Source organism: Nocardia sp. NPDC059691 (assembly GCF_042733915.1).
GTDB lineage: Bacteria > Actinomycetota > Actinomycetes > Mycobacteriales > Mycobacteriaceae > Nocardia > Nocardia sichangensis.
On the sequence record NZ_JBHWFB010000003.1, the window covers coordinates 1 to 229,218 of the forward strand.

The following is a 229,218-nucleotide window of genomic DNA, read 5'->3' on the forward strand; positions in this document are numbered from 1 at the left end:
GCGACCGCCGCTGGCGACTTCGTCGCGGACGCGGCGGCCGCTCGGACGCGAGCCGGGCCGCGAACGGCGCATGCTCGGTCTCGCTTCGCTCGAAAGTCGTGGTCGAGGTGCGCTGGGCGCTCGGTGCTGGGATCAACCGACCCGTATGTTCGCCGCGGCCCGCCGCCCGGCATGAAAACCGTCGGCTGCCACGGCGTCTCGAGATCTGAGCTCGTAGCGGCCATCCGCGCCTGCCGGTTGGCAGATGGGAGGGTGTCTCGGATGCTCGCTCGGGCGCAGGCTGGGCCTGATCTGTCTCGCCTCGCTCGGAGCCCGTAGTGATGCCGATTCGCTGGCCTGCCGGAGTGATACCGATCCGACCGGTCGAGACGATGCTCACCGAACTCGCGCGGTCGGCGGTCACCGTGACTCCGCGTGGGGGTGGCAGCTCGTATGACGGCGTCGCGGCAGCTCTGTCAGGAACGCGATCTCCGCCGCGCAGCCTCTTGGGCGGGCGGGGACGAGCGGGGCGGCCACTGTCAGCCGCGCTGCTGGAGGCGTTCGACGTACTTGGCGATCACGTCGACTTCCAGGTTGACGGTGGTGCCGACGGTGGCGAAGCCGAGGTTGGTCAGGGAGAGCGTGGTGGGGATGAGGGAGACCTCGAACCAGTCGCCGCTGCCGGTCTCGGCGGGCTCGTCGGAGACGCCGAGGCCGGAGACGGTGAGCGAGATGCCGTCCACGGTGATCGACCCCTTCTCCACGACGTAGCGGGCGATGTTCTCGGGCAGCGAGATCCGCACCACGTCCCAGTTGTCCGACGGAGTGCGCGAGAGCACGGTGCCGGTGCCATCGACGTGGCCTTGGACCAAGTGGCCGCCGAGCCTGCTGTTCAGAGCGGCGGCGCGCTCGAGATTCACCTTGGCGCCGACGTCCAGTTTGCCGATGCTGGAGCGATTGAGCGTCTCCGCCATGACGTCGACGGTGAACGAGTCGCCGCCGACCACCTCCACGACGGTCAGGCACACTCCGTTCACGGCGATCGAATCACCGTGCCCGGCATCGGAGGTCACCAGCTCGCCCTTGATCGTCAGCCGCGCGGCGTCGGTCAGCTGCTCGCTGGCGACGATCTCGCCGAGTTCCTCGACGATGCCTGTGAACATGTGCTGTGACTCCTGTCGCGTCGTTGTCTTCCGGTTGCGGAACAGCGCGGGACCCGGCCGCTATTCCCGCACCTCCTCAGCCTAGTGACGCGGGGTCGCCGTAGACAGCCGCGTTCCGCGCCCGCCGAGGCCGGACCGGGCGACGCGCCGGAACCGACCGCAGGGCGGGCCGAGGCGGGCGGAACCGGCCGGTCCCATCGAAAATGGAACGAAATATGTCCACACCCGCCGTGATCACCCGGACGGACGACATATCCATTATTATTCTGCGACATTTGACGTACCGCACGAATTAATTTACCCCACAGAGAGATTGCGGATTCATTCGCGATACCCGAAACAAAACACGGTTATAACGCAGATTCCGCGCTCGGACGGCGCGGGAGGCGATATCGTTACGCGGCTGACTTCTCGCGTTCAACTTTCCCGACCATGCAGTCCAGTGACACGATCTACCAGGGAACATGCCCGACAAGCGGGAAGCCTGCCACACGATGTTCACTCCTCGAGAAAGCCGGAGAACACAGTGGGACAAATTGGGTCGAACGCAGCTGGGGGCGCAGTGTGACCACATTTCTCGATCCGACGCCGGAAGTTCGCTGCTCACGGTATCGGCGCGAATTCCAGCTGCCCGCATCGATGGATCCCGGTTCGCACCGCATTCTCCTGCACATCGGCGTCGACTACGGCGCCGTCACCATGCCCGCCGAACTCGGCGAGCAGGTGCTACGGCGACTCGCCCAAGACGGAATCGCCGGGCCGGTGGTCGACCATCCGCGAGCCAAGCATTGGACGTTCCTCACCGGCCCCGCCGGGCCGGACGCCGTCAGCCCGGCGGTCTCGGCCGAATTGTTCCGTCTCTACGCCGCGGTGGCCTGCACGGGCAGCCAAGTGGTGCTGCCCTCACCTGACGACGAGCGCACCGGGTATCGCGTGTGGATCCGGTCACCGGAGGCCGGCACCCGCCGCCCGCCGATCAGCGCGGTGATCGAGACGATCCGCGCGGTCGCCGCGCGTGGAACGCGGACCGGCTAGCACCGTTCAGCGGGCCCACGCCGAGGCCGCCTGGCCGCGCAGCTTCTCCACGGTGGCCGCGGGGTCGGCGGTGCTGTAGACCGCGGAACCGGCGACGAAGCAGTCCACACCCGCCTCCGCGGCCGCCTCGATGGTGTCGGCGTTGATCCCGCCGTCGATCTCGACCAGCAGCCGCAGCTCACCGGCATCGACCAGGTTCCGCACGACGCGCGCCTTCTGCAGCACCTCCGGAATGAACGACTGCCCGCCGAAGCCGGGTTCCACGCTCATCACCAGCAGCGTGTCGAATTCGCGCAGGATCTCCAGGTACGGCTCGATCGGCGTGCCCGGCTTCACCGAGAGCCCCGCCTTGGCGCCCGCGGCGCGGATGTCGCGGGCCACCGCGATCGGATCGTCGGTCGCCTCCGCGTGGAAGGTCACGTTGTGCGCGCCCGCCTCGGCGTACGGCGGCGCCCAGCGGCCCGGATTCTCGATCATCAGGTGGCAGTCGAGGGGGATCTCGGTCGCCTTCAGCAGGCTCTCCACCACCGGGAGGCCGAGCGTGAGATTCGGCACGAAGTGCGCGTCCATCACGTCCACGTGCAGCCAGTCGGCGCCTGCGACGGCCGCCGCTTCGTCCGCGAGGTGCGCGAAGTCTGCGGACAGGATGGAGGGGGCGATCATCGGAGCGGCCGGACGCGGGTGAATCGGGTTGGACACAACGCCGGAGTCTAACGGTACCCAGGGTTGTCCAGCGCGGGAGTGGGTAGCCTGCATAGGGTGATCAATATTTCGGCGGAACAGGGGCTCTACAGCACCCCGGTGGAGATTCGGGTGGCGGCGTCGGTGACACAACTGCCCATCGTGCGTGGGCTCGCCGAAACACTCGTCCTACTCAGCGATTTCACACTGGACGAGGTGGCCGATATCCGGCTGGCCGTCGACGAGGTCTGCTCGACCCTGATCGCGGTCGCCGCCCCGGAATCGAGCCTGAACTGCCGTTTCACCGTCGGCGACACCGTGTTGCTCGTCCGGGTCGACGGCCTGGCGGAGAAGCCGGGGCTGCCCGATCAGCGCAGCTTCGGCTGGCACGTGCTGCGCACCCTCACCGACTCGGTGGAGGCGACCCAGGATTCGTTCGACGCGACGGTCTCCGGATATCCGACGACGGTCGAGTTCCGTCGGGTCCGGGGGAAGGCGTAGTGGCGGACGAAGACACCGTGTACGACTCCCAGCGCGACGACGACGCCGACACGCTGACCACCGAGGACGAGACCGATGCCGAGGAGACCCTGGAGGCGGCAGGCGCGGTTCCCGGTTACGACGACGTCGGATTGCTCTTCGAGCAGCTCGCCTCCAGTGAGGCGGGGACCGCGCGGCACAGCGCGCTGCGCGCGGAACTGATCAGCCGCTGCATTCCGCTCGCCGACCACATCGCCAGGAAGTTCAGCGGGCGCGGTGAGCCGTTCGACGACCTGACCCAGGTCGCGAGGGTGGGGTTGGTGCACGCGGTGGACCGTTTCGACGTCGAGCGCGGCTCCAACTTCCTGTCTTTCGCGGTGCCGACCATCATGGGTGAGGTCCGCCGGTATTTCCGCGACAACACCTGGGCGATGCGAGTGCCGCGGCGTGTCAAGGAGACTCACCTACGCATCGGCGCGGCGATCGACAGTCTCTCCCAGACTCTCGGCCGCTCGCCGACGGCGAAGGAGATCGCCGCCGAGCTGGACGTCGACCCGGACGAGGTGACCCAGGCGGTCATCGCGGGCAACGCCTACCAGCCGAGTTCGATCGACGCGGCCACGCTCGGCCGCGACACCGACGCCTCGCTCCTGGACACCCTCGGCGAGGAGGAGTCCCAGTTCGATCGGGTCGAGGAGTACGTCGCGATCCGTCCGCTGCTGGCCGGGTTGCCGGAGCGGGAACGACGCATCCTCACCATGCGGTTCTTCGAATCGATGACCCAGACGCAGATCGCGCAGCAGATGGGCATCTCCCAGATGCACGTCTCGCGCATCCTCGCCAAGACCCTCGCCCGCTTGCGGGAGCAATCCAGCCGGGAATGACCGCGCTCAGCGCGGCTTGCGCAGCGCCGCCACGAACATGGCGTCGGTACCGTGCCGGTGCGGCCACAACTGTGCCCCCGGCCCGTCGCCGACATCGGTGACGCCGGGCAGCAGTTCGCGGGTGTCGAGCTGCTCGGCGCCGAGGCGGCGCACGGCATCGGCGACGATGGACACCGTCTCCGGCAGATGCGGCGAGCAGGTCGAGTACACCACGACCCCGCCGGGGCGCAGCAGATCCCATGCGGCGGTGAGCAATTCGCGCTGCAACACCACCAGTTCCCGGACGTCCGCCGGGGTGCGCCGCCAGCGCGCCTCAGGTCTGCGGCGCAGCGCTCCGAGGCCGGTGCAGGGGGCGTCGACCAGGATGCGGTCGTAGCCCGGGGTCAGTCCGCTGGCGCGGCCGTCGGCGACGTGCACGTCCACCGGCAGGTCGTGCACGGCTTTGCGGACCAGCTCGGCGCGGTGCGCGGCGGGCTCGACCGCGTCCACCCGGAAGCCGTCGATCGCGGCGATCGCCCCCAGCAGCGCGGCCTTGCCGCCCGGTCCCGCGCACAGGTCGAGCCAGCGACCGGTGTCCGGGCCGTCGAGCGCCGCCCTGGTCAACGCCAGCGCCACCAGTTGGCTGCCTTCGTCCTGCACTGCCGCCATGCCCTCGCGGACCGGCTCCAGCTTGCCGGGATCGCCGCCGTCCAGATAGACCGCGTACGGCGACCAGCGGCCCTCCTCGCCGCCGGTGACCAGCGCGAGTTCCTCCGCGGTGATGTCGCCGGGACGGGCCACCAGGTGCACCAGCGGGCGGGCGTCGTCGGCGGCGAGCACGTCGCGCAGTTCCGCCGCTCGCGCGCCCAGCGCGTCGGCGAACGCCTGCGCGATCCAGACCGGATGGGCGTACTCGAACGCCAACCGGCCGAGGGGGTCGGCGGGCGCGAGCGCGTCGACCCATTGCTCGGGGGTCTTCTCCCCCGCGCGCCGGAGCACCGCATTGACGAAACCTGCTTTGCCCGCACCGAATTCGGCGCGCGTCAGCGCGACGGAGGTGTCCACGGCGGCGTGCGCGCCGATCCGGGTGCGCAGCAACTGGTAGACGCCGAGCCGGAGCACGTCCAGCAGGGGTCCGTCGATCTCCTCGATCGGCCTGCCCGCGCCTTCGGCGATCACCGCGTCCAGTAGTCCCAGCGACCGGCACGCGCCGTAGGCGAGTTCGGTGGCCAGTGCGGCGTCCCGACCCGACAATCCCCGTTCTCGCAGCAGCGCGGGCAGCACGAGATTGGCGTAGGCATCGCGCTCACGGACCGCCCGCAGCACATCTCTGGCGACCGACCGCGGCGGGTCGGCGGATTCCCTTCGATGCGGTCGTCCGGCGGCTTTGGCCCCTTGGCGCGGCGCGGTTTGCGAAGCCGGGCGCCCGCCGCTGGAACGGTCCGATCGGCCCGCTGCCGAGCGTCGTCCGGTGGAGCCGCGCCGTTCGTCGCGATCACGGCCGCCCGCCTCGGCGCGCCCACCGCCGGAACGCCGACCGGTCGCCCGTGACCTGTCCGCCGCGTCGCGATCCTGCTGCTTCCCGCCGCCCTGCGCGCGTGCCCGGCCTGCCTCGCCGGAACGATTCGGCGCGGACTCTCGTTCGTCGCGCCGCCGGTCGCGTGCGTTGCCGTCACCGGGCCGATTGCCGCGCGTCATTCGACCACCGCGCCCGGCTGCAGGCGGGCGCCGCGCGCCCAGTCGAGCGCGGCCATCATGCGCTTGCCCTGCGGCTGCACCTGGTCGAGCCGCACCGCGGTGGTCGCGGTGCCGACGAACACACCGGACTTGCGGACCTCGATCACCCGCTCCGGCAATTCCTCCTCGACCAACTCGACCGGCCCCAGCTTCAACCGGGTGCCGCCGACCTCGGTCCACGCCCCCGGCGCGGGGGTGACCGCGCGGATCCGCCTGCTGATGGCCAGCGCGGGCAGATCCCAGCGCACGTGCCCGACCTCGACGCCGACCTTCGGCGCGTACGAGACACCGTCGGTGGACTGCGGGACCGCTTGCAAGCTCCCGTCCTCCACTCCGTCGAGCGTCGCTTCCAGCAGGCGCGAGCCGCTGTCGGCCAGCCGCTCCAGGAGAGTGCCCGCGGTGTCGGTGACGGTGATCTTCTCGGTCACCATGCCGAAGACCGGGCCGGTGTCCAGTCCGGCCTCGATCTGGAAGGTGGAGGCGCCGGTGATCTCGTCGCCCGCATCGATCGCGGCCTGCACCGGCGCCGCGCCGCGCCACGCGGGCAGCAGCGAGAAATGCAGGTTGATCCAGCCGAAGCGCGGGATGTCGAGCACCTGCTGGGGTAGCAGCGCGCCGTAGGCGACGACGGGACAGCAGTCCGGCGCCAATTCGGTGAGCCGCGCGACGAATTCCGGCTCCGACGGCCGCCGCGGGGTGAACACCGGGATGCCGTGTTCGTCGGCCAGCAGACCGACCGGCGACCTGGTCACCTTCCGGCCGCGCCCCGCGACCGCGTCCGGCCGCGTCACCACGGCGACGACCTCATGGCGCGCCGATTCCAGCAGACGCCGCAGCGACGGAACCGCCGGTTCCGGGGTGCCCGCGAAGACGACGCGCATCAGCGGCCCGCTCCGAACGGGTTGGGCCGACCCGCACCGCTCATCGAACGGGCCGGGCGCACCGTCGAGCCCGCCGCGAACCAATCGGATTCGCGGATCACCCGCATCGCCTCCTTGCGCTGGGCCGGGTCGAGGCGGTCGATGAACAGCACGCCGTCGAGATGGTCGGTCTCGTGCTGCACGCACCGCGCCAGCAACCCTTCGGCTTCGAACGTGACCGGTGCGCCGTCGGCGTCCACACCGGTTGCCCGCACCCGCAGGGCCCGGCGCGTGTCGTAGCGCACGCCGGGAATCGACAGGCAGCCTTCCGGCCCCACCTGCTCCTCGTCGCCGACGACCTCCCACCGCGGGTTGACCAGATGCCCCGCGGCGTCGCCCGTGTCGTAGACGAACACGCGCAGCCCGACCCCGATCTGCGGCGCGGCCATCCCGACACCGCCGTCGTCGTGCATCGTCTCGGTCAGGTCGGTCACCAGCTGCCGCAGATCACGATCGAACGCGGTGACCTCCGCGGCGCGGGCACGCAAGATGGGATCGCCGAACAGGCGAACGGGCTGGATGGTCACGGCTGGCTCCCGGAAGCGACGAATACGGTCGCCCCATTCTAGTGAGACGACCCGAAATCCCCGATTCGCCAGCCGGAAGCTGGTACAACTCCTATGCGGTCCGGGCGGGGTGTCGATCCCTCCGCCCGGCCGCCCGGAAAAGCCCTGGTCATCGACCTGTCGATGACACCTGACCTACTTCTCACCTGCAGGTTCACAACGCATCGGTGAATTTCAGTACAGAAGGTAAAGGGATTCTGGTGACGGCGTCAAAACCGCAGTTCAGAGCAGTTTCGACTGCGGCGGTGATGGCGGCGTCACCAGCGAAGTGGTGGCGGCGTCACCACCCCATCAACCAGGTGCTCATGCGCATCGCATCCACCGGTCCGCACTGAACCAGCCGAGTCGGTGCGCCGAAACCCCCCGCCCGCAGACGATCGTCGATGCAGAGTCGCCTCGCTGCCGTACGTAGCAGTTCGCGCGGAGATTCCGCGCCTCAGCCCGCGGCTGGCGGTGGCCGATGTCCGGCTGCCTCGTCCAAAGCGCGCTAGGCTGCCTGCAGGGGTTCGGGTTCGCCGAGGGGATAGTCACTTTCGCTTTTCCGTCGGTCGAGCTCGATGCTGCCCGCGTGGGCTGTTGCCCGCTGTTTCACCCGGCGCCGAGGCGCGATGGTGGATGCGCCCGTCCCCCTCCAGGGCACGTCCACCGGCCCCGCCCCGCGCTCTCTGGTGATTCAGCCACCGTCGCGCGACCCGCGCCGCTCTGTGCGCGCCCGTTCCTCGCTGCGTCTCAACCGCTGTGGGCGAGGCACGCCCCTGCCCTAGTGATCGAGGAGGCTTGTCGTGTCGCTTGTTGATGATCCCGGCCGATTCATCGCCGAGGCGTTGGCCAGGTTGCCGGAACCGCCACACCGGTCACTGGTGGTGATGGCATTGCGGGAACCGGCGTCCGGGCCGGACGGGTAGGTCGGAGTGGAACGCATCCGCCACGAAGACCTGGACAGGACCCGCCAGTACCTGGCCACCAGTTCGATTCTGGCCCGCACCCGCCGCTGGTGCGCCCAGCACCGCCCGGACGCCGTCGCCGTGGTCGTGGTCCGACCCCCGGCACACCTCGGCTATACCGAAGCAGACCTCACCGGCGAAAACAGGATCAAGATCTACGCACGCCACGGAATCGACCCCAACACGATACGAGAACTGCGCTTCTAGCGACTGCTCCCGCCTTCCGCTGCAAAGCTCACGAACAGCACAACCCCAAAAGTCTCGGGTTGCTCATCACAGCGTGAGCATCCGGCGCCTCTGTCGTGCAACGGCTACGGCGAACACTCATCATGGTTGTGCTGGTCAATTCTGGCGCCGTTTGTCGGTGAATCGGTCAGTGTGGCGGCCGCGGCCGGCACGGGCCATCAGTGGCGCGCGAGCCCCATCGATCTCGGCCCTCGCGAACGCCGCAGTTCGTGACGGTCTTTGCCGTGACCCCAAGACTTTTGGGGCGACCTCGCGTCCATGCGCTGCGGTATCTTCCATGCGATCGCCGCACCTAGTCGGCGCGCAGAGGAAGCACACACCACATGCTCAACAAGTTCTTTGCGGCCGCCGCGCTCTCGGTGAGCGCCGCGGCCGTCCTCGCGGCACCGCCCGCCGCCGCCGACCCGGTCAACTGGGGCGCCGTTTCCCTCAGCGTGTGGGGCAATGTCTACGCGTTTTCGGTCAACCACCCGACGGAAGCCGACGCCATTCAAGCCGCCGACCGAGCGTGCAAGGGTCAAGGCATCATCGACTGCCGGATGATGGTGACGTTCGCGAACGGCTGCGGTGCAGTCGTGACGAGTCCGCTCGCGATCGTCGCAGGGTTCCCGATCGTGGGCTTCGGTAAAGGGTCGACCCCAGGGGAGGCATACGCAGACGCCACCCGCAGCCTCCCCACCGGCACCGGAAGCGCCGGCTCGTTCAATCGCGACCACGCCTGCACCCGGCCTTGATCTAGTTCCCGCACGGTCCTCGGCAAAATGTCGGGCTGACACCCCTCCATACATGGCGCACGGCCGCTCACGACCCATCTTCTGCGTCACATCAAATGGCAACGGACACTGGCACCGGCCGAACAGCAGAAGTCACTGTGCATGAACCGCGCACTTGGATTCCACGCCGTCGATGCGCGGGAGTGTCGGGTAAACGGCTCTGGCTCACTTCCGGTGGTGCCGGGCTATGCGAGCAGGATGCGGTGCCGAAGGAGCTGAAACTGGGTCTGTCCAGCCATCCGGCTCTGTCTCAATTTCGGTCCGAGCGCAGGACCTGATCGACGAAGCCGCTGCCCGGATGCAGCAACCAGCGCCACACCGCCGCACTGAGAGCGCGGGAAAGGACCGATTGGCCATGACGGTCGAGAATGGCCTCGAGGCCAACCCATTATCCAACCGGTGGAGGTCCACGATCGACATCCTCGCCGCCAGCCTCGCCACTCACCTCGGCGAGCAGGTGACCGTAGTCGACGCGAGCGAGGCCGAGGACGGGTTCTCCTGTCTTGTCCGAGGTCCTGAGCCGTCCGGTCCGTCCCTCCAGGTGTCGTGGGAGGGAGTACTCGGCATGCAGTACATCGACGGACAGCCGGACATCAGCGTGTCGGTGTTCCTGTACAGCCGAGGCCGCCGCCTGCGGCTCGACGACCAGTCTGGCAGCTACCTGGAGATCGTTTACGCGGGCCCTCTCGACGGCACGGGGACCTGGCGCGACCTGGGCTGGCTACAGGACGACTTCGGCGAGTTCGAGACACACGATCATTACGGTGACTGACCGGCCACCGCTCCTCGGCAGGTCGGGGACGAGTTCCGGGCGATGCCTTTGGTGCTACCGACTTGGCGGACGGCGCGTCCTGCGGGCGTGGTCGATCGCGATGCCCGCGCCGCGGCGGAAGGGCCGGGGGTGACCCAGCTGGCCCGGCCATACATTTGTCGCTTGATCAGCTTCGTCTTCGCGTTCACGCCCTCGATCGGGCAGTTGCTGTAGCCCACGGTCAGGCCGGCGACCGCCGCGTCGTGGTCCTGGTCGAGACCGCGCAGGAACGGGTCGAGTTCGGTCAGGCCGGCCTCGGTGAGGTGTTCTCGTCGCTGGGACGCAAAGACGGGTTGCCACAGCCGGGGTGTATGCGGGTGGGTTGATGCTGGACGGGCGGCGTAAGTCGATGCAGCCGATGGCGAAGCGTCTCGATGTGGATCATCAGCGTCTGCAGCAGTTCGTCACCACCTCGCCGCGCCGCCGCTGATCGTCGCCGACGCCGGCTACGGACAGACCGCCGAATTCCGCCAAGGGCTCACCAACCGTGACCTGCCCTATGTCGTCGGCGTGCCCGCGACCATCACGGTACGCCCCGCAGACGCTGTGCCCGAGACACCGGAACGGTCCGGCCGCGGCCGACGCCCCAACCGCGTTACCGCACACCACATTCCACGGTCAAACAACTCGTCCTGGACACCGGAGAACCCCTGCTGCGCCACGTCATCTGGCGCCACGGCACCCGCACCGGCCCGGACAACCCGGCCGCCGCCATGAGTTCCCGCTTCCTGACCCTGCGGGTGCGGAATGCAGGTCTTGGATCCGGACGTCGCCACCGACAGCGTCCTCAGCTGCGGCTATTCCCATATCCGCCCCGCTGTTCGGCGAGTACTACGGCGACCCCTTTTATCGTCGAATCCAGCCTGGTTCACCGTGAGCGTCCCCGTCGGACTGGTCGCTTTCACCTGCGCGCCCGCTCCGGCAAGCGCTGAGAGGGCGTCCCACGCGATCACCACTGGTGGATCGCGCGGGACACCCGACTTTGCCGGCTCTGGGGACTTACGGTGCGGTAGAGACGGGTTCGGCGGCCGGGTAGTAGTACATCTCACGGCGCAAGCGTTCGAAGTCCGGCTCTGGCGCTTGGGAACCGGACGATTGCGCGTGCCGATCGCTATCGGGTACCCGCCGCGCCATGTTCGTCACGCTTCCGTAGATCGACTCGTATTTCTTCCCCAGGCCGGAATGGCCGGGAAGGAACCGGAAGAGCTTGGGGATGTAGCGGGCCGCCGCGTCGAGTTGGGCGCGTTGCTCGGTCAACTGGCGCCGCACCTGCTCGATGGCTTCTTCGCGGCTGCAGCCGGTCTCGTGACGGATGGCTCTGACCAGGTTGTAGGGGACTTGGTCTGCCTCGTCCTGATCGATTCCCACCAGGTCGTTCTTTACGAAGGCCACAAAGAAGGCGAGTTCTTCGAGACGGCGGATCGCATGGTGGCTGCGGACTGTCGGTGGGATTTCCTGGTCGTTGACTATCTCCAATATGGCGATGGCGGTCTCGAATCCGCTGGTCGCCCTTCGCAGTGGCAGGTAGTCGGTAGTGGAGGGGATGTAGCCGTTGAGGCGATGGTGTGTTTCGCGTTCGGCGGCTTCATACCACGCCTCGATGTCGTCGAGGAACTTCTCCTGCCAGCGGGTGCTGCGGCCCGCACGCAGGTGTGGCCACAAACTCGCCCAGGCCGTCGAGAGAGCGCCGGAGCTCCACGGTTTCTCCGGGTCCTGGCGCAGCGTTGCCACCATGCCACGCCTCAGCGCGGTGATGGCTTCGGGGTCGGTCAGCTGCGGATCCTCGAACAGGTCATCCCACAGAAAGCACAGTATGCCCAGGCAGGCGGCGCTCTGTTCATGGTTCGCCCCCTCGGGGGCCATGACTGGGAACAGGTGTTCCAGCAGCTGGAACGATCCTGCCCACCGGCGATGGTCCAACTCGGCCGGGGAGGCGGCGAGGCCGGTATCCACCAGCCAACTTTTCACCCCTCGAGCGACCTCCGGCGAGAACCCCTCCCCACGGTGGACCGGGGGTGCCTGCGTCGAGAGCGGGGAGACCGCGGGCAGCGGAGCTCGCCGATCGAGTGCGGACCGAGCATAAGCAGCCATCATCTCGCGAGCGCGCGGGTCAGCGGCCACAGCGGCGAGCTGACCGACAGCCCGGTCCATGAATTCCTCGGCCACCGCTTGTGCTTCGTCCACGGCACCGGAAGCGATGACGATCTTCCGGACGCGGGTGGCTTCCTCACCCGTCATCGCTCTGCCCAGCAGTCGGGCAAGGCCCTGGTCGCGGGCAGCGGCGCGGATTACGGGAAGTGTGTAGATGCCCTCGGGCAGATCCGCGTTGACGGGCTTGCCCATTTCTTCGGCGGTCGAGGTCAAATCGAGGATGTCATCACGCAGCTGGTAGGCCAACCCGAAGTGTCGGCCGAACTCGGCCAGCGCCTCTTCCTCATCCTCGGGGCGCCCGGCCTGCATCGCACCCACTCGGCATGCCAGCGACAGCAGCGCCGCTGTTTTGCCGTCGATCGCGTCCAGGTAGGACTGCTCACTGCGAGAGGCCACATGCTGGTCGGTGGCCTCGATCACCATGCCCGCGCACATCCGATCACCCGTGCTCATACCCGCGAGAGCTTCACGCTGGCCGAGTTCGGCCAACATGCGCCCGCTCGCGAATATCGCGGAGTCCCCACCCAATACAACGAGATGCGAACCCCACACCGCGTTGGCACTGGGATGGCCTCGGCGCTCATACGCGTGATCGATGACGTCGTCGTGGTAGAGCGAACCCAGGTGCAGCAACTCCACGGCAGCCGCGGCGCGCACCACCCGGTCATCGGCCGGGACGGCGGGATCGGTGAGCAGGTAGTACGACAACAACGTCAAAGTAGGACGCACCAGGCGCCGAGAGCTGTCCGGCCCTTCGTCGGTGAGTACGGCCAGCTCAGGCCTGCCCGGCAACTGCACGAGGCCGAGAACGTCGCGGACGCGGTCCAAATCCGCCTCCAGGTGCGGGAAGACAGCCAAATCTATTTCACGTGGCACGGGGCACTCCTGACTGACTACATCGACCATCTACAACACCAGCGATCACCGAAGTTTGACACAAATCTTTTGCGAAAGTTGTTGGTATCAGCCATCTTTGATAAATTTCGCCTTTGTCGGTCGGTGCATGTCATTGGGGTGAATACCTCCCCGATCGACGCCGCCGGTAAACCCCGGCCTCCACTTCCGCAGCGCCGGACTTGGAACGCTTGCGCGGTGGGCTCTACCACTACCCGGCCACCGACCCGGCGCGTACCGCGGTGTAAATCTCCCGTTGCCGGCGAAACCGGTTGTCCCGCACGACTCCCCAGAGGTGGTGCGGGACACCGGTCAATGCTTCGCCGACTGTCCGGGCACGTCGATCACCATCGTGGGACCGAGCGCCGATCGGGTGCGCAGATGGAAAGCGACCAGTCCGACCAGCACGCTCGCGGTGAACCAGCCCAGTTGCACAGCCAAACCCGTGAACAGTGTGGTGTCGGAGAAACCGTGATGTTCCCCCTGTTTCGTGGAGTCGAGATGCTGGACTTCAGGCCACGGTTGGATGGACGGTTGCATCATTTCGTACTCGATCGGTGTCCGCATACCGAGGGCTGAGTGACGGCGGCGTCGGTTGTGGAAGATCTCGAGGTAGTCGAAGATGGCGTTGTCGTAGCAATCGCCGATCGAGCCCATCGAGGGCACCGGCCCCGACTTGCGGGCGCGGTCGGTGAAGGCCCACGAGGTGAATTGAACGCCGTGGTCGGAGTGAATGATCGTGCCGGATGCCGGCGATCGGTTCGAGATCGCCATCCCGAGCGCGTTGGTGACCAGCGCCGCGGTCTGGGTCGAGTCGATCGACCAGCCGACCACCCGCCGGGAATAGGTGTCGAGCACGACCGCGCAGTAGACCTTGCCTTCCCAGGTGTAGCGCTCGGTGATGTCGGTGACCCACAACTGGTTCGGTCGTGATCGGGTGAACGCCCGGTTGACCAGGTCACCGGCGGTCGGGATCTGATGCCGTGGGCGTGCGCGCTTGACGCCGGGCAGGCCCTTGATCCCGGCACGCGCCATCAACAGCTCGACCTGGTTGTATCCGACACCGATACCGAGACCGAGGGTGAGTTCGGCGTGCACCCGCGGGGCGCCGTAGGTGCCGCGGGAGGCGGCGTGCACGGCCCGGATCTGGTCGGTGAGCCAGGCATGGCGGATCGCTCGCTGCGAGGGTGGACGCGATCTCCATCGCGGCGCGGATCTGGTCGCGCTCGTCGGTTTTCATCGGGCGTCCTTGGTCACGGTGATGCGGGTGCGGTCATGGCTGTCGGCGTAGCCTCGAAGCTTGTTGGCGTTGGCGCGTAGCCGGTCGCCGAGTGGGCCGGGAACCCGGGCGGCCCGGATGTCCATGGCGGTGGCGCGCTCGCGGAGCTGGGTAGCGTGCTGATCGGTGCGTATAGCGTTGCCGCAACCAGGGACGCAGTGGTCGAGGCTGGGTGTGTCTTTGACTCCGTCGCGGTGGCAGAGGGCGGTGGCCCGCTTGTAGTGGCAGAGCAGCAGCGGAAAAGCCCTGGTCAGCCGTCCGTCGGTGACCGCAGACCAGTGGTGACCCGCGGCTCGCCGAGCGGGGCCTTCGGCAGCGGGCGGACGGGCTCCGGAGGGAAACCGTAGTATCGGCGCACCATCCGCTCGTATACCCGGCTCGGGAGCAGCCTGCGGGTCCAGAAGGACAAGCGGACGTCACGGCCGCACAGGTAGGTCTGCCGTGGCCGGTCCGAGGCCAGGATCATCGCGACCTTGTCGGCCACCGCGGCGGCGGGCTGTCCCGCGGCCAAGTAGCCGCGTACGAGGTCCAGAACGGCGGCGCGGTCGTGGTCGTAGGCGGAGATCGGGCTCGACACGTGTCGCGCCGTGTCGATGATCGGGGTGACGGTCCATCCCGGGATGAGTACCGACACCTGGACGCCCGACCCGGCGGCCTCGATGCGCGCGGCTTCGCCGATCCGCTCGACGGCTGCCTTCGTAGCCGAGTACCAACCGCCGTATGGCTCGGCGACGGCGCCCGCTCCCGAACTGACGACGATCACGCGGCCTGCGCCTCGGGCGCGCAGCAACGGCAGCACCGCGCGCAGTACTCGGTGCGTGCCGAGGACGTTGGTGTCATAGAGCGCCGCGGCCTCCGCGGGCGTGGTCTCCTCGACCGCGCCGACGACGCCGTACGCCGCGAAGGTGACGACCGCATGGATGCTGCCGTGCCTGGCGTGCACGTCGCGAACCCAGCGGTTCACCGCCTCTTCGTCGCGCACGTCGACCCGGGCGATTCCGGACGCGACGACCCGGTCGCATCCCTCGACCGTGTACCCCAGCGCCGCAAGGCGTTCCATGGTGGCCGCGCCCATGCCGTTGGCCGCTCCGGTGACGAGCACCACCGTCACGCGGCACACACCTTCAGAACCCGCGGCAGAACCTCCAGCCGCGCCGACTCCACCATCGTGACCTCGCCGTCCAACTCCAGCGGCGCCGGACGATCCGGCCGCAGCTCCACGACCGAATCCCGATGGCATATCGCCAGCGGCGACCGCCGGAATCGGCCCGCGTACAGTCCCGCGACCAAGCCGAGCGTCCTGAGCTTCCCCGCCTCGGCCCAGATGTTCACATCGAACCGGCCGTCGGCGCGGGTGACCGCCGTGTCGTAGCGCATGCCGCCGGCGAAGTGCACGCTCTTGAGCACGCCGATGTTGGTGATCGGGGCCGCGTGGCTCCAGTCGCCGCCACGAACGGCGACGGGCAGCGGCCGATGGGTGGCAAGGGTGGCGAGTGCGGTGGCGATGATGGCGGCCTCCACGCTGCGCGACTTGAGCCAGCCGACCACCCCGGTGGCGTGGTTGAAGGAATGATTGCCCGCGGCGACCAGCCCCATGCTGGCGTTGAGCAGGAAATAGCGCACCGCGCGCGTGCCGTCGGCCAGCAGCACGCAGGCCTTGCCCACGTCGACGAATTCGGCGCGCGCGGCGTCGACCCGCACCGGAACGGTGCCGATACGTCCGGTGCCGGGCACCGGTTTGTGGAAGTCGTTCGAACTGCCCAGCCCCACCGCGCCCAGTGCGCAGCCGGGAGCGCGCGGGTGGTCGGTGGCCGGGTCCATGAGCGCGTTCAGCACCAGGTTGACCATTCCGTCGCCGCCCGCGGCGACCAGCACCGGCGGCGGATCGGGTCGGGTGACGGCCGCGCGCACGAGGTCGGTGGCGTGCCCCGCGTCGGCGGGCAGTTCGACCGACAGGTGCGGGTGACGGTCGCGGAGGGCGGATTCCACCGGCTCCCAGCGCCGCAGCGCGGTACCCGCGTTCGCTCGCGGGTTCAGGACGACGAGCACGAATCCTCCTCGATGCCGAGCCATCGGCGTAGTGCGTGGTGATCCCCCACCGTGACCAGTCCGGTCCGGGCCACGGCCGGCGGTATGCCGGTGGTGGGCGGGCCGACCAGGAAGACCGGGATGCCCAGTTGCGCGGCGGGACCGTCGTGAGCCGGGTCGTTGCCGACCATGACGCAGTCACCCGCGGCCGCGCCCAACTGGTCGAGCAGTTCGCGATAGAACTCGAGCCGCGGCTTGGCGCGGTGCATGGTGTCACCGCTGGTGACGAAGGCGAACGAAGCGAGATCGATTCCGCCCCAACGGATCCTGGCCTCGACGGTGCTGCGCGGCCACAGCGGGTTGGTCGCGACCACTTGCCGCGCACCCGCCTCCGCCAGCCCGCGCACCGTCGCCACCGCCGCCGGGCGCGGCGGGAAACACGCGCGCAGCCGCGCGAATTCGACCTCGGCCAACCGGGTGAGGCGGTCCGCGACCACGTCACGGCCGGTGCCGAGACGCTGGGCGAGCAGCCGCACCATCAGCTCCGTGTTGGTGTGGTCGCTGTCGTTGGCGCGCACGTCACCCAGCGTGCGGCGCAGCAGGGGCAGGAAGCGGTGCGGTGGGACGAGATCGCGGAACACCCAAGCCGCGCCCGCGGGCATCAGCGTCGCGAAGGTGCGCCGCCGCTGCCCGATCAACGTGCCGTCCAGATCCCACAGCACGGTCGGCCGTGGGCTCATTCCTGGCTGTCCAGTACTGCTCGCAGGTCCGCTCTGGTCAGCCCGAGGCGGGCGGCGTAGTCGTCGATGCCGGGCGGCCGCGCACCGCCGAGCCCGGTGCGGGACCGGAGTTCCCCAGCGTATGCCGCGCCGAGGTCGTAGACCGTCTTGGCCAGCGCGGCGGGGAACAGCCACCGGCCGAGGTCACGCTGGAACACCCTGGTCAGACGGTAGGGCGCGACCAAGCGGGCCCCGACGGCGGCCGCCGCGCCCGGATTACGCAGCGAACTCATCCTGGCCGCCTCGGCGCCGGGGACCAGGAGCAGCCCGGACCACAGCCGCGCGAAGCCGTCCAGCTTCTCCCGCGCGTCAGCGGTCATATTGAATTCGGTGTAGGCCTTCTCGATCCGGGAGGTGTGGGTGGAACGGCTGCGCAGCAACGTGTGCACGTCGGCGACCTTGCGCGCGGTGTCGGCGCGGGTGAATCGGTCCACGCGGGACGCGATCCGGTCCAGCAGCACCGCGAAGTCGGGGTTCGGCACCAGCCGGTGCGCGAGGGCGAGGGCGTGGTACATCAGGCCCTCGCTGCCCGCCGCCGCGATCTGAGCGGAAAGCAGGTCGTAGTCGAGGTCCGTGCCCGCGTATCGGGCCAGGTTCCAGATGTCGCCGAGTTCGCGTACGCCGGTTTTGTAGTAGGGCAGGTGGATGCCCAGATGGTGCAGGTTGTCCTCGTGCGCCATCGCCCACGCGGGTACGCCGTGGAAGTCGATGGGACGCACACGTTTCCATATCGCGGCGTAGTCGACCGTGTAGGGCGCCAGCGGCGTGATCAGGCCCCAGTGCGTGCCCACCACGAGCGCGCCGTCGCGCGAGACGAACGACGGCAGGTGGTGGGATCGCTCGGCCCGCGCCTTGGGCGGCTTGCCGAGCAGCTCCGAGGTCGCGAACAGGCCGAGTTCACGGTAGACCTCGACGGCCGTGTCGACCTGGTCCGGTTCCAGCAGGATGTCCAGGTCGTTCATGCGCTTGTAGCGCGGGTCGCGGTAGATCTCGGTGGCGAAGAGCATGCCCTTGAGCACCACGCAGCGCACACCGCGTTCGTCGAGCCGCCGCACCAGCTCCACCGCCCCGGCCAGGCGGCGGTCGTTGGCGGTCGCGATCCGCTCGGTGACGGCGTCGAACCGCACCCGGACCAGGGGCGGCACCAGCTCGTACACCTCGGCGGCGATCAGCGAGCGCCGCGCCAGCGGGACGGTCGCGTTGAGCTGTGCCAACTCGAAGAAGGCCGCCCAATCGGTGACCCGGTGGGCCAGCTCGACCAGTTCCGCGCGTTCTTCGCCGCTGGGTGCGGCCAGCGCGGCGTGTACCAGCAGCCGTTCGGCGTCGGTCCCGTCCGCGGCGATCACGGTGTCGGTCATGTCAAGCGATCCCTTCCTGTTCGGGATGGAAGCCGAAGCGGCGGGCGACGGTGTCGATGCGGTCCAGTGCGCGGTCGAGGTGGTCGCGGGTGAGGGTGGCCATCATGCTGATCCGCAGGCGCTGCTGGTCGCGGGGCACGGCCGGGAATTCGACGCCGTTGACGAACACACCCTCCCGATGCAGAGCGGTGACCACGTCGGCGACGGCGAGACGCTGTGGTACGAGCAGCGGGATGATCGCGGTCTGCGGGTCGACGGCGAAACCCATCGCGCGCAGCCCGCGCACGAAGTAGCCGACGTTGTCGTGCAGTCGCGCCACGCGTTCGGGATGCGCGGCCAGGAAGTCGATTCCGGCGAGCACCGCCGCGACCACCGAGGGGGCGAGCGCGGCGGAGAACATGTAGGAGCGGGCGAAGAAGCGCAGCGTGTCCACCAGGTCTCGCGACCCGGTGACGAAGCCGCCGGTGCCCGCGAAGACCTTCGAGAACGTGCCCATGGTCAGCTCCACCGATCCCGGACCGAGCCCGAAATGCTCGGCGGTGCCGTGCCCGCGCGCGCCGAGTACTCCGGTGCCGTGCGCGTCGTCCACCGCCAGCCACGCGCCGAAGGCGTCGCACAGCGCGCGGATCTCCGGCAGCGGTGCGATGTCGCCGTCCATCGAGTACACGCCCTCGACGGCCACCACCACGTTCGCCCCTGGATTGCGCCAGCGGATCTGCATCAGCCGGTGGCGCAGATGGCGTACATCGTTGTGCGCGAAGGCCATCGAGCGCACCCGGCCGAGCTGGATGCCGTCGTACAGGCTGGCATGGTTCTGTTCGTCGTAGAGCAGCACATCGCCTCTGCGCAGCAGACCGGTCACCCAGCCGACATTGGCCGCGTAGCCCGAGGAGAAGACCATGGCCGACTCGCAGCCCTTCAGTTCGGCCAGCCGTTCCTCGAGCCGCCGATGCAAAGTGGTGGTGCCGTTGAGCAAGGGCGGGCCGCCGTGTCCCACACCGTATTCGCGAATGGCGGCGATGGCGGCCTCGACGATGCTCGGCTCGTTGCCCAGGCCGAGGTAGTTGTTGGACCCGAGCATGATCAGCTCGTCGGTCGCGCCGGTCGCCGGATCGCGCACCGGGACGACCGCGCCGGACGGCCCGGCCACTTCTCGCAACACGAACCCGCTGCCGCGAGCGTGCTGCGCGTAGGGCCGGAATTCCGCGAAGCGCTGGTCGAACGTGTGCGCGGCTGGGTCGAGATAGTGCTCCAGGCTGAAATTCTCGCCGTGGGCCAGATCCGGTGCGGTCATGGTCGTCGCTCCTGCCCGAGGGTCACGGTTCCCGCGCGGCCGTCCAGCACCAGGACGTCACCGTTTCCGATCAGGCGGGTGACTCCGGGCACGCCGACGACCGTGGGGATACCGAGTTCGCGTCCGATGATGGCGGTGTGGGAGAGCAGGCTGCCTCGTTCGCTGACCAGGCCGCCCGCGGCGACCATGAGGAACACCCAGCCCGGGTCGGTGGTCGCGGCGACGAGGATCTGCCCATCGATCGCGACGTCCGGATCCGGGGTGTCCAGGACCAGCGCGGGAGCCTCGACGCGACCTGGGGCGCAACCGATTCCGTGCAGTACGCGCGCTCCCTCGGCAGCGTCCGGGCCCGGTTGCTCCAGTGCCGGATCGCTGATCCCCGACGCGGCGATCCCGGTCGTGACGATGCGGGAGGGCAGGCGCTGAGCCTGCCAGCGGTCGTAATCCGCCTTGCGGAGGGCGACGGTACGCGTGATGTCGGTGTCCACCGCCGTTCCGCGGGTGAGAGCCGCGATCTCCTCGTAGGTGAGCCAGAAGACGTCGCGCGGATCACCCACCAGGCCGTCGGCGTGCAGTCGCCTGCCGTACTCCCGAAACACCCGCTTGAGGAGACCGAAGGCGCGGCTGCGGCCCAGTCGCATGTTCTCGCGCTGCTTCACGTGTTCGCGGGCGAGCCGGAGCGCGAGCCGGAAAACCCACCGCCGCACGCCTTCACCTGCGAACAGTTCGGACGCCGTCCGCTCGGCCGCACGCCGGATCGCGTGCTCACGCGCGATCATGTCATCGGCGTTCTGCCCGCCACGCAGGTAATTCCGCAGCATGGGCACCAGTCGTTCGGGGTGCTCGCCGAGCGGATCGGTCTCCAGCTTGAGTTCGTCCACCGTGCGGTCGCCGAACTCGGCGATGTGGCGCAGGCACGCCGCGCGGAAGGTCGCGAACCGGTCTTCCGACAGGGACGCCCACACTTGCTGCGCGGTGGAAGGACCGTCGAACAGCGCACGCAGCGCCGAGTCGGCGCGCACCCGGGCGGCCAGTGCCAGTGCTGACCGCACCGGATCGACGCTGTCGACACCGTCCTCGCCGCAGAACAATTCGTTGCGCAGGGTGAGCGCCGCTTCCTCGGCGAGACCGGCTCGGCGCAACTGCAGTCCGACCACATGGAACATCTGCTGGGCGAGGAAATCGTTGAAGATCTGCACCGAGTAGGCGGGCACGAGTTCGTCGAAGAAGCGTTCGGTCCACGCCAGCAACGCGTGTGCGTCGCGGTCGCGCTCCGGCCGATCCTCGTCCAGCCTGCGTTCGAGGTCTGTGGTTGCCGCCGCCAGCGCCGTGAAGAACGCGCGCAGCCGCCGTGGCAGCCGCAGCCAGCCGAGCAGGATGATCGCGAACACACGCAGGCGCAGCGCGATCGCGCGCAGCCGGGCGATACCGCGGGCAGGCGCAGGCGGTCGCTGGTATCGGTTCTCGATATTGAGCGCGGCCTCCCAGCCTTCGATGGCGAATTCCATGCCGGGGATTTCTAGAAACAGGCGGTACCAGTTGCTGATGTTGTAGTAGATCCGGCCGCGCGCGGTGCCGACCAGGTACGGATACAGATCGGCGGCGTTGCGCTCGACGATCCGCGCGGTGGCGCCGAAATCGCGGTGACACGTTCGGAAGACCCGCTCATAGGCGGTACGCAGCACCGAGAACGTCAGCGGGCTCGACAGCCCCGGATACGACTCCGCGACATTGACGTTGTCGAATACCGTCTCGCGTGCGCCGGTCGCGGTGACCGGTCTCGCCTGCAACAGGTGCAACCGCCCGTCCGGCGTGTAGGCGAACTCGACATCCTGCGGTGCGCCGAAGCGGTCCGCGAGTGCGCCCGCCACCTCGGCCAACTCCTGGATCTCCGTGTCCGACAGCGCAGCCACGGTCAGCGGGTCGGCGAGTTCTTCGACCGTGGTCCCCGCGCCGTGCGGCGAGGGTGCGACCCGGCTGCGCTTGTCGGCGACCACTCGTGAGGTGATGGCGCCGGTGCCGCGGTCGACGAAGTAGGTATCGCAGTCCACCGTGCCCGCCACCACGCCTTCGCCCAGCCCGAGCGCGGCCGCGACCACGGCTTCGGAGGGATCACCGCTGCGCGGATTGCAGCTGAACACCACCCCCGAGACGGCGCTGTCGAGCAGTACTTGCACCACCACGGCGCAGGCGACCGGCGCATTGTCGAGACCGCGGCGCGCCCGGTAGAACAGCGTGCGCTCCGACCACGCGGAGGCGAGTACCGTCCCGATCGCGGCGGGCAGATCAGCGGCCCCGACGTTCAGCACGGTGTCGAGCTGTCCGGCGAAGGAGTCGGTCGCCGAATCCTCCCCGCGCACCGACGATCGCACGGCGAAGCGCACCTCGCCCGCGGCGGCCGGAACGGCGGCGGCCAGTTCGGCGACCACGGCGTCGAGTTCGGCGGCGATATCGCCGGGCAGGGTGCATCCCTCGACGAGAGCGCGGATCCGGGACGACACCGACCGCAAGGCGGCCGGGTCGTCCGGATCGAGTTCGGCGAGCAGTCCCGCGATGGCGTCGGCGGACGGAGCCAGCAACCGCGCGCACGTATCGGTGCTCAGCACGGCGAACGGCGGCACGCGATATCCGGCGGCCTGCAGTCTGGCGAGGTTGGCGGCCTTGGCTCCGGCGTGCGCCGCGGCCGCCGGGTCCGCCGCGAGGGTTTCGGCGCGCAGTATCGCGCCGGTGGTGGCACTGGTCATCGTGCGGCCTCCTGTCTGGTCCGGGTCGCCGGGACGGCGCGCTCGCGCCGGGTCAACCGCACCAGGACCGGGTCGGGGGTGTTGGAGATCTCCGGGTGCTCGCGCACCCGCATCCCGTTCACCAATTCGATGTCGTAGCGCGACAGCACCATCGCCAGACCCACCCGGATCTCGATCAGCGCCATCTGCTGGCCGACGCACAGATGCGCGCCCCAGCCGAAGGGGAAGTACCGGAACGGCGGGCGCGCCCGGTTCCGCTCCTTGGTGAACCGGTCGGGATCGAAGGTCAGCGGCGCGTCCCAGAACCGCGGCAGGCGATGGTTGACGAACGGGCTGATCACGACGATCGCACCGGGTCGCAGGTCGAACCGGTCGAAATGGTCCGGCTCGAGCGCGGTACGGCTGAACGCCCAAGCCGGCGGATGCAGGCGCATCGCCTCATCGATCACGCGGCCGGTGTACTCCAGCCGGGGCAGCGCGGCCCGCACGGCGTCCGGGTCGTCCGGCGCGTCCGGCAGCGCGTCGATCTCGGCGCGCACCCGGTCGAGCACGACGGGGTTGCGGCCCAGTTCGTAGATCGTCCAGGCCAGCGCCGCTCCGGTGGTTTCGTGACCGGCGAGCAAGAAGGTCAGCACCTCGTGCCGCAGCTGAGCGTCGTCCATCGCGTGTCCCGCGTCGTCGCGGGCGGTGAGCAGCCGGGCGAGCAGTGACCCGGCGTCGTCGTCGGTTCGCCGGTGCCTGCCGATCACCTCGTCGACCACGTGGTGCAACCGGCGTCGCACTGCCCACAGCCGCCGGTTACCCGGAGTCGGGAGGCGCGGCGGCAGCTGGATCGGCGCGGCCATATGCCGCATGACCCACGAAACGCCCTGGCGCACGTCGTCTTCGATCTGCGGAAGCACGCCGTCGAGGTCCGCGCCGAGTACCGCGCGGCACACCACGTCGGCGGCGAATCCCATCAGCTCGGGCACCAGGTCGAAGGCCGCGCCGTCGGCGGCGCGGGCGTCCAAGCGGGTGCGCATCCGCTGTCCGCACTCGACCATCAGCGGGATCTCGGACTCCACATGACGGCGCGTGAAAGCCGGTTTGATCAGGGCGCGCTGACGTTTCCACAGCTCGCCGCCGCTGGTCAGCAAGCCCGGACCGAGCAAATGGTTCAGGCTTCGGTAGCTGACCCCCTTCTCGTAGCGCCCCGCACGGCTGACCAGCACTTGCTCGATGTGCTCGGGTTCGACCAACAGGTGCACGTGCTGGTGCGCCAGGCGGAGCCGGACACTGCCGTAGTGGAGCGCGGACTCGTAGAACAGACCGAGCGGGTCGGTCCGGTACCGGGCGTAGACGCCCAAGGGATGCCTGGTGGACGGGCCGTCGAGGCGGCGCTCGCCGGTCCCGGTCGTCGGTGTCACCGCGCCACGTCTCCCCCGCGCACGGCGCCGACCAGTTCGTCCGCGTCGCCGTCCAGCAGGCGCCGCGCCGCGGCGCGCTGGACTTTGCCGCTGGTGGTCTTCGGGATGCTGCGCGGCGCGACGATCCGCACACCGGCCGCCAGCACGCCGGTGCGTTTGCTCACCGCGGCGCGTACCGCACGGGCCAGCGCGTCGTGCTCCGTCCGCGCCACGGCGGATTCGACGATCAGGTGCAACTGTTCCGATCCGGCGTCGGCATCGGTTCGTCCCAGCGCGACCACGCCGCCCGGCCGCACTCCCGGCACCTGCTCGGCGGCGACCTCGAAGTCGGTGGGCAGATAGTTCGCGCCGCGGATGATGATCAGGTCTTTGCGTCGCCCGGTGATCCGCAACCGCCCGTCGCGCAGGTAGCCGATGTCCCCGGTGTCCCACCAGCCCTGCGTCCGGGTGGCGGCGGTGGCTTCGGGCAGCCGGAAGTAGCCGGGCGTGGTGGACGGCCCACGGAATTGCACCCGGCCGAGCAGATTCGCGCCGCACGGCGTTCCGTTCTCGTCCACCACGCGGACTTCGGTGCCCGTCACGGGCGCTCCGCAGTCGACGATGTCGAGCGCGTCGCCGTCACCGGCCGGGACATCCACCGCGACGCCGTCTTCGGCCAGTCCGCGCCGGGAGACCGAGTCGAACGCGATCGGCGCCCGCGGATCGGACACCGTCACCGCGAGCGACGCCTCGGCCAAGCCGTAGCACGGTACGAGCGCGTCGGGAGGCAGCCCCCAGCGGCCGAACCGGTCGACGAACCGCCGCACCGTGGGCGGATGGATCGGTTCGGCGCCGCAGAACAGGAACCGCCATGCGGACAGATCCACTCCGTCGAGTTCACCGTCGGCGATGCGCGCGGCGGCGTATCCGTAGGCGAAATTCGGTGCGGCGGTGACAGTTCCGTGATGCCTGTGCACCGCGCGCAGCCAATCGGCCGGGTGGCGCAGAAACCGGTTGGGCGGGATCAGCACCGCGTCGATGCCACGGAACAGCGGTGTGAGAAACCCGCCGATCAGGCCCATGTCGTGGTGCAGCGGCAGCCAGCCCACCCAGGTGTCGCCGGGTCCGATCGCGGCGGCGCGGGCGATCTGCTCGCAGTTGGCGGCCAGATTCGCGTGGGTGACCTGAACCCCCTTGGGCGTGCCGGTCGAGCCGGAGGTGGCTTGGATGAACGCCAGATCCTCCGGTGCGGGCAAGTGGGGCGCGAGCGCGGGAGCGCCCGGTGTGCCTGCCAGCGCATGCAGTGCCGACGCGTCGATTGTCGCCACCGACGCGGGCACTGGCAACGTGGTGAGCACCGCCGGAGTGCTCACCACGGCCGCCGGTTCCAGATAGGCCAGCAGCCGGGTGAACCGGTCCAGGAAGATTTCGGCGGCCCCGAAGCCGCCCGGCGTGGCGATGGCGGTGGGCACCGCGCCGAGCGACAGTGCGCCGAAGAAGGCCGTGACGAACTCCGCCGAGGTGGGCAGGCACAGCAACACGCGGTCGCCCCTGCGCACGCCGTCGGCGGCCAGGCCCGCCGCGGCGCGGCCCGCAGCGCTCACCAGATCATCGTGGCGCCAGCGGATTTCGTCGTCGTGCCGGGCAGCGGCGCGCTCGGCCAGGATCACCGTCGACGCCGCCGCCGTACCTCGGTCGCCGCCGGACAGCAGCGCGTGCACGATGCTCGGGTGTTGCGGGCGCAGTGTCCCTGATGACGCGGTCATGGCTGGTCCTCGACATAGCGCACGATCGTCGCGACCGTGGTCAGCCGGACGGCGACGTCTTCCGGAATGCTCACGGAGAACTCCTGTTCGAGCTGAATGGTCAGTTCGATGGCGGTCGGCGAATCGAGTCCGTAGTCGATCAGCGGCGCCGCCGGATCCAGATCGGTCGCGGGCACCCACAGCACCTCGCCGACGATCGCGCGGACCCGCGCCTCCAGGTCCGCCGAGCCGATGTCGTCACGTGCACTCATCCGAGCAACTTCCCTTCCGTCACGCAGGCGCGCACCGATTCCTCGAGGTCGACGTCGTCGGCGGTGTCGATGCGGTGAAACGCCACTTCCGGGAACGCGGTCGCGAGGGTCTCGCGCACCCGCTCGTATCCCGAGCGCAGGGTGGTCAGCCGCTCGGCGGTCTCATGGGCCTCGACGGGCCCGTGTGCCGACCGCCGCGCACAGCGGGCCGCGGCCTGGCCGGGCGGTGCGTCGAGCCACAGCACCGCGTCCGGCAGCGTGGTGCGGAACCGTTCGCCGAAGCCGGATACCGCGCCGGCGATGTCGCGACCGACCAATTCCGCGATCTCCGACAGCAGCAGCCACGGGTCCGGCGAGCTGCCCAGCCGTTCGGCCTGGGCGTGCTGCCACGCGAGGATGTCGGCGAACGTGCCCGGTCGATGCCGTTCGAGCACCGCCGCGATCTCGTCCTGTCGCGCGCGGCAGTGCCCGTCGGTGCCCGCCAGCGCCACGTACAGCGGACCGTAGACGAGCAGTTCGATCAGCGGATGCCGTTCGCACACCAGCACATCCGGTTCCCAGGTGCGCAGGAAGTGCTGTTCCACCGGCCCGAACAGGGTCATCTGCAGGTACATCGCGGTGGCCTTCATCGCGACGTCGCCGATCTCGTCACAGCCGACGCTGAAGGCCCGCAGCTGCCGGGACAGATCGGCGAGCGGAACGTCGCGGGTGTCGTGGAAATCGGGGCAGGTCATCGACGCGAACCCACCGGCGTCGGTCCGCACCGCCAGCGCGCGGAGCGCGGCCAGCACCGAGGACTTGCCCGCGCCGTCGATGCCGACCAGGGCCACCCGGCGGGTGTACGAGCCGCTCATCGGTCGTCCTCGCGCAATTGGGTCAGCACCGCGCTGGTGATCTCGGCCTGCGCCGCCGTGCCGTCGAGCCGGATCCAGCCCAACTCGTCCGACAGCGCGTCGAGCGCCTCGTGGCTGCGCTGCTGGAAGGCCAGGAACGACTCCTCGTCGCCGTAGCCGCTCTCGTAGTCGCTGCGCAACCGTTTGCGGCTCAGCGCGTCCTGCGGCCGCACCGCGAGGTAGAAGGTGCGATCGGGTTCCGGGAACCCCGCCGCCAGGCTGCGCAGGACGGCCGGGTCGCCGCCGTGGGCGACTTCGGTGGCGTAGTACTTGTACCAATACGCGTTCGCGAGCACGATGTCCGCGCCACGCTCGGCGGCCAGGTCCAGTGCCAGCTGCATGGCGTGGAACAGGAAGTGCGCGCGGCTGAGCGGGGTGAGCATCTGGAGGTAGCCGTAGATCTCCGCGGGACTCCCCCACGGGAGTTTCGAGGAGACCTTCGGGTCGAGGAAGGCGTCCCAGATCGTCACCGCCGCGACACTGTGGCCCTGCGCCTCGAATTCCGCGGCGATCCTCGCCACCTGGGTGGTCTTGCCCGAGCCGTCACCGCCCGCGAGACAGATCAGGCGTTTACGTGCGGTCAGTGTCGTGTCCTTTCCGGAGCCGCGCGTCACGCGAGGTAATGCGACAGGATCTGCCACCTCCGTGGCGGTTTCGGGGAGAGCGGGGGGCGGCGGTGAGTCTTCCTCCGGTCGCGCGCGAGCGGCGACGTCCGCTCGCCGGTGATCCGCGGACGGTTCGCCGCTCACGGGGGCCGTGACGGAGTCCGCGTCCAGGATCCGCACCACTCCCGCGCTGCCGTCGATTCGGATCCGCTGACCCGATCGCACGACACTCGTCGCGCCCGCAACGTTCAGTACGGCGGGGATGCCGTACTCGCGTCCGATCACGGCGGCGTGCGACAGCATGCCCCCCACCTCGGTCACCACACCCGCCACCAAGCCCAGCGCGGGAGTCCAACCCGGGTCGGTGAATCTCGTGACGAGGATGTCGCCGTCGCGCAATTGGTCGAGGTCGGTGAGCGCGGTGATCACCCGCGCCGTCCCCTCGGCGACACCGGGACTGCATCCGAGGCCGGACAGGTCGCCGTCGGCGACGGCGCGCACCGCGGCCACGGTCACCCCGCCACCGAGTTCGTGCGGCGGTGTGAGATCGCGATAGGCCGCGTACATCGCACGTCGGTAGGCGATCACGGGCGCGAGGTCCGCCGCGTCCGCGCGGCCCGCGACCAAGTCGGTGAGCTCGTGGATGGTCAGCTGGAACGCGTCGTCGGCGTGCTCGAGCGCGCCGGCGGCGGTCAAGCGCGTGCCGGCCTCCACCACGTAGGCGCGCACGACGGCGTAGCACTGCGACGAGAATTCCCGCATCCGTTCCCTGGCCACGAGGTAGCGGCGCATCCGCTCGATCTGCTTGTCCAGCGCCTTGGCGTAGCGCACCCGTGTCGTCGGACGGGCCCGAACCCGGGCTCGGACCGCCGCCGACTCGGACTCGTAGCGCTTGCGCTGCTCCACCAGCGTGGCCGCCGGGTCGGCAGGCGCGGTGCCGTGTTCGAGCATCACCGCGATCATCGATCGCACCCGCTGCGGGTCCTCCGACCAGCGCGGGCAGGTGAGGTCGAGTTCGGCGTCGGCGTGGAAGCCCTGCTCGGCGAGGAAGGCCGCGAGCGCCACCTCCCACTCCGGGCTGTCCATGCCGAATTCTTGTGCGACACGGTGTAATTCGACGATTCCGCGTTGCAGCGCCATGTGGCTGATCTCGGCGAGACCACCCATCAGGTCGATGGCGGAGCTGGCCGCGCCGGTGGCCGCGTCGACCTTGTCCAGCAGCTGTTTGAAGTCGGTCTGCACGCTCGAGTTGTGATAGATCGTCGTGAAGTAGGTGCGCTCGGTCGTCGCGTGCAAGGTGAGCAGGCAGTCGGCGAGGTCGGCGGCGAAGGTCGCCTGGTCGGTCCGGGGCAGCGCGCGCACCCGCTCGCGCCACGCCGCGTACTTGGCGGGCCAGCTCGCGGCGAACGCGTCGACGGCGGCGAGCTGTTCGCGATAGCTGCGCTGCACCGCCAGCGCGACGGGCAGCGCGCGGGCGATGGTCAGCGGCGTGTTCGGCGTGCGGATCGGCCCCTCGGGGCCGTACTCGTTGAGGACGCCCAGGTCGTCGTCGAAGTGCTGTTCGTCGAAGCCGGGTATGCGCTGGAAGCACTGCTTCACCGCGCTCACGTTCCAGTAGGCCCGGCCGTAGTACATCGCCATCCAGTCCGGCTCTTCGCCCGCCGCGGCCAGGCCCAGCCCCTCGAAGAACCGCTGCATCGAGTACTGGAAGGCGTTGTCGTACAGCGAGAACATCATGGGTGTGCACACCCGGGCCGAGACGCCGCCGTCGCGCAGGTCCGCATCGGAGAACTGGTCGATGTCGGTGCGCCAGCTGATCGCGGTGACCGCACGCGACTGCAGCAGCCACAGTGCGCCGTCGCCATCGATCGCCCATTCGATGTCCTGCGGCCGATGCCTGCGGGCCTGCACCGCGAGCAATAGCGCCGCCAGCGCTTCGGTGTCGGCGCCGTCGAGCCGGACATCCTCGTCGCCCGCCTCGCGCGCGACCACGCCGCCGTCGGACAGCCGCAGTGTGTAGCGAGTGGGGGTGACCTGCCCGGAGACCAATCGCTCGCCCACGCCGTGACAGGCCTCCAGCACCGCGTGCTCCTCGATGCCGGTGAGCACATCGATGCTGAAACCGACCCCGGCGCAACGTGCCTCGACCATGCGCTGCACCAGGACGGCCACCGTCGCCTCGGCATCGGCCATGCCGCGGCGGGACAGATACGCCCGCACCCGCTCGTTGCGTACCGAGGCGCGGCACCGTTCGATGTGCGTCCGCAGCGCGTCCGCGTCCGCGACGTCCAGATAGGACTCGTACTGGCCCGCGAAACTGGCGTCGTCGAGATCCTCGAGGACGCCACTGGAGCGCACGGCCACCGGGAACCCGCCGATGGCCCGCACCCAGCCGGACAGATCGTCGTCGCCGACGCCGTCGAGGTCCAGATCAGCGGGCACGACGAAACCGGCTGGGACGGCGAATCCGTCGGTCAGCAACTCGTGCAGAGCGGCGGCCTTGCCGCCGGCCCGAGCGGGGGCGAAGTCGGCCGCGCCCAGGAACATCGGGGCGGACGCGGTAGTCGGAGTGATCACGGTGGTGGCTCCTGTCGGCAGCAGAACCGGGCGCAGGTCGTGACGAGCGGCCAGACTTCGTGCCGCGCGGACACCGGCCACGGTGAGCGCGCCGTAGGACGGGCTCGCGGTGCGCGGCTCGAAGCCGAGCAGCAGCGTCTCGGCCATGCACGCGTAGACGATTCCGGCGGGCAACCCGGTTTCGGGTAGGGACGGGGTCTGGCCGAGCGGCAGCGCCATGCGGCCGCCGTCGACCAGGGTGAGATGCGGATGCTCGGCGACCGCCGGGTCCACGTCGCCAGGTACGGCCAGATCGCAGACGAGCACCGGGTGGTGCGCGGCGAGATGTCGCGCGGTGATCAGCGGCTGCGCCGAGTTGGTGGCGGTCACGACCACCCGGCAGTCACGCAGTGCGGCCAGGTCCTCGCTCACGACCACCTCGCCGGGCAGTCCGGCGGCCACCCGGCGCAAGCGCGTCCCCGCGCCCGGCCTGCCCACCAGGACCAGCGAATCGGCCAGCGGAGCGAGCAGTTCGGCCATGACCGCGCCGATATTGCCGAGTGCGCCGAGGATGCCGACCCGCCGCTGCCCCGACGGCAGCGCGGCCAGTTCGGCGCTGAGCACCTCGTAGGCGCAGGCCGCGGTGAGCGAATTGCCGGAGGTGACCGTAACGGTGTCCTCCGTCACCTCGCGTGCGGCATCGGTGACGATCGAGGTGTAGCCGCCGAGCCCGATCACCGTGGCTCCGGCCGCGATCGCCTGCTCTACCGCGTGCCACACCAGTTCGCGCACGTAGGTCCGCTCGCCCGCACGCTGATGCGCCACGATCTGTTCGGCGGTCAGCGGCAGCGCGAACACCATCATCTCGGCCTCGGCGCCGGTGGGCGAGGAGATCGTCCGCCTGGTCAGTTCGAAGGGATCGGCGACGGGGCGCAGACGTTCGAGCAAGGCGGCGAATTCCGAGTCGCTCCAACATTCCAGCTCGGGGGCGAGCCTGCGCAGGTCGACCGTCTCGGGCAGGTTCGCCAGGAACGCCACCTTGGTCGGCGCGTGCGGGTCGCGCGCCGGCGGCATATCGGCGCGCCGTGGCAACGGAGCCCGCTCCGTCACCGTGGGCTTCGTGGTGACGGGAGCGGCCAAGTGCGCCAGCAGCACGTCGTATCGCCCACGGTGCAACAGTGCCGCGACGTCGTCCAGCGCCGCCGCCAGCCGCGCCATGTCGCCTTGGGTGACGAACGCCGAGGGCTGGACGCGCAGGGTGGTCGGTGCCGAGAGGGTGGGCAGCACGCGGATCGCGTGCCGGTGCAGGAGGTATCCGGCGACCACGTAGCCGAACATGTCGGGCGCGCAGACCTCGCGCAGCAGCGCCGATTCCGGCTCCGGCGCCCGCAGCTGCACGCCCTGCAGGAGCCCGCGCCCACGCACCGCCACGATCTCTCGCGGCCAGCGGCGGGCCACTTCGTCCAGCTGCGACCGCAATCGCGCTCCCGCATCGCTGATCCGGAGTTGGTTGTCGCGCAACAGGTCCAGCGCCGCGTCCGCGACCGTCGCCGACAGCTCGTCGTCGGCGAAGGTGGAGGTGTGGTAGCGACCGAAGTCGGACACGGCATGCGCGCGGTCCACCAGCAGCGCGGCGATCTTCACCAGTCCGCCGCCGAGCGATTTCGACATCAGGTAATAGTCAGCGCGCACACCCGAGGGAGCCGACGCCAGGAACGTGCCGGTTCGGCCCATGCCGCACTGGATCTCGTCGAAGACCAGCGCCGCGGTGTGCCGATCCGCGAGTTCCCGCAAGGCGCGCAGGGTGTCGGCGGGAACCTCCCGCACACCGCCTTCGCCTTGGACGGGCTCGGCGAACACCGCCGCGACGGGCGACAGCCGCCGCCACGTCCGCACGGGCGCGCCGTCGGCGCCGAAGCCGATGACACCCACGGTGCACAGCTCGTCGGCGAACGCGTCCGCCACCTCGTCCGGCGCCCAGGTGTCGAGCCGCCACCGCGGCGGGCCTGGCACCACCAGGTCGGCCGGGGTATCGGCCTGTTCGGTCAGCGCGAAGGCGCCGGCGCTCTTTCCGTGGAACGCGCCCGCGAGCGAGACGAACACCGGTCCGCGCTCACGCAGCCGCGCGATCCGGCCCAGCGATTCGGTGAGTACGACCGCGGCGGTCCGCGGCTCGGCGTCCCCGGCGGGCGCGGATGGGCGCACATCGTGCAGGCGGTCGCGGCGCAGCCGGCGCAGCGTCCGCCGTAGCTCGGCGTCCAGTTCGCTCAGGGCGCGCGCGTGCGCGACCGCGGCGTGCCGGATCGCCGCCTCGACCGCGTCGGCTCCGGTGGAACCCAATGTCACCACGTACTCCCGGCCGGTAGACGCACCGACCGACTCGGACAGCCGCCGCGCCAACCGCGCGGCGCCGGGCCGGACACTGCCCTGCGCCACGAATGGCACCTGCTGGTTCAATGTCGCGGTCGCGGCACGTACCAGCGCCGGATGGTTGTGACCGAACAGTGCCGCGCCGAAACCGCCGACGAGATCCAGCACCCGGGTCCCGTCCGCGCGGACGAGATGGTCGCCTTCCGCGGCGGTGTACATCACGTCCAGGTGGCAGGCTCGCAGCAATCCGGCCAGGCCGGGTCGGTTGTAGTCGGCGAAATCGCCGAACGAGTCGGATCCGGTGCGCGGCAATTGTTCCTGCCACCCCGCGCCCGTGGTCACGCGCACGCCTCGGCCCGGGTGTGCCGCGTACGAGTCGTCTTCGCCGCAACGCACGCGATCACATCGCGCGCGGTATGCAGCATGGCCGCCTCCTCGTCGGAGATCGCGATGCCGAACTCCCGCTCCAGCTCGATCACCAACTCCACCGACCGAACCGAGTCCAAGCCATAATCCAGCAACGGCGTGTCCGGTGCTATTTCGACCACGTGCAGACCACGCGAGAACATCGTGAGAACTCGTTCGGTCAGGGCATCGAATTCATTCATTCAGCGCCTCCTTCATCGCGCGCCAGACCTTTCCACCGGCGCGGAACATCTGTGCCGATCGACGGCCCTCGGGCCGTTCGAAACCGGATATACACAGTTCATCGCAGGTTTTCGCACCCGCAGATTCCGCGCTCACTTGCCCTCCGATATCCGCGAACGGGACTGTCGATTCTCGCCGCTCGTCTTACCCGTGCGGCGTGCCACGACACCGTCCCGCGTTCTCACAATCTGTACACCCGCACTATGCGGGCTGCAATCCGAAACCCGTTGCAGAAAAGCGTGTTTCGCCGGAAGGCAATTTTTCAGACAACTTCCTCGACTATGTTTCCGGAAACAAAGCCACGCACCACGGGAACCAGGCCGGGAAACGCACTGTCCCAGACGATTTGACAGCAGGGCGAGCGCAGTGGATTTACGTCACCTGTCACCGCTCGACACAATAAAGTGCCCGCTTTTGGAAACTGTGCAGTTCATGTGGCATTCATCCACTGGACAAGCGGTAATAAATACCAACCCATCGGTATTTAACACGCGAACTCCCCTTACCGCATCGCGGCCGGAACATGCAGTCACGTAACGACGTTTTTACGCTGCCCGCCAACGCGTTTCACCCATCTGGAGACCAGCTAACTCCTGGACCGCCACCGGCGTGTGACGCCTCTCATTACCAGCGGGTAGTATGCGTAAATGCTGTGACCGACCACAATCGGCTCACGCGCCCTCTAGGGCGGTTCATACCGAGGGCAGTCCCGGTGGGCTGCCGTCGTGTCGGATGTCGCGATTAATCTGCCGGGCATGGTCAACCCCGATACGGCACTGCGCCGCCTTCTGCGCGAAACAGGAAAACTGCTACAGCCGTACGGGTTCCATGGCGTCGAGCCCACCTGGACACGAGTCGGGGCGCGCGGCGTCGCGTCCGTCGGCCGTACCCGCGTGACCCGCACATGGACCGACGGACAACAGGTCCTCGGCTTCGGGCTGACCTTGAAGGCCACCCCCACCCCGTGGTGGGAGTACTGCAACTGGCGCAACACACGACTGGGCCTGCCCCATGTACCGCTGGAATCGGCCACCGGCCCCGACCTGATCGACACTCGCTCGCTGTCCGATGAACTGACCACGCCGTGGATCCTGCGGCTCGACCCAGCCCAACCGGGCCAGCAGGCGTTGCAATCCGACATCGACGCCATCCGCGGCCAACTTCCCCGCCGCGTGCACGCCTATGCCCGCAGAGCGCTACGGCTGCTGGAAGCCGATCACTACCTCGACGAGTTGTCGTCCCAACCCGATCCGGGCATCCGGACCTGGGAGGCGATCATCGTCCTCCTCGCCGACCGCGGACCAGGACCGCGCCTCGATGAGGCCATACGCCGCTTCCAACAGTGCACCACGGGACCGGACGCCTCGGCCTACGCGGACGAAGTCGTCACTTACGCACGCACCCGAACAGCGGTCGGCGAAATCATCTGCGAGCGCTGAGTATGCGGATCGCGCCGGTGATCCGGCGATAATCGCGCCGACCAGGCTGTGGCCTATCTTCGGCTCCCGCCGGCGCATGCGCACGACCGCGACGATGGGCGGACATCGACGGACCGGCCGGACGAGATCGTGACACCGGCAGTGGGCCCGAACGGTCAGGAAGCCCGAGCACGCCGGGGCAGGTGGCTCGACCCGCGGGCCGCCCGGGCATTGCCACTTCGACAACGGCATCTGGTCGCCGAGGTGTGAGCCGAGCCGTCAGCGGTATCCCGGCGCCGAGCCGATCGACAACGGACATCGTTTGTGAAAGGAGGACCGAATCATGCGCGGAGTCGTCATGCACGCCCCCGGTGACGTGCGCGTCGAGCAGCGGGAGGACCCGAGGATCGTGGAGCCCACCGACGCGGTCATCCGCATCGCCGCGACCTGTATCTGCGGGTCGGACCTGTGGCCCTACCGCGGCATCGAGAAGCTGAGGGGACCCACCCCGATGGGCCACGAATACATCGGCGTGGTCACGGAGATCGGGCCGGAAGTGAGCACCCTGAAAGTCGGCGACTTCGTCGTCGGTTCCTTCTTCGCTTCCGACAACACCTGCGAGATCTGCCGCGCCGGCTATCAGAGCCGCTGCGTGCGCAACGTACCGATCGGCATGATCGGCACCCAGGCCGAGCAAGCCCGGATCCCGCTGGCCGACGGCACCCTCGTCGTGGTCCCCGCCACCCCCACGCCCGAGCAGATCCCGCACCTGCTCGCGGCGTCCGACGTGCTCGGCACCGGGTGGTTCGCCGCCGTGGCCGCCGAGGCGGGTCCCGGCAAGACCGTCGCGGTCGTCGGGGACGGCGCGGTCGGGTTGCTGGCCGTGCTGGCCGCCGGGCAGCTGGGCGCGGACCGCGTCATCGTCATGAGCCGCCACGCCGACCGCCAGGCTTTGGCCCGCAAGTTCGGCGCCACCGATATCGTCGCCGAACGCGGCGACGCCGGTGTGGCCCGGATCAAGGAACTCACCGGCGGCCTGGGCGCGCACTCGGTCGTCGAAGCCGTCGGGACCCAGGAATCGATGGAACAGGCCATCCGGTCGACGCGCCCCGGCGGACACGTCGGTTATGTCGGGGTGAGCCACGATGTCGCGCTCGACGGCATGGAACTGTTCTTCTCCGGTGTGCACCTGCACGGCGGACCCGCGCCTGTGCGCCGCTTCCTGCCCGAATTGATCGACCTCATCCTCCGCGGCGACATCCATCCCGGCGAGGTCTTCGACCGCACCCTGCCCCTCGACGAAGCCGCCGAAGGCTACCGCGCGATGGACCAGCGCCGCGCCACAAAGGTCCTACTCACCCTCTGACACCTCGGGCCGCGCGCGATGCTTGCTCGGGATCGACGCCACCGCGCTGGTGGTGTGCGGAGAGGATGCGCTTCCTCGGTGCAGGCCGTACGGCGACCCGAAGCTCTCGAATGGATTCCGATACCGCACCGCGCGTGAAGACGACATCGGTGGGTAGGCCACGGACGTGACCGAACCCGGAAACAAGAAGGCACCCGAACTGGGCGACCAGACCGATACCTCCCACCCCGACGACCTGGACCTCGAAACCTACGAAACCCCGCGGGACGAAGACCGCAACGAGGAGGCGGGCGCGGTGGAGCCGCCCGACTGAGCACCGTTTCGCCCATGGTGGCAGGGGAATTCATGCTCCATGGGTATTACCGTCGCCGTCACCGGACCGACCGGCGAGATCGGTATCTCCGCTGTCACCACACTCGAACGCGACCCGGCGGTGGGCCGGATCCTCGGCATGGCCCGCCGCCCCTTCGACCCCGCCGCGCACGGCTGGACGAAGACCGAGTACCGGCGCGGCGACATCCTCGACCGGGCCGCCGTGGACGCCTTGGTCGCCGACGCCGAGGTGGTGATCCACCTGGCATTCGTGATCATGGGCTCGCGGCAGGACAGCGCACGCGTCAATCTCGAGGGCACTCGCAACGTCTTCGAGGCGACGGTGGCCGCCGAACGAGCCCGCCGCCTCGTCTACACCTCCTCGGTCGCCGCCTACGGCTACCACCTGGACAATCCTTCGCCCCTCACCGAGGACGTGCCGCCCGAGGGCTCGACCGAGCACTACTACTCCCAGCAGAAGGCCGCCTGCGAGTCCGCGCTCACCGAGATCACGGCGGGCTCCGACCTCGAGGTGTTCGTGCTGCGGCCGTGCATCGTGGCGGGTCCGAAGGCACCGGCCCTGCACGACCTGCCGTGGGCGAAACTTCCCGGCCCGCTGCGCGCTCTGGCCCGCGCGAATCCGCTGTTCAAGCCGATCGTTCCCGACCCTGGACACCCACTGCAACTCGTCCACCACGACGACGTGGCCACCGCCATCGCACTGGCCGCCACCGCGGACGCCCCGCCCGGCGCGTACAACATCGCGGGCGACGGCACCCTCAGCCTGTCCGACGTGGTGACCGCGCTGGGCGGCAGACCGGTGCGCGTCCCCGCCTTCGCCGCCACGGCGACCTCGACGGCCCTCACCTATCTCCCCTTCGTGCCCGCCACCCTCGAGTGGTTGCACATCGTGCGCACCCCCGTCGTCATGGACACCAACCGCGCGAAGCAGCATCTCGGCTGGAAACCGGCGTACACATCGGCCGAAACCCTCGCGGCGCTCGCCGCCGCCCGCTGACCCGGACGCAATCCGCCTGCCGCGGATCGACACTCAGTAGCAGGACCGGCTACCGCAGTGGATCAGTTCCACACGGCGGGCCCGGATGGCGACGCGGTTGCGCGACCGCCTGACGCTGCATGACTTTCGAGCACCGATGCTGCTGGACGACGGGTTGCGGCGGACGGGCTGCGGCGGACGAGTCGAGCGGAGCCATGCGGCGCCGTAGTGGGCGCCTCCGTCGCCATGCGTCCGGCCTCCATAAGTGGTCCGAATACGCCTCGGCGACTCAGGATTCGGTCATATGCAGATCCCGCCGCCGCTGTTGCCGACTCGTATGGGTACGCACGGCGTCGAGGTATTCGGCGATGGCCTCCCGGTTGCGGGTGAGGCAGTCGATGCGCCGGGACATGCGGGTCAGTTCGTCCTCGAGCAGGGTGAGCATTTCCGGCGTCGCCTCGTCGAACATGATGGAGCAAGGCTGGTCGAGGCAGGGCAGGATCTGTTTGATGATGCGGGTGGGCAGGCCGGCGTCGAGCAGTCCCCGGATCTGGCGAACGCGGTCCACCAGACCCTCGTCGTAGGTGCGATAACCGTTGCCACAGCGCTGCGCGGCGATCAAGCCCTGCTCTTCGTAGTAGCGCAGCAGTCGCCGAGACGTGCCGGTTCGCTCGGACAGTTCTCCGATACGCATATGTGTTCCACCTCATACCGACCCGGGTTGACCATCACATAGATGTGATGGTTCGAGCATAGGGCTCATGAAGATAGGCATCACCACCTTCGTCACCGACGAAGGGATCAGCGGTCCGAAACTTGGTGTGGCACTGGAGGAGCGGGGGTTCGAGTCGTTGTTCTTGGCCGAGCACTCCCATATCCCCGCGAGCCGCAGGTCCCCCGCCCCGGGCGGCGGCGAACTGCCGCGGCCGTACTTCCGCGCGGTGGATCCGTTCGTCGCGCTCGCCGCCGTCGCGGCCGTCACCGAGCGGCTGATCCTCGGAACCGGCGTGACCCTGCTGATCCAGCGCGACGTCATCCACACCGCCAAGGAGGTCGCGACGCTCGACCTGATCTCCGGCGGACGCTTCGTCTTCGGCGTCGGCACGGGCTGGAATCGCGAGGAGATGGCCGATCACGGCACCGATCCACGCACCCGCGGCGCACTGCTGGACGAGCAACTCGCCGCCATCCGGGCGATCTGGACCGACGAACTCGCCGAATTCCACGGACGGTTCCTGGATTTCGAGCCGATGTACGCCTGGCCGAAACCCGTGCAGCAGCCGCATCCGCCGATCTTCCTCGGCGGCGCGGAAGCGGCGGCCGAACGCGCGATCCGCCACGGTGTCGGCTGGATTCCCGCCGCCGTGACCGATCCCGCTGAAATCCCCGCTCAGCTTTCCCGGCTGCACGGGCACGACCTGCCGGTCACGGTCGCATTCGTGGCGACGGATCCCGCGCTGATCGAGGGCTATGCCGAGGCCGGAGTGCAGCGGTTGCTCTTCGGCCTGCCGACCCTTCCGGAATCGGAAACACTGCACGCCCTCGACGAGATCGCGAAGGCGGCCGACCGGTACCTGGTTTGATCCCGCCACGCTCGCCTTGCCTTGACATCGGCGGCAAGGTCTACCGTTGCGACGCCGGTGTGGTGCGGGGATCGCGAGTACGGCGATGCGGGATCACACCGGCTCCGCTCTCCATCCGAGATGCTCCTCGCTGGATTCGCGCCGACGCGCATACGAAGGGATGTCTGTGAAATTCGCGATCAGCTACAGCACGCCGTTCAACGGGACCGACCCCGATCGGCTCATCAGGTTTGCCCAGCATGCCGAGGAATGTGGTTTCGAGGCCCTGTACGTGCAGGATCACATCGCGTTGTACCCCGGCGCGTCCTACGGCGCTGGAGAACTGCCCGCGACACTGCCCTACTTCGATCCGCTCGACTGTCTGGGTTTCGTCGCCGCGGCCACGCGACGACTGCTGCTCGGCACCGGTGTCCTGTTGCTGCCGTATCGCCACCCCGTGGTGCTCGCCAAGCGCCTGGCCACCATCGATGTCTTGTCCAAGGGCCGCATGCGGCTGCTCACCGTCGGAATCGGGGCCCTGCCCGGCGAGGCGCAGGCGGTGGGGGTGGACTTCCACACCCGCGGCCGCCGCGTCGACGAGGCGATCGACGTGCTGCGCCTGCTGTGGTCGGGCGGTCCCGACGGCGTCGGCTATCACGGCGAGTTCTTCGACTTCGACGCTCTCTGCAGTTACCCGAAGCCGCTCGAGGCGGCCGGACTTCCGATCCACGTGGGCGGATCGAGCCGGGCTGCCGCCCGCCGCGCCGGACTGCGCGGCAACGGCTACTTCGCGGGCGGAATGCTGGAGGAGGCCGAGCGCGATCTGCAGATCGAGGTGGCGCGCAAGGCGGCCGCGGAAGCGGGCCGTGACCCGGCCGCCTTGGAGTACACCCGCTGGGGCTCGGCCGATCTGTCGGCCGAGCAGGTCGGGCAACTCGAGGAACACGGCGTGACCCGGATCGTGGTCAACCTGACCACGGCGAGCGCCGAAGAACAGCACGACAAGATGTCGGAATTCGCCGAACGGTTCGGTCTGGCACCGAAGTAGCAGGCGGCAGCCGATCCGCGAACGCTCACACCTGCCGGAAAATCCACTTCTCCCGGTCGCTTTCCCGGTTGATCAACAGTTGCGGTCGATTGTTCACGATCACCCCGATGACGAATTCGTCGTCGCTGGTCGCGATCGGAGAAATCTCCGGGAAATCCGGCAGGTCCCAGCCGTAATGCTCCTCGCTGCACACCAGGTGCCCATTCGCACGGATCGCCGCGAGGTGGCCGCCCGTTTTCTTGTTGACGATGTCGAAATCGCCCTCTTCGGGATTGGCCGGACAGGTCCACAGCTGCGCGTCGTCGTCGGCGGCACGCTGGCGCATGGTCACGCTGTCCGCGGTGCCGTCGACCGCGAGTGCTTGGCCCGTCTCGTAGTTGATGATCTGGTAAGTCGTGGCAGTCTTTTCGGCCATGGTCTCGTCCTCACTGTGTGAGCGCACCGCTACCGGGCTCGACACCGCCCGTGACGCTGCGCTGATCTCGTAGTCGTCGTCCAAGGCGAATCGCCGACAGCAAGTACAGCAGAAACGGCTCCACATCGGAGCGGATTCCCGCAGCTGTATCCAGATCGCCGTCTCCGCTCCTCGATGCGGGAGTAATTCATCCGAAAGAGGTGAGGGAACGCACGGCCGCGAATTCATATGCTGCACCGGGCGAACGAGGTTCGCGCCATCGATTGCTGTCGAGCGCACGACCTGAAGGGAGACGACCGATGACCGATACCGGCATGGGAGCCAAGCGGAAGATCGTGTCTTTGTCCGCACCGACCGAGCGGCCGCCCGCCCAGAAGAGTTCGCCCGGCTGGTACAAGCTGTACAACGACACGGACATGTACGTTTCGGTCTACCGGCAGGAATGGGACCAGCCCAGATCGCTGTTCATTCTCGCCCCCGGACAGACCAGCTCCGAGTACGAGGCGGGGCACGAGATCTACATCCTGTGGATCACCGATGTCGGCACCGAGTCGACCCCGATCACCTGGGACAGTTCCGGCGGTTTCAGCTGCGAGTACGTGCTGAGCGGGTACACGCAGGCGAATCAGGTGAACAACGTGAGCTCCTTCCAATAGGCGGGGCGATGAAGGCGCTGCAGTCTCGACCCGTCCTGGCCGCCGCTCGCCTACCAGCAGCCGCACGAAGGGAAGACCAGCGGGCGCGCGGTGATCCTCCCCAACGGATGAGCCGCCGGTAGCGCTCGGACGCCGATTTGGCCGAAAGTATGGATTTTCTGACCTCAGGTGTTTGGCATCGGTCTTTGTCCAGGTCATAGCGTTGTCGTCATGAGCACACCTTCGATCGTCATCATCGGCACCGGTTTCGGGGGGCTCGGCATGGCGATGGAACTCCAGCGTGCGGGCCTGCACGATTTCCAGATCCTGGAGCGGGCCGAGGACGTCGGCGGTGTCTGGCGGGAGAACACCTATCCGGGCGCGGGCTGCGACATCCCCTCGCCGCTGTATTCCTACTCATACGCGCCGCGCACCGACTGGCCGAAGCGGTTCTCCCGGCAGCCGGACATCCTCGCCTACCTGCGCGGGATCGCTCGCGAGCACGATCTGCTGCCCAAGATCCGCTTCCGCGCCGAGGTCACCGAGGCCGAGTTCGACGACGCGACCGGACGGTGGACCGTGCGCACCGCCGACGGCGCCGAGCTGACCTGCGATGTGCTGATCTCCGCGGTCGGGCAGCTCTCGCGGCCCGCGCTGCCGAACATCCCCGGTGTGGAGACCTTCCGCGGCACGGCCTTCCACTCCGCCGAGTGGGATCACGAAGCCGACCTGACCGGCAAGCGGGTGGCGGTCATCGGCACCGGCGCGAGCGCGGTCCAGTTCGTGCCCGCGATCGCGCCCTCGGTGGCGCAGTTGACGCTGTTCCAGCGTTCGGCCGCGTGGATCATGCCGAAACCGGACGTCGAGTACAAAGCCTGGCATCATCGCGCCTTCCGGCTGCTGCCGATCACCCGCCTGACCGAGCGGTTCGCGTTCTGGCTGTTCTGCGAGTTCCTCGCGCTGGGCATCGTCGACGTGCCGGTCATCCGCAAGCTGGTGACGCGGATCGGCCTGCGGCAGCTGAAGCGCCAGGTGGCGGACCCGGACCTGCGGGCCGCGCTGACCCCCGACTATCCGGCCGGCTGCAAGCGAGCGCTGTTCTCGAACGACTACCTTCCCGCGCTCACCCGCTCCAACGTGACGGTGGAGACCACCGCGATCGCCGAGATCACCCCGGAGGGCGTGCGCACCGCCGACGGCGCGCTGCACGAGGTGGACGCGGTGGTCTACGGCACGGGCTTCAAGGGCACCGAATTCCTTTGGCCGATGCGGATCTCCGGCCGGGGCGGGCGCAAGCTGGCCGACGAGTGGTCGCAGGGGGCCCGAGCCTACCGAGGCATAACGGTTCCCGGTTACCCGAACCTGTTCCTCGTCTACGGCCCCAACACCAACCTCGGCGTCGGTTCGATCGTCTACATGATCGAATCCCAGGCCCGCTATATCCGCCAGGCCGTCCAGCGTCTCGCCGAGCGGCCCGGCCACGTGCTCGAAGTGCGCCCCGATGTCGAGGCCCGGTTCGATCGCAGGCTGCAACAGCGGCTCGACCGCACACCGTGGAACTTCTGCTCGAGCTGGTATCGCAACGCGGCCGGGCGAATCACCAACAACTGGCCGGGCACCGTCACCAGCTATCGGTGGCATACGCGCAAGTTCGACTTCGCGGACTACGACCCGAGGCGCGTCTCCTGACGCGACCTCCTCTGCGGCAACAACTTTCGACGAGTGGTGGAGATCAGATGACGTTCGACTACGACGTGGTGGTCGTCGGTTCCGGGTTCGGCGGCAGTGTGACCGCGCTGCGGCTCACCGAGAAGGGCTACCGGGTCGGCGTGCTCGAGGCGGGACGGCGTTTCGCCGACGACGAGTTCGCCACGACCTCCTGGGACGCGAAGAAGTACCTGTGGGCCCCGGCCCTTGGTTGCTTCGGCATCCAGCGGCTGACGCTGCTGAAGGACACCTTCATCATGGCGGGCGCGGGCGTCGGCGGCGGCTCGCTGGTGTACGCGAACACCCTCTACGAACCGCCGGACAAGTTCTACCGCGACCGCCAGTGGGCCCACATCACCGACTGGAAGGACGAACTCGCTCCGCACTACGACCAGGCCAAGCGGATGCTGGGCGTGACGACCAACCCGGCGACCACGCCGTCGGACCGTGTGCTGGCCGAGATCGCCGAGGAGATGGGCGTCGGCTCGACCTACCGCAGCACCCCCGTCGGCGTCCTGTTCGGCGGCAACGGCGCGCGGCCCGGTCAGGATGTGCCCGACCCGTTCTTCGGCGGCGCGGGCCCCGCCCGCAACACCTGCACGCACTGCGGAGAGTGCATGACCGGCTGCCGCCACAACGCCAAGAACACCCTGGTCAAGAACTATCTCTACCTCGCGGAGCTGGCCGGTGCGACAGTCCATCCGCTCACCACGGTGACCGATGTGCGTCCGCTGCCCGGCGGCGGCTACGAGATCTCCACCGTCCGCACCGGACGCTGGGTCCGCAGGGCGCGCCGCAGGTTCACCGCCGAGCAGGTCGTCTTCGCCGCGGCCGCGCTTGGCACCCAGAGACTGCTGCACCGGCTCCGCGACCGCGGTTCTCTGCCGGACATCTCCCCGCGTCTGGGCGAACTCTCCCGCACCAACTCCGAGGAGTTGCTCTCGATACGCAGCCGCCGCAAGGACTCCGACTTCACCAAAGGGGTGGCGATCACCTCCTCGATCCACCCGGACGAAGACACCCACATCGAGCCGGTGCGCTACGGCAAGGGCAGCAACGCCATCGGCCTCATCGGCACCGCCATGATCGACCCCGATGGGCGGACATCGAAGCTGCGCCTGTGGGCGCGAACCATGCGCAAGCTCGGACGCGACGCCTTCCACATCCAGAATCCGCGCGGCTGGTCGGAGCAGATGATCGGGCTGCTGGTGATGCAGTCGGTCGACAACTCCATCACCACCTACACCGAACGCGGTCTGTTCGGTCGCAAGATGACCACCAGACAAGGTGTGGGCGAACCGAATCCGACCTGGCTTCCGGCGGGGCACGAGGTGGCCCACCGGGTCGCCGACAAGATCGACGGCATCCCGGGCGCCGGTTGGAGCGCTCTGTTCGACATCCCGATGACCGGGCATTTCATCGGCGGCTGCGTCATCGGCGACTCCTCGGACGCCGGGGTGGTCGATCCCTACCACCGGATGCACGGGTACCGGGGACTGCATGTCATCGACGGTTCGACCATCTCGGCCAATCTCGGGGTGAACCCTTCGCTCACGATCACCGCGCAGGCCGAGCGCGCCACCGCCCTCTGGCCGAACAAGGGCGAGCCGGATCCGCGTCCCGAGCCGGGCGCGCCCTACCGGCGCATCGCCCCCGTGCCGCCGCGCAACCCCGTGGTCCCGGCCGACGCTCCGGCCGCGCTCCGGTTACCGATCATCGAGATCAAGGGGCCGTCCGGCCGGTCCGAGCCGACGGCGGACACACGCGGCTGACCGACGGCCGTATCGGCGGGCTCTGCGAACCGCATCCCGCATTCGGGCCGTCGGACGCCGACGAGCGCGACAACAGGTGGTCGGCCCGGCCGTGATCGGACTCAGACCGGAACGCCGCCATAGGTGCGCCGGTATCGCGCTTGGAGGAACGACAGTATCCCGAACGCCATCAGCCCGAGGGCCACAGCGATGAGCAGCCAAGGGCCCAAGGCGCTGTCGGCGAAATCATGCAGAACGGCGTCGACCCCTTTGGCGTTCGCCGGTTCGTAGTTCGCGGCCGCCACCACCGCGGCGAGTCCGATGCCGATGACGATGACGCCCCGCGCCAGATAGCCGATCCGGCCCAGCCATATCACGGCCTCCCGCGAAGCGCGGGTCATCCAGCCCATTCGCAGATCGTCGAGGAAGCCCAGCCGAATCCCGCGCAGGGTTATCAGGACGCCCCCGGCCAGGATGGCCAAGCCAAGGAGCAAGACGACCACTTGGCCGCCGTTCCAGCCGAGTATCCGGGCGGTCACATCGCGTGCGAATGCGTCACTCGGCTGCGGTGTCCGGCCGTCCACGACGAACCTGAGAACGACGAAGGACGCTATGGCATAGAGGATTCCGAGGCCCAAGGCGCGCAGCCGGGGCCCATTCGAACTCGTCGCGGGCGCGGCGGCGGCCTGCGCCAGCCGCCAGGCGGCCAGAGCCGCGAATCCGAAACCCAGAATCCACAGCAGCAGATAGCCCAGCGGCTTACCGGCGAGCGCCGCCAGCGCACCGCCCGCGGTCGGCTCGTGCTGCGCGGTGCCGACGGCCAGCATGAAGGCGAGAATGCCGATGACGATGTAGGCGATCCCGCGTGCGATGAAGCCGAAGCGCGCGGCCCCACGCAATCCGCCGGATCTCGCATACCTGCCCGTCCCCCGACGCTCGCGCCGCCGCCACCGGTCGCCATACCGGTTGCGCCATCCGCTTCCGTACCCGGTCCGCCATCGGCTGCGCCGCATTCCGCCGGTGCGGCGCCATCGGTATCTGTCAGCATTTCGGAACAAACTCATGGTTCTCACCTCTCCATGGACCGTATTGCCCACTTCGGGTGGAATAACCGCTACGGTCACGGTCACCGTAGGAGACCCGGAAAACCCTGCTCACGAACACTGGCTGTCGCGGACGCAGGCGAGCAGGAGCTGAGTGATGTCGGCCCGCGGGGGCGTCGTGGAGCGCGGCTGGGTGGCCAACGGGATCTGCGCGAAGTCAGCGGCGTGCGCGGCGCCGAGCTGGGTGGCGGAGCGGAAACCGTAACGCTGCCAGGCGATCGACTGGATCTTCGGATCCTGGAGCGCCGTGATCAACCGATGCGCGGGAGCGGTGAGGGCGAGGATCGGATTGCTGTTGAAGATCGTCGGGTCCGGATACAGCAGCCTGGCGTTCGCCAGCAGCGCCTCGGTGGCGGGGTCGTTGTCGCGGTAGCCGACCAGCTGTTGCAGGATCTGGTTCTCGTATCCGGCGTACAACGAGGCCGCTCCTTGGATGAGCCATTCCCGGAAACCGCCGTCGGAACTGTCGGACTGCAGACCCTGCGCGTCGTAGAGGCCGCGCACGGCGGGCAGTCCCGACCTGGCCTCGCTGACCGTCGGCGGCTGGAACACGTCGCCCGAGGCGATGACCGTCAGTTCCAGTTGCAGCAGCGTGAATCCGGAGTTCGAGGACTTCGGATCCGTGCTGGCGATCCGGATGGGACCGGCGAGGTCGGGCGCGCCGAGCGCGGTCCACTTCTGCTTGGGCAAGACGAAGTCGAGCAGCAAGCGCTTGAAATCGACGATGTAGTAGGTGTTGTCGCGCCGCGCGACGATGCCCGCGCGAACCAGCGCGTCGGTCGCGGCCGCGCCCGCGTAGATCACTTCCGGCGTCTCGAGCACCGATTCGGCGCGGTAGTCCGGGAAGGTGGCGGTGTCGTGCGATGTCTCGAAGACGCTGCGCGCACTCGCCGAAGACGGCCACAGGCAGTCGATCTTCTGATTGCGCAGCTGCTCGGTGGGTATCTGCGCCAGGTCATAGGAACCGCGTTTTTCGAAGCGCACCTCGAGTCCGTACCGGTCGCGCAGGACGGCACGGACTTCGCCGTCGGCCATGAGCGACGATTTCTCCGATCCGCCCGAGCAGGTGAGCTGCTGGACTGCGGCCGGAGTGTCGTTCGAGTCGCGGATCACCACGACGCCAACGGCAATGGCGATCACGGCGACCACGATCGCGATGAGGACGGGGAGGCGGGATCTGTTCATCGCTCCTCACTCGGGGGAAGCTGCGAAGGATTCATGAGTTCCAGGTGGGCCAGGTCCCGGAAGAAGGACGCCAGATCGGCCTCGCCGATTTGTTCGGCGCTGTGCGCGGCGAAAGCCTCGAAACCGGCGAGTGTGCGCCGGCTGCGGATCAGCAGCGCCTCGGCATCACGATAGGCCGACCTGTGGTCCTGGATCTCGACGTACCGCCGCAGCGCCGATTCCACACTGACCAGGTAGTCCAGCAGCTTGCGCGAGGTCATGGAAAGGCTTGCCGGATCGACGGTCTCGGAAATTCGCGAGCTTCTCCGGATTGTCGCCGTGCGGCAGGAATCCCAGCGGAGCGTCCGAGATCGCGAGTGCGCCCTTGGGGTAGATGGCGTACAGCGGTTCCTTACCCGCCCGCACCAGTTGCTGGTTGCGCTCGATCACCAGATCCTCGTAGGTGAACATGGTCTTGCACTGCTGCGGTGTGGCCAGGCATTCGTCCATGAGCAGCCCGGTGGACGGCGGCGTCTTCCCGAAAGCCCGTGTCAGACGCGTTATCCCGGCACGAACCTGCTCCGAATCGAGTTGCGGCCGGGTCAGCGGCACGCCGGGATCGTTGCCTGCGAAGTAGTTGAGGAAGCCCAGCAGCACGGTCGCGCCGGAATTGGACTGGGTCGGATTCGTCATCCACGTCGTGGTCTTCTTCGCCTCGACCGCCGCCAAGATCTCCTCGACGCCCACCTCCCGCCCGGTGAATCCCAGCGCGTCCAACTCGCTACGCGGACCGGCGAATACCAGTGGCGTGCTGAACATGGGTTGCACTTGCCGCAGGCGGTGTGCGGTGTCACCCAATTGCTGGAAAAGGCTGCTGGCGAACCAGAATCCGTCGTAGGGCGCGTCGCCGGACTCCAGCAGCCGAGCTTGATCCACCGATCCCAAGCGGGTCATGGTGCAGGTCAGCTTCTGGTCCCGGCACCACGGCTGCACGACCTGCTCGAATACCGCGTCGTGCTCGGAGCCCGCCACGATGTTCAGCACCCTCGCATCGGCGTTGTACGCACGGACAGGTCCGGACTTGCGATCCTCCCCGCAACCCGAGAGCAGACCACAGAGCGTGAAAATTATTACGGCAAGCACTGATGTGCGGCGATACGGCAATTCGCCACCTTCCCCTCGATGACGCGATCGTAAACGCAGCCGACGGCGGAAACGGTGAACTACCAGTAACGTCCAGGGGAATCCTCGTCCATGCCGCGATCGCGGATCCCGAGAACCGCACCCTTCAGGGTGCATCGGCACGTCGCCTGCTCGATCCCGGCGCGGGTTCCTCGGGTGGAGCCGAGTTCGCCCGCGCAGCCGCAGCGGCGTGCGGCTCGAGCGAGGCGCGCAGGCGAGCGTGGCACATGTCCTGATCGACGGGCAGGCGGCTGCCCAGGTGTCCCTCCCGCGAGCGAGCGTGTCCGGCCGTGCGGGCAGCCCATCGCACCCGCGGCGACCGGCGCTCAGCGCGTCCGGGCGAATTCTGACGAATAGACCAGAACCGCCGTTTACTTTCAGCTATCGTCGGTGGCAGAGCAACCGCTCTGCGGGACGCCAGTGATGCCGGCACGGCCGTGGATCCGGACGTCCCGCGCAGGCCCGGGCAGTCGGACACCGACCGCTCTGTTCCACCGAGGAGCCGCATGTACCCCGGCGCACACGTCGACCGATTCCCAGACAAACCGGCTGTTGTCGTCGCCGAGAGCGGTGAAGCGCTGACCTACCGGGAGCTCGAGGAGAACTCGGTTCGACTGGCCCGGCACCTGTACGACGCGGGGCTGCGCAAGGGCGATCACGTCGCGCTGCTGTCCGGCAACGACCCGAAGATCTACGAGGTGTACTGGGCGGCATTGCGAACCGGGCTTTACATCACCGCGGTCAACCGGCATCTGTCGCCCAGCGAGATCAGCTATATCGTCAACGACTGCGGAGCCAGGGCGCTGATCGTATCGGCCGGTCTCGCCGACGCCGCCGAGCAGATCGTCCCGGAGACTCCCGCGGTCGAGATCCGCCTCGCCTTCGGTGGCCAGGTGCCGGGATACAAGTCCTACGAGGACGCCCGGGTGGCAGCGTCTCCCGATCCCTTGCCGGACCAGCCGCGCGGTGCGGACATGCTCTATTCCTCGGGCACCACCGGACGGCCCAAGGGCATCAAACAACCCTTGCCCGACCGGCAGGTCGGTGACGCGCCCGGCGACACCTACACCGCGATCTTCGGCCCGCTCTACGGATTCGACACCGAGACCGTCTATCTCTCCCCTGCCCCGCTCTATCACGCGGCGCCGCTGCGCTTCGGCGGCGTGGTCCACGCGCTCGGCGGAACGCTGGTGATCATGGAGAAGTTCGACGCCGAACAGGCGTTGGCGGCCATCGAGCGCTACCGCGTGACCCACAGCCAGTGGGTGCCGACCATGTTCGTCCGGATGCTGAAGCTCGACGAGGCGGTCCGCGCCCGCTACGACGTGTCCAGCCTGCGGGTCGCCGTGCACGCGGCCGCCCCCTGCCCCGTCGACGTGAAGCGGGCGATGATCGACTGGTGGGGCCCGATCCTGTACGAGTACTACGCCTCTACCGAGGCCAACGGCGCCACCTTCATCGACAGCGAGCAGTGGTTGCGCAAGCCCGGCTCGGTCGGCACGGCCGGTCTCGGCAGCATCCGGGTGTGCGGCGACGACGGCGCTGAGCTGCCCACCGGCGCGATCGGCACCGTCTACTTCGAACGCGATGAGGCCCCCTTCGCCTATCACAACGACCCCGCTAAGACCGCCGAAGCGGTCCACCCGGACCACCCGACCTGGACCACCACCGGCGACATCGGCTACGTCGACGAGGAGGGCTACCTGTTCCTCACCGACCGCAAGGCTTTCATGATCATCTCCGGCGGCGTGAACATCTACCCGCAGGAGGTCGAGGACGCCCTCGCCCTGCACCCGAAGGTGCTCGACGTGGCGGTGATCGGCGTGCCCGACCAGGAGATGGGCGAATCGGTCAAGGCCGTAGTCCAACCGGCCCCCGGCGCCGAGGCCGGCCCCGCCTTGGCCACGGAGCTGCGCGATTATCTGCGCGACCGCATCGCCCACTACAAGGTGCCGCGCAGTTTCGACTTCGCCGACGATCTGCCCAGGACCCCCACCGGGAAGCTGGTCAAGGGCGAACTCCGCCAGCGATACCTGTGAGGTTTCCGGCCGCTACGCGACGTCGGCTAGGTCGGCGGCCTCGCCAGCGCGCGTCATCAGGCGCGCGACGGCCTCCGCTACCAGCCCGGGCTGCTCCAGGATCACCGAGTGTCCGGCGCTCTCGACGATCACGAAGTCCGAGTACTCGACGGCGGCGGCCATCGCGACGGAATGCGACGGGGGCGTCATCAAGTCGGCGCCACCGCACAGCACCAGCGTCGGAATCCGGGACAGAAGCCCGAGAGCCTCGGTCCGGTCGTAGACCATGAGGTCGCTCAAGAAGCTCGCCATCGTGACGATCGGCGTCTCGTTGCGCATCGCGTTGGCGAGGGCGAGCACCCGCGGGCTCACCTTGCGATCACCGAATTCCGCGGTACGGACGAGCGGGGCGAACAGCTGACAGGCCAGCAGCTTCGCATGGTGCATCGCCCCCGGCGCGAGTCGAACGGCCGCCTGGAACGCGGAGACGACCGGGCTGCGCAGCAGACGGCCGAACCCGGCGTTGGTGAGACCGCCTGAGGCAGTCGCGAGAAGGGCGACTCCGACGACGCGGGTGCCGATCTCGTGCGGATTCTGACCGACGTAGGTCAGCGCGGTCATACCACCCATCGAGTGGCCGACGAGGACGACCGGCCCGGTCGGTGCGACGACATCGAGAACTTCGCGCAGGTCCCGGCCGAGCTGGTCGATGTTGTAGGTCCGCCGGGGCGCGGCGGCCGACTCGCCGTGGCCGCGGTGGTCATAGCAGACGATCCGAGCGCCTGCGTAGCGGCGCAGCAGCTCGTCGCGGACATAGGTCCAGGACTCGCTGCGCAGGCAATGTCCGTGCAGCAGGACGACGGTGAGGTCCGCGTCTCTCGGGCCGTATTCGCGAACCGCGAGCGCCGCGCCGTCCTCGGTCCACACCGTGGCACGCCGTTCCTCCGTGGCGGCGATTGTGCTGAGAGTCGACATGGGCTGCTCCGGTTCACTGGCGGTACTCGTCCTACTTTCCGCCGTATGCGCCGCCGCCATCAGGCCCCCGAGTGCTGGGCTCCGATCCCCAAGGGGTATGCCGATCACCACCAAGGTGGGACTGTTCGCCGGGGTGTTGTTCGGCCACCGGCGAAGGACGGGGCGAAGCCGCGAATATGCGGCTAACGCACCGGATCGACCCCGAGCACACCCAGGGCGAAATCCCCGTATTGCGCGGCCACTTCCTCCGGCGTCGCCGGGCCCGACTCGCGAAACCACTGGGGGATGGCGGTACACATGGTGGCTATGGCACGACCTGCCGCCCGAACCTGGGAATTGGCGATGCGGCCCTCGGCATGAGCCGCGGCGATCGCGTCGTCCAGGATGGCTTGGATATCGCGACGGGAGCGGGCGATGCGCGCACGTTCCCCCGGAGCAAGGCTGCGCATCTCGCTGGCGCCGATGAAACCGAGGTCGCGGCGGTGGGTGTGGAACAGGGCCAGTGCTTCGACGATCAGGCGCACCCGGTGGATGCTGTCGCGGCCTTCGGCGCGGGCGGCGCGCACTCGCCAGTGCAGTTCATCCATGGTCAGATCGAGGATGCGGACCAGCAGGTCGTGCTTGTCGCGATAACGGTGGTAGAGGCCGGGAACGCTGGTACCCGCCCGCCGGGCGATGGCGCGCACGGTCGTGCCGTGGTAGCCGATCTCTACGAACGACGCGAGGGCGGCGGCCAGCACCGGGTCGACGTCCAGCGGGGCGAACTCGCGCCAGTCACCCTGCGCATCCAGCTCGGAATCGGCCCGATCGGAGCTCGGGCGCGCCGCGGGAGAGGCGCCGCCGAGCAAATGAGCGACCGGCACACCCAGCACATCGGACAAGCGAGTGAGCCGGGCGATCGATATTCCGGTCTTTCCCGTCTCTACGGCGCTGAGCGTCGCCGGACTCACCTCGAGACGGCGGGCAACTTCGCGCAGCGACAGGCCCGCGGCGCGGCGCGCGTGCCGGATCGCCTCGTGCGGCGCCACAGTCTCGTTTCGCATGTTGTTCAGGATAACTGAACATCAAACATCCACCACCCGCGCCCGACACCCCCTGAATCGCGTTCTTTGACACCGCCGGTGCCCAGTGGAACAGTGTTCAGACAGAGCGATCGTTCGGTCCGTGGACGAGGCGCTGGATGTCGAGGAGGAATGCGCGATGCCGATCGAACTGACCTATTCCGACGAAGTTCGGGCGCTGATCGACCGCACCCGGGCGTTCGTGCGGGAGACGGTGCTGCCGATCGAAGACGAGCACCTCGGCGACATCACCGCCGCGGGCGGCGACGGACTGCGCGTCACGCTGAACAAGCTCGCGCGCGAGGCCCGGGTCTTCGCGCCGCACGCGCCCGTCGAGTACGGCGGCCACGGCCTGTCGATGTCGGATCGCGCGCCGGTGTTCGAGGAGGCGGGCTACTCGCTGTTCGGCCCGACGGCGCTCAACATCGCGGCGCCGGACGAGGGCAACGTCCACATGCTCGCCCACATCGCCGACGCGGAGCAGAAGTCGCGTTACCTGGAACCGCTCGCCCGCGGCGAGGTGCGCTCGGCCTTCGCGATGACCGAGCCGGCGCCCGGAGCCGGTTCCGACCCGGCGGCGCTGGCCACCAGGGCCGTCCCCGTCGACGGCGGCTGGCGGATCAACGGCCACAAGCACTTCATCACCGGCGCCGACGGGGCCGGCTTCTTCATCGTGATGGCCCGCACGTCCGGCGAACCGGGACAGCGGGGCGGGGCGACGATGTTCCTGGCGCCCGCCGACACCCCGGGCCTGCGCGTGGGCAGGCATATCACCACGCTGGACCGCGCCATGATCGGCGGACACTGCGAAGTCTTCTTCGAGGACATGTTCGTCCCCGACGAAGCGGTGCTCGGCGCTGTCGACCGCGGCTTCGAATACGCCCAGGTGCGACTGGGTCCGGCTCGCATGACGCACGTGATGCGCTGGCTGGGAGCGGCGCGCAGAGGCCACGACATCGCCGTCGAGCGTGTCGCCCAGCGTGAAGGCTTCGGTTCCCGGATCGGCGATCTGGGCATGGCGCAGAAGATGATCGCCGACAACGAGATCGACATCGCCGCCACCCGCGCGCTGCTGGTGCGCGCCTGCTGGGAACTCGACAACGGAGAGCACGCGGGCAACGCCACCTCGATCGCGAAGACCTTCGCCGCCGAGGCGATCTTCCGCATCGTCGACCGCAGCATTCAGTTGTGCGGCGGGCTCGGTGTTTCCGACGACCTCCCGCTGGCGCGCCTCTCCCGCGAAGTACGGCCCTTCCGCATCTACGACGGGCCTTCGGAAGTGCACCGCTGGGCCATCGCCAAGCGTGCGGTCAGCGCGGCCCGCCGGGCGGTGGCCGACGGGTCTTCGCGTTGATCTACTGCGCGGATCTACGCCGGACAGGCCGTTCGTCCCCGACGAGCGGCATTTCCGGCTCGCCGGACGGAATCGGTTCCGAGCGCTCGATCGGCCGCGCGTGCGATCCAGCGAGCGAGTATCCGCGTAACATGCGGACTTCGTGACTCCGCCGAGGCATCCGAGGGCGGCAGTTCGCCGGTGAAAGGGTCCGCCGCCCTGATCCGATCGAGTCCCCGGGATGATCGAAGGAGAGCCGTATGCCAGCGCAAGACCGCCGATACCTCGTCCTCCTGATTCCGGGTGACCTCGGCGACGACACCGTCCTCACGGCAATCCGTTCGGAGTTCTTCGACTGGCTGCGGAGATCCGGTGCGGAAGTCGTCGAGGACGGCGGCGCCAACCGATTGGTCATCACATCGTCGCCGGAGACAGCCGAGCGACTCACGAGGCTCGAGTACGTGCTCACCGTCGAGCCGTACGCCTAGGCGCCGGCTCGCCGGGCTGCCGCGCATCCCGATTATCGGTAGTACGAGCCCGCCCGCGATGCCCACAGGTTTGCCGCCGACCCCGCACCGGCCGCGACCGCGCTACCGACGGTCTCATCGGCTGCCGCATTCGGGCGCGGCACCGTATCCTCGGATGAATCGATCTGCACGACAACCGTATTCGAGGCAGACATGTCGCGGTCCGAGGCATCGGCGGTGGCGGCCGGAGCCTACGCGTGGTTCCGGACGGCGGTCCGGCGAATCGATCCCGAATTGTGGGAGTCGTGGTGGCAGTGGCTGGATCGGAAATTCGGCGACGACACGACGATTCTGTGGACCGAGCCGTGGCCTCACGACTACTGGGTCGCCCACGGGGTGCAACACGCCATCGAGGGGGTACCGCTCCCGCTCGCCTACCAGACCTGGTCCCACCGCGGCGCGCTCGACGACTGGCCGCTTTTCGGGGCGACGGAATGGGACCTGTTTCCACCCGGTGTGAGCCGGTCGACCAGCTCGGCCGCGCTCGATGACGTCCTCGCGCAGGCGGGTCCGCTCGAATACGATCGCGAATACAGTCTTGCCCAGCTGATTTCGTTGTCGGATGAGCTACAGCGAACGAGTACGGAGGAAACGTCACAAGCCCGCCTGCAATCGCAGTTCATCCGCGCGTGGCTCAGCTCTATCGTCGGAAACACCTTTTCGAGCATGTTCCGGGCGCCCTCCACGGATGCGGATCTGCTGTATCACGTGACGATCCGCCGGGTCGACCAAGCGATGGGTGCTTTCGAGCAGACACACCACCTGCGAATGGATCTCGCCGAAGCGATCGAGACCTTCTACTGCGCGACGTGGCCCGACGGGCTGCCGATCAAGGTACCCACGCAACAAGGACAATCACTCGAGTGGCGAGACCACTGGTTCTGGTTGACGCGGGAGCTGGAACCGGAGCGGCTGCGGGAAGCCGTCGGCATCGTCGCGAGGTTGCTGGTCTGTCCGCCGATCATGGACGCCATCGGCTATCTGATCAGCAGGGATCGCCCGGTCAGCGCGCTGGGATTGTGCGTCCTGCGCCGCTGTGCCCTGGGACTGCGGACTCTGGCCTGGCTAGAAGCCGCCGCTACTCATCGGTGGCGGGATGTCCGGCTCGCCGACGTGGCGACCTTCGCGTTCGCCGCCATCGCCCCGTGGTGGCCACGGCCTTCCCTGGCGCTCAGCCATCGGTCCGGCGACACGAAGCCGCAACTGATGAAACTCGGTCTGTGGCGCGCCCCCGACGTGGCCATCGACGCGATGACCGTCCCCACCGGCGAGTCCAACACGGGCATGGTGTGGCGTCTGTTCGCCGCCACACCGGCGATCGCCAGGGTGCGGTCCGAGACCTACACCGCCAGCCTGTGGTGTCGACGCGAGGTCGAGTTGACCCAGTACCTGCTGGACCACTCCGATTTTCTTCGCGGACGTATCGTGGCGGACGTCTCTGTGCAGCAGACAATCTCGGTCGACCGAGCGATGTCGTCGCGCAATCTGCTACCGGATCGTTCCGAACAGAACCAGCCGTTGTTTCCCCCGTCCACTCTCGTCTTGGACGTACCGAGCTACCCGCCGTTGATCATCGGTGTACTCGCCGCGGTGTGCACATTGCGGCTGCTGCGCACCCACTACGGCGACACCGGAGTGGCCAATCGGATCGCCGACGAACTGGTCGCGGGCCGCCCCGTCGACCTACCGCCGCCGACCAACCATCCGCAGGGCTGGGATATCCACTACGCCGCCTTCGCAGTGCTCGGCCGATACAGCCGACGACACAAATCGCCGGTGCGGCTGTCACGGCGCTACCCGAAGGCCGAGGCCGCGTTGGATATGACGGAAATCGCCGAACAGGTTCCCGATCTGACGCAGGCACAGGCGGGAGGCGTCGACATACTGGCCGCTCTCGAATGGAATCGCGAGATCCGCCGGTGGTTCTCCGAGCACTGGGGCTCCCGCCGCACCGTGATCGATTGCAGGCGGTTCGATGTCAGCGGATGGAGCGATGACCCCCGCCATGCCGTCAAACGCGGCATGCTGCAATTACGTTCCGAGGCATTGACTTTCGTCATGCAAGTGGCCGGCCAGTCGGTGGACTCCTGGCCCGGGCTCGGGTACAACGATCCGCCGATTCTTACCGTCCACCTGCCCGACCAGCACAGTTGGATCGATGCTTCGTTCGCGCTGCCGACCTGGGTGGACGTCTACGCCTCGCTGCGCACGCTTCGTTTGGACCGCGCTCTGGTCGACGCGATGCGCAGCGCACTCGATGACCAGTTCACTCCCTTGGCGAAGCTACCGCGGTCCAGGAAGCCCGCTGACGTGTTCGCCGCGCGGGGCGGCCCGGGCACCCCGCATCCCGATCGGCCCGTGACGGTCATCGTTCACCGCGACTGAGCGAAGCGGGCCCATGACGCCGGCCCGCCGCCGCCAGCTCTGCTGACGGCGGCGGATACCTCCGATGGACGAACCCGAGCGTGATTACCGCCCGTGCTGATGCGCGGACTGGCGGGCCTCGTCGACGTCGGCTTCGGCTCGCGCCTTCTCGGCCGCGGCTTCCTTCCCGGCCGCCTCGCGCTGCGATTCCGCCTTGTCCTGCTGCGCGCGACCTTCGTCCTTCAGGTCCTGATGACCGGTGACGGTACCGGCCGCTTCCTTCACCTTGCCCTTGGCGTCTTCGACGACGCCCTCGACGCCCTCGCGAGCACCGCTTCCATGTTCAGCCACAACAACCTCCTGGAATATCGGAACAAGCTGACATCTGGCGCATACCCGGGAGACGGGCCTCGAATCCGGAGCGACGAAGTTCGGTTCGCGCGTCACGCTCTCCCGCAGGCAGGACGGGTCAGGGCAGCGGGGTGCTCGCGCTCGGTCCTTGTCGATACCGCTCGTTGTACTCCGGAATCGGCAACGGGATCGCCATCAGCGGGACCGTGCTGGGCTCCGACGCGGGCGTGATGGCCTGGCTCAACGCGATGATGCCCGACCTCGCGCGCGACACCTGGACCACGCTGCGCGATCGTTTCATCGACTTCGACGGGCGGGATGCGCGCCTGCGCGGCAGCACACGCGCCCGCGTCGACCTCGGCAACTACAACGTGGTCGACGGTGACGGGATGACGAAAATCTTTGTCGCCACCGCCGCCGCCGAGATGGGCGAATCCGACCTCGCCCACGCGCTCGTCCGCTCTATGCACGACCGGTACCGGGTCGACGAACGCAACGGCGCCCGGCGCTTCGCGGGAGTCTCGACGGTGACCAACGCCCACCACACGCTCACCCGATTCAACCGGCCCGACGGCCTGCGCGATCTCATTCGCGGAACGGTGCCGCCCGAGTGGCGGACCGGACCGATTCTCGGCATCGCGCCTCATACGGATGTCCTGGTCGCCAAGGCGGTGACCGACGGCAGCGCCCTCGAACTGGCGCTACGGCCCGGCCACGGGTCCAGACGGGTGCGGCTGGGGCTGCGACGGCTGATCTCCCGCCGCACCTACCGCGTCACCGGCGCGATCGCGCCGGCCGTGTCGCCGACGAGTCCGGCGAGGGCACCATCGAAGTCGACCTCGAGATCGCGCTCAACGCGGATCGCCGATAGAAAGATCCGATCGCACGCTCGATCCAGCAGTTCCCGGCTGGCACGGGCGCCCCAGCGCGTGCCAACGTGGGCGCGCGGCCCGGCCGGATGCCCACGCGATCGCCTCCGCTGCAAGCGCTTTCGACAACAGCCGCACTGTCACGAGCCCCGACGGTCACGACACCAGAGGACGATGAACCAGCACACGAAGAGCCCGACCGCCGCGGCCCGCGACTACGTGTCCGCCTGCGCGACGCTGACCAGCCTGATCGACCTCGCCGCGCACCCCGCGACGTCGCCGCGCTTGCGGGTGGCGCTCGCCGAGTATTGCCGCCGTCACGGCACAGCCGATCCCGGATTGGCGGCGAGTTTGTCCTTCTGGAAACAGCGCCGTGCCTCCTTGACGCCCGCCGATTACGAGGCGATCCGCGCCGTCCTCTCCCGCGACGGCGCGATCCTCTACGCGTTCCACGACTGATCATCGCCGCAAGGAAGTGGGGTTCCTCCCCACTGCCCAGGTTCAATTCGCGTTTCGGTCACGTACACGCTTCTTCGGCCCCTTCTGGCACGGCGATGCCATCCGGTCAAACGGCCCGCGTTCGACTGCCCCTCGCCGACACGGTGCCGGTCGATCAGCGACCGCTTATCGCTGCGTGTCGACGCCGCCGATGCCCGACAGCGTCAGCTCGACGGGTTCGCGCGGCTGACCAGGACGGAATACGCAGCGAGTACAGGTGTAGATCGTGGGCATGCACTCGTTGCAGTGCACGCACGCCGACCGCGTCGACGCATCCGACTGGATGCGTCGCAACAGATTCGGTTCCCGCAGCAGCGCACGGCCCATGGCGACGAACTCGAAGCCCTCTGCCCGCGCGAGCCGCATGGTGTCGAGATTCGTGATGCCACCCAGCAGGATCAGCGGCATCGACAATTCCCTGCGGAAGTGCCGTGCGCGCTCGAGCAGATACGCCTCCCGGTACGGATACTCCTTCAGGAATGCCTTGCCGACCATACGGAATCCCCATCGCGCGGGCACCGGGAGAACGTCGCCGAACGATTTCCGCGGGGCGTCACCGTGGAACAGCAGCATCGGGTTGAGCAGCGAGCTGCCCGCCGTCAGTTCCAGCGCGTCCAGGCTGCCGTCGGCTTCCAGCCACGCGGCGACCTGGATCGCCTCGGGCACGGTGAGCCCGCCCCGCACTCCGTCTTCCATGTTCAGCTTCGCGGTCACCGCGAGCCTGCCGCCCACGGCTTCCCTTACCGCAGCGGCGATCTCACGCGCCAGCCGCGCCCGGTTCGCCAAGCTGCCGCCGTACCGGTCCGCGCGGCGGTTCAGTTTGGGGCTCAGGAACGAGCTGACCAGATAGTTGTGCCCGAAATGGATCTCCACCGCATCGAAACCCGCCTCCTCGGCCAGCTTCGCCGCGCCGGCATGAGCGGCCACGAGCTCGCGGATCCCGTTCTCGTCCGGGCTTCGCATCATCCGCATCGACAGCGGGCTGAACATCCGGCTCGGCGCCAGCGCCGGAACTCCGTTGGAGGCCGCGTTCGCCACCGGTCCGGCATGGCCGATCTGCGCGCTCACCGCGGCACCCGCACCGTGCACGGCTTCGGTGAGCCTCCGCAGCCCCGGCACCGCTTCCGGGCGCAGCCAAATCTGATGCCGGTCGGTCCGGCCGCCGGGAGCGACCGCGCAATAGGCCACGGTCGTCATCCCGACGCCACCGGCGGCGACCTCGCGATGGAACTCGATCAAGTCGTCGGTCACCAGCGCGTCCGGCGTGCGGCCCTCGAAGGTCGCGGCTTTGATCACCCGATTGCGCAGGGTGATCGGCCCGAGCTGGGCGGGTGCGAATACGTCGTTCATTGTTTCTCTCCTGTCGGAGCGGTCAATCCGGCCACCACGAATTCCCGGAGGGTGGCCACCGCCTCCTGCGACATCTCTCGGTGCTCCGCACTGCCGAATCGCATGATGAGGAGGTCGAACGCCAACATCCACCTGCGCCTGCTCTCGCGCTCGCTCACGCCCGGCAACAGGCTCACCCACGCATCGATCCGGAACCACGGCTGCCGCCACTCGGTCACCTGCCTGCCGAGGACGAATTGCGCCAGCAGTCTCAGATGCAACCGCCCCACCGGATCGGCGGCCAACTCGACGAACGGCTCGATCACCGCATCGACCACCTCGGCGATCGACCCGTGCCCACCGGTGACAGTGGCCAACCGGTCCGCCCACACCGGACCCAACCGCTCCTCGAGCAACGCGGCGACCAGGGCGTCCTTCGACCCGAAGTGGTAGTGCACCGCCGCCGGGTTCGCTCCTGCCTGCGCGCAGATACCGCGCACGGACACCTCGTCGTATCGGCCTTCCAGCAGCAGTCGCTCGGCGGCCGTCAGCAGACGATCGCGGGTGGTCGCGGCTTCGGAGACCGGTTTCGGCATGCGCCAAGTCAAGCACGTTTCCATCGTTGATTCAATCATTGATTGAAACTTGTCCACGCAGAAGCCGACGCCGCGCCGAGCCGCGCCCTGGATGCCAGAAGTGTGGACGAAAGCCGATAGAACGCAGGGTTTCACTGCACGTCACCAGGTCGTCACACCCGGCCGCGAGCACGGCGCGAAGGTGTTACGCACGGCGGCCGAGTCGATGAGCTTCGCGTCGACCTCGCACGCGGGCAGACGTGCGTCGGCACGGCGTCGGTCGAGCCAGGTCGCGGCAAGCGGTCCGGCGCTTTTGTCCGCACTTCATTCAGGCCGCTGAGCGGGCCTCGGATCAGCCGTGGCACATGATCGCCTCCGAATACGCCGATACCCGGGAGCAGTGCGAGCTGCACCGCCGCTCGTGTAGCGCAGCGTCTGGTATTCACACCGGCCGCGTCGCGGTCAGCGGACCGGATTCAGCCGCTTCGGCGTCAGCCGGTACGCGTGCCGAATGCACACGGGCGAACACAGGGCGAACTCGGCGACACGCACCGGCCACTCGGCGGTGGGCACGGCGTACGCCTCCGGCAGGCGGTCCGCTGCCTCGGCGTGCCTGTATCCGAGGTACCGGATCCGAGTCCGATCACCGTCTCCGGACCCCACAGCAGTCCGCGAACCAGGCGCCGCGGGCGGTTCCGGTCAGGAATGACCCGCGATGATGACCTCCGGGATACCGGTGCCGAGTGGGACCGGCCTGCACACCGGCGCCGGGCTGCCCGGATCCAGCAGGGTGAGCAGCAACTCCTGCACGAACGGGTCGTACACCATGTGGAAGTGCCCCGTGAGGTCGGCGGGACACAGGTCTTGCAGGGCGATGTTCCGCGCGCCGGGCCCGCGCAGCGCGATGTTCTCGAACGGCTGGATCATCTCGTCGACGTGGCTGCCGACGGTCACGTACCGCACCCCGGGCACCGTGTCGCCACCCGCGTTGAGATCGAGCATGAGCGGCGACCCCTCGGCCTGCTGCACGGCGGCGAGCGAAGTCACCTGAGCGAACGCCTGCAGAGCGCCCGGGATCGCCTCGGCGACCGGCACCAGCCCGTACATCACACCGCCGTAACTGGGCGATGCGAGGCCGACCCATTGCTCGACCTTCGGCGCACCGCCCAGTTTGTTGACGTAGTAACGCGTCACGTTCGCGCCCTGCGAGAACCCGACCAGATCGATCTTGTCCGCGTGGGTCGCCGCGAGCACTCGATCGACGAACGCACCGACCTGGTAGGCGCTGAGCACCAGATCCTCGGTGCCGTAGCTGTGCGCGCCGGGCTTGCCGCCGTAGTTCAGCGCGAACACGCAGAATCCGGCCGCGGTCAGCTGCGGCGCGATCCCCGACCAGTCGGAATAGGCTGTGGAGTCGGTCCCGTGCGCGAGCACCACCGGACGGGGATGCCGGGCGCTGGGCACGCAGCCGAAATCGTTGGTACCGCTGGGGACCGCGTTCGGATGACTCTTCTGATACCACGCGGCGGCCAGGTGGTCCGATTGCGGTGGAGCGGCGTACGTCGGCACGTCGGGCGGGCGGAAGCCGAGCGGCTCGGCCGACGCCACGCCCGGGCCGAGCGCGGCCACACCGGCCACCACGAAGGCCAGCACGGCATCACGCAAGTGTGAAACGCCCCAAGTTCCCGCTCGGATCGACTGTCGCATCTCACAATGATCCCTCTGATCGGCCCGAAATGCGCGCGGTATAGGGGTGTTTCGCGTCCCCTACTTCTCGGGGGTCTCGTCCTCGGCGAGGATGCGGTAAAGGGACTTGCGGGTCTCGGTGAGCAACTCCGCCGCCCGCGCCGCCTGCTGCGGGGTGCCTGCCGCCGCGACCTGTGCCACCGCCCCCATCAGCTGTCCGACGAGTGCGCGCAGGTCCATCGCCTGTGCGCCGACGTCCTGTTGCACGTCCGCCCACGGATCGCCCAGCTCGTCCCGGTGCGCGGCGACGTACTCGGCGCCGGACTCGGTGAGCTTCGCGGTCTTGCGCCCGGCGACCTTCTCGATGAGGACCAGGCCCTCGTCCTCCAGTTGCGCCAGCGCGGGGTAGATCGATCCGGGGCTCGGCCGCCAGATGTCGTTGCTGCGCCCACGGATCTGCTGGATCAGTTCGTAACCGTGCATGGGCTGCTCGGCGAGCAGCAACAACACGGCGGCGCGTACGTCACCACGCCTACCCCGGCCGCCGCGTCCGCGTCCGCGTCCGAAATGCGGGCCGAAGCCGGGACCGAAGCCCGGCCCGAACTCCGGGCCGAAGCCGTGACGTCCGCCCCGGCGAAAGCGCCGCCCGTGCTCGAAGCCCTCGTGACCGGGCACCGGCCCGCGGCCACGCCGGCCGAATTCTCGATGTTCTCGGTGTTCCATGTCAGCCTCCCAAGGCTCTCGTGTTCGAATCATGCTATCGACGATATATCGACAATGCATCGAATGCAAGGCTCGGTTTCGGCATCCGCGCCCAGCCGGAGTCAGCTCACCAGCGAATCGATCCAGCGCGACAGCCGCGCCCCTTCGGCGACCATCAGTCCGGGATCACGAAAAGTGTTGGTGAGCAGGGAAATCCCTTGATAAGCCGCGACATAGGCGATCGCGAGCTCCTTCGCGTCCGCGCGTCCCATCGCGGCGAACTGCCGTTCAGCCCAATCCACCAGCACGCGCATCACCTCGGCGGCCGCGGCATCGAGCCCGTCCCCCCGCTTGTCCAATTCCGAGGACAAAGTGCCGAACGGGCAGCCGTAACGCACGGTCTGCTCACGATCGGCGACCCATCCCGCGATCAGGGCCTTCAGCCGCCCCGAAGGCGTCTCGTGCCGGTCGCTCGCGGCGATCACGGCATCGAGAATGCGCGCGTGCGAGCCGATCGCCGCCTCGATGAGCTGGTCTTTCGTCTTGAAGTAGTAGTAGACGTTGCCGACCGGAACGTCCGCGGCACGCGCGATGTCGGCGATCGTCGTCTTCTCCACGCCCTGCTGATAGAACACCTGCACCGCGGCTTCGACCAGCCGCTCCCGCTTGCCCGATCCAGCCTTCGCCTGTGAGTCAGTCACACAACTAACTGTAGACAGCGCGGCGATGACCGGCTACCGTCTTTTTAGTCAGACAACTAACTAAGGAGTCACAATGATCGTGGTCACCGGAGCTACCGGGAATATCGGCGCGCCCCTCGTGCGGGCGCTGGCGGACGCCGGCGAGGAGGTGACAGCCGTCGCGCGGCATGCGGACCTTTCGCTGCCCGACGGAGTCCGCTCGGTTCGGGCCGATCTGGCTGAGCCGGAAAGCCTCTCCCCCGCTCTCGCGGGAGCCGACACCCTGTTTCTTCTGATCACCGGCGAGCAGTTGGTGGCGGGTCCGGAACCAGAGCAGGTGCTGAAAATCGCCGCCTCGGGAGGCGTGCGGCGCGTGGTCTTCGTGTCCTCGCAGGGCGTTGCCACTCGACCGGACGCGGCGGGATACGCCCGGCTCATCGCCTACGAACAGGCGATCAGGGACTCCGGGTTGGCCTGGACCTTCCTTCGGCCCGCCGGATTCTTCTCCAACACCTACGCGTGGGCGGACGCGGTGCGCACGCAGCGCCTGGTCGCAGCACCGTTCGGCGACGTCGGTCTTCCCTCGATCGATCCGGCCGACATCGCCGCGGTCGCAGCGGCGGCATTGCGCGACGACCGGCACGACGGACAGGTCTACACCCTGACCGGGCCCGAGCTCGCTACCCCGCGCGCCCAGGCCGAAGCACTCGGCGCGGCAGTCGGCGAGCCGCTCCGATTCGTGGAATTGACTCGGGCACAGGCCCGTTCGGCGATGCTCGACTTCATGCCCGAGCCGGTGGCCGACCACACGCTGACCATCCTCGGCGAGCCGACACCCGCCGAGCAGCGGATCAGCCCCGACGTGCCGCGTGTGCTCGGGCGCCCGGCCACGAAATACGCCGACTGGGCCGCTCGCAATCGAGCGGCCTTCGCCTGAAGCTCGGCCGAGCGCTGCGCTGTCGCGAGATGATCGCCGGCTTCGACGTTTCGCCGGCGCGAAACGGCGAGGCGGTCATGCTCACCCGTGCTGGGCGAGAACGAGGGCAGTCCACCTGGGCGGCGCGGGTCCGTTGCGGACGGTTCGCCGCGATAGCCCGAGACAAGCGCGCACGAGATTGATGGGGCGAAGCGAGCGGTACGATCCGTGCCCGGTCCGAGTACGGCGACCTTCTCCCGAGCCAGCCCGGGTGTCCGGAGGCGCTACCGAAGCCCATGCCGACGGGGCAGCGGTGGAGCCACCGACTCCGGTAGCCGTCAGCCGATGTCGACCGGGTCGATTTGCACGCGCAGGGGGGCGTCCGAACGGTGCGTGCTGCGAACCGCCTGAGCCGCGCGCAGGGCACGCGCGAGCGCCGCTCCGGAGCGGCGCTCGACCCGCAGCAGCAGGCGTTCGACTTCGGCGGGCGCATCGCCGGAGGAGAACGGTTTGCGGGCGCCGTCCGGCAGCGGCACTGGTCCGAGGCGGTCGACCGTATCCGGCAGGTCCGCCGCAGAGAGCAGTTCGGCGATCGTGTCGGCGGTGCCGTCGATCGCGGCGAGACGGACGGCAGGCGGGAAGCCGACCTCGGCCCGCGCCGCGACCTCGGCGCGCGCGGCGCCCACCGGATCCCATCGGACCAACGCCTGCACGGTGGGGATGGACGGCTCGGCCACGACGATGACCTGGCCGTGCGCGCGGACCAGCGCCGCGGCGGCCATCCAGCGGCGCAGCGCGTCCTCGGCGGCACGCAGGTCGGCTCGGCCGAGCAGCGCCCAGCCGTCGAGCAACAACGCGACACCGTAGCCGCCAGGAACCACCGACTCGGCGCCGACCGTAGCGACGACCACTTGCGGGCCCGGCTCCACGGTGTCGAGCACGGTGCCGCCGCCGGAAGCACGGATCGGTACGCCGGGAAACGCACGGCCGAGCTCCTCCGCCGTGCGCGCCGCTCCGATCACTACGGCGCGCAGTGCGCGCGACCCGCAGGTGGTGCAACGAAACGCGGTCTCGGTGATCCCGCACCAACGGCAAGCGGGACTCTGCGCGGCCGCGCCGGGGTCGGCGGCCGATCCGCGCGGTCCCCGAGCTTCCGGCAGCGCGAGCGGCCCGCCGCAGTGTCGGCATCGAGCAGGAGTACGGCATTTCCCGCAGGCCAGCGCGGGAATGTACCCACGACGCGGCACCTGTACCAGCACCGGCGCGCCTTCCTTCAGCGCGGCGCGGGCAGCCGCGAAGGCGACACCGGGAATTCGGACAGCACGGGCGACCGGATCGCGTTCCAGCGCGATATCGCTGTCGCCGGGGGCGCTGATGCGCGGCGTGGCCTTGCGCAGCACGGCACGATCGGCGACCAGATCGTGCGCCCAACCCGAATCGACCACCGCTTGGATCTCCGCGGTGCGCGCGAAACCCGCCGCGACGAAGGCCGCACCGGTTTCGTGCGCCCGCAACATCGCCACCTCACGCGCGTGCGGATACGGCGCACGCGGTTCGGCGTAGGTGTCGTCACCGTCGTCCCACAACGCGATCAGCCCGAGGTCCAACGCCGGTGCGAACACGGCGCTGCGCGTGCCCACCACCACTCGCGCCGAACCGCGCAGCACCGCGAGCCACCGCCGGTACCGAGCCGCTGGACCGAGACCGGCGGACAACCCGACTGCCGAGTCCCCCACCAGCCCAACGCATTCCGCGAGGACCCGGTCGAGGTCGCGTTGGTCGGGGACCATGAGGATCGCGCTGCGCCCCTGCCGCGCCACCACGGCGGCGAGCTCAGCCAGCCGTCGTGGCCAGTCCTCACCGGGCAGTGCCTGCCAGGCCGCGCGCGCCCCTTTCCGCTGGCCGAGGGCGGCGACGAACGCCGCCCCGTGGACGTACCGTTCCCAAGGCGCGAGATCTATGGCCGGAAACTCCGAATCGACGAAGGCGGTTCGGTCTTCGGCGTCGCCGCTCGCCTCCCCCGGGCCGCCCGAGTCCCCCGCGCCGGTTTGCCCGAGCTTCGGATGCGCACGTGCGGACGGCTCGGCATCGAGCTTCTCGTCGATCTCCGGCGCGGGCACATATCGGCCGGCGCCAGGGCTATCGCGCTTCGAATCCGGTTCCGCCGCAGCACCACTTTTCGGAGCCGCGCTGCTCACATCGGCCGAGTCAGCTTGCAGGTCAGAGGATTCCGGCGATGCAACGGGCAACTCTCCGGCGGACACGGAACTCGCCACGTCCGACCGCACGGGACCAATTGCGGCGGCGGGGTTTTCGTTCGCGGAATCGGCTCGGGCCGCAGCGGACTTCTTCCCGCCACCGGTTTCGGTGCGGGCGTGGCGCGGTGGTATCGCCAGACGCAGGACATCGGCACGCGTCCCCGCATATCGGGCCGCGACCTTGCCGGCCAGCTCCAGGATTTCGGGAGTCAACACGCGTTCGCCGGAGACGACGCGTTCCAGCTTGACCAGCTTTCCGCCGTGGTCACTGTGCCGCGATCGAGCCAGGAGATAGCCGTCGACCAGCCGACCGGCGAAACGGACCCGCACCCGGACCCCCGGCTGGGCGAGTTCGTCCAGCTCGGGAGGCACCAGGTAGTCGAAGTCGCGGTCGAGATGCGCGGGCGAGAGCAGCGGAAGCACCCTGGCGATCGGCAACTCCACGCCCGCGGGACCCGCGGCCGGACGGTCCGCCTCGGTGGCGGAGGTGTCCGCCGCGGGTTCGTTCACTCGGACCTGATCGAGGTCAGAGTCCGACGGCGGCGCGCAACTTGTCGGCGCGGTCGGTGTGCTCCCACGGCAGGTCCACGTCGGTGCGGCCGAAGTGGCCGTACGCGGCGGTCGGCGCGTAGATCGGACGCAGCAGGTCCAGGTCGCGGATGATGGCGCCGGGACGCAGGTCGAAGACCTCGGTGATAGCGGTGCTGATGCGCGCCGGGTCGATCTTCTCGGTGCCGAAGGTCTCGACGAACAAACCGACCGGAGCCGCCTTGCCGATCGCGTAGGCCACCTGGACCTCGACGCGGTCGGCCAGATCGGCCGCGACGACGTTCTTCGCGACCCAGCGCATGGCGTAGGCGGCGGAGCGGTCCACCTTCGACGGGTCCTTGCCCGAGAAAGCGCCGCCGCCGTGGCGGGCCATGCCGCCGTAGGTGTCGACGATGATCTTGCGGCCGGTCAGGCCCGCGTCGCCCATCGGGCCGCCCAGCACGAACTTGCCGGTGGGGTTGACCAGCAGGCGAATATCCGAGATGTCCAGGCTGGGCAGCTCGAGGTCGGCGAGCACCGCGTCGAGGACCTTCTCGCGGATGTCGGGCGCGAGCAGGTTGTCCAGGTCGATGTCGGCGGCGTGCTGGGTGGAGACGACCACCGTGTCCAAGCGGACCGGGCGATCACCGTCGTACTCGATGGTGACCTGGGTCTTGCCGTCCGGACGCAGGTAGGGCAGCACGCCGGTCTTGCGCACCTCGGTCAAGCGGCGCGACAACCGGTGCGCGAGCGCGATCGGCAGCGGCATCAGCTCGGGGGTGTCCTTGGTGGCGTAACCGAACATCAGGCCCTGATCGCCCGCACCCTGCCGCTCGATCTCGTCGTCGGAGCCGCCGATGCGCGCCTCGTGCGAGGTGTCCACACCCTGCGCGATATCCGGCGACTGCGCGCCGATCGCGATATTCACACCGCAGGAATTTCCGTCGAATCCCTTTGCCGACGAGTCATATCCGATTTCCAGGACCTTTTCCCGGACAATTCGGGGAATATCGGCGTACGCCGACGTGGTGACCTCACCCGCGACGTGGACCTGGCCGGTCGTCACGAGGGTTTCCACCGCGACCCGGCTGCGCGGATCCTCCGCGAGCAACGCGTCGAGAATGGAATCGCTGATGGCATCACAGATTTTGTCCGGATGACCTTCGGTCACGGACTCACTGGTGAAAAGCCGGCTCCCGGACGTGCGCACAGTTCTTCCCTCTCCCTCAACGGGTTACTCGTATCGGCTTGCGACAGTAACGCGATGTCGCGACTGCGCAACCCTTATATCTCAGCCTATTCCAAATCACCGACAGGGCGGACCTCAACGCCGCGGCCATCCCGGACAGCTGAACTCCCGGTGTCGTGCCGGTGCCGAATTGACGACGGCGCCGCGAACGACGGACCGGATGGCAATCCTGGCAGGGACGCGGCCCGGCTCAGCGCAGCAACACGCTCAGCGCGTCGAGCACACGGCTGGCCAGCAACGCCTTGGAGCCGTGATCGAGCGCCTGCTCGGTGCCGTCCGCGCCCAGCAACCAGCCGTCGTTGGTGTCCACCTCGAACGCCTTGCCCTCGCCGACCGCGTTGACCACGAGCAGGTCGCACCCCTTGCGTGCGAGCTTGGCCCGCGCGTGGGTGAGAACATCGCCGTGCTCGTCACCGGTCTCGGCGGCGAAACCGACGATCGCGGTGCCGGGCAACTGCCCGTCGCGGCGCGCCTGCACCAAGCCGGCGAGGATGTCGTCGGTCTTGGTCAGCGGAATGACGTCGGGCTCGCCTGCGCCCTTCTTGATCTTGGCGGCGGCGACGTTGGTCGGCCGGAAATCGGCGACCGCCGCGGCCATGATCACCGCGTCGGCGCCGACGGCGTGCTTGTCGACGGCGGTCTTCAGCTGTTCGGCGGTGGTGATGTGCACCAGGTCGACGGCGGCGGGCGCCGCCATCTCGATCGTGTTGCCCGCGATCAACGTCACGTGGGCGCCGCGCTGGGCCGCGACCCGCGCGAGCGCGTAGCCCTGCTTGCCGGAGCTGCGGTTGCCCAGGAAACGCACCGGATCCAGCGGCTCCCTGGTGCCGCCCGCCGTGATGACGACCCGGCGGCCCGCCAGATCCCGCGGGATCGCGTCGGCACGCTCCATGAGCAGCGACGCGAGGCCGAAGATCTCCTCGGGCTCGGGCAGCCGTCCGGGGCCGGTGTCGGCGCCGGTGAGCCGGCCCGCCGCGGGCTCCATGACGATCGCACCGCGGGCGCGCAAGGTCGCGACGTTGGCGACGGTCGCCGGATGCTCCCACATCTCGGTGTGCATCGCGGGCGCGAACAAGATCGGACATCGGGCCGTCAGCAGCGTGGCGGTGAGCAAGTCGTCGGCGCGGCCGGACGCGGCACGGGCCATCAGGTCGGCGGTCGCCGGGGCGATGACCACGAGGTCCGCCTCCTGGCCCAGCCGAACATGCGGCACCTCGGGCACGTCGGAGAACACGCCGGTGTGCACCGGGTTCCCGGACAGTGCCTCGAAGGTCGCCTTGCCGACGAACTCCAGCGCCGAGGTGGTGGGGATCACCCGGACGTCATGTCCGGTCTCGGTGAATCGCCGGACCAGAGAACACGCCTTGTAGGCGGCGATGCCTCCGGCTACACCGACGACGATCCTTGTGGTCACTACGCCTCCGGCCTAGTAGTGGTCACGGCGAACCGGGGTTCGCCTCACTCGCCTTCGGAGTGCTCGAGCAGGTCGGAGTGGATCTCGCGCAGGGCGACCGACAGCGGCTTCTCCTGCAGACCCGGCTCGACCAGCGGGCCGACGTACTCGAGGATGCCGTCGCCGAGCTGGTTGTAGTAGTCGTTGATCTGCCTGGCCCGCTTGGCCGCGTAGATGACCAGGGCGTACTTGGACGACGTGCGCTCCAGCAACTCGTCGATCGGCGGGTTGGTGAGGCCGACCGGCGTGTCGTAAGCGGGCGCGGTCTTGGTGTCCGTCACTAGGAAGACTCCTGCTGTGGTCGGTCGGATGAACGAGGGGCCCTGCGAGTGCGGCGGCGTGCCGCCTCCGGGCCTGGTCACTCATGCCGGAGTGGATTGCGCATGCGCGAAGGGCCCTACGTGAATACGCAGGCTACCTCCTCCGGGCCTGATCGCTCATGCGCAGGTGGGGGTCACGAACTCGAATTTGTGCTAACGAACAACGATACCAACTGCTCACAGGCGCTGGTCACCTCGTCGTTGACGATAACCATGTCGAACTCGTCACAGGCCGCCAGCTCGATCCTGGCCGTCTCCAAGCGACGCTCGATCACCTCGGGCGACTCGGTGCCGCGCGAGGTCAGTCGCGCCACCAACTCGTCCCAGCTCGGCGGGGCAAGGAAAACCAGAATCGCGTCGGGGATCGCCCGGCGCACCGATCGCGCGCCCTCGAGATCCACTTCGACCAGTACCGGAAGGCCCTCCGCCAGCGCGGCGCGCACCGGCCCGGCGGGGGTGCCCGAACGCTGCAACCCGCCGTGGATGTCCGCCCACTCGAGCAGTTCATCCGCCTCGATCATCGCGTCGAACTCCGCACGGGAGACGAAGTGGTAGTCAAGGCCGTCGACCTCCCCGGGCCGCGGGGCCCGGGTCGTTGCCGACACGCTGAAGACCAGGTAGGGCAGTCGTTCGCGGACACAGCGGACCACGGTGGACTTGCCCACGGCCGAGGGGCCGACCAGTACGACCAGTCGACCCTTCCGCGTGTGTTCGATCACCCTCGTCGTCAGGCGTCGAAGTCGAACCGGGCCAGCAGCGCCTTACGCTGCCGGTCGCCGAGTCCGCGCAGCCGCCGGGTGGGGGCGATCTCCAGCTCGCTCATGATCTCCGCCGCCTTGACCTTGCCCACCTTCGGCAGGGCCTCCAGCAGCGCCGACACCTTCATCTTGCCGAGGATCTCGTCGGTCTCGGCGTCGGTGAGCACCTGCTTCAGGTTGGTGCCGCCACGCTTCAAGCGCTCCTTGAGCTCCGCCCGAGCGCGGCGAGCGGCAGCCGCCTTCTCCAAAGCAGCGGCGCGCTGCTCGTCAGTCAGCTGGGGAAGGGCCACGGTTCCTCCGTCTCATCGTTCATTGCATTCAACTCCTGCCGGTAACCCGGCAGTCTCAGCGACCGTACCCACGACGTCCGCCGATTGCGAACCCACCCCCCAGGTCAGCGCATGATTCCGGATACGGACCGCACCACGGCGGCCCGGCGCCGGTGCCGCCCGCGCCATCGAGCGCATCGCGATACCGAATCAGCGAAATGTGCCGCCATCAGGGCGTTTTCGACAAACCAAATGGTTTGCGGAAGGGTTGCGAGACGGCAGCGCATCTCTCCAGCAACCCCTCACGCGCCCTACCAGGAACTTTCTGGAAATTCTCCGCGTGTCGCGAGTTTTTTGCGCGTGTCGGGCGTCACATCCGAGCCGTTTCGGCCGCCATGACCGGCATCCGGTGCCGGATACCGGCCCTGTACGTCGGTCCAGGAGCGTTGTGCCCATCCGTGCACCGATCGGCCCCGAAATCAGCGCAGGAGCGCGCACAGGCCCCGCTAAGGGGCACGTGTGTGCGAACACCTGCACGCTCGAGGGACGGAAACGACGAAGGCCGGCGCGGATGCGCCGGCCTTTCGCGGTCATTTCTGGAGGAACGCGAACGCGTCCTGGAAACCGTGCACTCTGGCACGCAGTGCCGGAACGGTGGGCCCGTCCCTCAGCACCTCCCGCGAGACGTTCGGCACGACGGCCGGGAGCATCGCCTTCGGGACCAGCTCCCTGATGGTTTCCGGGCCGCCGCCTTGGGCGCCAACCCCTGGCATGAGGATCGGGCCGTTGAGCGCGGAGAGATCTGGTGCCTCGCTGAGCGTGGCGCCGACCACAACGCCGACCGAACCGAACTCCCCGCCCGCGTTGCGCGCCGCTGCCTCGTCGACCATGGTCTGCGCGACCGTGCGGCCGTCCGCCGCGACCGACCGCTGCACCTGCGCTCCCTCGGGGTTCGAGGTCGCCGCGAGCACGAAGACGCCGCGGTGGCCTGCCTCGGCGAGCGTCAGCGCCGGTGCCAGCGAACCGAAGCCAAGATACGGCGAGACCGTGACCGCGTCGGACCCGAGCGGGCCGTCGGCCAGCCAGGTCCGCGCGTAGGCGTCCATGGTGGACCCGATATCGCCGCGTTTGGCGTCGGCGAGCACCAAGGTTCCCGAGGCCCGCAGCACCTCGATGGTGCGCTCCAGGACCGCGATGCCGCCGGAGCCGTGGGCTTCGAAGAACGCGACCTGCGGCTTGACCAGTGCGACGAGGCCGTCGAACGCCTCCACGCAGATCTCGGCGAACCGCTCGAGTCCCTCGACGTCTTCGGTCAGTCCCCAGGACCGCAGCAGTTCCGGGTGCGGGTCGATGCCGACGCACACCGGCCCCAGTTGCCGCATCGCGTGCCGCAGGCGGTCGCCGAAGGTCTTCATCGCACCCGTTCCGTCCGGTCGCGGCTCACCCACGCAGCACCGAGTGCAGTTCCTGCAGCGACCGCACGCCGATGCCACCGTTGATGCTGGCCTCGATGCCCTGCACCGCGGCCGCCGCACCCTGCACGGTGGTGATGCACGGGATGTTCACCCCGACCGCCGCGCTGCGGATCTCGTAGCCGTCCACGCGAGGGCCGGAGTTGCCGTAAGGCGTGTTGAACACCATGTCGACCTCGCCGTCGCGGATCTGCTCCACGATCGTCGGCTCGTCGTCCGGCCCCACTTCGGAGTGCTTGCGCACCTGCTCGCACGGAATCCCGTTGCGGCGCAGCATCTCCGCCGTGCCCTCGGTGGCGAGGATGCGGAAGCCGAGGTCGTGCAGGCGCTTCACCGGGAAGACCATCGCGCGCTTGTCCCGGTTGGCGATCGAGACGAACACGGTGCCCTCGGTGGGCAGCGAGCCGTAGGCGGCGGTCTGACTCTTGGCGAAGGCGGTGCCGAAATCGGCGTCGATGCCCATCACCTCGCCGGTCGACTTCATCTCCGGCGAGAGCAGCGAATCCACGCCGCTGCCGTCGGCGCGCCGGAAGCGGTGGAACGGCAGCACGGCCTCCTTGACCGCGACCGGAGCGTCCAGCGCGACGTGCCCGCCGTCGCCCTCGCTCGGCAGCATGCCCTCCTTGCGGAGTTCGGCGATGGTGGCGCCCAGCATGATCCGCGCGGCGGCCTTGGCCAGCGGCACCGCGGTGGCCTTCGACACGAACGGAACCGTCCGGCTCGCGCGCGGATTGGCCTCCAGAACGTAGAGCACGTCGTCCTTGAGCGCGTACTGCACGTTGAGCAGGCCGCGGACGCCGATGCCCTTGGCGAGCGCGACGGTCGAGCGGCGCACCGACTCGATATCGCTGCGGCCCAAAGTGATCGGGGGCAGCGCGCAGGCGGAGTCACCGGAGTGGATGCCCGCCTCCTCGATGTGCTCCATCACGCCGCCGAGGTAGACCTCCTCGCCGTCGCACAGCGCGTCGACGTCGATCTCGATCGCGTCCTCCAGGAACCGGTCGACCAGCACCGGGTGCTCCGGGCTCAGCTCGGTGGCCCGGGAGATGTAGCCCTCCAAGGAGTTCTCGTCGTAGACGATCTCCATACCGCGGCCGCCGAGCACGTAGGAGGGGCGCACCAGCACCGGGTAGCCGATGTCGTTGGCGATCTTGCGCGCCTGCGCGAAGGTGGTCGCGGTGCCGTACTTCGGCGCGGGCAGACCGGCCGCGACCAGCACGTCACCGAATTCGCCTCGGTCCTCGGCCAGGTCGATCGCGGACGCGCTGGTACCGACCACCGGCACGCCCGCCGCGGTGAGCCGCTGCGCGAGGCCGAGCGGGGTCTGCCCGCCCAGCTGCACGATGACACCGGCGACGGTGCCGGACTCGCACTCGGAGTGGTAGACCTCGAGCACGTCTTCGAAAGTCAGCGGCTCGAAGTAGAGGCGATCGGCGGTGTCGTAGTCGGTGGAGACGGTCTCGGGGTTGCAGTTGACCATCACCGTCTCGTATCCGGCCTTCGACAGCGTCTGCGCCGCGTGCACACACGAGTAGTCGAACTCGATGCCCTGGCCGATGCGGTTCGGCCCGGACCCGAGAATGATCACCTTCTCGCGTTCGGGCTGCGGCGCCACCTCGGACTCGGCCGCGGGATCGAGCTCGTAGGCCGAGTAGTGGTACGGGGTCTTGGCCTCGAACTCGGCGGCGCAGGTGTCGACCGTCTTGAAGACCGGGCGGACCCCGAGCCGGTGACGCAGGGTGCGCACACCGCTCTCCCCTGCCAGTTCGGGTCGCAGCGCGGCCAGCTGACGATCGGACAGGCCGTAGTGCTTGGCCCGCCGCAACAGCGGTTCGTCCAGCACGGGCGCGTCGAGGATCTCCCGGCGCAACTCGACCAGACCGGCCACCTCCGCGACGAACCACGGGTCGATGCCGGAGGCGGCGGCGACGTCCTCGATGCTCGCGCCCAGCCGCAGCACCCGCTCCACCTGGTAGATGCGCCCTTCGGTGGGCGTGCGCAGGTCTTCGAGGATCGCTTCGACGTCGGTCCACGCGCCGTCGTCCTGGGTCCAGAAGCCCGCGGCCTTGGTCTCCAGCGAACGCAGCACCTTGCCGAGCGCCTCGGAGAAGTTGCGGCCGAGGGACATGGCCTCGCCCACGGACTTCATGGTGGTGGTCAGCGTGCCGTCGGCGCCGGGGAACTTCTCGAACGCGAACCGCGGGGCCTTGACGACCACGTAGTCGAGGGTCGGCTCGAAGCAGGCCGGGGTTTCCTTGGTGATGTCGTTGACGATCTCGTCGAGCGTGTAGCCGATGGCCAGTTTGGCGGCGATCTTCGCGATCGGGAAGCCGGTCGCCTTCGACGCCAGCGCGGACGAACGCGACACGCGCGGATTCATCTCGATGACGATCAGGCGGCCGTCGCGCGGGTCCACCGCAAACTGGATGTTGCAGCCGCCGGTGTCGACGCCGACCTCGCGCAGGATGGCGATGCCGAGATCACGCAACTTCTGGTACTCGCGGTCGGTGAGCGTCATCGCCGGGGCGACGGTCATCGAGTCGCCGGTGTGCACGCCCATCGGGTCGACGTTCTCGATCGAGCAGACCACCACGACGTTGTCGCGACCGTCCCGCATCAGCTCGAGCTCGTATTCCTTCCAGCCGAGGATGGACTCCTCGATCAGGACGTTCGCGGTGGGCGAGGCGGCCAGGCCGCCGCCGGCGATGCGATCGAGGTCTTCCTCGTTGTAGGCCATGCCGGAACCGAGGCCGCCCATGGTGAACGACGGGCGCACCACCACGGGGTAGCCGAGTTCGGCGACCGTATCGCGGACCTCGTCCATGGTGAAGCAGACCCGGGAGCGGGCGCTCTCGCCGCCCACCTTGGCCACGATGTCCTTGAACTTCTGCCGATCCTCACCGCGCTGGATGGCGTCGAAGTCGGCGCCGATGAGTTCCACGCCGTACTTCGCCAGCACTCCGCGCTCGTGCAGCGCGACCGCGGTGTTCAGCGCGGTCTGGCCACCGAGGGTGGCCAGGATGGCGTCCGGACGCTCCTTCTCGATCACCTTCTCCACGAACTCCGGCGTGATCGGCTCCACGTAGGTGGAGTCGGCGAACTCCGGATCGGTCATGATCGTCGCCGGGTTCGAGTTGACCAGCGACACCCGCAGGCCCTCGGCCCGCAGCACCCGGCACGCCTGCGTGCCGGAGTAGTCGAATTCGCACGCCTGGCCGATGACGATCGGGCCAGAACCGATCACCAGGATGTGCTCGAGATCCTCGCGGCGAGGCATCAGGCTCCTTCCATGAGACCGGCGAAACGGTCGAACAGGTACGCGGCGTCGTGGGGTCCGGCGGCGGCTTCCGGGTGGTACTGCACGGAGAAGGCGCGGCCGTCGACCAGCCGGACGCCCTCGACCGTGCCGTCGTTGGCGCAGACGTGACTCACCTCGGCCGTGCCGAAGGGGGTGTCGAACCGCTCGCCCCGCTCGCCTTCCAGCGCGAACCCGTGGTTCTGCGCGGTGATCGAGATCCGGCCGGTCTCGTGCTCCACCACCGGGACGTTGATGCCGCGGTGGCCGAACTTCATCTTGTAGGTGCCCCGGCCGAGCGCGCGGCCGAGGATCTGGTTGCCGAAGCAGATACCGAACAGCGGCAGGCCCTCGCCCAGCACGCCACGGGTCAACTCGACCGCCGCGTCGGCGGTGGCCGGGTCGCCTGGACCGTTGGACAGGAAGACCCCGTCGGGCTTCAGTTCGAGGATCTGGTCCAGCGTGGTGTTCGAGGACACCACGTGCACCCGCATGCCGCGCTGCGCGAACATGCGCGGGGTGTTGGTCTTGATCCCGAGATCGACCGCGACGACCGTGCGGCGATGGTCGCCCTCCGGCTCGATCGTGTAGAGCGCGTCGGTGGTCACCTCGCCGGCGAGGTCGGCGCCCAGCATGGACGGCTGACCGTTCACTCGGTCCACCAGTTCGTCCGCGGCGGCGAGCGCGTCGCCGGAGAAGATGCCCGCCTTCATCGAACCGCGCGTGCGCAGATGACGTACCAGCGCGCGGGTGTCGATGCCCGCGATGCCGACGATCCGCTGACGTTCCAGCTCGTCCGGCAGCGTCCTGGTGGCGCGCCAGTTGGAGGCGCGCCGCGCCGGGTCGCGCACCGCGTACCCGGCGACCCAGATCTTCGTGGACTCGTCGTCCTCGTCGTTCCAGCCGGTGTTGCCGATCTGCGGCGCGGCGGCCACCACGATCTGGCGGTGGTAGGACGGGTCGGTGAGGGTCTCCTGGTACCCGGTCATCGCGGTGCAGAACACCGCCTCACCGAGCGTCTGGCCCACGGCGCCGTAGGCCTGGCCGCGGAACACCCGGCCGTCCTCCAGCACGAGTGCTGCTTCTCCTGTCATCCCTCGTCATCTCCCGTCATCGTCCCGCTCTGATCCGCCGCGGGAAGCCTGCGCCAAGCCGGGTAGACCGACTTGTCGTCGCCGCGGAAACCCGTATCGATCTCGGTTCCCGTCGGCAGCTTCCAGCGAATGACCAGCACACCATCTTCCGTCATCACTTTGCCTGCGTGCCCGCGTTCGGTGCGCACCGCGGTGATGGATTCGTCCGGAATCCAGATCACCGTCGCGCCGTCGCGTTCGAGCAGAATCCCCTTTTCGAACCGCGTGAGTTCCGCGGTGGCCCGGAAACCCAGATCGCCGACGGTGATCCGGTCCTGCCAGCTCGGCGCGATGGTGCTGCCCAAGTACAGGCCGGTGGTCGGCTCCAATACCTGCGCACCCAGTTCCGCCGGCACGGTGGGCAGCGTGCCGATGCGCTCGGCTTGGCGCGCCGCGCGGTTGCGCCAGCCCCGGTACATCAGCCACAGGCAGGCCGCGAACAGGATCAGCAGCCCGACCACCCAGAGTGTTCTCTCCACTACGAACCTCCTCGAACGGCTGCGCCTCGGTTGCTCATCTACGCCTCCGCCCGGTCGACCAGCGCCTTGCCGTCCCTGGCGGTGACCCGGCCGCGCAGCAACGTCGCCGTCACCCGGGCCGGGAAGGTCATCGCCTCGAACGGCGTGTTGTTCGAGATGCTGGCCAGGTCCTTTCCACGCACCGTCCAGCTCGCCTCCGGGTCGACCAGCGTCAAGTTGGCCGGCTCGCCGACCTCGAGCGGTCTGCCGTGCTCGTCCAAGCCGACGATCGCGGCCGGTCGCTCGCTCATCACGCGGGCGACGCCGCGCCAGTCCAGCAGCCCGGGCTCGACCATGGTCCGCACGATGATCGACAGCGCCGTCTCCAAGCCGAGCATGCCGGGCCGCGCCGCGGCGAACTCGCAGCACTTGTCCTGCTCGGCGTGCGGCGCGTGGTCGGTGGCGACGCAATCGATGATGCCCTCGGCCAGCGCCTGCCGCAGCGCGGCGGCGTCGGACGCCTCGCGCAGCGGCGGGTTGACCTTGTTGACGGCGTCGTAGGTCTCCAACCGGGAGTCGTCCAGCAGCAGGTGGTGCGGGGTCACTTCGGCGGTGATCGAAATACCCTGGGACTTGGCCCATCTCACCAGTTCCACGGTGCCCTCGGTGGAGGCGTGGCAGATGTGCACGCGGGCGCCCGCGTCGCGCGCCAGCAAGGCGTCGCGCGCCACGATCGACTCCTCGGCCGCGCGCGGCCAGCCGGCCAGCCCCAGCCGGGCCGCGGTCGGCCCCTCGTGCGCGACGGCGCCCTTGGTCAGCCTGGGCTCCTCCGCGTGCTGCGCGATCAGCACCCCGAGCGAGTTCGCGTACTCCAGGGCCCTGCGCATGATCAACGGGTCGTAGACGCAGTGACCGTCGTCGGAGAACATGCGCACCGCCCCGACGCCCGCGGCCATGGTCCCCATCTCGGCGAGCTGCTTGCCCTCCAGGCCCACGGTGACCGCGCCGACCGGATACACGTCGACCAGTCCGACCTCACGGCCCCGCCGCCACACATGGTCGGTGACGACCACCGAGTCGGCGACCGGATTGGTGTTGGCCATCGCGAACACCGCGGTGTAGCCGCCGAGCGCGGCGGCGGCGGAACCCGTCTCGATGGTCTCTGTGTCCTCGCGGCCCGGCTCACGCAGGTGGGTGTGCAGGTCGACGAAGCCGGGCAGCAGGATCTGGCCCTGCGCGTCGATGATTTCGGCGTCGACCACGCCCAGATCGGTGCCGATCTGACGGATCTCCCCGTCGGCGACGAGCACGTCGACCGGCTCGCCTTCGCCGTACAGCAGCACGCCTTTGATCAGAACGATGGCGTCGTTCCTTCCACTCATGCCACTGCCTCCTGGGTTCCGACGAGCAGGCGGAACAGCACCGCCATCCGCACGTGCACCCCGTTGGTGACCTGTTGCAGCACAGCGGCTTTCGGCGAGTCCGCGACGGAGGACGCGATTTCCATGCCGCGCAGCATCGGGCCGGGGTGCAGCACGACCGCGTGGTCTTCCAGCAGGGCCAGCCTGCGTTCGGAGAGTCCGTAGGTGATCGAGTACTCGCGGGCCGACGGGAAGAACCCGCCGTTCATCCGCTCGGCCTGCACCCGCAACATCAGCACGGCGTCGGCGCCGATCAGCTCGGCGTCCAAGTGGTGTGAGACGCGGGCGGGCCAGCTCTCCACGCCGACCGGAAGCAGCGTGCGCGGAGCGACCAGCACGACCTCCGCGCCGAGTGTGGCCAGCAGGAAGACGTTCGATCGCGCGACCCGGCTGTGCAGGATGTCACCGACGATGACCACCCGCTTGCCCTCGATGTCGCCGAGCCGCTGCCGGAGGGTCAGCGCGTCCAGCAACGCCTGGGTCGGGTGCTCGTGCGTTCCGTCGCCCGCGTTGACGACCGCCGGGCCGGAGCCGCGCCCCGTGGAGACCGCCCACTCGTCCATCCAGCGCGCGATCTGGTGCGCGGCGCCGGAGGCCGGATGCCGCACGATCAGCGCGTCGGCTCCCGCGGCGTGCAGGGTGAGCGCGGTGTCGCGCAGCGACTCGCCCTTGGCGACCGAGGAGCTGCTCGCGCTCACGTTGATCACGTCCGCGCTCATCCACTTGCCCGCGACCTCGAACGAGACCCGGGTCCGGGTCGAGTTCTCGTAGAAGACCGTCATCACGGTGCGCCCGCGGAGCGTGGGCAGCTTGTGCACCTCGCGGCCGAGCAGCGCCTGTTCGAACCGCTCGGCCTCGTCGAGCAGCTCGTTCGCGGCGGCGCGATCGAGCGCGGCGACCGACAGCAGATGCCTCACGCGCCTGCCTCCTGCCGCGAGCCGGCGTGTGGCAGCTTCATCACGCCTCCTCCTGGTGCAGGTAGACGCCGTCCCGGCCGTCGTGTTCGGTCAGCAGTACCGAGATGTCCTCGGAGCGGTTGGTCGGCACGTTCTTGCCGACGTAATCGGCACGGATCGGCAGTTCCCGGTGACCGCGGTCGATGAGCACCGCCAGCTGCACCGCGCGCGGGCGGCCGAGGTCGCGCAGACCGTCGAGCGCGGAGCGGACGGTGCGGCCGGAGAACAGGACGTCGTCGACCAGTACCACGAGCGCGTCCTCGATACCGCCTTCCGGAACGGAGGTGCGCTCCAGCGGCCGGTGCGGGCGGCTGCGCAGATCGTCCCGGTAGAGGGTGATGTCGAGCGAGCCCAGAGCCGGGCGGACGCCGGAGAATTCCTCGATCTTGCCGGTGAGCCGCGCGGCCAGGGTTGTGCCCCGGGTGGGGATGCCGATCAGCACCACGCGTGGCGCGCCCGGCTCACCCGCGTCCAGCGCGGTCTTCTCGATGATCTGGTGCGCGATGCGCGCGACGGTCCGCCCGACATCCGAAGCCGACAACAGCTCTCGTCCCGCCGCCACCCATTCCGGGGTATGTCGCTGCGAAGTCTCGGCAGCGCCGGACTTGGCGGCCCGTTCTTCGGGCACGGCCATGCCGACCTCCTTCCCCGCCTCACCGGACGGTCCGTTAAAGGATGTCTTACGGCAAGCAGCGTAGCAGCGCCCCAACCCTTGATTTCACCAGGCATATCGCGCTGTGAGCGGGGCCACTGAGCGCGTAGCCGCGGCCGCTGTCGGCGGACGGCGAGAAACACACCGAGATCGCGGCTGCCAAGGAGCGCGGGACGCTCCAGCGCCGCCACCATCGCGGTCATCCCCACACCGGCCGTGGGGGCTTGCGGCGGTCTTCCGCTCATGACGACTCCCGTCGTCCGATCAGCTTGCCGACCGGCAGCTCCTCTCCTCACGCTGGTGGTGTCCCGTCGATCGCGGGGGAAGTTCGACGAATATGACCGAAAACCGCTAGCACATATGTTCGATCAGCGGTACGCTCGGCCGCATGTCCACACCGCTACAGAGATCGCTGCTCGACGGGTTCGGTGAGACCGAACTCGGGCCGCTGCGCGACGCGCGCCGTACGGTGCTCGACCACGGCGCCTGGGTGGATCTGCTGCCCGGTTGGCTTTCGGGCGCGGACGCGCTGTTCGACCGACTGGTCGACGGCGTGCCATGGAAAGCCGAACGCAGGCCGATGTACGACCGCGTGGTAGACGTGCCCCGGCTGCTGCGGTTCTACGCGGAGCACGAACCGCTGCCGGATCCGGCACTCGCCGACGCGCGCACAGCACTGAGCGAGCACTATCGGCGCGAACTCGGCGAACCGTTCCGCACCGCGGGCCTGTGCTACTACCGGGACGGGCACGACAGCGTCGCCTGGCACGGCGACACCATCGGCCGCGGCGCCACGCACGACACCATGGTCGCGATCGTGTCGATCGGGGCGCCAAGGGCGCTGCTACTCCGGCCGCGCGGCGGTGGCCCGAGCATCAAATACGTTGTCGGACATGGCGACCTGCTGGTCATGGGCGGTTCTTGCCAGCGCACCTGGGAGCACGCCGTGCCCAAGACGCGCAGGCCCACCGGTCCGCGGATCAGCATCCAGTACCGTCCACGCGGCGTCCGCTGACCCAGCTCCCACGCACCGTTTCGAGCTGAACCATCGTCGAGGTCGGAAGTGATCGTCGTCCGCCACGTGTCCCTCGCTCCGGTTAGCCTGGCATTATGAGCAATCCAGGGGCGGGGGTCTTGGCCGTGATGCCGCTGCACACGATCAGCGAGGTCTACGGCGAGGCCGGGCTGCGCGAACGATTACTGCTGGAAATCGCCGAGTTGCCGGACACGCAACGCTTGGCCGCGGCGCTCGATCTCGCGGCCGATCTGCATCGCGACGATCGGTACGGCCGCGAGCCCTATCTCAGTCATCTTCTGCGCGTGTCGATTCGGATCATCAGCCATTACGAGGTTCGTGATCCGGACGTGGTCGCGGCGGGGCTGTTGCACGACGCGGTCGAGGACCACGCCGCCGAGCTGGCCGCCGATCGTCCCGGACCCACCGTCGACGCCGCACTGGGCGCGCTCACCGATCGGTTCGGTGCGCGAGTGGCCGATCTCGTGGCCGCGGTGACCAATCCCGAGCCGGATCCGGCCCGGGACCGGCAGGCGCAGTACCGCGAGCATGTCGCGACGAATCTGGACCGGGACCCGTGGGCCCGCGTCATCAAGCTCTCCGACTTCACCGACAACGGTGTGGGCATCCTCTACGCCACCGGCCCCGCGATGGCGAGACTCGCCGCCAAGTACCGCCCGCTCACCGACGTGTACCGCGATCTGGTCACCCGGCCGGACACGCCGCTGGCCGAGCACGTCCGGCAGCACATCCTCGATCAGCTCGACCGAGCCGACGAACGGTTCGAGGCCATTCTGTCGCGGGACTGATCGCCATCCTGGCGGATCCAAAGCTCATGCGACACACCGCATCGACCGCACCGGCGCGCCTTTCGTAGCGGCGCCGTGCGGACAATGACCGCCGCCACAGACCGCACTGCACCACTGCGCGGGGCGCGGCCACACGCCGCCCCCGAATCACGGTTCGCCCCACGAGCCGGCCGATCGACGCGCCACACGAGCCGTCACGGCGCGCGTAGCACCGATTCGACCAGCTCGCGCACCGCGGCCAGCAACCGTTCCGTCTCGCCCGCGCGGACCATGGCAGGCACCAATTCGGCGCTCAGCGCGCCGAGCAGTAGCCGCCCGACTACTTCGGCGTCCAGGTCCGGACGCGCCTCGCGCAGCAACGTGGTGATGTGGTGGTCCCAGAACGCGTGGAATTCGGCGGTTCGCGGATGTGGCGGCTCGGTGCGATAGGCGACCATCAGCTCGGAATTGTTGATCACCAACCGTGCCATGGCGTCGAAGTAGGCGACCAGCCGGGCATCGGCGGGCGCACCGGGGCCGAGGGGTGGCGGGCCGCTGGTGACCGCGTCCATGAGCGCGACCGCGCTTTGCGCGACCATCTCGTGCAACAGCCCCGCCCGGCTGCCGAAGCGATGGAAGATCGTGCCCTTGCCCACTCCGGCGGCGGCCGCGACGCGGTCCATGGTGATCGCTTCGGCGCCGTGCTCGGCCAACAGGGCGAAGGTGGCGTCCACTATCGCCCGCCGGTTGCGCGCCGCGTCGGCTCGTTCCTTCGGCCGTCCGTCGCCCATCGCATCCACTTTCTAGACAAGTTGACCGACGGTCCATATCATCGGTGAGTCAATTGAACTGTCAGTCAACTTATGGAGTTCATATGCAGGCAATCGTAATGACGGCGCCGGGCAGCCCGGACGTGCTGGTCACCGCGGACGTCCCGGCGCCACGGGCAGAAGCGGACGAGGTGGTGATCCGCGCCGAGGCGATCCCGGTGCTGTTCCCCGAGACCAAGCTGCGCTCCGGCGAGTTCCCGCTCGGCGCGCCGCTGCCGCTGGTTTTCGGTTTCCAAGCCGCAGGGGTCGTCACCGAGGTCGGCGCGCAAGTCGATCCGGCGCTGATCGGACGCCGGGTCGTCGTGTCGACCCAGGGTTCCGGCGCTTACGCCGAATTCGTCGCCGCCAACGCGGATTCCGTGGTTTCCATTCCGGACGGCCTGTCCTTCGTGGACGCCGCGGCGGTGCTGATGAACGGATCGGTGGCGATTCCACTGCTGGAGACCGCCGCGCTCACCGGCATCGAAACCGTCCTGATCGAAGCCGCCGCCACGGGCATCGGCAGCGCGCTGACCCAATTGGCGAGAGAATTCGGGGCGGCTCGCGTCATCGGGACCGCAGGTGGTCCCAACAAGGTCGCCCACGCGCGCAAACTGGGAGCCGACGAGGTGATCGACCACAACGATCCGGACTGGACCACCCGGCTGCGCGAAACACTCGACGGTGCAACGGTGGACGTGGTGTTCGATTCGATCGGCGGCGCGAGCGCCGCCGGCCTGCTCGATCTCCTGACACCCCTGCGCGGCCGGATGCTGGGCTACGGATGGTTGTCCGGAGCACCCGCGCAGGTGTCGGCGAGCGACCTGCTCATGCGCGGGCTCACCTTCATCGGTTGCGCGGGACCGGACTGGCTGAACCGGGTAGCCCAAGCGCGCACCGCCGTTCTGGCCCGCGCGGCGGCGGGCGGCCTCGACCCGCTGGTCGAGGCCGTGCTGCCGCTGGACCAGGCGAGCCGCGCGCATCGCCTGTTGGAGGAAAGGACGGTACTGGGCAAGATCGTGCTGCGCCCGGGCTCCGCCGTGTCCGGATAACGCCGCGCGGCCCCCGGCGTGGCTAGGGTGGGCTGGTGCGGACTTCTGTGGAATCCCATGTCGGCGCCGCCAACGCGCTCACCGCGCGGTGGTGCGCGGCGGCGGGCGAACGAGACTTCGTGGTGTCCGGCGCCGGGGTATGGCCGCTGCTCGCCCTGCTCGCTTCCGCGGCGGACGGTCCGGCTCGGGACGAACTGGCGACCGCGACCGGCTTGCCCGCGGCGGACGGGCAAGCCGCGGCGCTCCGGCTGCTGGACGACCTCGAGCGCGCGGCGGCGGTGTCGGCCGCACTCGGCGTGTGGGTGCGCCGCGACCTTCCGTTGCACGAGGCGTGGTCGCAGTCGCTTCCCGAGAGTGTGCTCGCGCGGCTGGCCGGGCAGTCCGAGCTCGACAGCTGGGCGGCCCGGCACACCGATGGGCTCATCGAACGGTTTCCCCTCACAGTCGATCCCGAGACGCTGCTGGTGCTCGCCACCGCGCTGGTCGCGAAGACGAAGTGGCAGGCGCCCTTCGATGTCGGAACGCTGGCACCCGAGGACGGCCCGTGGCGGGGACATCGCGGACCCGGGTTGTCCCGCACGAGCCGCGACCTGACGAACGCCGCGATCCTGGACGCATCGGAACCGGTCACCCGCGTGGTCGTCGAAGGCGTCGCCGACCTCGACGTCCACCTTCTGCTCGGCACCGGGGCACCCGGCGCCGTGCTCGAAACGGGCTTGGCCGCGCTGTCCGGCAGTGTGCCGATCCGCTCCGACCTGCCGGTCGGCACGAAGGGACCGGGCCTGAACGTGCGTACCGAGCCGGTGGTACCCAACACTGGCCGGCTGCGCGTCCAGCTACCGCCTTTCGAGGTCCGCTCCACCCACGATCTGCTCACCGCGCCGGGCTTGTTCGGCCTGACCGCCGCGACCGACTGCACCCACGGCCACTTCCCGGCGATCTCCCCGGACCCACTGTGCGTCGGCCAGGGAGCGCAGGAAGTGCTCGCCCGGTTCGGCCACGAAGGTTTCGAGGCGGCCGCCGTGACGGCCTTCGCGTTGCGCGCGGCAGCGGCCGTCCTGCGGCACGACTACGCGCCTGTCGTCTCGGTGGTCTTCGACCGGCCCTTCGGTTTCCTCGCCGTGCACCGCCCGACGGGTCTGGCGGTCGTCGCGGGTTGGATCGCCACCGCGCCTACGTCCTCCCCCGACGTGCCGGCCTGAGCGCTACCGCCGCGCGAAGTGCGGGGCGTGCTCGGGCAAGACACCGCGAGCGATCAAGAAGGTCGGCACGCTGCGAATCACGGGGACGCGCCGCAGAATACGGACCGGCAGCGGTGCACGCGGGGAACTCGCGATGTCGACTCGTCCGTCGAGGGCGGGCGCGACCGCGACGGTGTGCAGGAGTCGCTGCATTCCCTGTGTCACCACGGTCGGGAATCGGCGCCGTCGCTGCACCTTCGCCAACTCCCTGGTGCCGAGCGTCCCCGAGAGCAGCGGCGGAGCAAGGATCCTGGCCGCGGCTACGGCGTCCTGCACGGCCAGGTTGATGCCGACGCCGCCGGCCGGGGACATGGCATGGGCGGCGTCGCCCAGACACAACAGACCGTTGGTGTACCACTTGGTCAGCCGATCGAGTTTCACCTCCAGCAACTTGACCTCGTCCCAGCTGGTCAAGGCGTCGATCCGGTCGTAGAGCCAGGGAGCGGCCTCGGCCAGACTCCGCATGACGTCCCGCACCGGCCCGCGGCGGGCGGATTCGTCGGCGCCCTTGGCGATCAACGTCGCGCACTGCCAGTAGTCGCCGCGATCGAGCAGCACCGCCACCCGCCGGGCGCTGACGATCGGCAGCGCGCCCGCGGGATCGATCTCGGTGCGCGGCAAGCGGAACCACCAGACGTCCATAGGTGTCGACCACGTGCGGATCGGCAGTCCCGCGGCCGACCGCAGCAGTGAGCCGCGACCGTCGCAGGCCACCGTGAGGTCGGCTTCGATTGCGCCGGTGGCGCCGTCGACGGTCCGGTAGGCGACGCCACCTACCCGGCCGTCGATCCAGATCAGGTCGGTGGCCTCGGTGTTCAGCCGCAGCCGGAAGGTGGGTTCGTCGGCCGCGGCACGCGCGAGCAGATCCAGCAGATCCCACTGCGGCACCATGGCGATGTACTTGTGCCTGCCCGGCAGATGCGTCAGCGTGGCAAGCGTCTGCAGGCCGCCCGCGATCGGCAGTTGCACTCGATCCACCTTGCGCGCGGGCAGTTTCGCGAACTCCGCGCCGAGACCCAGTTCGTCGAGCAGATCGAGGGTGGTGGGATGCACTGTGTCGCCGCGGAAGTCACGGAGGAAGTCCTTGTGCTTCTCCAGCACCGTGACCTCTACCCCGGCCCTGGCGAGCAGGAGCCCGAGGATCATTCCGGCCGGTCCCCCACCAACCACCAGGCATGTCGTGCGCTCCATCGACTGTGTCTCCCTCGGTCACCACATCGCCGCAAGGTGTCGCCTGTTCGCGCAAATCCTAGTGTGGCGGGCGCGGCGCCGGACCCGGATCGGCGACGGCCGACCGGCTCAGCCGATATCCCGATGCAGCACGAAGAAATACGGTTCGGCCATACCACGCAAATCCATCACGCCGAGCAAGGTGTGCTCGTCGGCGCGCCGGAAATGATCGATGATCGGCAGGTGGTCGTAGACCATCGCGGCACTTGTCACACCGCGGTATTCGACCTCACGCAGACGCGCGGTGTGCTTGCGCGTGCGCAGCGCGGGACGAAGGACCGGCAGCAACTTGCGCAGGGCCCGCACACCGGGCAGCGGTACCCGCCCGGCCAACGCGACCGGGACGCGGCGCGGATCGACGGCGAACACCGCGCCGCCCGAGGTGAACAACAGCGGATGCACGCTGTCGGGGCCGTCGAACTGCTTGCCGTACCAGCCCGAAGCCACCAGCACACCGTCCATCGGATGACCGGTGTCCAGCTCCTCGCCTCGCCACCGCCCGGTCGTGACGTCCTCGACCCGCGCCGCGGGGAGTCGGTCGAACAGCGCCCACGCCTCCTGCGCGGTACGGATGTCCGTCACGGTCAGCTCGTTCGCGGCCATGTCTCCTACTCCCCTCAGCGAGGCAACGTTGCGATAGATACCCTATCTGTCTCTCAGAACGCCGCTGTCGACCAGGTCCGTGCGGATGTTCAGTAGGTCGCCATGAGATAGATCCCGGCGATGATCATGACGCAGGCGACGACGCGTTTTGAGCTCACCGTGCGCCGCGGGAATCCCATCAGCCCGAAGTGGTCGATCGTGAGCGCACCGAACATCTGTCCCGCGATGATGAGGGCGTTGAACGTACCCGCGCCCACATCGGAGGCCACGGAGATCATCGCCAGGATCGCGGCCCCGCCGAGCAGGCCACCGAAGGGCGCCCAGCGGGGCATACTCCGGATGTCGGCCTTCGTCGGCCAAGGCCGGTTCCTGGAAACCAGCAGCGCCACCGTGAGGAAGATCGCGAAGCCGGTGAATGCGACGGCGTAGGAGATCACGCCACACAGCCAGACGTTCTTCAATGCGAGCTTCAGCGAGTTCTGGCAACCGGCTTCTACGGAGCGCAGCGCGCCGCCGACCAGGATGAACGCGAAGATGAGTGCCATCGTGACGCGGGACAGCGCGGCACGGGGCTTTTCGGCGGTCTGAACCGTCATCGAGAATCCTCGGGAGAGTGCGAAGAGTGGATGGCTGGGACCGGCAGCGGTGGGCGTACTGCTGTCAGGTGACGCTGACCCTGGGCTCGTCGCCCGCGGGCTCATCGGCCATCAGGTATATCGCGAGCGTGATCAGCCCGCAGGCCACCAGACGCGGAACGCTGGCGGATCGTTCTTCGAATCCCATGAGTCCGAAGTGATCCATGATCACGGCGACCACCATCTCGCCGACGATCACCAGCGCGCTGAAGGTCGCCACGCCGACATGCCGGGCGACCGCGATCATCCCCATCACCGCCGCGCCGCCCAGCAGACCGCCGAACGGCGCCCACCACGGCATGTTCCGAACGTCGTCGAGCGTCGGCCACGGCGTCTTCGACGACAGCGCCAGGAAGATCGAAAAGCCGGTCAGCGCAACGGCATACGAGATCACCGCGCAGAGCCACATGTTCTTCATGTGGTTCATCAACGTGTTCTGACAGCCGGCTTCGGCCGACCGTAGGCTGCCTCCGACCAGGATGAACAGAAATACCAGTCCGATGACGAGGCTCATGGGCAATACATCCTTGGCTCGACGGCGGACGAACACCGAGATTGCCTCGGACACAACGTTTTCCACCCGAAAAATGGGATCGGTTGTGCCGGAACCGACGTCCGACCTATGTGACCCGCATAACGTACCATCGAATAACGGTACGTTCAATGGGTAAGCGAGGACTGCCGTGGCCCGTCTCGGCCGGGAAGGGACGCGAACGAAGGGCTGCCATGATGGCACTCGTGCCCGAACTGGTCGATTCCTCCACACGGAACCCACCCGCGACCACCTCCGAGCGGCGGCTCAGCGTCCTGGACCGGGTCCGGCTCGCCTTGCTGGCGGCCGGTCTGCTGTGCGTGCTCACCGGGCTCCTGCCCCGCGACGAGGCCGCCGCGAACATGCGCCGCATCGGCCCGTTACTGCTGTTTCTCGCAAGCGTGATCGTGCTGGCCGAGCTCACCCGGCAGGCGAAGGTCTTCGACGCCATCGCCCATCGCCTCGCGATCCTCGGTCGCGGCCATTACCCGGCGCTGTTCGGCCTCTGCGTGCTGTTCGCCTCCGCCACCACGGTGCTGCTGAACCTCGACACCACAGCCGTGCTCATCGCCCCGGTCATGCTGGCACTCGCCGCGCCCGCTCGGATCCCACCACTGCCGCTGGCCATGACCACCCTGTGGCTGGCGAACACCGCGAGCCTGCTGCTACCGGTCTCCAATCTCACGAATCTGCTCGCCGCCGACCGGGTGGCACTGACCGCGACCGGATTCGCGAGCAGAATGCTGGCGCCGCAGATGGTCTCGATCACCGCGACGACGGTGTGCCTGTGGGTGTGGTACTGGCGGCGCGGTCGCCGGGAAACCGACCGCTACGTGCCGCCCGAGCCGATCCGGCTCGTGAACTTCCGGGAGCGCTCGCTGTTCTACACGACAGCCGGGGCCTGTCTGTTGTTCATCGTCGCGATCCCCCTCGTCGGCGACCGGATCGGCGTCGCGGCGACGGTCGCGGCGCTCATCGCGTTGGCGGCGTTCGCCGTGTTCGATCGCGGTGCGTTGCGGCTGTCGCTCATCCCGTGGCAACTGCTCGTGTTCGTGGTCGGATTGTTCCTGGTGGTACCCACCCTGAGCCGATTCGGCCTCGGCGACGCGATGCATGCTCTGATCGGCACCGACTCGGGTGCGTCCGGCGCGTTCCGAGCCGCCGCGGCGGGTGCGGGTCTGTCCAATGTCGCGAACAATTTGCCCGCCTACACCGCGGGCGAGGCGGTGATCCCCGCGCAGAACAGCGATCAACTCCTCGCGTTGCTGATCGGCACCAATGTCGGCCCGATCGTCACGCCCTGGGGCTCGCTCGCCACACTGCTGTGCCTGGAGTTCTGCCGCATGCACGGCGTACGGGTACCCATGCGACGTTTCGTCCTGACCGGTGCCGCGCTCGCGACGGTCGCCACCGCAGGCGCGGTCACAGCGCTGCTGATGACGAGTTAGCCGCCGAGACACCCGCCAGTCAGCGCCTCGCTTGACCTCGAGTGCGGTCGAGGTACGAGGATACTGTCGAGGCCGGATCGAGACGCACGTTCGGGTTCGGTCTCCGCGCGGAACCCAAGTTCCGGTGCTCCCGCTGGGCATCCGTACACCCACCAGCGGGAGCCATGCGCGGTCTCCGGTAGGAGTTGCACGGACGTCGCGTTGCCCGGCCTCACGCCGCCGCGCAGGAACGCGAACCGAGCCGGGAAGCCCGCGCAGGCTCCGACGCGCAGTCGAAGTCAGCTCGGCGCCGTGACTTCCCACTCGTAGATCGAGAGTTCCGAGGACCCGGTGGTGTGCACCGGATCGGTGAACACGATTTCCCTTGCGGCGTCGAGGCTTTCGGCGTAGATGATGTACGCGCCTCCGGTGCCGTCGGTGAAGCGGCCACTCTCCTGCAATTGCCCCACTTCCTGCAGCGACTGCAGGAACTGCCGGTGCGGCTCGATCACGGCGGTATCGAAGCGCGGTGTGCGCATCGCCAGGACGAGGTACTTGTTCACGCCTCGGACTCCGGGCGGGGGGCCCTCGTCGCGGCAGCGGCGGCGCGCACCTGCGGGGCCACCAGGACGACCTGCCCCAGCACACCGTTGAGGAAGGACGGGGAGTCGTCGGTGGAAAGCTCCTTGGCCAGCTCCACCGCCTCGTCTACGGCGACGACCGGAGGCACGTCGCTCGCGTGGAACAGCTCCCAGACCGCGATGCGCAGGATCGCGCGATCCACGGCCGGGAGCCGCGACAAGGTCCAGTCCTGCAAGTACGACTCGATCGTTCCGTCCACCCGGTCGAGATCGTCGGCCACACCCTCGACCAATGTCCGGGTGTAGGCGTGCACCGGCGCGACCGACTGGTCGCGGGCGGCGAGCTCGGCGCGCTCGTCGAGCAGGTCGGCGGCGTCGACGTCCCTGGCCTCCGCCTCGAACAGCAGGTCGACCGCACGGCGGCGGGCCTTGTGCCGCGCGCCGAGCTTCTTGTACGTGGACTTCTTGTCCACGGGCTGGTCAGCCACGGTCACATCATTCCGGGATCGGCCGGCCCGCGGCTCAGGCGTTGACCCGGCCGAGGTAGCTGCCGTCGCGCGAGTCGATGCGCAGCTTGTCGCCGGTGTTGATGAACAGCGGGACCTGCACCTCGGCGCCGGTCTCCAGGGTGGCGGGCTTCGTTCCGCCGGTGGAGCGGTCACCCTGCAGGCCGATGTCGGTGTGCTGGACCACGAGCTCGATCGAGACCGGGAGCTCGACGTACAGCGGCGCGCCTTCGTGCGTGGCGACCTGCACGGTCATGTTCTCCAGCAGGAAGCGGGCGCCGTCGCCGATGGTCTCCTCGGCGATGGAGATCTGGTCGAAGGTCTCGCCGTCCATGAAGACGTAGTCGGTGCCGTCGTGGTACAGGTAGGTCATGTCGCGGCGGTCGACGTTCGCGGTCTCCACCTTCACACCGGCGTTGAAGGTCTTGTCGACCACCTTGCCGGACACGACGTTCTTCAGCTTGGTCCGCACGAACGCGGGGCCCTTGCCCGGCTTGACGTGCTGGAATTCGGTGATCTGCTGGAGCTGACCGTCGATCTTCAGCACAAGGCCGTTCTTGAAGTCGCTGGTGTCCGCCACTGTCTTCGGATCTCCTCGTTCTACCGCTTGGTCTCGGGCAGACCGGCGTCAGTCGACGACGGTCAGGTCTTTGCTGGTGTGGGTGAGCAGCTCCGGGCCCCCTTCGCGCACCACGAGCGTGTCCTCGATCCGGACCCCGCCGCGGCCGGGAAAGTACACACCTGGTTCGACGGTCACCGCCACGCCAGTCAGAAGTGTACCGGTTCCGGTTTTCGCGATTCCGGGCGCTTCGTGGATCTGCAGACCGACCCCGTGGCCGAGGCCGTGCACGAACAACTTGCCGTGCCCTGCCGCCTCGATCACCGCCCGCGACGCGGCGTCCACGTCGGATACCGGGACCCCCGGGCGCAGCGCCTCCCGCCCGGCCCGCTGCGCCTCGGCGACCAGCGCGTACACCTCGCGCTGCCAGTCGGTGGGCGCGCCGAGCACGAAGGTGCGGGTCATGTCGGAGTGGTAGCCGCCCACCACCGCGCCGAAGTCCAGTTTGACGAAATCACCCGCGGCCAGCACGGCGTCGGTCGGGCGGTGATGCGGGACAGCCGAGTTCACGCCGGTCGCCACGATGGTCTCGAACGAAACCGCTTCGGCGCCGTGTTCGAACATGGCCCATTCCAGTTCCCTGGCCACCTGACGCTCGGTGCGGCCCGGACGCAGTCCGCCCCGCTCCAGCAGCGCGGCCAGACCGGCATCGCCCGCCGCGCAGGCCGCCCGCAACTGATCCACTTCGTAGGCGTCCTTGACCATGCGCAACTGCTCCACCAGCCCGGGCGAGGCGACGAACTCCAGGCCGGTGCGCTGTTCGAGGAAACCGCGATGCTGGTCGACGGTGACCACATGGCTTTCGAAACCCACCCGGCCGACCTGCCACTCACCGGCCAGCTGCACGATCCGCCGGGCGGCGGCGCGCGCGATCTCGGCCCGCAGATCGGGAACCTGCTCGGCGACCTGGGTCCGATACCGGCCGTCGGTGCCGATCACGGTCCGGTCCTCGGCGGTGCGCGTGTCCCAGGAATGCACCAGCAACGCCGCGTTGGAGCCGGTGAACCCGGTCAGATATCTGATATTCACCAGATCGGTGACCAGCAGGGCGTCCACCCCGTTCTCCACCAGCAGGCTGCGCAGCGCGCCACGCCGCGCCGCGTAATCCGGCACATGACCCTGGTGATCAGCACACATGAGTCAAAACTACCGCCGACACACCGCACACCGACAGCCAACACGTGATCGGCATGGCCTTCCGTGCTGTCGAATCATCGATTTTCGCCCGAAAATTACTGCGGCCCAGCATTTCTCGACAGCGGGAGGCCCACTGACCCATAGCCTGTTCACACCCGAACCAGTTGTGCACATTCCGGTCCGGAGCGGATGACCCGCGCCGGAACCGGGCGAAGGTGGAGCCATGACTCCACTCGCGTGCGCCGCGCTCACCGTCTGGTGCGCGGCACTGACGACGTTCGACCTGCGTGAAGGACGCCTCCCGAACCGGCTGACCGGCTCCGGAGCGCTGGTCGTTCTCGGATATGCCCTGCACACAGAGCATTTCACCGCCGCTCTGCTGGGCGCGCTGTTGCTTTCGGCGCCGTACCTGCTGGTGCACCTCGCCGCGCCCGCCGCGCTGGGCGCGGGCGACGTCAAGCTCGCGGTGATGCTGGGCGGGGCGACCGCCCTGGGCGGCGCCCGTCCGTGGGTTTGGGCGGCACTCGGAGCACCGGCGCTCACCGCATCCGTCGCGCTCGGGGCACTGGTCTGCCGACGCGCATTCGGCTCCCGCCCCGCCGACCCGGGCGACAGCGCGCTCACCGTGCCGCACGGCCCTGCGATGTGCCTGGCGACATTGCTGGCCCTACTGTCGTCGGTCTTCGACTCGACCTGAGTCCGCTCCGCCCGACACCACCGGAATGCCGCCGGACCGCGCTGGACGCCGCACAAAGCCAGCAAATCAATAGCAATTCATCGGTAGCATCAATCGCGGGCAACGACTTTCCGACCCGCCGCCACGTCAGCGCTCGAGCTACGGCACCTCGGAGAAGTCGCCCCCTCGAGTGCGCCAGTACAGCGGAAGCAGCGTCGAGAAGGAGCCGCCCAGTGAATCCGAGGCATCCGTCGCGGGGGCCGATCGTCGTGGGAACCGACGGTTCGGAGCAATCGATCGTCGCGGTCCGCTGGGCGGCGCAGACCGCCGCGCTGCACGACGCTCCGCTGCACATCTCGCTCGTCGTGGAGTCCTCGCTCGGCTCCGACGACGACGATCCCCCGCGTCCGGCGGCGCTGCTGCGGGTGCGCGAGGCGGACGAGGCGATCGAGCGCGCGGCGGACGCCGCCGTGGCGGCCGCGCACACCGTGCGCGACATCACCATCGGCACCGAGATCCGCACGGCGCACATCGCCACCGCCCTCATCGAACGCTCCCGGAGCGCGGCGATGCTCGTGGTCGGCACCCGCGGGATCGGCCGCGTCCAGCGGGTCCTCCTCGGCTCGGTCAGCACCGCCGTCTCCAGGGACGCCGAATGCCCCGTGGCGGTGGTGCCCGCCGAGACGCCGCTGTGGGACCGGGCGACCACCGGCCCGGTGATCGTCGGCGTGGACGGCTCCACCGCCGAGCAGGCCGCCATCGGGGTCGCCGCGACCGAGGCGTCGCTCCGCGGGGTCGAACTGGTGGCCGTGCACACCTGGGGTGAGGTCGAGCCGCTGGCCGCGATCGGCACCGACTGGGCCGCCCTGCGCCGGACCGAGGAGGCGTTGCTCGCGACCAGCTTGGCCGGCTGGCAGGAGCAGTACCCGGAACTGACGATCCGGCGCGAGGTCGTCCGCGACCGTCCGGAGCGAGGGTTGCTCGAACGCTCCCGCGACGGACAGCTGCTGGTGGTGGGCAACCGCGGCCGAGGAACTTTGCGGCGACTGCTGTTCGGCTCGGTCGGTGACGCGCTGCTCCGCTCGGTGGACCGCCCCATCGTCATAGCCCGCTGAGCGCCTCGGCCCGCGGTACCCGGGCTCCCCGGCGTGCGGTTCGTCACGGCGGGCCACGTTCCGGAGCACGGGCGTCGACATGGGAAGATGAACAATGTGCTGCGTTGGATAACTGCCGGAGAATCCCATGGTCCCGCTCTCGTCGCCCTCCTGGAGGGGATGGTGGCAGGCGTCGAGGTCACGTCGGACGAGATCTCCGCGCAGCTGGCCCGTCGCAGGCTCGGCTACGGTCGCGGCGCGCGGATGAAGTTCGAGGCCGACAAGGTCACCGTCATCGGCGGTGTGCGGCACGGGCGCACCATGGGCGGCCCGGTGGCCATCGAGGTCGCCAACTCCGAGTGGCCGAAATGGACCACGGTGATGTCCGCCGACCCGGTCGATCCGGCCGAACTCGCCGACCTGGCCCGCAACGCACCCTTGACCAGGCCCCGGCCCGGGCACGCCGACTACTCCGGCATGCTCAAGTACGACTTCGACGACGCCCGCAACGTGCTCGAGCGCGCCAGCGCCAGGGAGACCGCCGCGCGCGTCGCGGCGGGCACCGTCGCGCGCAATTTCCTGCGCCAGGCGTTCGGCGCGGAGGTCGTCTCGCACGTCGTGTCGATCGGCGCGGCGCAGAACACTTCCGGCCTCGTGCCGAGCGCCGCCGATCTCGCCGCGGTGGACGAGAGCCCGGTGCGTGCCTTCGACAAGGACGCCGAAGCCGCGATGATCGCGGAGATCGAGGCCGCCAAGAAGGACGGCGACACCCTCGGTGGCGTTGTCGAGGTGGTCGTGGCGGGACTTCCGGTCGGCCTCGGCTCGTTCACCAGCGGCGAGAACCGGCTGGACGCGCGGCTCGCCGCCGCACTGATGGGCATCCAGGCCATCAAGGGCGTCGAGGTCGGCGACGGTTTCGAGACCGCGCGCCGCCGCGGCAGCCAGGCGCACGACGAGATGCGCCCCGGCCCCGACGGCGTGCTGCGTTCCACCAACCGCGCCGGCGGACTGGAAGGCGGCATGACCAACGGCGAGGCGCTGCGCGTGCGCGCGGCCATGAAGCCGATCTCCACGGTGCCGCGCGCGCTGTCCACCGTCGACATGACCACCGGCGACGAGGCCGTCGCCATCCATCAGCGCTCGGACGTGTGCGCCGTGCCCGCCGCGGGCGTGGTCGCCGAATCCATGGTGGCGCTGGTCGTCGCGCAGGCCGCGCTGGAGAAGTTCGGCGGCGACTCGCTCACCGAGACCGTCGAGAACATCACCAGCTACGTCAAGCGCATCAGCACTCGCCCGCACGTGCCCGCGGACAGTCGGTCGCAATGATCGTGCAGACCGATCCGCGCGCCCCGCGCGTGGTGCTGGTCGGACCGCCGGGGGCGGGGAAATCCACGATCGGCCGCAAGCTCGCCAGGGAACTCGGCGTCGAGCTGTACGACACCGATGCCGGCATCGAGCGGGAGACCGGTCGCACGATCCCGGAGATATTCGCCGAAGACGGTGAGCCCGAATTCCGCAAGATCGAGGAACGGGTGGTGCGCCGCGCCGTCCTCGCCGAACGCGGCGTGGTCTCGCTCGGCGGCGGTGCCGTGCTGTCCGAGCACACCAGGGCACTCCTGCGCGGCCGCACCGTCGTCTACCTGGAGATCAGTATCGCGGAGGGTCTTCGGCGCACCGGCGCGAGCACGCAGCGGCCGCTGCTCAACGGTGCCGACCCCGGCGCGAAGTACCGGGAACTGATGCGTACCCGTCGGCCGCTGTACCGGGAAGTGGCGACCGTCCGGGTTCGTACCGACGGCCGCAGTCCCGGCCGCGTGGTGCGGATGATCATGACCAAGCTCGGTATGGAGCCGGTCGAACCGGCCGAAACGGATCTCCGGCCGCCGCCGAGCGGAATCCCGCAGGGCAGCAGCCGATCCCGGGCCCGCCGACGTGCGAGGGCAAGAGCGGCGGCGCGGCGCAAGACCGCCGATCAGTCCGAGACCACCGACACCGCGACCGGCGCCGCAGCGGAAGCGGCGGTGACCGCCACCGTGCGCTCCCGGCGCAGCCGCAGGAGCGTAACGAGCGAACCCGACGCCGAGGGCGGGACGGGCAACGGGGAGACGGCGGCGGGCAGCCGATCCCGGCGCGCCCGCGCACGCCGCGCCCGCTCCCGGGCGCGGCAGCAGTCGACAACAGCAACAACAGAATCGGAGCAAGCCACGTGACAGAGCCGAGTCGTCTCGAAGTCCGGACCGCCGACCCGTACCAGGTGATCATCGGCCGCGGGTTGCTCGGCGAACTCGTCGAGTCCGTCCACAGCGCGACCAAAGGTGTGCGCACCGTGGCCGTCTTCCATCAGCCGCCGCTCACCGAGACCGCCGAAGTGGTGCGAAAGGCGCTGGCCGACACCGGTATCGACGCGCACCGGATCGAGATCCCGGACGCCGAGGCGGGCAAGGAACTGGCGGTCGCCGGCTTCTGCTGGGAGGTGCTGGGGCGCATCGGGCTGACCCGCAACGACGTCGTGGTCAGCCTCGGCGGCGGCGCGGCGACCGATCTGGCCGGTTTCGTCGCCGCCACCTGGATGCGCGGGGTGCGGATCGTGCACGTGCCGACCACGCTGCTGGCGATGGTCGATGCGGCGGTCGGCGGCAAGACCGGCATCAACACCGAGGCGGGCAAGAATCTCGTCGGCTGCTTCCACGAGCCGGCCGCCGTGCTGGTCGACCTGGCGACCCTGGAGACGGTGCCGCGCAACGAGATCGTCGCGGGCATGGCGGAGATCATCAAAGCCGGTTTCATCGCCGACCCGGTGATCCTGGAGCTGGTGGAGCACGACCCGGAGGCCGCCCTCGACCCGTCCGGCGAGGTGCTGCCGGAGCTGATCCGTCGCGCGATCCAGGTGAAAGCCGACGTCGTCGCCGCCGATCTGAAGGAATCCAGCCTCCGCGAGATCCTGAACTACGGTCACACCCTGGGGCACGCGATCGAACGGCGGGAGCGTTACCGGTGGCGGCACGGCGCCGCGGTCTCCGTCGGACTGGTGTTCGCCGCCGAGCTCGGTCGTCTCGCGGGTCGTCTCGATGACGCCACCGCCGACCGTCATCGCGCGATCCTGTCCGCCGTCGGCCTGCCGACCAGCTACGACGCCGACGCGCTGCCTCAGCTGCTGGACGCCATGCAGACGGACAAGAAGACCCGCTCCGGCGTGCTGCGCTTCGTCGTGCTCGACGGCTTGGCCAAACCCGGACGCTTGGAAGGACCCGATCCCGCCCTGCTGGCCGCCGCTTACTCGGCGATCGCCCGGGAGGACAGTCCGAGCGGCGGCGCGGTGCTGCTCTAGCCCGCGGCGGCCGCGAGAGACGAAAACGGCGCGCCCGCTGCGGGCGCGCCGTTTTCTCGTGGAATCAGATCGCGCTGCCCGCGGCGGAGTACAGCGACGGCGGGGTGGAGCGCCCCTTGCCGTTCTGCCGCTCGGCCAGCATCCGGCCGACGCCGACACCGATCAGCGCGGGCACGAAGATCAGCAGGATGATGAACGCCGCGCCCGCCGTGAGTTCGAACAGCAGGCCGTTGTCACCGAGATCGAACCGGGGAGCCCAGTCCAGGATCCAGGACGCCAGGCCGCTGCCGACACCACCCACAACGGCGGCCTTCAGCCACATCATGGTCAGATCGGCGCCGCGTTCGGCGTCCCCACTCTCGACGCGGTCCCTGCGACCGTCCAGCACACCCCAGGCCGCGATGGCCGCGACCAGCACGACCAGGCACAGGATGCGCATCAGCGCCCCGTGCGTCGGCCAGTACACCATCGCGAACCCGAGCCCGGCACGCAACGCCACCACCAGCGCGCCGAGCACGACGGCCCGCAACAACCAAGCATTCATGCGAAACACCATAGCCGTGTTTCTCGGCAGCGACTACGGCCCTGCGTGTCTCAGTTGGATGGAATCCAGAGGTCGTACCTACCGCTACCGTCGTTCCGCTGAATGCACTTCCCGTCTTTGTGCCACAGCGGCGCCTCTTTCATGCAGTTCGCCAGCGCGACGTTCGACGCCGCGGCTACGCACTGGAACCCCCAAGTCGGCTGCGCCGATGCGCAGCCATCGGCTTTCGCCGCCGACTGTCCGGCGAAGACGAACGCGGATGCCGCGATCCCCATCGCGACGGTGACTCCGAGTCGAATCAACACAACGCTACCCCTCCCGTTGAAACGCGTTGGAGGACAGCATAACCGGCGATCACGGCAGCGGAAAGAGCAGAGACGCACCGCTGGTGAGAAGGCTATCGACGCCCCTCGTCCAGCGCCGCCGCCATCTCCGCGCGCGGCGCTGCCTGCCCGGTGAACAGCTCGACCTGCCCATACGCCTGGTTCAGCAGCATCTGCAGACCACTGACCACCGTGTGCCCGGACCGGGCCACCGCCTCGGCCAGCGGGGTGGGCCAGGGGTTGTAGATCGCGTCGAGCACCACCGGCGCCTCGGCTACCGCGGGGGCGACCACCGCCGCCGCCGTGGCGGGAATGGTGCTCACCACGGCTCCCGCTGCCGCGCAGATCGTACGCAGCGCCCCGGCATCGAAACCGGCCAGCGACGCGATCATCCCCAGCCGCTCGGCGAGTTCCAGCGCGCCGCGCGCCCGCCCGGCGTCCCGGGCGACCACGGTCACCGACTTCGCGCCCAGCTCCGACAACGCCAGCAGGGCGGGCCGCGCGGTGCCGCCCGCCCCCAGCACCACGCCCTCGGTCAGGTCGGTGACACCACCGCCGCGGAGCGCTCCGAGCACACCGTCCACGTCGGTGCAGTCGGCCAGCCAGCCCGCGTCGCGGCGAACCAAGGTGTTGGCCGATCCGACCAACACGGCCCGGTCGGTGCGCTCATCGGCGTAGGCCAGTGCCGCTTCCTTGCCGGGCATGGTCACCGAAAGCCCGACCCATTCCGGCCCGAGCCCGTCGACCAGCCCGGGCAACTGCTCCGCCGAGCATTCGATGCGCTCGTAGCTCCAATCCAATCCGAGCGCGCGGTACGCGGCCAAGTGCAGCTGGGGCGATCGCGAGTGCGCGATCGGCTTCCCGAGCACCGCCGCCTTGCGATTACCGGCCACCGCTGTCCTTGGAACTGTCGAGGATGCCACTGCGCTGCGCCCGTGCGATCAGGCGCAGATGCTCCTGATAGTCGTCGGTGAACAGGGTGGTGCCCTGCTTGTCGACGGTGACGAAGTACAGCCACGGCCCCTGCTCCGGATTCTCCATGGCACGCAGAGCGTTCAACGACGGCGCGGCGATCGGAGTCTTGGGCAGGCCACGCATCGCATAGGTGTTCCAGGCGGTTTCCTGGGCGCGGTCGGCATCGGTGGTCGCCACCTCGGTGCGATCCAGGGTGTAGTTCACCGTCGAGTCGAACTGCAGCATCTGATCGACCCGCAGCCGGTTCACGATCACCCGTGCCACCTTGCCCATGTCCTGGGGCTTCGCCTCGCGTTCCACCAGCGAGGCGGCGACCAGCGTCTGGTACGGCGTCAGTTTCGTGTCGGCGCCGGACTGCAGCAGTCCGGTGGACTCATAGCTCTTCGCACTCGCGGTCACCAATTGCCGCAGGATCTCCGCAGGCGTCCCGCTCGGATCGAAATCCCATGTGCCCGCGGCGATCAGGCCTTCCAGCTGCCGTGTCCGGTCCGGGCAGTCCTTGACACCCTGGATCGCCCATGCCGGCACTCCGAGCGCGGCCAGGTCCAGGCTCGCGCCCGCGGCATCGAGCTGTTCGTAGCTCACGCACTTCTGATTGGTGCCCGTGCCGATGCAGCTGGCCTCCGCGATCTTGCGGTAGATGCCGTCGTACCGCCCGCCGGTGCTCATGTCGTGTTGGTCGTGCAGCAGCCGTCCCTCGGAGACGACCAGATTGCCGACCCGCGAGGACTTGCTCACCAGCGCCGACACCGCCTCGGCGGCGGGGCTCTGGCTGGGGATCGCGTAGAAGCCGGGCTGCACCGTGTTCATGTTCGAATTGCGCACGGCCGCTTGGAAGAACGCGCCCGAGCTCGCCACGACGCCGCGCTCGACCATCGTCGACGCGATCTGCTGGGAGGTGTCGCCCGGATGCACCTGCACCACCACCAGCGGTCCCCCTGGTCCCGCGAAGTCTTTCGGCGGAGCCATACTGGCGACCAGCTTCATCCCGGCGAAGATCACGGCGCCGGCGAAGAGAAGGATGAAGACACCCGCGACGAACCATAGGTTGCGGCGGCGCTTCTTGCGCTCGGCGGCTTTGCGAGAGGCGACCCTGGATCGCTTGCCGCGCTGCGAGCGGCCGGAGCGCTCGGGCCGGGCACGTTTCGACTCCGCGCGCTTCGAGCGGCGCGGCTCCTCGACACGCGTCGTCCTGGGGCGCTGTCCGCCACGCCGTGGGGCCGGTGGCGGCGGCGCGGGCTCCGGCTCTTCCTCGTCGTCGACGTAGCGGGGGATGACGGTCGTGTCGTCGTCGTAGTCGTCGTACTGGTCGCCGTCGTACTCGCCCCAGGCCCGGTCGTCTCTCCGGTAACGCCGATCAGCTTCGCGCTGTCGGAACAGTTCCTCGGCCCGCGCCCACCGATCCGTCATGCATCGTCCCCGGACGACGCAGGACGTCCCGCTTCCACCGACCTCAACACCGCACTCCGTTCGTCCAACCATCCTTGCAGGATCGACACGGCCGCCGCCTGATCGATCACCTGCCGCTGGCCACGCGCGCGAACTCCACTGTCCCGCAATGCACGTGCAGCTGACACCGTAGTCAAACGTTCGTCGGAAAGCCGGACCGGCACCGGCCCGACAGCAGCCCGCAATCGCTCAGCGAATGCGCTGGCCAGCGTAGCCGCAGTGCCTTTCTCCCCGCGTAATGTTCGCGGCAATCCGACGATTACCTCGACTGCCTCGTACTCCCGCACAATTTCGGCAATTCTTTCGATATCGGGTGCGGGAGCCGATCGCCGGGACGGTTTCGCGCGCGGCACGGTCTCCACCGGGGTGGCGAGGATGCCGTCGGGATCGCTCGCGGCGACCCCGATCCGGACACTGCCGACGTCGACCCCGATCCGCCTGCCCCGACCGGGGTCGGTGGCCGGATGCGGCCGGTCGGCACCGCGGGGCGCCGACCGCTCCGGTTCCGCTGGGCCGCCCATCACCCGGCGAGTTCGGCCACCCGCGCGCGGACCGCGGTCAGGCCGGCCGGAATGCCGGACGGGTCCGAGCCCGCGCCCTGCGCCATCTCCGGCTTGCCGCCGCCTCGTCCCGCGATACTCGGGCCGAAGCTACCGACCAGATCGCCCGCCTTGATGCCGAGCTCCTGAGCGGGCTTGTTCACCGCGACCACGAACGGCACCTTGCCGTCGGCGTTGCCGAGCAGTACCACCACGGCGGGCTCGCTGCCGAACCGGCCGCGGATGTCGGTGGCCAGCGTGCGCAGATCGCCCGCGGACACGCCCTCCGGCGCGGCCACGGCGACCAGCAGCAGCCGGCCGATCCGCTCGGCCTTCTCGACGAATTCGCCCGCCGAGGACAGCACGGCGGCCATCTTCGTGCGCTCGAGCTCCTTCTCGGCCACCTTGAGCCGCTCCACCAGCTGCTCGACGCGAGCGGGCACCTCCTCGGAGGGCACCTTGAGCGCGGAGGCGACACCTGCCAGCAGCGCGCGCTCCTTGGCCAGGTACGCGTAGGAATCCAAGCCGACGAACGCCTCCACGCGACGAACGCCGGAGCCGACCGACGACTCGCCGAGCACCGTGATCGGGCCGATCTGCGAGGAATGCTGCACGTGCGTGCCACCGCACAGCTCCATCGAGAACGGGCCGCCGATCTCCACCACGCGCACCTCGTTGCCGTAGTTCTCGCCGAACAAGGCCAACGCGCCCATCTGCTTGGCCTTCGGCAGATCGGTGACGAAGGTGTTCACCGGGAAGTCGGCGCCGACCGCGTCGTTGGAGACGGCCTCGATGTCGGCTTTCTGCTGCTCGGACAGCTGGCCCTGCCAGTTGAAGTCGAAACGCAGGTAGCCCGGCTTGTTCAGCGAACCGGCCTGCACGGCGTTCGGACCGAGCACCTGCCGGAGGGCGGCGTGCACCATGTGCGTACCGGAATGGCCCTGCGTGGCACCCCGCCGCCAGGACGGGTCGGCCTGCGCCAGCACGACGTCGCCCTCGGTGATCTGGCCGTGCTCCACCGTGGTCTTGTGCACCCACAGCTTCTTGGCGATCTTCTGCACGTCGTTCACGCGCAGTTTCAATCCCGACGAGGCGGTGATGGAGCCGCGGTCGGCGATCTGGCCGCCCGCCTCGGCGTAGAGCGGGCTGCGGTCCAGGATGACCTCGACGTCTTGCCCCACGGTCGCCGTCGGCACCCGCACGCCGTCGGCGATCAGGGCGAGCACGGTGGCCTCGGAAGTGAGCTCGTCGAAGCCGGTGAACTCGGTGGCGCCGCGGTCGACCAGTTCCTTGTAGATCGTGAGGTCAGCGTGGGCGTGCTTGCGCGCCTGCGCGTCCTCCTTGGCCCGCTGACGCTGCTCGGCCATGAGCGAGCGGAAGCCCTCTTCGTCGACCGACAGCCCGGCCTCCGCGGCCATCTCCAGCGTCAGATCGATCGGGAAGCCGTAGGTGTCGTGCAGGGTGAACGCGTCCGACCCGGCGATCGTGCTGCCGCCGTGGGCCTTCACCGCGGCGGCGGTGTTGTCGAACAGGGTGGAGCCCGTGTTCAGCGTCTTCAGGAACGCCGTCTCCTCGCCGACCGCGACGGTCTCGATGCGACGGAAGTCGGTGGCCAGCTCCGGGTAGGACGGGGCCATCAGGTCGCTGACGACCTTCATGAACTCGCTCATCACCGGCTTCTCGGCGCCGAGCAGCCGGGCCGAGCGCACGATGCGGCGCAGCAGGCGGCGCAGCACGTACCCGCGGCCGTCGTTGCCCGGGTTCACGCCGTCGGCGATCAGCATGGCGGCGGTGCGAGCATGGTCGGCGATCACGCGGAAGCGGACGTCGTCCTCGTGCTGGACGCCGTAGGAGCGTCCGGTCAGTTCCTCGGCCTTGTCGATGATCGGGCGCAGCAGGTCGGTCTCGTAGACGTTGTCCACGCCCTGCAGCAGCAGCGCGATGCGCTCGACGCCCATGCCGGTGTCGATGTTCTTCTTCGGCAGCGACCCGACCGGCGAGTGCCCGAGTTTGGGGCTCAACTCACCACGGATGTCCTGCATGAACACGAGGTTCCAGATCTCGAGGTAGCGGTCCTCGTCGGCGACCGGCCCGCCGTCGCGGCCGTACTCGGGGCCGCGGTCGTAGTAGATCTCCGAGCAGGGTCCGCCGGGGCCGGGCACGCCCATGTCCCAGTAGTTGTCCTTGCCGTCGCGGAACTGGATGCGCTCCTCGGGGATGCCCGCGACCCGCTTCCAGATCTCGGCGGCCTCCGGGTCGTCCTGGTACACGGTCACCCAGATCCGCTCGGGATCGAACCCGTAACCGCCGTCGTCCTGTGGCTTGGAGATCAGCTCCCAGGCGAGGGTGATCGCCCCCTCCTTGAAGTAATCACCGAAGGAGAAATTGCCCGCCATCTGGAAGAAGGTGTTGTGCCGCGTGGTGACGCCGACCTCTTCGATGTCGCCGGTTCGCACGCATTTCTGCACGCTGGTCGCCCGCGGGTAGGGCGGCGCCTCCTGACCCAGGAAGTACGGCTTGAACTGGACCATGCCCGCGTTGACGAACAGCAGGTTCGGGTCGGCCAGGATCAGCGAGGCACTCGGCACCTCGGTATGGCCGGCACGGAGGAAATGGTCCAGGAAACGCCGTCGAATCTCGTGGGTCTGCACGAATACCCAGCCTACCGGTGCCGCGCACGCGAATATTCATCGACTCGGGAGCCTGGTGCGTCCCGGCGGCGGTCAGCCTCGGACGATGCGGCGCAGCTTGTCGACCCTGGGGCCGATCTCGCGTTCGTGGCCGTGGTCGGTGGGGTGGTAGTAGTCGACGCCGATCAGCTCGTCGGGCGGATACTGCTGGCCGAGCACGCCGTCCTTGTCGTCGTGCGGGTACTTGTAGCCCTGCGCGTTGCCGAGCGCCGCCGCGCCGGGGTAGTGGCCGTCGCGCAGGTGGGGCGGAACCGGGCCCGCCTTGCCCGCCGCGACGTCGGCCATGGCGGCGCCGATCGCGGCCACGACGGCGCCGGACTTAGGGGCCGTGGCCAGGTGGATGGTGGCTTGGGCGAGCGCGAGGCGGCCTTCTGGCAGACCGACCAGCTGCACGACCTGCGCGGCGGCGGTCGCCGTCTGCAACGCCATCGGGTCGGCCATGCCGATGTCCTCGCTCGCGTGGATCATCAGCCGCCGGGCGATGAAGCGCGGGTCCTCCCCCGCGCTCAGCATGCGCGCCAGGTAGTGCAGCGCGGCGTCGACGTCCGAACCGCGGATGGACTTGATGAACGCGCTGATCACGTCGTAGTGCTGGTCGCCGGCGCGGTCGTACCGGACGGCGGCCTTGTCCACGCTGGCTTCGACCAGGTCCACGTCGACGGTGCCGTCGAGCGAGGACTCCGCCGACGCTTCCAGAGCGGTCAACGCGCGGCGGGCGTCACCGCCCGCGATCCGGACGATGTGGTCGAGCGCGGCCTCGGTCACCGTGTACGCGCCGTCGAGGCCGCGTGGATCGGTGATCGCGCGGGCGAGCACCTCGCGGATGTCGGTTTCCGTGAGCGACCGCAGTTGCAGCACCAGTGAGCGGGACAGCAGCGGCGACACCACCGAGAACGACGGGTTCTCGGTCGTCGCGCCGACCAGCAGGACGATGCGGTTCTCCACCGCGGCGAGCAGGGCGTCCTGCTGGGTCTTGGAGAAGCGGTGGACCTCATCGATGAACAGCACGGTCTGCTCGCCCGTAGCCAACCTGCGCCGCGCCACGTCGATGACCGCGCGCACCTCTTTGACCCCGGCCGAGAGCGCCGACAACGCTTCGAACCGGCGGCCGGTGGCCTGGGACAGGAGCGAGGCGAGCGTGGTCTTGCCCGTGCCGGGCGGGCCGTACAGCAATACCGACGCGGCGCCCGAACCCTCGATCAGCCTGCGCAGCGGCGAACCGGGACCGAGCAGATGTTGCTGTCCGACCACTTCCTCCAGCGTGGCCGGGCGCATGCGCACGGCCAGCGGCGCACCCGCGTCCCGGCGCACCACGGTGTCGATCGAATGCTCCGGAGGCACCGCGGCTCCGGGCACGTCGAACAAACCATCGCTCACGACAAGAACGTTACCGAGGCGCACCGACAGCACGACATGCCGTTCCCGGATGCGTGTCCGGTGCGGCGGCGCGGTCTGGACCGGCGCGGCGACAGACGGAGTTGCGTGTCGCCGGTACTTCGGATGGGATCGGTACCCGTGCCTGAAAACGTATCCGTTTCAGATCCCTCGTCCACCGCGCGCTTCGCTCGGCGCACTCTTTTCAAGGGCAGCGCGGCCGCCGCCACCGCCACCGCGGTGCTGGGCGCCGGTGACGCGGAAGCCGCGACACCGGTGTTCCGGCACGGCGTGGCCTCGGGGGACCCGCTTGCCGACGGCGTGATCGTCTGGACCCGCGTGACCGTCTCCGACGACGCGACGCCCGGCTCGGGCGTGGGCGACCCGGCGACCGTGCGGTGGGAGATCGCGGCGGACGAGCGGTTCGCCTCGGTCGCCGCGTCCGGCGCCGTGACGACCTCGGCTGACTCCGACCATACGGTCAAGGTCGACGTTTCCGGCCTGGCTCCCGGTGTCGAGTACTTCTATCGATTCACCGCCCTGGGCCAGACCTCTCCGGTGGGCCGCACCAAGACCGCGCCCGCCACGGCGGACACACCGGATCGCCTTCGGTTCGGCGTGGTGTCGTGCTCGAACTGGGAGGCGGGCTACTTCGGCGCCTACCGTCACCTGACCGCCCGCACCGACCTGGACGCGATCGTGCACTTGGGCGACTACATCTACGAGTACGGCCGCGGGAAGTACGGGGGCCGCAACGGCGCCGTACGCCCGCACAATCCGGCCAACGAGACCGTCAGCCTGGCGGACTACCGCATCCGCCACGCCCAGTACAAGACCGACCCGGATCTGCTCGGCCTGCACGCCACCTTGCCGTTCATCTGCACCTGGGACGACCACGAATCCGCGGACAACTCCTGGTCCGGCGGCGCGAACAATCACGATCCCGCCACCGAGGGCAGCTGGGCCGACCGGCGCGCCGCCTCCGCGCAGGCCTATCTGGAGTGGATGCCGGTCCGGGCGTCCGGCTCCGGCGCCGACGTGCGGATCTACCGCAGGCTGCGCTTCGGCACCCTGGCCGAGCTCACCATGCTCGATCTGCGCAGCTACCGCGACCAGGAGGCGAAGCCGGGCGCGAACTGGCGCGAGGCCGACGACCCGGCGCGCACCATCACCGGCAAGGCGCAGATGGAATGGCTGACCGCGGGCTTGGCCTCCGCGCCGGTGCGGTGGAAGCTGGTCGGCAACTCGGTCATGATCGCCCCGCTGGTCTTCCCGCCGCTCGAGCCCGCCACCACGGCTGCGATCACCAGCACCATGGGCGTCCCGCAGTCCGGTCCGTCGCTGAACGGCGACCAGTGGGACGGCTACACCGCCGACCGCACCAGGCTGTTCCGCGCCATCATCGATCAGCAGATTTCCGACGTGCTGTTCCTGACCGGAGACATCCACTCCTCGTGGGCCGCCGATCTCCCCGTGGACGCGGCGAGCTACCCGGGCGGCGTGACGGCGGGCGCCGAGTTCGTGGTGCCGTCGGTGACCTCGACCAGCATCGGTGACATGGTCCACACGAATTCCGCTCCGATCGCCGAAGCGATCAAGACGGTCAACCGCCATCTGCGTTATGTGGAGTTGGACTCGCACGGCTACGGCGTGCTGGAGATCACCCCCGACCACGCGCAGATGGACTGGTACTACCTGCTGGATGTGGCGGACCCGAATTCCGATGTACGCTACGGCGCTTCGTTCGCGGTGCGCAGCGGGGGACGGATCGAGCCGCGGCAGGTCCCGCTCGGCTAGCGCGGGGCGGCCGCGCGCCGTCTCCGGAGGCAGCAGCCCCCGGTGCGCGGCCTACTCGCCCCAGCGTTCTTCCAGCATCGCCGATACATCCTCGGCGAAATCTCCCACGATGTCGTCACCCGTGCATCGCGCGTCTTCGGCGAGCGCTGCCCAGCGGTTGATCAGCGCCGCCGAGCGCGGCACCGACAGCCCGTGCTCCCTGGCAGCCGCGATACGGGTGTGATCGGCGGGCAGGAACCAGTAAGTGGACAGCCAGACCCAGATCAGCCGAGCTTCCAGGATGCGTTCGGCCAGCTGGTCGTCATCGGCCAGCGCGGGCCACACGCCCACGACCTCCGCGCGCCAGGCCTCGACCATCTGCCGCGCGCGCTCACGCGAGAGCTCGACATCGCATAGACAGCCGGGGAAGGACACCAGCGCGTAGGCGATGTCCAAGGTGGCGTCGCGGAACCCGCCCCACTCGTAGTCGAGGAAGCGAGCACCCTCCTCGTTCAAGATCACATTGTCCGGGCAGAGGTCCGACGGGCTGAACGCGCGGAAACGGCCCGCGGAGTACAGCCGGTTGCCGCGCACGATGCGCTCGGCGATCTCGCCCGGCACCTCGATGCCCAGTTCGCGCTGGAGCAGACCGGGCACCTCGGCGATCGCCGACTCGGCCTGCTGGGCGATGCCGTCCACCCGGTGCACCACGTCCACTCGGCGCAGCAGCGCGACGAAGTCCGCCTCGCGCCCGACGGTGGCGGCATGCATCCGGCCCAGCGCCTGAGCGAACGCCATCAGGGCGTTGCGGCCCGCGGGCTCGGCCCCGGAGCGGAGCACGGCGGTGAGCAGGGAGTTCTCACCCAGATCACTGAGGATCAGCAGACGGTCGGGAAGGCTGTGCGCGACCAGGTACGCGCCCGGCCGGTGCTCCCGGCTCAACGCGGTGGTGAACTGATAGGACACCGTCTCGCGGAGGAACGCGGAATCGACGCTGGCCACCCCGGGCGCCAAGCCGCCGGTCCGGCGATCCTGCGCCGCGCCGCGGACCTGCTTGATGATCAGGGTTCGCGGCAATGAAAAGGCGTTCTCCGCTACACGCACGCGTAGGACCGTCGTCCTACCACTACCGCTGAGTTCGATCGGATCGCTCAGCTTTACCGGAGCACCCATTCGCTTTGTGAGCAACTGTTGCGCTGCGGACACGACTTCGGCGGCGCGTTCGGCCAATAGTGCGGTCATCGCCTCTCAAAGTACTCGCATGGGGTCACTTCTAGCGAGCGGTTACACAACCTTTCCGCGTCGCTCGGCGTGTCTCCGGCATGGCCGGACGGCGGCCGCAGGTCGCTTGACACCTCCGCACCCGTCGGGTTTTCTCATCGTCAACTGCCCTGCGCCACACCGCAAACCAGTTGAGTGGAAAGGTCTACGCATGACCGAGATCCCGCCCTCCGCACCCAAACAATCAGGTGGCGGCGCTCCCTTGCCGAACGACGACGAACGCTTCGCGGCCAGGCCCGGGCAGCACGAGAGCCCAAATCCGCAGGCTCCCGGCTCCGGGACCGGCCACGCCCGCCACGAGATGGCGGGTCCGGCCGGATATCCGCAGTTCGAAGGCCCCGGCGCGGCGCACTACGGCAACGAACCGCTGGAGCCGCCGCCGCCTGTGGGCGCGGGGCACCCCAGCTACGGACCGCAAGGCACCGGGCCGGGCTGGGCGCCGTCCGGCCCCGCGCCCGGGCAGGAGCCGATCTACGGCTACCAGCAGGTCTCCACCGGTCCCGGCAGACTGGACGTAGGCCGGGCGCTCAGTTACGGCTGGGCGCGACTCTGGGCCAATCCGGGGCCGTGGTTCGGGGTGACCGCGGTGGGCCTCGTCATCTACTTGGCGTTCGTGGTCGTCGTTCAGCTCACCGACCCGACGTCGATGCTGCCGCTGCTGCTGATCTTCTTGGCGGTCATGGCAGGCGTGTGGCTGCTGCAGGCGGCGATGGTGCGCGGTGCACTGTACGAAACCGACGGCACCCCACCGCCTTTCGGCGCATACTTTCGATTCGTGAACGCGGGCAACGTGTTGCTCACCGCGTTGCTGGCATTCACGCTGACCTTCCTCGGCTCGGCGCTCTGCTTGCTTCCCGGACTGATCGCAGGATGGCTGTGCATGTTCTCGTTGCACTTCGTCGTCGATCAGGACCAGGGTCCGTTCGAGGCGCTGAAGTCCAGTTTCACGCTGGTGGGCGCCAACGCCGTGCAGGTGCTGCTGCTCGCGCTGGCTGTGCTGGTGATCACGTTCCTGGGCACGCTGCTGTGCGGTCTCGGCCTGCTGATCGCGGGCCCGGTCTCCGTGATCGCGGTGACCTATGCCTACCGAGTGCTCACCGGAGGCACCGTCGCCGCGGCGTGAGGCCCGCTCACTTCTCGGCCGGTGCGCGCATGCCGATCCAGCGCTTCAACCGTTCCACCGGACCGGCCTCGCTGCCCGCGCGCGGCCGGAGCTGGAGCACGATGATCCCGGCCACGATGATGCCCGCCATGTTCACCGCCAGCTGGCCCGCGGACAGGAACGCCACCCGCCACTCCCCCAAGGTCGCCGCGACCACGGCGAATCCGGCCGCGGGCACGGTGGTCACCGAGATGAACACGCCGACCAGCGCGGCCGACTTCGCTGTCACGAGCGAGAGCATGCCTGCCGCGCCCGCCAATAGCGCGACGACCAGGGAGAACGGGCCCACCTGATAGATGAAGTCGACCTGCTCGACGCCGCTCACCCCGTCCATGGTGATCCAGCCGACCTGTTCCCACACCACCGTGGCCACCAACGTGACCACCATCGCCACCGGAAACCCCACCGCGAGCGCGAAGGCCGAGCGGCGGGCGAGGCCGAAGTCCCTGCGCACCACCGCGACCGCGAAAGCGGCGAGCGGACCGAACTCCGGGCCGACGACCATCGCGCCGACGATCGTCACCGGCGAATCGGTCGCGACGCCCACGGCCGCGAGCAGGCAGGCGATCGTCAGGAACGCGAGAAAAGTCGCGTTGAGGCTCGACTCCTCATGCGTCTGCGCGAGCAGTTCCTCCCACACCACCGCGTCGCTCGGATCACCGGGCGCCTCGTGTACCGCGCGCTCGCCCGCCTCCGACAGGACGGTCTCGACCGGCGTGAGCGTCATCCCGCCGGACCGGCAGACGCCCAGCGCGGTCAAGTCGTCGAGCACGTCGTTGGCCGCCTCACGAGCCACGTCCGCCTGGACGAGATCGCCCTTCGGCTCCAGCGCGGCACCGCGGGCCAGGGTCACGTGCGTGACCCCGGGATCGGCGGCGAGTACCGCGAGCACCTCGTCGGTGAGATCCGGCGGGCTGATCAGGCGCAAGTGCAGCAACGGGTTTCCTCGCGGTCGGGCAGGCGTAACTGCCCAGAAGGTACCGTTCGCGCGAGCGCCCGCTACGAGGAGGTCTCGGCGCGCTCGCCCTTCTTCTGCTCCGGCTTGACGTCCAGACCCGCCTCTTTGCGCTGCAGCTCGCTGATCGGCGCGGGCGCGTCGGTCAGCGGGTCGACGCCGCCGCCGGTCTTCGGGAAGGCGATGACCTCGCGGATCGAGTCCTCCCCCGCCAGCAGTGCGGTGACCCGGTCCCAGCCGAAGGCGATGCCGCCGTGCGGCGGCGCGCCGAAGGCGAAGGCGTCCAGCAGGAAGCCGAACTGCTCCTGCGCCTCCTCCGGGCTGATGCCCATCACGTCGAAGACCCGTTCCTGCACGTCACGACGGTGGATACGAATCGAGCCGCCGCCGATCTCGTTGCCGTTGCAGACGATGTCGTAGGCGTAGGCCAGCGCCGAGCCCGGGTCGGTGTCGAAGGTGTCCAGCGACTCCGGCTTCGGCGAGGTGAAGGCGTGATGCACCGCGGTCCAGGCGGAGTGGCCCACCGCCACGTCACCGCTGGCGGTCGCCTCGACGGTCGGCTCGAACAGCGGCGCGTCCACGATCCACACGAACGACCAGGCGTCCGCATCGATGAGACCGACCTTGCGGGCGATCTCGACCCGCGCCGCGCCGAGCAGCGCGCGCTGCGCCTTCGCGGCGCCCGCGGCGAAGAACACGCAGTCACCCGGAACCGCGCCGACGTGCTTGGCCAAGCCGTCGCGCTCGGCCTCGGTGAGGTTCTTCGCGACCGGGCCGCCCAGTGTGCCGTCCTCGTTCACCAGCACGTACGCCAGACCCTTGGCGCCGCGCTGCTTGGCCCATTCCTGCCAGGCGTCGAGCTGGCGTCGCGGCTGGCTCGCACCGCCCGGCATGACCACCGCGCCGACATAAGGCGCCTGGAACACCCGGAACGGGGTGTCCTTGAAGTAGTCGGTGCACTCGGTGATCTCCACGCCGAAACGCAGGTCGGGCTTGTCGCTACCGAACCGGCGCATGGCCTCGGCGTAGGTCATGTGCGGGATCGGGGTCTGGATCTCGTAGCCGACCAGCTTCCACAGCGCGACCAGGATCTCCTCGGCCAGCAGGATCACGTCCTCCTGGCGCACGAAGCTCATCTCGATGTCGAGCTGGGTGAACTCCGGCTGACGATCGGCGCGGAAGTCCTCGTCCCGGTAGCACCGCGCGATCTGGAAGTAGCGTTCGATGCCGCCGACCATGAGCAGCTGCTTGAACAGCTGCGGGCTCTGCGGAAGGGCGTAGAAGTTGCCCGGCTGCAGGCGGGCGGGCACCACGAAGTCGCGCGCGCCCTCTGGCGTCGACCGGGTCAGCGTCGGGGTCTCCACCTCGACGAACTCGTGGCGGCCGAGCACCTCGCGGGCGGCCGCGTTGACTTTGGACCGCAGCCGGATGGCGTGTGCCGGGCCCTCGCGGCGCAGATCAAGGTAGCGGTGCTTCAGGCGCGCTTCCTCGCCCGGCTGCTCGTCCAGCTGGAAGGGCAGCGGGGCGCTCTCGTTCAGCACCTCGAGCTCGGTGACGTTCACCTCGATGGCGCCGGTCGGCAGTTCCGGGTTCTCGTTGCCGCTCGGCCGCGGTTCCACGGTGCCGGTGACGCGCACGCAGTACTCCGCACGCAGCCGATGTGCCTGCTCGGCGGGTTCGCCCTCGCGGAAAACGGCCTGGGCCACACCGGACGCGTCGCGCAGATCGATGAAGATCACCCCACCGTGGTCACGCCGCCGCGCCACCCAGCCGGTGAGAGTGACGGTCTGACCGGCATGCTCGCTTCGCAGCGAACCAGCCAAGTGGGTGCGCAGCACGGGGTTCCTTTCGACGACTCTGGCACCGGCGCGGTGTGACCAAGTGCGAGTCCATCGTAGTGAGACACATTCGGTGAGTGGAAACCGATATCGACGCGCCCGTGCCAAGCTGTATTCGAGGGAGTGTGAACCGGGGTCGCCGACGACCGAGGGTTGGGTGACCCCGGGGACGAGCGAGAAAGCGACGACGATGACCTTCAACGAGGGCATGCAGATCGACCCCGACCGGGTTTCGTCCGGCGGTCCCGGCATGGGCGGCAAGCTCGCGCTCGGCGGCGGCGCGGGCGGGCTCATCGTGCTGGTGCTGGCGCTGCTGCTGGGCGGCGACCCCGGATCCATCCTCGGCAACTTCACCGGCTCGCAGGACCAGAGCCAGACGCAGCCGGGCACGGCCGGCACGCCGAGCCATTGCAAGACCGGGGCGGATGCCAACAAATACGTCGACTGCCGGGTGGCGCTCACGGCGCAGAGCCTGGACGCGGTGTGGTCGGCCGAACTGCCGAAGCAGGCCGGAAAGCGCTACCAGCAGCCGAAGGTCGTGCTCTTCTCCGGAGCCACCTCCACCGGATGCGGCAACGCCACCAGCGCGGTGGGACCGTTTTACTGCCCGGCCGACCGGACCGCGTACTTCGACACCAGTTTCTTCCAGGAACTGGTGGATCGATTCGGTTCCAGCGGAGGCCCGCTGGCGCAGGAATACGTCGTGGCGCACGAGATCGGCCATCACATCCAGAACCTGCTCGGTGACATCGGCCGCGCCCAGCGCGATCCACGCGGCGCGGACTCCGACGCGGTGCGCACCGAATTGCAGGCCGACTGCTACGCGGGCATCTGGGCGCATTTCGCGGACAAGCAACCCGCGCCCGGCAGCAACCAGCCGTTTCTGAAACCGTTGTCGGACAAGGATGTCAACGACGCGCTGTCGGCGGCCGCCGCGGTAGGCGACGACCGCATCCAGCGTGCCGCCCAAGGCCGGGTGAATCCCGAAGCGTGGACGCACGGTTCGTCCGAGCAGCGGCAGAAGTGGTTCCTCACCGGCTACAAGACCGGTCAGGTGAGAGCTTGCGACACGTACTCGGCCCCGGACCTGAACAACCCGTCCGGCCTGCGGTAGCGCCGGATCCGATCGATACAGCGCGCCGACTCCCGCCAGGGGTCGGCGCGCTGTCATGATCTACGGCAGTTCGTCTGTGCCGCAGACGGACACGGACAGCACCGGAAGATGGGATCGATGCGAGTAACGAAAGCCGTTCTGCTGGTTGTGACGCTGATCGTCGCGGTGGGCTCGGGCGCCGCCACGGCCGACCCGGCACTGGATCGACCCAGTGCGCTACCGCCGATCGCCGCGCCGCTGGCACTGTTCACGCTGACCACCATTCCGGACGGTTGGCAGGCCCGGACGGATCTGCGCCCGCAGCTGGAGATCTTCGCCGACGGCCGTGCGGTGAGCAGCCCCGACGCGGTGGCCGCCGAGCGCCGTCCCGAGACCCCGCCGAAGCGGATCGACGGCCATATCCCGCCCGATGTGTTGAACGCGGCGCTGGCGGAGACCAAAGCGCTCGCCACGGTGGACCTCGGCGTGCCGAAAGCCACCGACCAGAGCAGCCGGATCATCGACTTCATGCCGCAGTCGCCGTCGGACGACGTGCATCTGGTGGTGTACTCGCCGGACACCACCGAGGGGCTCGGCGCCGAGCAGCAGGCCGCGCGTAAACGCTTCGCCGACCTCTACCGGAAACTGATCGACTCGTTCACGCAGGACAACTGAGGCTCTGCACGTCACCCGGCCCGGCGCTGATCCGCTCGGGCCGGGTGCAGCGGCTCGCCTACCCGGCGTCCGTCAGAACTGGTCCTGCTCGTAGTCCGAGCTGATGATCTCGTCCGAATGCGTCGCACCGATGACGTCCGGCGTCGACTCGCCCAGCGGGCCGGTGAGGTCGTCGTTGCCGATGGGACTCAGGTAGGGCTGCACCGTCCGCGAGTGTTCCTCGTCGGTGCCGCGCTGCCCCGCCGCGGCGCCGGGGCCGCCCATGAAGCTGCTCGATCCGGCGGGTGTGGTACTCGCGGGCGTGCCGGTACCGAGCGAAGTGCCCGGGACGCCGGCGACCGGCCGGATCGGTGCGACCGTGGCGCCGGGCAGGCCGGTGACTTTGGGCACCGACGACACGCTCGGGCTGCCGGGACGGCCGGGGCTGCTGCCGAGCAGGCTGCTCGGCGTGCCGTGGCTGGTGGTCGGGCTGTGCGAGGTGCTGTGCACCGACGACGGCGTGGTCGAGGGCGTCGATGTCGACGGCGTGGCGGAATCAAGGCCTGCCGCCTTGGTCGCGGTGTCCGACGCGGTCGACTGCGCCTGCTCCAGGATCGGCTGACCGACGTTCTCCGCCAGCGCCTGCGCGACCTCCTGCGGCGCGGGCCCGCCGCCCGGGGCTACCAGCTGCTGCACCATGCCACTGAGCTCGGCGGTCTTACCGGCCAGGTCGCCGCGGGTGGCGTTGACCACGCCGACGGCTTGACCGAGGTGTTCGGTGGCCGAGGCCATCAGCGTCGCCTGGGCGGGCGGAGTGAGGATCACCGGCGCGAGCGCGGTCGCCTGGGTGGCGAACGACGACGCGATGCCGAGCAGTTGCGCGTTGCCCTGCTGCACCACCGTGGCAGCGCGCTGCGTGAGTTCGGAGATGTCGATGCCCCGCTGGCTGGTCTCCTGTCCCTGCACGTTCGCCTGCTGGCTCGTGGCCTGTGCGTTGCGCGCGGCCTGGCTCTGCCACAGCTGCTCGACCGTGCTCATGCTGCCCTTGCCGACCTGCATGGCCATCTCGATGACCTTGGAGGACTGGCTGAGGATCGCGGTCGGATCGAACGCGCCGATGACACCGGTGCCGAAGCTGCTCAGCAGGTCCAGGATCGGCTTCATCAGGACGTCGACGCCGGGCAGCGCGGGCACCGCGACACCCTGGAGCAAGGCGGCCACCGGATCGGCGGGCAAGGCAGGCAGCGATCCGGCCGCGGCCGCCGCCTGGTTCACCGCGCCGCTGATCGCGCTCGGCGCGGCGGCGAGCGCACCGTTCAGCACGCCGTTCGCCTGATCGAGCGCGGCTTCGACCGCGGGCGCTCCGATCTGGCCGACCGCGGTGTTCGTGTCCCCGAGCAGCGCGGACGTATCATGCGCGATCCCGTGCCCGCCCTCGGCGCTCGGTGTGCCGCCCAGTCCGGGCAGACCGGCGGGCACGGTGGCGGCCGACTGCTGATCCTCGGAGATCTTGCGGGACAGCACGAATGCGGGCGGCTCGATGGGCGGCAGATCTTCGGGCAACTGCGGCAGCGGCAGGTCGAGCACCGCCTGTGCCGGTGTCTGCTGCAATGCGTCCAGCACAGTCTGCTGGCCGATGGCGACGTTCTGTTCGGCCGCGTGCGCGACGGCGTGATCTTCCGGCGCGATGACGCCGCTGTCCAGCGGTCTCATACCGCGCCCCCGATCTGGCCCGCGATCGACCCGAGCGCGCCCGCGTTGGACCAATCGACCGCGTCGTAGGCCGCGGCCGCGCTGAACGCCGAGTCCGAGAGCTTGGCGTACTTGGCGGACAGATCGTTGATGTCCTTGGCCTGCAACACTTGCGCCGCGGCGAACATCGCCAGGTAATCGGCCCCGATCAAGCCGAACACCGGGACGAGCGCCGAAACGTTCTTCACCGCGTCGAAATTGCCCGCCCCCGCGAGATCACCGGCGATACCGGCGTTCGTGGCGGCGAACGCCCGGACCGCTTCGGTCTCTACCGAGAGATCACTCATCGAGTTGCCCCCCAAATCGTCGTACAGATCAGCGTCATGCAGTTGTGGTGATCCGCCTGCTCCCTGCCGAATCGGCAAGGGCCGCTACGGTTGCGCTCAATATAGCGGACCGGACCGGCATGTTTCGAGCCCGAACGCGCCGCACACCGGGCAAACCCGGCAGAACTGGAACGTGTTGCAAATTAGAACAAGTTCTATATTCTCTGTCCCATGAAGGTCGCAGTGACCGGCGCAGCCGGCTACCTTGGCACGAATCTGCTCCGCCTCCTCACCGAGCGCGGCCACCAGGTCACGGCCATCGATCGGGCCGTTCCCGCCGAGCCGGCGGCACCCGGCGTCACCTGGCTGCGTGGCGACGTGCTCGACCCGGCGTCGATGCGCGCCGCGCTGGACGGCGCCGAGGTGGTCTACCACCTGGTCGCGGTGATCACCCTGGCCGAGAAGAACGATCTCGCCTGGCGGGTGAACACCGAGGGCGTGCGCGTGGTCGCCGAGGCGGCGCTGGCGGTCGGCGCGCGCCGGATGGTGCACGCCAGCTCGATCCACGCGTTCGACCAGTACAGCTGCGGCGGCCGGATCGATGAGAACGCGCCGCGGTCGACCGACCCGGCACTGCCGGTCTACGACCGCTCGAAATGGGCGGGCGAGGTGGCGCTGCGCAAGGTGATCGACCAGGGACTCGACGCGGTGCTGTGCAATCCCACCGGCGTCTTCGGCCCACTGGACCACAGCAAGCCGCTCTCGCGCATCAACCGGACGCTCAAGGACGCGGCCCTCGGGCGCGTGCCCGCCATGATCGGCGGCGGATTCGACCTGGTGGACGTGCGCGACGTCGCCGCGGGCCTGGTGCTGGCGGGCGAGAAAGGCCGCACGGGCGAGAACTACCTGCTCGGCGGATCGATGATCTCGATGCTCGAACTGTGCCGCGTCGCCGCGACCCATGGCGGCAAACGCGGCCCGAGGTTCGCCATCTCCCCCAAGCTCGTGTCCGGCGTCATCCCGGTACTCGCGCCGATCGGCAAGCTGTTCAACTCCGACATCGTCTCCAAGGCGGCGCTCGGCGCGCTGATCTCCGCGCCGGTGGTCGACCACGGCAAGGCCGAACGCGAGCTCGGCTACCGACCGCGCCCGCTCGACGACACGGTGCGCGACCTGGTCACCTTCTTCGCCGACCCGTCCGCGCTGACACCGCCCGGCACCGAGCAGATCGCTTGACAGCTGCTAGAACACATGTTCGACTGAAGGGGTGCGGTGGCAAAGCCAGACCCTGGACGCCGAGGACGGCGCCTTGCCCGGGCTGTCCCGGGCCGGTCTGGTGCGCACCGTGCGGACGCCGGAGTTCGAGGGCATCACATTCCACGAGGTGTTGTGCAAGAGCGCCCTGAACCGGGTGCCCGAGGGCGCGAACGTGCCGTTCCGATGGACCGTCAATCCCATGCGGGGTTGTTCGCACGCCTGCCGCTACTGTTTCGCGCGCGGCACGCACGAATATCTGGATCTGGACGCGGGCCGGGACTTCGATTCGCAGATCGTGGTGAAGACGAATGTCGCCGCGGTGCTGCGCAAGGAGCTCGGCAGGCGGTCCTGGCGCCGCGAGCCGGTCGCGCTGGGCACCAACACCGATCCCTATCAGCGCGCCGAGGGACGATATCGCCTGATGCCCGGCATCATTCGCGCGCTGACCGAATCCGGCACCCCGTTCTCCATCCTCACCAAAGGCACCCTGCTGCGGCGGGACCTGCCGTTGCTCACCTCGGCCGCCCGCGAGGTGCCCGTGAGTCTCGCGATGTCCATCGCGATACTGGACGAGGATCTGCACCACAGCCTGGAGCCGGGCACACCGTCACCACGAGCCCGCCTGGACCTGGTTCGCGCGCTCGCCGACGCGGGCTTCGCCGTCAACGTGCTGGTCGCACCGGTCATCCCCTGCCTCACCGACGGACGCGCCCACCTCGACGCGGTCTTCGGCGCGATCGCCGAGGCCGGGGCTCGATCGGCGGTCGCGTTCCCCATGCACCTGCGCGGCAGTACCAGGGGCTGGTTCCTGTCCTGGCTGGCCGAGCACCATCCGGCGCTGCTGCGCCGGTACCGCCAGCTGTATCGGCGCGGCGCCTACGTCACGCCGGAGTATTCCGCGTGGCTGCGCGCGCGGGTCGCTCCGCTGCTGGCGGAGCACGGTTTGACGGCGCGCGGACGGCCCGAACCCGAGACACGAGCCGAAACCGCGCACGCGAGCGACGCGCAGCTGGCATTGTTCGCCTGACGCCCGCACCGCCGAATCTCGCCGGTCCGCGCGCTTCACGGGCGCGCACCGCGTTCGACGGAGTAGTTTGGCGATGGCACCTCTCAGCGACGAGGAAGTGAAGCAGGCATATGGTTTCACACCAAAACGATGTCGGCACAGCTAAATTGGAAAAGGTCGTCATTCGGTTCGCCGGGGACTCCGGCGACGGAATGCAGCTGACCGGCGATCGCTTCACCCACGAGGCCGCCGCCTTCGGCAACGACCTGGCCACCCAGCCCAACTTCCCCGCCGAGATCCGAGCGCCCCAAGGCACGCTGCCCGGCGTCTCGTCCTTCCAGATCCAGATCGCCGACTACGACATTCTCACCGCGGGTGACCAGCCCGACGTGCTGGTCGCGATGAACCCGGCCGCGCTCAAGGCGAATCTGGAGGATCTCCCGCGCGGCGCCACCGTCATCGTCAACACCGACGAGTTCACCAAGCGGACCCTCGCCAAGGTGGGTTACGCCGCCGATCCGCTGGCCGACGAGACACTGTCGGACTTCGTGGTCCACCGCGTCCCGATGACCTCGCTCACCCTCGGCGCCACCGAATCGACCGGAGTCGGCAAGAAGGACGCCCAGCGCGCGAAGAACATGTTCGCCCTCGGCCTGCTGTCCTGGATGTACGGGCGCCCGATCGGCGGCACCGAGCAGTTCATGCGGGAGAAGTTCGCGACCAAGCCGGATATCGCCGAGGCCAACATCCTGGCGTTCCGGGCGGGCTGGAACTACGGCGAGACCACCGAGAGCTTCGCCACCACCTACGAGATCGCGCCCGCCGCACTCCCGCCGGGCACCTACCGCCAGATCACCGGCAACACCGCGCTCGCCTATGGCCTGATCACCGCCGGTCAGCTCGCCGGGCTGCCCGTCTTCCTCGGGACCTATCCCATCACTCCGGCCTCGGACATCCTGCACGAGCTGAGCAAGCACAAGAATTTCGGCGTCACCACCTTCCAGGCCGAGGACGAGATCGCCGGGATCGGCGCGGCGCTCGGCGCCGGGATCGGCGGTGCGCTCGGCGTCACCAGCACATCGGGCCCCGGGCTCGCGCTCAAGAGCGAGACCATCGGCCTGGCGGTGATGACGGAGCTGCCGCTGGTGGTGATCGATGTGCAGCGCGGCGGACCGTCGACCGGACTGCCGACCAAGACCGAGCAGGCCGATCTGTTGCAGGCGCTCTACGGCCGCAACGGCGAATCACCGGTGGCGGTGCTCGCGCCGCGCTCCCCCGCCGACTGCTTCGCCACCGCGGTGGAAGCCGCGCGAATCGCCCTCACCTACCGCACTCCGGTGCTGCTGCTGTCCGACGGTGCGATCGCGAACGGCTCCGAACCGTGGTCCATCCCGCAGGTGTCGGAGCTGGAGCCGATCGACCCGGCGTTCGAACCGGAAGGCGACGACACCGACCCGTTCCAGCCGTACGCACGCGATCCCGACACGCTCGCCCGGCCGCTCGCCGTCCCTGGCACGAAGGGCCGCGCCCACCGCATCGGCGGCCTCGAGAAGGCGGACGGCAGCGGCAACATCTCCTACGACCCGGCCAATCACGAACTCATGGTTCGCCTGCGTCAAGCCAAGATCGACGGCATCGAGGTGCCCGATCTCGTGGTGGACGATCCGGACGGCACCGCCGAGCTGTTGCTGATCGGCTGGGGCAGTTCCTACGGCCCGATCGGCGAGGCGTGCCGTCGCGCGCGGCGGCGCGGTGTGCCGGTCGCCCAGGCGCATCTACGGCATCTGAATCCGTTGCCCGCCAACCTCGGGGAGGTACTGCGCCGTTATCGCGTCGTGGTCGCGCCCGAGATGAACGGCGGCCAGCTCGCCACGCTGCTACGGGCGAAGTACCTGGTCGACGTGCGACCGTGGACGAAGATCGCGGGCACCGCGTTCTCCGCCCAGGAGCTGGTCGGGGTCATCGACGCGGCGCTGGACGGGTCGATCGAGGAGCTGGAACAGAACAAGGTCTTCGCCGCACGGGCGCGGGCCACCTATAGAACACTGCCGGACGAAGGCCGTCCACAGCCCAGCGCAGGCGAGGCAGCCACATATCGGATGTCTGGGGGTATCGCATGACCATCGTGGAAACCTCACTGGTCGGCACCGATCTGGGACTCACCGGTGTATCCGGGGTGCCGTCCGCGGACGGACCGCAGAAGGTGAAGGACTTCACCTCCGATCAGGAAGTGCGCTGGTGCCCCGGCTGCGGCGACTACGTGATCCTGGCGACTGTGCGCGGCTTCCTGGCGGAACTCGGATTGCGCCGGGAGAACCTGATGTTCGTGTCCGGGATCGGCTGCTCCAGCCGCTTCCCGTATTACTTGGAGGCCTACGGCATCCATTCCATCCACGGTCGCGCTCCCGCGATCGCGACCGGATTGGCGGTCAGCAGGCCCGATCTGTCGGTCTGGGTGGTGACCGGTGACGGCGACGCGCTGTCCATCGGAGGCAACCACCTCATCCACGCGCTGCGCCGCAACGTGAACATGACGATCCTGCTGTTCAACAACCGGATCTACGGCTTGACGAAGGGCCAGTACTCGCCCACCTCGGAACAGGGCAAGATCACCAAGTCGACCCCGATGGGCTCGGTGGACCACCCGTTCAACACCCTGTCGGTCGCGCTGGGCGCGGAAGCGACCTTCGCCGCCCGCGCGCTCGACTCCGATCGTGCGGGACTCACCGAGGTGCTGCGCGCCGCCGCCGAACACCGGGGCACGTCGTTCGTGGAGATCCTGCAGGACTGCCCGATCTTCAACGACGGCTCGTTCGACGCGCTGCGCCGGGACAACGCCGCCGACCATCTCGTCCCGCTGCGGCACGGCGAGCCGATCCGATTCGGCACCGAGGGCGAATTCGCGGTGATACGACGGGGTTTCGGGCTCGCGGTGGCCCGGGCCGACAGCGTCGCGGAGTCCGATATCGTGGTGCACGACGCCTTCGCCGACGACCCGGAGTACGCCTACGCGTTGTCGCGGCTGTCCGATCAAGGGCTCGAACACGTGGTCACAGGTATCTTCCGCAGCGTCTCTCGACCGACCTACGACGACGCGGTGCGCTACCAGATCGAGACGGCGCGGGAACGGAAGCCCGTCGGTCCCGAATCGCTGCAGTCCCTGCTCACCGGATCCGAAACCTGGACGGTCGGATAGCTGGCCGCGCCTGACCGGCTCTGCGGGGCGGACGCTCGCGGCGCCGGTCAGGCGCGCTTGGCGAAACCGAGGTCGACGACGGCGTCGCGCTCTTGTACCAACTCCGCGACCGACGCATCGATCCGGGGACGGGCCAGAGCATCGATCGCCAGGTCGGGCACGATGGTGTACTCGCCGTTCGCGCAGGTGACCGGGAACGAGCTGATCAGCCCGTCCGGCACGCCGTAGGAGCCGTCCGAGGCAACGGCCATGGAAACCCAGTCACCGTGCCGCGTGCCGCGCACCCAGTCGTGGATGTGGTCGATCGCGGCGCTGGCCGCACTCGCCGCCGAGGACGCGCCGCGCGCCTGGATGATGGCGGTGCCGCGCTGCTGCACGGTGGGCACGAACTGCTCGGTCAGCCACGCCGGATCGCCGATCAGGTCGAGGGCGGGACGTCCCGCGATGGTGGCGTGCGCGATGTCGGGGTACTGCGTCGCCGAGTGATTGCCCCAGATCGCGACCCGCGCGATGTCGGCGGCGGGCGCACCGGTCTTCTTGGCCAGTTGCGCGATGGCGCGATTGTGGTCCAGCCGCGTCATGGCGGTGAAACGCTCGGCGGGCACGTCCGGTGCGTTGCTCATGGCGATGAAGGCGTTGGTGTTGGCCGGGTTGCCGATCACGAGCACCTTCACGTCGTCCGCGGCGCTGGCGTTGATCGCGGCGCCCTGCTCGGTGAAGATCGCGCCGTTGGCGGCGAGCAGATCCGAACGTTCCATCCCGGCGGTGCGCGGCCGCGCGCCGACCAGCAGGGCGATATCGGCGCCAGCGAAGCCGATCCACGGGTCGTCGCTGATGTCGACGGACTCCAGCAACCCGAACGCGCCGTCTTCCAGTTCCATCGCGACGCCCTCCAGCGACGCCACCGCGGCGGGGACTTCCAGCAGCCGCAGACGCACGCGTGTGTCCGGGCCGAGCATCGCGCCGGAAGCGATCCGGAACAGCATGCCGTAGGCGATCTGGCCCGCGGCTCCGGTCACGGTGACGGTCACGGTCCCAGCGGCGGTGCTCACGACGAACTCCTTGCGGTAGGCGGACTTCTGTTGCCCACCCTAACCACTCTCACCGCCGCCGAAGGCCGACGGTGAGCTACGCGACAGTGACTCGTGCGCCCGCCCGGCCCCGGCCCCGGAGGAGAACCGCGGGGTCAGCTGAGTGTGGCGACCTCGCTGTCGGTCAGCACGATCGGCGAAACCGCGTCCTTGGCGCGCGCCAGCCGCACGGCGCGATACAGCGGCCGTTCCTCCAGCCCGGCGTCGCGCGCCTCGGCCCGCAACTGCCGCACCAGCATCTCGGAAACCGCTACGGCCGCGGCCAATCGACTGGCGGCGAGCGCGTCCGCGAGCCTGCGCAAACCGACCAGGTGCAATTCGCGGCCGCTGCCCACGTCGGTGTACATGGCCAGCGGAACGACCTGGGAGACCTCACCGGCGGTGACCCGCAGAGCGATCCGGCTCAACCGGGCCGGGAACACCAGGACCTCGACCCCGGTGGCCGCCGACATCTCCACCCGCCGTTCACCGAACAGTCTGCGGGCGTGGATCATCGTGCCGGTCAACCACATTCGCCGCCGACGCAGCGCGACGGCGTACAGGACGGTCGGCGCGCCGACGACGACGCCGACCGCCGCGGCGATCGGCCAGCTCACCACGGTCGCGGCCAGCAACGCCGCGCCGACCCCGATACCCGACGCGGCCAGCGCGAGGCGGCGCAACATCGGCGCGTACAACTCGGGCGCGACCAGATCGAGGCCCACCGGCGCGAGCGCCCGCTGGTCATCAGAATTCGTGGACACTACTCCGCCCTCTCGCGACTCCGGCGGCGGTGGTGTGCGCGCCGGTCACGCTACTGCTCCCGTCGCCCGGCCGACGACGGGTTCGACGCACAGTACCGTGCGCGCGGCGGGCGCGCCGCGAAACTCGACGGGCAGCGCGCACCCGCCGCCCCGCTACCCGGCCAGCGACTCCCGGATCACGCCGACCACCTCGAGCAGCGGAATCTGCCGTTGCTCACCGGTCGCCATGTCCTTGAGCCCGATGGTGTTCTCCGCGAGGTCACGATCGCCGAGCACGAGGGTGAACTTCGCCCCGGAACGGTCGGACGCCTTCATCGCGCCCTTCACACCGCGCCCGCCGTAGGCCAGATCGACCCGGACACCCGCCGCGCGCAACTGCGCGGCGACCACTACAAGCCGCTGCTTGGCGGCGTCGCCCAGCGGCACGCCGAACACCTCGCAGCGCGCCGGGTTGCCCGCCGACTTGCCCTCGGCCGCCAGCGCCAGCATGGTCCGGTCGACGCCGAGGCCGAATCCGATACCCGACAGCGGCTGCCCCCCGAGCTCGGCCATGAGACCGTCGTAACGGCCACCGCCGCCGATGCCGGACTGCGCGCCCAGACCGTCGTGCACGAACTCGAACGTGGTCTTGGTGTAGTAGTCGAGGCCGCGCACCATGCGCGGGTTCACCACGTACGGCACGCCCAGCGCTTCGAGGTGGCCGAGTACCTGCTCGAAGTGCGCCTTGGCCGACTCCGACAGGTGATCGATCATCAGCGGCGCGTTCGCGGTCATCTCCCGTACCTCGGGCCGCTTGTCGTCCAGCACGCGCAGCGGGTTGAGCTGGGCGCGCCGCTTCGTCTCCTCGTCCAGCGGCAGTCCGAACAGGAAATCCTGCAGCAGTTCGCGGTACTGCGGGCGGCACGTCTCGTCACCCAGCGAGGTGACCTCGAGGCGGAATCCGTCCAGGCCCAGGCCGCGGAACCCGGCATCGGCGATCGCGATGACCTCCGCGTCGAGCGCCGGATCGTCGACGCCGATCGCCTCGATGCCCACCTGCTGCAACTGGCGGTACCGGCCCGCTTGCGGCCGCTCGTAGCGGAAGAAGGGACCCGCGTAGCACAGCTTCACCGGGAGCTGACCGCGATCGAGGCCGTGTTCGATGACCGCGCGCATCACGCCCGCCGTGCCCTCGGGACGCAGCGTGACGCTGCGGTCGCCGCGGTCGGGGAAGGTGTACATCTCCTTGGTGACCACGTCGGTGGACTCGCCGACGCCACGGGCGAACAGGCCCGTGTCCTCGAAGACCGGCAGCTCGATATGCCCGTACCCGGCCAGTCGGGCGGCGCGGAGCAGGCCGTCGCGCACCGCGACGAACTCTGCCGAGCCGGGCGGCACGTAGTCCGGTACCCCCTTCGGGGCGGAGAAGCTGCTGGTCTTGGTCACGATGCTCCAGTTTTCACCACTACGGCACCGCAAGTCCAACCGGTTCCCCGAACCGACTCTCAGGAAGGTTGCGGAACAGTCTCAGGTAGAAATGGCACACTCTTATCCCGATGTAACCGGATACGGGAGGAACGTGGTAGTGCCGAGCAACGAACAGCGACGAGCAGCGGCGAAACGCAAGCTGGAACGTCAGCTCGCCAACCGGGCCGAGCGGGCGCGCAAGCGCAAGCAACTCACCATCGCCGGATCGGTACTCGGTGTCGTCGTCGTGGTCGCCGCGGTGACCGGGGTGTACTTCTTGACCCGCGGTGACGACAGCAACAGCTCCGATGCCGCCGACGCCTCGCTTTCCAGCACTCCCGCCGCGGCAGCCCCGCCCTCCGCGAAGGCCAAGCCCGCGACGGTCGACTGCACCTACCGCGACAGCGCCAAGCCCGCGGACAAGCCGGTGAACAAGCCGAAGGCCGGCCCCGTCCCCACCACCGGCGTCGACGCCAAGGTCAGCGTCAGCATGGACACCAGCCAGGGGCCGATCGGGCTGACCCTGAACAACGCCGATTCGCCGTGCACGGTGAACAGCTTCGTCAGTCTGGCGGCGCAGAACTACTTCGACGGCACCAGCTGTCACCGCATGACCGCGGGCGAGGGCCTGAAGGTCCTGCAGTGCGGCGACCCCACGGGTACCGGAATGGGTGGGCCCGGTTACGAGTTCGACAACGAATACCCGACCGACCAGTACGCTGCGAACGATCCGGCGGCGACTTCGGAGCCGATCTCGTACAAGCGTGGCGTGCTGGCCATGGCCAACGCGGGGCCGGGAACCAACGGCAGCCAGTTCTTCATCGTGTACTCCGATTCCCTGCTCCCGCCGCAGTACACGATCTTCGGCACCGTGGACGACAACAGCCTCGGCACGTTGGACAAGATCGCCGCGCTGGGCCAGGACGACTCCAACGGCCCCGGGGACGGGAAGCCCAAACAGCCGGTCACGATCCAGTCGGTGCGCATCGACCGCTGAGTGCGGATCCGGGCCCGCGGCCGTCTCCGGCCGCGGGCCCGAGCCGTATTCACGTCCCTGCAGCCGAAGTGCGGATAGTGGAACCTTTCTTCGGTTAGGGTGCCCTCAGCCCGAAGATCATCCGGCGCGCCCGAAGACACGCCGGAAATGTGCGATATATGCTGATAAAGCAGCACGCTCGTGCGATTGTGCCGACCTTTGTCAGGTAACCTCGAAACAAGGAGTTCTTGCAGCGTACTGCGGCCTCGGCCGGGCTATCCCCGGGCAGGAAGTGCCACGCCGCAAGTTCTTCGGGTGTCCACGTTGGCAGGCGGGACCCGCTGCACGGGACTACAGTTCGCGTGGCGGCGTCCGTAACGAAGCACCACCATCATCCATAGTGATCACCGCAGCATCGGGGAGCAGCCATGTCCGAGGAACTGGACGACATCGGCCGGGAAACCGCGGCCATGATGAGGACAATGTTGCAGCTTGCGACGCTCGTCGCCTTGCGTACCCGCGAGCGTGGTCAGAAGGAAGCCGAAGCGCGCGTCAAGCTCACCGAGGCCCGGATCAAAGAGGCCAAGGAACTGCAGTTGCGGGAGGCCAGGGACGCGAAGGCCAAGGACCCGCGCAACACCGAGCTGGCCCGGCTGATCGAGAAGCCGATCCCGGAAAAGGGTGTGTCCCTGGAGAAGGACCGCTTCTCCGCGCAGGCCGAGGCATCACGGATGGCGGCCAATGCCGCCGCCGCCAAGCCGGCCTTGCAGTACGACTCCCAGGAACGCCGGATGGCGATCGCGGCACATCTCGCGAAAATGGGTGTGGCGCCGGAACTCGCCGCGGTGCGGATGCTGATCGAAGTAGGGCAGGCACAGCCGCCGGGTGAGGCCGTACGCACCCGCCCCGGCGAGGCGCCCGCGGTTACCAGGGCAGGACGGGAACAGGATCCCCGTGGCTTGGAGCGCACGCGATAGCACGAGACGGACGAGTGCCCGCTGGATGATCCAGCGGGCACTCGTCCGTTCCGAACCCTTTCGGCGAGAATCGCCGTGACGCATCGCTACTACGGCGGGAAGTTACCGATCGTAGGGTCACTGAACATGCCGTTCTGCGGCGCCTTCGTCGGCAGCGGGTTGAGCATGTCCTTATGACCGTTGCGCACACTGCAATACTTGAACGGTCCCTTGGGATCGAACAATTTCGCCATATGCGGATCGGCATGATCCAGGAACCAGACGCTCAGTCCGGTCGCTCCGTCCTGGCGGTAGTGCTCCCAAGCGCGCCATAACGCGTCCAGCCGGGCAATTGCCTCCGCGTGCTGCCACCACTCCGGGCACCACACGGTGTCACTGAGATCGGTGACCTGCCGACGGTAGATCACACTGAGATAGTTCTCGACGAACTCGACCACGTTCGCGTAGTGCATGTTCTGCTGCGGTTCGTTCACAGCGGCCGGACCTCCTCGACTTGGCCGTACTCCGGCGGTGGCGTCGACTTGCTCAGCGACGGCGAACCGATGACGTCCGCGATCTGCGTCTTGCGCTGCGGATCATGGTGCGAGATGGACTGTTTCACGTCGGAAGCGTACTCACCCTCCCACCACGGCACGGTACGGATGAGCACCGGTGGCGCACCGGACGGGAACAGGATGGCCCGCCCACGCGGCAGCGTCGCCAGACCGTTGACCGAGAACGTCTTGGACGAGCCCAGCGAGCGTGAGTAGCTCTTGCCGCCCTTGGATTCGGACACCGACTGCGAGATCGCGTCGTACTCGCCGAGCACGTCCGAACGCTCCTGCAGGAACTTCGTGTCGTCCACGCCGCTGCCGAGCACTTTGATGTTCGCCGCCGACCACAACGCGTTCATGCCGCTCTCACCCCAGCAGCGGGCGCCCTGCGCCCAGGACTGCAGCACGGTCATCACGACGATGCCCCGGGAGCCGAAGTGGCTGTACTGCTTGGGCAGATCCTTCCAGCGCACCACGTTTGCCGCCTCGTCCAGCACCGCGAGCAGCGGGATCGCCAGGCGCCCACCGGCCGACTGCGACGCCTTGCGCATCGCCACGTCCACCACCGCCTCGGTGAGCGCGCTCACCAGCGGCGCGGCCGAACCGCGGCCCTCCAGCGACAAGCTGTAGAGCGTTCCGTTGTTCTCCAGGAACTCCAGCTCGTCGAATTCCCTGCGGTCGCCGCCCCGGGAAATCCACGGATGCACGTTCGACAGTTTCAGGCAGCGGATCATCTTCTTGGCCGTGCCGAAGATGCCGCTGCGCGTGCGCGGATCGGTGTTGTACTGCGAGGACAGGCCCGAGGCCGTGTAGTGATGGCGGGCGGCGCGCAGCAGCTCGATGGGCTCGGTGTCCTGCGGATTGGTCACCCACTCCCAGACCTGCACGATCGGCCTGCTGCCGTTGCGGTCGCCGACGGCGGCGGCGAGGAACAACCCGGCCAGCAGGTCCTCGGCCTCGGGATCGAAGAACGCGTCGGTCTTCGTGTCGCGGCCGTCGTCACCGTCGGCGAAGTGCCCCGCAAGCCGCGCCGCGCGCATCTCACAACCTTCGCGCTTGGCGTCCACCCAGGACAGCGGATCCCAGAACCAGGTCGGCTCTTCACCCGCGACACCCTGCGGGTCGAAGACGAAGGTGGGGCTTCCCTTGGACTCCCGCACGTCGCGGGTGGCGTCCACCACGTCGCGCTTGTTCGAGGTGGCCAGCACCGGGCCGATCGCGCTGAGGATCGCCGGGATGACCCTGGAGGTCGACTTGCCCTGACGTGGACCCCAGATGTCCAGGTGCAGATCCTCGTACGAACCGTAGAGCATCACCCCGTCGGCCACACCAACGCCGATCGGCACGCCCGGAGCGTCGTCGTAGCCGAGTCTCACCCCCAGCTGCTCGGCCTTCTCCCGGACGCCCGCTTCGGTGAGCATCGAGATCGCGCCGCCGTTGCCCATCACGTCGGCCTTGTCGTCGACCGGCAACCTGCCTTTGGACCGGCGCTTCTGCAACTCCTTGCGGATCACCAGATACGCTACGACGCTGAGGATCACCAGCAGCACGATCGCCGTCGCCGCGCCCGGCCAGCGCAGCCTTCCTCGCGCCAGATCGGCCGCGATGGCGATCGGGTTGAACGGAACCTTCTGCGGGCTGCCCTCGAGCATGTTGCCCAGATGCAGCGCGAGCCAGAGGGTTCCGAAGATCGCGAAGCCGGCGTAGGTCAGTAGCAGGCTGACATCGGGTCCGGGGATGGCCGGATCCGTCACCTTTTTCTTCTTCGCCATGTGTCCCTCCTGGGTCGGCCGTCCGGTACGGAAAGCGAGTGGTCAGCGGAATGCGTCGAGCCGCCAGCCGTCGGGTGTGCGCACAACGGTGGCGATCACCGTCGCGGGCGGCAGCGGCTCCTTGCGTCCGTTCGGATGGACGACGGTCTGCTCGATCCCGATCTTGAACTGCTGGACGTTCGGATCACTGAGGGCCGGAGCCTTCTCGCCGGACGCGAAGGTGAACGCCTCCACATGCGCCCCTTCCCTCGCCCAATCCGCCCACTGCAGTGTCGACTTCGGCGTCTGCACTGCGGTCGGCGTCGCATCCAGCATACGAATCAGGCTGGGGCCGAGAAACTTCCGCGCTCGGCCCAGAGACTCGCCCTGGGTCTCGGTGGCGGGCTGCCAACTGTAGATTTCCCGCAACGCCGCGACCGCGACGCCGTCCGGCGTCACCGGGTCGGGGGCGGGCACGCCCTCCAGCAACCGGGGTGTGGACGTAGCGGAATGCGCCGCATCGGATCCCGAGTCCGCGCGGTCCGTCCGGCCACAGGCCGCACCCAGCACCGCGACGCTCACCACCAGCATCACCACCAGTTTCGCGCGTGCATTTGCTCTGTCCATCCAGGCTAGCCGCACACCGGGACGTCGCGGCAGTCCCGCCGCCGTGTGTTCGCGCCCGTGAACGCTCACAGCACCCTCCTCGCCCGTCCGTCTCCTGGCACCGCGACTTCCGAAACGCCGCCGCCGGATCGGACGTCCGCGCCGGGCACCGACTGGATCATCCGGCCGTTGCCCGCATAGACGCCGACCTGCGCGGGTCCACGCGCGCCGAAGGAGCTGAATACCAGATCCCCGGGCTGCGCCTTGCTCATCGGCACCTCCGCGCCCGCCTCCCACTGCTGTTCGGCCGTGCGCGGCAACGTCACCGCGCCGGAGGACGCCGCGAACACCGCCGCCGCGGTCAGACCCGGTCCGTCCAACCCCCCGCCGCTCGGTCCTTGGGGTCCCCCGCCACCCCACACGTAGGGCGTGCCGAGCCACTCGTGCGCGGCTTGGACGATCTGGTCGCCGGCCGAACCCTGCCCAGGGGTGAACCGGCCGAGCGAACCCGGCGCTCGGTATTGCGCTTCCATGGTGAGAATGTTGCGCACGTATGGCTGGGTCTCGGCGTAGTGCGCAGCGAGCTGGTTCGGCATGCCGCCCGAGGCCAGCACCGCGCCTTCGCCGGCGTTGTACGCCGCCAGCGTCAAAGCGACGATGTCGCCCTGCACCCTGCCCTCGGCCTGCCACCGCTGGATCTGGTGCGCGATCGCGCACATGTAACGCCCCTGGCCGACGATCGCGTCCCCGTCGTCCCACACGCTGGCCACGCCGTTGCCGTCGGCATCGATCACGTACGGCTGACCGTCGTCGGGATCGATGCTCACCGCGGTGGTCGGCAGGAACTGGGCCAGGCCCTGCGCACCGGCGGGCGAGGTCGCGCCGCGCCGGAAACCGGATTCCTGCCTGCCCTGCGCGGCCAGTAGCGACGGCGTGATCTGCGGGCAGATCGAACCCGCACGGCGGTACCAGATCTCCAGTTCTTGTGGCACCTTGCCCGCGGCCAGCGCGCCACCGGCGGTGCCGAAACCGAGGCTGCAGCGTGGATCGCTGGAATACGCTCGCGCACCGCCGACATCCGGGGTCGGCGCACCGTCCAGCCAGGGCAGCGGGTCGATCTGCCGTCCGCCGGTGAATCGGCCGCCCGGGACGATCTCGAAATGCAGGTGGGGACCGCTGGATTCGCCCGCCGACCCCACCGCGCCGATGTGCTGCCCCGCGGTCACCGTGTCGCCCGGCCGGACCAGGACGCCGGAGTCCCACATGTGGCCGTAGACCGCCGAGTACGAACGGCCGTTGATGTCCACCGAGTCGACGACGATCCAGTTGCCGAATCCGGATGCCGGACCGGCGGCGACGACGCGGCCGTCGGAGACCGAGAAGATGGGCGTACCGTCCGGCGCGGCCAGGTCGACGCCCTTGTGCGCGCCACCCCGCGCGCCGAACGTGTCCGACACCGTGAAGGTTCCGGTGGCCATCGGCAACGTGCGGCGCAGCGGGCCGACTCCCGCCGCGAGTGAGGGTGTGGCGGTCGCGGCCGGATTGGGTCGGCTCGCGCCGGAACCTGTTGTCGCGGCGGCGCGCCGATCGCCCGGCGGGTAACCGCCCAGCGGCGGAAGCACCGACTGCGATCCGAGCACGGAGCCGCCCTCACAGGCGTCGTCGACGGCGGGCATGACGATGACCAGCACGATGGTCATCAGGCCGAGCACCGCGCCCAGCGCCGTCCACAACACGGATTTGCCGCTCACCGCCGCACTCCGGCATCGCGCCGCGCGCAGCCCGGGTTCACGTGCGGCGCCGAGTCTCGTTGAGGGTGTCGGCCAGCGTGCGGTTCATCTCGGCGGCGGCAGCCAACTGCTGTTGCAGCAGTGCGACCTTGCGCCGCAGCGCGGTGGCGTCCATCCGCTCCAGACCGGGGCCCTCGGCCGCGCGCACCCAATTGCGCACCGAGTTCGTGTGCACACCGATCTGCTCGGCGACCACGCGGCAGGCCTCCGATTCACTGCGCAGCTTGCCGGTCAGCGCGATGACCTGTTCGACCGCCGCTTGACGCACCTCCGGCGAGACGCGTCGGTAGGACCGGTGCGGCATCATGCGGCGCTCCCCGGCGAATCCGTTCCCCGCGAGATCGATTCGGTGAACTCGCTGAACCGCTGGTTGGTGTCGTGGATCCCGCTTTCCTTCTCCGACAGCGTGAATTCCATGTGGAAGGGGATACCGGGGCGGCGATCCTCACCGATTTTCAGCAGGAACTTGCCGGTGCCGGGCGGGGAGGGCCGCTGCTGTCCCGGTTTGAGCGCCTCGCCGGTCAGCGCTTGCGGCGCGGACCATCCGGTCACCATCTCCTCCTCGGCCGAGGTGAACGGAACCGTGCTGTCGAGCCGTTTGATCTCCTCGGCCGGAAGCGCGCCGAAGATCTTGGCGCGCGCCCGCTCGAGGAAACCGAGCGCCTTCGCGATGGCGGCTTCCGATCCGAGCGCCTGCAGGTCCTTGATGGTGTGGCTGATCATGATCAGCGCGGTGGCGATGCCGCGCTGCAAGCGGGTGAGCTCGTCGACGCGGTCGACCATGAAGTCACCGAGGCCGAGCACCTGCCACAGCTCGTCCATCACCACTTGGAAATAGCGCTGCGGACCGAGTTTCGCGTCGGCGAGCACGTGCGCGGCCTCGACCGAGGCGAACCCGTCGGCCCAGCAGGCCAGCATGACCGCGGCTTTGAGCTTCTTGTCGCCGGTCGGGATGTGTGAGACGTCCATGCACACCGCGACCGCGCTGGTATCGATCGGCACGGTGGTCTGGCCGTTGAAGACCGCGCCGAACGGTCCCTGAGTGAGCGCGCGTAGGGAGCGGCGCAGCCCCTTGATCGCCTCCTGGTACTCCGCGGTGTCGTCGGCGCCCGCGTCCAGCATCAATTCCTCGCCGCCGCCGACGATCACCTCGAGCAGGTTCTCCATGATCGGCGGCTTGTCCGGCGTGTACCCGCTGCCCGGCCGATAGAGAATGCGCAGCGCGGTGGCGATCAGGGTCTCCTCGTAATCGCGGACACGATCGCCGCGTACCAGTTCCACCAGGCCCGCGATCAACGTCACCTGCCTGGCCCGCAGGTCCTGCAACACCTGCAGCTGCAGCGCCGGGAACTCTTCCAGTCGCGGGACGACCGCGCCGAGCACGCCCGCCGCGAGCGGGTTGAGCTTGCCGTGCCCGTAGCCCAGATCGATCACCTGGCCGCCGACGAGTTCGACCATCTTCCGGTAGTCCGGTTTGACGTCGGCGAGGATCAACGGCGTGATCCCTTGCGCGATGCCACCGAGCACGATGCGGCGGACCAGCGAGGACTTGCCGAAACCGTTGAGGCCGAGCACGAACAGGCTGGGGGCGGTGATGAAGCTGCCGCGCATGAACCAGTTCATCGGGTCGAAGCAGACCGGCGCGCCGGTGTGCAGATGCGAACCGAGGGGCGTGCCGATCAGCGGCGCGCCCGCGCCGACCGACCAGGGCCACAGACCGGCGACCTGGGCCGTGGTGGCACGGTACTCGACCGGGCGGCCGACCACGTTCATCCGGCCGCCGCCCGCGCCCGCGTAGCCGCGGTCGGTGAGTTGCGCTGTGCTGCGGTCGAATCCGTCCTCGATCGTCTGCTCCGCGCGGGCCGCGTAGTTGCGGCGGCGGATGTCGTCGGTGCGGACCCGGAACTGCGCCCACGCCGCCCGCAGGCCGTTGCCCTCCCTGGCGAGCATCTCCAGCTTGGCACGGGTGGCGTCGTCGAGCAGCGGTGGCCCGGATTGCTTGCGCCGATCGGCTTTCGCCTTCGCGCGACGGGCCGCCTTGTCCGTGTACGGGCTGCCCATCGCGCGGTCGGCGGTGTAATCGACCTTCGCGGGCCGTGCCACGCGACCGTTTTTGGCGCCGTTGCGCTCCGGTCGTGCGGCGATGCGCTCGGTGACCGCGTCGCGGGACATACGCGGGTTCCGTTCGGCGCGGGAGCGTTCGGTGTGCCCCCGGTCGGCGCGCACGCCGTCGGACCGGCCCGCGCCCGGTCGAGCGCGACGCTCGCCCGCTCGCCGGTCGGTCGTGTCGACGCCCAGCCGGTCCTCGCCGTTCACCCGCGCCGAGTCCCGTGTGGGGCGCCGCCGTTCCGGCCGCTGTCCCCACTCGTCCCGGCCGGATTGTTCGAGCCGCCTGCGGCGTGCGTCCTCGTCCCGTTCCCGCACGGGTGGCTCGTAGTCGCGTGCCATGAATCGCTCACCCCGCCAGTGCCTTCGGAATTGTCGCGTGTTCCGGCAGGATCACCCCGCAACCGAGCGAGGCCGCGAAGGCCGCCGCCTGGTAGCGGTAGCACCGCCGAATCTTCAAGCGCGCCTGGGTCGACAGGTCGCGCGTGATGGCTTCGATGCGCGGCAGGTCACCGCGCAAGGGCTCGGTGATGGTCACCAGCGCCCCGAAGCGGGTCACACCGTGACCCCTGGCCTGCTCCTCGCGGGCCTGCTGAGTCGCGCCCACCCGCAGCGTCGCCGCCGCGGACACGACTCCGCGTTCGCTCTGTTGGGCCACCAACGCGTTCTTGAAATCGTCGTCGACGATCTCGGCGGCGTCGGCGGCCGAGTGCGGACGGTACACGATCGCGATACGTTTGCGCGGCACTTCGGGATTCGGCGCGAGCAGCCGCTGCAGCACCCGCTCGTCGACCGCGCCCTCGGGGGCGGCATCCATTTCCCAGGTGACCGACCGGCCACCGTCGTGCACCAAGTAATCCCACTTCTCGTCGTGGGACACCGGGCCCGCGTCCGCCCAGTCCAGGCCGTGGCCTTCGGGTTCGCCCGCGGCCACCTCCAGGTCGGCCTGCGAGGCCGGATCGTAACTGCGGCGGATGAACGAGATCACCTCGTCCGCCGACATCGGCTGAGCGCGCACACCGGCTTCCGCCAGCGCGGCGCAGATGCCGGGCAGGCGCCGTCCGATCTCCACGGCTTCTTCGGCCGGGTTCTTGCGGCGCTCGGCGGTGGTGGCCTTGAACGTGATAGCCACCCGCGGCAGCAACTGCACGCGCTCCTGCGGCAGTTCCGTGGCCAACTCGTACATCACCTGCTGGGCCAGTTCGGGCGCCTCGGGCCTGGTGATCGTGGAAACCTCGGTGAGCAAACGGTTTCCGGTCTCCGGCACGGTGTCGATCACCGGCACCACGGCGACGATGTCGCTGGTCTGTCCGACCGAGGCCAGGAAGGTCCCCCACGCCGACACCCACCGGTCGATCACGGGCTGGTCCACCGCCTCATGACCTTGCGGCCACGCGCGCAGCACCACGGTGTACTGGGCGAACTGCGGCAAGTGGATCATGCCGAAGCTGTAGCCACCCGCGTCGATGCCCTCATACAACTTGGAGGGCGCGAGCAGGCCCGGCAAACGGGTGACGCCGCCGGGGATCCGGGAGAAGCGGCCACCGCGGTACACGTGCTCGCCACGACTGCGCGAGCGCATCCAGTTGAACATCATCAATCCCGTCTCGTAGCCCGAACGACCTCCGGTCCGCCACACCAGTGGGACCATCACGACGACACCGACGCCGCCGACGATCACACCCCACTGGAAGCCGCCGACCATCGCGGTGATCAGCGCCGTGATCACGACCGCGAAGCCGAGCACGGTTTCCTCCCAGCGCAAGCCGAAAAGGCCTGCGCTGCGCGGCTTCTGCCAAAGCCCGTACGAGCGGCGCTCGTAGGTGTCGGTGATTGTCATCGCGGAATGGTGCTCCTCCCGAGGTCGGGTGAACGGTTCGTCCAGCGATCGCCCGCGACGTCACCCATGGCTTGGTCGGCCCGGCTCAGCCCACCGCTCGCGGCGCGCGCCGCGCCGATCCGGCCTGCCGTCCTGGCCGCTCCGGACGCTACCCCGGCCGCGCCCGCAGGTCCGGAGGCGCGCGGAGCCGCGCCGCCCTGGGGGCCGCCGCCACCGCGCGGCGGCGTCGGCCGAGGTGCGCCGCCGCCACCACGCGGTCCGCCCGCGCCGCCCGGGCGCGGTCCGGTGCCGCTGCCGCTCACATAGCCTGCCCGGCCCGGCGCCGCAGTGCCCTTCACGCCGACCGCCTTGGTGCCCATGGCGCCGAGAGCAGCCACACCGACCAAGGTGCCGCCCGCCGCGGTGAAACCCGAACCGCCGCTGCCGACGATCGCGACGGCCGGAGTGACCAGTCGCATCAGCGCGGGCAACACGAATGCCACGCTGCACAACAGCACGATCGCCACCAGCATGCGCTGGGCCTGCTCACCGTCGGGCAAGCCGCTGGTCGGAGTGAGCGAGTCGACGTGGCCCGCCGTGGTGAACGCGATCATGTAGACGATCGCCGCCACCGGTTTCCACAACATGAAGGCGATGATCCAGCCGATGAGCTTCTGATAGGACTGCTTGCCGATGTTCATGCCGGAGGCCGCCGCGGCCAGCGGGAGCACACCGGCCGCGATCACCAGCAGTCCCTGCCGGACGATGGCGAGCACGATCTGCGCGAGCGCGCCGAGCAGGCCCACGATCGCGATGATCAGCACCAAGCCAGGCGAAAAGGCCTGCAGCTTGCTGGTTTTCACCATCAGCTCGGCGAGGTCCTTGGCATTGCCGTTGGTCGAGTCGTCGATGATCCACTCCGCGAAGCGGTCCGACGCCTGCGTGCCCGCGACGATGACCGCGCCCAGCATCCAGGAGCTGAACACGACACGGGTGAACATCCGGAACGATTCGGCCGCCTCGTTCATCGCGGCCCCGCGTCTGGCTTCGGCCAATCGCGCCCCGGAGAGGATCACCGAGGCTATCAGCAGCAGGATCTGCGCTTGGTAGGTGTAGTCGTTGATCTTCGTGAACAACGAACCGGAATCGCTGACCGCCTCGTTGGGCACCTTCATCCAGAAGGTCAACGCCAGGATGATGGCCTCGCCGAGACCGTTCATCAGCGAATCGACCACCTTGCCGAAGGTGGAGTCCCAGGCCTTGTCCTTCACCGCCGTCGCAGCCTGGTTGGGATGCGAGGCGGCATTGCCCGCCTTGCACGCGGCGGACGCGGCGTCACCGAGGGTGAAGCCGGGCAGCCCGAGGCCGTCGAGGCTGTCGTGGATCTCGTTGCACGTATCGTCGAAGCCGTACGTCTGGCCGTAGGCCACGGTCGGAGTCGCGATCATCACCGTGAAGATGACCGCGAGGATTGTGACTAGCCGCCTCACCATTGTGTCCACCCATCGATCGAACCGATCGTTTCGAGCGGCTGCGTGTCGCCCGCGGACGACTTCAATCTCCAGCCACCGTCACGCCATACCACGTTGAGTCTCATGGCCACCCAACTTCGCCCACCGTGCAAGAACTCACGGGTCTTGCGGGCGACACGAACAACAGCGAAATCGTCACCATAGCTTTCGATTCGAAATGCGTCGGACGCGTAGAGCAGCGGTTTGACGCTCTCCGGCAAGACGTCGGGCACTTTGCCCTCGGCGATCTTGCGCTCCCGGTCGGCGAGTTCCTCGGGCGTGAGTATCACCAACCGCTGCCACAGCGTGTGGTCGGTGGGCCGGGCCACGGTCCGCCAGTAGATCTGCTCGGCGGCCAGGGCAGCGCCCTGCGGGGTCTTGGCGAACCCCGTCGGCACACCGTTGTCGACGCGCGCGGGTCCATCGGTCGTCGAGAACGGAACCACGGGGCCGCCGTACACCTGCTGCCAACCGCCCGGCTGGTTCGTCCCGCCCGGCGCGCCGGTCTGCCACTCCGGATCGGTCGGCGTCCGTGGCTCGCCCGACTGCGAGAGCGCCTGCCCGGCAGGGTCTTTCGGGACATCGAAACGATGGCCGAACGAGTCCGCACCCGTTCCAGCGAAGGACGGCCCCGGACCGGGTGCGCCGGAGAGATCGGCCGATGCCGTCGTCTGCGACACCTGGCCGGCTGCCGCGTCGTCGTCCCGGACCGCGAACACGGTGACGACCGCGGCCACCGCCACGGCCAGTACCGCTCCCGCGCCCAGCACGGCAGGCGGCATGCGATCGGAAGACCTCCTACGACTCACCATCGCGTCCACCCCTGCAACGACTCGACGTACTCGGTCTGGGCGTTGTTGGTGGTCGTGGGCTTCAGGCGCCAATCGCCCGCGTCCCACACCATGGCCAGACGCGTCGCCGCCCACAGCTGTTTGCCGTCGATCACCGGGCCCCTGGTGGCCAACCGGACGATGGCGAGATCGTCGGCGTAGTCATCCACTTTGAACGCGTCCGAGGCGACGAAGTAGCGGGTCACCTTTTCCGGCTGCTGCTTCGGCAGCCGGGAGTCGGCCAGCGCCTTGTCGTAGGCGGCGATCTGCTGGGCGGAGACCCGGACCTGGCGCACGTACAGGTCACGGTGGGCGGGGCGGGCGTTGAGCCGATAGGTGATCTGCGCCGCGGCCAGCACCGCGCCCTGCGGGGTGTGCGAGTACCCGACGGCCAAGTCGTCCTCGATCCGGGTCGGCCCGTCGGAGGTGGAGAACGGGACGGACGCGCCGTACACCCGCTGCCAGCCGTGTGGTTCGGCGGTACCCTCCGGCGCGGCGGTCAGCCAGTCCGCGTCGCTGGGCTTGCGCTGCCGGGAGGGGTCCTGCGCGAGTGGTTGCCCGGCAGCGTTGTTCGGGATGTCGACCCGCCTGCCGAGGATGTCCAGCTCGGGGCTCGCGAAGCCGGTGCCGCCGGAGCCCTCGGCGACGGCGGGCGCGCCTGCGACCGGCTCGTCGTCACGGCTGACGAAAACGAAGATGCCGACCACCACGATGAGCGCCAGCACGGCGGCGGAGGCGACGATCCCGAAGGAGACACGGTCGCGCGCGTACGACTCCCTGTCGCTCACGTCGGTGCCTCCACTTTCACGATGTCGGTAGGTAATGCGTCGATCGAATCGATAGGTCGCGCGGTCGAATCCGGATCCGGCAGCCGTAATCTCCAGTCGTCGCCGAACCACTCCACGGCCGTGTGGTGCACCGCCTTCGACCTGTCGGAGTACTCCGTGTACACGTCCACGGTGGACCGCGACTCCGAGTAGCCGGTGATCTTGTAGCCGAGCAAACGGGGCGCGAACTCCGGGCCCGCCGGGCCGGTGATCGACAGCTGCACCCGGTTGACCGCCCATTCGTCCTTGCCCGGGCCCGGAACCAGCTCCGCGGCGGCGACTTTCGCCCATTGAGTATCGGCCGCCACGGCCAGCCGCACCGAGTGGGTCAGCGCGGCGATGGCCGCGCCGCGCGGCGAGTGCTCGAAACCGGTCGCCGCGCCGTCGGCCGTCGACCGCGGTCCCTGGCCGGTGTGCGGCAGCGGCACCCCTTGGAACGGCTGCCACCGCACATCGGTGGGAGCGGCCGAGAGGTCCGGCCCCACCGAGTCCGCGCCACCGCCGCAGCCGACCGCCGCGAACAGCAGCGCGGCGCCGACGACTCCGGCCGCGGGGCGGCGGATATCACGCCGCCACGCCGCGGTGTCCGCCGGCCGCAGTACTGTCGAATTCATTCCCGCGTCGTCCCCGTCCCGCTCCGGCGGCTCACGCGGGCAGGAACGCCAGGGCGATCCCCGACGCCGTGCTCGCCACCACAGCACCCAGCAGGCTCATCAGAACGCCGTGCGAGGCATCGTTCATGGCCAGGTCACTGCGAAAGACCAGCCACAGCTTCCCCGCGGAGACGATCATCCAGGCCAGGCACACCAGAAGGACGAACCACAGCAGCCAGTTCAGCAGCTGCATCAGCGGTGCGAGAACGTCGGCGGGCATCTGCTTGTAGGCCAGCGACCCGGCCGCGAGCATCTGTACGGTACCCATCGCCGACATCAGGTCCCGATGACCGCGTTCATGATGGTGCCCGCGCTGGTGGCGACCACGCCGCCGATCATCGCGCCCGCCACCATCTTCGGCGACTCCAGACCACCACCGGTCCACTTCTCCCAGGCGAACTTGCCGCCCGCGTAGACGATGCCGCAGATCCCGGACAACAGGACGAACCACGTGAGATACCGCACCAGCTGCAGGATCTTCTCCGAACCGGGCGGCGCCTCGGGCGTCGGATTACCGACTTGCGCGAGTACGGTGCCGTACGTGTCCTGCACGGCGAGGAGGAGCGTGCTCATCGGGTGCCTTTCTCGAATAGTGGGTGGTGGTCGCCGATGCGATGCGGACGTTCACTCATCGGACGGCTTGCGAAGATCCGGAGACCCGCGGTCGTAGCCGGCCTCCTCCAGTGCCGTCCGAGCTGCCGCCACGATGTCGGCGCCGAGCTCCCGGACATCGAGCGGGACTTCCTCCAGCAGATCTAGCTTGCGTTTCCTCGGTGGCACCAGGTCACCGGGCGACCACACCGGCAGCTGCTCCGGTTCGACCAGCGTCCACTCCTCGTACCACGGCACCTGCCACACCTGTCCGGCCAGGGAGCCGACCACGTCTCGGTAGCGCCGGATCTCGGGAGCCATCCGTCCTGGCCTGGCGGCGACGGTGATCAGGCCGAGCACGTCGGAAGGACCGGCGAAACCCGAAAGATGTTGGCGCAGAAGATCGTGCGCGCGAGACAGACCGGCGATGGTCTCCCTGGCGACCAGGACGACGAACGGGCTTTCGCGGTCGAAGACGCCGGGCCAGCGGCGGCCCGAATCCGCCGCGGGCGCAAGCACATGCGCGAGGGTACTGGCTCCCGCTCCGCCGTGCACACCCAGCAGCCAGACCAGCGGCGCACGGCCGACACCCGGTACGGGACGGTCCCAGACGGCGGCACGGCGGGACTCCGGCGGGGCGATCACACCGGCGGGCGCGGGATCGGGCTGACGCGGAAAAATCATGGCGGCGGTCATGATGCCACCCCGGCGAGCAGGCGCCCATACGCCCGGCGCGTCTCGTCCGCCAACGAGGAGTGCCGCACGAGTTCACCACGGGCCAGATGCGGATCGTAGGGAATCTCCCTGATATCGCGAACCCAGCCGGACAGGTGCTGGCGCAAATGATCCGCTACCCGGGAGTCGTCGCCGGGATACTGGTGCGAGATGACGATGGTGGTGTCGCCGACGATGCCGCCGCCGTGTCCTTCCTCGGCGTCACCGAACTGGTCGTCGAGCCATTCCAGGGCGACCCGCAGCCGGTTGGCCGCGTCGTTGCGCGCCGGAATGGCAAGTACCAGAGCGACTTCCGCGTCGTCGAGCAAGGGAAGCAGTTGCCGGGCGGCAATCGGATGCCCCCCGTCGTAGACGCCGGTGTATCCGGCGTCGCGCACCGCGCGGGCGACCGTGAGATAGGTCGCACGCCTGCGCAGCGGCGCGGCATCGCGCCACAGCAGGCCGACGCCCGAGGTCGCCCGCGACAGGCACTCCTTCAACGGCGCGGGCTCGTCGTCACCGCGTCCGTACAACCAGGACTGCAAACTGATCGGGTGCAGATGCTCGTCCGCGCCACGCAGCGCGAGATCACTGCCCGCCGAAGTGGCGTCCACCGCGACTGTCGGCGTTCCACCCGTGCCCATCTCACCCGCCAAACCCAATGCCGTCGTCGTGGTACCCGCACCACCGCATCCACCGACCACCAGGATCGGCCGCTGCGCCGGACGATCCGCATCGGAACCGTCACCCTTGCCGCGCCGCAACCGCACTACCGGAGCCTTCGAACGCACCGGCCGGCTCGACGCCGCGCCCTCCCCGGGCGCATCGTCGAGCCAGCGGCTCCAGTCCTCTCCCATCGCCTCTGCTCTCCTTTATCCGGCCGTGATACCCGTGATCAGGGTGCGGCCGTCGATCACCGCGGTGGTGACCGTCTGCCTGTTGTACGTGGCGGGCGCGCCGCCGGGCCGGTACTCGGTGACCTCCACCGAATACCGGTTGTCCGCGACCGTCACGATCCGCACGCAGTGCGTCGTGCCGATCGGGACGGAGTCGATGCCCCGCTGGATGACCCAGGCGGGCTGGACGTCGGCGTCCGGAGCGACGGCCGCGCGGGCGCGGTCCCCCGAACGTTGGACGTAGTACGCGTACTGGAACGACAGCACCGCGTCGGGCCCGGAGCCCGTGCCGCCCGGCTCCGCGCTGCGCACGATCGCGTCACTGCGCTCGGTCGGGCAGGCGCCCGCGCTCACCGCGCGCGGGTCACCGCCCGCGTGCACACCGCCGACGGTGAGCTGCACCGACGCGGACCCATGTGAGTCCTTGGGCAGCGCGGCGCGACCGGCGGCGGAGCGCAGCAGCAGCAGCACGCACACCGCGGCGACGGCGATGATCAGCACCGCCGCGATCCCGATGAGCAGCAGCCGGGCTCGGCGCACCGCCGGATGGTCGCGGGCGGCTTGGCGCAGCGCACGCGACACCGCAGGGCGCGGCCGCTCGACCGGCTCGGGTGAGTCGTCGTCGGCCCACGGCAACTTGACCGGATCGGCCTGCCGCGGCGCGACGTAGTCGTCGTCAGGGCCGGGCGCCCGGCCGGTCACCACCCAATCCGACCAACCGCCGGTGAATTCGCTGCGCTGCGCGGGCAGATCCGACGGGACCTCCTCGGGCTTGCGCTGCCACGGCTCGGTGTCGTCGCGGATGTAGTCCGGATAGCGCGAAGGCGCGTCGTCGTCTGCCGGGGCGATGGTGTCCGCCTCATCCGGCTTGCCCGCCTCTGGCGTTCCGACCGCCGGCTCGAGAGCGCCGTACCAGCGGGAAAGCTGTTTGTACGACTTCAACATTCCCCCATTCCCGCAGAGCAGGGCACGCAGTATCGCATCGTCGGACCCTCTCGGCGATCAGTTCGTGGAGAACGGGTAGGTGTTGGGTGTGCCGGTTCGGTCGGTGGGCGGAATCGACGTCACGCCGCTGGATGAGGCGCCGTCGGCTCCTGTCCCGAACGGAAATTGTCCCGTACCGGACGAACTCGGCGTGGGAGACGCGCCGGAGCCGTCCCCGAAGAATCCGGTCGGCTGCTTCTCCAGCACGGCCCTCGGCTCGGCCTTGCTGCCGAAGGCGTCGGCGATGTCGCGAGCGATCGCCGCGAACCAGTCGGCCACGAACTGGGTGGGAGCGTCACCGTTCGCCGAGACGGTCGCGCTGGTGTAAGCGGTGTGACGCTGCACGGTGTCCCAGTAGCGCACCCACGTGGTCGTGTTCAGCAGCTCGCTGTTGTCGGTGATGTTCTGCACCACCGCGTCGAACGCCTGGGTGACCAGACGGACGCCGGTGGTCGGCGGGATCAGCTGCGGAATAGCGCCGAGCAGCTTGACGCCGAGCGACAGCAGGGCGGCGGGCGGATTCGCCAGGCCCGCGGTGGCGAGCTCGGCGATGTTCGCCGGGGCGATCACCGTCCGGACCACCGCGATCACCGAGTTCAAACCGATCATGCCGACTTTCAGCAGCGCCTGCAGCGCGGCGGGCAGATTCAGCGGAGTTCGTGGATCCGAGGCGTCGGCGAGGCGCTGCGAGATCGACTTCTGCGGCGAGATCGACAGGGTGGCCAGTGAATTGCCCTGGATGTCGCCGTTGACCACTTCGGTCGCGGTCTTGATGGAGGTGAACGCCAGCGCCTGCGCGATCGATACCAGTGAGGCGATCGGGTCGCCGCCGCTGAGCTTGGACTGGCCCGCCACGTTGGCGACCGCCTTCAGGATGGGCGCGCCGTCCGGGGCGTCGCAGGCGAGATCCCCCGCCGCGCAGAAACTCGCCACCCGGCCGGTGAGCGCCCCGAAATTCGCGGCCTTGTCTCGTTCCGGGCCGATGCCGCCGCCGGTGGCGGGCGCCTGCGGCAGTGCGGCGATGGACACCAGCCGGTCCCCCGAGGTTCCGGGCGCGGGGTCCGGCGTCGCCTTGCCGGGCGCGCCGGGAAAAAGCGGCGCACCGGGATTGCGGGTCGGGTCGCCGAACAACGCTACCGCGGCGACCTTTTCGGCGGGCAGCGCACCGTGCCCCTGGCCCACCTCCTGGGCGAACATCGAGGCGACGTGCGCGCCCTGCGAATAACCGACGACCGCGAACCGGCTGTTCGGGCAAGCCTCGGCAACGGTCCCGGCCATGCTCCGCAGACGGGCCAGGCCGCCGGCCACGGATTCCGAATACGGCGCCGCACCACCGGCTGTCGCACCGCCGAAACCGGATTCGTATGGCACGTAAGCCCGATCGACGAGTCCGGTGTCCGGAGCTTTCGCCATCATCGGGCGGAACACGGTGGAAAGCATTCCGGTGTCGGTGGTGGGCGCGGCATCCGGCGACGATTCACCGGTGCCTTGAATGCCCAAGGCGTACAACGCGGGACAGGTCGTGAGACGGATCTTCGTGGACGGGCCAACAGGATTCGACGGCTCCGCCGCGGCGACACCGGCGGTCGCCACAGCCACGGCGAGTGCTACCAGCATCCCCGAGAGTCTTGCCGAGTATCCAGTCATAGCGATCCGCAATCAAGTCGTCAGCCGCAGCTACCTCAACGCCATGAAACGCAATAGACCGTAACAGATTACGGCTATTACTGCCGCATCGACGGAAAACTTCCACGACACACCGAGATGAACGCGACACGCAGTGGCGCGTTCCGGGGAAGGGTCCGACAAGTTTCCGGCATCGCGCCCCGAATGGCAACCCCTGGAGCCGAGTTGGCGGCAAGCGGAAACCCTTGCGATAGTAGCTAATTGACAGCTACTCGAAGGGTTCGCGCGTCAGGCGGCGGAGGTGACGCGGTAGACGTCGTAGACGCCCTCCACGTTGCGCACCACGTTCAGCAAGTGCCCCAAGTGTTTCGGATCGCCCATCTCGAAGGTGAACTTGCTGATCGCCACCCGGTCGCCGTGCGTGGCCACCGAGGCGGACAGGATGTTGACCTTCTCGTCGGCCAGCACCTTGGTCACGTCGGACAGCAGCCGCGTGCGGTCGAGCGCCTCGATCTGGATGGCGACCAGGAACACCGAGGACGGCGACGGGGCCCAGGACACCTCGATGATCCGTTCGGCCTGCTCACGCAGGGAGCCGGCGTTGGTGCAGTCGGTACGGTGCACGCTCACCGCGCCACCGCGGGTCACGAAGCCCATGATCTCGTCGCCGGGCACCGGAGTGCAGCACTTCGCCAGCTTGGCGACCGTGCCGGGAGCGCCGGGGATCAGCACGCCCGCGTCGCCGGTGACCCGCTGCCTGCTCGGTGTCGTCGACGGGGTGGAGCGTTCGGCCAGCTCGTTCTCCACGTCGCCGATGCCGCCGAGCTGCGCCATCAGCCGCTGCACCACGTGGTGCGCGGAGACCTGGTGCTCACCGACGGCGGTATAGAGCGTGGAGATGTCGGTGTAGTGCAGTTCGTGGGCGACGGCGGTCATCGCGTCGACGCTCATCAACCGCTGCAGCGGCAGCCCGACGCGACGGACTTCCTTGGAGATCTGCTCCTTGCCGCTCTCCAGCGCCTCCTCGCGACGCTCCTTGGCGAACCATTGGCGAATCTTGGCCTTGGCGCGCGGCGACACCACGAAGTTCTGCCAGTCGCGGCTGGGTCCCGCGTTCTGCGCCTTCGAGGTGAACACCTCGACGACCTCGCCGTTCTCCAGCTGACGCTCCAGCGCGACCAGGCGCCCGTTCACCCTGGCGCCGATGCAGCGGTGCCCCACCTCGGTGTGCACGGCGTAGGCGAAGTCCACCGGCGTCGACTTCTGCGGCAGCGTGATCACGTCACCCTTCGGCGTGAACACGAAGATCTCCGGCGATTTCAGGTCGAAGCGCAGCGACTCCAGGAACTCGGCGGGGTCGGCGGCCTCACGCTGCCAGTCCAACAGCTGGCGCATCCACGCCATGTCGTCGACCTCGGCGGTGTCGTTGGAGTGTTTGCCCCTGGTCTCCTTGTAGCGCCAGTGCGCGGCGATGCCGAACTCCGCGGTGCGGTGCATGTCCTGGGTGCGGATCTGCACCTCCAGCGGCTTGCCGTCCGGCCCGACCACGGTGGTGTGCAGCGACTGGTAGACGCCGTAGCGCGGCTGGGCGATGTAGTCCTTGAACCGTCCCGCCATGGGTTGCCACAGCGAGTGCACCACGCCGACGGCCGCGTAGCAGTCGCGCACCTCGTCGCACAGGATGCGGATGCCGACCAGGTCGTGGATGTCGTCGAAGTCCTTACCCTTGACGATCATCTTCTGGTAGATCGACCAGTAGTGCTTCGGGCGGCCCTCGACGATCGCGTTGATCCGGGACGCGGCCAGCGTGTTGACGATCTCGGCCCGCACCTTCGCCAGGTAGGTGTCGCGCGAGGGCGCGCGGTCGGCGACCAGCCGGACGATCTCGTCGTATTTCTTCGGGTGCAGGATCGCGAAGGCGAGGTCCTCCAGCTCCCACTTCACCGTCGCCATGCCGAGGCGATGGGCGAGCGGTGCGATGACTTCCAGCGTTTCCTTGGCCTTCTTGGCCTGCTTCTCCGGCGGCAGGAAACGCATGGTGCGCATGTTGTGCAGCCGGTCGGCCACCTTGATCACCAGCACACGCGGGTCGCGGGCCATCGCGATGATCATCTTGCGGATCGTCTCGGCCTCGGCGGCCGCGCCCAGGTTGACCTTGTCCAGCTTGGTGACGCCGTCCACGAGGTGCGCGACCTCGGAGCCGAAGTCCTGGGTGAGCTGTTCGAGGCTGTAGCCGGTGTCCTCGACCGTGTCGTGCAGCAGCGCGGCCACCAGCGTGGTGGTGTCCATGCCGAGTTCGGCGAGAATGTTCGCCACGGCGAGCGGATGGGTGATGTAGGGGTCACCCGATTTGCGGAACTGATGCTTGTGCCGCTCGTCGGCCACGTCGAACGCGCGTTGCAGCAGCGTCAGGTTCGCCTTCGGGTACAGCTCGCGGTGCACGGTGGCCAGCGGCTCCAGCACCGGCTTGACCGCCGCGATACCGCGCTGCCCGGTCATGCGGCGGGCCAGGCGAGCTCGCACCCGGCGCGAAGCCGAGGTCGGAACGGCGGAAGAGGCGCCGGGCTGACGCGGCGGGGTCGCGTTCGCCGACGCCGGCGATTTCGGGGTCTGCGCGGCGTCGGTGGCGCCCGCACCGTTCGACCGCGGGCCCGACGTCGATTGCTCGACCTTCGCCTCGCCCAGATGCTGAGTCATGCCACCACCTCTCCGCGCCTCGATCGGACCACCCTATCCGACCGGTGCAACCTCCCGGACCACCAACTTTAGTCCGGGCGGAGCACCCACGTCCGCTCTGCTGAGGAAGGATGCGCACCGGAGTGCCGGGACGACGAACCGGCGCGGGCGCGCAGCGGTCCCGGCCACCCTCTTCCACCGTCGTATTTCGGACACAGGCGGAGCGCGGCGCTCGGTAGCATCGCTGCGCACGCGACGCTCTCCGCAGCGAGATTCATCAGCTCGACCAGCGCTTTTACCCGATGAGGCGTGATCCCCGAACCGGTGGGGCGAGAACTACGAGCCGAGTCGGGACAGGCGCGGTCAGCGAATGGCGGCGGGCTGGGATCCGGCGAACGGCGTCCGGTCGGAGCCGGGCTCGAACCGAAGCGAGCGACCGTCGAGATCGACGGCGGGAGCGACGTCGAGCAGGTCGAGCACGGTCGGGGTGATGTCGACCAGGGTGGCTCGGGTACTGGTGGCGCCGGGCCGGAAGTCCGGGCCGCGAGCGATGACGAAGTTGGTCGTCTCGTCCGGCGACTGGCCGCCGTGCCCGCCGTCGGGGGTGTGGCCGTGGTCGGCGGTGACCAGGATGGTCCACCGCTCGGCGGGGTGGGCGGCGGCGCGGGCGTCCACTGCGGCGACGATGCGTCCGACCAGGACATCGATGCGCTGCACCGCGTCGAGGTAGGCGCGCGAGGCGCCACCCGCGCCGTGACCGGCGTGGTCCACCTGGTCCAGGTGGGTGAACAGCAGGTCGGGCGCGAACCTGCCGATCGCGGACGCCACGGCGTCGGCGGTGGCGGCGTCGGTGCGCGACTCGTCCGGATCGTCCGGCACGGGCGCGGTGGAGACGACGACGTCGGCGCGCGGGCTGCCGCTGCCGGTCATCGTGGCGATCTGGTCCCAGGTGGCGATGGACTGGGTCTTCGACGCGGGCCGAGCGCGTTCGAGTTGGGTGAACACCGTGGGGTACCGCGCGAACGGCGCGGCGGTGAACTGGTTGTCCGTGATGCCGTGCTTGCGATCCCACACGCCGGTCAGCACGGTGGCCCAGGACGGACCGGAGATGGTGATGTGCGGGGCGATGGACGAACGGCTGAGCAAGCCCTCGCCGCTCAGCCGCAGCAGATTAGGTGCCTGCGCTTGCTCGACCTTGCCGTACATCAAGCCGTCCAACCCGATCACGACCACTTTGGCCGCGGGCGCCTCGCCCTGCGCGACTCCGGCCGCGGCGGGCAGTGAGAGGAACCCAGCCGCCGCGGTGGCAACGACTTTCGACAGCAGTTGCGCTCCGCTCATATCGCGACAATGCGGGAGCGACCGGCGCGCGCGATAGTCCGACGCGGCAGTGTTCATGGACGTTTCATCGGACGCCACACTGCCCGTAGTCTCACTGAACAGCCCTTGAACAAGGAATAGCCAACAGCTATATACCGATCTCACGGTGGGTCGCTGCCGGGTGAACGCCGAGTTTCCCGCTTCGCCCCGGTCGGCCGTCGCGGACGTGCTTCGCGCCGTCGCTTGACACGCCCTTCGCCGGTATGGCTGGCTGGCCGTTGTGACCCCAGCGCGCACCGCCGAGCGCATTCGCGTCGCGGCCGTCGGCGACCTGCATATGCACGCGGCCGTGGCCGGGCGTTTTCGTCCGGACTTCCTGCGCCTGCCCGATGCCGCGGAAGTCCTTTTGCTCGCAGGCGATCTCACCGATGGCGGCACCCGCTCGCAAGCCGATCTGCTGTGCGCGGAACTCGAAAGTCTTCCCGTGCCGGTGGTCGCCGTACTCGGCAATCACGACCATGACGACGAATCGGGCGACCTGATCGCGGCACGGCTCACCGCGGTGGGCGTCCATGTACTCGACGGCACTTCGATCTGTCTCGAGATCAACGGCATTCGGCTCGGCGTCGCCGGAGTCATGGGCGGCAGCGGTGGCTTCCCCGGCCATCCCGGCACACCGGACGAGGGGTCCGCCGAACACCGCGCTCGCATGCGGCGCGGACCGGTCGACGCCCTTCGCCTACGCCGGGCACTCGGCCGGATCGACTGCGAAACTCGCATCGCGCTCACGCATTTCGCGCCCGTCGTCGACACCCTGGCCGGGGAACCGCCGAAGATCTACCCCGGCCTGGGTTGCCATGATCTGGCCGAGGCGGTCGACGCGGGCGGGGCGGTGCTCGCCGTCCACGGACATGCCCATGGCGGTACCGAATTCGGCCGCACCCAGGGCGGCGTGCCGGTACGCAACGTCTCCTACCCGGTACTGCGGCGCGCCTACGCCGTCTACGAGGTCGGGCCGGGCTCGCGACGTCCGGCGGACCGCGAGCAAGTACCGTCCCCGCCATGATCGTCGCCCGTTCACTGCTGCTGTTCGCCCTCGCCGCGCTCGCCGAAATCGGCGGTGCCTGGCTGGTGTGGCAGGGCTGGCGAGAACAGCGTGGCGTCGTCTGGATCGCCGCGGGCGTGCTCGCGCTCGGCGTCTACGGATTTGTCGCCACCTTCCAGCCGGACCCGAACTTCGGCCGCATCCTGGCCGCCTACGGCGGTGTCTTCGTCGCGGGCTCGCTGGCCTGGGGCATGCTGGTGGACAAGTTCCGCCCCGATCGCTGGGACTATCTCGGCGCGGCGATCTGCCTGGTCGGCGTCACGGTCATCATGTACGCGCCGCGCCGCTGACCGGAGTATCGCGGCGCCCTCGACCGTTGTCTCGCGAATCCGGTTCACACCCTCGAGGCACGACCGCGCGAGCGTCCTGCGGGCGGGTGCTCCGATTCACTCGGGTGCGCCGAACGCCCACACCGCCGCAGGCCGGCCGGTCGCTTTGACCCGACGCCGTTCGGAGGTGCGCGCCAGTCCCGGGATGGCCGCCAGCGTCCGGTTCAGGTTCGCCGCATCGGGACGGGCTCCGGACAGCGCCGTGGCGGCCTCCACTGCCCTGGTCGCGGGGAACTCGGCGCCGAGCAGAGCTCGGGTGAACGTCACGTCCTTCCACAACAACCCGGTCAGGACACCGCGGGCCACGCCGACGATGCGGTCGTGGTCGAACGCCAGCTCGGGCACCTCGTCGAACCCGGTCCACCGCGCCGGGCCCTCGTGCGGCCCTACCACCGCCCACATCGCGATCGAGAGGGTCGGGCCGCGCGGGTCGCGGTTCGGCTCGTCGAAAGTCACCAACTGCCCCACCGCGCCGATGGCGACCTCCGGGACCCCCAATTTGGTGTGCACCGCTCGCCGCGCCGCGACGGCCAACCGCTCGCCTCGTCCGAGCAGCACACCCGGAAGGGCCAACTGCCCCGCGAACGGCTCCGTCGCACGTGGCGCGATCCCGAAGCGGACGCCGCCGTCCTCGTCCCAGAACCGCAACGCCACGACATCCACCGACACAACGGACTGCTCCACGACCGTCCATCCTGCCCGACCGGCCGCGCGGTACGCGGACCCTCCTCGCGGTACGCCGCGGACGTGTTCGCGGACCATTCACGCCGCGACCGGATACGCCATGCGTGTGCGGTGGTGGCGGCCGGGGCCGTCGGCGGTGAGGACGACCGGCACACCGAGCGCCCGGGCCAGCCACGGCACCGGGTCATCGGGCATTTCGGCGAGGACCGGGTCGGCGCGCGTCAACAAACGGGTCAGTTCCCGCTGATGGTCCAGATCCTGCCAACGGCCGATGGGCACCGCGTCCAAGGCGACGCCGTCTACGGTGTAACCGGTTGCGGCATAACGTCTTCCGTGGCCATCGAGGTGATTGACCACGAGGCCGTCGATACCGCCCGAGACGTCGATGGCGTAACGCAGCAACATCGTGTCCAAGTGTCCGAGACGGAATTCGCCTTGGTAGCGCCCGGCCGTGTTGTGCGGCTCGGTCAGGGCGAGACCGGAAGCCTCGGTGGGGAACGGTCCCGCGCCGTGACGGGTCTGATAGGTGCGGGTGACGCCGAGCACGTAACCGGAGGCGCCGATCCCGGCGAGCATCGCCCGCGCGTTGCGCGGCTCGACGGTCGACCAGGTGGTGTGCGGATGAAACCCGCGCCATTCGTCGAGCAGGACGCCTTGGGCACCCTCGAACACCACTGTGCCGCGGCGCGCGAACCGAGCCAACTGCTCGTCCCCGACGATCCGCACCGCTGCGGCGAACTCCCGGTACATGTCGACCAAGTCGTCGATCGGTTCGTAGCGATGTTCGCTCGATCCGATGAGCGGCCCGTAGTGCGCCGCCATCGCCCGCAACTTACGCCGCAGCACCAGGGGGCGCAGGCAATCCGACACGGTCGGAGCCGCGTGCGCGAGGGCGTATCCCGCGGTCTCGCCGATGCCCCGCCCGCACGAACCGTGCCGCGCGGAACCCCGCGCATCCTCGCGAGCACGGTTGGCGGCGATGTGGATGGGGGTAGTGAGCAAGGCCCGTCCGTCGATCCGCAGCAACGACAGCGGGTCGCGGACGCCCAGCGCGGCCAGCCCGCGCGCCTCCGCGGCCAGCGCGATCGGCTCGACCAGCAGATGCCGCGACAGCAGCGTCGGCACGCCCGCGAACGTCCCCGATCCGAATTGCGCGAACGTGTGATGCCGCCCTTCGGCGACCACGTTGTGCGCCGCTTGCGCCCCGCCGTTGAACCGTACGACAGCGGAGACATCGAATCCCGACTCGGGTGCGCACAGCCAGTCGACCGTCGCCCCCTTGCCCGCGTCCCCGAATCCGAGATCCACGACGATGATGTGCGAGCCGAACATCACGTGGTCTCCGCCGGTTTCAGCCGCGGCCACGCGGCAGGGCCCGTGGTCGCCCGCTGTCGGCTCCGAGCGCCTTGCCGACCGACGCCGCTTCGGCCACCGACCCGACCTCGCGCAGATCCGCCAGTCCGCCGGTCAGGTCGACGCGTCCTTCCGCCAATCCGATGGTCAGCGCGATGAGTTCGCACACCGCGGCGGGGTCGTCCAGGCGAAGGAAGTTCTGGCCGAGCAGTCCGCGCCAGTGCTCGGCGATCTCCGGGTCCTGGAAGTAGCTCGACTGGTCGGGCAGGATGTAGTGCACGTGCCAGCGTTCGGCGAGTTCACGGTAGACGGATTCGACGGAGATGTCTTGTCGCACAGGATCGCCGATGATCGCGCGGATGTGGCGGGAGGCCAGCCGCGGCTTGTTCAGTTCGTCGCCGATCAGGAACAGGTAGCCCTTCTTGCCCCGTTTCTCCCAAGCGTCGGTCACGATGTGCGTCGCCAGGAAATAGGCGGCCAGTTCATAGCTTTCGGACTTCTGCCCTCCGCCGCCGCCTTCCAGGAAGACGGCGCGCAGCTGCTCGTCCATCCGGTTGTCGGATTCGAACTGCCCGACCTGTAGTGGCACACGGTCGGTGTCCGCGTCACCGATCGCGCCGAACAGAATCTGCGGATCGTCCGCGTAGCCCTTGCGTCGCAACAGGCCGTGCAGCGTGCCCAGCTTGTCCTGCATGATCCGCGGTACCCGGCCCATCGATCCGGTGACGTCGAACAGCACCGCGATCGGCAGCGAGTGGGCATGGTCGGCGGAATCCCGGCATTCGCGCACCGTGACACCGAGCGGATCCAGCATCGGATGCACCCGCCAGTTCGAATGCGGCTCGGCCCGCATGTCGGCGGTGTAGCCGAAGTCGTCGATGCCGCGAGCGGCTCGGAAAGTCTCGGCCGCGCGGTAGGCGGAGTCGTCCCAGTGTCCGTATCCCATGTGATCACGTCCCTTCTCCGTTTTAGTCTATTCGACCAAAACAAAACCGGTCAAGGGTCGGGTCGGCCCCTGGCGTCCGACTGAGCCTTCCGGCCCAGCGCGCACCCCTCCGGTTCCCGCCGCCGGTCGCCTGAACAGCAGCGGCTTTCGGGCCCAGGACTTCGGTCAGTCCGCGGCGTCTGCGGCTTCGAGCACTCCCCCGATCAGCATCGTTCCCGGCGCTTGCCTGCCACCGGGTCCGGAAAGCCACCGGACATTGTCCGCGGTGAGCGACCCACCGCACTCCCGGCACACCACCACGCCGGACGTTGGCCGCCCGCACTCGCGATGGACCACTACGGCGGGCGGGCCTTCCGTGCCCGCGAGCCATTTGTCACCCCAGGTGAGCAGCATCGCGAGGACCGGATACAGGTCACGGCCACGTTCGGTGAGCAGATACTCGTAGCGGGCCGGATTCGACTGGTACGCCCGCTTTTCCACGATGCCGTGCTCACGCAGCACCTCCAGGCGAGCGGCGAGCACGTTGGAAGCGATGCCGAGGTCGCGACGCAGATCCTCGAAGCGGGTCAGGCCGACGAACAGATCGCGCAGGATCAACGGCGTCCAGCGCTCGCCGATCGCGTCGACCGTGCGCGCGATCGAGCAAACGATGTCGGAGAAAGCGGCCTTGGGCATTTGCCCAGTCTAGTCCATTGCTTTTTGCAAGTGACTTGAACTAGGTTCGGAATCAGCGACGAGCGAAGGGTTGACCAGCATGTCCGACGCCATCACCGAGTTCCGATCCGCGACCGAAAGCGGCGACATGGATGCGCTGGCACGGGTACTCGCGCCCGATGCCGAATTGATTTCACCGCTGTCCGGCCGATTGGTCTTCCGCGGTCGGGACGACCTGCGCGTGCTGCTCTCCGCCGCGTACGGCAGTCTCACCGGCTTGCGGTGGACCGAGGAGATCGGCGACGGCGCGCGGCGCGTCCTGCTGGCCGAAGCCGGGATCGGACCGTTCCGGCTGACCGAAGCGCTGGTGCTGCGGCTCGACGACCAGGGCCGCATCCGCACGTTGCAGCCACACCTACGTCCGTGGCTGACGCTCACCTACCTCGCGGTGCGCTTGGCGCTCGGCCTGTCCAAGCATCCCGGCCTCATGCGGCGTGCGGCCAAGGCCACATAGACTCCCACTCGCGGACCCGCTCGCCCGAATCCGCGCGATCTGCCTGGATCTGCCGGAAGGCACCGAACGGCCCAGCCACGGCTCCCCAGCCTTCTTCGTCGCGGCGAAGAAGGCGTTCATGTACTACCTCGAGGACCGACACCGAGAGCCGGGTACGACGATCTGGTGCCCGGCTCCCATAGGCGTGCAGGCCGAAATGGTCGCCGCCGAGCCCACCCGGTTCTTCGTGCCGCCCTACGTCGGGCACCGCGGCTGGATCGGCGTCCGGCTGGACGTGGGACCCGACTGGGACGAAGTCGCCGAGATCGTCCGGGACGGTTACCGACTCGTCACCCCGAAGCGGCTCTCGGCGCTGCCGACCTGACGGCGGGTCAGGTCACCAGCGTCTCCGTCAATCCCGCCGCGGTGAGTTCCAGACGCCGGGTCACCCCGATGTCGTCGAGGAAGCGCGGATCGTGGCTGACCACGATCAGCGCGCCCTCGAAGCCTGCCAGCGCCTGGGTGAGGTGCTCCAGGCTGGGCAGGTCGAGGTTGTTGGTCGGCTCGTCCAGTAGCAGCAGGCGCGGCGCGGGGTCGGCCAGCAGCAGCATCGCCAGCGCCGCGCGCAACCGTTCACCGCCGGACAGCGCCGCCGCCGCGACGTCGGCGTCCGCGCCGCGGAACAGGAAGCGAGCCAGCTGCGCCCGGATCCGCTCCGCGGAGGCGTGCGGCGCGGTGGAGGCGACATTCTCGAATACCGTCTTCCGCTCGTCGAAGACGTCCAAGCGCTGCGGCAGCATCCGCCACGGCACCTTCGGCCCCTCCTCGACGATGCGCCGCAGCAGCGTCGTCTTGCCGACGCCGTTGCGGCCGGTCAACGCGATCCGCTCCGGACCGGACACCCGCAACGCCACCGTCGGCCCGCACGCCAGCTCGACTCCGTCCAGCTCGATGACGTCCTGACCGGGATACAGCCGCGTGTCGGGCAACTCCACCCGGATCTCCCGATCGTCGCGCAACAACTCCTTGGCCTGCTCGAGCTGTTCCTTGGCGGAGTCCAACTTTTCGATGTGGTTGTTGCGCAACTTGCCCGCGGACACCTGTGCCTGCCGTTTGCGTTCGCCCATCACGATTTTCGGCTCCCGCTTCTGGTCCCACATCTTCTGCCCGTACCGCTGCCTGCGGTCCAGTTTGATGCGCGCCTCGACGAGTTCGCGTGCCTGCTTGCGGACATCGCTGCGCGCGTCCCGGATCGCGGCGCGGGCTGCCTCCTGCTCGGCGGCGACGATCCGCTCGTATTCGCTGAAATTGCCGCCGAACAACCGGAGTTCGCCGTGGCGCAGCTCCGCGATGGTCGCCATCCGATCCAGGAGCGCACGGTCGTGGCTGACCGTGAGCACCGTGCCGGAGAATTGGCCGATCACCTCGTAGAGCCGCGCGCGAGCCACCCGATCCAGGTTGTTCGTCGGTTCGTCCAGCAACAGCACGTCGGGCTCGCCGAGCAGCTCGGCGACCAGTCCGAGCAGCACCGTCTCGCCGCCGGACAGGGTGTCGAGCGTGCGATCGAGATGCTCCACCGAGTCGGCGACATAGTGCAGGCCGAGCCGGGCCAGCAACGCCAACGCCCGCTCCTCGACATCCCACTGGTTGCCGACCGAGTCGAAGTCGGCCTCGCTGCCGACTCCGGATTCGATGCGGTGCAAGGCTTTTCGCACATCCGCGATGCCCAGCACCGCGTCGACGCGCTGTCCCACGCCCAGACCGAGGTCCTGGCGCAGATACCCGAGATGCCCGGCGATCGTGACGGACCCGCGAACGGGCTTCAGCTCCCCCGCGATCAACCGCAGCAAAGTGGATTTACCCGCACCGTTCCCGCCGACCAGGCCGATGTGACCGGGGCCGAGCACGGCGTCGAGGCCCTCGAAAACGGGGGTGCCGTCCGGCCAGCCGAAAGTGAGATCGGAAAAAGACAGATTGGTCATGCCAGCTCCCAGAGGTTGCGACGAGACACGGCGCGCGAATGCGGGCCGCACGGTGGCTACCTCAAATGAGCAACGGCAGAACTCCGATCAACGGAAATAAGACCTCTACAGGTTAATCACAACTTCGGCAGATGCGCCAGTGCGATTCGGATCACACGGTTCGTCAGGACGACGCGCCGATGGCGGCGGCGACGGCCGCGGGCAACGGATAGGGGCGCTCCTCGGGAAGGGCCCGAGTCGCCGCCTCCAGCTTCCCGTCCGCTACCAACTGCCGCAGCTGCCGCGCTTCCCCGGTGACATCGCGGATCCCGGTGATCCAGCGGTCGAGGAAATGCCCCACGGCGATACCGCCCAAGCCCACTTGCAGGGAGCGGTACGCCAGCGGACGATGCGCGAGGTCACGTTCCGGATCCCACTGGACGCGCACCGGACTCGCCCGCAACCGCTCGGCCCACACCTCACGATCCGGGTGGAGCTTCCGGTCGTAATGGCTGAGGCAGGCATGCGCCAGTGCCCATTCGAACCCGGCACGGGTGATCGTCACCGCCAAGACCCGCTCCTGGCCGGGCTTGCTCGCCCACCCGCAGCGATACATCATCCACAGGAACGAGGGCTTGATCCACGTCATCCGCTCCCGGCGAAACGGCTCGACGAAAGTCCCAGCGGCAACGGCGGGTTCGGCGATCTCCGGGGAGTAGGCCTGATAGACGACGATCGTCCGCTCGTCGTAGACCGCCCGGATCCGGCGCGGCGGCTCCTCAGGTCGCATGCCGCGATCTTGACAGTCGCCGCGGTGGCGAGCAACAGAATTAGGCTGCGAGCGGCTCCCCGCGGGCGGCCCCCGCGCGCGGCCGGTGCCGGCTCAGAGCTGAACGATCGAGGTCAGCGGGTAGTCGCCCTGCCGGGCGCGCCCGCCAAGGAAGCCGAGTTCCAGCACCACCGCGGCGGCGGCCACTTCGGCGCCCGCCTGTTTGAAGAGCTCGGCCGCGGCGGCGAGCGTGCCGCCGGTGGCGAGGACGTCGTCCAGCAACAGAACGCGACGGCCGGTCAGGTCGAGGCCGTCCGCGGGAATCTCCAGCGCGGCGGTGCCGTATTCGAGGCTGTACTCCCGGCTGATCACCGGCGGCGGCAGTTTGCCCGCTTTGCGGACGGCGAGCACGCCGGTGCCGAGGGACGCGGCGACACCCGCACCGAGCAGGAAGCCACGGGCGTCGACGCCGGCAACCAGATCGGCGTCGGGCGCGCACGCGGCCAGGCAATCGACCACGGCGCGGAAGCCCTCGGCGTCGGCGAACACCGGGGTGAGATCCGCGAAACGTACACCGGGCGTGGGGAAGTCGTCGTGCCAACGGGTCAAACGGTCGACCACCTCGGCGGCTCTGGTGGTCCGTTCGGCGGCTACATTCTCGGACTCGATCGCCGCGTGCTTGCTCATCGACACCTCTCCATGATCACATCACCCACACCGTCTATCACCGCTCCAGCACCCACCGGTCCATGTTCCAGCCGGTTCCGGCCTGGTTGGGGGCGGCGATCCCGTTGCGCAACCCCTTGCCGAAGGCGATCGTGCGCGGGGTGGCGAACAACGGAATGCTCGGCAGCTCCGCCCACAGCAGGTTCTCGGCCTCGGTGAGCAGATTCAGCTGTGCGGCCGAACTGTCGTCGGCCCCGAGCTGATCGGTGATCGCATCGTAACGGCCGTTGCCGTACCGTCCGAAATTGAGACCGTTACCGGTGCGCAACGCGCTGGTCGCGGCCACTCCCCCGATCGAGCCCGCCGGACCGGGGGCCGACGCGGTACTGCCGAGGACGGCGTCGACCTTGCCCTCGGTGAGCCGGGCGGGAGTGAAATCGGGCGCTGCGGCGTCCACCACGGTGATGCCCGCCGGTTTGCAGGCCTCGGCGATCATGGTGACCGTCTGCGCGCGCCGGTCGTCCGGACCCGCGTAGCCGATGCGGACGGTGGGATTCGGGGCGCCGGAGGCGGCGACGGCCCTGGTCGCGTTCGCCACGTCACCGCCGGAATATTTGTTCGACGCGCCGATGACCGCCGGGTAGAGCAGTGAATCCTGTTGCAGGATATGCGCGTTCAGCGGTCCGGAGCCGAGCCCGGTCTTGGGTGCGTCCGGCACTTTCCCGAGCTTGTCGAACAGCGTCTGGCGCGGCAGGCACAGCGCGAACGCCCGGCGCGCCTCGACCGAGGCGAACACCCCGCCGGTGGACAGCGTCAACTGCTCGGCGCCGCGGCCGGGCAGGGTCTGCACCGAGAAACCGTTCAGATTCAGGTCCTTCACCGAGTGCGCGCCGACGTCGAGCACGCCGACGGCGTTGTCGCCGACCTTCTTCTTCAAGTCGAAGGTCTTCGGCCACACCACGATCCGCCCGGTCGCGGGTTTGTTTCCCCACCAGCGCTCGTTGGCCACCAGCACCAAACCGTCTTCGCTGCCGAAGGATTCGATGCGGTAGGGCCCCGACGAGGGGAACCGCGACAGGTCGAGCCGTCCGTCGGCCGGAATGGTCCATCCGGTGTTCCAGAACTCCGCGATCCTGCCGAGGGCATTCGGATCGCCGGTCTGCAACGCCGACACCACGTTGGGCACGTTCGCCACTTGGGCCGCGACGTGCGCGGGCATCAGCTCACCAGCCGCGAACAGGTTGCGCCACGGCAGGTACCGCCTGCCGGGCCGGAACACCACCGTGGCATCCCGCGAGCCGGGCTGGCAGTCGACCCGCTCGATGGCGTCGTAGCCGCTGGCGCTCGCGGCGTCGAACAGCGGAACGGGGCCCCGATCACCGGGTTTGGTGTACCGCCCGCTGCGGGCGGCCCAAGCCAGGACCAAGTCGTCGCAGGAGGTCGGCACACCGTCGGAATACACGCCGTCGGGATTGAGGCGGTACTGAATGGTCTGCGACTCGCCCGGCACCTCCTTGGCGGTCCCGAAGTCGGTGTCGGCGACCTGCTGGCCATCCGGACCGGTGTAGAAGAAGCCGGTCAGTACCCGGGAGAACACTGCGGAGGACCCGGAACTCGCCCCGAGCGAACTGGCGCCGTTATAGGTGGCGATGGCGGCATCGGTCGCGTAACCGATGGAGGGCACCTGATTCTTGCTGGAGCAGCCGACCATCAGCCCGGCGGCCAGCGTCCCCGCAGCGAGCGCTCCGATCAGTCGTACCGCACTGCGTGGCTGTCGCATGAAACCCCTTGCCTGGTGTCAGTTCCGCCTCTTGTGCCGTTTGCCGCTCGGGCGCGCGCCGGGTCGCGGCGCCTGCCCGGCCGCGCGCTGCTTGCGCGGCGCCTCTTCGTAGTCCCGCCCGGCTGCCACGCTCGCCCGGCGCTCCGCCGCGACGCCCGCACGGGCGCTCGCCGCGCCGGCCCGCTTGGCCAGAACCTTCTTCGTGTGCGCCGCCACGGGCCCCCAGCGTTCCTTGATCGAGACCAGCAGCGGGGTAGCGAAGAAGATCGAGGAGTACGTGCCGACCAGCAGACCCACCAGCTGTACCAGCGCCAAATCCTTCAGGGTGCCGACGCCCAGCATCCACACCGCGATCACCATCAGCCCGACGATCGGCAGGATGCCGATCAAGGCGGTGTTGATCGAGCGCATGAGCGTCTGGTTCACCGCGAGGTTGGCCTGTTCGCCGTAGGTGCGCCGAGTCAGGTGCAGGATACCGTGGGTGTTCTCCTCCACCTTGTCGAACACGACGACGGAGTCGTAGAGCGAGAAGCCGAGAATGGTCAGGATGCCGATCACGGTCGCCGGGGTGACCTCGAACCCGACCAGTGAGTACACGCCCGCGGTGACCGTGACGTCGAAGGCCAGCGCCGCCAGCGCCGCGATGGCCATGTGCGCCTCGTAGCGGATCGCGATATAGCCCGCGACGAGCACGAGGAACACCGCGAGCGCGATGATCGCCTTGCGCGTGATCTGGCTGCCCCAGGTCTCGCTGACGTCGGAGGTGCTGATCGCGGCCCGGCTCGGGTTGCCGGACTTGTCCTTCGGCTGGAACTCGGCGAACAGCGCGCTGTTGAGCGCCTCGACCTGCTTCTGGTTCAGCGCCTCGGACCGGATCAGCATGGTGGCCGATCCGCCTGCGCCGACGGTCTGCACCGAGACCGGGTCGGTGCCGATCGCGCCGCGGTAGACATCCTCCACCGCGCTGGTGGTCGCGTTCCCCGCCGGGAACTGGATGCGCGAACCGCCCTCGAAGTCGATGCCGAAGTTGAAGCCGCGGAAGATGATGCTGCCCAGCGAGACGAGCACGATCGCGGCGGTGATGATGTACCACATCCGGCGTTTGCCGATCACGTCGATCGCGCCGGTGCCGGTGTAGAGGCGGTTGAAGAAGCCGTGCTTGGGCGTCTGCGCGTCGCCGACCGCCGCGAACACGTCGGTGATCTCGGTGGCGCTCGTCTTGTCGAGCGACGGGGTGGTGTGGCTGTTGGTCATCGTCCTCACGCCTTCCCGAGTGCGGCCTCGGCCGCCTTCCGCTCGCGGGCGACCTGCTGGATCGCGCCGAGGCCGTTCACCGACGGCTTGGACCAGAACGCCGTCCGCGAAGCGAGCAGCACCAGCGGCGAGGTGACCAGGAACACCACGACCACGTCGAGGATCGTGGTGAGACCGAGGGTGAACGCGAAGCCCTTGACCTGTCCGACGGCCAGGATGTAGAGCACCGCCGCGGCGATGAAGCTGACCGCGTTGCCGGACAGGATGGTCCGGCGGGCGCGCTGCCAGCCGCGCGGAGCGGCGGAACGGAAGCTGCGGCCCTCGCGCATCTCGTCCTTGATGCGCTCGAAGAACACCACGAACGAGTCGGCGGTCATACCGATACCGATGATCAGACCGGCGATGCCCGCGAGGTCGAGCGTGAACCCGATCCAGCGCCCGAGCAGCACCATGATGCCGTACACCGCGAATCCCGATGCCACCAGCGACAGACCGGTGACGAATCCGAGCATCCGGTAGTACAGGAGGCAGTACAGCAGCACCACCAGCAGGCCGACCGCGCCGGCGAGCAGGCCCGCTTTCAGCGAGGACAGGCCGAGCGTGGCGGACACCGTCTCGGCTTCCGAGGTCTGGAACGACAGCGGCAGCGAGCCGTACTTCAGCGTGTTCGCCAGTTCCTTCGCCGACGTCGCGGTGAAGTTGCCGGAGATCTGGGTTCGGCCACCCTGCTGCGGGCCCTGCTGCACGACGGGCGCGCTGACCACCTTCGAGTCGAGCACGAACGCGACCCGCTTGTAGACGTACTCACCGGTGAGCGCCGCCCACGCGTCACTGCCGCCGGACTTGAAGTCCAGGTAGACCTCGTGCCTGGCCTGCTGCTGGTTCAGGCCCGAGGTGGCGTCCTTGATCTCTTGGCCGTCGATGCGGCTCTTGTCCAGCAGGAAGACCTCGGTGCCGTCGGTCGAGCAGGTCACCAGCGGAAGGGCCGGGTCGTCGTTGCCCGCGAGCGGATCGGCCTTCCCGCAGTCCATGGTGGCCAGCGCGGCCTGCTGCACCGACTGGTCGGTGCTCTGGCGCAGGGCCTTGGCCGCCTGGATCTCCTTGGTCGACTCTTCGGTGGGCTCCAGACCGGGATTCGTGGGTGGCTGCGTCGGCTGCTGAGCGGGGAACACGCGCTGCTGCGGGGCGGGCGCGGGCTCGGTGGTCTCCGGCGCGGCGGGCTGCGTGGTCTCCGGCGTCGTCGGCTGCGCGGCGGGCGCGGGCTGGGTGCCCGGCGCGGTCTGCGGGGTCGCGCCGCGTCCCGCCGCGGGCACGGCCTGCAGCACGGGACGGATGTACAGCTTGGCCGTGGTCGCCAGCGCGCGCGCCTGCTGCCCGTCGTCGCCGGGCACGGTGATCACGATGTTGTCGCCGTCGATGACGACCTCGGATCCGCCGACACCGAGGCCGTTGACCCGGTTCTCGATGATGTCCTGCGCCTTCTTCAGGCTGTCCTGGCTCGGCTTGCTGCCGTCCGGCGTGCGCGCGGACAGCGTGACGCGGGTGCCGCCCTGCAGGTCGATACCGAGCTTGGGTGTCGGGGACTTGTCACCGGTGAAGAACACCAGCGCATAGATCACGGCCAGCAGCGCGGCATAGACACCGAGCAGCCGCAGCGGGTGCGCCGATCCCTGGGAAGGTGGCACAGTACGTCATCTCCTAGGCGGGAAGTCGAGGATGGAACATGCGGACGTGCATCAGCGCCGCCGGGTGCGCGGACGGACGGCCGCGGCGACATCCGGCGAGCCGGGGCACAACCGGAACGATCAGTCCTTGGTCAGGCGGGTCTCGGTCTGCTCGGCGGATTCCTCGACGGCCTCGGTGGTGTCCGAGCCGGTGGTCTCCGAGCCGGTCTCCTCGGTGCTCACCTGGTCGTCGGTGCGCACCTCACGGATGGCCTGGCGCAGCCACGTGGTGACCACGTCCTCGGCGATCTCGAGGTCGACCGTGGTGTCGTCGAGTTCGACCACGGTGCCGTACAGACCCGACGTGGTGACGACCTGATCGCCGATCTTCAGGCTGTCCTGCATCTGGGTGACCTTCTCGGCTTCCCGCTTCTGACGGCGGACACCGAGGAACATCGGCACGAGCAGGGCTACCAGTAGCAGCGGAAACAGCAGTTCCATCGTCGAAGTCAGTCCCTAGTGTCGTGGGTGGGATGGGCAAGTACCCACACAGTCTGCCAGTTCGCTGCGCGGGTGCCACACCCGCACGCCCGCTGGGCAGCTACAACGGCCCAGATCGCACACCGGCTCGCCCGCCGGGACACGCTCCGGCGGGCGAGCCGAGGTAACGGTGTCAGGCGGTCTTGCCGTAGACGTAGTCCTCCAGCGGGAAGGCGACCGCTTCGCGATGGGCGTTCAGTGTGCTGGTGGGCCGCAGCAAGGCGGCCTCGCCGTGCTGGTTGAAGTAGTAGCTGCGCGCGGTGGCGCAGTCGCCGCCGTAGAAGACCGAGGAGCCCAGCTTGTCGGTCACCCGGTCCAGGAACGCGGCGTTGGCCTGCTCGCTGACCTCGAAGGTGGTCTCGCCCCTGCGGCGCAACTCGCCGAACAATCTGCCCATGTGCTTCATCTGGGCTTCGATGGTGGTGAAGTAGGACAGGCCGCTGTAGGAGTACGGGCTGTTGAGGCTGAGGAAGTTGGGGAACTTCGGCACCGTGATGCCCTCGTAGGCTTGGAAACGGTTGTCCCGCCAAAACTTTCCGAGGTTCACCCCGTCGCGGCCGATGATCTCGATGGCCGGGAAGTTCACGTCCCACAGATTGAAGCCGGTGGCCAGGATCAGGGTGTCGATCTCGGTCTTGTGCCCGTCGGCGGTCACGATGCCGTCCGGCTCGATGTGGTCGATCGAATTCGTCTCCAGGCGCACGTGTGGCTGGTTGAACGTGGTGAAGTAGTGGTTGGAGAAGGTCGGCCGCTTGCACCCGAAATCGTAGTGCGGTGTCAGCTGCCTGCGCGTCGCCTTGTCGCGCACGGACGCCCGCAGGTGCGCCTTGGCCAGCGCTCCCGCCCCCTTGTTCAGCAGCTTGGCCTGCTTGAAATGCAGCACCCCGACCACCATCAGCGCCTCCAGCAGGCTGGTGTTGACCAGTCGCGCGGCCTTCTGCGTGGCGGGAACCCGTTCGAACAGCTTGCGCACCGGGGCGGGAATCGCGGTGTCGACCTTCGGCACCACCCAGATCGGGGTGCGCTGGAACACCGTGAGCGCCCGCGCCTTCTTGGCCACCTCGGGCACCAGCTGCACGGCGGTGGCGCCGGTGCCGATGATCGCGGCCGTGCGGCCGGTGAGGTCGAAGTCGTCCTCCCACGCGGTGGTGTGGATGATCTTGCCCGCGAACGAGTCGATGCCGGGGAACGGCGGGGTATAGGGCTGGGACAGGAATCCCGTCGCCGTCAGCAGGTATCGGCCCGTGACGGTTTCCCCGCCCGCGATCGAGACCACCCAGTGTTGCCGCTCTTCGTCCCAGCGCGCGCCGTCGACGACGGTGCCGAAGCGCATGCGCCGGCGCAGGCCGTACTTGTCGGCGACGTGCGCGGCGTACTTCTTCAGCTCCTCGCCCGGCGCGAACAGCCGCGACCAGTGCGGATTCGGCTCGAACGAGTAGGAGTAGGTGACCGAGGCGATGTCGACCGCAAGACCCGGATAGTGGTTGACGTGCCAGGTGCCGCCCAGGTCGTCCTCGCGTTCGAGGATGACGTAATTGCTCAGGCCGAGCCGATCGAGCTGAATACCGGCCCCCATACCGCCGAACCCCGCACCGACCACGACCGCGTCGTATTGAGGCGCCACACCGAACCTCCTGCTAGCTGAACCACATATCACGGAATGACACATCATTCCGTTTGTGATGACTGTATCATCGGGAAGGTGACGAAGCCATCCACGCGTGCCGAGCGACGGAAAGCCGAACTGCGCCAAGAGATCATCGACACCGCCTTCGTCTGTTTCGCGGAGAAGGGCTATCACGCCACCGGCATCGCCGACATCGCGGGACAGCTCGGCATCGGTCACGGCACCTTCTACCGCTACTTCAGCAACAAGCGCGAGATCATCGACCACGTCATCGATGACCTCGCCGCGCGCATCATCGCCGCCCTCGGCACCGAGAACGCCCCGGACGCCGCCGCCACCCTCGACGAATACCGCGCCCAGATCGACCGTATCGGGGTGGCCCTCACCGAAATCCTGCTGACCGATCGCCGGGTCGCCCAGCTGTTGCTGTTCCACGCCACCGGCATCGATGACGAACTCACCCAGCGGCTGTACGGATTGCTCGACACCGCCGACGCGCTGACCGCGGGCTATCTCGACCACGGTGTCGAGCAGGGCTACCTGCGCGCCGACCTGGACACGTCGAACACCGCGCGCGCGGTGACCGGCATGCTGATCGGGGGCATCGTCTACTCACTGCGCGAACCCGACGAGGCCGCGATCGCGGGGCTGAACCAGGCGATCCGCCGCCTGCTCGTGGACGGCGTGCGCAAGGACTGAGCACCTCGGCAATCCCCCTGACACCGCCACCGGCGCTAGGGTGAGGCGCACTGATCCGACGCTTTCGCCAGGGGGACGGCCCTTGTTCGCAAAAGGCCAGGGAATCGCGAAGTTTCCCTTCCGATCGGCCGGACGCGCCGAGCCTGACAGAATGTCGCCCGTGACTCCGGAGGACGTGCGCCGCACCCGTTTCGCGACCCCGACGCTCGGGCATCGCGGCTATCACGCGGACGAGGTGGATGCCTTCCTCGAACTCGTCGCCGCGACGCTGGCCGGGCACGGCGTTCTCGCCGCCGACGATCTGCGGCATGTCGGTTTCGGCGCGCCCCGGCTCGGCCAGCGCGGCTACCGCGCCGACCAGGTCGACGAGTACCTCGACCAACTGCGCGCGGAACTGGAGTTCCGGCAGCGCGGCGTCCGTCCGGTGCCCGCCGCGAACGGCAACGGCCACGCCATGCTCACCTTCGACGATGTGCAGCGCATGCGATTCAGCCAGGCCCCGGTGGGCAGGCGCGGATACAACGAGGAAGAGGTCGGCGCGTTCCTCGATCTGGTCGCCGCGACCCTCGCGCACGGCGGACCGGGCAGCCTCACCCTCACCGACGTCGAGGCCGTCCGCTTCACCGAGGCCCGCCTCGGCACTCGCGGCTACCAGCGCGACGAGGTCGACGCTTTCCGCGACTTGGTCGCCGCCGCCCTGCGCCATCGCCGCTGACCCGCCAGCGCGGCGGCGATCACCCGAGCGCGCGGCTCATTCGAACAGGTCGAGCGTGGGGTGCGGCTCGCGACCGCGCACTTCGATGGAACCGAACACCAGGTCGGGCGGCGGAACGAGACCGAGGTGCTCCCACGCGGCGGCGGTGGCGACCCGGCCGCGGGGTGTGCGCGCGACCATGCCCGCGCGAACCAGGAACGGTTCGCAGACCTCTTCCACGGTCGCGGCCTCCTCCCCGACCGCCACAGCCAAGGTGGACACCCCCACCGGGCCACCGCCGAAACTGCGCACGAGCGCGCCGAGCACCGCGCGGTCGAGCCGGTCGAGACCGAGCACGTCCACGTCGTAGACCTCCAGCGCGGCCTGGGCGATGGGGCGGGTGATCCGGCCGTCGGCACGCACCTCCGCGTAGTCGCGCACACGGCGCAGCAAGCGATTGGCGATACGGGGCGTACCGCGTGAGCGGCCCGCGATCTCGGCCGCCGCCTCCTCCTCGATGACAACACCGAGGATGTGTGCCGACCGTTGCAAGATGCGCAGCAATTCGCCGGGTTCGTAGAAGTCCATGTGCCCGGTGAAACCGAAACGGTCGCGCAGCGGACCGGTCAGCGCTCCGGATCTGGTGGTGGCCCCGACCAGGGTGAACGGTGCGATATCCAGGGGAATGGAGGTCGCCCCCGGCCCCTTGCCGACGACGACGTCCACCCGGAAGTCCTCCATCGCCAGGTAGAGCATCTCCTCGGCGGGGCGCGCCATCCGGTGGATCTCGTCGATGAACAGCACGTCGCCCTCGACCAGGTTGCTGAGCATGGCGGCGAGGTCTCCGGCCCGCTCCAGCGCGGGGCCCGACGTGATCCGCAGCGCGGTGCCGAGTTCGGCCGCGATGATCATCGCCATGCTGGTCTTGCCCAGACCAGGCGGTCCGGACAGCAGGACGTGATCCGGTGTGCCGCCGCGCTGTTTGGCGCCGCGCAACACCAGCGCGAGCTGTTCGCGGACACGGGGTTGACCGATGAAGTCGTCCAGCGACTTCGGGCGCAGACTCGCCTCGATCTCGCCGTCGGACTTCAGATAGTTTGCGCTGACCTGCGATTCGGCGGGTTCCTCAGGATGATCCATGACGCCTTACCGGTTCTTGCCGAGCAGGCCGAGCGCCGCCCGGAGGGCGGCGGAGGTGTCGGCGGCGGGCTGTTCCGCCAGCACCGCGTCGATCGCCTGTTCGGCCTGTCTGGCGGCGAAACCGAGGCCGACGAGCGCTTCGGTGACCTGGTCACGCACGGGGGTGACCACCGCGGCGGGCGCGGATCCGGGCGGGCCGGCAGGCACGGGAACGAGATTCACCTTGTCGCGCAGTTCCACCACCATGCGCTCGGCGCCGCGCTTGCCGATGCCGGGGACCCGGGTCAGTGCCGCCACGTTGCTCTCGGCCAGCGCTTTGCGCAGCGCTTCGGGTTCGAGTACGGCCAGCACCGCCATGGCCAGGCGAGGCCCGACGCCCGAAACGGTCTGCAACAGGCCGAACAGGTCGCGGGCCTCGGTGTCGGCGAAACCGTAGAGGGTCATCGAGTCCTCGCGGACGATCATCGCGGTGTAGAGCCGGGTTTCCTCGCCTCGGGTGAGCCCGGCCAGGGTGGACGGAGTGGCATTGAGCCGGTAGCCGACGCCTGCCGCCTCGATCACCGCGTGGTCGAGGGCGATTTCCAGCACTTCACCGCGTACCGACGCGATCACCCGTGCACCGCCTTCCGTTGTTCGGCCAGCCGCTCCCGGTATCGGCGCTGCGCCGCGGCCGCCTTGGCCTCCGCCGCCGCCATCCGCTCCAGCAGCGGCGCTCGCCAACAATGGCAGATCGCCAGCGCCAGCGCATCCGCCGCGTCCGCCGGTTTCGGCGCGGACGGCAGCCCGAGGATACGGGTGACCATGGCGGTCACCTGCTTCTTGTCCGCGGTGCCGTTGCCGGTCACCGCGGCCTTCACCTCGCTGGGTGTGTGGAACGCGACCGGGATTCCCCGGCGCGCGGCGGCCAGCGCGATCACGCCGCCCGCCTGCGCGGTGCCCATGGCGGTACGGACATTGTGCTGAGCGAAGACGCGTTCGATGGCGACGGCCCCCGGCTCGTGGATGTCCATCCAGCGTTCGGCTGCGTCCGCGACCGCGAGCAGGCGCTGCGCCAGATCCATATCGCCGGGAGTGCGGACCACGTCGACGTCCACGGCGGTGACCTTCCGCCCCGATCCGCCCTCCACGATGCTGAGGCCGCAGCGAGTGAGTCCGGGGTCGACGCCCATCACCCGCACGACAACCCCTCTCGCAGACACGAACAACTGTTCGAGAGTCTAGCGGAGGCTTCGCCTTTCGCCGTCCAGCGACACAGCCCGGCTATTCGCCGACAACCGCCGCTTCCCGCGCGGCGCCCGGCAACCCCAGCAACTCCGGACGGCTCGCGCGTGCCGCCCACTGCCGCGCGGGGTCGGCCACGAGGCGCCGCGCCGCCAGATCGAGCAAGCCACTGACATTGGTCACCGTCGCGGCCACCACGCCGTCGGCGCGGGTCAGGACGTGCTCGACACGATAGGTCTTGCCGTCTCCCCACTGCCAGGCGCACGAGACGTCCACGGTGTCGCCACCGCGGAGTTCGCGCTGGAAGCGGAGCACGGTCTCCAAGTTGACCGGCCCGAGCCCGGAGGCGATCAGCTCGTCCACCGACACGCCCGCCGCCTGAACACAGGCGAAACGGGCGTGATCGGCGAATTGGTGGTAGGCCGCGCCGGTGACGTGCAACTGGGGATCCAGGTCGGAGACCCTAATTTCGATGCGAGTACTGAACGACACGCGCCGACTATGTCAGCGAGGACCGACAAGTTCGGCCCACCGGTGCTGCGGACCTGCCGTACCCGTGACGACACGGCGGCTGCCGGCGCAGGAGGTCTCAAGTCCCGGAGACCTGCCGCGCGAACGCACCGTGAGCCCGTTCGTCGAAGAGAACGAATCGCGCCTCCGATACCGCCGTCTCGGTCGTACGAACCGTGTCGACAGCGATTCGCGCCCCGTCGTCCATCGGCCAGCCGAAGATCCCGGTCGAGATCGCCGGGAAGGCGACCGTGCGCGCCCCCAATTCGTCCGCCACACGCAAGGATTCGCGATAACAGGAGGCCAGCAGAGCGGAGCGGTCCTCGACGTCCGACCACACCGGCCCGACGGTGTGGATGACCCACCGCGCGGGAAGCCGACCCGCCGTGGTGGCCACCGCCGCTCCGGTGGCAAGTCCCGCTCCGTAGTGGGACGCCCGCAATCGGCGGCATTCCGCCAGGATTTCCGGGCCGCCGCGCCGGTGGATCGCTCCGTCCACTCCCCCGCCGCCGAGCAGCGACGAATTCGCCGCGTTGACCACCGCGTCGACCTCCTGTTCGGTGATGTCGCCGCGCACCAGCACCAGTTCGACCATGCTCGCATTCTCCTCGCGCACCCCGGACGGCACGACGACATTTCGGGCCGGTCGCACAGGAGGACCTGAGCCGATTCACAGCGTCTCTCGAGGAACCGCCTGCACAATGCCGGACGTGCCGATACTCGCCGCGCCCACGTCCCCGGCGCCACCGCAGGTTCCCCCGGCGAGTCCGGCCTCGAACCAGCAGCACACCTTCCACCACGGGATCTCACTGCTGCACGGCTGGCTGCCGGTGACCGTCGCGCTCCTCGCCGCGGTGGTCGTGCTGCTCGCCGTCGCTCGGCGCGGCAGACGGTGGTGGCTGATCCAGCTGCCGGTCTGCGTGGCGCTCGGCGGCGCGGGAGCGCTGGGCGCCGCGTGGTACGTGGCCGACGAGGGATTGGCCTCCGATCCGGCGCCCACCCGATTGTGGGCGTGGGTCGGCGCGACCGCCGTCGCCGTCGCCGTCGCGGTCGTCGGCTGGCCTGGCGCACGCTGGTGGCGGCGCGGGATCGCGGTCCTCGCCATCCCGCTGACCCTGGTGAGCACCGGAATCGTGCTGAACCAGTGGGTCGGCTACTACCCCACCGTGCAGGCCGCCTGGGGCGCGGTCACCGCGGGTCCGCTCCCGCACGAAACCGACCTCTCGGCGTTGCCCGGCCTGCGGAACACCGCCGTTGCCGACGGCAAACTGGTGCCGGTGCGCATTCCCGACGCGGGCAGCGGATTCCCGCACCGCACCGAATACGTCTACCTGCCACCCGCGTGGTTCGCCGGGCCGACACCGCCCGCTCTGCCGGTGGTGATGATGATCGGCGGCGAGTTCAACACGCCGGCGGACTGGATCCGCAGTGGCCAGATCATGCCCGCCCTGGACAGCTTCACCAAGGCCAACGGCGGACGCGCGCCGATCCTCGTCTTCGTCGACTCCAGCGGCAGCTTCAACAACGACACCGAATGCGTCGACGGCCCTCGCGGCGACGCCGCCGACCATCTGACCGAGGACGTGCCCGCCTATGTCGAATCGCGTTTCGGCGCCTCGGCCGATCCCGCGAATTGGGCGGTGGTCGGCTGGTCCATGGGCGGCACCTGCGCGGTGGACCTCGCGGTCATGCACCCCGATCTGGTCCACACCTTCCTCGACATCGCCGGTGACCTCGGGCCGTCGTCCGGCACCAAGGAGCAGACCATCGCCCGGCTCTTCGGCGGTGACTCCGCCGCATGGGCCGCGTTCGACCCGCTGACCGTCATGGCCGCGCACGGTCCCTACAGCGGCGTCGCCGGCCTGTTCGACGACCTCGTCCCCGCACAACGCTCCGGCGGGGGGACGAGGCGCGCGCCGGTTCCAGACGACGACCGCGCGGGCCTCGGCGGCCGTGGCGGGATACCCGATTCCGGTGAGGTCGGAGCCGCCGACAAACTCTGCGCCGCGGGACGCGCGGTAGGCATCGATTGCACCGTCTACACCACCCAGGGCGGCCACACCTGGCAGTTCGCTTCGGCAGCGTTCACCTCGTCGCTGCCGTGGATCGCAGGCCGCGTGGGTCTGCCCGTCACGGCCGCCGACTGAACCGGTCGGCGCACCGGCGTTCAGCTCGCCGCGGCGCCTGCTCGTGCACGGAACGTACGCCGATAAGCCTGCGGTGACACGCCGATCGCGTCGGCCAGATGTTGACGCAACGAAGTCCCGGTGGCGAAGCCGACCTCGCCCGCGATGCGATCGACGGTCAGGTCGGTGGTTTCCAGCAGATGCCTGGCGCGGAAGACCCGCTGCTGGATCAGCCACCGTCCCGGGCTCATGCCGACCTCGTCGCGGAAGCGCCGGGCGAAGGTTCGTTTACTCATCCGGGCGCGGGCTGCCAGTTCATCGACGGTCAGCGGATGGCGCAGGTTCTCCAGAGCCCATTGCCGGACCGCGGCGGTCCCGGCCGACGTCTCGGGCGGCACGGGTTGCTCGATGTATTGCGCTTGGCCGCCGTCGCGCCACGGGGGAACGACGCAGCGGCGCGCGACCGCGTTCGCGACGGCGCTGCCGTGATCGCGCCGCACCAGATGCAGGCAGACGTCCAGTCCTGCCGCGGCGCCCGCCGACGTGAGGACGTCCCCGTCATCGACATAGAGCACGTCCGGGTCGAGGCGGACCCGCGGGAAGGTGCGCCGGAACAGACCGGCCTGATTCCAGTGCGTTGTGGCCGGCCGATCATCGAGCAGCCCCGCGGCCGCGGCGATGAAGGCGCCGGTACAGATCGCGACGATCCTGGCCCCCGCCGGAATCAGCGCGAACGCGTCGAGCACCGGCTGCGGCAGGGTGCCGGTAAGAGCCGTCGTGGTATCGCAGGCGGGCAGCACCACGGTGTCGGCGTTCCGCAAGGCGCGGCTGTCGTGGGCCACCGCGATGTCGAAATCGGCGGCGCTGCGCACCGGACGACCGTCGACCGAGCAGGTGATCACCTCGTATCTACCTGCCGCACTGCCGAAAACCCGATTCGGGATACCGAGTTCGAAGGGGTAGACCCCCGCCAGCGCCAACACCACCACTCGATGAGGCACCGTCGAATCCATGGCATGATCATATCGAAGAATGGCAATCGTGCCATTTTCTTTGCCGTCGGATACCGGCAGGCTGACAGCCGTGACCGAAATCGACAGCACCGCGACCATGCGCGCGATCAGCCAGCAGACCCTCGGCGGACCCGAGGTGCTCACCGAAGTGAAACTGCCGCAGCCGGTGGCCGGCCCCGGCCAGATCCTGGTCCGGGTCCGCGCGGCCGGGCTCAACCCGACCGACTGGCGCCATCGCGCCACCGCGGGACTGTTCCTTCCCGAGCCGCCGTTCGTCCTCGGCTGGGACGTCTCCGGCGAGGTCGCGGCCACCGGCATCGGCGTCACCCTGTTCCGCCCCGGCGACGAGGTGTTCGGCATGCTCCCTTACCCGTACGGCCACGGTTCCTGCGCCGAATACGTCGTCGGCCCCGCCCGCGCCTTCGCCCCCAAACCGGCCGCACTCGACCACACACAAGCGGCGGCGATCCCGCTCGCCGCGCTCACCGCCTGGCAGGCGCTGGTCGACACCGCCGGGCTCAGCCCCGGGCAACGCGTACTGATCCATGCGGCAGCGGGCGGCGTCGGCCACTTCGCGGTTCAGATCGCCAAAGCGCGCGGGGCGTACGTCATCGGCACCGCCAGCGCGCCGAACCACGCGTTCCTGCGCGATATCGGCGCCGACGAGGTGATCGACTATCGCGACACCGACGTCGCCGAGGCGGTCCGCGACGTCGACGTGGTGCTGGACTCGATCGACGACGACAACAGCATCCGGTCCCTGCGGACCCTGCGTCCCGGCGGACTGCTGGTGACGTTGCGGGCCTTCGGCGCGGTCGACTTGGCAGGCGAGGCGGAGGCGCTGGGCGTGCGCGCGATCCGGATGCTGGTGGAGCACGATCACGCGGGCATGCTCGCTCTCGCCGGACTCGTCGAATCCGGCGCGTTGCGCCCGGCGGTCGCCCGGTCGTTCCCGCTGTCCGCGGCAGCCGAGGCGCACGCGCTCGGCGATACCGGGCGAACCGTCGGCAAATTGGTACTCACCGTGCCATGAAATATGCCACGATCAGGCCCTTCGCGCTTCTACCATCCCAGGATGAGCAAAGGCGCAAAAGCAGTCCTCGAAGGCGGGCCGCACGATCTGCCCTCGCGCATCGTCCCGATCACCCCACCCGGCGTGGAATTGAAGGTGCCGTTCCGCGGCGGATACGAGCACTTCAAGGTCAGTCAGCGGGAGCAGGACACGCCTGAAGGGCGGCTGCGCGTGTACGAGTGGTGCGACCGCACCGAGATCGCGGAGTGAGTCCGGTCCCACCTCTCCGGCGGCCGCAGCGCCGACCGGAAGGTGGGGGTGCGGCCGCCGGGCGGTGCGCTGGGAACCAGGAATGAACCCACTCGGGGCGGCCCGTACACAGACCGGCCGCCCCGATTTCGCGCTCAGCATCCCGCCGTGCGGGAGTACGGCGCGCGGTCGATCGACTAGTCCTCGAGTTCAGCGAGCACGTCGTCCGGGATGTCGACGTTGGTGTAGACGTTCTGCACGTCGTCGCTGTCCTCGAGGGCATCCACGAGCTTGATCACCTTGCGGGCGCCGTCGACGTCCACCGCGACCGACACCGACGGCTGGAAGCCGGATTCGGCGGAGTCGTAGTCGATACCGGCGCCCTGCAGCGCGGAGCGGACCGCGATCAGATCGCCCGGCTCGCTGACGATCTCGAACGACTCGCCGAGATCGTTGACCTCCTCGGCGCCCGCGTCGAGCACGGCCAGCAACACGTCGTCCTCGGACAGCCCGTTCTTCTCCAGGGTGACGATGCCCTTGCGATGGAACAGGTAGGCCACCGAGCCAGGGTCGGCCATGTTGCCGCCGTTGCGCGTCATCGCGACCCGCACCTCGCCCGCGGCCCGGTTGCGATTGTCGGTGAGGCACTCGATCAGCACGGCGACGCCGTTGGGACCGTAGCCCTCGTACATGATCGTCTGCCAGTCGGCGCCGCCGGCTTCCTCGCCGCCGCCGCGCTTGCGGGCGCGCTCGATGTTGTCGTTGGGGACCGACGACTTCTTCGCCTTCTGGATGGCGTCGTACAGCGTCGGGTTGCCTTCCGGGTCACCGCCACCGGTCCGGGCCGCCACCTCGATGTTCTTGATCAACTTCGCGAACAGCTTGCCGCGCTTCGCGTCGATCGCAGCCTTCTTGTGCTTGGTGGTGGCCCATTTGGAGTGGCCGCTCATTCCCTACTTCCTTCAGGTCGGTGGCACGTCTGGTCGTGTGTACGGTACCGGCACCGCCGGGCGGACAACTTCTCCAGCCTACTCGGGCCTCCACCACGGCCGTACAGAGCGGCCCCGACTACGCGGCGGCCGAACGGACGATCTCCACGAACATGCGGTGCACCCGCAGATCGCCGGTGACCTCGGGATGGAACGACGTCGCCAGGACGTTGCCCTGCCGCACCGCGACGATCCGGCCCGCGGCGGGGCCATCCGGCACCGTGGCCAGCACCTCGACGCCCGCACCCGCCCGCTCGACCCACGGTGCGCGGATGAACACCGCTCGCACCGGGCCGTCGGTCAGGCCGGAGAACGGCAAGTCGGTTTCGAACGAGTCGACCTGACGGCCGAACGCGTTGCGCCGCACCGTCATATCGATGCCGGACAGATGCTGGGCGTCCGGGCGGGTGTCGAGCACCTCCGAGGCGAGCAGGATCATGCCCGCACAGGAACCGAACGCGGGCATACCGTCGCGCAGCCGCGCGCGCAGCGGCTCCAGCAGGTCGAAGGCCTGCAGCAGCTTGCTGATCGCGGTCGACTCGCCACCGGGCAGCACGAGCGCGTCCACGGCCGCGAGCTCCGACTCGCGCCGGACCAACACCGGCTCGGCGCCGCAGTGCGCGAGCGCGGCGACGTGCTCCCGGACGTCGCCTTGCAGCGCGAGCACGCCGATCGTGGGACGGGACGGCGCCTGTCCGGTGTCGGCGGCGGGTGCGGTGACCGAGGAAGCGTTCACGCCGGAAAGCTTACGAGCCGTACCGATGTGGGCCCGCTCACGGTCGGCCGCATCCGCGTCGCGATGGCCGCCGGGTCAGTCCTCCCGCAGCCTGCGGATGAGGCCTTCCTGCACCACGGCCGCGACCAGCGTGCCTTCTCGGGTGAAGATCTTGCCGCCGGTCAGCCCCCGGCCGAAAGCCGCTGACGGCGAGGACTGGTCGTAGAGCAGCCATTCGTCGGCGCGAAACGGGCGCAAGAACCACATCGCGTGGTCGAGCGAGGCATTCTGGGTCGGCTCGTCGGGATGGATCACCTTCGAGGAACCCAGCAGCGTCATATCGCTCATGTAGGCGAGGGTGCACACGTGCACCAGCGGATCGTCGGGCAGCAGGTGCCGGTAGCGGAACCACACCTGCTGCTGGGAGACCACACCATCGCGGCGGGACACGTTCTCGTACGGGACCATGCGTATGTCCCAGTGTTCCCACTCCCGCATCGCCCATAGCCGTTCTGGCGTCATCGTGGTGCTGGCGTCGGGCAGATCCTCCGGCATCGGGACATCGGGCATGACATCTTGATGCTCGGGCCCCTCGTCGCCGACGTGGAACGAGGCCGACATGGTGAATATCGCGGCGCCGTCCTGGATGCCGGTCACCCGGCGGGTGCAGAACGACCGCCCGTCCCGGATGCGCTCGACCTGATAGACCGTCGGCTCCTGCGGATTGCCCGGACGGAGGAAATAGCCGTGCAGGGAGTGCACCTGGAATCGCGGTTCCACCGTCCGGACCGCGGACACGAGCGCCTGGCCGGCAACCTGGCCGCCGAACGTGCGCGCGAGCTGGGTCTTGGTGGACGCGCCACGGAAGATGTCCCGCTCCAGCCGCTCTATCTCCAGCGCCTCTTCGATTGTCGCCATGCGCAGAGATTATCCCGGCCGCTCACGGCGTCGCCGTTCGGCCGCCGGTGAACGCCTGGCTACGCCCACGCCGCACCGGCCGTCGCACTTTGCTGAGATGGATGGGTGCCGCGCTTCCTGCCCATCACGCCCGACGCCCTCGTCACGCAGGTGATCCAGCCCGTGCTGACCGCGAACGCACACACGGTGATCGCCGTCGACGGCGCGGACGCCGCACAGCCGGTGACGTTCGCCGACCGGATCGTGGAGGCGCTGCGCGATGCGGGCCGGTCGGCCCACGTGGTCTCCCTGCACGACTACGTGCGTCCCGCCTCGCTGCGCATGGAGTTCGGCCGCACCGACGAGATGTCCTATCGCACCGCGTGGTTCGACTACGCCGCGCTGCGCCGCGAAGTCGTGGAGTCTCTGCGCGAGCACGGCCGGTGGCTGCCCGCGTTGTGGGATGAAGCCGCCGACCGCTCCGCGCGCGCCGCGATCCGCACGGCGCCGGCCGCGACCACCGTTGTCGTCGCTGGCCCGATGCTCGCGGGCCGCCACCTCGACGCCGACCTGATCCTCCGGCTGGACCTGTCCGAGGCCGCGCTCCGCCGCCGCACCCCGCCCGACGCGCAATGGACCATCCCGGCCTTGCTGCGGCACGATGCCGATAACCCCTACACGCCGACCTTCTTCGTGCGCTGGGACCACCCTGATCGTCCGGCGCTTCGAGTCGACCAGGACCGGGCCGACTAGGTTCCCGGGTCCTTGCCGATTACCGCTCGAGCTCGGCTTCTGCGGTGAGGCGCAATCTCATCATTGGATGCGCATAACCACGTAGCCATATGTGCTCCCGGCGCCCAGCGGTCAGACCAGCCGATGCCCGCCGTCCACGTGCAGGACCGTGCCGGTGATGAAGGGATTGCGCATCACGCCCAGCATCGCCTGCGCGATATCGGAAGGGCGGCCGATGCGCCCGACGGGCAGGCGTGCGGCGAGCTGCTGGTGACGTTCGGTTTTCGCGGGCCCGGCGATGGTGTCCCAGATCGGTGTGTCGACCCACCCCGGCGAGACCACGTTGACGCGGACCGGGCCGATACGCCGCGACGCCGGAAGTGAACGTCACCGAGCCGCCCGGTACGACCCGGGCGTGCTTGGCGAGCAGCATGGGGCCGATCAATTTGGCGGAAACGAGGTTCCGAGCCAGGTCGGCGTCGAACCGATCCAGCTGCTGGTAGGCGCCGGTGACATCGGCGGCGGTGGTGACGACATGATCGACCGGCTCCGATTCGGCGAACAAACGCTCGAGGTCGGCTTCGCGGGTGATGTCCGCGACGACCGAGCGCACCGTGCCCGGCCCCGCGGACAAGGTGCGCTCCGCCGCGGCGAGCCGTTCGGCGGAACGGCCCGCGATGGTGACCTGCGCGCCCGTATCGATCAGCGATGCCGCCAGCGCGAGTCCCATGCCGGAGCTGCCGCCAACGATGACGACGCGTTCGGGTGTTGTGCTGCTTGCTGTCATGACTCCACCCGACCATCGCGGCGGTCGAGAGTCCATGTCGCACTGCCGAATACGCCTTAGGCACGGGCTAACACCGCAGGCCGTGGACCGATTCGGCGCACGGACCGCGGTGGGTGGAGCCGACGCCGGTCCGACGAAACGAACGTCACCGCCCGCGCGCCGGGCCGGCTCCCGTCATCACGCGGTGCAGGCCGGGGACTGCTGGTTCAGGTTGGCCAGCGCCTGGCAGGCCCAGGCCTTCTGGACCTTCCACTTGCCGTCTTCGAGGACGAACGGAACGTCGACCTGGTTCGCCTGCCCGTTGACGGTGAACGTGGCCTGGGCGGTGACCGTGTCACCGAAGGCGGTCACGCCTGTGACCACTGCCGTGGCGTTGGCCTGCTGAAACGCCTGGGCCAAGCGGTTCGGCAGGCTCGGATCGGCCTCGATGCCCTGCACGAGGTCGAGCTTCTCCTCGTTCGGCACCGCGGGGTCGAGCGCACGCTGCAGGTTGGCGTTGAGTTCTTCTTTGGTGGGCGGGGCAGGTACCTTCGCGGTCGCCGAAGCGGCGGCGGTGGTGGTGTGGGTGGAGCTGTGCGAATCGCTCTTGTCGTCGCTGCCGCAGGCGGCCATGCCGAGGGCGGCCACGAGAGCCAGGCCCGCTGCTGCGATGCGTCCGGTCTTGAGAAGCTTCAACTGTTCGTCCTTTGCGCTCGGATCGATCCGACGGTGATAGGGCGCGATATGGCCGGGACGGCCATCGAATGGCGAAGCTACTGAGCGTGATTGTGAGAACCATGAGACGACCTTCTGGCCGCCGTAAGAAGTGAACCTAGCATCGGAAGCGGTCCCGGCGGGCTCATTCCGGCGACAGTTCGGATGCCAGTGCCGCGAGCAGCGCCGCGACGGCCGGATCGCGCACCGCCGCGCGCCAGGCTATCGCATAGGTCACCCGCAGGGGCGCGCCACGTAACGGCCGCCAAACCAGACCGGCCAGTCCGTTTACGCGCGACGAGCTGAGCCCGATCACGTCGGGACGTGACGGCAGCACGGCCAGCATCTGCGCATGGCCCATCGCGCTGTCGCTCAGCCGTACCGCCGCGCCGTGGTCGGCGAGCGTACGCAACAGCGAAGTATGCAGGCCCGCGGCGGATTCGCGAGAGAACAAGATCAACTCGTGCCCATCGAGCTCGGCCGGGTCCAGCGGCGCCGCCGCCCCGGCGAGCGGATGCCGCTCGGACATCACGACGCCCAGCTCCTCGCGGGCCACCGGACGTTGCGCGAAGCGTTCGGGCAGCTCCACCGGGGCGCGGACCAACGCGAGATCGACTTCGTCGTCATCGAGAAAACGCACCTGATCGGCGGTGGTCCCACCAGTGAGCACCATCCGGGCATCGGGCAGCGCGGCGGTGAGCAGGCCGCCGATGTGGGCGGGCAGCCAGGGCGGGACGCCGTTCAACAGCCCGAGACGCAGCACCGGGGCACCGGCGGCGGCAGCGCGCCTGGTCTCGCGCATCGCCTCATCCATCGCGCGCAGCACGTTCCTACCGGAGCGCAGCAGCACCGCGCCCGCGGCCGTCAGCTCCACCCGCGGCTCCCGGACCAGCAAGGGGCCGCCCAGCTCCCGCTCCAGCACCTTGATCTGCTGACTGAGCGTCGGCGTCGAGATGAACAATCGCTCCGCGGCCCGGCGGAAGTGCAATTCCTCCGCCAGGACCACGAAGTACCGCAGCTGCCGCAACTCCACGCGGCCGACGCTACCGGCCGGAGATCACCAGCCGCGCTCGGCCAGGCGGTGCGGCTGGGCGATCTCTTCGACGTTGATGCCGACCATGGCCTCGCCGAGCCCGCGCGACACCTTCGCCAGCACGTCCGGGTCGTCGTAGAACGTGGTGGCCTTGACGATGGCGGCGGCGCGCTGCGCCGGGTTGCCGGACTTGAAGATGCCCGACCCCACGAACACGCCCTCGGCCCCGAGCTGCATCATCATCGCGGCGTCGGCGGGAGTGGCGATGCCGCCCGCGGTGAACAGCACGACAGGCAGCTTGCCCGTCTCGGCGATCTCACGGACCAGCTCGTAGGGCGCCTGCAACTCCTTGGCCGCGACGAACAACTCGTCCTCGGGCAGCGACGACAGGCGACGGATCTCCTGGCGGATCTTGCGCATGTGCGTGGTCGCGTTGGAGACGTCACCGGTACCGGCCTCGCCCTTGGAGCGAATCATGGCCGCGCCCTCGGTGATTCGACGCAAGGCCTCGCCGAGGTTGGTGGCGCCGCAGACGAACGGCACGGTGAAGTTCCACTTGTCGATGTGGTTGGCGTAGTCCGCGGGGGTGAGCACCTCGGACTCATCGATGTAGTCGACACCGAGGCTCTGCAGGATCTGCGCCTCGACGAAGTGGCCGATGCGTGCCTTCGCCATGACCGGGATGGAGACCGCGTTGATGATGCCGTCGATCATGTCCGGGTCGCTCATCCGGGAGACCCCGCCCTGGGCACGGATGTCGGCGGGGACGCGTTCCAGCGCCATCACCGCGACCGCACCGGCGTCCTCGGCGATCTTGGCCTGCTCCGGCGTGACGACATCCATGATCACCCCACCCTTGAGCATCTCGGCCATGCCGCGCTTCACGCGGGCGGTACCGACGGTCTGGGTGGTCTCGGGGGTGGTCACGGCAAACTCCTCCAGGCATGTGCGCCAAATCGATCACTCGCATACGAACGCCACGATTCTAGGTGGGCGCAAAAGGCCACTTGATAGCCAGTTGGAGTGCACTGGCCTGGTGTGATCTCGGTAATGGCGCCTTACGCCGGGAAGGATCGGCGGCGGTGCCGTCCCGGCGCCGCACTGGCCTGCCCGGTCCGCGCCGGGCGCACGATCACAGCGGACCGACCACCAGCAACTGCGCCCAGTACTCCGCGGCCGCGGGACCGATCAGCGGCAACAGGAAATCGAACAGCAGGTACGACATGAACCAACTACCTCCACAACCGAACAGGAACAGCCCCGCCGTCAGCGGGACCACGACACCGAAAGCACATGCGTCCCCGACAGCAGTACCCTTCGGCGCCCTGGATCATCGCGACGCTATCACGATCGTGAAACACATCACACGTCTTCCGTGGCCGGTCAGCGGATGGAGCGGACCTCCGGATCGCCGGTGCCCGACGCGGCCTGAGCTGCTTCGGCCAGCAGTTCGTCCAGGTGATACGGGTAGACGGTTTCGCCGGAGCGGTCCAGCGTGACGATGTCGGCGGCGGTGCACCATCGGTGCCCGGTGATGGAGCGGCGTTCGATCGCGGTCAGGTTCGCCGGTTGCGGGTCGAAACCACGCACCCGCAGGGCGAAGAACAACTCCTCGCTCCGGATCAGCTCCCCGTTGAAGGGGAATACCGCTACCCGCCTCCAGATCGGACCGCGCAGGGCGGCCGGATCCCCGCGATATCCGGTCTCCTCGTACAGTTCCCGTACCGCCGCCGCGCGCAGGCTCTCCCCCGGCTCCACGCCGCCGCCGACGGTGAACCAGAACGACACCTGCGGCGTCTTCGGATCGTTGCCGCGCATCAGCAGAGTCCGGTCGTTCTCGTCGAACAGCACCACCCGCGCGGTGGTGCGGATGGTGTCCACCGCGAGGCCGGTGGACGCGGCCGGGGTAGCGCGCTCGGTGATCTCGAAGTAGGACGGCAGCGGCGCGGTACCCCCCAGGTGCAGGACGCGGACCGGTCGGCGCGTGCGCAGCGCCAGCGTGTCGCGTACGGCGTCGTTGTGGAAGCGGCGTGCGATCAGCACCCTGGCCTCGGCGTCGGCCAGTTCGGCGACGAGTTGCGGGCGCAGCGTGCCGATGTCGACCGCCGACAGCGCGGTGGACAATTGGTTCTCCACGGTCTCGCGCTCGGCGCGCCCGGCGCGCTCGGCCCGGTCCGCCAGCGCTGCCAGTTGTCCGGCCTGCTCCGACAGAGCCGGATCGGACACCGGACCCGCGATCGCCATGGCGACCGACCTGGCCACCACCGCCCGGCGGGCCAGCGCCGCGTCGAGCGCCTGCCAGGACTGATCCGAGCGGACGTGCAGCCGGTCGAGCCGGTTGGCGGTGGAGTACGCCCACAGACCGATGGCGACGACGACCGCCGCGATCAGCGCGAGGACGAGAACGGTCGTCGCGGAGAAGGTGATCATCCTGCGGCCCGCACTCTCGTGTCGCCCACGGTCACCGTCTCGTAGACGCGCAGGATCTGTTCGGCCACCACCGGCCAGTCGTACTCGCCGACGACCTGGGTCGCGGTGTGCACGAGCCCCTCCCTGCGCACCTCATCGGTGAGTACGGCATGCAGCGCGGTGGCCAGCGCCGCCGAGTCGCCGACCGGGACCAGCATGCCCGCCGAACCGTCCCGCAGTACCCGGCGGAAAGCGTCCAATTCACTGGCCACGACCGCGGTGCCCGCCGCCATCGCCTCGATCAGGATGATGCCGAAGCTCTCGCCGCCCAGGTTGGGCGCCACGTACACGTCCGCGCTCCGCATCGCGGAAGCCTTCTCCTCGTCGGACACCTGGCCGAGGAAACGCAAGTGGCCGGACAGGTCGCCCGCTTCCCGACGCAACCGGTCCTCGTCGCCGCGGCCGACGATCAGGATCTCGACGTCGGGATGTTTGCGCACCAGCTCGGGCAGCGCGCCGAGCAGGACCTCCATCCCCTTGCGCGGCTCGTCGTAGCGCCCCAGGAACAGCACCGTCCCGCCGGGGCGCGGATAACCAGGCAACATCGGCGCGCGCGCGAACGCAGGGACGTCGACGCCGTTGGGGATCTCCACCGCGTCCGAGCCGAGCGCCTCGACCTGCCAGCGGCGCGCGAGCTCGGACACCGCGATACGACCGGAGATCTTCTCGTGATACGGCCGCAGCACACCCTGAAAAGTGCTCAGCACCAGCGATTTCGTCGTAGAGGTGTGGAAGGTCGCCACGATCGGACCCTCGGCGATCTTCAGCGCGAGCATGGACAGGCTCGGCGCGTTCGGCTCGTGGATGTGCAGCACGTCGAAGTCGTTGCCCTCGATCCACCGGCGGATCCTGGTGTAGGCCATGGGCCCGAACGACAGCCGCGCCACCGACCCGTTGTACGGGATGGCCACGGCGCGCCCCGCCGACACCACGAACTCCGGCAGCGGGGTGCCCTCGGACGCGGGCGCCAGGACGCTCACCTTGTGCCCGCGTTCGATGAACACTCGCGCCAGTTCGACCACATGCGCCTGCACCCCACCGGGGACGTCGAACGAATAGGGGCAGACCATGCCGATCTTCATGGCGATACGTCCCCCTGTTCGGCATTGATGCTCGCCTGCGCGGTGGCGATCCTGGCACGCCGCTGCGGCGAGAGATCGCTCTCCCACAATGGTTGCAGCATGTGCCAATCCGCGGGGTGCTCGGCGATATTCGCCGCGAAAGTTTCCGCCAACGCCTGGGTGGCCGCCGCCACGCCATCGGAAACATTCAGCGGCGCTTCGACTTTCAGTCCCCAGTCCTCTCGGCCATCGGCGTCTACCTCGAACCAGGCGTGCACCGGCAGCAATGCCGCGCCGGTCTCGATCGCCAGTTTCGCCGCACCCGCCGGCATCCAGGTGCGCTCACCGAAGAACTGCACGGGCACGCCCTTGCCGGTGAGGTCGCGTTCGCCCAGCAGGCACACGATCTTGTTCTGTCGCAGTCGGGCCGCCAGCAGACCGAACGGCGGCTGCTCACCGCCGGTCAGCGGGATCACCTCGAAGCCGAGGCTCTCCCGATAAGCGACGAACCGCTCGAACAGCGACTCCGGCTTCAGCCGCTCGGCCACGGTGGTGGGGCCGCCGTAGTGCTGGACCAGCCAGACGCCCGCAATGTCCCAGTTGCCGGAATGCGGCAGCACCAAGAGCACGCCTCGGCCCTTCGCGATTGCGGCATCCAGATGCTCCAACCCGCCGACGTCATAGTCGATCGCGGCATGGTCCATCGTGGGCAGCCGGAACGCCTCCCGCCAGTACCGCGCGTAGGACCGCATGCTGGCGACGATCAGTTCGTCCGGCACGTCGGCGGGAAGCACACCGAGCACGCGCGCCAGATTGCGCCGCAACTGGTTCGGCTCGCCGCCCGCGTGGAATTCCCGATTGGCGCGACGGGCAACCCGGTCGGCGCCCCACTCGAACAATCGTCGTGCAGTCGGCTCCGGCAGCGCACGCACCAATCGCCACCCCGCCGCGTATCCGGCGGCGCCGAGCTGTTCCCCGATCGTCATCCGAGCTCCCGAGCCGCAGGTCCGCAATTCATCGTGACGGATACCCGGACGCCACCGTCGATCGGTTCGCGCCCGGCATCGGGTGAGGTCACGTCGGAAGCCCCGACGTGCCGGCGGTGCCCGCGCCAGGGCGCTGCGACTGCCCGGTCGGGATCACGGTGCGCGCTCCCGGCGAGTTGCGTACGGCCAGCACCCGCTGAACAACGGTGACGATGCTGAGCACGGCGAGGATCCACATGGCCACGTGCACCGCGTAGGTCAGCCATTCGATCCCCCAGTAGCCCCCGATGCCGGTGAATCCGGCTCCCACCAGCACGATGATCAGCCGGTCCGGCCGCTCGATGAGGCCGCCGTCCGCGGACAGCCCACTGGCCTCGGCGCGTGCCTTCGCATAAGAGATCACCTGAGAGGTCACCAAGACGACCAGCGTCGCGGCGAACAACGGCTTGTGCTGCTCGTGGAAGACCGCCCACCAGGCCAGCCCGCCGAAGATGGCCCCGTCGGCCAGCCGGTCACAGGTGGCGTCCAGCACCGCGCCGTACTTCGTGCCGCCGCCGCGTGCCCGCGCCATCGCCCCGTCGAGCATGTCGAACATGACGAACAACCAGATCACCATGGTTCCCCAGAACAGGTGTCCGGTCGGGAAGAGCGTGACCGCGGCGACGATGGAGGCGGTGGTGCCGATCAGCGTCATCGCGTCCGGCGTCAGTCCGGTGCCGACCAGCGCGCGGCCCAGTGGAGCAGTCGCCTTGGCGAACGTCTCGCGGCCGAAGAAACTCAGCACGGCCGACCCGCCCGGTCGCTCATCTAGGCCTCCTTCCAGGCCGCCGACAGCAGCGCCCTGGTCTCCCGCAGCAGTTGCGGCATCACCTTCGCCCCGCCGATGACCGTGATGAAGTTCGCGTCGCCACCCCAGCGCGGGACGATGTGCTGGTGCAGGTGGTCGGCCAGCGACCCACCGGCCACCCCGCCGAGATTCAGCCCCACGTTGAAGCCGTGCGGCCGGGACACCTTCTTCATCACCCGGATCGCCTGCTGGGTGAAGGCCATCAACTCGGCGCTCTCCGCCTCGGTGAGATCCTCCAGGTTCGCCACCTTGCGGTACGGCACCACCATCATGTGTCCCGGGTTGTACGGGTACAGGTTCAGCACGGCGTACACCAACTCGCCCCTGGCGACGACCAATCCGTCCTCGTCGGACATCTTCGGGATGTCGGTGAAGGGGTGGCCGGTCGAATCCTTGGGAGGGGTGGCCGCCTCCGCGATGTAGGACATGCGATACGGCGTCCACAGGCGCTGCAGCCGATCCGGTTCGCCGGCGCCGGTGTCCACGATGCTTCCCGGCTCGGCCGAGGTCGCGGTCCCGTCCAGATCCGCGAGCCCCTCCGGCACCGTCCGCTCGGTCATGCCCCACCCTTGTTCGCTGATCGGATTTCGAAACCCTCGGCCGTCGGCGACGCGTTCTCCCGGTGGGCGATCCACGCGACGATGGTGGCCACCGCGTCGTCGACCGGCACGCCGTTGACCTGGGTACCGTCGCGGAAGCGGAAGCTCACGGCGTTCGCGTTCACGTCGCGCTCACCGGCGAGCAGCATGAACGGCACCTTCTGGGCGGTGTTGTTGAAGATCTTCTTCTGCATCCGGTCGTCGCTGCGGTCCACCTGTGCCCGGATGCCCTCGTCCTGCAACCGTTCGATCACCCGATCCAGGTGCGGGGCAAAGGTATCCGCGACCGGGATGCCGACGACCTGCACCGGAGACAGCCAGGCCGGGAACGCGCCCGCGTAGTGCTCGGTGAGCACACCGAAGAAGCGCTCGATCGACCCGAACAGCGCGCGGTGGATCATGACCGGCCGCTGCTTGGTGCCGTCCGACGCGGTGTACTCCAGGTCGAAGCGCTCGGGCAGGTTGAAGTCGAGCTGGATGGTCGACATCTGCCAGGTGCGCCCCAGCGCGTCCTTGGCCTGCACGGAGATCTTCGGGCCGTAGAAGGCGGCGCCGCCGGGATCGGGCACCAGCTCGAGACCGGAGGCCGAGGCGACCTTGGACAAGGTCTCGGTGGCCTCCTCCCAGATCTCGTCGGAACCGACGAACTTCTTCGGGTCCTTGGTGGACAGCTCGAGGTAGAAGTCGTCGAGGCCGTAGTCCTTCAGCAGATCCAGCACGAACCGCAGCGTGTCGGTCAGTTCGCTGTGCATCTGCTCTTTGGTGCAGTAGATGTGCGCGTCGTCCTGAGTCATGCCGCGCACCCGGGTCAGGCCGTGCACCACGCCGGACTTCTCGTAGCGGTAGACCGAGCCGAACTCGAACAGCCGCAGCGGCAGCTCCCGATACGACCGGCCGCGGGCGCGGAAGATCAGGTTGTGCATCGGGCAGTTCATCGGCTTGACGTAGTAGTCCTGGCCGGGCTTGCGGACCGTGCCGTCCTCGTTGAGCTCGGCGTCCAGGTGCATCGCAGGGAACATGCCGTCGCGGTACCAGTCCAGGTGGCCGGAGACCTCGAACAGGTGGCCCTTGGTGATGTGCGGGGTGTTGACGAACTCGTAGCCCGCCGCGACGTGCCTGCGGCGCGAGTACTCCTCCAGCTCCTTGCGGATGATGCCGCCCTTGGGGTGGAACACCGGGAGACCGGAACCGAGCTCGTCGGGGAAGCTGAACAGGTCCAGCTCCAGGCCGAGCTTGCGGTGATCGCGGCGCTCCGCCTCGGCGAGCAGGTGCAGGTGCTCGTCGAGCGCCTCCTGGGACTCCCACGCGGTGCCGTAGACGCGCTGCAGGTCCTCCCGGCTCTGGTCACCGCGCCAGTAGGCGGCCGAGCTGCGGGTCAGTTTGAAGGCCGGGATGAACTTGGTGGTCGGGATGTGCGGGCCGCGGCACAGATCGCCCCAGATCTTCTCGCCGGTGCGCGGATCCAGATTGTCGTAGATGGTCAGCTCTTTGCCGCCGACCTCCATGACCTCCGGATCATCGATCCCGGACTTGTCGCTGATCAGCTCCAGTTTGAACGGCTCACCGGCCAGTTCGACCCTGGCCTCGTCGACCTCGACCACCCGGCGGGAGAAACGCTGCGCGCCCTTGACGATCTTCTTCATCCGGGATTCCAGCTTGGCCAGATCCTCCGGGGTGAACGGCCGCTCGACCCGGAAGTCGTAGTAGAACCCGTCCTTGATGTAGGGACCGATGCCCAGCTTGGCCTCGGGGAATTCCTGCTGCACCGCTTGGGCGAGCACATGCGCGGCGGAGTGCCGGATGACGTTGCGGCCGTCGGGGGTGTTCGCCGCGACCGGCTCCACGTCGACGTCCTCGTCCGGGGTCCAGGACAGATCCTTGAGTTCGCCGTCCAGCCGGACGACGACGACGGTCTCCGGCCCCTTGGTGGACAGTCCGGCCTCGCGCACCGCGGCGCCCGCCGTCGTCCCGGCCGGCACCCGGACGAGGGCGACTGGGCTGATGGCGGCTGAGGTGGTCACGGCTGCGCTCTCCTTGGCGTTTCTCGTGCGCGGGCGGGGTCCCGCTGGATGGTGGCCGATCGCAAGTTCGCCCGGCGCGACCATGCTACTGTCCCGCCGCTTCGGCCCGCCCCTCCGGGTTTTGGGCCGTAGCGGTCGGGTGGCGCGAGATTTGCGTTCGGGTCTCTCTCCGGGTGACGCCGGAGTTCCCGGCGTTCCCGTCGAGTTGTCGCGCGCCGGATGGTCAGCCCTCGGCGGCCAGGTCCGCGAGCAGTGCGATGCGTTCGGCGGCAGAACGTTTCGGGCAGCTGGTGCACATCTCGCAGCCGGGGACCTCGAACACCAGGCAGCAGGAGATGCGCCGCACGAAGGTGCGTCCGCCGATCTCGACGAAACGCGGAACCGGAAGTTTGCCGCCGACCTCGGCGGCCAGCCGTGCGCCCGCGTCCGGCGACCCGGCATCCAGTGCGCGGTTGCCGATCGCGTCGGCCACGATCGCCCACAACGCGGGGACGCCTGCGCTCGACACCCGGGCGACCGGCGGGATGACGGTCGCCAGCGTCTCGCGCAGCGCCGATGCGCTACCGGAAGCCCGGGCGCCGTCCACCGGGATGCGCACCCGTTCGACGCCGCCGTCGGGGCGCACTTCGCACTCCAGGCGGTCCAGCGCGGCCTCGGGGGCGTCCGCGTCGTGCGCGTACGCCCGCGCGATCTGCTCCACCAGCGCGGACGCGGCCATGCACCACCACAGCGTGCCCGCGATACGCAGCGACGTGGTCCCCCAGGAATGGCCCATCTCCGCGATACGCGCGGCCAGCCATTCCGGTTGGGTGAGCATGCGCCCCGGAACGGTGGACACCGTTACAGGGGGCTGCGCAGCCATTCCCATTCGACTCCGATCCAACTACCCACAAGCCCGAAGGTTCCCAATACCCACAGCGTCGCCACGACCAGCGCGGCGGTGCCGACCGCCCCGGCCACCTGCACGGCCAGACCTTGCCGGGAGTACCAGTCCATCAACTGCCGATACCGGTCCCGCAGCCAGGTCAAGACCCGGTGCGCCCAAGCGAATTCGGTGGCGAGGATGCCCAGCCCGGCGAACACGATCGCCCAGCCGGGACCGGGATAGGGAATCGCGAGCACACCGGCCGCGAGCACGGCTACACCGACCACCGCGACCACGATCCGGTAGCCGAGGTACAGCGTAGGTCGTCGTTCGAGCCCGGCGCGGAAGGCGCGCCAGCGGGTCGGCCGATCGTCCGAGCTCGTTTCGAGGTCTGCCGTCACATTTCCCAGGGTACGAGGGTCCGGCACAGCGAATCGCGATCCCACTCGCCCGGACACGGTGACCCCGCCCGGCAGGCCGCCCGGGCGGGATCACCCATCCCCGTCCGATCAGACGAGTTCGGGAGCGGGCTGATGGCCCGCGTCATCGATGTGCGCGATCCCGTTCTCGGTCACCTCGACCACCCGGGCACTGGCGATGTCGAAGAACAGGCCCGACACCTTGACGCCGCGCTCGGCGACCGCCTTGCGCACCGCTGGGTGCCGGTGCAGCAACTCGAGCTGCACCGCGACGTTCACCATCGCCAGCTGATCGACCTCGCCGAAACCGGCCTCCCGCGCCGCACTCGCCACCGGGTGGCCCGCGTGGAACCGCTCCAGGCTCGGTCGCGCATGGGCGAGCCAGGCGTCCACGCCGGGGACCTGGGCCCCGGCGTGCAACGCCTTCATCGCACCGCACGAGGAATGCCCGCAGACCACGATCGAGCGGACGTTCAGCTGCTCGAGCGCGAACACCAGCGCGGCCTCCACCGACGCGTCACCCTCGGCGGGCGCCAGGTTGCCCACGTTACGCACCGTGAACAGATCGCCCGGCCCGCTGTTGGTGATGATGTTCGGCACGATCCGCGAGTCCGAGCAGGTCAGGAAGAACGAATCCGGGTCCTGCGTGTCGCGCAACTCGTCCAGATGCGGCCGGACGACGTGCGCGTGGCTGCGGTGGAAGGCCGCCACACCCGCCGCGACCGGATTCTCGTGCCGCTCGTCGCGCCGCCAAGGGCCGAGGATGTCGTCCCAGACCGAGCGGGCGAAGCTGCGTGCGGGCGGCTGCGCCGCGGCGTGGGCCATCCTGGCGCCGCCGATCTCCACGAAATCGACGTTGCCGCCGTGGTTCACCTGCTGGCGGGCGAATTCCTCGATGGCCTCGAACGCCGCGTGATCGAGGAAGTCGACGGTCATCTCCACCGTGACGTCGGCTCCCGGAGGGATCTTCGCGAATTGCGCCGACAGTTTCGGCAGCGCGAGGAAGGTGGCCGATCCGTCGATGGTCACCAGCCAGCGCTGCGTGCCGGGTACCTGTCGGGCCTCGATCGCCACGCGCACCACCCGCCACAGCAGCAGGCCGAAGGCCAGGCCCAGACCGATCAGCACGCCCTCGAGCAGGTTCGCGAACACCACGCCCAGCACCGTCACGGCGTATACCAGCAGGTCGCCGGTGCGCCGCGCCAGTTTGATGTGGGCCAGCTTCACCAGTTGGATGCCGATCACGATGAGCAGACCGGCCAGCGCGGCCTTCGGGATCTGCTCCACCACGGAGACCAGGGCCACCGAGAACACCAGCACCCAGACCCCGTGCAGGATCGCGGAGGCGCGGCTGTGCGCCCCCGCCTGCACGTTGGTGGCGCTACGCACGATCACGCCGGTGACCGGCAGGCCGCCGAGCAGACCGGACAGCACGTTCGCCGAGCCCTGGCCGATCAGTTCCCGGTCGAAGTCGGTGCGCTTGCGCGAGTGCATCTTGTCCACGGCCACCGCGGACAGCAGGCTCTCCACGCTGGCTATCAACGCGATGGTGACGACTGCCAGCGCCAGGCCCGACCAGTCGCCGCGGGGCAGCGCGGGCAGGCCGATGGCGTCGAACAGCGAGCCGTTCAGCACGATGCGCACCGCGTCGAGCGGAAGCACCAGCGACAACGCCGTACCCACGAGCACCGCGACCAGCGGACCCGGCACGACGCGCACCCTGGCGGGCAGGTACTTCCAGCCGAGCATGATCGCGATCACGACCACGCCGATCAGCGCGCCACCCCCGTGCGCGGACAGCAACTGCCCGGGCAGCTCGACGATGTTCCGCCAGGCCGAGCTGTGCGAGGAACCGCCCAGCAGCACATGGATCTGCTGCAGCGCGATGGTGATGCCGATACCGGCGAGCATCGCGTGCACCACCACGGGCGCCACGGCGAGCGCCGCCCTGGCCACGCGGCTCAGGCCGAGCAGGATTTGCAGCACACCGGCGGCGAAGACGATGAAACACGTCGTGCGCCAACCGAATTGATTGATCGTCTCGGCGACCACGACGGTGAGGCCCGCGGCGGGGCCGCTCACCTGGAGGACCGAACCACCGAGGCTTGCGGCGACGATACCGCCGATCACGGCGGCGATGAGCCCGGCGGCGACGGGGGCTCCGGAGGCGATCGCGATGCCGAGCGAAAGCGGCAGCGCGACAAGGAAAACCACGATCGATGCGGGCACGTCGTGGCGCAGGATCTCGGTGAAGCGATCGGACAGCGGTCCGGAACTGCGGCTCGAACCCGCCGGTGCGGGCTTCGACGGTGGCGGGGCCAAATCGTGATCGATAGCCATGACTCTCCTTCGCCGACTCGGCTGTTTCGCCGAGGTCGGTTGACGATCAACATGTCCAGCAGGGCACAAGACCGCGAACCGGCATCTCGCGGTGAAGCAGTCCCGACACAGCGATGAGTCGAGATGTAAACGAGTGCAAGTCTATTGGTAAAGACTTAGCAAAGCCTGAGAAGTTCGCCGATTGTGTGCGATTCCCCACTGTCCGGTCGTCGTCCATCAGCATGATCCATCGCACAACGCCTGGTCAGACGGGTTCCGCCGCGATATCGCGCCGCTCGTCGCCGAACTCCGCGATGCCGTCGGCCATGACCTCGATCACCCGGGCCGTGGCGAGGTCGAAGAACAATCCCGACACCGCCACGCCCCGCTCCTCGATCCCCCGGCGCACGACCGGGTGCGCGTGCAGCGTCTCCAGCTGCACGGCGACGTTCACCATGCCCAGCTGATCCACCGGGCCGAAGCCCGCGACGGCCGCCGCGGCGGCGACCGGATGCCCCAGCCGGTAGCGCTCCAGGCTCGGCCGCGCGTGCGCCAGCCAGTCGCCGAGCCCCGCCCCGGCGCGGACCTCGCGATGCAGCGCCTCCATGGCACCGCAGCCGGAGTGACCGCAGACCACGACCGCGCGCACTTCCAGCCGCTCCAACGCGTAGATCAGCGCCGCCTCCACGGAGACGTCCCCACCGCGCGTAGGCACCAGGTTGCCTACGTTGCGCACGGTGAACAGGTCGCCAGGGCCGCTGTTGGTGATGACGTTCGGCACGATCCTGGCGTCCGCACAGGTGAGGAAGAACGAGTCGGCGTCATGCCTATGGCGCAACTTGTCCAGGTGCGGACGCAGCAGGTGGGCGTGGCCGCGGTGATAGGCGGCTATGCCCGCCGCGATGCGGTCCTCCCGGTCGCCCGTGCGCCGCCACGGTCCGATGACCTGGTCGACGACCTGCCTGAAGTGCCCGCGCTCGGGCGGTCCGGCCAAGGCGGTTGCCATCCTTTCGCCGCCGAGTTCGACGAATTCCACTGCACTACCGTGTGTTTCGTGCTCGCGAGCCCATTCGGTGAGGAACTCGTGCGTAGCGTGGTCCAGGAAGTCGACGGCCATCTCGACGGTCACCTCGGCGTCGGCCGGGACCTTCGCCAGTTCCGCGGTGAGCTTCGGCAAGGCCAGGAAGGTGCACGTGCCGTCGATCGCGACCACCCATCGGCGCGAGCCGGGTACGGGAGCCGCGACGATCAGCACGCGCACTACCCGCCACAGCAGCAGCGCGAACGCGAGCACCAGACCGATCAGCATGCCCTGCAAGAGATTCAGGAACACCACACCCAGCACCGTCGCCAGGTAGACGTACATTTCACCGGCCCGCCTGGCCAGCCGGATGTGCGCCAGCTTGATCAGCTGCGCGCCGACGAAGATGAGCAGTCCGGCCAGCGCGGCGGTCGGGATCTGCCGCACGAGGCCGACCAGGGCCACCGCGAACAGCAGGATCCAGACTCCGTGCAGCACGGTCGCCGCCCTGCTGCGGGCGCCTGTGTTCGCGTTGGTGATGCTGCGCACGATGACGGCCGCGATCGGCAGGCCGCCGAGGAGGCCGGAGACGACGTTGGCCGATCCCTGCCCGATCAGCTCCCGGTCGAAATCGGTGCGGTGACCAGGCCGCATCTTGTCCACCGCGACGGCCGACAGCAGGCTTTCGACGCTGGCGATGAGCGCGATCGTGATCATGGTCGAGGCGACGGCCGCCGGGCCGCCGGAGGGGACGGCGGGCAGACCAAGGGACTCCAGTAACGACTCGTTCAGCACGAGGTGCTCGACCCGCGTGGGCAGGACGAGCGCCAGCAACGTGGCGGTGACCACGGCGACGAGCGGTCCGGGGAGCAGCCGCACCCGCCGTGGCGCGAAGCGCCAAGCGACCAGGATGCCGATGACGACCAGGCCGACGCACAGGTCGCCGGTGCGCACCGACAACAGCTGCCGCGGTAACCCCACCAGCGCGGCGAACGACGAACTCAGCGAGCTGCCCCCGAGCAGCACGTGCACCTGTTGCAGCGCGATCACCACGCCGATGCCCGCCAGCATGCCGTGCACGACCACCGGGGCGATGGCCAGCGCGGCGCGCGCGACCCGACTCAGCCCGAACAGGATCTGCAGCACACCCGCTCCGACGGTGATGAAGCACGTTGCCGCCCAGCCGAATTGGTGCACACTCTCGGCGACGACCACGGTGAGGCTCGCGGTGGGCCCGCTCACCTGGATCGCGGAACCGCCCAGCAATCCGGCCACCACACCGCCGACGACGGCTGCGATGAGGCCTGCCGCCACCGGAGCGCCGGAGGCTACCGCCACGCCGAGTGAAAGGGGAAGCGCGACCAGGAAGACCACGATCGAGGCAGGTAGATCGGCACGGCCGACGCTGGTCAGGTAACCGGCGAGGTGTGCGCGCGGCGACGTCCGTGGTGCGGAATCGGTGTCGGTGGACATATTTTCTCCTTCGCCGGGGTGGCCCCGGTTCATCGGTCAAACATGTTCTTGGCATCGAAAGCGAGCGGCGGGCGAAGCTCGGGCCGTTCCACCGGTCGAGGGAAGCGCGACCCGCGACGCAGCGATCGAGATGATAGTAAAGAGTTCGCAAAGCGCGTGAAAAGGTTTCCGCTCCCGCTGACGGCAACCGCTACCATAATGTGACTCAGGTCACAATGCAACAAATGAGTACGAACAGCGACGGCCCGAACCACCCCGCACCGGGTATGCAACCCCGACCACATATGAAAAATCCCCCCGACCAGCATGGACATCGGGGGGAATGAAGTGGTCCCAGCTGGGATCGAACCAGCGACCTTCCGCGTGTGAGGCGGACGCTCTCCCGCTGAGCTATGAGACCTGACGGGTTTCCGGCGGCTCGAGATGCCCTCCGGACGAGACGAAACATTAGCACGCGCCACCGGCGGTTCACCAAATCGCCATCCGGACAGGGATGGTTCGGCGGGGAGTCGCCGCCCGCGCGCGGCCCGCGCCGGCGGGCATGCCCGGTGGCGACCGAACCAGGTTCGATGGCCGATTCGATGTGCCTCGACCATCGAGAGGACTACCGCGCGCCTCGGCTCCCCCATCCACCACATGCGCCACCCACGTCACAGCTCGCCACTTTCCCGATTTCCGCCGTTCTACCAGCGGATTTGTACCTTTCACCGAGCGTCCGCTAATGTTCTGTCTCGCACCACGGAGGCCGGAAACGAGCCCCGGGGAGGCAGAATGCGGATGTAGCGCAGCTGGTAGCGCATCACCTTGCCAAGGTGAGGGTCGCGGGTTCGAATCCCGTCATCCGCTCGAGAGGTAGGGCCAGGCAACATTACGCCGTCCCCCTTTGCGCGGTGGAGTGGCCGAGTGGTGAGGCAACGGCCTGCAAAGCCGTGCACACGGGTTCGATTCCCGTCTCCACCTCGCGCGATTAGCTCAGCGGGAGAGCGCTTCCCTGACACGGAAGAGGTCACTGGTTCAATCCCAGTATCGCGCACCACCGTCTCACGAGGTCAGACCCGGTTTTCACCGGGTCTGATTTTGTTTGTGCCCCCGTACGCGGATCGAGCCTCCATTGGCCATTCGTCGTGGTCCGGCTCAGGAACAGGTAGTCGGCTACCCATAATGTCCCGGCACCGCCGCCCGCGCCGACCTCACCTGCGGTGACGTCCACATCGGCTGCGTCACGGCCCGAGCCGGCGGATTCCGTCTCAGCGTCTCCGTCATTGCCACGGTCGGCTCAGGTGCCGAAACCTGACGGCGATTCTTTCCCGACAGCGGAACCGACACTCCGCACGAATAGCGCTGCGCAAGCGCCACTGCCCGAACGAGACTGGCCATCATCCCGGTGCTCGAGAGATGGGGCCGCGTGTCGGTGGGTGGGGATACGCTGTGGCGCACAGTGCCGGAGCCGAGTCAGGGGGTTGTCGCGTGACGATCAGCGCGGAGGTCGCGCAAGGCGCGGCGCCGGATGACGACGATCCCGGGTCACTCGACCTGCGCGACGACATCTCGTTCGAACTCGAAGAGGTCAACGAGGTGCTCGGGGAGCTGATCGCGCTGCGCGCCGACCAGAAGGCCAAGGACGGCGACCTGCTGACGGCTCGGCTGGGAGTCGGTGGCGAGAAGCCCGAGACACTGGCCCGGATCGGCGCTCGTTACGACCTTTCCCGCGACCGGGTGCGGCAACTGCACACCAAAGCGGTCGGGCAGATGATCCGGATGGCACAGCTTTCCGGACATCGCGCCGCCGCGGTCCTGTCCGCGCGCTACCCCCTCGACGCCATGGACCGGCAACTCACACGCGCGCTGCTGGTGGAGACGTACGCGACCGACACCGATATCGCCGCGACCGAGCTGTCGTATCTCAAACTCCGGCTGGCCGGGCACGCCGCCGAGGACGCCAAGCGAATCGCCGGATTCGTCACCCAGCGCATCGCGGCGTGGCAGAAGAAGACCAACCGGCGCCTGGCGAAGCTACACGACGCCGAGCCGCGCGCCACGAGTCAGCTGAATACCTGGTTGGGGCAGGTCGACTGGCCCCACGCAGGCACCGCGGCCGCGATCCCGACCTCGTCCGCGCGCACCGTGGACAGCGACGACGACGGCCGAGGGCGCTTCTATCTGGACAAGGTCGGTCGCGACGTGCCGTTCGACTCCGGTCTCGAGGCCAGGCTGCTGCGGATCCTCAACGCCGGCGATCTCGTCGAGACCTTCCTGGAGCAGCCCGCGGCGGTCGTCTACGAACTCGACGGCGCGGAGCGGGTGCACTATCCGAGTATCGTCGCGCGGCTCACCGACGGCCGCACCGTACTGATCGACGTCACGCCGCTGGGCCATGTCGGCTTCCACGTGAACGTCGTGAAATCCGCCGCCGCTCGGGCATACGCGCACGCCAACGGCTGGGGCTGGCTGGTCTGGACCGGCAGCCGCATCGGCGTCCCGGACCTGCGCGCCCGCCCTGTCGACGCCGCGGGTGAGCGGATGCTGCGCGACCTCGTCGAGCGCGGCCCCGTGCACTGGGCCGCGCTCCGCGAGGTGCGCGCGAAGACCGGCCTGGAACTGCTGGACTTCCTCGCGCTGGTGCTGCGCCACGAATGGCGGTGGGACCGGGCGCCCTTCCGGCTCAGCGCACCACCATCGCCCCCGCCAGGAAAGTGACGATCAGCAGCATCGCGCAGATGGTGATCAGCTGCCAGCGGCCGATGGTCACCTCGAGCTTGGCGATCGTGTTGCGCAGGGCCTTGTCGAGCCGGTCGTGATCGGCGATCGTGCGCTGAGCGGCGGCGAGCGCGTCGGCCCGTTCCTGCGCGGCCTGCTCCGCGCGCTCCAGTCGCGTGGTCATCTTCAGCAGATGTTTCTGCTTGTCGCGCAAGGCTTTCCGGGCCACCGCCAGCGACGTGCGCTGGTTGACCAGCTCCTGGCGCTGCCGGGCGATGACCGTGGCCTGCGTCTTCGTGTGGTACTCCCAGTCGGTCACGGTCGCCCAGCCTCCTGTCCTCTCGTCCCGATGGCCCCAGACATACTCGCCGCTCACCCAGCCCTCGATGAACTCGCGCAGCTCGACCGGCTCACGCCGCGGCGCCGCCATCGCGTGCTCGGTGTCGAGCACGCCGGTGACCGCGCGATAATCACAGGCGGCGGGCGCGAAGTCCGCGATGCCCAGGGCGTGCAGGTACGGCACCCAGTAGCCGGGTGGGCACAGCCACAACACGTCCGTACAACCCTCGGCGCGCAGCCGTTCGGTGTGCTCCTGAGCGAGTCCACGCTCCAGCGGACCGCTGCGCACCTCGATCGCGTATATCCGGTCGCCCTTGCGCCAGTACACGTCCACCGGCAAGGTCCCGATGCGCTGATCCACTTCGGCCTCGTCGGCTCCGTAGGCGAGCAGCCTGCCGCACAACCAGTATTTGAGCCGCCGCATATCCCACTGGGCGGCGGCACATTCCGGGCACCCGCAGGCGTAACCGGTCTTCGATCCACGGATACGGCCGGAAGCCTCTCCGATACCCAACTCGGCGAGCATCGCTCGGCGCCCGCAGGCGATCTCCGCCCGCTGCTTCGTTCTCACGCGACCACTCCCCTGCACAAACCACCGCAGGCCCGGCGACCTACGCCATAGATCAAGAGTGCGTCAGACTCGGCTACCTCGCCAGCCCCGTTCACCCCGCGCTCGGGTGTGCCACACACGTGGCCTGCCGACGAGATCTGCGTTGTACTCTGCGGCACAAGGGCTTTCATCATGCCACGGGACGGCATCGGCCACTGCGGGAACGCTGAATTGACAGTTGCCGCCATCCCACGACGCGCCCGGCCGCTCGCAACCCTGGCCCCCCGGCAACCGGCACGGCCTTCGCGCAGCCACCCCTGGGCGTGAACTCGCGCAGGACACGCTTCGGGCGGATAATGACCGATCAGATGCGTCGGCCCGTTTCCGGACAAACCGGGTCGCCGCGTAATCCGCCTGCAGGGGGCTGATTCCGGGGGCCTAGGCTGCTTCGATCAGGTCTTGAATCGGCGGTGCACCGCCGAATCTTTCGCGAGCCGCGGATGTCCAACTGGGCGGATAGAATCGTCCGGCCGAGTGCGAGCTGGGCCGATACGGGGAAGTGGGTACTGGATGGAGCACGGTCAGCAGACCGGCGAGTCGGTCGGCGCGATGTTGGCGAGTATCGCATCGGCTCTCCGAGAGGTCAGCGAGAAGCTCGACGCGGTGGCGGCCCGGATCGACGGTGCGCAGACCGTGGTGAGCGAACCGACCGTCGAGGGGCGGTTGGCCGAGCTCGAGGCGTGGGCTTTCCGCGCCGGACAGGACATCTCGAGTCTCGATGCCAGGGTGGAGCGCCTGGAATCCGGTGACGACCCAGCGCAGGAGGACCAGCGAACTGCGCAACGCCCGCTTCCCCGGGCAGCCGCGGGACGATCGAACGCGCGCGGACCGCAGCACGGCGGCGCCGAAGCCACTGCGCAGAAGAGCGATTCCCGCGAGCCGGCCGGTGCCACGAACGGTGCGCGCCCGCAGCGCACGCCGCGAGAGCCGGTGCACGCGGCGGTCGAACCGAGTTCCGCTGCGCAGACGAGTTTCACACCGCCGCGCGAGCCCACGCCGACCGCGCTCGATACGAACGCCACGTCCGGGCAGAACTTCACCACGCCCCGCGACCCGGCGGCGAGCTTCACCGCCCCGCCGTCCCGTGAGCCGGCTTTCACCACTCCGGTCCAACGGGAGCCCGTATCGCCTTTCACCGCGCCGACACCGCGCGACCCGAGCACGGGACAGCAGGAGGCGTTCATCGCCTCGCGCGAACCCGCCACCTCGTACTCCCCCGGTGCGAACGCCGCGTACGAGAGCATCGTCGCGTCCGCCCCGAGCACGACGCACAACGGCTCGGAGAACGGCACAGCCCCCGGCACCCCGGGACTCACCGGAGCGCACCGCGCCGGCGACGACGACCGCACCCCGGTCGAGAACACGCACGTGGACAAGCTGCAAGCCATGCTGGACGAACTCAAGCGCACGGCGGCGGCTCCGCTGGGCCGCTCCGACCTCTTCGGGCCTGCGCCGGGCGAGTCGACGACGAATGGCTATCAGTCCGACCGCACCGACGCGCAGCGCCGACCGGCCGACTACCGGCTATCCAGCCCGCCCCCGATGTCCTGAAGGGCCTTGACGCGGCGCCGCTTCGGCGGACGCGCCGCCGCGAACGAACGCAACAGGATCTGCTGGACGAGATCGCGCAGCCAGCGATGCCCCCCGTCGGCGGTGTTGCGCGGATGCCAGGCCATCCCGATGGCGACTTCGGGCAACGGCAGGGGTATCTCGAACGCGCTCAATCCGATCGCGGGTAGGGTAGCGGCGCTCAGCAGGGCGGGCGCGGGGCAGACCAGGTCGCTGCCGCGCACCGCGAACAGCGCGCTGGTCAGCGTGGGCACGGTGGCCACCACCCGCCGGGTGCGGCCGTGCAGGGCGAGGCGGTCGTCGATCGGGCCGTGCGAACGGCCGGTGCGCGAAATGCTCAGGTGCGGCGCGGCGGCGTACGCGGCGACGGTGACGCGATCGGTGACCAGCGGATGGTCGGTGGCGGCGACTCCGATCACCCGGTCGGTGAGCACTCTGCGCACAGTGGTCTCGGGGTCGGTGTGGTCGATCACGCCGACCTCCAAGTCGACGCGTCCATCCCGCAACGCCCCGGTGCCCTCGGCGATCTCCGGCAGGAAGCGCAGCGTCACGCCCGGCGCTTGGGCGCGCACCGCGGACAGCAGGGGCCCGGCCAGTTCGGTGAGCACCATGTCGCCCGCCTGTATCGCGAACGTCCGGCGCAGCGCGGCCGGGTCGAGGTCGTCGCGCGGCGTCAGCAGTGCGCGGCCCTGCTCGACCAGCGTGCTGACCTCGTAACGCAATTCCAGTGCGCGCGGCGTCGGCACCAGGTTGCGACCGGCACGCACGAGCAGCGGGTCGCCCAGTACGTCGCGCAATCTGGCCAGCGTCCGGCTCATCGCGGGCGGCGAGGTGTGTAGGCGCTCCGCGGCCAAGGTGACGCTGTTGGTGTCCAGCAGTGCGTCGAGGGCCACGAGGAGATTCATGTCCAGCGCTTCCACCCTTGGATTATCGCCAACGCAAACAACGCCCCCCGGTATTGCGCGCGCGATAACTCGCGGCGAGTCCGAACCGAGCGGTTCCACTGGACAGTCGGAGGCGGAACCGTCCGTGATCGAGCGGGCCGCCGCCGCGGGCACGGCACCGTTGCGAGCATCCGGCTGGCCGGTGAGCTGGGGATACGCCCCGCACAGGCCAGCTGGGCGGCGGCGCGACAGTCTTGGTCGAGCACGCCGGACCCAGAAAGCAGCACCGCAGACCGATCGGCCATCGGATGGCCCGGCACGATTTGCCGCATGACAGCCGCCGGTTCGGCAGTCGATGCAAGTGTGCGCACGCGGTCGCCCACCCCGCGGCCCGGACCGATCGGAGAACTCGCTGACCGGGTGGACCGGCGCTACCCGGGTCCGCCCCGATGTTCTAGTGGCTGACCCGGCCGCTGTCGCCCTCGTACGGAAGCAGCTCCGCCTCGATCGGCGCCGCCGGGCGTGCCATCGGCCCTGGCCCCGGCTTGCGACGGTTGGCCAGTCCGCGGTAGGACTCGGGCTTGATCCGGCGGAACACCTGCGCCACGCGCGTGTGCAGCGGCAGGCGGAACTTCAGGTCGGCGAGCATCTCGTCGATGTTCTGGATGGAGAACGGGACGACCGCGGTGCCGTGCGCGTGGTGGCCGTGCGTGCGTTCCTCCATCCAGCGCAGCCGGGCGTCGATCTCCTCGTCGAGTTTCTCGGCGGGCGGCAGGACGAGCCCGCCGTTGAGCAGCGCGGCGGTCCAGTGCGCGGCGACCTCGGCGTTCAGCGTGCTGATCACCGAGGAGTTGTAGCCGGCGAAGGTCAGATTCGGGACCTCCAACGGCAGGATCTGACGGTGCAGGCGGAAATTGCCGTGCTCATCGGTCAGCCTGCGCTGAATGTACGGCGTGAGGAACGGCACGCGCTGCTGGAAGCCGGTCGCGCAGATCACGACGTCCGCCTGCAGCACCTGCCCGGTGGACAGCCGGATCCCGGGCGCCGCCTTCGGGCCACCGCCCATCTCGGTGATCGTGGTGTCCCGGTGCACCGTGATACGTCCGTTGGCGACCTGCTCGTAAAAGCCTTCGCTCACCAGGCTGACGGTGCTCTCGGCGATCTGCTCGAACCGCCCCTCGGGCACCAGACCGAGTTCACGCAGCTGCGAGTGCTTGGTGACCAGTTCCTGGATCAGATCGAAATTGCTGATCCGTACCGATTCGCCGGGGCCGTCGAGGAACCGGTCCATCCAGCGGGGCCGCAGGTAGTGGAAGTGCGCCTCGCCGAAGCGGGTCAGCATCAACCGCTCGTAGTCGATCACCCGCGCCAGCTTGCGCGGCATCTTCCAGAACAGCCGCCGGGCCACCACCGAGGTGGACGCCGCCACCTCGCTCACCGCGGTGGCGATGTCACAGGCGGACTTGCCGTAGCCGACCACGACGACCGACTTGCCGCGCACCGACTCCAGATCGGTGAACTCCGAGGAGTGGCACAAGCGCCCGCCCGCCGCGCGGAACCAGTCGGCGCCGCGGTACTCCGGCATCGCGGGTTCGCTGAAAACACCGTTGGCGATGACCAGGTGATCGCACGAGGCGCGATGGATGCCGCTCGAATCGCGAATCTCCAGCAACCAGCCGCTGTCCACCGGATCGGCGGCGACCACCTCGGTGCCCAACCGCAGGTGCTCGGTCAGCCCGAAGTGCTCGGCGTAGGCGGCCAGATAGGCCTGCATGTGCTGCCCGTCGAGGACGCGCGGGTAGTCGGCAGGCATGGGGAAGTCGGAGAAGTGATATGTGTCTTTGGAGTTCTGCGTCTGCAGTCCCGGGTATCGCCGGGTCGCGCTCCACACACCACCGACATCGGGTGCACGGTCGAAAACCTCGACCGGAAAACCCGCCTGTTTCAGCACTTTCGCGCAGGCAAGACCTGCGATACCCGCACCGACGATCCCGATGCGGCTTCCGCTTGTCATGCGCGAGAGATTACGTCGCCAGCGGCGCACAGCAAAGTCGGTCGACCGAATCCGCTCTTCAGCGCACTACGGGCGTACCCACCGGGACCACCGGAAGCTCGAGCAGCCCACGGATCAGAATGCTCTCCCGCCACCGCAGGTCCGCATCGTCGACGGCGGGCCGCAGCTGCGGATAGCGCCGCACCAGCCGGGTCAGCGCGATGCGGGCCTCCAGCCTGGCCAGCGCCGCTCCGAGGCAATAGTGGATACCGTGGCCGAAGGCCAGGTGCCCGTTCGTGCCGCGGTCCGGGTCGAACGCCGCGGGCGAGGCGAAGTGTCGTTCGTCACGGTTGGCCGACGCCACCGAGACCAGCACCAGCTCCCCTTCCGGGATGACGCCGCCGGCCAGGTGGATCGGCGCGGTGGTGTAACGCAGGGTCGCCACGTTGACCGGGCCGTTGTGGCGCAGCGTTTCCTCCACCAGCGGTGTGACGCCCGCCGGGTCGTCGCGAAGGGCCAGGTAGCGGGCGGGATCGGCGAGCAGTTCCAGCACGGAGTTACCGATCAGGTTCACCGTGGTCTCGTGGCCCGCGACCAGGATCAGGAAGGCCATGGAGATCAGCTCGTCGTGACTGAGCCGGTCCCCTTCCTCGGTGGCGAGCAGCAGCTGGGAGATCAGATCCTCACCCAAGCCCTCCGCGCGCCGCCGGGCGACCAGGTCGTCGAAGTAGTCGACGATGGCGTCGGTCGCGGCACGGATGCCCTCCGGCGTGGACATGGGTGTGTCGACCACGGCCGCCGACCACTCCCGGAAGCGCGCGCGGTCCTCGACCGGCACGCCGAGCAGTTCGCAGATCACCGTGATCGGCAGCGGAAACGCGTACTCCGCGAGCAGGTCGACCGGACCGGCGCCCGTCGCACGATCGATCGCGTCGAGCAGATCGTCCGCGATCGCCACGATCCGCGGTGCGAGGGCCTCCATCCGCGCGGGCGCGAACGCCGGTGTGACGAGTTTGCGCAGCCGCGAGTGCCGCGGCGGGTCGGAATTGAGCAGATGCAGGCTCAGGCGCGGGTTGACCGCCGTGACGCCGCTGCCACCTGCGGCTGATCGCCGCGCCTCGGCGCCCCTCGGAGCGTGCGGGTCCTTGTGGACGTCGGGATGGCGCAGCACCTCCTTGGCAGCGTCGTAGTCGACCACAAGCCAGGCGCGCACACCGGTGCGCAACCGGACCTGATGCACCGGCCCCTCGGCGCGCAACTGCTGGTAGAAGGCATGCGGCGTGCGAAAGAAATCCGCGGGCAGCTCTCTCATCCGATCGGTTCCCCCTGATTCGTGAGTATCGTTGCGGCCCTTCGATGGTGACACCGATCACGGATCTCGGCCAGGCCGCGCGACCGGACCATCCTGTGATCAGCGTTGCCCCTCGTCGCGGCCCGGCCTGGCGCGCGTCGTCGTCAGGGTCCGGCTACCCTGCGCCAATGAGTTCGATCGCGCCCGTCCTGCGGCGTGCCCGGATCGCGAACTCGTTCGCGTTCGGCGCACAGGGCTTCTTCCTCGCCGTCGTGCTGACCGAGTTGCCGCAGCAGAAGGAGCGTTTCGGGCTGTCGGACGGCGTGATCGCCGTCTCGGTGGTGCTGATCTCGTTGCTGGCGGGCGGCGGCAGCGTCCTCGCGGAGCGGCTGGCGCTGCGCTGGTCCAGCCGCGCGGCGGTGCGGATCGGGCTGCTGCTCGTGGCCGTCACCGGATCGGCGGCGGCGTTCGCGCCGAACACGCCGCTGCTGGTGGCCGCACTCGGCTGCTACGGGATCGCGGTCGGCATCGTCGACGCGAGCACCAACATGCAGGCCGTGTTCATCCAGCACGGCTACGGGACGTTCATCCTGTCGTCGTTCTACGCCGCGTGGAGCGCCGGAACGATAGCCGGGGCATTGTTCGTATCCGGGTGCGAGGCGCTGGAGGTGACGCTGCGCGAATCGCTGCTCGCGGCCGCCGCGATCGTGCTGCTGCTCGGCTGGGCGCTCGGACGAGGACTGCTCGGCGTGCGGGACGCGGAGACGAGTCCCGTCGAGACCGCCGCGTCCGGTCCCACCGTCGCGCTGCGCGCGTATGTCGGGTTCGGGATCGCGATGGCGTTCGTCTTCGCGGTCGACCTCGCGGTGGGCAACTGGTCGGCTTTGTACCTGACCGATGACCTGCTCGCCGGTTCGGCGACGGCGGCGCTCGCCTTCGCCGCGTATCAAGGCACGTCGTTGGTCTCCCGGATCGCCGGGGATTCGCTGGTGCGCCGTTTCGGTCCGCGCCCTGTGGTGCGGGCCGCCGCGGGCACCGGAGTCCTCGGTCTGGCTCTCGTGGTGGCCGCGCCGAGTCCGGCGGTCGCGATCGCCGGGTTCCTCGTCGCGGGCGCGGGCCTGCCCGTGATCGCGCCGCTGTGCTTCAGCGCGGCTGGGCAACTCGCGACCGGACGGGAGCTCGACGCACTGATCGCGCGTCTCAACCTGTTCAACTACGCGGGGACACTGCTCGGCGGCGGTGTGGTCGGCGCGATCGCGGCGAGCGTCGGTCACCGCGTGGGATTCGTGATCCCGCTGCTGTTCGCCGTGGCCCTGATCGGGCTCTCCCGCGTCTTCCGCTCCCATCGGGTCGCGAGCGCGCCTCCTACGCGGAAACTGGACCAGCCCACCGAACTCGGACCTGCCACCGGGTAGTGCGGTCAGCGGTGCGCAACCGGATCTCGGCCGGCGCCGAGATCTCCGAGCGCAATCGCCGCAATCGGCCGATCAGCCGATTCGCCAGCCGCGGCGACAACAGGAAGGCCGGCGCGGTGGCGCCCGACACCGCGGCGCCGGTCAGCAGCGAGTCGCGTGACTGCTCCGCCGCGGTGTCTGTGGCCTGCGTGTTCTGGTCGCCCAGAGCGCCACCACTTCGCTGTTCACCTGATCCGCGGCCGATCGCCAGTCCGCGACGCTCACCGGCAGCGCGGGCGTGGGCCCCGACTTCGCGGGCACCGGGCGGATGACGGCCTCCTCCATGGCGCTCACCTGCTGCCAGGCGCGCGACGAGGTGAGTTCCCTGAGCCCCGCCGCTGACGCGTTGTCGATATGCTCTGATGTAGCCATGAGCAACCTCTCCGTCGTCATCGACCGGGCCGGGCTGTGGGACGCGGAAGCGCTCAGTGATGTTGCCGCCGCGACTTTTCCACTGGCGTGCCCGCCCGAGGCGACGCCCGACGACATCGCGGTGTTCGTCGGCGAGGTCCTGTCGGGCGAACGGTTCGGCGAATATTTGAGCGATCCGGCCCGGATCGTGCTCAAGGCTGTCGCGGACGACGACATCGTCGGTTACGCGATGCTGGTCACGGGCGGCCCAGCGGACCCTGCGGTGGCCGAGCCGGTCGGGCCGCACCCGATGGTGGAGCTCAGCAAGTTGTACGTGCTGCCCGGCCGGCACGGCACCGGGATGTCCACCGCGCTGATGAACGCCGCGCTGGACTGGGCGCGCGCCGAGAGATATCCGGGCGTCTGGCTGGGCGTCAACCAGGAGAACGTCCGCGCTCGGCGCTTCTACGCCAAACACGGTTTCACCGAGGCCGGCACCAGGACGTTCACCGTCGGCGCCCAGGTGCATCACGACTACGTGCTGCGGCTGGTCTTCTGATCCCGCCTCAGCGCAGGAAATCGACGAGTGCGGTGTGGAACGCGGGGTTCAGCACCGCCATCAGGTGATCGCCGGGCACCACGGCCAGTTCACCGTTCGGCAGCGCGTCGGCGAGTCGCTCCGGTTCGGCGGCGAAGGGGTCGTCCTCGCCCGCCAGCACCAGCGCGGGCACGGTGATGTCCGCCAGCGTCTCGATGGGACGATCGTCCAGACCCGTCGCCACGGCGTGGATGGCTTGCACGTCGGCCTGTACCGCGTCGGCGAGCACCCGGAACATCTTCGCCGTCGGCGACGCGTCCGCGCCGTCTCCGGTCATCGCGGCCTGCAGATCCGGCAGGTCGATCACGCGACGATCGACGCCACCGCAGTCCAGCACACCCGACCCGATGCCGCCGACGGCCAGCCGCCGCACCCGCCGGTCGGTCGCGGCCACCATCAGCGAGATCACCCCGCCCATCGAGTACCCGACCTGCGCGACCTCCTCGAATTCGAGCTCGTCGTAGAGGGCGCGTACGTCACGCGCCATCGCCTGCCACGAGTACCGCGCCGCGTCGTGCGGCTTGCCGGAACGGCCGTGACCGCGCGCGTCCAGGGACACCACGGTGTGCCCGGCGGAATGCAGTGCGGCGACCACACCGGTGCTCATCCAGTTCGCGTTGGTGTCCGCGACCACTCCGTGCTGCAGCACGACCGGGATGCCCTCGCCCTCCCACACCCGGTAATTGAGTTCCAGGCCGTCCCATGTCTCAAACTTCGCCATGCCGGGATCGTAGTGCACGGCACGCCACCGAAACTGCCGAAGCGGACGTATCGGGCCGGGTGCCGCGCTCAGCCCAGCAGTCGGTCCCGCAAGGCCGCGATATCGGCGCCGGTGAGTCCCAGGCCGTCGCGGACATACGCGTCGAAACTTCCGTAGGTCCGATCCACCTGGTCGAAGGCGGCGTCGAGCCAGGATCCCTGGACGCCGTTGAGCGGGTCGTTCTCGCTCGCGTTACGGAATCGGTTGGACAGCAGATAGTCCTCGGTGACCGTGGCACGATCGACGCCGAGCAGCGTGAGCAGCACGGCCGCCGTCCAGCCGGTGCGGTCCTTGCCCGCGGTGCAGTGGAACAACACCGCGCCGTCGGCGCCGATGAGGTCGCGCAGCACCGAAGCGAACGCCTCGTTCGCGCCGGGCGCGGTGATGAACGCGCGATACAGGCCGTCGCCTCCGGTGAGCGTGGTGGCGATGACCTCCGGGGGAGCCTGGCCGATCACGTCGGCCCAGTGCGCCGTCGCGCCCGCGGGCAGCCGGTCCGGACCGAGCGCGCGCTCGTAGACCGTGCGCAGGTCGTGCACGGAGCGCACGCGGCGGCCGGTCAGCGCGGCCAGATCCTCCGGCGTCGCGTTGTTCAGCTGCCCGGTCCGATACACCAGACCGGTGCGCACGATCCGGCCGTCGGTGGTGCGATACCCGCCGATGTCCCGCGCGTTCTGCACCCCTTGCAGGTGCAGGGAGGGATCGGCGACGACGGCCGCAGGCGGGTCGGCCTGCGCGATGACGGCTACCGGCCCGAAGGCGACCGCCAAGCCGGCCGCCATTGCGACCGGGGCGCGGAAACGAGTGGCCATTCGGCTGCTCCAATCATCGGGTCTGTGGGGTCTGCCCACGTTCTCTCGCCGACCGACCAGGCCGGGCAGGCAGCGCTAGGCCGCGACCTCGAACCGCGAAAGCGCGAGCAAGCGGGAGATGGCGCGCAGGTACTTCTTGCGGTAGCCGCCCTCCAGCATCTCGGCGGAGAAGATCTCGTCCAGTTTCGCGCCGGACACCGTCACCGGCACGCTCGCGTCGTAGAGCCGGTCGGCCAGCACCACGATCCGCAGCGCCACGGCCTGATCGGTGACCGGATGCACGCCGGAGACGAACACCGACGACACCCCGGAGATCAGCGCGCCGTACTTCGACGGATGCAGGGTGCTGAGGTGCTTCAGCAGCGCGTCGAACTCGTCGAGCGTGGAATTCGGCGTGCTCGCCGCCCGTTCGGCCAGGACCGCGGCGGCGGTGGGCTCCGGCGCGGGGGGCAGATCGCGGTGGCGGTAGTCCGGCCCGTCCACGCGCACCGCCTCGAAGATGGCGCCCAGCTTCTTGATCTCGCGCATGAAATCCTGTGCGGCGAAACGGCCTTCGCCGAGCTGCCCCGGCAAGGTGTTCGACGTGGCCGCGATCGAGACACCGGCCGCGGACAGTTCGGTCAGCAGGCGCGAGACCAGCATCGTGTCGCCGGGATCGTCGAGCTCGAATTCGTCGATGCACAGCACACTGTTGCCCGAGAGCCGCTCGAGGGCATTGGCGAAGCCGAGCGCGCCGACCAGGTTGGTCAGCTCGCCGAACGTACCGAACGACTTGGGCGCGGGCGAGCTGTGGAAGATCGAGGCCAGCAGGTGGGTCTTGCCGACCCCGAATCCGCCGTCCAGATACAAGCCGGCGCCGCTGACCTGCTTCTTCTTACCGAAGAAGCTCTTCTTGCCCGCGGCCTTGCTGATCTTGGCGACCTGCCCGGCGAACTCCTCGGCCTTGCCGACCGCGGCCGCCTGGCTCGGTTCCTTCGGATCGGGAATGTAGGAGGCGAAGCTCACCTCGTCGAACATGGGCGGCGGCACCATTTGGGCGACGAGCTGATCGGCCGGGACCTCCGGGTGACGATCGACGAGGCGTTCTTGCATGGACGAAGCCTAAAGACGTGGTGAGATCTGATTTCATGCAGCGTAGCCAGAATGCGATCCAGCTCACAGCACTCGGCCCGGACGACCTCGCGCAGATGTACGCCTTCCCCGCCGCGCTCGACGCGCCTTGGGTCCGCGCCAATTTCGTCTCCAGCATCGACGGCGCCGCCACCAGCGGCAACCTGACCGAAGGGCTGGGCACCCCGGCCGACCGAACGGTGTTCATGTTGCTGCGCGAACTGGCGGAGGTGATCGTCGTCGGCGCGGGCACGGCGCGCGCGGAGAACTACGGCGGGGCGCGCACCGACCCGGCGCGCCGCCGCGCGTTCCACGAGCGCGGCATCGGCGGGCATCCCGACGGCGCGCCGCCGCCGATCGCGGTCGTCACGGCGAGCGCGGCGATCGATCCCGGCGCGCGCCTGCTCACCGATACCCAGGTGCCGCCGCTGATCATCACGACGACCACCGCGCCCGCCGACCGCAAGCAGCGGCTGGCGGACGCGGGCGCCGAGGTGATCGAAGCGGGTGGCATCGCGGTGACGCCCAGCGGCTTGCTGCGGGTGCTCGCCGAGCGCGGCCTGCTGCGGGTACTCACCGAAGGCGGCCCGCATCTGTTCGGCGAACTGCTGGAGGCGGATGTGGTCGACGAGCTGTGCCTGACCACCGCGCCGCTGCTGGTCGGCGGTGCGGCGCGGCGAATCTCGCTGTCGGCGCACGAATTCCGCGTCCGCATGACGCGCGCGCACGTGTTGCTGGACGACGACGGCACCATGCTCACCCGGTGGGCCCGTCGATGAAAGAACCGTCCGAACCTGGCAGGCTGTAGCAATGCGCTGGACTCGGGCCGCCGTGCTTGCCGCCACCCTCTCGATCGTGACCGCCGGTTGCGGCGCGGGACCGTCGGATCGTCCCGGTGTCGCGGTGCAGCGCCCGCCGGTCGCGGGCACCGCGACCACCTCCGCCGCGCCCGCTCCTCTGCCCAAGGCCGAGCTGCCCAGAACCGACCTCAGCTGGCGCGAGTGCACCCAGCCGACCTTGGATCAGTTCGGACTCGGCCCCGCGCCCGCCGGGTTGGTGCTCGACTGCGCCGAGTACGCCACCCCGATCGACTCGACGGGCACGGTGCTGGGCAGTTTCCGCGCGGCCGCGTTGCGGGCCAGGCTGGCGCAGACCCCGGCCGACGCGCCGCCGCTGGTGCTCACCTCGGGCTCGGATCGCTCCTCCTCCGCTACCCTGGCCGGGTTGGCCGCGGGCCCCGCCTCCGTGCTGCTGGCCGCCCGCCCGATCGTCGCGGTGGACCGGCGCGGCATCGGCGGCTCGCAGCCGATCGATTGCCTGCCCACGGAGATCCGCCGTGGCCTGGCCGACAACGCCCAGTCCGGTCCCGGCGCGGGCGACCCGGTGGCCCGCATGACGAAGTTGAGCCAGGACGGCACCATCGCCTGCCGCGACTTCCTGCAGCCCTACGAAGGCACCTTCGACGCGCCGCACGCCGCCGACGACATCGAGCAGTTGCGCAGGCAATGGCAGGTGGACCACATCGCGCTGCTGGGCACGGGCAACGGCGCGAAGGTCGCGCTCAGCTACGCCCGCAAGTACGGCGATCACGTCGCCAGGCTGGTGCTCGACTCCCCGGAACCGGTCGGCACCGACGCCGTGACCCGCGCCGAACAAGCCGTGCAGGGCGCCGAGGCGGCGCTGACGGCCTTCGCGCAGCGTTGCGTCGGCGTCGGCTGCTCACTCGGGGCCGATCCGCGCGCCGCGGTCACCGATCTGGTGAACCGTGCCGCGGGCGGCGAACTCGGCGACATCTCGGCGAACGCGTTGCTTACCGCGGTGTCGGGCTTCCTCGGCAGCCCGCGCGCCGACCAGGCCTCTCGGGTCGCCGAGCTGTCCGACACGCTGGCCGCGGCCGGACGCGGCGACCGCGGGCCGCTGAGCAACCTGATCAGGCAGGAGGCCGCGGCAACCGCGAGCGACGGCCAGTTCGTCAACCGCTGCACCGACACACAGCTGCCGCCGACGCCGGCCAAAGCGAACGAACTCGCGGGCACATGGGCGGGCAAGTATCCGGTGTTCGGCAAGGCGGCGGCCATCGGCCTGATGGAGTGCGCTGCCTGGCCGGTGTCGACCGCGCCTCCGCTGCCCGAAAAGCTGGGTATTCCGGTGTTCGTGCTGGGCGGGGTGGCCGATCCGGTGGTCGGTAACGGCGGTCAGTCCTCGGTGACCGGCGCGATAGGTTCGGCGGGCGCCCGGCACGCGGCGCTGTCCTGGCAGGGCTTCGGGCATCCGGTGTCCGCGCATTCCGGCTGCGCGCAGCGGGCGGTGCTCGACTATCTGAAGGACGGCAAACTTCCCGCAGATGGCACCGCATGCCCGGCGTAGCCCGGGCGTGCGGAGCCGTTCGAGCGGCGCGTCCGACAGGTCCGGCCAACCGCCGGTAACCCATCCGGTGTACCGTGCCCCAGTGTTCCTTCGACAGCTCGAGCCCAGGACCGCTCGCACCACCGCCGAGGTGATCAAGTTCGCACTCTGGCCCCTGGCGGTCATGACCGTGCTGAACCGGGTTTTCATCAAGGCTGTCAACGGCTTCATCACCGACGACTACCGGCCTGTCTACCAGGCGTCGTTCGACTTCCTGAACGGGCGGCCGGTCTACACCGCGAACTTCGACTCGGTGGACCCGCACTACCTGTACCCGCCCAGCGGCACCCTGCTGATCGCGCCGATCGCCGCCATCGACTACGAGAAGTCGCGCTGGCTGTTCATCGCCCTCAACGCGATCGCGATTCTCATCGCCTGGTACCTGTTGCTGCGGCTGTTCCGGTACACCCTGCATTCGGTCGCCGCGCCCGCGCTGCTGCTGGCGATGTTCTCCTCCGAGACCGTGATCAACACGCTGGTGTTCACCAACGTCAACGGCTGCGTGCTGCTGGCGGAGCTGATCTTCATCCATCTGCTGCTGAAGCGGCGCGACCTCTGGGCGGGCGCCGCACTCGGATTGAGTATCGCGGTCAAACCGACACTGGCTCCGTTGCTTTTGATCGCGCTCGTGCGCGGGCAGTGGAAAGTCTTCGTGACGGCACTCGGCGTGCCGCTGGCGCTGACCGCGATCGCCTGGCCGCTGGTGAAGGACCCGGAGAAGTTCATCACCCGCACCGCGCCCTACCTCTTCGAATCCCGCGACTACTTCAACAGCGCCATCGTCGGCAACGGCGAGTACTACGGACTGCCGCCGTGGCTGACCTGGGGCATGCGCGTGGCGCTCGGCGTGCTCGTGCTGATCTCGCTGTGGCTGCTGTACCGCTACTACCGCGAGGACGAACTGTTCTTCGTCTGCACCTCCTCCGGCGTGCTGCTGACGGCCTCGTTCCTGCTCAGCTCGCTGGGGCAGATGTACTACTCGATGATGCTGTTCCCCTTCCTGATGACCGTCGTGCTGCGCAACTCGGTGCTGCGCAACTGGCCGGCCTGGCTGGCGATCTTCGGGTTCATGAGCTACGACAAGTGGCTATCGGACCGCTGGCAGCACATCGGCCGCAACCTGGAGTACCTGCGCATCACCTTCGGCTGGGGCCTGCTGCTCATCGTCGTGTTCTGCGTGCTCGGTGACCGCTATCTGGCCGCGCGGCGGGAAGGCAGGCTGCCGTTCGGCATCGATCCCGCGTGGATGAGTTCCGCCCCGGACCCGCGCGGCGAACAGCCGCAGCCGCCGGTCGCCGCGGCTCTCCCGGCGGAAACCCACAGACCACAAAACGGTTCGGCGCCCGCGGAGCAGAATCGTATTAGCGTGGAGCCATGAGTTCCGAAGCCGACACGTCCCTGCCCGCGCCGCGCATCCAGCTCTCGCCGCAGGAATGGCGGTCGAAGCTGAACCCCGAGGAGTACTCGGTGCTGCGCGAGGCGGCTACCGAGCGGCCGTTCACCGGCGAGTACACCGACACCAAAACCGAAGGCGTCTACGTGTGCCGGGCCTGCGGCACCGAACTGTTCCGCAGCACCGAGAAGTTCGACTCGCACTGCGGCTGGCCGTCCTTCTTCGATCCGGCCGCGTCCGACGCGGTGATTCTCCGGTCGGACGACTCGCTCGGCATGCATCGGGTCGAAGTGCTGTGCGCGAACTGCCACAGCCACCTCGGCCACGTGTTCGAGGGCGAGGGGTACAACACGCCCACCGACAAGCGCTACTGCATCAACTCCATCGCCCTGCGACTGCACCCCTCGGACAGCGCAGCGGAGTAACCAGCCCGACGCTCACGGGCAGCGTACGAAGCCCCGGCGCTCGGCGCATGCCCCGAAAACTTCGGGCAAGCGTTTGCCTGCACCGGGGCAGGGCGCGTCAGGGCAGAGCGGCGATCAGCTGCTCGATCTCCACGCGGGGGCCGGTGAAGAACGGGATCTCTTCGCGCACGTGCCGACGGGCGTCGGTGGCCCGCAGGTCACGCATCAGATCGACGATCCGGTGCAATTCGGGCGCCTCGAAGGCCAGGATCCACTCGTAGTCGCCGAGCGCGAACGAACTGACGGTGTTCGCTCGCACGTCCGGGTAGCCACGCGCGGCCTTGCCGTGTTCGGCCAGCATCCGGCGGCGCTCCTCGTCGGGCAGCAGGTACCACTCGTAGGACCGGACGAACGGGTACACGCAGATGTAGGCGCCCGCCTCCTCGCCGGCCAGGAAGGCCGGGATGTGGCTCTTGTTGAACTCGGCGGGGCGGTGCAGCGCCGCGTTGCTCCAGACCGGCGCGCTGGCCCGTCCCAGCTCGGTGGTGCGGCGGAAATCGGCGTACGCGGCTTGCAGGTCCTCGACGCGTTCGGCGTGGGTCCAGATCATGAAATCGGCGTCGGCGCGCATCCCGGCCACGTCGTAGATGCCGCGGACCACGACGTCGCGGTCGGCCAGACCGTCGAAGAACGCCTTGGCCTCCTTGGTCGCCGCGTCCCGGTCCTCGCCCAGCACTCCGGGCTGCACCTGGAAGACCGAGAACATCAGGTAGCGGATGGTGGAGTTGAGAGCCTGATAGTCGAGTCGCGCCATAGCACTATCGTGCCACTCGCTCGGGAGCGCCCGCGTCGCCGGGCGTGAACTGCTCGATGTGCACGCGGGCGTCGGGGATGCCGAGGGCGCGCAACTGGCGTCGCATCTCGCCCAGGAACCCGGATGGACCGCAGACGTATACGTCGGCGTCCTCGGGCACGTTCAACACCGAGAGATCGGCCCGGCCGTGCCGGACGCCGGGAGTCGGTTCCTCGTACCAGATCTCGACCTCGGCTTGTTCGAGCCGGGCAGTGAGCCCCAGGAGCCGATCGCGCAGCGGATGGGTGCGCGGCGCACGGTCGGCGTGCACGACCAGCGTGCGACGGCCCGGGTCGTGGGCGGCGAGATAGTCCAGAACGCCGATCGTCGGGGTCACACCGATGCCGGCGGAAATCAGCACCAGCGGTGTCTCCGCCGCGGTATCGAGGACGACGTCACCGAACGGAAGGGTGATCTGCAGTGGGTCACCCGGGCGCAACTGCTCGTGCAGCCAGGAGGACACCTCGCCGGCCGGGCAGCCTGCGGCCGCCTCGACCCGCTTGACGGCGAACGACAGAGCGCCGTCGCGCGGCCTGCCCACCAGGCTGTACTGCCGCAACTGGCGCGCACCGTCGGGAAGCCGGACGCCGACCGAAACATACTGTCCCGGAATGAATCCCGGTAGCTGCGCAGCCGAGTCGGCGGACTCGACGGTGAAGACCGCGACGCCCGAGGGGTCGTCGTCGCGAGCCACGACACGGGCGTCCCGGAACACGTCGCCGGAATCCACGCCCGCCTCGGCGTAGAGCCCCTTCTCCTGATCCATCAGGGTGTCGGCCATCATCCAGTAGACCCGATCCCATGCCGCCGCGACGGCGTCGTCGACCACATCGGCGCCGAGCACTTCCACGATGGCCGCGAACAGGTTTTCGTGCACGATCCGGTACTGCTCCGGAGTCACCCCGAGTGAGGCGTGCTTGTGCGCGATCCGCGACAACATGGTGGCCGGGTGCGGCAATTCGGGGTCGACCAGGTACGTGGCGAAGGTGGCGATAGAGGCGGCCAGCGCCCGCTGCTGACTGCCCTGTGCCTGATTGCCCCGGTTGAATGTGTCGCGCAGCAGCCGCGGGTGGGCGTCGAACATCGTGCGGTAGAACACGGCCGTGATGCGGTCGATGTTCGCCGCCACCAGCGGTAGGGTCGCGCGGACGACCTCGGCGTGCCGCGGTTCGAGTTCCGGTTCGGCACGGACGACGCTGTCGAGGTTCATGAAACTTCCTTCATCTGAGGGGTGACACTCGCCGTGGAGCGGACGAGTAAATGCAGCAACCCGGTTGTCGACGAGGTGACCAAATCCTCTATCGAATAACGGTCGAGTTCGGTATAGAAAGCCTTCTTCGCGTCGGCGAGAATTCGGCGCAATCGGCACCCGCCGAGTAACGGACACGGATTCGGTTCCCCGCACTCCACCACGTCGCGGTCGTCTTCCAATTCCCGGACGAGCTCACCCACCGACGCGGCGCGACCTGCCGCGGTGATGAACAATCCGCCGGATCGTCCGCGGTGCGCCTCGACGAGACCCAGTTCGGCCAGCCGCGAAACCGCCTTGGCCACATGCTTTTCGGACGCGCCGACCTGTCGCGCGATGAGTTTGGTGGTGACCCGGGAATTCTTCTCGTCCTCCACCGCGAGCCGCATGATGGTGCGCAAACCGATATCGGTGAAGTGCGAGAGCTGCATGGTGCTCACGGTACCGGCGAATTCCACCGATTCCGCATTCCGGCGGGGTGTCCTTAATTACGCCGATCGGTGCGCATTTTGAGTGCGCCGCACATTGTCCGACAGGCCGGAACAGTGCCGCATAATTGTGGTCACAGGAAAGCGCGTGCGCGGTGCCGCGACGAATCTCGTCGGTACGGGCACCCCCGGCGAACGGTCAGCGTACGGTGCCCGCACCGACCTCCGCCGCGATGCGCTGTGCGGCGGCCGCGCCGGAGGCGACGCACGCGGGCACACCGACGCCGTGCAGGTACGCGCCCGCCACCGCCAGCCCGTCCAGCGCCGCGACCTCGGCTTCGACGGCCGCGATGCGGGCCGGATGGCCGGGCGCGTACTGGGCGAGGCCACCCGGCCACCGCTGTACGACGGCCTCGACCGGCTCGATCGCGACCCCGGTGACGGTAGCCAGGTCCGCGGTGGCGGCGGCGACGAGTTCGGCGTCGGGCCAGGACAGCGGGGAGTCGTCGCCGAACTTGCCGAAAGAGACGCGGACCAGCGCCGTTTCACGTTGTGCGAGATGTGTCCATTTGCGGCTGGACAGGGTGAAGGCTTTGGCCCGCAGCGGCTCTCCGGTGGCCACCAGGATGCCGGAGTTCTGTGGCAGGGCGGTCTCGCGGGGCAGCGCCAGCGCGACCACCGCCGACGAGGAGAGTTCGACACCGGCCAGTTCCGCGGCGGCGACCGGGGCGACGGCGGCCAGCAGTCGCGCGGTCACCGGCGCCGGAGTGGCGAGCACCACCGCGTCGACGGCGCCGATCGGGTCGACCACCCAACCGCGCAGCCCTCTGGCCAGACGCGTGCCCGGCGTCGTGGTGACGAACCGCGCCCCGGAACGTTCGGCGAGCGCCTCGAGCAGCACCCGGTAGCCGTCCCGGATGCCACCGAACACCGGCGCGTTCGAGGGCGGCGGCAGCGCGGCGCCGACGGCGGCGGTGAGACTGGGCGCGCCGTCGTCCAGCGCGGCGGCGAGCGTGGGCAGCGCGGCGCGGACACCGATGGAGCGGGAGCTGCCCGCGTACACGCCGCCGAGCAGCGGATCCACGCTGCGCTCGGCGACCTGCGCGCCGAAGCGGTCGGCGACCAGTCGGTAGACGTCGGTGTCGGAGCCGGGCTCCCAGTCCAGCGGCCGGTCGGGTTCGGCGGCGATGCCTGCCAGCGTCTCGGCGTCGACCAGCCCGCGCATCGACTCCGCGTTCGCTGGGACACCCATCAAGGTGCCCTCCGGCAGCGGGTGCGCGGTGCCTGCGGACCACACCAACGGCCGCAGACCCGCCGGGGTCACCAGCTGCGACTCGAGCCCGAGTTCCCGCAGCAGCGCGGGTACCTCCGGCCGTCGCCCGACGAACGCCTCCGCGCCGAGATCCAGTGGCTCCCCGCCCAGTTCGCCGGTGTAGAGGATGCCGCCGATCCGTTCGGCGCGATCGAGCACGAGTACGTCGGCATCCGGCCCGAGCGACATCCGCAACCGATACGCGGCCACCAGCCCGCTGATCCCACCGCCGACCACCGCGATACGCATGCCTCGACCGTATCGCGTTCCACGACGGCGGCCGTCCAACGGTAGGCGCCCGGATGACTCGGAACACACTGTGTCCATGATGTCCGCGGCGATGACGGATACGTCGGCCGGACTCGACTCGGCCGATGGGAGCATGAACCGCCTCGGCCGCTCGCGGATGGATGCCGGGCGTCGGCGCGTCGGTACGTGGATCGGCCTGGCGGCCGGTACGTCGACACGGGCGCCGCGACCGTAGTGGGCGGATCCTGACTCAGCGCTCGACGCAGCCGCCGCACCGCTGCGCTCGCTGCCGTGGCGGCCTACCCGCGTTCGCCCGCGCTACAACTCGTGGACGAGTTCCACCAAGGCGGTCAGCACGCCCGGATCGGTGTCCGGAAGCACCCCGTGGCCCAAGTTGAAGATGTGCCCGGCGGCGCCGAGCGTGATCGCCTCGTCCGCTTCGCGCGCGATCCGCCGGGCCTGCTTCTCGATCGCTTCCGGTCCGGCGAACAGCACGGCGGGATCGAGGTTGCCCTGCAACGCTTTTCCGGGCCCGACGCGGCGGACGGCCTCGGTGAGCGGCACCCGCCAATCGACGCCGACCACGTCGGCGCCCGCCTCGCTCATGGCGCCGAGCAGCTCGCCGGTCCCCACACCGAAGTGGATGCGCGGCACGCCCGCCTCGGCGATCTCGGCGAACACCCGCTCCGAATGCGGGAGCACGAAATTGCGGTAGTCGGCCAGCGAGAGGGCGCCCGCCCAGGAGTCGAACAATTGCACCGCGTCGACGCCCGCCGCCAACTGCGCCTGCAGGAACGCGATGGTGATGTCGGTGAGCACCCCCAGCAGCTCGTGCCAGGTCTGCGGATCGGCGTACATCATCGCCTTGGTGCGCTCGTGGTTCTTGCTCGGACCGCCCTCGACCAGGTAGGAGGCGAGGGTGAACGGCGCGCCCGCGAACCCGATCAGCGGCGTCTCCCCCAGCGCGTCGACCAGCAGGCGCACGCCGTCGGTCACCGCCCCGACCTCCTCGGGGCGCAGCCGGGGCAGCGCGCGCACGTCATCGACGGTCCGCACCGGCGCGGCGACCACCGGCCCCACGCCCGGCACGATGTCCAGGTCGATCCCCGCCGCTTTCAGCGGAACGACGATGTCGGAGAACAGGATCGCGGCGTCGACGCGGTGCCTGCGAATCGGCTGCAAGGTGATCTCGCACACCAGCTCGGGATCGAAGCAGGATTCGAGCATCCCGATGCCCGCCCGCACCTCGCGGTACTCGGGCAGCGAGCGTCCGGCCTGGCGCATGAACCACACCGGACGCCTGCTGGGCGTCGCGCCGGTAGCGGCGGCCAGGAACGGGGCATCGGTCAACCGGCGGCGGGTATGAGTGCTCATCACGGCTATCGTATGCGGGCCCGGCGGGAGGGGCGGACGCGGAGGCGGCAGCGATGACCGCACGGACGCCGCACGGCCCGTAGCGGCGCGCCTCCGACTGCGCCGGGTGCACAAGGTCTACCGTCAGCATTCGTGACACCGCTCGACTTCCGCGACGGCGCCGCACCGACCGAAGGACCTCATGGCGAGCCAGCTCAGTTTCGCGCCGCGGTCGAGGCGATGGGCACCGCTACCGTGCACCCTCGGATCGAGCTCGCGCCCATCCGGCCCCCGCAACGACTCGCTCCGTTCTCCTACGCCATCGGCGCGGAGGTCGCTCATCCGGAAACCCCTGTCGTACCGGCCGATTCCGAAGGCGACGCGTTCGGCAGGCTGATCCTGCTGCACGATCCGGACGGCGACGACACCTGGCACGGCACCTTGCGTCTGGTCGCCTACATCCAGGCCGACATCGACGCCGCGCTCGCCACCGATCCTCTGCTGCCCGAGGTGGCGTGGAGCTGGCTGGTGGACGCGCTGGAGTCGCGCACCGAGCCGTTCACCGCGCTCGGCGGCACGGTGACCTCGACCAGCTCGGTGCGCTATGGGGACATCGCCGGTCCGCCGCGCGCCCATCAGCTGGAGATACGCGCGTCGTGGACGCCGGTCACCACCGACATGCGCCCGCATCTGGAGGCGTTCTGCGAGGTACTGGCCTACGCGGCGGGGTTGCCGCCGGCCGGAGTGACCCAGCTGCAGATCCGGCCCGGCCTGTCCGGCGATCATCCCTGAGCACGCCTGTCGGCGTGCCGTGACCTGCGCCGGAGCCCCTCGTCCTGTGCGCGGGGCGCATCGCGCCCGATTCGCCGACACACTTATGCGCCGATAGGACGGCGGCGCCGTGGCGTCGGCACGTAAAGTTCAACACCATGTCCGTACCAGACGAATCCGAACCCTCGGCCGCGACGCCGCTGCTCGCGCCGGTGGAGGGCGTGCCACCGGTACTGGACACCGCCGCCGAGATCAGCGCAGCCGCCGCCCGGCTGGTCGCGGGCACCGGCCCGCTGGCCGTGGACGCCGAGCGCGCCTCCGGGTTCCGCTATTCGGCGCGCGCGTATCTGATCCAGCTGCGCCGTGCGGGCGCGGGCACGTTCCTCATCGACCCGATCCCGGTCTCCGAAGCCCTCGGCCCGCTGGCCGACGCGATCAACGGGCTGGAGTGGGTCCTGCACTCCGCGGACCAGGATCTTCCCGGCCTGGCCGAACTGGGTTTGCGCCCGGCCCGGCTGTTCGACACCGAACTCGGCGGACGCCTGGCTGGTTTCGAGCGCGTCGGGCTCGCCGCGATGGTGGAGCGGCTGTTGGGCCACGCGCTGCGCAAGGGGCACGGGGCGGCCGACTGGTCCACCCGGCCGCTGCCAGCCGACTGGCTGAACTACGCCGCCCTGGACGTGGAACTGCTGCTCGAACTGCGCGACGCCGTGGCCGACGCACTCGATGCGCAGGGCAAAACGGATTGGGCGATACAGGAATTCGAGCACATTCGCACCTTGGACCCGCCCGCGCCGAAGGCCGAGCGGTGGCGGCGTACCTCGGGCATCCACACGCTGCGCCGCACCAGGCAACTGGCGGTGGTGCGCGAGCTGTGGACCGCGCGGGACGCGCTGGCCCGTGCCCGCGACGTGGCGCCCGCCCGCATCCTCCCGGACGCCGCGATCATCGCCGCGGCGGCCGCGGAACCCAGGTCCATCGCGCAGTTGCGCACCTTGCCGGTGTTCGGCGGTCCGCGCCAGCGCCGGTACTCCCGCGAATGGCTCGCCGCGATCGAGCGCGGCCGTACGTTGCCCGACAGCGACCTCCCGCCGCTCACCCAACCGTTCGACGGCCCGCCGCCGGTCAACCGCTGGGAGCGCCGCGACCCGGCCGCGGCGGCGCGCCTGACTCGGGCACGAGCCGCCATGGCCGACCTGTCGGCGCAGCACGCGATCCCGGTGGAGAACCTGCTCGCGCCGGATCTGGTTCGCCGCCTGTGCTGGGACGGACTGCCCGACTACGAGGCGGTGGACCCCTCCGCCGTCGACGGATTCCTGAAGTCCGGCGGCGCCCGGCCGTGGCAGCGGGAACTCGACGTCCCGCGACTGGCCGCGGCGTTGCCGCCGTCGGACTAGCGCCCGCTCCGTCGGCTCGCCCGTGGCCGCGGCGTCAGCGAGCGGCCAGCCACCCGCTGATCCGGCGGGCGATGTCCGGGCCGGTGAGGCCGAGTTCGGCGTGGACCTCACCGCGCGAGGCATGGTCCAGGAACTGTTGCGGCACACCGAGATCGCGGGTCGGGATGTCCAGCCCGGAGTTGCGCAGCCGGGCCGACACCGTGGAACCGATGCCGCCGTGCAGGCCACCGTCTTCCAGCGTGACCACGAGCCGGTAGTTCTCCGCGAGTTTCAGCAGCGCGTCGGAGACCGGCAACACCCAGCGCGGGTCGATGACGGTGACCGAGACGCCTTCGGAATCCAGCAGATTCGCCGCCTCCAGCGCCGTGCCCGCGAACGAGCCCACCGCGACGAGCAGCACGTCGCCGTGCACCGCTTGCACCGATCCGCCGTCCGGCTCGGCCATCCGCAGCACGTCGATGCCGTCCAGCCGTTCCACCGCGGAGATGTCCTCGGCGACACTGCCTTTCGGGAAACGCAGCGCGGTCGGTCCGTCGTTGACGGCCAGCGCCTCGGCCAGTTCCTCCCGCAGCGTCGCGGCGTCGCGCGGCGCGGCGACCCGGATGCCGGGGATGATCCCGAGGACCGACAGATCCCACATGCCGTTGTGGCTGGCGCCGTCGGAGCCGGTGATGCCCGCGCGGTCCAGTACCACGGTGACCGGCTGCTTCAGCAGCGCCACGTCCATCAGCAGCTGGTCGAAGGCGCGATTGAGGAAGGTCGAGTAGATCGCCACCACCGGGTGCATGCCGCCGAGCGCGAGGCCCGCGGCGGAGGCCATGGCGTGCTGTTCGGCGATGCCGACGTCGAACATCCGGTCCGGGAAGCGCTCCCCGAACGCCGCCAGTCCGGTCGGGCCCGGCATCGCCGCGGTGATGGCGACGATGTCGGCGCGGCGCTCGGCGTGCGCGATCAACTCCTCGGAGAACACCGAGGTCCATCCGCGCGCCTTCGGACCCCCGACCGGGACGCCGGTGAGCGGGTCGATGGGATCGCAGGCATGCATCTGGTCGGCGACATGGTTCTCGGCGGGCGCGTAGCCGCGGCCCTTCTGCGTCACCGCGTGCACCACGACGGGGCCGCCGAAGTCCTTGGCCCGGCGCAGCGCGGCCTCGAGCGCGACGACGTCGTGGCCGTCCACCGGCCCGACGTACTTCAGGCCGAGGTCGCTGAACAGTTCCTGGGGGCTGACCGCGTCCTTGATGCCCGCCTTCACCGCGTGCACCATCGAGTACGCCGATTCGCCCACCCTGGGGATGCTCTTGAGGATGCGCTTGCCCGCGTCCAGGGCGTGCTCGTAGGCGGGCTGGGTGCGCAGCGCGGTCAGCCGCTCGGCCAGACCGCCGATGGTGGGCGCGTAGGAGCGGCCGTTGTCGTTCACCACGACGACCACCGGACGGTCGGATGCGGCGATGTTGTTCAGCGCCTCCCAGCACATGCCGCCGGTGAGCGCGCCGTCGCCGACGATCGCGACCACGTGCCGGTCCTGCCCGCTCAGCGCGAACGCCTTCGCCAGGCCGTCCGCGTAGGACAACGCCGCCGAGGCGTGTGAGGACTCCACCCAGTCGTGCGCGCTCTCGGCCCGGCTCGGGTAGCCGGACAGGCCGCCCTGTTTGCGCAGCGAGTCGAACTGGTCTTTGCGCCCGGTCAGGATCTTGTGCACATAGGCTTGGTGGCCGGTGTCGAAGATCAACGGGTCGGCAGGCGAGTCGAAGATCCGGTGCAGGGCGATGGTGAGTTCGACCACACCGAGGTTCGGGCCGAGGTGCCCGCCGGTCGCGGCGACTTTGCGCACCAGGAACTCGCGGACCTCCTCCGCCAGCTCGCGCACCTGCGGCACGGTCAGCCGGCGCAGATCATCGGGCGTGTCGACCCGGGAAAGCACTCCCACCTGAACTAGCTCCCTCCGGATAGCGCATCTGATCCGATCAGTCTACGGAGCGGCGGCCGGTGCTCCCGCACGAGAACGGTCACACCAACCGACATGGCGTCGAAATGTGAGCCTCGACATACGGTACCCGGCCTAGAGTGACAGGGTGGCCCGGCCCGAGCAAGTGGTCTCCCGGACGATCGAACCCGGCGTGGTGGCACGGATCGTCGACGACGTCCACCGGCGTTGCCGGGACGACCGCTCCGGAACGCTGGCGGACTACATCCCGGAACTCGCCGCGGTGCAACCGGATTCGTTCGCCATCTGCCTGGCCACCGCCGACGGCCGGATCTACGGCGCGGGCGATGTCCGGACCGAATTCACCATCCAGTCCATCTCCAAGCCGTTCACCTACGCCCTCGCGCTGGCCGACCGGGGGCAGGCCGCGGTCGCCGAGCGCATCGACGTCGAGCCCTCCGGTGAGCCGTTCAACGAGATCAGCCTGGATCCGGTGACCGCGCGGCCGCGCAACCCGATGATCAACGCGGGCGCGATCACCGCCGCCTCGCTGATCGACGGCCGCGACCCCGCCGACCGCTTCGAGCGGATCCGGCGCTGCTACTCGAGCTTCGCCGGGCGCGAGCTCACCGTGAACGAGGCGGTCTACGCCTCCGAGGCGCGCACCGGATACCGCAATCGCGCCATCGGCTACATGCTGCGCTCGTTCGGCATCCTCGACGCCGACCCGGACGAGGCGGTCGATCGCTATTTCCGCCAGTGCGCGGTTACCGTGACCTGCGAGGATATGGCCCTGATGGCCGCATCGCTGGCGAACAACGGGCGCAATCCGGTCACCGGAGAGCAGGCGGCCTCGGCGGCGCTGACGGAGCAGGTGCTCAGTGTCATGACCACCTGCGGCATGTACAACGCGGCGGGCGACTGGGTGACCACTGTCGGTCTGCCCGCCAAGAGTGGCGTCGGGGGCGGGATCGTGGCGGTGCTGCCCGGCCAGGTCGGGATCGCGGTGTACTCGCCGCGGCTGGACGGGCACGGCAACAGCGTGCGCGGCGTGGCCGCCTGCCGTGAGCTGTCGTGGCGACTCGAGCTGCACTTCCTGCACGTGACCCGAGCGGCGCGGGCCGCGATCCGCGCGGCGTACTCGGTGGCCGAGGTGCCGTCGCGGCTACGCCGCCCGACCGAGGAGATCGCGGTGCTCGCCACGCACGGGCATCGCGCGTGTGTCTACGAGCTGCACGGCGACCTGCTGTTCGCGGGCGCGGAGCGCACGGTGCGCACCATCGAGGAGCAGGCGGGCGAGCTGGAAGCGCTGGCCATCGACGTGCGCAGGGTCGGCGAGGTGAGCGCCATCGCGGTGCGGATGATCGACGACCTGCGACTCGAGCAGTTGTCGGCGGGTGTCCGAGTGGCGCTGGTCGATCCCGACGCGCGACTGCGGTCCCCGGATTCCGGCATCGATCCGGACGATCCGAGGGGGCCGGTGTTCATCGATCGCGACACCGCGACCGAGTGGTGCGAGAACATCGTGCTCGCGAACCATCGCCCCGCCGGCGAGGCCGCCCGCGCGTCGTTCGGCATCGAGAGTCACCCGGCGTTGGCCGGCCTCGCCGCGAACGAGCGATCCCGCCTGGCGGAGCAGTTCCGGGTGCGCACCTTCGCGCGCGGGGCGGTGATCGCCGAACGCGGCAGCGCGCGCTCGGGTCTCTATCTGATCCTCGACGGCCGCGTGCGCCTGACGGTCGAAGGCACCGACGGACGCACGCACCGGCTGCTCAGCCTGTCGGCCGGGATGTCGTTCGGGGAGATTCCGATGCTGGTCGGAACGCCGTTCGGGAACGAGGTACTGGCGGAGACCGAGACGTGCGTCGCGGTGCTGACCCCCGAACGGTTCGATCGGCTCACCCCGCAAGCGCCCGGGCTGAAGCTCGCGCTGCTCGAACAGCTGGCCGCCGAAGCCTTCGCGCAGATCGACGCGGCGGTGCGGGCGATCGCGGCCCGCGGCGGCGACTACTGAAGCGGGCACGATGGTGCGGTACGGATCGACAGCGATCGACGAGGAGGCTCAGTGGGCACGAACACCGATTCGAAGGCAGGCACCGTCACCACCTACGGACACGGCACCGCCCGCGCCGTCCCCGATCTGATGCGGGTGACGATTTCCGTCGAATCGCGCGCGAGCAAGGTCGCGCTCGCCTACAGCCGGGCCGGTGAGCGCGTGGCCGCGGTCGCGCGATCGCTGCGCTCCGACGGGGTCGACGGCGCGGACATCGCCACCAGCGGACTGTCGGTACAGACCGAGACGGTGTGGACCGAGGGACAGGGCAACCGCATCACGGGATACCTCGCGAGCACATCGCTGACGGTCGCGTTGCGCGATATCGGCGAGCAGGCCGATCCCGGCCCGGGCACGATCATCGCCAACTGCGTCGAGGCGGGCGGTGACGACGTCCGCCTCGGCGGTCTGGCCCTCACCTTCGCCGACCAGGATGCCCTGCTCATCCGTGCCCGCGACGCCGCGTGGGACAACGCCCTCGCCAAGGGCGAGCAGTACGCCCGGCGGGCGCGGCGCTCGCTCGGCGACGTCGTGCAGATCACCGAGGACACCGCCGCCGCGCCTCCGGTTCCGCGCGCACAGGCGATGTCCGCTCCGATGGAGGCCTACCGTGCCGTCGCCATCCCGGTCGAGGTGGGCGAGAGCGAGATCTCCGCGGACGTCCGCGTCACTTGGCAGCTGGACTGACGGCGGCTTGCCGGTTCACGACCCGTGACCGAGACCCCGCACCAGCAGGGTGACCGTGTCCGCTCCGGCGTGCCGATCCTTCGAGATCTCCTCGTACTCCGGCGATTCGGCCCAGGCGCGGAAGGACGGCTCGTCCGGGAAGGAGATCAGCACCACCTTCTCGCGATCGGTGACGCCCTCGATGGTCTGCGGGGACTCGTCCGCGGCCAGCAGCGTCCCGGAGTAGCGGACGAAGACGTCTAGGAAGCGCGCCTGGTAGCGATCGTAGGCGGCGCGGTCGGTGAACTTCAGTTGCGCGATTGCGTACACGGTCATGGCGGTGACTCTAATTGGCGGTCCGGCGACCCGACCCGGATCCGGCGGTGCCGAGCGCGATTCACCGCTGCGCCGCGTCCGGCGTGCCTATATTGAGGTTGTCACCGCTCGGGAGGTCGCATGTCGTTCGTGCTCATCGACAAACCACGGCCCCATATCGCCCTGGTGACGCTCAATCGGCCCGAACGGATGAACGCGATGGCGTTCGACGTGATGATCCCGCTGCGCGAGACGCTGGAGGGTGTGCGCGCCGACAACGACGTGCGGGTCGTCGTGCTGACCGGGGCGGGACACGGTTTCTGCTCGGGAGCCGACCTGACCGGCGCGGGAAAGGTGCCGAACGTCGACGGGCTGACCGTCACCAGTGTCGCGCGCCGATCGATGGATCTGCTCAACGACGTGCTGATCACGCTGCGGCGGATGCACCAGCCGGTGATCGCGGCGGTCAACGGCGCGGCCATCGGCGGCGGGCTGTGCCTGGCCGTCGGCGCCGACATCCGGATCGCCGCCGAGGACGCGTACTTCCGCGCCGCGGGCATCAACAACGGCCTCTCCTCCGCCGAACTGGGCCTCAGCTATCTGCTGCCCCGCGCGGTCGGCGCGTCGAGGGCGTTCGAGATCATGTTGTCCGGCCGCGACGTCGACGCGACCGAAGCCGAGCGAATCGGCCTGGTATCCCGCACGGTTCCGGCGGCGAAACTGCTGGACACCTGCTATGACCTCGCCGAGCGCATCATCGGCTTCAGCCGGGTGGGCACCGAGCTCACCAAGCGCATGTTGTGGAGCGGCATGGAGGCGGGCGGATTCGAATCGCACATGCAGCACGAGGGCACGGCCCAGTTGTACGTCCGCCTCACCACCGGCAATTTCGACGAAGCGATCCGCGCCCGTAGGGACCGCAGGCCCCCGGTCTACGAGGACTGACCGCTCAACGCTCCAGCAGCGCGAGGCTTTCCACGTGGTGCGTCGCGGGGAAGGCGTCGAAGGCGCGCAGATCGGCGAGCCGGTAGCCCGCCGCCTGATACAGGCCGAGATCGCGGGCGAACGCAGCGGGATCGCAGCCTACGTGGATGATCCGTGTCGGCCCGCTGGCGGTGACCGCGCCGACCACCTCTTTGCCCGCCCCCGCGCGCGGCGGATCGAGCACGACGACGTCCGGGGCGGCCGCACCGACGTGCTCGAGCACCCAGCGCTCCACCCGCTGGGCCCGCAGTTCCACCCAGGGCAGGTCGCGCAACGCGGCGGCGCCGTCCGCGACGGCGGGCCGCGCGGATTCCACCGCGAGCACCACGCCGGTCCGCCCGGCCCGCTCGGCGAGCCGCGCGGCGAACACCCCGGCGCCGCTGTAGAGATCCCACGCCCTGCCGCCGGGACCGAGTTCCGACCATTCCGCGATCAGGTCCGAATACCGTTGCGCCGCACCGTGATGCGCTTGCCAGAAGCCCGTCGCCGCGACCTCCCACCGGCGCCCGGCCACGTACTCGACCGCGCGCCCGCTGCCCTCGAACACCCACTCGTCGCGTGCCGCGTGCGCCGCGGCGCGTCGTGCGGATGCCGCGCGCCGGTCGTCGCTGCGAGCGGACTCCGCGGCGGGCCACTGTGCGCCGCGCCGATCCCGGCCGTGCGGCCGATCGCGGCGACCACCTCCGCCGCCCGCACGCCGATCCCGGCTCCCCGGCTCCGATCGCCGCCCACTCCCGCCGGGACCGCGCCGACCGGGCTCGTGGCCGACCGGTTCGGACTCGGCAGCGGGCGCCAGCTCGACGACGTGCCGTATCCCATCGCCGTCCACCGCGATCACCAGATCGGCGCCGGGCGTCCACCGCCGGTCCGCGATCCCGTCCAAAGCCCCCGCGACCGGTTGCGGGCACCGCAGATCCGTGATCACGTCGGTGCTGCGATAGCGGTGCACGCCCGCACGTCCGTGGTCGTCGACCGCGAGGCGCACGCGGGTGCGCCACCCGCCGATCGCGTCCCCGGGCCCGATCGGCTCCACCACCACTTCCCGCTCGATCCCGGCCAGCCGCCGCAACTGTTCGGTCACCACCGTGGCCTTCAGCGCGCGCTGGGCCACCGGCGTGGCGAAGGAGAAATCGCAGCAGCCCGCGCCACCGGGGCCGGACACCGGACAGCTGGCCCGCACCCGATCCGGGGACGCCTCGAGCACCTCGACCGCGTCGGCACGGCAGAACGAGCCACCGCGATCCTCGGTGACCCGGACCCGCACCAGCTCGCCGGGCAGGCCGTGCCGGACGAACACCACACGTCCCTCGTGCCGTGCGACACAGAAGCCGCCGTGACCCGGCGGCCCGAGCCGCACCTCGAACGTGGCGGTCGGCCGATCGCTCATCCCGAATGCTCCATGGACGTCACATCCGATCCTCGTACCCGCGCCGCACCGCGCCCGGCGCGTTCACCACCCCCGGGGTCCGCGCCCGCGCGGACGAACTCAACTGCCACGGCACGCTGGTCACCATCACGCCCGGCACGAACAGCAGCCTGCCCTTCAACCGCAGCGCGCTCTGGTTGTGCAGCACCTGTTCCCACCAATGGCCCACCACGTACTCCGGGATGAACACGGTCACCACGTCACGCGGGGCGTCCTTGCGCACGCGCTTCACATAGTCCAGCACCGGCTTGGTGATCTCGCGATAGGGCGATTCGATCACCTTGAGCGGCACCGTGATGTCGCTGTTCTCCCACTCCCGCACCAGCGCCCTGGTGTCGGCCTCGTCGACGTTCACCGTCACCGCCTCCAGCGTGTCCGGGCGGCTGGCGCGGGCGTAGGCGAGGGCGCGGCGGGTCGGCAGATGCAGCCGGGAAACCAGCACGATGGAGTGCGAGCGGCTGGGCAGCACACCGTCCCACTCGTGCTCGTCCAGCTCGCGCGCGACCGAATCGTAATGCCTGCGAATCATCTTCATCACGACGAAGATCGCCACCATGGTGAAGATGGCGATGTAGGCGCCCGCGAAGAACTTGGTGATCAGCACGATGACCAGCACCGCTCCGGTCGCGCTGAGACCGACCGCGTTGATCACCCGCGAGCGCTTCATCCGCGCGCGCTGCGCCGGGTCGGTCTCGGTGCGCAGCAAGCGGGTCCAGTGCCGCAGCATGCCGGTCTGGCTGAGCACGAACGAGACGAACACGCCGACGATGTACAGCTGGATCAGCTTGGTCACCTCGGCGCCGAACAGCACCACGAACGCGATGGCCGCGCCGGAGAGGAACAGGATGCCGTTGCTGAACGCCAGCCGATCGCCCCTGGTGTGCAGCTGGCGCGGCAGGTAGCGGTCCTGCGCCAGGATCGAGCCGAGCACGGGGAACCCGTTGAACGCGGTGTTGGCGGCCAGCACCAGGATCAGCGCGGTCACCGTCGTGATGAAGAAGAAGCCGAGCGGGAAACCCTCGAACACGGTCTCGGCGAGCTGCGCGATCAGCGTCTTCTGGTGGTAGTCCGACGGTGCGCCGGTCAGGTCTTCGACGTTGTGCGCGTACACCACCCCGATCTTCTGGGCGAGGATGATGATGCCCATCAGCAACACGATCGCGATCGTGCCCAGCATCAGCAAAGTGGTGGCGGCATTGCGCGACTTGGGTTTGCGGAACGCGGGCACACCGTTGCTGATCGCCTCCACACCGGTCAGCGCGGCACACCCGGAAGAGAACGAGCGCGCGATGAGGAAGGCGAACGCCAGCCCGTAGAGGTGCTCGTGCTCGGCGATCAATCCGAAACCGGCCGATTCGGCCCGCAACTCCTCGCCGAGCACGAAGATCCGGAACAGGCCCCAGCTCAGCATGAGGAACATGCCGATGATGAACGCGTAGGTCGGAATCGCGAACGCCGTGCCGGACTCCCGCACACCGCGCAGATTCATCGCGGTCAACACAGCGATGGCGACGACGGCGAACAGCACTTTGTGTGTCGCGACGAACGGGATGGCCGAGCCGATGTTGGACGCGGCCGAGGAGATCGACACCGCGACGGTGAGCACGTAGTCGACCAGCAGCGCGCTGCCGACGGTCAGGCCCGCGTTCGGCCCCAGATTGGTGGTGGCCACCTCGTAGTCGCCGCCGCCGGACGGGTAGGCGTGCACGTTCTGCCGGTAGCTGGCCACCACGACAGCCATGACGAAGGCGACGGCCAATCCGACCCATGGGGCGTACAGGTAGGCCGTGACCCCGGCGGCCGAAAGAACGAGGAAGATCTCCTCGGGGGCGTAGGCGACCGATGACATGGCATCGGAAGCGAACACCGGGAGCGCGATTCGCTTCGGCAGCAGCGTGTGGCCGAGCGAGTCACTACGGAAAGGCCTGCCCAGCAGCACTCGCTTCGCTGCCGTCGTCAACTTGGACACTGGAGCGAGCATAGGCCCCCGCACGGTGGATCGCGCGCGTGGCTCGCAGGTTTGCTCGCCGGCTGGAGGGGGAACGTGGCCGGTGGAATCATTCGGCGGGTAGCGTTCGACCGAACAGCGAAGCAGACCGAACACCACGGTTCCAGGAACGAGGTTGCACGGTGTACGTAGTGATCATGGGGTGCGGGCGCGTGGGCTCGTCGCTGGCCCATGCCCTGGTCCGCGTAGGTCACGAAGTCACCGTGATCGACCGGGACTCCAGTGCCTTTCTACGCCTGGGATCCGACTTTCCCGGCGAGCAGGTGACCGGTGTCGGTTTCGATCGAGATGTGCTGATAAAGGCGGGGATCGAACGGGCGGACGCGTTCGCGGCGGTCTCCTCCGGCGACAACTCCAACATCATCTCCGCCCGGGTGGCGCGGGAGATGTTCGGGGTGGAGCGGGTTGTCGCCCGCATCTACGACGCCAAGCGCGCCGCGGTCTACGAGCGGCTCGGCATCCCGACCATCGCCACGGTCCCGTGGACCACCGACCGCTTCCTGCGCGCGCTCGTCGGCGACACCGGCACCACCACCTGGCGCGACCCCACCGGAACTGTCGCTGTGACCCAGTTGACGCTGCACGAAGAGTGGTACGGCCGCACCGTGCGCGATCTGGAGCAGACCGTCGCGGCACGGGTCGCGTTCATCATCCGGTTCGGCCAGGCAGTGCTCCCCGACAGCAAGACCATCATCCAGGCCGACGACATCGTCTATGTGGCCGCCGCATCCGGCGCCGTGGGCGAAACCGTCGCCCTGGCCGGGAAGCCCCCCGCGAGCGAGGACTGAACATGAAAGTGGCCATCGCCGGAGCAGGCGCCGTGGGCCGATCGATCGCCAGGGAACTCCTGCGCGGCGGGCATCGGGTCATGCTGCTCGAGCGTGAGCTCGAGCACATCGATGCGGCCGCGATCCCCGACGCGGTCTGGGTGCACGCCGACGCGTGCGAACTGGCCCTGCTGGAGCAGGCCGGTCTGGAGACCTACGAGGTGGTGATCGCGGCCACCGGCGACGACAAGGCGAACCTGGTGCACAGCCTGCTGGCCAAGACCGAGTTCGGGGTGCGCCGGGTGGTGGCGCGGGTCAACGATCCGCGCAACGAATGGCTCTTCGACGGTTCCTGGGGTGTCGACGTCGCGGTGTCCACACCCCGGCTGCTGGCCTCCCTGGTCGAGGAGGCGGTCTCCGTCGGAGATCTGGTGCGACTGATGACGCTGCGCCAGGGCCAGGCGAATCTGGTGGAGATGACGCTGCCCGCGGACACCGCGCTGGCCGGTAAACCGGTGCGCACGCTCACCCTGCCGCGCG

At 69.1% G+C, this 229,218-nt stretch carries 208 protein-coding genes, 4 tRNA genes and 3 pseudogenes (1 of these 215 only partly in view); 72 read left to right on the top strand and 143 right to left on the bottom strand.

All coding sequences use genetic code 11. From position 1 onward, the window contains the following. Window positions 1-518: 518 nt before the first annotated feature. On the bottom strand, window positions 519-1,142 hold the full coding sequence (locus ACFV2O_RS07125; protein ID WP_379250860.1) for a riboflavin synthase: 624 nt from the start codon (window positions 1,140-1,142) through the stop codon (window positions 519-521). A gap of 564 nt (window positions 1,143-1,706) precedes the next feature. On the opposite strand from ACFV2O_RS07125, the gene ACFV2O_RS07130 reads away from it, so the two are divergent. Further along, window positions 1,707-2,177: a hypothetical protein gene (locus ACFV2O_RS07130; RefSeq protein WP_379250862.1), complete on the top strand. Its 471-nt coding sequence runs from the start codon at window positions 1,707-1,709 to the stop codon at window positions 2,175-2,177. A 6-nt stretch (window positions 2,178-2,183) separates the two neighbouring features. On the opposite strand, the gene rpe is transcribed toward ACFV2O_RS07130, so the two are convergent. Next, window positions 2,184-2,840 (bottom strand): ribulose-phosphate 3-epimerase, encoded by a 657-nt coding sequence (rpe, locus tag ACFV2O_RS07135; protein WP_355071047.1) that lies wholly within the window; start codon window positions 2,838-2,840, stop codon window positions 2,184-2,186. A gap of 96 nt (window positions 2,841-2,936) precedes the next feature. On the opposite strand from rpe, the gene ACFV2O_RS07140 reads away from it, so the two are divergent. Then, entirely contained in the window at window positions 2,937-3,359 is a 423-nt protein-coding gene (locus ACFV2O_RS07140) for an anti-sigma factor (protein ID WP_355070725.1), read from the top strand. Next, complete coding sequence (locus tag ACFV2O_RS07145) at window positions 3,359-4,222, top strand: RNA polymerase sigma factor SigF (protein WP_355070723.1); 864 nt, start codon at window positions 3,359-3,361, stop codon at window positions 4,220-4,222. Before ACFV2O_RS07140 ends, ACFV2O_RS07145 begins: the two co-directional genes overlap by 1 nt. A 6-nt stretch (window positions 4,223-4,228) precedes the next feature. Here ACFV2O_RS07145 and ACFV2O_RS07150 read toward each other — a convergent pair whose 3' ends face one another. From ACFV2O_RS07150 to def, 3 genes are read right to left on the bottom strand one after another with little or no spacing between them, the layout of a single operon-like run. Continuing rightward, window positions 4,229-5,899 carry a transcription antitermination factor NusB gene (locus ACFV2O_RS07150; RefSeq protein WP_379250864.1) on the bottom strand — a complete coding sequence of 557 codons (1,671 nt, stop codon included), beginning with the start codon at window positions 5,897-5,899 and terminating at the stop codon, window positions 4,229-4,231. Beyond that, complete coding sequence (gene fmt / locus ACFV2O_RS07155) at window positions 5,896-6,819, bottom strand: methionyl-tRNA formyltransferase (protein WP_355070719.1); 924 nt, start codon at window positions 6,817-6,819, stop codon at window positions 5,896-5,898. Before fmt ends, ACFV2O_RS07150 begins: the two co-directional genes overlap by 4 nt. Continuing rightward, on the bottom strand, window positions 6,819-7,385 hold the full coding sequence (gene def / locus ACFV2O_RS07160; RefSeq protein ID WP_379250866.1) for a peptide deformylase: 567 nt from the start codon (window positions 7,383-7,385) through the stop codon (window positions 6,819-6,821). Before def ends, fmt begins: the two co-directional genes overlap by 1 nt. An 821-nt stretch (window positions 7,386-8,206) precedes the next feature. On the opposite strand from def, the gene ACFV2O_RS07165 reads away from it, so the two are divergent. From ACFV2O_RS07165 to ACFV2O_RS07180, 4 genes are all read left to right on the top strand, one after another. Beyond that, window positions 8,207-8,329, top strand: coding sequence for a hypothetical protein (locus ACFV2O_RS07165; RefSeq protein ID WP_379250868.1), 123 nt, complete (start codon window positions 8,207-8,209; stop codon window positions 8,327-8,329). Between the two features lie 6 nt (window positions 8,330-8,335). Continuing rightward, window positions 8,336-8,575 carry a hypothetical protein gene (locus ACFV2O_RS07170; RefSeq protein ID WP_379250870.1) on the top strand — a complete coding sequence of 80 codons (240 nt, stop codon included), beginning with the start codon at window positions 8,336-8,338 and terminating at the stop codon, window positions 8,573-8,575. A 362-nt stretch (window positions 8,576-8,937) separates the two neighbouring features. Beyond that, a complete protein-coding gene (locus ACFV2O_RS07175; protein WP_379250872.1) occupies window positions 8,938-9,348 on the top strand; it encodes a DUF4189 domain-containing protein in 411 nt (136 codons plus the stop codon). A gap of 394 nt (window positions 9,349-9,742) precedes the next feature. Then, complete coding sequence (locus tag ACFV2O_RS07180; RefSeq protein ID WP_379250874.1) at window positions 9,743-10,159, top strand: hypothetical protein; 417 nt, start codon at window positions 9,743-9,745, stop codon at window positions 10,157-10,159. On the opposite strand, the gene ACFV2O_RS07185 is transcribed toward ACFV2O_RS07180, so the two are convergent. Further along, complete coding sequence (locus ACFV2O_RS07185) at window positions 10,147-10,500, bottom strand: transposase (RefSeq protein ID WP_379251555.1); 354 nt, start codon at window positions 10,498-10,500, stop codon at window positions 10,147-10,149. The genes ACFV2O_RS07180 and ACFV2O_RS07185 overlap by 13 nt on opposite strands. Window positions 10,501-10,523: 23 nt before the next feature. Here ACFV2O_RS07185 and ACFV2O_RS07190 point away from each other — a divergent pair, with 23 nt between their 5' ends. Together ACFV2O_RS07190 and ACFV2O_RS07195 are read left to right on the top strand one after the other, a co-directional pair. Next, window positions 10,524-10,628 (top strand): transposase, encoded by a 105-nt coding sequence (locus ACFV2O_RS07190; protein WP_379250876.1) that lies wholly within the window; start codon window positions 10,524-10,526, stop codon window positions 10,626-10,628. Beyond that, the gene (locus ACFV2O_RS07195; protein ID WP_379251556.1) at window positions 10,628-10,915 is read left to right on the top strand and encodes a transposase; all 288 of its coding nucleotides are present in this window, start codon (window positions 10,628-10,630) and stop codon (window positions 10,913-10,915) included. Before ACFV2O_RS07190 ends, ACFV2O_RS07195 begins: the two co-directional genes overlap by 1 nt. A gap of 282 nt (window positions 10,916-11,197) precedes the next feature. On the opposite strand, the gene ACFV2O_RS07200 is transcribed toward ACFV2O_RS07195, so the two are convergent. From ACFV2O_RS07200 to ACFV2O_RS07270, 15 genes and pseudogenes are all read right to left on the bottom strand, one after another. Further along, the gene (locus ACFV2O_RS07200) at window positions 11,198-13,255 is read right to left on the bottom strand and encodes a polyprenyl synthetase family protein (protein WP_379250878.1); all 2,058 of its coding nucleotides are present in this window, start codon (window positions 13,253-13,255) and stop codon (window positions 11,198-11,200) included. 300 nt (window positions 13,256-13,555) lie between these two features. After that, window positions 13,556-14,443 (bottom strand): annotated as a pseudogene (locus ACFV2O_RS07205) (IS3 family transposase); the annotation flags it as partial. A gap of 36 nt (window positions 14,444-14,479) precedes the next feature. After that, a complete protein-coding gene (locus tag ACFV2O_RS07210) occupies window positions 14,480-14,608 on the bottom strand; it encodes a hypothetical protein (protein WP_379250880.1) in 129 nt (42 codons plus the stop codon). A 164-nt stretch (window positions 14,609-14,772) separates the two neighbouring features. Further along, a complete protein-coding gene (locus tag ACFV2O_RS07215) occupies window positions 14,773-15,633 on the bottom strand; it encodes an SDR family NAD(P)-dependent oxidoreductase (RefSeq protein ID WP_379250882.1) in 861 nt (286 codons plus the stop codon). After that, window positions 15,630-16,571, bottom strand: a complete 942-nt coding sequence (locus tag ACFV2O_RS07220; protein ID WP_379250884.1) for a diacylglycerol/lipid kinase family protein — start codon at window positions 16,569-16,571, stop codon at window positions 15,630-15,632. Before ACFV2O_RS07220 ends, ACFV2O_RS07215 begins: the two co-directional genes overlap by 4 nt. After that, window positions 16,556-17,290, bottom strand: a complete 735-nt coding sequence (locus ACFV2O_RS07225; RefSeq protein WP_379250886.1) for an HAD family hydrolase — start codon at window positions 17,288-17,290, stop codon at window positions 16,556-16,558. Before ACFV2O_RS07225 ends, ACFV2O_RS07220 begins: the two co-directional genes overlap by 16 nt. Beyond that, the gene (locus tag ACFV2O_RS07230; protein WP_379250888.1) at window positions 17,287-18,687 is read right to left on the bottom strand and encodes a nucleotidyltransferase family protein; all 1,401 of its coding nucleotides are present in this window, start codon (window positions 18,685-18,687) and stop codon (window positions 17,287-17,289) included. Before ACFV2O_RS07230 ends, ACFV2O_RS07225 begins: the two co-directional genes overlap by 4 nt. Before the next feature lies 1 nt (window position 18,688). Beyond that, window positions 18,689-19,981 carry an aminotransferase class I/II-fold pyridoxal phosphate-dependent enzyme gene (locus ACFV2O_RS07235; protein ID WP_379250890.1) on the bottom strand — a complete coding sequence of 431 codons (1,293 nt, stop codon included), beginning with the start codon at window positions 19,979-19,981 and terminating at the stop codon, window positions 18,689-18,691. Then, complete coding sequence (locus ACFV2O_RS07240) at window positions 19,978-22,725, bottom strand: PEP/pyruvate-binding domain-containing protein (RefSeq protein ID WP_379250892.1); 2,748 nt, start codon at window positions 22,723-22,725, stop codon at window positions 19,978-19,980. The genes ACFV2O_RS07235 and ACFV2O_RS07240 overlap by 4 nt, the downstream gene beginning before the upstream one ends. After that, the gene (locus tag ACFV2O_RS07245; RefSeq protein ID WP_379250894.1) at window positions 22,722-24,131 is read right to left on the bottom strand and encodes a cytochrome P450; all 1,410 of its coding nucleotides are present in this window, start codon (window positions 24,129-24,131) and stop codon (window positions 22,722-22,724) included. Before ACFV2O_RS07245 ends, ACFV2O_RS07240 begins: the two co-directional genes overlap by 4 nt. After that, window positions 24,128-25,876, bottom strand: a complete 1,749-nt coding sequence (locus ACFV2O_RS07250; protein ID WP_379250896.1) for an AMP-binding protein — start codon at window positions 25,874-25,876, stop codon at window positions 24,128-24,130. The genes ACFV2O_RS07245 and ACFV2O_RS07250 overlap by 4 nt, the downstream gene beginning before the upstream one ends. Beyond that, window positions 25,873-26,127, bottom strand: a complete 255-nt coding sequence (locus tag ACFV2O_RS07255) for an acyl carrier protein (RefSeq protein ID WP_355070700.1) — start codon at window positions 26,125-26,127, stop codon at window positions 25,873-25,875. The genes ACFV2O_RS07250 and ACFV2O_RS07255 overlap by 4 nt, the downstream gene beginning before the upstream one ends. Further along, the gene (locus ACFV2O_RS07260) at window positions 26,124-26,981 is read right to left on the bottom strand and encodes a hypothetical protein (protein WP_379250898.1); all 858 of its coding nucleotides are present in this window, start codon (window positions 26,979-26,981) and stop codon (window positions 26,124-26,126) included. Before ACFV2O_RS07260 ends, ACFV2O_RS07255 begins: the two co-directional genes overlap by 4 nt. After that, window positions 26,978-32,893 carry an aminotransferase class III-fold pyridoxal phosphate-dependent enzyme gene (locus ACFV2O_RS07265; RefSeq protein WP_379250900.1) on the bottom strand — a complete coding sequence of 1,972 codons (5,916 nt, stop codon included), beginning with the start codon at window positions 32,891-32,893 and terminating at the stop codon, window positions 26,978-26,980. Before ACFV2O_RS07265 ends, ACFV2O_RS07260 begins: the two co-directional genes overlap by 4 nt. Continuing rightward, a complete protein-coding gene (locus ACFV2O_RS07270; RefSeq protein WP_379250902.1) occupies window positions 32,890-33,159 on the bottom strand; it encodes an acyl carrier protein in 270 nt (89 codons plus the stop codon). Before ACFV2O_RS07270 ends, ACFV2O_RS07265 begins: the two co-directional genes overlap by 4 nt. 795 nt (window positions 33,160-33,954) lie before the next feature. Here ACFV2O_RS07270 and ACFV2O_RS07275 point away from each other — a divergent pair. The 4 genes from ACFV2O_RS07275 (at window position 33,955) to ACFV2O_RS07290 (ending at window position 37,313) form a co-directional block, all read left to right on the top strand. Then, the gene (locus ACFV2O_RS07275; RefSeq protein WP_379250904.1) at window positions 33,955-34,638 is read left to right on the top strand and encodes a hypothetical protein; all 684 of its coding nucleotides are present in this window, start codon (window positions 33,955-33,957) and stop codon (window positions 34,636-34,638) included. A 322-nt stretch (window positions 34,639-34,960) separates the two neighbouring features. Further along, complete coding sequence (locus tag ACFV2O_RS07280; RefSeq protein ID WP_379250906.1) at window positions 34,961-35,983, top strand: zinc-dependent alcohol dehydrogenase family protein; 1,023 nt, start codon at window positions 34,961-34,963, stop codon at window positions 35,981-35,983. Window positions 35,984-36,149: 166 nt separating this feature from the next. Then, on the top strand, window positions 36,150-36,296 hold the full coding sequence (locus ACFV2O_RS07285) for a hypothetical protein (RefSeq protein WP_355070689.1): 147 nt from the start codon (window positions 36,150-36,152) through the stop codon (window positions 36,294-36,296). A 39-nt stretch (window positions 36,297-36,335) separates the two neighbouring features. Then, window positions 36,336-37,313, top strand: coding sequence for an NAD-dependent epimerase/dehydratase family protein (locus ACFV2O_RS07290; RefSeq protein ID WP_379250908.1), 978 nt, complete (start codon window positions 36,336-36,338; stop codon window positions 37,311-37,313). A 268-nt stretch (window positions 37,314-37,581) separates the two neighbouring features. Here ACFV2O_RS07290 and ACFV2O_RS07295 read toward each other — a convergent pair whose 3' ends face one another. After that, on the bottom strand, window positions 37,582-37,986 hold the full coding sequence (locus ACFV2O_RS07295) for a MerR family transcriptional regulator (RefSeq protein WP_379250910.1): 405 nt from the start codon (window positions 37,984-37,986) through the stop codon (window positions 37,582-37,584). Window positions 37,987-38,053: 67 nt separating this feature from the next. Between ACFV2O_RS07295 and ACFV2O_RS07300 the strand changes: the two genes are divergently transcribed. Further along, window positions 38,054-38,875, top strand: coding sequence for an LLM class F420-dependent oxidoreductase (locus tag ACFV2O_RS07300; RefSeq protein ID WP_379250912.1), 822 nt, complete (start codon window positions 38,054-38,056; stop codon window positions 38,873-38,875). 160 nt (window positions 38,876-39,035) lie between these two features. Continuing rightward, entirely contained in the window at window positions 39,036-39,902 is an 867-nt protein-coding gene (locus ACFV2O_RS07305) for a TIGR03619 family F420-dependent LLM class oxidoreductase (protein ID WP_379250914.1), read from the top strand. Between the two features lie 25 nt (window positions 39,903-39,927). Here ACFV2O_RS07305 and ACFV2O_RS07310 read toward each other — a convergent pair whose 3' ends face one another. Beyond that, window positions 39,928-40,317, bottom strand: a complete 390-nt coding sequence (locus tag ACFV2O_RS07310; RefSeq protein WP_379250916.1) for an RICIN domain-containing protein — start codon at window positions 40,315-40,317, stop codon at window positions 39,928-39,930. Window positions 40,318-40,616: 299 nt separating this feature from the next. Between ACFV2O_RS07310 and ACFV2O_RS07315 the strand changes: the two genes are divergently transcribed. The 3 genes from ACFV2O_RS07315 to ACFV2O_RS07325 all read left to right on the top strand — a co-directional run bounded on the left by ACFV2O_RS07315 (window position 40,617) and on the right by ACFV2O_RS07325 (window position 44,431). After that, complete coding sequence (locus tag ACFV2O_RS07315; protein ID WP_379250918.1) at window positions 40,617-40,973, top strand: hypothetical protein; 357 nt, start codon at window positions 40,617-40,619, stop codon at window positions 40,971-40,973. 210 nt (window positions 40,974-41,183) lie between these two features. Beyond that, window positions 41,184-42,641 carry a flavin-containing monooxygenase gene (locus ACFV2O_RS07320; RefSeq protein WP_379250920.1) on the top strand — a complete coding sequence of 486 codons (1,458 nt, stop codon included), beginning with the start codon at window positions 41,184-41,186 and terminating at the stop codon, window positions 42,639-42,641. 47 nt (window positions 42,642-42,688) lie between these two features. Next, window positions 42,689-44,431 carry an FAD-dependent oxidoreductase gene (locus tag ACFV2O_RS07325; protein WP_379250922.1) on the top strand — a complete coding sequence of 581 codons (1,743 nt, stop codon included), beginning with the start codon at window positions 42,689-42,691 and terminating at the stop codon, window positions 44,429-44,431. A gap of 101 nt (window positions 44,432-44,532) precedes the next feature. On the opposite strand, the gene ACFV2O_RS07330 is transcribed toward ACFV2O_RS07325, so the two are convergent. The 3 genes from ACFV2O_RS07330 to ACFV2O_RS07340 form a co-directional block, all read right to left on the bottom strand. Next, window positions 44,533-45,309: a DUF1206 domain-containing protein gene (locus ACFV2O_RS07330; protein WP_379250924.1), complete on the bottom strand. Its 777-nt coding sequence runs from the start codon at window positions 45,307-45,309 to the stop codon at window positions 44,533-44,535. Window positions 45,310-45,564: 255 nt separating this feature from the next. Further along, window positions 45,565-46,698, bottom strand: coding sequence for a hypothetical protein (locus ACFV2O_RS07335; protein ID WP_379250926.1), 1,134 nt, complete (start codon window positions 46,696-46,698; stop codon window positions 45,565-45,567). A 165-nt stretch (window positions 46,699-46,863) separates the two neighbouring features. Then, complete coding sequence (locus ACFV2O_RS07340) at window positions 46,864-47,721, bottom strand: substrate-binding domain-containing protein (protein ID WP_379250928.1); 858 nt, start codon at window positions 47,719-47,721, stop codon at window positions 46,864-46,866. Between the two features lie 644 nt (window positions 47,722-48,365). Here ACFV2O_RS07340 and ACFV2O_RS07345 point away from each other — a divergent pair. Beyond that, window positions 48,366-49,898 (top strand): acyl-CoA synthetase, encoded by a 1,533-nt coding sequence (locus ACFV2O_RS07345; RefSeq protein WP_379250930.1) that lies wholly within the window; start codon window positions 48,366-48,368, stop codon window positions 49,896-49,898. Between the two features lie 12 nt (window positions 49,899-49,910). Here the strand turns inward: ACFV2O_RS07345 and ACFV2O_RS07350 are convergent, their stop codons facing one another. Beyond that, window positions 49,911-50,852 (bottom strand): alpha/beta fold hydrolase, encoded by a 942-nt coding sequence (locus ACFV2O_RS07350; RefSeq protein WP_379250932.1) that lies wholly within the window; start codon window positions 50,850-50,852, stop codon window positions 49,911-49,913. A 182-nt stretch (window positions 50,853-51,034) separates the two neighbouring features. Next, a complete protein-coding gene (locus ACFV2O_RS07355; RefSeq protein ID WP_379250934.1) occupies window positions 51,035-51,895 on the bottom strand; it encodes a TetR family transcriptional regulator in 861 nt (286 codons plus the stop codon). A gap of 157 nt (window positions 51,896-52,052) precedes the next feature. On the opposite strand from ACFV2O_RS07355, the gene ACFV2O_RS07360 reads away from it, so the two are divergent. From ACFV2O_RS07360 to ACFV2O_RS07370, 3 genes are all read left to right on the top strand, one after another. After that, complete coding sequence (locus ACFV2O_RS07360) at window positions 52,053-53,267, top strand: acyl-CoA dehydrogenase family protein (protein WP_379251557.1); 1,215 nt, start codon at window positions 52,053-52,055, stop codon at window positions 53,265-53,267. Window positions 53,268-53,506: 239 nt separating this feature from the next. Beyond that, entirely contained in the window at window positions 53,507-53,734 is a 228-nt protein-coding gene (locus tag ACFV2O_RS07365) for a hypothetical protein (protein WP_379250936.1), read from the top strand. Window positions 53,735-53,926: 192 nt separating this feature from the next. After that, complete coding sequence (locus tag ACFV2O_RS07370; RefSeq protein ID WP_379250938.1) at window positions 53,927-56,158, top strand: hypothetical protein; 2,232 nt, start codon at window positions 53,927-53,929, stop codon at window positions 56,156-56,158. A gap of 84 nt (window positions 56,159-56,242) precedes the next feature. Here ACFV2O_RS07370 and ACFV2O_RS07375 read toward each other — a convergent pair whose 3' ends face one another. After that, a complete protein-coding gene (locus ACFV2O_RS07375) occupies window positions 56,243-56,488 on the bottom strand; it encodes a CsbD family protein (protein ID WP_355070654.1) in 246 nt (81 codons plus the stop codon). A gap of 164 nt (window positions 56,489-56,652) precedes the next feature. Between ACFV2O_RS07375 and ACFV2O_RS07380 the strand changes: the two genes are divergently transcribed. Beyond that, on the top strand, window positions 56,653-57,816 hold the full coding sequence (locus tag ACFV2O_RS07380; protein ID WP_379250940.1) for a hypothetical protein: 1,164 nt from the start codon (window positions 56,653-56,655) through the stop codon (window positions 57,814-57,816). Window positions 57,817-57,981: 165 nt separating this feature from the next. Here the strand turns inward: ACFV2O_RS07380 and ACFV2O_RS07385 are convergent, their stop codons facing one another. From ACFV2O_RS07385 to ACFV2O_RS07405, 5 genes are all read right to left on the bottom strand, one after another. Beyond that, complete coding sequence (locus ACFV2O_RS07385; protein ID WP_379250942.1) at window positions 57,982-59,205, bottom strand: NADH:flavin oxidoreductase; 1,224 nt, start codon at window positions 59,203-59,205, stop codon at window positions 57,982-57,984. Continuing rightward, window positions 59,202-59,780: a TetR/AcrR family transcriptional regulator gene (locus ACFV2O_RS07390; protein ID WP_379250944.1), complete on the bottom strand. Its 579-nt coding sequence runs from the start codon at window positions 59,778-59,780 to the stop codon at window positions 59,202-59,204. The genes ACFV2O_RS07385 and ACFV2O_RS07390 overlap by 4 nt, the downstream gene beginning before the upstream one ends. 678 nt (window positions 59,781-60,458) lie before the next feature. Beyond that, window positions 60,459-61,466 (bottom strand): esterase/lipase family protein, encoded by a 1,008-nt coding sequence (locus ACFV2O_RS07395; RefSeq protein ID WP_379250946.1) that lies wholly within the window; start codon window positions 61,464-61,466, stop codon window positions 60,459-60,461. 60 nt (window positions 61,467-61,526) lie between these two features. Next, a complete protein-coding gene (locus ACFV2O_RS07400) occupies window positions 61,527-62,168 on the bottom strand; it encodes a PadR family transcriptional regulator (protein WP_379250947.1) in 642 nt (213 codons plus the stop codon). Window positions 62,169-62,269: 101 nt separating this feature from the next. After that, entirely contained in the window at window positions 62,270-62,848 is a 579-nt protein-coding gene (locus ACFV2O_RS07405) for a TetR/AcrR family transcriptional regulator (RefSeq protein ID WP_379250949.1), read from the bottom strand. Between the two features lie 73 nt (window positions 62,849-62,921). On the opposite strand from ACFV2O_RS07405, the gene ACFV2O_RS07410 reads away from it, so the two are divergent. After that, the gene (locus ACFV2O_RS07410; protein ID WP_379250951.1) at window positions 62,922-63,764 is read left to right on the top strand and encodes an NAD(P)H-binding protein; all 843 of its coding nucleotides are present in this window, start codon (window positions 62,922-62,924) and stop codon (window positions 63,762-63,764) included. Between the two features lie 317 nt (window positions 63,765-64,081). Here ACFV2O_RS07410 and ACFV2O_RS07415 read toward each other — a convergent pair whose 3' ends face one another. From ACFV2O_RS07415 to pyrR, 13 genes are all read right to left on the bottom strand, one after another. Then, a complete protein-coding gene (locus ACFV2O_RS07415) occupies window positions 64,082-66,511 on the bottom strand; it encodes a primosomal protein N' (RefSeq protein ID WP_379250953.1) in 2,430 nt (809 codons plus the stop codon). A gap of 16 nt (window positions 66,512-66,527) precedes the next feature. Then, a complete protein-coding gene (gene metK, locus ACFV2O_RS07420) occupies window positions 66,528-67,739 on the bottom strand; it encodes a methionine adenosyltransferase (RefSeq protein ID WP_379250955.1) in 1,212 nt (403 codons plus the stop codon). Window positions 67,740-67,968: 229 nt separating this feature from the next. Beyond that, window positions 67,969-69,192 carry a bifunctional phosphopantothenoylcysteine decarboxylase/phosphopantothenate--cysteine ligase CoaBC gene (gene coaBC / locus ACFV2O_RS07425; RefSeq protein ID WP_355070638.1) on the bottom strand — a complete coding sequence of 408 codons (1,224 nt, stop codon included), beginning with the start codon at window positions 69,190-69,192 and terminating at the stop codon, window positions 67,969-67,971. A gap of 44 nt (window positions 69,193-69,236) precedes the next feature. After that, window positions 69,237-69,512, bottom strand: coding sequence for a DNA-directed RNA polymerase subunit omega (rpoZ, locus tag ACFV2O_RS07430; protein ID WP_355070636.1), 276 nt, complete (start codon window positions 69,510-69,512; stop codon window positions 69,237-69,239). Window positions 69,513-69,685: 173 nt separating this feature from the next. Next, complete coding sequence (gene gmk / locus ACFV2O_RS07435; RefSeq protein ID WP_379250957.1) at window positions 69,686-70,270, bottom strand: guanylate kinase; 585 nt, start codon at window positions 70,268-70,270, stop codon at window positions 69,686-69,688. A gap of 8 nt (window positions 70,271-70,278) precedes the next feature. Further along, a complete protein-coding gene (gene mihF, locus ACFV2O_RS07440; protein WP_028476708.1) occupies window positions 70,279-70,599 on the bottom strand; it encodes an integration host factor, actinobacterial type in 321 nt (106 codons plus the stop codon). 569 nt (window positions 70,600-71,168) lie between these two features. Next, complete coding sequence (gene pyrF, locus ACFV2O_RS07445) at window positions 71,169-71,993, bottom strand: orotidine-5'-phosphate decarboxylase (protein ID WP_379250959.1); 825 nt, start codon at window positions 71,991-71,993, stop codon at window positions 71,169-71,171. Between the two features lie 25 nt (window positions 71,994-72,018). After that, complete coding sequence (gene carB / locus ACFV2O_RS07450; protein ID WP_379250961.1) at window positions 72,019-75,327, bottom strand: carbamoyl-phosphate synthase large subunit; 3,309 nt, start codon at window positions 75,325-75,327, stop codon at window positions 72,019-72,021. Continuing rightward, window positions 75,327-76,439: a glutamine-hydrolyzing carbamoyl-phosphate synthase small subunit gene (carA, locus tag ACFV2O_RS07455; RefSeq protein WP_379250963.1), complete on the bottom strand. Its 1,113-nt coding sequence runs from the start codon at window positions 76,437-76,439 to the stop codon at window positions 75,327-75,329. Before carA ends, carB begins: the two co-directional genes overlap by 1 nt. Beyond that, window positions 76,436-76,957: a transporter gene (locus ACFV2O_RS07460; RefSeq protein WP_379250965.1), complete on the bottom strand. Its 522-nt coding sequence runs from the start codon at window positions 76,955-76,957 to the stop codon at window positions 76,436-76,438. Before ACFV2O_RS07460 ends, carA begins: the two co-directional genes overlap by 4 nt. Window positions 76,958-76,995: 38 nt before the next feature. Further along, window positions 76,996-78,318 carry a dihydroorotase gene (locus tag ACFV2O_RS07465; protein WP_379250967.1) on the bottom strand — a complete coding sequence of 441 codons (1,323 nt, stop codon included), beginning with the start codon at window positions 78,316-78,318 and terminating at the stop codon, window positions 76,996-76,998. Continuing rightward, complete coding sequence (locus ACFV2O_RS07470; protein WP_355070621.1) at window positions 78,315-79,274, bottom strand: aspartate carbamoyltransferase catalytic subunit; 960 nt, start codon at window positions 79,272-79,274, stop codon at window positions 78,315-78,317. The genes ACFV2O_RS07465 and ACFV2O_RS07470 overlap by 4 nt, the downstream gene beginning before the upstream one ends. A gap of 40 nt (window positions 79,275-79,314) precedes the next feature. Beyond that, a complete protein-coding gene (pyrR, locus tag ACFV2O_RS07475) occupies window positions 79,315-79,947 on the bottom strand; it encodes a bifunctional pyr operon transcriptional regulator/uracil phosphoribosyltransferase PyrR (protein WP_379250969.1) in 633 nt (210 codons plus the stop codon). A gap of 406 nt (window positions 79,948-80,353) precedes the next feature. Here pyrR and ACFV2O_RS07480 point away from each other — a divergent pair, with 406 nt between their 5' ends. Together ACFV2O_RS07480 and ACFV2O_RS07485 are read left to right on the top strand one after the other, a co-directional pair. Next, entirely contained in the window at window positions 80,354-80,980 is a 627-nt protein-coding gene (locus ACFV2O_RS07480; protein WP_379250971.1) for an alpha-ketoglutarate-dependent dioxygenase AlkB, read from the top strand. Between the two features lie 95 nt (window positions 80,981-81,075). Next, entirely contained in the window at window positions 81,076-81,789 is a 714-nt protein-coding gene (locus ACFV2O_RS07485; RefSeq protein WP_355070613.1) for an HD domain-containing protein, read from the top strand. Window positions 81,790-81,983: 194 nt separating this feature from the next. On the opposite strand, the gene ACFV2O_RS07490 is transcribed toward ACFV2O_RS07485, so the two are convergent. After that, window positions 81,984-82,559: a helix-turn-helix domain-containing protein gene (locus ACFV2O_RS07490; RefSeq protein ID WP_356961709.1), complete on the bottom strand. Its 576-nt coding sequence runs from the start codon at window positions 82,557-82,559 to the stop codon at window positions 81,984-81,986. An 83-nt stretch (window positions 82,560-82,642) separates the two neighbouring features. Between ACFV2O_RS07490 and ACFV2O_RS07495 the strand changes: the two genes are divergently transcribed. Together ACFV2O_RS07495 and ACFV2O_RS07500 are read left to right on the top strand one after the other, a co-directional pair. Beyond that, window positions 82,643-83,629: a zinc-binding alcohol dehydrogenase family protein gene (locus ACFV2O_RS07495; RefSeq protein ID WP_379250974.1), complete on the top strand. Its 987-nt coding sequence runs from the start codon at window positions 82,643-82,645 to the stop codon at window positions 83,627-83,629. Window positions 83,630-83,664: 35 nt separating this feature from the next. Further along, window positions 83,665-84,831 carry a serpin family protein gene (locus ACFV2O_RS07500; RefSeq protein ID WP_379250976.1) on the top strand — a complete coding sequence of 389 codons (1,167 nt, stop codon included), beginning with the start codon at window positions 83,665-83,667 and terminating at the stop codon, window positions 84,829-84,831. A gap of 3 nt (window positions 84,832-84,834) precedes the next feature. On the opposite strand, the gene ACFV2O_RS07505 is transcribed toward ACFV2O_RS07500, so the two are convergent. From ACFV2O_RS07505 to ACFV2O_RS07520, 4 genes are all read right to left on the bottom strand, one after another. After that, window positions 84,835-86,061 (bottom strand): FAD-dependent oxidoreductase, encoded by a 1,227-nt coding sequence (locus ACFV2O_RS07505; RefSeq protein WP_379250978.1) that lies wholly within the window; start codon window positions 86,059-86,061, stop codon window positions 84,835-84,837. A 108-nt stretch (window positions 86,062-86,169) separates the two neighbouring features. Next, entirely contained in the window at window positions 86,170-86,703 is a 534-nt protein-coding gene (locus ACFV2O_RS07510; RefSeq protein ID WP_355070604.1) for a DUF4334 domain-containing protein, read from the bottom strand. Window positions 86,704-86,792: 89 nt separating this feature from the next. Next, window positions 86,793-87,299: a DMT family transporter gene (locus tag ACFV2O_RS07515; RefSeq protein WP_355070602.1), complete on the bottom strand. Its 507-nt coding sequence runs from the start codon at window positions 87,297-87,299 to the stop codon at window positions 86,793-86,795. Window positions 87,300-87,363: 64 nt separating this feature from the next. Further along, entirely contained in the window at window positions 87,364-88,002 is a 639-nt protein-coding gene (locus tag ACFV2O_RS07520) for a DMT family transporter (RefSeq protein ID WP_379250980.1), read from the bottom strand. Window positions 88,003-88,064: 62 nt separating this feature from the next. Between ACFV2O_RS07520 and ACFV2O_RS07525 the strand changes: the two genes are divergently transcribed. After that, complete coding sequence (locus ACFV2O_RS07525; RefSeq protein ID WP_379250982.1) at window positions 88,065-89,318, top strand: SLC13 family permease; 1,254 nt, start codon at window positions 88,065-88,067, stop codon at window positions 89,316-89,318. A gap of 278 nt (window positions 89,319-89,596) precedes the next feature. Here the strand turns inward: ACFV2O_RS07525 and ACFV2O_RS07530 are convergent, their stop codons facing one another. From ACFV2O_RS07530 to ACFV2O_RS07545, 4 genes are read right to left on the bottom strand one after another with little or no spacing between them, the layout of a single operon-like run. After that, entirely contained in the window at window positions 89,597-89,860 is a 264-nt protein-coding gene (locus tag ACFV2O_RS07530) for a YciI family protein (protein ID WP_379250984.1), read from the bottom strand. After that, complete coding sequence (nusB, locus tag ACFV2O_RS07535) at window positions 89,857-90,366, bottom strand: transcription antitermination factor NusB (RefSeq protein WP_364425835.1); 510 nt, start codon at window positions 90,364-90,366, stop codon at window positions 89,857-89,859. Before nusB ends, ACFV2O_RS07530 begins: the two co-directional genes overlap by 4 nt. Window positions 90,367-90,400: 34 nt before the next feature. Then, window positions 90,401-90,964 (bottom strand): elongation factor P, encoded by a 564-nt coding sequence (gene efp, locus ACFV2O_RS07540; protein ID WP_355070592.1) that lies wholly within the window; start codon window positions 90,962-90,964, stop codon window positions 90,401-90,403. Between the two features lie 48 nt (window positions 90,965-91,012). Next, window positions 91,013-92,140: a Xaa-Pro peptidase family protein gene (locus ACFV2O_RS07545; protein WP_364425838.1), complete on the bottom strand. Its 1,128-nt coding sequence runs from the start codon at window positions 92,138-92,140 to the stop codon at window positions 91,013-91,015. 223 nt (window positions 92,141-92,363) lie between these two features. Here ACFV2O_RS07545 and ACFV2O_RS07550 point away from each other — a divergent pair, with 223 nt between their 5' ends. The 5 genes and pseudogenes from ACFV2O_RS07550 (at window position 92,364) to aroB (ending at window position 97,238) form a co-directional block, all read left to right on the top strand. Then, the gene (locus ACFV2O_RS07550) at window positions 92,364-92,837 is read left to right on the top strand and encodes a prepilin peptidase (RefSeq protein ID WP_379250987.1); all 474 of its coding nucleotides are present in this window, start codon (window positions 92,364-92,366) and stop codon (window positions 92,835-92,837) included. A gap of 212 nt (window positions 92,838-93,049) precedes the next feature. Continuing rightward, complete coding sequence (locus ACFV2O_RS07555) at window positions 93,050-93,931, top strand: universal stress protein (RefSeq protein ID WP_379250989.1); 882 nt, start codon at window positions 93,050-93,052, stop codon at window positions 93,929-93,931. Window positions 93,932-94,027: 96 nt separating this feature from the next. Beyond that, the gene (gene aroC, locus ACFV2O_RS07560; protein WP_379251558.1) at window positions 94,028-95,236 is read left to right on the top strand and encodes a chorismate synthase; all 1,209 of its coding nucleotides are present in this window, start codon (window positions 94,028-94,030) and stop codon (window positions 95,234-95,236) included. Next, a pseudogene (locus ACFV2O_RS07565) lies at window positions 95,233-95,751 on the top strand (shikimate kinase); the annotation flags it as partial. The gene aroC and the pseudogene ACFV2O_RS07565, both read left to right, overlap by 4 nt. Before the next feature lie 365 nt (window positions 95,752-96,116). Next, window positions 96,117-97,238 (top strand): 3-dehydroquinate synthase, encoded by a 1,122-nt coding sequence (gene aroB, locus ACFV2O_RS07570; RefSeq protein ID WP_379250991.1) that lies wholly within the window; start codon window positions 96,117-96,119, stop codon window positions 97,236-97,238. A gap of 64 nt (window positions 97,239-97,302) precedes the next feature. Here the strand turns inward: aroB and ACFV2O_RS07575 are convergent, their stop codons facing one another. The 6 genes from ACFV2O_RS07575 to ACFV2O_RS07600 form a co-directional block, all read right to left on the bottom strand. Next, complete coding sequence (locus tag ACFV2O_RS07575; RefSeq protein WP_355070582.1) at window positions 97,303-97,782, bottom strand: B-4DMT family transporter; 480 nt, start codon at window positions 97,780-97,782, stop codon at window positions 97,303-97,305. A 397-nt stretch (window positions 97,783-98,179) separates the two neighbouring features. Beyond that, on the bottom strand, window positions 98,180-98,998 hold the full coding sequence (locus ACFV2O_RS07580) for a shikimate dehydrogenase (protein ID WP_379250993.1): 819 nt from the start codon (window positions 98,996-98,998) through the stop codon (window positions 98,180-98,182). Beyond that, window positions 98,988-100,490: an endolytic transglycosylase MltG gene (gene mltG, locus ACFV2O_RS07585; protein ID WP_379250995.1), complete on the bottom strand. Its 1,503-nt coding sequence runs from the start codon at window positions 100,488-100,490 to the stop codon at window positions 98,988-98,990. Before mltG ends, ACFV2O_RS07580 begins: the two co-directional genes overlap by 11 nt. After that, window positions 100,487-101,050: a Holliday junction resolvase RuvX gene (ruvX, locus tag ACFV2O_RS07590; RefSeq protein WP_379250997.1), complete on the bottom strand. Its 564-nt coding sequence runs from the start codon at window positions 101,048-101,050 to the stop codon at window positions 100,487-100,489. The genes mltG and ruvX overlap by 4 nt, the downstream gene beginning before the upstream one ends. Next, on the bottom strand, window positions 101,050-103,719 hold the full coding sequence (gene alaS, locus ACFV2O_RS07595; protein WP_379250999.1) for an alanine--tRNA ligase: 2,670 nt from the start codon (window positions 103,717-103,719) through the stop codon (window positions 101,050-101,052). The genes ruvX and alaS overlap by 1 nt, the downstream gene beginning before the upstream one ends. Window positions 103,720-103,791: 72 nt before the next feature. Beyond that, entirely contained in the window at window positions 103,792-105,135 is a 1,344-nt protein-coding gene (locus ACFV2O_RS07600; RefSeq protein ID WP_379251001.1) for a replication-associated recombination protein A, read from the bottom strand. Between the two features lie 123 nt (window positions 105,136-105,258). On the opposite strand from ACFV2O_RS07600, the gene ACFV2O_RS07605 reads away from it, so the two are divergent. Beyond that, on the top strand, window positions 105,259-106,929 hold the full coding sequence (locus ACFV2O_RS07605) for an alkaline phosphatase D family protein (RefSeq protein WP_379251003.1): 1,671 nt from the start codon (window positions 105,259-105,261) through the stop codon (window positions 106,927-106,929). Window positions 106,930-106,980: 51 nt separating this feature from the next. On the opposite strand, the gene ACFV2O_RS07610 is transcribed toward ACFV2O_RS07605, so the two are convergent. Then, the gene (locus ACFV2O_RS07610; protein WP_355070564.1) at window positions 106,981-108,150 is read right to left on the bottom strand and encodes a kinase; all 1,170 of its coding nucleotides are present in this window, start codon (window positions 108,148-108,150) and stop codon (window positions 106,981-106,983) included. A 190-nt stretch (window positions 108,151-108,340) separates the two neighbouring features. Here ACFV2O_RS07610 and ACFV2O_RS07615 point away from each other — a divergent pair, with 190 nt between their 5' ends. After that, window positions 108,341-109,312: a hypothetical protein gene (locus tag ACFV2O_RS07615; RefSeq protein WP_379251005.1), complete on the top strand. Its 972-nt coding sequence runs from the start codon at window positions 108,341-108,343 to the stop codon at window positions 109,310-109,312. A 7-nt stretch (window positions 109,313-109,319) separates the two neighbouring features. Here ACFV2O_RS07615 and ACFV2O_RS07620 read toward each other — a convergent pair whose 3' ends face one another. Then, on the bottom strand, window positions 109,320-110,288 hold the full coding sequence (locus ACFV2O_RS07620) for a DUF389 domain-containing protein (RefSeq protein ID WP_379251007.1): 969 nt from the start codon (window positions 110,286-110,288) through the stop codon (window positions 109,320-109,322). Between the two features lie 62 nt (window positions 110,289-110,350). Then, on the bottom strand, window positions 110,351-112,144 hold the full coding sequence (gene aspS, locus ACFV2O_RS07625; protein WP_379251009.1) for an aspartate--tRNA ligase: 1,794 nt from the start codon (window positions 112,142-112,144) through the stop codon (window positions 110,351-110,353). Window positions 112,145-112,334: 190 nt separating this feature from the next. Between aspS and ACFV2O_RS07630 the strand changes: the two genes are divergently transcribed. Further along, complete coding sequence (locus ACFV2O_RS07630) at window positions 112,335-113,258, top strand: neutral zinc metallopeptidase (protein ID WP_355070556.1); 924 nt, start codon at window positions 112,335-112,337, stop codon at window positions 113,256-113,258. Window positions 113,259-113,375: 117 nt separating this feature from the next. Continuing rightward, the gene (locus ACFV2O_RS07635) at window positions 113,376-113,912 is read left to right on the top strand and encodes a hypothetical protein (protein WP_355070554.1); all 537 of its coding nucleotides are present in this window, start codon (window positions 113,376-113,378) and stop codon (window positions 113,910-113,912) included. Window positions 113,913-113,984: 72 nt separating this feature from the next. On the opposite strand, the gene ACFV2O_RS07640 is transcribed toward ACFV2O_RS07635, so the two are convergent. Both ACFV2O_RS07640 and ACFV2O_RS07645 read right to left on the bottom strand, forming a co-directional pair. Further along, the gene (locus ACFV2O_RS07640; protein WP_379251011.1) at window positions 113,985-115,604 is read right to left on the bottom strand and encodes a hypothetical protein; all 1,620 of its coding nucleotides are present in this window, start codon (window positions 115,602-115,604) and stop codon (window positions 113,985-113,987) included. Then, window positions 115,601-115,930, bottom strand: coding sequence for a type VII secretion target (locus ACFV2O_RS07645; protein WP_040867626.1), 330 nt, complete (start codon window positions 115,928-115,930; stop codon window positions 115,601-115,603). Before ACFV2O_RS07645 ends, ACFV2O_RS07640 begins: the two co-directional genes overlap by 4 nt. A gap of 210 nt (window positions 115,931-116,140) precedes the next feature. On the opposite strand from ACFV2O_RS07645, the gene ACFV2O_RS07650 reads away from it, so the two are divergent. The 4 genes from ACFV2O_RS07650 to ACFV2O_RS07665 all read left to right on the top strand — a co-directional run bounded on the left by ACFV2O_RS07650 (window position 116,141) and on the right by ACFV2O_RS07665 (window position 121,368). Continuing rightward, window positions 116,141-117,145 carry an NAD-dependent epimerase/dehydratase family protein gene (locus ACFV2O_RS07650; RefSeq protein WP_379251014.1) on the top strand — a complete coding sequence of 335 codons (1,005 nt, stop codon included), beginning with the start codon at window positions 116,141-116,143 and terminating at the stop codon, window positions 117,143-117,145. 31 nt (window positions 117,146-117,176) lie between these two features. Continuing rightward, on the top strand, window positions 117,177-118,193 hold the full coding sequence (locus ACFV2O_RS07655) for an Rv2578c family radical SAM protein (RefSeq protein WP_379251016.1): 1,017 nt from the start codon (window positions 117,177-117,179) through the stop codon (window positions 118,191-118,193). A 110-nt stretch (window positions 118,194-118,303) separates the two neighbouring features. Continuing rightward, window positions 118,304-120,292, top strand: a complete 1,989-nt coding sequence (locus ACFV2O_RS07660; RefSeq protein ID WP_379251018.1) for a 2-oxoacid:acceptor oxidoreductase subunit alpha — start codon at window positions 118,304-118,306, stop codon at window positions 120,290-120,292. After that, window positions 120,289-121,368 (top strand): 2-oxoacid:ferredoxin oxidoreductase subunit beta, encoded by a 1,080-nt coding sequence (locus tag ACFV2O_RS07665; protein WP_379251020.1) that lies wholly within the window; start codon window positions 120,289-120,291, stop codon window positions 121,366-121,368. Before ACFV2O_RS07660 ends, ACFV2O_RS07665 begins: the two co-directional genes overlap by 4 nt. Before the next feature lie 47 nt (window positions 121,369-121,415). On the opposite strand, the gene ACFV2O_RS07670 is transcribed toward ACFV2O_RS07665, so the two are convergent. From ACFV2O_RS07670 to hisS, 3 genes are all read right to left on the bottom strand, one after another. Beyond that, window positions 121,416-122,420, bottom strand: a complete 1,005-nt coding sequence (locus ACFV2O_RS07670) for a malate dehydrogenase (RefSeq protein ID WP_379251022.1) — start codon at window positions 122,418-122,420, stop codon at window positions 121,416-121,418. Between the two features lie 134 nt (window positions 122,421-122,554). Continuing rightward, window positions 122,555-123,202: a hypothetical protein gene (locus tag ACFV2O_RS07675; protein ID WP_356961671.1), complete on the bottom strand. Its 648-nt coding sequence runs from the start codon at window positions 123,200-123,202 to the stop codon at window positions 122,555-122,557. A gap of 153 nt (window positions 123,203-123,355) precedes the next feature. Beyond that, entirely contained in the window at window positions 123,356-124,627 is a 1,272-nt protein-coding gene (gene hisS, locus ACFV2O_RS07680) for a histidine--tRNA ligase (protein ID WP_379251024.1), read from the bottom strand. A 139-nt stretch (window positions 124,628-124,766) separates the two neighbouring features. On the opposite strand from hisS, the gene ACFV2O_RS07685 reads away from it, so the two are divergent. Continuing rightward, complete coding sequence (locus tag ACFV2O_RS07685; RefSeq protein WP_356961670.1) at window positions 124,767-125,645, top strand: peptidylprolyl isomerase; 879 nt, start codon at window positions 124,767-124,769, stop codon at window positions 125,643-125,645. 407 nt (window positions 125,646-126,052) lie between these two features. Continuing rightward, window positions 126,053-126,601 (top strand): hypothetical protein, encoded by a 549-nt coding sequence (locus ACFV2O_RS07690; protein ID WP_355070533.1) that lies wholly within the window; start codon window positions 126,053-126,055, stop codon window positions 126,599-126,601. Window positions 126,602-126,690: 89 nt separating this feature from the next. On the opposite strand, the gene ACFV2O_RS07695 is transcribed toward ACFV2O_RS07690, so the two are convergent. The 19 genes from ACFV2O_RS07695 to ACFV2O_RS07785 all read right to left on the bottom strand — a co-directional run bounded on the left by ACFV2O_RS07695 (window position 126,691) and on the right by ACFV2O_RS07785 (window position 147,855). Further along, window positions 126,691-127,074 (bottom strand): DUF4913 domain-containing protein, encoded by a 384-nt coding sequence (locus ACFV2O_RS07695; RefSeq protein WP_355070531.1) that lies wholly within the window; start codon window positions 127,072-127,074, stop codon window positions 126,691-126,693. Continuing rightward, a complete protein-coding gene (locus ACFV2O_RS07700) occupies window positions 127,071-128,906 on the bottom strand; it encodes a TraM recognition domain-containing protein (RefSeq protein WP_355070529.1) in 1,836 nt (611 codons plus the stop codon). The genes ACFV2O_RS07695 and ACFV2O_RS07700 overlap by 4 nt, the downstream gene beginning before the upstream one ends. Before the next feature lie 42 nt (window positions 128,907-128,948). Then, entirely contained in the window at window positions 128,949-129,581 is a 633-nt protein-coding gene (locus ACFV2O_RS07705; RefSeq protein ID WP_379251027.1) for a hypothetical protein, read from the bottom strand. Further along, window positions 129,578-131,242 (bottom strand): peptidoglycan DD-metalloendopeptidase family protein, encoded by a 1,665-nt coding sequence (locus ACFV2O_RS07710; RefSeq protein WP_379251029.1) that lies wholly within the window; start codon window positions 131,240-131,242, stop codon window positions 129,578-129,580. Before ACFV2O_RS07710 ends, ACFV2O_RS07705 begins: the two co-directional genes overlap by 4 nt. A gap of 37 nt (window positions 131,243-131,279) precedes the next feature. Then, complete coding sequence (locus ACFV2O_RS07715) at window positions 131,280-131,588, bottom strand: transposase (protein ID WP_039798972.1); 309 nt, start codon at window positions 131,586-131,588, stop codon at window positions 131,280-131,282. Next, window positions 131,585-133,729 carry a hypothetical protein gene (locus ACFV2O_RS07720; RefSeq protein ID WP_379251031.1) on the bottom strand — a complete coding sequence of 715 codons (2,145 nt, stop codon included), beginning with the start codon at window positions 133,727-133,729 and terminating at the stop codon, window positions 131,585-131,587. Before ACFV2O_RS07720 ends, ACFV2O_RS07715 begins: the two co-directional genes overlap by 4 nt. Window positions 133,730-133,736: 7 nt before the next feature. Beyond that, window positions 133,737-135,227 (bottom strand): SCO6880 family protein, encoded by a 1,491-nt coding sequence (locus ACFV2O_RS07725; RefSeq protein ID WP_355070521.1) that lies wholly within the window; start codon window positions 135,225-135,227, stop codon window positions 133,737-133,739. Further along, window positions 135,224-136,699, bottom strand: coding sequence for a hypothetical protein (locus tag ACFV2O_RS07730; RefSeq protein ID WP_379251033.1), 1,476 nt, complete (start codon window positions 136,697-136,699; stop codon window positions 135,224-135,226). Before ACFV2O_RS07730 ends, ACFV2O_RS07725 begins: the two co-directional genes overlap by 4 nt. After that, window positions 136,693-137,499, bottom strand: a complete 807-nt coding sequence (locus tag ACFV2O_RS07735) for a hypothetical protein (RefSeq protein ID WP_379251035.1) — start codon at window positions 137,497-137,499, stop codon at window positions 136,693-136,695. The genes ACFV2O_RS07730 and ACFV2O_RS07735 overlap by 7 nt, the downstream gene beginning before the upstream one ends. 23 nt (window positions 137,500-137,522) lie before the next feature. Next, window positions 137,523-138,335, bottom strand: coding sequence for a hypothetical protein (locus ACFV2O_RS07740; protein ID WP_379251037.1), 813 nt, complete (start codon window positions 138,333-138,335; stop codon window positions 137,523-137,525). Next, entirely contained in the window at window positions 138,332-138,988 is a 657-nt protein-coding gene (locus tag ACFV2O_RS07745; protein WP_379251039.1) for a hypothetical protein, read from the bottom strand. Before ACFV2O_RS07745 ends, ACFV2O_RS07740 begins: the two co-directional genes overlap by 4 nt. 31 nt (window positions 138,989-139,019) lie before the next feature. Further along, a complete protein-coding gene (locus ACFV2O_RS07750; protein WP_379251041.1) occupies window positions 139,020-139,295 on the bottom strand; it encodes a hypothetical protein in 276 nt (91 codons plus the stop codon). 8 nt (window positions 139,296-139,303) lie between these two features. Further along, on the bottom strand, window positions 139,304-139,600 hold the full coding sequence (locus ACFV2O_RS07755; protein WP_039799032.1) for a hypothetical protein: 297 nt from the start codon (window positions 139,598-139,600) through the stop codon (window positions 139,304-139,306). Between the two features lie 51 nt (window positions 139,601-139,651). Next, window positions 139,652-140,314: a DUF6668 family protein gene (locus ACFV2O_RS07760; RefSeq protein ID WP_356961661.1), complete on the bottom strand. Its 663-nt coding sequence runs from the start codon at window positions 140,312-140,314 to the stop codon at window positions 139,652-139,654. Next, complete coding sequence (locus ACFV2O_RS07765; RefSeq protein WP_355070507.1) at window positions 140,311-141,189, bottom strand: hypothetical protein; 879 nt, start codon at window positions 141,187-141,189, stop codon at window positions 140,311-140,313. The genes ACFV2O_RS07760 and ACFV2O_RS07765 overlap by 4 nt, the downstream gene beginning before the upstream one ends. Before the next feature lie 15 nt (window positions 141,190-141,204). Continuing rightward, window positions 141,205-142,173: a hypothetical protein gene (locus tag ACFV2O_RS07770; protein ID WP_379251044.1), complete on the bottom strand. Its 969-nt coding sequence runs from the start codon at window positions 142,171-142,173 to the stop codon at window positions 141,205-141,207. Window positions 142,174-142,230: 57 nt separating this feature from the next. Next, window positions 142,231-143,829: a cutinase family protein gene (locus ACFV2O_RS07775; RefSeq protein WP_379251046.1), complete on the bottom strand. Its 1,599-nt coding sequence runs from the start codon at window positions 143,827-143,829 to the stop codon at window positions 142,231-142,233. Window positions 143,830-144,126: 297 nt separating this feature from the next. Further along, window positions 144,127-146,535, bottom strand: a complete 2,409-nt coding sequence (locus tag ACFV2O_RS07780; protein ID WP_379251048.1) for a RelA/SpoT family protein — start codon at window positions 146,533-146,535, stop codon at window positions 144,127-144,129. A 342-nt stretch (window positions 146,536-146,877) separates the two neighbouring features. Beyond that, a complete protein-coding gene (locus tag ACFV2O_RS07785) occupies window positions 146,878-147,855 on the bottom strand; it encodes an alkaline phosphatase family protein (protein WP_379251050.1) in 978 nt (325 codons plus the stop codon). Window positions 147,856-148,114: 259 nt separating this feature from the next. Between ACFV2O_RS07785 and ACFV2O_RS07790 the strand changes: the two genes are divergently transcribed. Together ACFV2O_RS07790 and ACFV2O_RS07795 are read left to right on the top strand one after the other, a co-directional pair. Beyond that, window positions 148,115-148,900, top strand: coding sequence for a metallophosphoesterase (locus ACFV2O_RS07790; RefSeq protein ID WP_379251052.1), 786 nt, complete (start codon window positions 148,115-148,117; stop codon window positions 148,898-148,900). After that, complete coding sequence (locus tag ACFV2O_RS07795; protein ID WP_355070497.1) at window positions 148,897-149,229, top strand: YnfA family protein; 333 nt, start codon at window positions 148,897-148,899, stop codon at window positions 149,227-149,229. Before ACFV2O_RS07790 ends, ACFV2O_RS07795 begins: the two co-directional genes overlap by 4 nt. Window positions 149,230-149,325: 96 nt before the next feature. Here the strand turns inward: ACFV2O_RS07795 and ACFV2O_RS07800 are convergent, their stop codons facing one another. The 4 genes from ACFV2O_RS07800 to ACFV2O_RS07815 all read right to left on the bottom strand — a co-directional run bounded on the left by ACFV2O_RS07800 (window position 149,326) and on the right by ACFV2O_RS07815 (window position 152,926). Beyond that, window positions 149,326-149,952, bottom strand: coding sequence for an NUDIX hydrolase (locus tag ACFV2O_RS07800; protein ID WP_379251054.1), 627 nt, complete (start codon window positions 149,950-149,952; stop codon window positions 149,326-149,328). 78 nt (window positions 149,953-150,030) lie between these two features. Continuing rightward, entirely contained in the window at window positions 150,031-151,284 is a 1,254-nt protein-coding gene (locus ACFV2O_RS07805; protein WP_379251056.1) for an adenylosuccinate synthetase, read from the bottom strand. Between the two features lie 19 nt (window positions 151,285-151,303). Further along, a complete protein-coding gene (locus tag ACFV2O_RS07810) occupies window positions 151,304-152,251 on the bottom strand; it encodes a hypothetical protein (protein ID WP_379251057.1) in 948 nt (315 codons plus the stop codon). Window positions 152,252-152,416: 165 nt separating this feature from the next. Then, on the bottom strand, window positions 152,417-152,926 hold the full coding sequence (locus ACFV2O_RS07815) for a winged helix-turn-helix transcriptional regulator (protein WP_379251059.1): 510 nt from the start codon (window positions 152,924-152,926) through the stop codon (window positions 152,417-152,419). A 79-nt stretch (window positions 152,927-153,005) separates the two neighbouring features. On the opposite strand from ACFV2O_RS07815, the gene ACFV2O_RS07820 reads away from it, so the two are divergent. Further along, window positions 153,006-153,419, top strand: coding sequence for a nuclear transport factor 2 family protein (locus ACFV2O_RS07820; protein WP_356961648.1), 414 nt, complete (start codon window positions 153,006-153,008; stop codon window positions 153,417-153,419). Then, complete coding sequence (locus ACFV2O_RS07825; RefSeq protein ID WP_379251061.1) at window positions 153,400-153,783, top strand: MmcQ/YjbR family DNA-binding protein; 384 nt, start codon at window positions 153,400-153,402, stop codon at window positions 153,781-153,783. The genes ACFV2O_RS07820 and ACFV2O_RS07825 overlap by 20 nt, the downstream gene beginning before the upstream one ends. Window positions 153,784-153,790: 7 nt before the next feature. Here ACFV2O_RS07825 and ACFV2O_RS07830 read toward each other — a convergent pair whose 3' ends face one another. The 8 genes from ACFV2O_RS07830 to ACFV2O_RS07865 all read right to left on the bottom strand — a co-directional run bounded on the left by ACFV2O_RS07830 (window position 153,791) and on the right by ACFV2O_RS07865 (window position 163,656). Next, on the bottom strand, window positions 153,791-155,380 hold the full coding sequence (locus ACFV2O_RS07830; RefSeq protein ID WP_379251063.1) for an ABC-F family ATP-binding cassette domain-containing protein: 1,590 nt from the start codon (window positions 155,378-155,380) through the stop codon (window positions 153,791-153,793). A gap of 163 nt (window positions 155,381-155,543) precedes the next feature. Continuing rightward, complete coding sequence (locus ACFV2O_RS07835) at window positions 155,544-156,149, bottom strand: DUF4291 domain-containing protein (protein ID WP_355070488.1); 606 nt, start codon at window positions 156,147-156,149, stop codon at window positions 155,544-155,546. Between the two features lie 93 nt (window positions 156,150-156,242). Then, complete coding sequence (locus ACFV2O_RS07840; RefSeq protein ID WP_355070486.1) at window positions 156,243-156,815, bottom strand: adenine phosphoribosyltransferase; 573 nt, start codon at window positions 156,813-156,815, stop codon at window positions 156,243-156,245. Window positions 156,816-156,852: 37 nt separating this feature from the next. Continuing rightward, window positions 156,853-158,574, bottom strand: coding sequence for an ABC transporter substrate-binding protein (locus ACFV2O_RS07845; RefSeq protein WP_379251065.1), 1,722 nt, complete (start codon window positions 158,572-158,574; stop codon window positions 156,853-156,855). A gap of 18 nt (window positions 158,575-158,592) precedes the next feature. Continuing rightward, window positions 158,593-159,828, bottom strand: a complete 1,236-nt coding sequence (gene secF, locus ACFV2O_RS07850) for a protein translocase subunit SecF (RefSeq protein WP_355070482.1) — start codon at window positions 159,826-159,828, stop codon at window positions 158,593-158,595. Window positions 159,829-159,833: 5 nt separating this feature from the next. Then, on the bottom strand, window positions 159,834-161,513 hold the full coding sequence (secD, locus tag ACFV2O_RS07855) for a protein translocase subunit SecD (RefSeq protein WP_379251067.1): 1,680 nt from the start codon (window positions 161,511-161,513) through the stop codon (window positions 159,834-159,836). Between the two features lie 120 nt (window positions 161,514-161,633). Further along, window positions 161,634-161,993 carry a preprotein translocase subunit YajC gene (yajC, locus tag ACFV2O_RS07860; protein ID WP_355070478.1) on the bottom strand — a complete coding sequence of 120 codons (360 nt, stop codon included), beginning with the start codon at window positions 161,991-161,993 and terminating at the stop codon, window positions 161,634-161,636. 172 nt (window positions 161,994-162,165) lie between these two features. Next, window positions 162,166-163,656: an NAD(P)/FAD-dependent oxidoreductase gene (locus ACFV2O_RS07865; RefSeq protein WP_356961637.1), complete on the bottom strand. Its 1,491-nt coding sequence runs from the start codon at window positions 163,654-163,656 to the stop codon at window positions 162,166-162,168. A gap of 36 nt (window positions 163,657-163,692) precedes the next feature. Here ACFV2O_RS07865 and ACFV2O_RS07870 point away from each other — a divergent pair, with 36 nt between their 5' ends. After that, entirely contained in the window at window positions 163,693-164,358 is a 666-nt protein-coding gene (locus ACFV2O_RS07870; protein ID WP_355070474.1) for a TetR/AcrR family transcriptional regulator, read from the top strand. Between the two features lie 151 nt (window positions 164,359-164,509). Further along, entirely contained in the window at window positions 164,510-165,073 is a 564-nt protein-coding gene (locus ACFV2O_RS07875; RefSeq protein ID WP_355070472.1) for a DivIVA domain-containing protein, read from the top strand. A 36-nt stretch (window positions 165,074-165,109) separates the two neighbouring features. Here the strand turns inward: ACFV2O_RS07875 and ruvB are convergent, their stop codons facing one another. From ruvB to ACFV2O_RS07900, 5 genes are all read right to left on the bottom strand, one after another. Next, on the bottom strand, window positions 165,110-166,192 hold the full coding sequence (gene ruvB / locus ACFV2O_RS07880) for a Holliday junction branch migration DNA helicase RuvB (RefSeq protein ID WP_355070470.1): 1,083 nt from the start codon (window positions 166,190-166,192) through the stop codon (window positions 165,110-165,112). Between the two features lie 6 nt (window positions 166,193-166,198). Continuing rightward, window positions 166,199-166,804 (bottom strand): Holliday junction branch migration protein RuvA, encoded by a 606-nt coding sequence (gene ruvA, locus ACFV2O_RS07885; protein WP_379251071.1) that lies wholly within the window; start codon window positions 166,802-166,804, stop codon window positions 166,199-166,201. Beyond that, entirely contained in the window at window positions 166,801-167,370 is a 570-nt protein-coding gene (ruvC, locus tag ACFV2O_RS07890) for a crossover junction endodeoxyribonuclease RuvC (protein WP_379251073.1), read from the bottom strand. The genes ruvA and ruvC overlap by 4 nt, the downstream gene beginning before the upstream one ends. 82 nt (window positions 167,371-167,452) lie before the next feature. Further along, on the bottom strand, window positions 167,453-167,905 hold the full coding sequence (locus ACFV2O_RS07895; protein ID WP_364425924.1) for an acyl-CoA thioesterase: 453 nt from the start codon (window positions 167,903-167,905) through the stop codon (window positions 167,453-167,455). 97 nt (window positions 167,906-168,002) lie between these two features. After that, window positions 168,003-168,518: an O-acetyl-ADP-ribose deacetylase gene (locus ACFV2O_RS07900; protein WP_379251075.1), complete on the bottom strand. Its 516-nt coding sequence runs from the start codon at window positions 168,516-168,518 to the stop codon at window positions 168,003-168,005. A gap of 115 nt (window positions 168,519-168,633) precedes the next feature. Between ACFV2O_RS07900 and ACFV2O_RS07905 the strand changes: the two genes are divergently transcribed. Continuing rightward, the gene (locus ACFV2O_RS07905) at window positions 168,634-170,070 is read left to right on the top strand and encodes an alpha/beta hydrolase (RefSeq protein ID WP_379251077.1); all 1,437 of its coding nucleotides are present in this window, start codon (window positions 168,634-168,636) and stop codon (window positions 170,068-170,070) included. A 20-nt stretch (window positions 170,071-170,090) separates the two neighbouring features. Here ACFV2O_RS07905 and ACFV2O_RS07910 read toward each other — a convergent pair whose 3' ends face one another. Next, entirely contained in the window at window positions 170,091-171,062 is a 972-nt protein-coding gene (locus tag ACFV2O_RS07910) for a GlxA family transcriptional regulator (RefSeq protein ID WP_379251079.1), read from the bottom strand. A 97-nt stretch (window positions 171,063-171,159) separates the two neighbouring features. Between ACFV2O_RS07910 and ACFV2O_RS07915 the strand changes: the two genes are divergently transcribed. Continuing rightward, a complete protein-coding gene (locus tag ACFV2O_RS07915; RefSeq protein WP_379251559.1) occupies window positions 171,160-172,095 on the top strand; it encodes an NADP-dependent oxidoreductase in 936 nt (311 codons plus the stop codon). Window positions 172,096-172,137: 42 nt separating this feature from the next. Beyond that, a complete protein-coding gene (locus ACFV2O_RS07920; RefSeq protein ID WP_355070461.1) occupies window positions 172,138-172,344 on the top strand; it encodes a DUF5988 family protein in 207 nt (68 codons plus the stop codon). A gap of 176 nt (window positions 172,345-172,520) precedes the next feature. Here ACFV2O_RS07920 and ACFV2O_RS07925 read toward each other — a convergent pair whose 3' ends face one another. The 3 genes from ACFV2O_RS07925 to ACFV2O_RS07935 all read right to left on the bottom strand — a co-directional run bounded on the left by ACFV2O_RS07925 (window position 172,521) and on the right by ACFV2O_RS07935 (window position 174,945). Continuing rightward, entirely contained in the window at window positions 172,521-173,273 is a 753-nt protein-coding gene (locus tag ACFV2O_RS07925; protein ID WP_355070459.1) for a YebC/PmpR family DNA-binding transcriptional regulator, read from the bottom strand. Window positions 173,274-173,391: 118 nt separating this feature from the next. After that, a complete protein-coding gene (gene pdxT / locus ACFV2O_RS07930) occupies window positions 173,392-174,048 on the bottom strand; it encodes a pyridoxal 5'-phosphate synthase glutaminase subunit PdxT (protein WP_379251082.1) in 657 nt (218 codons plus the stop codon). A gap of 75 nt (window positions 174,049-174,123) precedes the next feature. Next, window positions 174,124-174,945, bottom strand: a complete 822-nt coding sequence (locus ACFV2O_RS07935) for an acyl-CoA thioesterase (protein WP_379251084.1) — start codon at window positions 174,943-174,945, stop codon at window positions 174,124-174,126. A 105-nt stretch (window positions 174,946-175,050) separates the two neighbouring features. Here ACFV2O_RS07935 and ACFV2O_RS07940 point away from each other — a divergent pair, with 105 nt between their 5' ends. After that, window positions 175,051-175,677 carry a hypothetical protein gene (locus ACFV2O_RS07940; protein WP_379251086.1) on the top strand — a complete coding sequence of 209 codons (627 nt, stop codon included), beginning with the start codon at window positions 175,051-175,053 and terminating at the stop codon, window positions 175,675-175,677. A gap of 111 nt (window positions 175,678-175,788) precedes the next feature. On the opposite strand, the pseudogene ACFV2O_RS07945 reads toward ACFV2O_RS07940, so the two are convergent. The 16 genes and pseudogenes from ACFV2O_RS07945 to ACFV2O_RS08020 all read right to left on the bottom strand — a co-directional run bounded on the left by ACFV2O_RS07945 (window position 175,789) and on the right by ACFV2O_RS08020 (window position 192,649). After that, window positions 175,789-176,479: pseudogene (locus tag ACFV2O_RS07945) on the bottom strand (SDR family oxidoreductase). 141 nt (window positions 176,480-176,620) lie between these two features. Beyond that, the gene (locus ACFV2O_RS07950; protein WP_379251088.1) at window positions 176,621-177,118 is read right to left on the bottom strand and encodes a hypothetical protein; all 498 of its coding nucleotides are present in this window, start codon (window positions 177,116-177,118) and stop codon (window positions 176,621-176,623) included. 163 nt (window positions 177,119-177,281) lie between these two features. After that, complete coding sequence (locus ACFV2O_RS07955; protein ID WP_379251090.1) at window positions 177,282-178,169, bottom strand: LysR family transcriptional regulator; 888 nt, start codon at window positions 178,167-178,169, stop codon at window positions 177,282-177,284. A gap of 24 nt (window positions 178,170-178,193) precedes the next feature. Next, a complete protein-coding gene (gene pdxS, locus ACFV2O_RS07960; protein ID WP_195042546.1) occupies window positions 178,194-179,096 on the bottom strand; it encodes a pyridoxal 5'-phosphate synthase lyase subunit PdxS in 903 nt (300 codons plus the stop codon). A gap of 205 nt (window positions 179,097-179,301) precedes the next feature. Beyond that, window positions 179,302-179,448: a hypothetical protein gene (locus ACFV2O_RS07965; RefSeq protein WP_356961620.1), complete on the bottom strand. Its 147-nt coding sequence runs from the start codon at window positions 179,446-179,448 to the stop codon at window positions 179,302-179,304. A 104-nt stretch (window positions 179,449-179,552) separates the two neighbouring features. Then, window positions 179,553-180,596 carry an NUDIX domain-containing protein gene (locus ACFV2O_RS07970; RefSeq protein WP_379251560.1) on the bottom strand — a complete coding sequence of 348 codons (1,044 nt, stop codon included), beginning with the start codon at window positions 180,594-180,596 and terminating at the stop codon, window positions 179,553-179,555. After that, window positions 180,596-181,720: a glycosyltransferase family 4 protein gene (locus ACFV2O_RS07975; RefSeq protein WP_379251093.1), complete on the bottom strand. Its 1,125-nt coding sequence runs from the start codon at window positions 181,718-181,720 to the stop codon at window positions 180,596-180,598. Before ACFV2O_RS07975 ends, ACFV2O_RS07970 begins: the two co-directional genes overlap by 1 nt. Further along, a complete protein-coding gene (locus tag ACFV2O_RS07980) occupies window positions 181,717-182,685 on the bottom strand; it encodes a phosphatidylinositol mannoside acyltransferase (protein ID WP_379251095.1) in 969 nt (322 codons plus the stop codon). The genes ACFV2O_RS07975 and ACFV2O_RS07980 overlap by 4 nt, the downstream gene beginning before the upstream one ends. Window positions 182,686-182,773: 88 nt before the next feature. Next, entirely contained in the window at window positions 182,774-183,469 is a 696-nt protein-coding gene (gene pgsA, locus ACFV2O_RS07985; RefSeq protein ID WP_379251097.1) for a phosphatidylinositol phosphate synthase, read from the bottom strand. A gap of 23 nt (window positions 183,470-183,492) precedes the next feature. Continuing rightward, the gene (locus tag ACFV2O_RS07990; RefSeq protein ID WP_379251099.1) at window positions 183,493-184,092 is read right to left on the bottom strand and encodes an HIT family protein; all 600 of its coding nucleotides are present in this window, start codon (window positions 184,090-184,092) and stop codon (window positions 183,493-183,495) included. Beyond that, entirely contained in the window at window positions 184,089-186,152 is a 2,064-nt protein-coding gene (gene thrS / locus ACFV2O_RS07995; protein WP_355070439.1) for a threonine--tRNA ligase, read from the bottom strand. Before thrS ends, ACFV2O_RS07990 begins: the two co-directional genes overlap by 4 nt. Window positions 186,153-186,375: 223 nt before the next feature. Further along, window positions 186,376-186,990 carry a (2Fe-2S)-binding protein gene (locus ACFV2O_RS08000; RefSeq protein ID WP_379251101.1) on the bottom strand — a complete coding sequence of 205 codons (615 nt, stop codon included), beginning with the start codon at window positions 186,988-186,990 and terminating at the stop codon, window positions 186,376-186,378. 2 nt (window positions 186,991-186,992) lie between these two features. Then, window positions 186,993-187,418, bottom strand: coding sequence for a TIGR02611 family protein (locus ACFV2O_RS08005; RefSeq protein ID WP_355070436.1), 426 nt, complete (start codon window positions 187,416-187,418; stop codon window positions 186,993-186,995). Window positions 187,419-187,526: 108 nt separating this feature from the next. Beyond that, window positions 187,527-189,776, bottom strand: a complete 2,250-nt coding sequence (locus ACFV2O_RS08010) for a solute carrier family 23 protein (protein ID WP_379251103.1) — start codon at window positions 189,774-189,776, stop codon at window positions 187,527-187,529. Between the two features lie 244 nt (window positions 189,777-190,020). Then, complete coding sequence (locus ACFV2O_RS08015) at window positions 190,021-192,249, bottom strand: SulP family inorganic anion transporter (protein WP_379251105.1); 2,229 nt, start codon at window positions 192,247-192,249, stop codon at window positions 190,021-190,023. A 328-nt stretch (window positions 192,250-192,577) separates the two neighbouring features. Further along, window positions 192,578-192,649: transfer RNA gene (locus tag ACFV2O_RS08020), tRNA-Val, on the bottom strand. 373 nt (window positions 192,650-193,022) lie between these two features. Between ACFV2O_RS08020 and ACFV2O_RS08025 the strand changes: the two genes are divergently transcribed. The 4 genes from ACFV2O_RS08025 (at window position 193,023) to ACFV2O_RS08040 (ending at window position 194,946) form a co-directional block, all read left to right on the top strand. Continuing rightward, window positions 193,023-193,095: transfer RNA gene (locus ACFV2O_RS08025), tRNA-Gly, on the top strand. Between the two features lie 43 nt (window positions 193,096-193,138). Then, window positions 193,139-193,209 (top strand) — tRNA-Cys (locus ACFV2O_RS08030). Window position 193,210: 1 nt separating this feature from the next. Beyond that, window positions 193,211-193,285: transfer RNA gene (locus ACFV2O_RS08035), tRNA-Val, on the top strand. A gap of 431 nt (window positions 193,286-193,716) precedes the next feature. Beyond that, window positions 193,717-194,946, top strand: coding sequence for a sigma factor-like helix-turn-helix DNA-binding protein (locus ACFV2O_RS08040; protein WP_379251107.1), 1,230 nt, complete (start codon window positions 193,717-193,719; stop codon window positions 194,944-194,946). Here the strand turns inward: ACFV2O_RS08040 and ACFV2O_RS08045 are convergent. Then, entirely contained in the window at window positions 194,912-195,856 is a 945-nt protein-coding gene (locus ACFV2O_RS08045; RefSeq protein WP_379251109.1) for a hypothetical protein, read from the bottom strand. The genes ACFV2O_RS08040 and ACFV2O_RS08045 overlap by 35 nt on opposite strands. Window positions 195,857-196,405: 549 nt before the next feature. On the opposite strand from ACFV2O_RS08045, the gene ACFV2O_RS08050 reads away from it, so the two are divergent. Continuing rightward, a complete protein-coding gene (locus ACFV2O_RS08050) occupies window positions 196,406-197,446 on the top strand; it encodes a hypothetical protein (protein ID WP_379251111.1) in 1,041 nt (346 codons plus the stop codon). Here the strand turns inward: ACFV2O_RS08050 and ACFV2O_RS08055 are convergent. From ACFV2O_RS08055 to ACFV2O_RS08065, 3 genes are all read right to left on the bottom strand, one after another. After that, window positions 197,413-198,375: a LysR family transcriptional regulator gene (locus ACFV2O_RS08055; protein ID WP_379251561.1), complete on the bottom strand. Its 963-nt coding sequence runs from the start codon at window positions 198,373-198,375 to the stop codon at window positions 197,413-197,415. The two genes, ACFV2O_RS08050 and ACFV2O_RS08055, sit on opposite strands and share 34 nt — an antisense overlap. Before the next feature lie 427 nt (window positions 198,376-198,802). Next, entirely contained in the window at window positions 198,803-200,362 is a 1,560-nt protein-coding gene (locus ACFV2O_RS08060) for a flavin-containing monooxygenase (protein ID WP_379251113.1), read from the bottom strand. A 58-nt stretch (window positions 200,363-200,420) separates the two neighbouring features. Further along, window positions 200,421-201,653 carry a cytochrome P450 gene (locus ACFV2O_RS08065; RefSeq protein ID WP_379251115.1) on the bottom strand — a complete coding sequence of 411 codons (1,233 nt, stop codon included), beginning with the start codon at window positions 201,651-201,653 and terminating at the stop codon, window positions 200,421-200,423. A 167-nt stretch (window positions 201,654-201,820) separates the two neighbouring features. Between ACFV2O_RS08065 and ACFV2O_RS08070 the strand changes: the two genes are divergently transcribed. After that, window positions 201,821-203,047, top strand: a complete 1,227-nt coding sequence (locus tag ACFV2O_RS08070; RefSeq protein ID WP_379251117.1) for an MFS transporter — start codon at window positions 201,821-201,823, stop codon at window positions 203,045-203,047. A 141-nt stretch (window positions 203,048-203,188) separates the two neighbouring features. Here the strand turns inward: ACFV2O_RS08070 and ACFV2O_RS08075 are convergent, their stop codons facing one another. Continuing rightward, the gene (locus ACFV2O_RS08075) at window positions 203,189-203,458 is read right to left on the bottom strand and encodes a hypothetical protein (protein WP_379251119.1); all 270 of its coding nucleotides are present in this window, start codon (window positions 203,456-203,458) and stop codon (window positions 203,189-203,191) included. Between ACFV2O_RS08075 and ACFV2O_RS08080 the strand changes: the two genes are divergently transcribed. Then, a complete protein-coding gene (locus ACFV2O_RS08080) occupies window positions 203,457-203,996 on the top strand; it encodes a GNAT family N-acetyltransferase (RefSeq protein ID WP_379251121.1) in 540 nt (179 codons plus the stop codon). The genes ACFV2O_RS08075 and ACFV2O_RS08080 overlap by 2 nt on opposite strands. Window positions 203,997-204,003: 7 nt before the next feature. Here the strand turns inward: ACFV2O_RS08080 and ACFV2O_RS08085 are convergent, their stop codons facing one another. From ACFV2O_RS08085 to zapE, 3 genes are all read right to left on the bottom strand, one after another. Then, complete coding sequence (locus ACFV2O_RS08085) at window positions 204,004-204,756, bottom strand: alpha/beta fold hydrolase (RefSeq protein WP_379251123.1); 753 nt, start codon at window positions 204,754-204,756, stop codon at window positions 204,004-204,006. 68 nt (window positions 204,757-204,824) lie between these two features. Next, window positions 204,825-205,607 (bottom strand): tyrosine-protein phosphatase, encoded by a 783-nt coding sequence (locus ACFV2O_RS08090; protein ID WP_379251125.1) that lies wholly within the window; start codon window positions 205,605-205,607, stop codon window positions 204,825-204,827. A gap of 75 nt (window positions 205,608-205,682) precedes the next feature. Further along, window positions 205,683-206,699 (bottom strand): cell division protein ZapE, encoded by a 1,017-nt coding sequence (gene zapE, locus ACFV2O_RS08095; RefSeq protein ID WP_355070410.1) that lies wholly within the window; start codon window positions 206,697-206,699, stop codon window positions 205,683-205,685. Between the two features lie 17 nt (window positions 206,700-206,716). Here zapE and ACFV2O_RS08100 point away from each other — a divergent pair, with 17 nt between their 5' ends. From ACFV2O_RS08100 to msrB, 4 genes are all read left to right on the top strand, one after another. Beyond that, on the top strand, window positions 206,717-207,496 hold the full coding sequence (locus ACFV2O_RS08100) for a pyrimidine reductase family protein (RefSeq protein WP_355070408.1): 780 nt from the start codon (window positions 206,717-206,719) through the stop codon (window positions 207,494-207,496). Window positions 207,497-207,527: 31 nt separating this feature from the next. Next, complete coding sequence (locus tag ACFV2O_RS08105; protein WP_379251128.1) at window positions 207,528-209,084, top strand: alpha/beta hydrolase; 1,557 nt, start codon at window positions 207,528-207,530, stop codon at window positions 209,082-209,084. Window positions 209,085-209,166: 82 nt separating this feature from the next. Continuing rightward, window positions 209,167-210,501, top strand: a complete 1,335-nt coding sequence (locus ACFV2O_RS08110) for a glycosyltransferase family 87 protein (RefSeq protein WP_379251130.1) — start codon at window positions 209,167-209,169, stop codon at window positions 210,499-210,501. Further along, a complete protein-coding gene (gene msrB, locus ACFV2O_RS08115; RefSeq protein ID WP_356961594.1) occupies window positions 210,498-210,941 on the top strand; it encodes a peptide-methionine (R)-S-oxide reductase MsrB in 444 nt (147 codons plus the stop codon). Before ACFV2O_RS08110 ends, msrB begins: the two co-directional genes overlap by 4 nt. Before the next feature lie 97 nt (window positions 210,942-211,038). Here the strand turns inward: msrB and hemQ are convergent, their stop codons facing one another. From hemQ to hemE, 5 genes are all read right to left on the bottom strand, one after another. Next, complete coding sequence (gene hemQ, locus ACFV2O_RS08120) at window positions 211,039-211,734, bottom strand: hydrogen peroxide-dependent heme synthase (protein WP_355070401.1); 696 nt, start codon at window positions 211,732-211,734, stop codon at window positions 211,039-211,041. Between the two features lie 4 nt (window positions 211,735-211,738). Beyond that, window positions 211,739-212,983 carry a globin domain-containing protein gene (locus ACFV2O_RS08125; protein WP_379251133.1) on the bottom strand — a complete coding sequence of 415 codons (1,245 nt, stop codon included), beginning with the start codon at window positions 212,981-212,983 and terminating at the stop codon, window positions 211,739-211,741. After that, window positions 212,980-213,453, bottom strand: coding sequence for an RrF2 family transcriptional regulator (locus tag ACFV2O_RS08130; RefSeq protein ID WP_379251135.1), 474 nt, complete (start codon window positions 213,451-213,453; stop codon window positions 212,980-212,982). The genes ACFV2O_RS08125 and ACFV2O_RS08130 overlap by 4 nt, the downstream gene beginning before the upstream one ends. Window positions 213,454-213,649: 196 nt before the next feature. Further along, entirely contained in the window at window positions 213,650-215,011 is a 1,362-nt protein-coding gene (locus ACFV2O_RS08135; protein WP_379251137.1) for a protoporphyrinogen oxidase, read from the bottom strand. Between the two features lie 318 nt (window positions 215,012-215,329). Further along, entirely contained in the window at window positions 215,330-216,385 is a 1,056-nt protein-coding gene (gene hemE / locus ACFV2O_RS08140) for a uroporphyrinogen decarboxylase (protein ID WP_379251139.1), read from the bottom strand. A gap of 132 nt (window positions 216,386-216,517) precedes the next feature. On the opposite strand from hemE, the gene ACFV2O_RS08145 reads away from it, so the two are divergent. Together ACFV2O_RS08145 and ACFV2O_RS08150 are read left to right on the top strand one after the other, a co-directional pair. Beyond that, window positions 216,518-217,156, top strand: coding sequence for a DUF3000 domain-containing protein (locus tag ACFV2O_RS08145; protein ID WP_084823786.1), 639 nt, complete (start codon window positions 216,518-216,520; stop codon window positions 217,154-217,156). A 137-nt stretch (window positions 217,157-217,293) separates the two neighbouring features. Beyond that, window positions 217,294-218,532 carry an HRDC domain-containing protein gene (locus ACFV2O_RS08150; RefSeq protein ID WP_379251141.1) on the top strand — a complete coding sequence of 413 codons (1,239 nt, stop codon included), beginning with the start codon at window positions 217,294-217,296 and terminating at the stop codon, window positions 218,530-218,532. Between the two features lie 34 nt (window positions 218,533-218,566). On the opposite strand, the gene dxs is transcribed toward ACFV2O_RS08150, so the two are convergent. After that, window positions 218,567-220,462 (bottom strand): 1-deoxy-D-xylulose-5-phosphate synthase, encoded by a 1,896-nt coding sequence (dxs, locus tag ACFV2O_RS08155; protein WP_355070394.1) that lies wholly within the window; start codon window positions 220,460-220,462, stop codon window positions 218,567-218,569. A 193-nt stretch (window positions 220,463-220,655) separates the two neighbouring features. Here dxs and glsA point away from each other — a divergent pair, with 193 nt between their 5' ends. Together glsA and ACFV2O_RS08165 are read left to right on the top strand one after the other, a co-directional pair. Then, window positions 220,656-222,473 carry a glutaminase A gene (glsA, locus tag ACFV2O_RS08160; RefSeq protein WP_379251562.1) on the top strand — a complete coding sequence of 606 codons (1,818 nt, stop codon included), beginning with the start codon at window positions 220,656-220,658 and terminating at the stop codon, window positions 222,471-222,473. Window positions 222,474-222,524: 51 nt separating this feature from the next. Then, window positions 222,525-223,199: an SIMPL domain-containing protein gene (locus ACFV2O_RS08165; protein WP_379251143.1), complete on the top strand. Its 675-nt coding sequence runs from the start codon at window positions 222,525-222,527 to the stop codon at window positions 223,197-223,199. Window positions 223,200-223,214: 15 nt separating this feature from the next. Here ACFV2O_RS08165 and ACFV2O_RS08170 read toward each other — a convergent pair whose 3' ends face one another. After that, on the bottom strand, window positions 223,215-223,514 hold the full coding sequence (locus tag ACFV2O_RS08170; RefSeq protein WP_379251145.1) for a DUF1330 domain-containing protein: 300 nt from the start codon (window positions 223,512-223,514) through the stop codon (window positions 223,215-223,217). Between the two features lie 120 nt (window positions 223,515-223,634). Between ACFV2O_RS08170 and ACFV2O_RS08175 the strand changes: the two genes are divergently transcribed. Next, window positions 223,635-224,438: an enoyl-CoA hydratase gene (locus tag ACFV2O_RS08175; RefSeq protein ID WP_379251147.1), complete on the top strand. Its 804-nt coding sequence runs from the start codon at window positions 223,635-223,637 to the stop codon at window positions 224,436-224,438. A gap of 4 nt (window positions 224,439-224,442) precedes the next feature. Here the strand turns inward: ACFV2O_RS08175 and ACFV2O_RS08180 are convergent, their stop codons facing one another. Together ACFV2O_RS08180 and ACFV2O_RS08185 are read right to left on the bottom strand one after the other, a co-directional pair. Next, complete coding sequence (locus ACFV2O_RS08180; RefSeq protein WP_379251148.1) at window positions 224,443-225,864, bottom strand: class I SAM-dependent RNA methyltransferase; 1,422 nt, start codon at window positions 225,862-225,864, stop codon at window positions 224,443-224,445. Between the two features lie 19 nt (window positions 225,865-225,883). Continuing rightward, window positions 225,884-227,872 carry an APC family permease gene (locus ACFV2O_RS08185; protein WP_364425980.1) on the bottom strand — a complete coding sequence of 663 codons (1,989 nt, stop codon included), beginning with the start codon at window positions 227,870-227,872 and terminating at the stop codon, window positions 225,884-225,886. Window positions 227,873-228,033: 161 nt separating this feature from the next. Between ACFV2O_RS08185 and ACFV2O_RS08190 the strand changes: the two genes are divergently transcribed. Beyond that, window positions 228,034-228,699 carry a TrkA family potassium uptake protein gene (locus tag ACFV2O_RS08190; RefSeq protein ID WP_355070384.1) on the top strand — a complete coding sequence of 222 codons (666 nt, stop codon included), beginning with the start codon at window positions 228,034-228,036 and terminating at the stop codon, window positions 228,697-228,699. Between the two features lie 2 nt (window positions 228,700-228,701). Next, window positions 228,702-229,218, top strand: partial view of a potassium channel family protein gene (locus ACFV2O_RS08195; protein WP_379251151.1) — the 5' portion only. It continues 155 nt past the right edge of the window; only the first 517 of its 672 coding nucleotides appear in the window; its start codon is at window positions 228,702-228,704; its stop codon lies off the right edge, out of view.

Excerpts from the sequence above, each read along its gene's own strand:
- ACFV2O_RS07230 (WP_379250888.1), bottom strand. The coding sequence starts at position 18,687 with ATGACCGACACCGTGATCGCCGCGGACGGGACCGACGCCGAACGGCTG.
- ACFV2O_RS07320 (WP_379250920.1), top strand. The coding sequence starts at position 41,184 with ATGAGCACACCTTCGATCGTCATCATCGGCACCGGTTTCGGGGGGCTC.
- ACFV2O_RS07515 (WP_355070602.1), bottom strand. The coding sequence starts at position 87,299 with ATGACGGTTCAGACCGCCGAAAAGCCCCGTGCCGCGCTGTCCCGCGTC.
- ACFV2O_RS07665 (WP_379251020.1), top strand. The coding sequence starts at position 120,289 with ATGACCATCGTGGAAACCTCACTGGTCGGCACCGATCTGGGACTCACC.
- ACFV2O_RS07490 (WP_356961709.1), bottom strand. The coding sequence starts at position 82,559 with ATGGGCGACGGACGGCCGAAGGAACGAGCCGACGCGGCGCGCAACCGG.
- ACFV2O_RS07370 (WP_379250938.1), top strand. The coding sequence starts at position 53,927 with ATGTCGCGGTCCGAGGCATCGGCGGTGGCGGCCGGAGCCTACGCGTGG.
- ACFV2O_RS07305 (WP_379250914.1), top strand. The coding sequence starts at position 39,036 with ATGTCTGTGAAATTCGCGATCAGCTACAGCACGCCGTTCAACGGGACC.
- ACFV2O_RS07840 (WP_355070486.1), bottom strand. The coding sequence starts at position 156,815 with ATGAGCAAGCACGCGGCGATCGAGTCCGAGAATGTAGCCGCCGAACGG.
- ACFV2O_RS07575 (WP_355070582.1), bottom strand. The coding sequence starts at position 97,782 with ATGAATGCTTGGTTGTTGCGGGCCGTCGTGCTCGGCGCGCTGGTGGTG.
- ACFV2O_RS07410 (WP_379250951.1), top strand. The coding sequence starts at position 62,922 with ATGATCGTGGTCACCGGAGCTACCGGGAATATCGGCGCGCCCCTCGTG.
- pyrR (WP_379250969.1), bottom strand. The coding sequence starts at position 79,947 with ATGGCCGTGCCCGAAGAACGGGCCGCCAAGTCCGGCGCTGCCGAGACT.
- ACFV2O_RS07810 (WP_379251057.1), bottom strand. The coding sequence starts at position 152,251 with ATGGGATACGGACACTGGGACGACTCCGCCTACCGCGCGGCCGAGACT.
- ACFV2O_RS07275 (WP_379250904.1), top strand. The coding sequence starts at position 33,955 with ATGGTCAACCCCGATACGGCACTGCGCCGCCTTCTGCGCGAAACAGGA.
- ACFV2O_RS08150 (WP_379251141.1), top strand. The coding sequence starts at position 217,294 with ATGTCCGTACCAGACGAATCCGAACCCTCGGCCGCGACGCCGCTGCTC.
- ACFV2O_RS08075 (WP_379251119.1), bottom strand. The coding sequence starts at position 203,458 with ATGGCTACATCAGAGCATATCGACAACGCGTCAGCGGCGGGGCTCAGG.
- ACFV2O_RS07830 (WP_379251063.1), bottom strand. The coding sequence starts at position 155,380 with ATGACCAATCTGTCTTTTTCCGATCTCACTTTCGGCTGGCCGGACGGC.
- ACFV2O_RS07730 (WP_379251033.1), bottom strand. The coding sequence starts at position 136,699 with ATGGTGAGGCGGCTAGTCACAATCCTCGCGGTCATCTTCACGGTGATG.
- pyrF (WP_379250959.1), bottom strand. The coding sequence starts at position 71,993 with ATGAAGACCTTCGGCGACCGCCTGCGGCACGCGATGCGGCAACTGGGG.
- ACFV2O_RS07635 (WP_355070554.1), top strand. The coding sequence starts at position 113,376 with ATGCGAGTAACGAAAGCCGTTCTGCTGGTTGTGACGCTGATCGTCGCG.
- ruvB (WP_355070470.1), bottom strand. The coding sequence starts at position 166,192 with ATGGATCATCCTGAGGAACCCGCCGAATCGCAGGTCAGCGCAAACTAT.
- ACFV2O_RS07300 (WP_379250912.1), top strand. The coding sequence starts at position 38,054 with ATGAAGATAGGCATCACCACCTTCGTCACCGACGAAGGGATCAGCGGT.
- ACFV2O_RS07605 (WP_379251003.1), top strand. The coding sequence starts at position 105,259 with ATGGGATCGGTACCCGTGCCTGAAAACGTATCCGTTTCAGATCCCTCG.
- ACFV2O_RS07640 (WP_379251011.1), bottom strand. The coding sequence starts at position 115,604 with ATGAGACCGCTGGACAGCGGCGTCATCGCGCCGGAAGATCACGCCGTC.
- ACFV2O_RS08125 (WP_379251133.1), bottom strand. The coding sequence starts at position 212,983 with ATGAACCTCGACAGCGTCGTCCGTGCCGAACCGGAACTCGAACCGCGG.
- ACFV2O_RS07280 (WP_379250906.1), top strand. The coding sequence starts at position 34,961 with ATGCGCGGAGTCGTCATGCACGCCCCCGGTGACGTGCGCGTCGAGCAG.
- ACFV2O_RS07310 (WP_379250916.1), bottom strand. The coding sequence starts at position 40,317 with ATGGCCGAAAAGACTGCCACGACTTACCAGATCATCAACTACGAGACG.
- ACFV2O_RS07295 (WP_379250910.1), bottom strand. The coding sequence starts at position 37,986 with ATGCGTATCGGAGAACTGTCCGAGCGAACCGGCACGTCTCGGCGACTG.
- ACFV2O_RS07765 (WP_355070507.1), bottom strand. The coding sequence starts at position 141,189 with ATGGGAGAGGACTGGAGCCGCTGGCTCGACGATGCGCCCGGGGAGGGC.
- ACFV2O_RS07485 (WP_355070613.1), top strand. The coding sequence starts at position 81,076 with ATGAGCAATCCAGGGGCGGGGGTCTTGGCCGTGATGCCGCTGCACACG.
- yajC (WP_355070478.1), bottom strand. The coding sequence starts at position 161,993 with ATGGAACTGCTGTTTCCGCTGCTACTGGTAGCCCTGCTCGTGCCGATG.
- fmt (WP_355070719.1), bottom strand. The coding sequence starts at position 6,819 with ATGCGCGTCGTCTTCGCGGGCACCCCGGAACCGGCGGTTCCGTCGCTG.
- ACFV2O_RS07715 (WP_039798972.1), bottom strand. The coding sequence starts at position 131,588 with ATGATGCCGCACCGGTCCTACCGACGCGTCTCGCCGGAGGTGCGTCAA.
- ACFV2O_RS07335 (WP_379250926.1), bottom strand. The coding sequence starts at position 46,698 with ATGAACAGATCCCGCCTCCCCGTCCTCATCGCGATCGTGGTCGCCGTG.
- ruvX (WP_379250997.1), bottom strand. The coding sequence starts at position 101,050 with ATGGGCGGCCCAGCGGAACCGGAGCGGTCGGCGCCCCGCGGTGCCGAC.
- ACFV2O_RS07700 (WP_355070529.1), bottom strand. The coding sequence starts at position 128,906 with ATGGCGAAGAAGAAAAAGGTGACGGATCCGGCCATCCCCGGACCCGAT.
- ACFV2O_RS07225 (WP_379250886.1), bottom strand. The coding sequence starts at position 17,290 with ATGAGCCCACGGCCGACCGTGCTGTGGGATCTGGACGGCACGTTGATC.
- ACFV2O_RS07785 (WP_379251050.1), bottom strand. The coding sequence starts at position 147,855 with ATGAGCGGAGCGCAACTGCTGTCGAAAGTCGTTGCCACCGCGGCGGCT.
- ACFV2O_RS07720 (WP_379251031.1), bottom strand. The coding sequence starts at position 133,729 with ATGGCACGCGACTACGAGCCACCCGTGCGGGAACGGGACGAGGACGCA.
- ACFV2O_RS08050 (WP_379251111.1), top strand. The coding sequence starts at position 196,406 with ATGGAGCACGGTCAGCAGACCGGCGAGTCGGTCGGCGCGATGTTGGCG.
- ACFV2O_RS08135 (WP_379251137.1), bottom strand. The coding sequence starts at position 215,011 with ATGCGTATCGCGGTGGTCGGCGGTGGGATCAGCGGGCTGGTGGCCGCG.
- carB (WP_379250961.1), bottom strand. The coding sequence starts at position 75,327 with ATGCCTCGCCGCGAGGATCTCGAGCACATCCTGGTGATCGGTTCTGGC.
- ACFV2O_RS07200 (WP_379250878.1), bottom strand. The coding sequence starts at position 13,255 with ATGGTCGATGTAGTCAGTCAGGAGTGCCCCGTGCCACGTGAAATAGAT.
- ACFV2O_RS07975 (WP_379251093.1), bottom strand. The coding sequence starts at position 181,720 with ATGAAGATCGGCATGGTCTGCCCCTATTCGTTCGACGTCCCCGGTGGG.
- ACFV2O_RS08060 (WP_379251113.1), bottom strand. The coding sequence starts at position 200,362 with ATGACAAGCGGAAGCCGCATCGGGATCGTCGGTGCGGGTATCGCAGGT.
- ACFV2O_RS07650 (WP_379251014.1), top strand. The coding sequence starts at position 116,141 with ATGAAGGTCGCAGTGACCGGCGCAGCCGGCTACCTTGGCACGAATCTG.
- ACFV2O_RS07235 (WP_379250890.1), bottom strand. The coding sequence starts at position 19,981 with ATGACCGCACCGGATCTGGCCCACGGCGAGAATTTCAGCCTGGAGCAC.
- ACFV2O_RS07525 (WP_379250982.1), top strand. The coding sequence starts at position 88,065 with ATGATGGCACTCGTGCCCGAACTGGTCGATTCCTCCACACGGAACCCA.
- ACFV2O_RS07325 (WP_379250922.1), top strand. The coding sequence starts at position 42,689 with ATGACGTTCGACTACGACGTGGTGGTCGTCGGTTCCGGGTTCGGCGGC.
- hemE (WP_379251139.1), bottom strand. The coding sequence starts at position 216,385 with ATGAGCACTCATACCCGCCGCCGGTTGACCGATGCCCCGTTCCTGGCC.
- ACFV2O_RS07910 (WP_379251079.1), bottom strand. The coding sequence starts at position 171,062 with ATGGATTCGACGGTGCCTCATCGAGTGGTGGTGTTGGCGCTGGCGGGG.
- ACFV2O_RS07260 (WP_379250898.1), bottom strand. The coding sequence starts at position 26,981 with ATGAGCGGCTCGTACACCCGCCGGGTGGCCCTGGTCGGCATCGACGGC.
- ACFV2O_RS07645 (WP_040867626.1), bottom strand. The coding sequence starts at position 115,930 with ATGAGTGATCTCTCGGTAGAGACCGAAGCGGTCCGGGCGTTCGCCGCC.
- ACFV2O_RS07690 (WP_355070533.1), top strand. The coding sequence starts at position 126,053 with ATGTCCGAGGAACTGGACGACATCGGCCGGGAAACCGCGGCCATGATG.
- ACFV2O_RS07870 (WP_355070474.1), top strand. The coding sequence starts at position 163,693 with ATGACACATCATTCCGTTTGTGATGACTGTATCATCGGGAAGGTGACG.
- ACFV2O_RS07935 (WP_379251084.1), bottom strand. The coding sequence starts at position 174,945 with ATGGCGACAATCGAAGAGGCGCTGGAGATAGAGCGGCTGGAGCGGGAC.
- ACFV2O_RS07900 (WP_379251075.1), bottom strand. The coding sequence starts at position 168,518 with ATGGTCGAACTGGTGCTGGTGCGCGGCGACATCACCGAACAGGAGGTC.
- ACFV2O_RS07350 (WP_379250932.1), bottom strand. The coding sequence starts at position 50,852 with ATGTCGACTCTCAGCACAATCGCCGCCACGGAGGAACGGCGTGCCACG.
- ACFV2O_RS07820 (WP_356961648.1), top strand. The coding sequence starts at position 153,006 with ATGTCCGACGCCATCACCGAGTTCCGATCCGCGACCGAAAGCGGCGAC.
- rpe (WP_355071047.1), bottom strand. The coding sequence starts at position 2,840 with ATGATCGCCCCCTCCATCCTGTCCGCAGACTTCGCGCACCTCGCGGAC.
- ACFV2O_RS08015 (WP_379251105.1), bottom strand. The coding sequence starts at position 192,249 with ATGTCCACCGACACCGATTCCGCACCACGGACGTCGCCGCGCGCACAC.
- ACFV2O_RS07495 (WP_379250974.1), top strand. The coding sequence starts at position 82,643 with ATGCAGGCAATCGTAATGACGGCGCCGGGCAGCCCGGACGTGCTGGTC.
- ACFV2O_RS07510 (WP_355070604.1), bottom strand. The coding sequence starts at position 86,703 with ATGGCCGCGAACGAGCTGACCGTGACGGACATCCGTACCGCGCAGGAG.
- ACFV2O_RS08065 (WP_379251115.1), bottom strand. The coding sequence starts at position 201,653 with ATGAGAGAGCTGCCCGCGGATTTCTTTCGCACGCCGCATGCCTTCTAC.
- ACFV2O_RS07360 (WP_379251557.1), top strand. The coding sequence starts at position 52,053 with ATGCCGATCGAACTGACCTATTCCGACGAAGTTCGGGCGCTGATCGAC.
- msrB (WP_356961594.1), top strand. The coding sequence starts at position 210,498 with ATGAGTTCCGAAGCCGACACGTCCCTGCCCGCGCCGCGCATCCAGCTC.
- ACFV2O_RS07735 (WP_379251035.1), bottom strand. The coding sequence starts at position 137,499 with ATGCCGCCTGCCGTGCTGGGCGCGGGAGCGGTACTGGCCGTGGCGGTG.
- ACFV2O_RS07610 (WP_355070564.1), bottom strand. The coding sequence starts at position 108,150 with ATGACCGCACTATTGGCCGAACGCGCCGCCGAAGTCGTGTCCGCAGCG.
- ACFV2O_RS07805 (WP_379251056.1), bottom strand. The coding sequence starts at position 151,284 with ATGTTCGGCTCGCACATCATCGTCGTGGATCTCGGATTCGGGGACGCG.
- ACFV2O_RS07385 (WP_379250942.1), bottom strand. The coding sequence starts at position 59,205 with ATGAACGACGTATTCGCACCCGCCCAGCTCGGGCCGATCACCCTGCGC.
- ACFV2O_RS07400 (WP_379250947.1), bottom strand. The coding sequence starts at position 62,168 with ATGGAACACCGAGAACATCGAGAATTCGGCCGGCGTGGCCGCGGGCCG.
- ACFV2O_RS07240 (WP_379250892.1), bottom strand. The coding sequence starts at position 22,725 with ATGACCAGTGCCACCACCGGCGCGATACTGCGCGCCGAAACCCTCGCG.
- ACFV2O_RS07150 (WP_379250864.1), bottom strand. The coding sequence starts at position 5,899 with ATGACGCGCGGCAATCGGCCCGGTGACGGCAACGCACGCGACCGGCGG.
- ACFV2O_RS07990 (WP_379251099.1), bottom strand. The coding sequence starts at position 184,092 with ATGACCGAGCGGACGGTGCCGGAGGGGCTCGCGGATCTGGACGGGACC.
- ACFV2O_RS08175 (WP_379251147.1), top strand. The coding sequence starts at position 223,635 with ATGTCGTTCGTGCTCATCGACAAACCACGGCCCCATATCGCCCTGGTG.
- ACFV2O_RS07210 (WP_379250880.1), bottom strand. The coding sequence starts at position 14,608 with ATGGACATCCGGGCCGCCCGGGTTCCCGGCCCACTCGGCGACCGGCTA.
- ACFV2O_RS07315 (WP_379250918.1), top strand. The coding sequence starts at position 40,617 with ATGACCGATACCGGCATGGGAGCCAAGCGGAAGATCGTGTCTTTGTCC.
- ACFV2O_RS07355 (WP_379250934.1), bottom strand. The coding sequence starts at position 51,895 with ATGCGAAACGAGACTGTGGCGCCGCACGAGGCGATCCGGCACGCGCGC.
- ACFV2O_RS07980 (WP_379251095.1), bottom strand. The coding sequence starts at position 182,685 with ATGACGATCGGGGAACAGCTCGGCGCCGCCGGATACGCGGCGGGGTGG.
- ACFV2O_RS07290 (WP_379250908.1), top strand. The coding sequence starts at position 36,336 with ATGGGTATTACCGTCGCCGTCACCGGACCGACCGGCGAGATCGGTATC.
- ACFV2O_RS08170 (WP_379251145.1), bottom strand. The coding sequence starts at position 223,514 with ATGACCGTGTACGCAATCGCGCAACTGAAGTTCACCGACCGCGCCGCC.
- ACFV2O_RS07345 (WP_379250930.1), top strand. The coding sequence starts at position 48,366 with ATGTACCCCGGCGCACACGTCGACCGATTCCCAGACAAACCGGCTGTT.
- ACFV2O_RS07770 (WP_379251044.1), bottom strand. The coding sequence starts at position 142,173 with ATGTTGAAGTCGTACAAACAGCTTTCCCGCTGGTACGGCGCTCTCGAG.
- ACFV2O_RS07915 (WP_379251559.1), top strand. The coding sequence starts at position 171,160 with ATGCGCGCGATCAGCCAGCAGACCCTCGGCGGACCCGAGGTGCTCACC.
- ACFV2O_RS07190 (WP_379250876.1), top strand. The coding sequence starts at position 10,524 with ATGCTGGACGGGCGGCGTAAGTCGATGCAGCCGATGGCGAAGCGTCTC.
- ACFV2O_RS07545 (WP_364425838.1), bottom strand. The coding sequence starts at position 92,140 with ATGTGTGCTGATCACCAGGGTCATGTGCCGGATTACGCGGCGCGGCGT.
- ACFV2O_RS07255 (WP_355070700.1), bottom strand. The coding sequence starts at position 26,127 with ATGAGTGCACGTGACGACATCGGCTCGGCGGACCTGGAGGCGCGGGTC.
- ACFV2O_RS07480 (WP_379250971.1), top strand. The coding sequence starts at position 80,354 with ATGTCCACACCGCTACAGAGATCGCTGCTCGACGGGTTCGGTGAGACC.
- ACFV2O_RS08090 (WP_379251125.1), bottom strand. The coding sequence starts at position 205,607 with ATGGCCACTCGTTTCCGCGCCCCGGTCGCAATGGCGGCCGGCTTGGCG.
- ACFV2O_RS07390 (WP_379250944.1), bottom strand. The coding sequence starts at position 59,780 with ATGCCGAAACCGGTCTCCGAAGCCGCGACCACCCGCGATCGTCTGCTG.
- ACFV2O_RS07465 (WP_379250967.1), bottom strand. The coding sequence starts at position 78,318 with ATGAGTGGAAGGAACGACGCCATCGTTCTGATCAAAGGCGTGCTGCTG.
- carA (WP_379250963.1), bottom strand. The coding sequence starts at position 76,439 with ATGACAGGAGAAGCAGCACTCGTGCTGGAGGACGGCCGGGTGTTCCGC.
- ACFV2O_RS08085 (WP_379251123.1), bottom strand. The coding sequence starts at position 204,756 with ATGGCGAAGTTTGAGACATGGGACGGCCTGGAACTCAATTACCGGGTG.
- mltG (WP_379250995.1), bottom strand. The coding sequence starts at position 100,490 with ATGACGGATCGGTGGGCGCGGGCCGAGGAACTGTTCCGACAGCGCGAA.
- ACFV2O_RS07760 (WP_356961661.1), bottom strand. The coding sequence starts at position 140,314 with ATGACCGCCGCCATGATTTTTCCGCGTCAGCCCGATCCCGCGCCCGCC.
- ACFV2O_RS07750 (WP_379251041.1), bottom strand. The coding sequence starts at position 139,295 with ATGGGTACCGTACAGATGCTCGCGGCCGGGTCGCTGGCCTACAAGCAG.
- ACFV2O_RS07270 (WP_379250902.1), bottom strand. The coding sequence starts at position 33,159 with ATGAATGAATTCGATGCCCTGACCGAACGAGTTCTCACGATGTTCTCG.
- ACFV2O_RS07925 (WP_355070459.1), bottom strand. The coding sequence starts at position 173,273 with ATGAGCGGCCACTCCAAATGGGCCACCACCAAGCACAAGAAGGCTGCG.
- ACFV2O_RS07780 (WP_379251048.1), bottom strand. The coding sequence starts at position 146,535 with ATGACTCAGCATCTGGGCGAGGCGAAGGTCGAGCAATCGACGTCGGGC.
- ACFV2O_RS08130 (WP_379251135.1), bottom strand. The coding sequence starts at position 213,453 with ATGCAGCTCTCGCACTTCACCGATATCGGTTTGCGCACCATCATGCGG.
- ACFV2O_RS07175 (WP_379250872.1), top strand. The coding sequence starts at position 8,938 with ATGCTCAACAAGTTCTTTGCGGCCGCCGCGCTCTCGGTGAGCGCCGCG.
- ACFV2O_RS07180 (WP_379250874.1), top strand. The coding sequence starts at position 9,743 with ATGACGGTCGAGAATGGCCTCGAGGCCAACCCATTATCCAACCGGTGG.
- ACFV2O_RS07745 (WP_379251039.1), bottom strand. The coding sequence starts at position 138,988 with ATGAATTCGACAGTACTGCGGCCGGCGGACACCGCGGCGTGGCGGCGT.
- ACFV2O_RS08180 (WP_379251148.1), bottom strand. The coding sequence starts at position 225,864 with ATGAGCGATCGGCCGACCGCCACGTTCGAGGTGCGGCTCGGGCCGCCG.
- ACFV2O_RS07505 (WP_379250978.1), bottom strand. The coding sequence starts at position 86,061 with ATGGAGCGCACGACATGCCTGGTGGTTGGTGGGGGACCGGCCGGAATG.
- ACFV2O_RS07725 (WP_355070521.1), bottom strand. The coding sequence starts at position 135,227 with ATGACAATCACCGACACCTACGAGCGCCGCTCGTACGGGCTTTGGCAG.
- ACFV2O_RS07875 (WP_355070472.1), top strand. The coding sequence starts at position 164,510 with ATGTCGCCCGTGACTCCGGAGGACGTGCGCCGCACCCGTTTCGCGACC.
- ACFV2O_RS07250 (WP_379250896.1), bottom strand. The coding sequence starts at position 25,876 with ATGACCGCGTCATCAGGGACACTGCGCCCGCAACACCCGAGCATCGTG.
- ACFV2O_RS07835 (WP_355070488.1), bottom strand. The coding sequence starts at position 156,149 with ATGCGACCTGAGGAGCCGCCGCGCCGGATCCGGGCGGTCTACGACGAG.
- ACFV2O_RS07365 (WP_379250936.1), top strand. The coding sequence starts at position 53,507 with ATGCCAGCGCAAGACCGCCGATACCTCGTCCTCCTGATTCCGGGTGAC.
- ACFV2O_RS07775 (WP_379251046.1), bottom strand. The coding sequence starts at position 143,829 with ATGCTGGTAGCACTCGCCGTGGCTGTGGCGACCGCCGGTGTCGCCGCG.
- ACFV2O_RS07395 (WP_379250946.1), bottom strand. The coding sequence starts at position 61,466 with ATGCGACAGTCGATCCGAGCGGGAACTTGGGGCGTTTCACACTTGCGT.
- ACFV2O_RS07755 (WP_039799032.1), bottom strand. The coding sequence starts at position 139,600 with ATGAGCACGCTCCTCCTCGCCGTGCAGGACACGTACGGCACCGTACTC.
- ACFV2O_RS07920 (WP_355070461.1), top strand. The coding sequence starts at position 172,138 with ATGAGCAAAGGCGCAAAAGCAGTCCTCGAAGGCGGGCCGCACGATCTG.
- ACFV2O_RS07845 (WP_379251065.1), bottom strand. The coding sequence starts at position 158,574 with ATGCGACAGCCACGCAGTGCGGTACGACTGATCGGAGCGCTCGCTGCG.
- ACFV2O_RS07630 (WP_355070556.1), top strand. The coding sequence starts at position 112,335 with ATGACCTTCAACGAGGGCATGCAGATCGACCCCGACCGGGTTTCGTCC.
- ACFV2O_RS08105 (WP_379251128.1), top strand. The coding sequence starts at position 207,528 with ATGCGCTGGACTCGGGCCGCCGTGCTTGCCGCCACCCTCTCGATCGTG.
- ACFV2O_RS07615 (WP_379251005.1), top strand. The coding sequence starts at position 108,341 with ATGACCGAGATCCCGCCCTCCGCACCCAAACAATCAGGTGGCGGCGCT.
- ACFV2O_RS08010 (WP_379251103.1), bottom strand. The coding sequence starts at position 189,776 with ATGGCTATCGATCACGATTTGGCCCCGCCACCGTCGAAGCCCGCACCG.
- ACFV2O_RS07550 (WP_379250987.1), top strand. The coding sequence starts at position 92,364 with ATGACTCCACTCGCGTGCGCCGCGCTCACCGTCTGGTGCGCGGCACTG.
- ACFV2O_RS08080 (WP_379251121.1), top strand. The coding sequence starts at position 203,457 with ATGAGCAACCTCTCCGTCGTCATCGACCGGGCCGGGCTGTGGGACGCG.
- ACFV2O_RS07815 (WP_379251059.1), bottom strand. The coding sequence starts at position 152,926 with ATGCCCAAGGCCGCTTTCTCCGACATCGTTTGCTCGATCGCGCGCACG.
- ACFV2O_RS07125 (WP_379250860.1), bottom strand. The coding sequence starts at position 1,142 with ATGTTCACAGGCATCGTCGAGGAACTCGGCGAGATCGTCGCCAGCGAG.
- secF (WP_355070482.1), bottom strand. The coding sequence starts at position 159,828 with ATGACCAACAGCCACACCACCCCGTCGCTCGACAAGACGAGCGCCACC.
- hemQ (WP_355070401.1), bottom strand. The coding sequence starts at position 211,734 with ATGGCGCGACTCGACTATCAGGCTCTCAACTCCACCATCCGCTACCTG.
- ACFV2O_RS07660 (WP_379251018.1), top strand. The coding sequence starts at position 118,304 with ATGGTTTCACACCAAAACGATGTCGGCACAGCTAAATTGGAAAAGGTC.
- ACFV2O_RS08070 (WP_379251117.1), top strand. The coding sequence starts at position 201,821 with ATGAGTTCGATCGCGCCCGTCCTGCGGCGTGCCCGGATCGCGAACTCG.
- zapE (WP_355070410.1), bottom strand. The coding sequence starts at position 206,699 with ATGCAAGAACGCCTCGTCGATCGTCACCCGGAGGTCCCGGCCGATCAG.
- ACFV2O_RS07795 (WP_355070497.1), top strand. The coding sequence starts at position 148,897 with ATGATCGTCGCCCGTTCACTGCTGCTGTTCGCCCTCGCCGCGCTCGCC.